Origin of the sequence: Paenibacillus bouchesdurhonensis (assembly GCF_900155685.1) — a bacterium.
Lineage (GTDB): Bacteria > Bacillota > Bacilli > Paenibacillales > Paenibacillaceae > Fontibacillus > Fontibacillus bouchesdurhonensis.
Map to the genome: position 1 here is coordinate 209707 of NZ_LT732548.1, position 230686 is coordinate 440392.

The 230686-nt window shown below is 48.6% G+C and carries 190 protein-coding genes, 4 pseudogenes and 1 riboswitch (2 of these 195 running past the window's edge); of the genes and pseudogenes, 131 read left to right on the plus strand and 63 right to left on the minus strand.

The window, feature by feature from the left end; genetic code table 11:
• The 4 genes from CZ379_RS05180 to CZ379_RS05195 form a co-directional block, all read left to right on the plus strand.
• Window positions 1-379: the final stretch of an AAA family ATPase gene (locus CZ379_RS05180; RefSeq protein ID WP_110930688.1), read on the plus strand. The gene continues 3320 nt to the left of window position 1, outside the view; the window shows 379 of its 3699 coding nt (coding positions 3321-3699); its start codon lies off the left edge, out of view; it ends in the stop codon at window positions 377-379.
• Window positions 379-834, plus strand: coding sequence for a hypothetical protein (locus tag CZ379_RS05185; protein ID WP_110930689.1), 456 nt, complete (start codon window positions 379-381; stop codon window positions 832-834). The genes CZ379_RS05180 and CZ379_RS05185 overlap by 1 nt, the downstream gene beginning before the upstream one ends.
• Before the next feature lie 14 nt (window positions 835-848).
• On the plus strand, window positions 849-1478 hold the full coding sequence (locus CZ379_RS05190) for a hypothetical protein (RefSeq protein WP_110930690.1): 630 nt from the start codon (window positions 849-851) through the stop codon (window positions 1476-1478).
• A gap of 137 nt (window positions 1479-1615) precedes the next feature.
• A complete protein-coding gene (locus CZ379_RS05195) occupies window positions 1616-2227 on the plus strand; it encodes a uracil-DNA glycosylase (protein ID WP_110930691.1) in 612 nt (203 codons plus the stop codon).
• Between the two features lie 282 nt (window positions 2228-2509).
• Here the strand turns inward: CZ379_RS05195 and CZ379_RS05200 are convergent, their stop codons facing one another.
• The gene (locus CZ379_RS05200) at window positions 2510-3295 is read right to left on the minus strand and encodes an SDR family NAD(P)-dependent oxidoreductase (protein ID WP_199925477.1); all 786 of its coding nucleotides are present in this window, start codon (window positions 3293-3295) and stop codon (window positions 2510-2512) included.
• 153 nt (window positions 3296-3448) lie between these two features.
• On the opposite strand from CZ379_RS05200, the gene CZ379_RS05205 reads away from it, so the two are divergent.
• From CZ379_RS05205 to CZ379_RS05270, 13 genes and pseudogenes are all read left to right on the plus strand, one after another.
• Window positions 3449-4255 carry a helix-turn-helix domain-containing protein gene (locus CZ379_RS05205; RefSeq protein ID WP_110930693.1) on the plus strand — a complete coding sequence of 269 codons (807 nt, stop codon included), beginning with the start codon at window positions 3449-3451 and terminating at the stop codon, window positions 4253-4255.
• A 41-nt stretch (window positions 4256-4296) separates the two neighbouring features.
• A pseudogene (locus tag CZ379_RS26585) lies at window positions 4297-4404 on the plus strand (ABC transporter ATP-binding protein); the annotation flags it as partial.
• Between the two features lie 288 nt (window positions 4405-4692).
• A complete protein-coding gene (locus CZ379_RS05215) occupies window positions 4693-6249 on the plus strand; it encodes a stalk domain-containing protein (RefSeq protein WP_110930694.1) in 1557 nt (518 codons plus the stop codon).
• Window positions 6250-6430: 181 nt separating this feature from the next.
• A pseudogene (locus CZ379_RS05220) lies at window positions 6431-6818 on the plus strand (helix-turn-helix transcriptional regulator); the annotation flags it as partial.
• A 187-nt stretch (window positions 6819-7005) separates the two neighbouring features.
• Entirely contained in the window at window positions 7006-8397 is a 1392-nt protein-coding gene (locus CZ379_RS05225; RefSeq protein ID WP_110930695.1) for an MATE family efflux transporter, read from the plus strand.
• 227 nt (window positions 8398-8624) lie between these two features.
• A complete protein-coding gene (locus CZ379_RS05230) occupies window positions 8625-9170 on the plus strand; it encodes a hypothetical protein (protein WP_110930696.1) in 546 nt (181 codons plus the stop codon).
• 708 nt (window positions 9171-9878) lie between these two features.
• Window positions 9879-10868: an ABC transporter ATP-binding protein gene (locus CZ379_RS05235; protein ID WP_110930697.1), complete on the plus strand. Its 990-nt coding sequence runs from the start codon at window positions 9879-9881 to the stop codon at window positions 10866-10868.
• On the plus strand, window positions 10840-11613 hold the full coding sequence (locus CZ379_RS05240; RefSeq protein ID WP_110930698.1) for an ABC transporter permease: 774 nt from the start codon (window positions 10840-10842) through the stop codon (window positions 11611-11613). The genes CZ379_RS05235 and CZ379_RS05240 overlap by 29 nt, the downstream gene beginning before the upstream one ends.
• A 442-nt stretch (window positions 11614-12055) precedes the next feature.
• Window positions 12056-12991, plus strand: coding sequence for a LytTR family transcriptional regulator DNA-binding domain-containing protein (locus tag CZ379_RS05250; protein ID WP_110930699.1), 936 nt, complete (start codon window positions 12056-12058; stop codon window positions 12989-12991).
• Window positions 12992-13203: 212 nt separating this feature from the next.
• A complete protein-coding gene (locus tag CZ379_RS05255) occupies window positions 13204-14049 on the plus strand; it encodes an ABC transporter ATP-binding protein (RefSeq protein ID WP_110930700.1) in 846 nt (281 codons plus the stop codon).
• On the plus strand, window positions 14046-14759 hold the full coding sequence (locus CZ379_RS05260) for an ABC transporter permease (RefSeq protein WP_110930701.1): 714 nt from the start codon (window positions 14046-14048) through the stop codon (window positions 14757-14759). The genes CZ379_RS05255 and CZ379_RS05260 overlap by 4 nt, the downstream gene beginning before the upstream one ends.
• A 20-nt stretch (window positions 14760-14779) precedes the next feature.
• The gene (locus CZ379_RS05265; RefSeq protein ID WP_110930702.1) at window positions 14780-17056 is read left to right on the plus strand and encodes a preprotein translocase subunit SecA; all 2277 of its coding nucleotides are present in this window, start codon (window positions 14780-14782) and stop codon (window positions 17054-17056) included.
• Between the two features lie 365 nt (window positions 17057-17421).
• Complete coding sequence (locus CZ379_RS05270; protein ID WP_110930703.1) at window positions 17422-18219, plus strand: SDR family oxidoreductase; 798 nt, start codon at window positions 17422-17424, stop codon at window positions 18217-18219.
• Window positions 18220-18352: 133 nt separating this feature from the next.
• Here the strand turns inward: CZ379_RS05270 and CZ379_RS05275 are convergent, their stop codons facing one another.
• Window positions 18353-19054 carry a Dph6-related ATP pyrophosphatase gene (locus CZ379_RS05275; RefSeq protein WP_110930704.1) on the minus strand — a complete coding sequence of 234 codons (702 nt, stop codon included), beginning with the start codon at window positions 19052-19054 and terminating at the stop codon, window positions 18353-18355.
• 192 nt (window positions 19055-19246) lie between these two features.
• Between CZ379_RS05275 and CZ379_RS05280 the strand changes: the two genes are divergently transcribed.
• The 11 genes from CZ379_RS05280 to CZ379_RS05330 all read left to right on the plus strand — a co-directional run bounded on the left by CZ379_RS05280 (window position 19247) and on the right by CZ379_RS05330 (window position 32590).
• Window positions 19247-22180, plus strand: coding sequence for a glycosyl hydrolase 115 family protein (locus CZ379_RS05280; RefSeq protein WP_110930705.1), 2934 nt, complete (start codon window positions 19247-19249; stop codon window positions 22178-22180).
• Window positions 22181-22463: 283 nt separating this feature from the next.
• The gene (locus CZ379_RS05285) at window positions 22464-23432 is read left to right on the plus strand and encodes an AAA family ATPase (protein WP_110930706.1); all 969 of its coding nucleotides are present in this window, start codon (window positions 22464-22466) and stop codon (window positions 23430-23432) included.
• A gap of 8 nt (window positions 23433-23440) precedes the next feature.
• The gene (locus CZ379_RS05290) at window positions 23441-24532 is read left to right on the plus strand and encodes a DUF58 domain-containing protein (protein WP_110930707.1); all 1092 of its coding nucleotides are present in this window, start codon (window positions 23441-23443) and stop codon (window positions 24530-24532) included.
• 81 nt (window positions 24533-24613) lie between these two features.
• The gene (locus CZ379_RS05295) at window positions 24614-25954 is read left to right on the plus strand and encodes a DUF4129 domain-containing protein (protein WP_110930708.1); all 1341 of its coding nucleotides are present in this window, start codon (window positions 24614-24616) and stop codon (window positions 25952-25954) included.
• 223 nt (window positions 25955-26177) lie between these two features.
• Complete coding sequence (locus CZ379_RS05300; RefSeq protein ID WP_110930709.1) at window positions 26178-26462, plus strand: alpha/beta-type small acid-soluble spore protein; 285 nt, start codon at window positions 26178-26180, stop codon at window positions 26460-26462.
• A 370-nt stretch (window positions 26463-26832) separates the two neighbouring features.
• Window positions 26833-27750: an HPr(Ser) kinase/phosphatase gene (gene hprK / locus CZ379_RS05305; protein ID WP_110930710.1), complete on the plus strand. Its 918-nt coding sequence runs from the start codon at window positions 26833-26835 to the stop codon at window positions 27748-27750.
• 144 nt (window positions 27751-27894) lie between these two features.
• Window positions 27895-28170 carry a DUF2564 family protein gene (locus tag CZ379_RS05310; RefSeq protein WP_199925795.1) on the plus strand — a complete coding sequence of 92 codons (276 nt, stop codon included), beginning with the start codon at window positions 27895-27897 and terminating at the stop codon, window positions 28168-28170.
• Between the two features lie 466 nt (window positions 28171-28636).
• Window positions 28637-29326: a DNA/RNA nuclease SfsA gene (gene sfsA, locus CZ379_RS05315; RefSeq protein WP_110930711.1), complete on the plus strand. Its 690-nt coding sequence runs from the start codon at window positions 28637-28639 to the stop codon at window positions 29324-29326.
• 71 nt (window positions 29327-29397) lie between these two features.
• Window positions 29398-29814 carry an Rrf2 family transcriptional regulator gene (locus CZ379_RS05320; RefSeq protein ID WP_110930712.1) on the plus strand — a complete coding sequence of 139 codons (417 nt, stop codon included), beginning with the start codon at window positions 29398-29400 and terminating at the stop codon, window positions 29812-29814.
• Window positions 29815-29920: 106 nt separating this feature from the next.
• Complete coding sequence (locus CZ379_RS05325) at window positions 29921-30781, plus strand: SDR family oxidoreductase (protein ID WP_110930713.1); 861 nt, start codon at window positions 29921-29923, stop codon at window positions 30779-30781.
• Window positions 30782-31084: 303 nt separating this feature from the next.
• Window positions 31085-32590 (plus strand): malate:quinone oxidoreductase, encoded by a 1506-nt coding sequence (locus CZ379_RS05330; RefSeq protein WP_110930714.1) that lies wholly within the window; start codon window positions 31085-31087, stop codon window positions 32588-32590.
• Between the two features lie 178 nt (window positions 32591-32768).
• Here CZ379_RS05330 and CZ379_RS05335 read toward each other — a convergent pair whose 3' ends face one another.
• Window positions 32769-33959 carry a coenzyme F420-0:L-glutamate ligase gene (locus CZ379_RS05335; protein ID WP_110930715.1) on the minus strand — a complete coding sequence of 397 codons (1191 nt, stop codon included), beginning with the start codon at window positions 33957-33959 and terminating at the stop codon, window positions 32769-32771.
• 124 nt (window positions 33960-34083) lie between these two features.
• On the opposite strand from CZ379_RS05335, the gene CZ379_RS05340 reads away from it, so the two are divergent.
• The gene (locus tag CZ379_RS05340) at window positions 34084-34974 is read left to right on the plus strand and encodes a LysR family transcriptional regulator (protein WP_110930716.1); all 891 of its coding nucleotides are present in this window, start codon (window positions 34084-34086) and stop codon (window positions 34972-34974) included.
• 209 nt (window positions 34975-35183) lie between these two features.
• Here the strand turns inward: CZ379_RS05340 and CZ379_RS05350 are convergent, their stop codons facing one another.
• Entirely contained in the window at window positions 35184-36065 is an 882-nt protein-coding gene (locus CZ379_RS05350; RefSeq protein WP_324616357.1) for a PhzF family phenazine biosynthesis protein, read from the minus strand.
• Window positions 36066-36096: 31 nt separating this feature from the next.
• The gene (locus CZ379_RS05355) at window positions 36097-37014 is read right to left on the minus strand and encodes a phosphatidate cytidylyltransferase (protein ID WP_110930718.1); all 918 of its coding nucleotides are present in this window, start codon (window positions 37012-37014) and stop codon (window positions 36097-36099) included.
• Window positions 37015-37114: 100 nt separating this feature from the next.
• On the opposite strand from CZ379_RS05355, the gene CZ379_RS05360 reads away from it, so the two are divergent.
• The 6 genes from CZ379_RS05360 (at window position 37115) to CZ379_RS05385 (ending at window position 43040) form a co-directional block, all read left to right on the plus strand.
• Window positions 37115-37660, plus strand: a complete 546-nt coding sequence (locus tag CZ379_RS05360) for a C40 family peptidase (RefSeq protein ID WP_110930719.1) — start codon at window positions 37115-37117, stop codon at window positions 37658-37660.
• 256 nt (window positions 37661-37916) lie between these two features.
• Window positions 37917-39284 carry an amino acid permease gene (locus CZ379_RS05365; RefSeq protein ID WP_110930720.1) on the plus strand — a complete coding sequence of 456 codons (1368 nt, stop codon included), beginning with the start codon at window positions 37917-37919 and terminating at the stop codon, window positions 39282-39284.
• Window positions 39285-39470: 186 nt separating this feature from the next.
• Window positions 39471-41093 carry a glycoside hydrolase family 9 protein gene (locus tag CZ379_RS05370; RefSeq protein ID WP_110930721.1) on the plus strand — a complete coding sequence of 541 codons (1623 nt, stop codon included), beginning with the start codon at window positions 39471-39473 and terminating at the stop codon, window positions 41091-41093.
• A 74-nt stretch (window positions 41094-41167) separates the two neighbouring features.
• The gene (locus CZ379_RS05375) at window positions 41168-41626 is read left to right on the plus strand and encodes a VOC family protein (RefSeq protein WP_110930722.1); all 459 of its coding nucleotides are present in this window, start codon (window positions 41168-41170) and stop codon (window positions 41624-41626) included.
• Window positions 41627-41658: 32 nt separating this feature from the next.
• Window positions 41659-42360: an SDR family NAD(P)-dependent oxidoreductase gene (locus CZ379_RS05380; protein ID WP_110930723.1), complete on the plus strand. Its 702-nt coding sequence runs from the start codon at window positions 41659-41661 to the stop codon at window positions 42358-42360.
• Window positions 42361-42383: 23 nt separating this feature from the next.
• Window positions 42384-43040: a ThuA domain-containing protein gene (locus CZ379_RS05385; RefSeq protein ID WP_110930724.1), complete on the plus strand. Its 657-nt coding sequence runs from the start codon at window positions 42384-42386 to the stop codon at window positions 43038-43040.
• A gap of 177 nt (window positions 43041-43217) precedes the next feature.
• Here the strand turns inward: CZ379_RS05385 and CZ379_RS05390 are convergent, their stop codons facing one another.
• Together CZ379_RS05390 and CZ379_RS05395 are read right to left on the minus strand one after the other, a co-directional pair.
• Window positions 43218-44558: a polysaccharide deacetylase family protein gene (locus CZ379_RS05390; protein WP_110930725.1), complete on the minus strand. Its 1341-nt coding sequence runs from the start codon at window positions 44556-44558 to the stop codon at window positions 43218-43220.
• A gap of 43 nt (window positions 44559-44601) precedes the next feature.
• The gene (locus CZ379_RS05395) at window positions 44602-45345 is read right to left on the minus strand and encodes a hypothetical protein (protein ID WP_110930726.1); all 744 of its coding nucleotides are present in this window, start codon (window positions 45343-45345) and stop codon (window positions 44602-44604) included.
• A 355-nt stretch (window positions 45346-45700) separates the two neighbouring features.
• On the opposite strand from CZ379_RS05395, the gene CZ379_RS05400 reads away from it, so the two are divergent.
• On the plus strand, window positions 45701-47611 hold the full coding sequence (locus CZ379_RS05400) for a beta-N-acetylhexosaminidase (RefSeq protein ID WP_110930727.1): 1911 nt from the start codon (window positions 45701-45703) through the stop codon (window positions 47609-47611).
• 150 nt (window positions 47612-47761) lie between these two features.
• On the opposite strand, the gene CZ379_RS05405 is transcribed toward CZ379_RS05400, so the two are convergent.
• Window positions 47762-51745 (minus strand): glycosyl hydrolase family 18 protein, encoded by a 3984-nt coding sequence (locus CZ379_RS05405; protein ID WP_234404827.1) that lies wholly within the window; start codon window positions 51743-51745, stop codon window positions 47762-47764.
• 548 nt (window positions 51746-52293) lie between these two features.
• On the opposite strand from CZ379_RS05405, the gene CZ379_RS05410 reads away from it, so the two are divergent.
• From CZ379_RS05410 to csaA, 5 genes are all read left to right on the plus strand, one after another.
• Window positions 52294-52629 carry a zinc ribbon domain-containing protein YjdM gene (locus CZ379_RS05410; RefSeq protein WP_407668603.1) on the plus strand — a complete coding sequence of 112 codons (336 nt, stop codon included), beginning with the start codon at window positions 52294-52296 and terminating at the stop codon, window positions 52627-52629.
• Window positions 52630-52806: 177 nt separating this feature from the next.
• On the plus strand, window positions 52807-53730 hold the full coding sequence (locus CZ379_RS05415) for a pentapeptide repeat-containing protein (RefSeq protein ID WP_110930730.1): 924 nt from the start codon (window positions 52807-52809) through the stop codon (window positions 53728-53730).
• Between the two features lie 181 nt (window positions 53731-53911).
• Window positions 53912-54973 carry an LLM class flavin-dependent oxidoreductase gene (locus CZ379_RS05420; protein ID WP_110930731.1) on the plus strand — a complete coding sequence of 354 codons (1062 nt, stop codon included), beginning with the start codon at window positions 53912-53914 and terminating at the stop codon, window positions 54971-54973.
• Between the two features lie 346 nt (window positions 54974-55319).
• Window positions 55320-56087: a TerC family protein gene (locus CZ379_RS05425; protein WP_110930732.1), complete on the plus strand. Its 768-nt coding sequence runs from the start codon at window positions 55320-55322 to the stop codon at window positions 56085-56087.
• Window positions 56088-56197: 110 nt separating this feature from the next.
• Window positions 56198-56527 (plus strand): chaperone CsaA, encoded by a 330-nt coding sequence (gene csaA, locus CZ379_RS05430; protein ID WP_110930733.1) that lies wholly within the window; start codon window positions 56198-56200, stop codon window positions 56525-56527.
• Between the two features lie 69 nt (window positions 56528-56596).
• Here csaA and CZ379_RS05435 read toward each other — a convergent pair whose 3' ends face one another.
• Window positions 56597-57025: a MarR family winged helix-turn-helix transcriptional regulator gene (locus CZ379_RS05435; RefSeq protein ID WP_110930734.1), complete on the minus strand. Its 429-nt coding sequence runs from the start codon at window positions 57023-57025 to the stop codon at window positions 56597-56599.
• A gap of 134 nt (window positions 57026-57159) precedes the next feature.
• On the opposite strand from CZ379_RS05435, the gene CZ379_RS05440 reads away from it, so the two are divergent.
• The 3 genes from CZ379_RS05440 to CZ379_RS05450 all read left to right on the plus strand — a co-directional run bounded on the left by CZ379_RS05440 (window position 57160) and on the right by CZ379_RS05450 (window position 59196).
• Entirely contained in the window at window positions 57160-57741 is a 582-nt protein-coding gene (locus tag CZ379_RS05440) for an NAD(P)H-dependent oxidoreductase (protein WP_110930735.1), read from the plus strand.
• A gap of 171 nt (window positions 57742-57912) precedes the next feature.
• Window positions 57913-58080 (plus strand): hypothetical protein, encoded by a 168-nt coding sequence (locus CZ379_RS25950; RefSeq protein ID WP_199925478.1) that lies wholly within the window; start codon window positions 57913-57915, stop codon window positions 58078-58080.
• Between the two features lie 264 nt (window positions 58081-58344).
• Window positions 58345-59196 (plus strand): polysaccharide deacetylase family protein, encoded by an 852-nt coding sequence (locus tag CZ379_RS05450; protein WP_110930736.1) that lies wholly within the window; start codon window positions 58345-58347, stop codon window positions 59194-59196.
• 670 nt (window positions 59197-59866) lie between these two features.
• Here the strand turns inward: CZ379_RS05450 and CZ379_RS05455 are convergent.
• From CZ379_RS05455 to CZ379_RS05510, 12 genes are all read right to left on the minus strand, one after another.
• Complete coding sequence (locus tag CZ379_RS05455; RefSeq protein ID WP_110930737.1) at window positions 59867-61810, minus strand: ABC transporter permease; 1944 nt, start codon at window positions 61808-61810, stop codon at window positions 59867-59869.
• A complete protein-coding gene (locus CZ379_RS05460) occupies window positions 61800-62561 on the minus strand; it encodes an ABC transporter ATP-binding protein (RefSeq protein WP_110930738.1) in 762 nt (253 codons plus the stop codon). Before CZ379_RS05460 ends, CZ379_RS05455 begins: the two co-directional genes overlap by 11 nt.
• A gap of 113 nt (window positions 62562-62674) precedes the next feature.
• Window positions 62675-63679 (minus strand): sensor histidine kinase, encoded by a 1005-nt coding sequence (locus tag CZ379_RS05465; RefSeq protein ID WP_110930739.1) that lies wholly within the window; start codon window positions 63677-63679, stop codon window positions 62675-62677.
• Window positions 63672-64406, minus strand: a complete 735-nt coding sequence (locus tag CZ379_RS05470; RefSeq protein ID WP_110930740.1) for a response regulator transcription factor — start codon at window positions 64404-64406, stop codon at window positions 63672-63674. Before CZ379_RS05470 ends, CZ379_RS05465 begins: the two co-directional genes overlap by 8 nt.
• Before the next feature lie 300 nt (window positions 64407-64706).
• Window positions 64707-65780, minus strand: coding sequence for a stalk domain-containing protein (locus CZ379_RS05475; RefSeq protein WP_110930741.1), 1074 nt, complete (start codon window positions 65778-65780; stop codon window positions 64707-64709).
• Window positions 65781-65927: 147 nt separating this feature from the next.
• On the minus strand, window positions 65928-66893 hold the full coding sequence (locus CZ379_RS05480; RefSeq protein ID WP_110934244.1) for a glycosyl hydrolase: 966 nt from the start codon (window positions 66891-66893) through the stop codon (window positions 65928-65930).
• A 134-nt stretch (window positions 66894-67027) separates the two neighbouring features.
• Entirely contained in the window at window positions 67028-68728 is a 1701-nt protein-coding gene (locus tag CZ379_RS05485) for an ABC transporter substrate-binding protein (protein ID WP_110930742.1), read from the minus strand.
• A 92-nt stretch (window positions 68729-68820) separates the two neighbouring features.
• Complete coding sequence (locus tag CZ379_RS05490) at window positions 68821-69756, minus strand: carbohydrate ABC transporter permease (protein WP_110930743.1); 936 nt, start codon at window positions 69754-69756, stop codon at window positions 68821-68823.
• Between the two features lie 36 nt (window positions 69757-69792).
• On the minus strand, window positions 69793-70752 hold the full coding sequence (locus tag CZ379_RS05495) for an ABC transporter permease (protein ID WP_110930744.1): 960 nt from the start codon (window positions 70750-70752) through the stop codon (window positions 69793-69795).
• 198 nt (window positions 70753-70950) lie between these two features.
• On the minus strand, window positions 70951-73275 hold the full coding sequence (locus tag CZ379_RS05500) for a glycosyl hydrolase (protein ID WP_110930745.1): 2325 nt from the start codon (window positions 73273-73275) through the stop codon (window positions 70951-70953).
• Window positions 73276-73419: 144 nt separating this feature from the next.
• Window positions 73420-74970: a response regulator transcription factor gene (locus CZ379_RS05505; RefSeq protein ID WP_110930746.1), complete on the minus strand. Its 1551-nt coding sequence runs from the start codon at window positions 74968-74970 to the stop codon at window positions 73420-73422.
• Entirely contained in the window at window positions 74958-76757 is a 1800-nt protein-coding gene (locus CZ379_RS05510; RefSeq protein WP_110930747.1) for a sensor histidine kinase, read from the minus strand. The genes CZ379_RS05505 and CZ379_RS05510 overlap by 13 nt, the downstream gene beginning before the upstream one ends.
• Before the next feature lie 304 nt (window positions 76758-77061).
• Here CZ379_RS05510 and CZ379_RS05515 point away from each other — a divergent pair, with 304 nt between their 5' ends.
• Window positions 77062-77886: a GNAT family N-acetyltransferase gene (locus CZ379_RS05515; protein WP_110934245.1), complete on the plus strand. Its 825-nt coding sequence runs from the start codon at window positions 77062-77064 to the stop codon at window positions 77884-77886.
• A 259-nt stretch (window positions 77887-78145) separates the two neighbouring features.
• Here CZ379_RS05515 and CZ379_RS05520 read toward each other — a convergent pair whose 3' ends face one another.
• On the minus strand, window positions 78146-78781 hold the full coding sequence (locus CZ379_RS05520) for a polymorphic toxin type 44 domain-containing protein (protein ID WP_110930748.1): 636 nt from the start codon (window positions 78779-78781) through the stop codon (window positions 78146-78148).
• A gap of 637 nt (window positions 78782-79418) precedes the next feature.
• On the opposite strand from CZ379_RS05520, the gene CZ379_RS05530 reads away from it, so the two are divergent.
• Together CZ379_RS05530 and CZ379_RS05535 are read left to right on the plus strand one after the other, a co-directional pair.
• Window positions 79419-84659 carry a bacterial Ig-like domain-containing protein gene (locus CZ379_RS05530; protein ID WP_199925480.1) on the plus strand — a complete coding sequence of 1747 codons (5241 nt, stop codon included), beginning with the start codon at window positions 79419-79421 and terminating at the stop codon, window positions 84657-84659.
• Between the two features lie 82 nt (window positions 84660-84741).
• Complete coding sequence (locus tag CZ379_RS05535) at window positions 84742-85212, plus strand: SRPBCC family protein (RefSeq protein WP_110930751.1); 471 nt, start codon at window positions 84742-84744, stop codon at window positions 85210-85212.
• A gap of 181 nt (window positions 85213-85393) precedes the next feature.
• Here CZ379_RS05535 and CZ379_RS05540 read toward each other — a convergent pair.
• Window positions 85394-86599: pseudogene (locus tag CZ379_RS05540) on the minus strand (IS4 family transposase); the annotation flags it as partial.
• A gap of 419 nt (window positions 86600-87018) precedes the next feature.
• Between CZ379_RS05540 and CZ379_RS05545 the strand changes: the two are divergent.
• From CZ379_RS05545 to CZ379_RS05555, 3 genes are all read left to right on the plus strand, one after another.
• Window positions 87019-87633, plus strand: a complete 615-nt coding sequence (locus CZ379_RS05545) for a class I SAM-dependent methyltransferase (RefSeq protein ID WP_110930752.1) — start codon at window positions 87019-87021, stop codon at window positions 87631-87633.
• A 190-nt stretch (window positions 87634-87823) separates the two neighbouring features.
• A complete protein-coding gene (locus CZ379_RS05550) occupies window positions 87824-88630 on the plus strand; it encodes a MerR family transcriptional regulator (RefSeq protein ID WP_110930753.1) in 807 nt (268 codons plus the stop codon).
• Window positions 88631-88823: 193 nt separating this feature from the next.
• Window positions 88824-90794 (plus strand): FAD-dependent oxidoreductase, encoded by a 1971-nt coding sequence (locus CZ379_RS05555; protein ID WP_110930754.1) that lies wholly within the window; start codon window positions 88824-88826, stop codon window positions 90792-90794.
• A gap of 49 nt (window positions 90795-90843) precedes the next feature.
• Here the strand turns inward: CZ379_RS05555 and CZ379_RS05560 are convergent, their stop codons facing one another.
• Complete coding sequence (locus tag CZ379_RS05560) at window positions 90844-91482, minus strand: polysaccharide deacetylase family protein (protein ID WP_110930755.1); 639 nt, start codon at window positions 91480-91482, stop codon at window positions 90844-90846.
• Window positions 91483-91654: 172 nt separating this feature from the next.
• On the opposite strand from CZ379_RS05560, the gene CZ379_RS05565 reads away from it, so the two are divergent.
• The 8 genes from CZ379_RS05565 to CZ379_RS05600 all read left to right on the plus strand — a co-directional run bounded on the left by CZ379_RS05565 (window position 91655) and on the right by CZ379_RS05600 (window position 102617).
• Entirely contained in the window at window positions 91655-93223 is a 1569-nt protein-coding gene (locus CZ379_RS05565) for a response regulator (RefSeq protein ID WP_110930756.1), read from the plus strand.
• Entirely contained in the window at window positions 93216-95012 is a 1797-nt protein-coding gene (locus CZ379_RS05570; protein WP_110930757.1) for a cache domain-containing sensor histidine kinase, read from the plus strand. Before CZ379_RS05565 ends, CZ379_RS05570 begins: the two co-directional genes overlap by 8 nt.
• Window positions 95013-95029: 17 nt before the next feature.
• The gene (locus CZ379_RS05575; RefSeq protein ID WP_234404828.1) at window positions 95030-96571 is read left to right on the plus strand and encodes a response regulator transcription factor; all 1542 of its coding nucleotides are present in this window, start codon (window positions 95030-95032) and stop codon (window positions 96569-96571) included.
• A gap of 133 nt (window positions 96572-96704) precedes the next feature.
• Window positions 96705-98396 carry an extracellular solute-binding protein gene (locus CZ379_RS05580; RefSeq protein ID WP_110930758.1) on the plus strand — a complete coding sequence of 564 codons (1692 nt, stop codon included), beginning with the start codon at window positions 96705-96707 and terminating at the stop codon, window positions 98394-98396.
• Between the two features lie 77 nt (window positions 98397-98473).
• The gene (locus CZ379_RS05585) at window positions 98474-99433 is read left to right on the plus strand and encodes an ABC transporter permease (RefSeq protein ID WP_110930759.1); all 960 of its coding nucleotides are present in this window, start codon (window positions 98474-98476) and stop codon (window positions 99431-99433) included.
• A 2-nt stretch (window positions 99434-99435) separates the two neighbouring features.
• Window positions 99436-100395: a carbohydrate ABC transporter permease gene (locus CZ379_RS05590; protein ID WP_407668698.1), complete on the plus strand. Its 960-nt coding sequence runs from the start codon at window positions 99436-99438 to the stop codon at window positions 100393-100395.
• Between the two features lie 84 nt (window positions 100396-100479).
• Window positions 100480-101478, plus strand: a complete 999-nt coding sequence (locus CZ379_RS05595) for an endo-1,4-beta-xylanase (RefSeq protein WP_110934248.1) — start codon at window positions 100480-100482, stop codon at window positions 101476-101478.
• A gap of 119 nt (window positions 101479-101597) precedes the next feature.
• Window positions 101598-102617, plus strand: coding sequence for an SDR family oxidoreductase (locus CZ379_RS05600; RefSeq protein ID WP_110930760.1), 1020 nt, complete (start codon window positions 101598-101600; stop codon window positions 102615-102617).
• Window positions 102618-102708: 91 nt separating this feature from the next.
• Here CZ379_RS05600 and CZ379_RS05605 read toward each other — a convergent pair.
• Window positions 102709-102978, minus strand: a pseudogene (locus tag CZ379_RS05605) (iron chelate uptake ABC transporter family permease subunit); the annotation flags it as partial.
• Window positions 102979-103155: 177 nt separating this feature from the next.
• On the opposite strand from CZ379_RS05605, the gene CZ379_RS05610 reads away from it, so the two are divergent.
• Complete coding sequence (locus CZ379_RS05610) at window positions 103156-104211, plus strand: NAD(P)/FAD-dependent oxidoreductase (RefSeq protein WP_110930761.1); 1056 nt, start codon at window positions 103156-103158, stop codon at window positions 104209-104211.
• 213 nt (window positions 104212-104424) lie between these two features.
• Window positions 104425-105630 carry a stalk domain-containing protein gene (locus tag CZ379_RS05615; protein ID WP_110930762.1) on the plus strand — a complete coding sequence of 402 codons (1206 nt, stop codon included), beginning with the start codon at window positions 104425-104427 and terminating at the stop codon, window positions 105628-105630.
• On the opposite strand, the gene CZ379_RS05620 is transcribed toward CZ379_RS05615, so the two are convergent.
• The 3 genes from CZ379_RS05620 to CZ379_RS05630 all read right to left on the minus strand — a co-directional run bounded on the left by CZ379_RS05620 (window position 105592) and on the right by CZ379_RS05630 (window position 108874).
• Window positions 105592-107049: a serine hydrolase domain-containing protein gene (locus tag CZ379_RS05620; protein WP_110930763.1), complete on the minus strand. Its 1458-nt coding sequence runs from the start codon at window positions 107047-107049 to the stop codon at window positions 105592-105594. The two genes, CZ379_RS05615 and CZ379_RS05620, sit on opposite strands and share 39 nt — an antisense overlap.
• 218 nt (window positions 107050-107267) lie before the next feature.
• Window positions 107268-107972: a purine-nucleoside phosphorylase gene (gene deoD / locus CZ379_RS05625; RefSeq protein WP_110930764.1), complete on the minus strand. Its 705-nt coding sequence runs from the start codon at window positions 107970-107972 to the stop codon at window positions 107268-107270.
• Window positions 107973-108157: 185 nt separating this feature from the next.
• Window positions 108158-108874: a Crp/Fnr family transcriptional regulator gene (locus tag CZ379_RS05630; RefSeq protein ID WP_110930765.1), complete on the minus strand. Its 717-nt coding sequence runs from the start codon at window positions 108872-108874 to the stop codon at window positions 108158-108160.
• A 140-nt stretch (window positions 108875-109014) separates the two neighbouring features.
• Between CZ379_RS05630 and CZ379_RS05635 the strand changes: the two genes are divergently transcribed.
• The 6 genes from CZ379_RS05635 to CZ379_RS05660 all read left to right on the plus strand — a co-directional run bounded on the left by CZ379_RS05635 (window position 109015) and on the right by CZ379_RS05660 (window position 116495).
• On the plus strand, window positions 109015-110226 hold the full coding sequence (locus CZ379_RS05635; RefSeq protein WP_110930766.1) for a phosphopentomutase: 1212 nt from the start codon (window positions 109015-109017) through the stop codon (window positions 110224-110226).
• 75 nt (window positions 110227-110301) lie between these two features.
• The gene (locus CZ379_RS05640; protein WP_110930767.1) at window positions 110302-111351 is read left to right on the plus strand and encodes a BMP family ABC transporter substrate-binding protein; all 1050 of its coding nucleotides are present in this window, start codon (window positions 110302-110304) and stop codon (window positions 111349-111351) included.
• A gap of 69 nt (window positions 111352-111420) precedes the next feature.
• Complete coding sequence (locus CZ379_RS05645) at window positions 111421-112956, plus strand: ABC transporter ATP-binding protein (protein ID WP_324616361.1); 1536 nt, start codon at window positions 111421-111423, stop codon at window positions 112954-112956.
• The gene (locus CZ379_RS05650) at window positions 112949-114019 is read left to right on the plus strand and encodes an ABC transporter permease (protein ID WP_110930769.1); all 1071 of its coding nucleotides are present in this window, start codon (window positions 112949-112951) and stop codon (window positions 114017-114019) included. Before CZ379_RS05645 ends, CZ379_RS05650 begins: the two co-directional genes overlap by 8 nt.
• Window positions 114020-114022: 3 nt before the next feature.
• Entirely contained in the window at window positions 114023-114976 is a 954-nt protein-coding gene (locus CZ379_RS05655) for an ABC transporter permease (RefSeq protein ID WP_110930770.1), read from the plus strand.
• A 232-nt stretch (window positions 114977-115208) separates the two neighbouring features.
• Complete coding sequence (locus CZ379_RS05660; RefSeq protein WP_110930771.1) at window positions 115209-116495, plus strand: NCS2 family permease; 1287 nt, start codon at window positions 115209-115211, stop codon at window positions 116493-116495.
• Window positions 116496-116628: 133 nt separating this feature from the next.
• On the opposite strand, the gene CZ379_RS05665 is transcribed toward CZ379_RS05660, so the two are convergent.
• The 3 genes from CZ379_RS05665 to CZ379_RS26925 all read right to left on the minus strand — a co-directional run bounded on the left by CZ379_RS05665 (window position 116629) and on the right by CZ379_RS26925 (window position 118764).
• Window positions 116629-117117 carry a MarR family winged helix-turn-helix transcriptional regulator gene (locus tag CZ379_RS05665; RefSeq protein WP_110930772.1) on the minus strand — a complete coding sequence of 163 codons (489 nt, stop codon included), beginning with the start codon at window positions 117115-117117 and terminating at the stop codon, window positions 116629-116631.
• 19 nt (window positions 117118-117136) lie between these two features.
• Window positions 117137-117943 (minus strand): N-acyl homoserine lactonase family protein, encoded by an 807-nt coding sequence (locus CZ379_RS05670; protein ID WP_234404829.1) that lies wholly within the window; start codon window positions 117941-117943, stop codon window positions 117137-117139.
• Window positions 117944-118068: 125 nt separating this feature from the next.
• Entirely contained in the window at window positions 118069-118764 is a 696-nt protein-coding gene (locus CZ379_RS26925; RefSeq protein WP_110930773.1) for a 4'-phosphopantetheinyl transferase family protein, read from the minus strand.
• Window positions 118765-119086: 322 nt separating this feature from the next.
• Here CZ379_RS26925 and CZ379_RS05680 point away from each other — a divergent pair, with 322 nt between their 5' ends.
• From CZ379_RS05680 to CZ379_RS05690, 3 genes are all read left to right on the plus strand, one after another.
• The gene (locus CZ379_RS05680; protein ID WP_199925483.1) at window positions 119087-121081 is read left to right on the plus strand and encodes a tetratricopeptide repeat protein; all 1995 of its coding nucleotides are present in this window, start codon (window positions 119087-119089) and stop codon (window positions 121079-121081) included.
• Between the two features lie 129 nt (window positions 121082-121210).
• Window positions 121211-121561 carry an ASCH domain-containing protein gene (locus CZ379_RS05685; protein ID WP_110930775.1) on the plus strand — a complete coding sequence of 117 codons (351 nt, stop codon included), beginning with the start codon at window positions 121211-121213 and terminating at the stop codon, window positions 121559-121561.
• 223 nt (window positions 121562-121784) lie between these two features.
• Complete coding sequence (locus tag CZ379_RS05690; RefSeq protein WP_110930776.1) at window positions 121785-122690, plus strand: alpha/beta fold hydrolase; 906 nt, start codon at window positions 121785-121787, stop codon at window positions 122688-122690.
• Window positions 122691-122736: 46 nt separating this feature from the next.
• Here the strand turns inward: CZ379_RS05690 and CZ379_RS05695 are convergent, their stop codons facing one another.
• Both CZ379_RS05695 and CZ379_RS05700 read right to left on the minus strand, forming a co-directional pair.
• Entirely contained in the window at window positions 122737-124593 is a 1857-nt protein-coding gene (locus CZ379_RS05695) for an S-layer homology domain-containing protein (protein ID WP_199925484.1), read from the minus strand.
• Between the two features lie 104 nt (window positions 124594-124697).
• Window positions 124698-125510 (minus strand): AAC(3) family N-acetyltransferase, encoded by an 813-nt coding sequence (locus CZ379_RS05700; RefSeq protein WP_110930778.1) that lies wholly within the window; start codon window positions 125508-125510, stop codon window positions 124698-124700.
• Between the two features lie 254 nt (window positions 125511-125764).
• Between CZ379_RS05700 and CZ379_RS05705 the strand changes: the two genes are divergently transcribed.
• Window positions 125765-126799, plus strand: a complete 1035-nt coding sequence (locus CZ379_RS05705; protein ID WP_110930779.1) for an alpha/beta hydrolase — start codon at window positions 125765-125767, stop codon at window positions 126797-126799.
• A 148-nt stretch (window positions 126800-126947) separates the two neighbouring features.
• On the plus strand, window positions 126948-127709 hold the full coding sequence (locus CZ379_RS05710; RefSeq protein ID WP_110930780.1) for an AAC(3) family N-acetyltransferase: 762 nt from the start codon (window positions 126948-126950) through the stop codon (window positions 127707-127709).
• Window positions 127710-127911: 202 nt separating this feature from the next.
• On the opposite strand, the gene CZ379_RS25960 is transcribed toward CZ379_RS05710, so the two are convergent.
• The gene (locus CZ379_RS25960; protein WP_199925485.1) at window positions 127912-128112 is read right to left on the minus strand and encodes a GyrI-like domain-containing protein; all 201 of its coding nucleotides are present in this window, start codon (window positions 128110-128112) and stop codon (window positions 127912-127914) included.
• 285 nt (window positions 128113-128397) lie between these two features.
• On the opposite strand from CZ379_RS25960, the gene CZ379_RS05720 reads away from it, so the two are divergent.
• The 4 genes from CZ379_RS05720 (at window position 128398) to CZ379_RS05735 (ending at window position 132196) form a co-directional block, all read left to right on the plus strand.
• Entirely contained in the window at window positions 128398-128898 is a 501-nt protein-coding gene (locus CZ379_RS05720) for a GyrI-like domain-containing protein (protein ID WP_110930781.1), read from the plus strand.
• Between the two features lie 561 nt (window positions 128899-129459).
• Entirely contained in the window at window positions 129460-130515 is a 1056-nt protein-coding gene (locus CZ379_RS05725) for an ABC transporter ATP-binding protein (protein ID WP_110930782.1), read from the plus strand.
• A gap of 79 nt (window positions 130516-130594) precedes the next feature.
• Window positions 130595-131389 (plus strand): ABC transporter permease, encoded by a 795-nt coding sequence (locus CZ379_RS05730; protein WP_110934250.1) that lies wholly within the window; start codon window positions 130595-130597, stop codon window positions 131387-131389.
• An 18-nt stretch (window positions 131390-131407) separates the two neighbouring features.
• On the plus strand, window positions 131408-132196 hold the full coding sequence (locus CZ379_RS05735) for an ABC transporter permease (RefSeq protein WP_199925796.1): 789 nt from the start codon (window positions 131408-131410) through the stop codon (window positions 132194-132196).
• Window positions 132197-132369: 173 nt separating this feature from the next.
• On the opposite strand, the gene CZ379_RS05740 is transcribed toward CZ379_RS05735, so the two are convergent.
• Complete coding sequence (locus CZ379_RS05740) at window positions 132370-133341, minus strand: glycerophosphodiester phosphodiesterase family protein (RefSeq protein ID WP_110930784.1); 972 nt, start codon at window positions 133339-133341, stop codon at window positions 132370-132372.
• 10 nt (window positions 133342-133351) lie between these two features.
• Entirely contained in the window at window positions 133352-134242 is an 891-nt protein-coding gene (locus tag CZ379_RS05745) for a TIGR01777 family oxidoreductase (protein WP_110930785.1), read from the minus strand.
• 267 nt (window positions 134243-134509) lie between these two features.
• On the opposite strand from CZ379_RS05745, the gene rlmN reads away from it, so the two are divergent.
• The 12 genes from rlmN to CZ379_RS05800 all read left to right on the plus strand — a co-directional run bounded on the left by rlmN (window position 134510) and on the right by CZ379_RS05800 (window position 150935).
• Window positions 134510-135580: a dual-specificity RNA methyltransferase RlmN gene (gene rlmN / locus CZ379_RS05750; RefSeq protein ID WP_110930786.1), complete on the plus strand. Its 1071-nt coding sequence runs from the start codon at window positions 134510-134512 to the stop codon at window positions 135578-135580.
• Window positions 135581-135681: 101 nt separating this feature from the next.
• On the plus strand, window positions 135682-135921 hold the full coding sequence (locus CZ379_RS05755) for an LSm family protein (RefSeq protein ID WP_110930787.1): 240 nt from the start codon (window positions 135682-135684) through the stop codon (window positions 135919-135921).
• A gap of 221 nt (window positions 135922-136142) precedes the next feature.
• The gene (locus tag CZ379_RS05760; protein ID WP_110930788.1) at window positions 136143-137246 is read left to right on the plus strand and encodes a glycosyl hydrolase family 8; all 1104 of its coding nucleotides are present in this window, start codon (window positions 136143-136145) and stop codon (window positions 137244-137246) included.
• A 211-nt stretch (window positions 137247-137457) separates the two neighbouring features.
• Window positions 137458-138333, plus strand: coding sequence for a diguanylate cyclase domain-containing protein (locus CZ379_RS05765; RefSeq protein ID WP_110930789.1), 876 nt, complete (start codon window positions 137458-137460; stop codon window positions 138331-138333).
• A gap of 37 nt (window positions 138334-138370) precedes the next feature.
• Window positions 138371-138523, plus strand: coding sequence for a hypothetical protein (locus CZ379_RS25965; protein ID WP_199925852.1), 153 nt, complete (start codon window positions 138371-138373; stop codon window positions 138521-138523).
• On the plus strand, window positions 138516-139811 hold the full coding sequence (locus tag CZ379_RS05770; protein WP_110930790.1) for a glycosyltransferase family 2 protein: 1296 nt from the start codon (window positions 138516-138518) through the stop codon (window positions 139809-139811). The genes CZ379_RS25965 and CZ379_RS05770 overlap by 8 nt, the downstream gene beginning before the upstream one ends.
• Window positions 139812-140639: 828 nt before the next feature.
• Window positions 140640-141746 (plus strand): acyltransferase family protein, encoded by a 1107-nt coding sequence (locus CZ379_RS05775; RefSeq protein WP_110930791.1) that lies wholly within the window; start codon window positions 140640-140642, stop codon window positions 141744-141746.
• A gap of 54 nt (window positions 141747-141800) precedes the next feature.
• A riboswitch (cobalamin riboswitch) is annotated at window positions 141801-141996 on the plus strand.
• 173 nt (window positions 141997-142169) lie between these two features.
• Entirely contained in the window at window positions 142170-146450 is a 4281-nt protein-coding gene (locus CZ379_RS05780) for an S-layer homology domain-containing protein (RefSeq protein ID WP_110930792.1), read from the plus strand.
• A gap of 73 nt (window positions 146451-146523) precedes the next feature.
• Window positions 146524-147534 carry a DUF4430 domain-containing protein gene (locus CZ379_RS05785; protein ID WP_110930793.1) on the plus strand — a complete coding sequence of 337 codons (1011 nt, stop codon included), beginning with the start codon at window positions 146524-146526 and terminating at the stop codon, window positions 147532-147534.
• 1 nt (window position 147535) lies between these two features.
• Complete coding sequence (locus tag CZ379_RS05790; RefSeq protein ID WP_199925486.1) at window positions 147536-148423, plus strand: energy-coupling factor transporter transmembrane component T; 888 nt, start codon at window positions 147536-147538, stop codon at window positions 148421-148423.
• Window positions 148396-150228, plus strand: coding sequence for an ABC transporter ATP-binding protein (locus tag CZ379_RS05795; protein WP_110930795.1), 1833 nt, complete (start codon window positions 148396-148398; stop codon window positions 150226-150228). Before CZ379_RS05790 ends, CZ379_RS05795 begins: the two co-directional genes overlap by 28 nt.
• On the plus strand, window positions 150216-150935 hold the full coding sequence (locus CZ379_RS05800; RefSeq protein WP_110930796.1) for an ECF transporter S component: 720 nt from the start codon (window positions 150216-150218) through the stop codon (window positions 150933-150935). The genes CZ379_RS05795 and CZ379_RS05800 overlap by 13 nt, the downstream gene beginning before the upstream one ends.
• Here the strand turns inward: CZ379_RS05800 and CZ379_RS05805 are convergent.
• On the minus strand, window positions 150913-151275 hold the full coding sequence (locus tag CZ379_RS05805) for a DUF423 domain-containing protein (RefSeq protein ID WP_110930797.1): 363 nt from the start codon (window positions 151273-151275) through the stop codon (window positions 150913-150915). The two genes, CZ379_RS05800 and CZ379_RS05805, sit on opposite strands and share 23 nt — an antisense overlap.
• Window positions 151276-151463: 188 nt before the next feature.
• Between CZ379_RS05805 and CZ379_RS05810 the strand changes: the two genes are divergently transcribed.
• The 5 genes from CZ379_RS05810 to CZ379_RS05830 all read left to right on the plus strand — a co-directional run bounded on the left by CZ379_RS05810 (window position 151464) and on the right by CZ379_RS05830 (window position 156754).
• Window positions 151464-151916: a carboxymuconolactone decarboxylase family protein gene (locus CZ379_RS05810; RefSeq protein ID WP_110930798.1), complete on the plus strand. Its 453-nt coding sequence runs from the start codon at window positions 151464-151466 to the stop codon at window positions 151914-151916.
• 83 nt (window positions 151917-151999) lie between these two features.
• Complete coding sequence (locus tag CZ379_RS05815) at window positions 152000-153061, plus strand: sigma-70 family RNA polymerase sigma factor (protein ID WP_324616367.1); 1062 nt, start codon at window positions 152000-152002, stop codon at window positions 153059-153061.
• Window positions 153062-153169: 108 nt separating this feature from the next.
• Window positions 153170-153508 (plus strand): PadR family transcriptional regulator, encoded by a 339-nt coding sequence (locus tag CZ379_RS05820; protein WP_110930799.1) that lies wholly within the window; start codon window positions 153170-153172, stop codon window positions 153506-153508.
• A 20-nt stretch (window positions 153509-153528) separates the two neighbouring features.
• Window positions 153529-154563 carry an HAAS signaling domain-containing protein gene (locus CZ379_RS05825; RefSeq protein ID WP_110930800.1) on the plus strand — a complete coding sequence of 345 codons (1035 nt, stop codon included), beginning with the start codon at window positions 153529-153531 and terminating at the stop codon, window positions 154561-154563.
• Window positions 154564-154714: 151 nt separating this feature from the next.
• Complete coding sequence (locus CZ379_RS05830; protein WP_110930801.1) at window positions 154715-156754, plus strand: catalase; 2040 nt, start codon at window positions 154715-154717, stop codon at window positions 156752-156754.
• Window positions 156755-156871: 117 nt separating this feature from the next.
• On the opposite strand, the gene CZ379_RS05835 is transcribed toward CZ379_RS05830, so the two are convergent.
• The 5 genes from CZ379_RS05835 to CZ379_RS05855 all read right to left on the minus strand — a co-directional run bounded on the left by CZ379_RS05835 (window position 156872) and on the right by CZ379_RS05855 (window position 161577).
• Window positions 156872-157966, minus strand: coding sequence for a copper amine oxidase N-terminal domain-containing protein (locus CZ379_RS05835; RefSeq protein ID WP_199925487.1), 1095 nt, complete (start codon window positions 157964-157966; stop codon window positions 156872-156874).
• An 85-nt stretch (window positions 157967-158051) separates the two neighbouring features.
• Window positions 158052-158846 carry a phosphonate ABC transporter, permease protein PhnE gene (phnE, locus tag CZ379_RS05840; protein WP_199925797.1) on the minus strand — a complete coding sequence of 265 codons (795 nt, stop codon included), beginning with the start codon at window positions 158844-158846 and terminating at the stop codon, window positions 158052-158054.
• 20 nt (window positions 158847-158866) lie between these two features.
• Entirely contained in the window at window positions 158867-159667 is an 801-nt protein-coding gene (gene phnE, locus CZ379_RS05845; protein WP_110930804.1) for a phosphonate ABC transporter, permease protein PhnE, read from the minus strand.
• Window positions 159664-160437 carry a phosphonate ABC transporter ATP-binding protein gene (gene phnC / locus CZ379_RS05850; RefSeq protein WP_110934252.1) on the minus strand — a complete coding sequence of 258 codons (774 nt, stop codon included), beginning with the start codon at window positions 160435-160437 and terminating at the stop codon, window positions 159664-159666. Before phnC ends, phnE (CZ379_RS05845) begins: the two co-directional genes overlap by 4 nt.
• Before the next feature lie 150 nt (window positions 160438-160587).
• A complete protein-coding gene (locus tag CZ379_RS05855; RefSeq protein WP_110930805.1) occupies window positions 160588-161577 on the minus strand; it encodes a phosphate/phosphite/phosphonate ABC transporter substrate-binding protein in 990 nt (329 codons plus the stop codon).
• 224 nt (window positions 161578-161801) lie between these two features.
• Between CZ379_RS05855 and CZ379_RS05860 the strand changes: the two genes are divergently transcribed.
• From CZ379_RS05860 to CZ379_RS05910, 11 genes are all read left to right on the plus strand, one after another.
• Window positions 161802-163412 carry a bifunctional metallophosphatase/5'-nucleotidase gene (locus tag CZ379_RS05860; RefSeq protein WP_110930806.1) on the plus strand — a complete coding sequence of 537 codons (1611 nt, stop codon included), beginning with the start codon at window positions 161802-161804 and terminating at the stop codon, window positions 163410-163412.
• Between the two features lie 145 nt (window positions 163413-163557).
• A complete protein-coding gene (locus CZ379_RS05865; protein WP_110930807.1) occupies window positions 163558-163836 on the plus strand; it encodes a hypothetical protein in 279 nt (92 codons plus the stop codon).
• A gap of 30 nt (window positions 163837-163866) precedes the next feature.
• Complete coding sequence (locus tag CZ379_RS05870; RefSeq protein ID WP_110930808.1) at window positions 163867-164121, plus strand: hypothetical protein; 255 nt, start codon at window positions 163867-163869, stop codon at window positions 164119-164121.
• Between the two features lie 36 nt (window positions 164122-164157).
• Window positions 164158-166032 (plus strand): SLC13 family permease, encoded by a 1875-nt coding sequence (locus tag CZ379_RS05875; RefSeq protein ID WP_110930809.1) that lies wholly within the window; start codon window positions 164158-164160, stop codon window positions 166030-166032.
• Between the two features lie 260 nt (window positions 166033-166292).
• Window positions 166293-166805 carry a DUF6773 family protein gene (locus tag CZ379_RS05880; protein ID WP_110930810.1) on the plus strand — a complete coding sequence of 171 codons (513 nt, stop codon included), beginning with the start codon at window positions 166293-166295 and terminating at the stop codon, window positions 166803-166805.
• The gene (locus tag CZ379_RS05885) at window positions 166802-166996 is read left to right on the plus strand and encodes a helix-turn-helix transcriptional regulator (protein WP_110930811.1); all 195 of its coding nucleotides are present in this window, start codon (window positions 166802-166804) and stop codon (window positions 166994-166996) included. The genes CZ379_RS05880 and CZ379_RS05885 overlap by 4 nt, the downstream gene beginning before the upstream one ends.
• A 128-nt stretch (window positions 166997-167124) precedes the next feature.
• On the plus strand, window positions 167125-168114 hold the full coding sequence (locus CZ379_RS05890; RefSeq protein ID WP_199925488.1) for a DUF3829 domain-containing protein: 990 nt from the start codon (window positions 167125-167127) through the stop codon (window positions 168112-168114).
• 152 nt (window positions 168115-168266) lie between these two features.
• A complete protein-coding gene (locus CZ379_RS05895) occupies window positions 168267-170573 on the plus strand; it encodes an ATP-dependent DNA helicase (protein WP_110930813.1) in 2307 nt (768 codons plus the stop codon).
• Window positions 170574-170835: 262 nt separating this feature from the next.
• On the plus strand, window positions 170836-171249 hold the full coding sequence (locus CZ379_RS05900; RefSeq protein ID WP_110930814.1) for a MarR family winged helix-turn-helix transcriptional regulator: 414 nt from the start codon (window positions 170836-170838) through the stop codon (window positions 171247-171249).
• Between the two features lie 24 nt (window positions 171250-171273).
• A complete protein-coding gene (locus CZ379_RS05905; RefSeq protein WP_110930815.1) occupies window positions 171274-172026 on the plus strand; it encodes an SDR family NAD(P)-dependent oxidoreductase in 753 nt (250 codons plus the stop codon).
• Between the two features lie 88 nt (window positions 172027-172114).
• Window positions 172115-172870: an SDR family NAD(P)-dependent oxidoreductase gene (locus CZ379_RS05910; protein WP_110930816.1), complete on the plus strand. Its 756-nt coding sequence runs from the start codon at window positions 172115-172117 to the stop codon at window positions 172868-172870.
• A gap of 193 nt (window positions 172871-173063) precedes the next feature.
• Here the strand turns inward: CZ379_RS05910 and CZ379_RS05915 are convergent, their stop codons facing one another.
• From CZ379_RS05915 to pepT, 4 genes are all read right to left on the minus strand, one after another.
• Window positions 173064-173735, minus strand: coding sequence for a GNAT family N-acetyltransferase (locus tag CZ379_RS05915; RefSeq protein WP_110930817.1), 672 nt, complete (start codon window positions 173733-173735; stop codon window positions 173064-173066).
• Between the two features lie 65 nt (window positions 173736-173800).
• Window positions 173801-174472, minus strand: a complete 672-nt coding sequence (locus tag CZ379_RS05920; protein WP_110930818.1) for a GNAT family N-acetyltransferase — start codon at window positions 174470-174472, stop codon at window positions 173801-173803.
• A 45-nt stretch (window positions 174473-174517) separates the two neighbouring features.
• The gene (locus tag CZ379_RS05925) at window positions 174518-175375 is read right to left on the minus strand and encodes a carbon-nitrogen hydrolase family protein (RefSeq protein ID WP_110930819.1); all 858 of its coding nucleotides are present in this window, start codon (window positions 175373-175375) and stop codon (window positions 174518-174520) included.
• 123 nt (window positions 175376-175498) lie between these two features.
• Window positions 175499-176737 (minus strand): peptidase T, encoded by a 1239-nt coding sequence (gene pepT, locus CZ379_RS05930; RefSeq protein ID WP_110930820.1) that lies wholly within the window; start codon window positions 176735-176737, stop codon window positions 175499-175501.
• 204 nt (window positions 176738-176941) lie between these two features.
• On the opposite strand from pepT, the gene CZ379_RS05935 reads away from it, so the two are divergent.
• Complete coding sequence (locus CZ379_RS05935) at window positions 176942-177322, plus strand: hypothetical protein (RefSeq protein ID WP_110930821.1); 381 nt, start codon at window positions 176942-176944, stop codon at window positions 177320-177322.
• A gap of 86 nt (window positions 177323-177408) precedes the next feature.
• Here CZ379_RS05935 and CZ379_RS05940 read toward each other — a convergent pair whose 3' ends face one another.
• Entirely contained in the window at window positions 177409-178239 is an 831-nt protein-coding gene (locus CZ379_RS05940) for a carbohydrate ABC transporter permease (protein WP_110930822.1), read from the minus strand.
• Window positions 178239-179126, minus strand: coding sequence for a carbohydrate ABC transporter permease (locus tag CZ379_RS05945; RefSeq protein WP_110930823.1), 888 nt, complete (start codon window positions 179124-179126; stop codon window positions 178239-178241). The genes CZ379_RS05940 and CZ379_RS05945 overlap by 1 nt, the downstream gene beginning before the upstream one ends.
• A gap of 171 nt (window positions 179127-179297) precedes the next feature.
• On the opposite strand from CZ379_RS05945, the gene CZ379_RS05950 reads away from it, so the two are divergent.
• From CZ379_RS05950 to CZ379_RS05975, 6 genes are all read left to right on the plus strand, one after another.
• Entirely contained in the window at window positions 179298-181121 is a 1824-nt protein-coding gene (locus tag CZ379_RS05950) for a sensor histidine kinase (protein ID WP_110930824.1), read from the plus strand.
• The gene (locus CZ379_RS05955) at window positions 181114-182760 is read left to right on the plus strand and encodes a response regulator transcription factor (RefSeq protein WP_110930825.1); all 1647 of its coding nucleotides are present in this window, start codon (window positions 181114-181116) and stop codon (window positions 182758-182760) included. Before CZ379_RS05950 ends, CZ379_RS05955 begins: the two co-directional genes overlap by 8 nt.
• A 122-nt stretch (window positions 182761-182882) precedes the next feature.
• On the plus strand, window positions 182883-184202 hold the full coding sequence (locus CZ379_RS05960; RefSeq protein ID WP_110930826.1) for an ABC transporter substrate-binding protein: 1320 nt from the start codon (window positions 182883-182885) through the stop codon (window positions 184200-184202).
• Window positions 184203-184332: 130 nt separating this feature from the next.
• Entirely contained in the window at window positions 184333-186435 is a 2103-nt protein-coding gene (locus tag CZ379_RS05965) for a glycoside hydrolase family 36 protein (protein ID WP_234405024.1), read from the plus strand.
• 227 nt (window positions 186436-186662) lie between these two features.
• The gene (locus CZ379_RS05970; protein WP_234404830.1) at window positions 186663-187037 is read left to right on the plus strand and encodes an SRPBCC family protein; all 375 of its coding nucleotides are present in this window, start codon (window positions 186663-186665) and stop codon (window positions 187035-187037) included.
• A 2-nt stretch (window positions 187038-187039) separates the two neighbouring features.
• Window positions 187040-187375, plus strand: coding sequence for an ArsR/SmtB family transcription factor (locus CZ379_RS05975; RefSeq protein ID WP_110930829.1), 336 nt, complete (start codon window positions 187040-187042; stop codon window positions 187373-187375).
• 184 nt (window positions 187376-187559) lie between these two features.
• On the opposite strand, the gene CZ379_RS05980 is transcribed toward CZ379_RS05975, so the two are convergent.
• Window positions 187560-188492, minus strand: coding sequence for a LysR family transcriptional regulator (locus CZ379_RS05980; RefSeq protein WP_110934253.1), 933 nt, complete (start codon window positions 188490-188492; stop codon window positions 187560-187562).
• Between the two features lie 222 nt (window positions 188493-188714).
• On the opposite strand from CZ379_RS05980, the gene CZ379_RS05985 reads away from it, so the two are divergent.
• Complete coding sequence (locus CZ379_RS05985) at window positions 188715-189785, plus strand: YeiH family protein (protein ID WP_110930830.1); 1071 nt, start codon at window positions 188715-188717, stop codon at window positions 189783-189785.
• A gap of 181 nt (window positions 189786-189966) precedes the next feature.
• Here the strand turns inward: CZ379_RS05985 and CZ379_RS05990 are convergent, their stop codons facing one another.
• Window positions 189967-190722: an SDR family NAD(P)-dependent oxidoreductase gene (locus CZ379_RS05990; protein WP_234404831.1), complete on the minus strand. Its 756-nt coding sequence runs from the start codon at window positions 190720-190722 to the stop codon at window positions 189967-189969.
• A gap of 219 nt (window positions 190723-190941) precedes the next feature.
• Here CZ379_RS05990 and CZ379_RS05995 point away from each other — a divergent pair, with 219 nt between their 5' ends.
• Both CZ379_RS05995 and CZ379_RS06000 read left to right on the plus strand, forming a co-directional pair.
• A complete protein-coding gene (locus CZ379_RS05995) occupies window positions 190942-192243 on the plus strand; it encodes an NCS2 family permease (RefSeq protein WP_110930831.1) in 1302 nt (433 codons plus the stop codon).
• Between the two features lie 200 nt (window positions 192244-192443).
• Window positions 192444-192968 carry a hypothetical protein gene (locus CZ379_RS06000; protein ID WP_110930832.1) on the plus strand — a complete coding sequence of 175 codons (525 nt, stop codon included), beginning with the start codon at window positions 192444-192446 and terminating at the stop codon, window positions 192966-192968.
• Window positions 192969-193108: 140 nt separating this feature from the next.
• Here the strand turns inward: CZ379_RS06000 and CZ379_RS06005 are convergent, their stop codons facing one another.
• Window positions 193109-193429, minus strand: coding sequence for an antibiotic biosynthesis monooxygenase (locus CZ379_RS06005; RefSeq protein ID WP_110930833.1), 321 nt, complete (start codon window positions 193427-193429; stop codon window positions 193109-193111).
• Window positions 193430-193610: 181 nt separating this feature from the next.
• On the opposite strand from CZ379_RS06005, the gene CZ379_RS06010 reads away from it, so the two are divergent.
• Window positions 193611-195011: a sensor domain-containing diguanylate cyclase gene (locus tag CZ379_RS06010; RefSeq protein ID WP_110930834.1), complete on the plus strand. Its 1401-nt coding sequence runs from the start codon at window positions 193611-193613 to the stop codon at window positions 195009-195011.
• A gap of 86 nt (window positions 195012-195097) precedes the next feature.
• On the opposite strand, the gene CZ379_RS06015 is transcribed toward CZ379_RS06010, so the two are convergent.
• The gene (locus CZ379_RS06015) at window positions 195098-197791 is read right to left on the minus strand and encodes a putative bifunctional diguanylate cyclase/phosphodiesterase (RefSeq protein WP_110930835.1); all 2694 of its coding nucleotides are present in this window, start codon (window positions 197789-197791) and stop codon (window positions 195098-195100) included.
• A gap of 240 nt (window positions 197792-198031) precedes the next feature.
• Between CZ379_RS06015 and menA the strand changes: the two genes are divergently transcribed.
• Window positions 198032-198976: a 1,4-dihydroxy-2-naphthoate polyprenyltransferase gene (menA, locus tag CZ379_RS06020; protein WP_110930836.1), complete on the plus strand. Its 945-nt coding sequence runs from the start codon at window positions 198032-198034 to the stop codon at window positions 198974-198976.
• A gap of 29 nt (window positions 198977-199005) precedes the next feature.
• On the opposite strand, the gene CZ379_RS06025 is transcribed toward menA, so the two are convergent.
• The 4 genes from CZ379_RS06025 to CZ379_RS06040 form a co-directional block, all read right to left on the minus strand.
• Window positions 199006-199779 carry an ABC transporter permease gene (locus CZ379_RS06025; RefSeq protein ID WP_110930837.1) on the minus strand — a complete coding sequence of 258 codons (774 nt, stop codon included), beginning with the start codon at window positions 199777-199779 and terminating at the stop codon, window positions 199006-199008.
• Window positions 199776-200531 (minus strand): ABC transporter ATP-binding protein, encoded by a 756-nt coding sequence (locus CZ379_RS06030; RefSeq protein ID WP_234404832.1) that lies wholly within the window; start codon window positions 200529-200531, stop codon window positions 199776-199778. The genes CZ379_RS06025 and CZ379_RS06030 overlap by 4 nt, the downstream gene beginning before the upstream one ends.
• Before the next feature lie 207 nt (window positions 200532-200738).
• Window positions 200739-201281 (minus strand): PadR family transcriptional regulator, encoded by a 543-nt coding sequence (locus CZ379_RS06035; protein ID WP_110930839.1) that lies wholly within the window; start codon window positions 201279-201281, stop codon window positions 200739-200741.
• A gap of 100 nt (window positions 201282-201381) precedes the next feature.
• Window positions 201382-201888, minus strand: coding sequence for a hypothetical protein (locus tag CZ379_RS06040; RefSeq protein WP_110930840.1), 507 nt, complete (start codon window positions 201886-201888; stop codon window positions 201382-201384).
• Window positions 201889-202106: 218 nt separating this feature from the next.
• Between CZ379_RS06040 and CZ379_RS06045 the strand changes: the two genes are divergently transcribed.
• From CZ379_RS06045 to CZ379_RS06055, 3 genes are all read left to right on the plus strand, one after another.
• Window positions 202107-203027 (plus strand): prenyltransferase, encoded by a 921-nt coding sequence (locus CZ379_RS06045; RefSeq protein ID WP_110930841.1) that lies wholly within the window; start codon window positions 202107-202109, stop codon window positions 203025-203027.
• 49 nt (window positions 203028-203076) lie between these two features.
• Window positions 203077-203805 carry a DUF6081 family protein gene (locus CZ379_RS06050; RefSeq protein ID WP_110930842.1) on the plus strand — a complete coding sequence of 243 codons (729 nt, stop codon included), beginning with the start codon at window positions 203077-203079 and terminating at the stop codon, window positions 203803-203805.
• A 180-nt stretch (window positions 203806-203985) separates the two neighbouring features.
• Window positions 203986-204174 carry a hypothetical protein gene (locus tag CZ379_RS06055; RefSeq protein ID WP_110930843.1) on the plus strand — a complete coding sequence of 63 codons (189 nt, stop codon included), beginning with the start codon at window positions 203986-203988 and terminating at the stop codon, window positions 204172-204174.
• A gap of 82 nt (window positions 204175-204256) precedes the next feature.
• On the opposite strand, the gene CZ379_RS06060 is transcribed toward CZ379_RS06055, so the two are convergent.
• Window positions 204257-204388: a DUF4023 domain-containing protein gene (locus CZ379_RS06060; protein WP_110930844.1), complete on the minus strand. Its 132-nt coding sequence runs from the start codon at window positions 204386-204388 to the stop codon at window positions 204257-204259.
• Between the two features lie 173 nt (window positions 204389-204561).
• Here CZ379_RS06060 and CZ379_RS06065 point away from each other — a divergent pair, with 173 nt between their 5' ends.
• Complete coding sequence (locus CZ379_RS06065; protein ID WP_110930845.1) at window positions 204562-205566, plus strand: Gfo/Idh/MocA family protein; 1005 nt, start codon at window positions 204562-204564, stop codon at window positions 205564-205566.
• Window positions 205567-206520: 954 nt separating this feature from the next.
• Here the strand turns inward: CZ379_RS06065 and CZ379_RS06070 are convergent.
• The gene (locus CZ379_RS06070; RefSeq protein WP_110930846.1) at window positions 206521-207807 is read right to left on the minus strand and encodes a Gfo/Idh/MocA family protein; all 1287 of its coding nucleotides are present in this window, start codon (window positions 207805-207807) and stop codon (window positions 206521-206523) included.
• A gap of 130 nt (window positions 207808-207937) precedes the next feature.
• Between CZ379_RS06070 and CZ379_RS06075 the strand changes: the two genes are divergently transcribed.
• Window positions 207938-208762, plus strand: a complete 825-nt coding sequence (locus CZ379_RS06075) for a helix-turn-helix domain-containing protein (RefSeq protein WP_110930847.1) — start codon at window positions 207938-207940, stop codon at window positions 208760-208762.
• A gap of 53 nt (window positions 208763-208815) precedes the next feature.
• Here the strand turns inward: CZ379_RS06075 and CZ379_RS06080 are convergent, their stop codons facing one another.
• Together CZ379_RS06080 and CZ379_RS06085 are read right to left on the minus strand one after the other, a co-directional pair.
• Window positions 208816-210576 (minus strand): cache domain-containing sensor histidine kinase, encoded by a 1761-nt coding sequence (locus tag CZ379_RS06080; protein ID WP_110930848.1) that lies wholly within the window; start codon window positions 210574-210576, stop codon window positions 208816-208818.
• Complete coding sequence (locus CZ379_RS06085) at window positions 210573-211325, minus strand: response regulator transcription factor (protein ID WP_110930849.1); 753 nt, start codon at window positions 211323-211325, stop codon at window positions 210573-210575. The genes CZ379_RS06080 and CZ379_RS06085 overlap by 4 nt, the downstream gene beginning before the upstream one ends.
• Before the next feature lie 260 nt (window positions 211326-211585).
• Here CZ379_RS06085 and CZ379_RS06090 point away from each other — a divergent pair, with 260 nt between their 5' ends.
• From CZ379_RS06090 to CZ379_RS06100, 3 genes are read left to right on the plus strand one after another with little or no spacing between them, the layout of a single operon-like run.
• Window positions 211586-212929 (plus strand): ABC transporter substrate-binding protein, encoded by a 1344-nt coding sequence (locus CZ379_RS06090; protein ID WP_110930850.1) that lies wholly within the window; start codon window positions 211586-211588, stop codon window positions 212927-212929.
• A gap of 39 nt (window positions 212930-212968) precedes the next feature.
• On the plus strand, window positions 212969-213910 hold the full coding sequence (locus tag CZ379_RS06095) for a carbohydrate ABC transporter permease (RefSeq protein ID WP_110930851.1): 942 nt from the start codon (window positions 212969-212971) through the stop codon (window positions 213908-213910).
• A 3-nt stretch (window positions 213911-213913) separates the two neighbouring features.
• Window positions 213914-214759 carry a carbohydrate ABC transporter permease gene (locus CZ379_RS06100; protein ID WP_110930852.1) on the plus strand — a complete coding sequence of 282 codons (846 nt, stop codon included), beginning with the start codon at window positions 213914-213916 and terminating at the stop codon, window positions 214757-214759.
• An 89-nt stretch (window positions 214760-214848) separates the two neighbouring features.
• On the opposite strand, the gene CZ379_RS06105 is transcribed toward CZ379_RS06100, so the two are convergent.
• Window positions 214849-215622: an alpha/beta fold hydrolase gene (locus CZ379_RS06105; protein WP_110930853.1), complete on the minus strand. Its 774-nt coding sequence runs from the start codon at window positions 215620-215622 to the stop codon at window positions 214849-214851.
• Between the two features lie 523 nt (window positions 215623-216145).
• On the opposite strand from CZ379_RS06105, the gene CZ379_RS06110 reads away from it, so the two are divergent.
• The 4 genes from CZ379_RS06110 (at window position 216146) to CZ379_RS06125 (ending at window position 220725) form a co-directional block, all read left to right on the plus strand.
• Complete coding sequence (locus tag CZ379_RS06110; RefSeq protein WP_110930854.1) at window positions 216146-217603, plus strand: catalase; 1458 nt, start codon at window positions 216146-216148, stop codon at window positions 217601-217603.
• A gap of 270 nt (window positions 217604-217873) precedes the next feature.
• Window positions 217874-218662, plus strand: coding sequence for an ABC transporter ATP-binding protein (locus CZ379_RS06115; protein WP_110930855.1), 789 nt, complete (start codon window positions 217874-217876; stop codon window positions 218660-218662).
• Between the two features lie 3 nt (window positions 218663-218665).
• On the plus strand, window positions 218666-220321 hold the full coding sequence (locus CZ379_RS06120) for a hypothetical protein (RefSeq protein ID WP_110930856.1): 1656 nt from the start codon (window positions 218666-218668) through the stop codon (window positions 220319-220321).
• Window positions 220322-220335: 14 nt separating this feature from the next.
• The gene (locus tag CZ379_RS06125; RefSeq protein WP_110930857.1) at window positions 220336-220725 is read left to right on the plus strand and encodes a nitrous oxide-stimulated promoter family protein; all 390 of its coding nucleotides are present in this window, start codon (window positions 220336-220338) and stop codon (window positions 220723-220725) included.
• An 86-nt stretch (window positions 220726-220811) separates the two neighbouring features.
• On the opposite strand, the gene CZ379_RS06130 is transcribed toward CZ379_RS06125, so the two are convergent.
• Window positions 220812-223043: a copper amine oxidase N-terminal domain-containing protein gene (locus CZ379_RS06130; RefSeq protein ID WP_110930858.1), complete on the minus strand. Its 2232-nt coding sequence runs from the start codon at window positions 223041-223043 to the stop codon at window positions 220812-220814.
• A 466-nt stretch (window positions 223044-223509) separates the two neighbouring features.
• On the opposite strand from CZ379_RS06130, the gene CZ379_RS06135 reads away from it, so the two are divergent.
• From CZ379_RS06135 to cydC, 4 genes are read left to right on the plus strand one after another with little or no spacing between them, the layout of a single operon-like run.
• Window positions 223510-224916, plus strand: a complete 1407-nt coding sequence (locus tag CZ379_RS06135; RefSeq protein WP_110930859.1) for a cytochrome ubiquinol oxidase subunit I — start codon at window positions 223510-223512, stop codon at window positions 224914-224916.
• Entirely contained in the window at window positions 224903-225919 is a 1017-nt protein-coding gene (cydB, locus tag CZ379_RS06140) for a cytochrome d ubiquinol oxidase subunit II (protein ID WP_110930860.1), read from the plus strand. Before CZ379_RS06135 ends, cydB begins: the two co-directional genes overlap by 14 nt.
• Window positions 225919-227655 (plus strand): thiol reductant ABC exporter subunit CydD, encoded by a 1737-nt coding sequence (gene cydD / locus CZ379_RS06145; RefSeq protein WP_110930861.1) that lies wholly within the window; start codon window positions 225919-225921, stop codon window positions 227653-227655. Before cydB ends, cydD begins: the two co-directional genes overlap by 1 nt.
• A 2-nt stretch (window positions 227656-227657) precedes the next feature.
• Window positions 227658-229541: a thiol reductant ABC exporter subunit CydC gene (cydC, locus tag CZ379_RS06150; protein ID WP_110930862.1), complete on the plus strand. Its 1884-nt coding sequence runs from the start codon at window positions 227658-227660 to the stop codon at window positions 229539-229541.
• Between the two features lie 113 nt (window positions 229542-229654).
• Here cydC and CZ379_RS06155 read toward each other — a convergent pair whose 3' ends face one another.
• Window positions 229655-230686, minus strand: partial view of a X2-like carbohydrate binding domain-containing protein gene (locus tag CZ379_RS06155; protein ID WP_110934255.1) — the final stretch only. The gene runs 2010 nt beyond the window's last position; the window shows 1032 of its 3042 coding nt (coding positions 2011-3042); its start codon lies beyond the right edge, outside the window — the gene reads right to left on this strand; it ends in the stop codon at window positions 229655-229657.

A 230686-nucleotide genomic window follows, 5' to 3' on the forward strand; every position in this document is an offset into this window, starting at 1 on the left:
AGACAGGCTCATCGTTATATTGGCCGGCTACGACGAAGATATGGAGCGCTTCTTGAACCGCAATGCGGGGCTCCGCTCGAGATTTCCCAATATCATTACATTCCCCGATTATACAGCCGAGGAAATGCTGCAAATCGCGCATTTGCAAGTGAAATCGCAAGGATATGTGATTGGCCGGGAGGCTGAAGGCACGCTGCTCTCCATTTTAGAGACCTATGAAGGAGATATGACCGCAGGTAATGGACGGCTCGTGCGAAATTTGGTCGAGAAAGCGATTCGAGCCCATGCCTTACGTATGAGCAAGGAAGCCAATGCTACAGCCGAGGAATTATCTACTTTGACACCTGGAGATTTCCAAGAACAGATGGGGGTGATGTGATGAAAGTCCTAAAGTCGTTGCTAAAATGGTTGCTCGCCATTATTTTATATCATCCATTAATGCTAGGGGTCATTATCACTATGCTTTTCATGCCTTACATACTATACATTGATATAAAGAGTATTTTGAATGACGAGATTCCGATTCAAAACGGTAGCATGATCTTAGTAAGCTTTTTCGGCTTTTTTATTTATTTGGCTACGAGGAGCCGATTTTTAGGTATACCCTATCGCAAAATAACGATATTGCTTCCTTTATTGCACATGCTCATCTATACCAGTTTCGCTCTATCGGTAGGAGTCACGATTCTAAACAAATGGGCTGACGAAGGACTTTATTCCAAAGGATGGGCCATTACGCTTCTGCTGCTTGCGATTGTAGCCATCCGATTGTGCATGTCGTTGCTGTACTGGAAGTACCCGATTGTTCAGCGGACAAATCGATATATGGAATAGTGGGGGGAAGGAACTTGGCAAATTATCGGAAAAACAAACAAAGGTCGAAATCACACGCTACAAACCAATATGAGTTTCGACAAACGGAAAACGATGATGTTCCATTGGAACATTTAGAGTCATCCTTCAACCGCAAGTCATCTTCTACCCAAAAAGTAAGGAATAAGCATCGATTTTGGATCGGGATTACGGTGCTGATCACGTTCGGGATGGGCATATATATTCAGGGTTCAACCAGCACTATAAGAGATGTTCAGTCGGATGGGATCGGTAAAGGGATGAAGGCTGGTATCCAGCTAGCTGCGGCAGATGATTCGGCGGGACTCGAAGCCAGGGACTTCGAGATTGAGATGAAGAAAAATACGACGACAAGCCGTATGCTGATCTGGGATTTCGCGGCGGAAGACGGCGATGTCGTTGCGGTGAAGGTGGATGGCAATATCCTTCAAGCGAACATATTTATTATGCATAACCCGGTGGCAGTTGATATTCCAATTCCAAGTGTAGTTGAAATTATAGGTGTCAAGGATGGCGGAGGCGGGATTACATATGGGGTTAAGTTCCCTGGGGCTGTTCATAACAGCGCTTATTTCAATGCGGCGCCGGTAGGCTCCTCTAACGTCTATACGATAACCGGACAGTAAGACGAACGATTTGATCGACAAGTAAACAGTTATGCCGGACTTCAACCATTGCTGACTTTCACGTCATCAATGGTTTTTTTGTGTGTGGGCATAATAGACCCAATATGTGTGGAAGAGAGGAGCTGTATGGCAAGGAGATGGATCATTCTTTTGTAGTCTTACCTGAAGAACAAGCACCCGAAGGTATAGAGCATTGTGAACTGTGCGAACTATCCAAGCAGCGGAATCGTGTCATCTGGGGTGAAGGAGATCTGAAAGCCTCGCTTATGATGATTCTGGATAATCCCGGAGCCCGGGAGGATCGGCAAGGAAATTCGTTTCTATGCGGCACTCGAGAAACGCTCCAATTCGGCATGAGGGAGGCGGGGATAGATGTAAATGAGGTTTATGTCACTTATTTGCTAAAACGCCGACCGATGCGTGCCTATAATAAGCCTGAGGCTAGAGCCGCATGTCTTCCTCATTTAGAGATGCAGATTTTTCAGAAGCAGCCGCTTGTACTATTTGGATTTGGGAATGTCGTGGCGGAAGCCTTATTCCCTGATAAGGAGAGTGTCAGTGTTAAGGAATTACGAGGCAGCTGGCATGAGTTCCAGGATACGCCTATCAGCTTTACCTATCACCCGCTGGCAGTAAGAAGACGACCCAATCTACTAAGGTTCTTCGTAGAGGATTTAAAGGCTTTGAAGGAGAAGTGGAAGGAGATTCAACACGTCAGAAAAATTAGTACATCAATTAAACTTGAGTGAAAGACCGTGGTTTCCATTTAACGTTTGATTATACACAAGTCGATGGAGACCCATTATGAAGCAAGTATTGAAAGAGATCACGCCATTTGCGAAAAAGAAAGGGTCAAAAATAAAATAAGAAACAGGCCTTAGGGTCTCCTTAGGTCTGCTTCTTCTTTAAGCATAATAAGTACATTCATGAATAGCTGCTATAGACAGCGCGGTGAGCCGTATCATAAGTAGGGCGAATTTTGTCTAATTAGATCCTCCGCTCCATCACAATCGGCAACGCGATATTTATACTTAGACAGTAGCGCCGCCGTCAACTGCAAATGTCTGCGCCGTGATATTGTTGGCTAGATCACTGCATAAGAACAAGGCCATGTTTGCAATATCTTCTGGCTCTTGTGGGCGCCTTAGTGGAATCGTATCGGTAAAAGCTGCAAAAGCTTTAGCTTTTTCCTCCTCATTTCCTTCACCCGCCATTTCGTTAAGCTGTTTCTCCCACATATCGGTTCTGATGATACCAGGACAAATTGCATTGATGTTAATATTTGCGCTCGCAGCTTCTCTAGCTAATGCGGCAGTAAAAGCTATTACACCAGCCTTTGCACCTGCATAAACACTCGAGTATGGGGATGCCATTTTTACCGCAATGGAAGAAAGATTTACAATTCGTCCGGAATTTCGAGGCATCATGTAAGCTAGAGCAGCCTTACAACCATGAATTGTGCCTTTTAGGTTAATGTCAATTAGACGGTCTATTTCATCGACAGAAAACTCATCGATCGGTTTCATCATACCAATACCTGCGTTGTTGATCATAAAATCAAGTCCGCCTAAATTTTCTGTTGCTGCTTCAATAAGTTTACTGAATGATTCTGCATCACGAGTGTCAATCTGGAATGTAATGGCATTACGGCCTAAGCTTTTAATCTCCTCAGCAGTTTCCAAAGCGCTGCTTATATTAATATCGGCGACAACCACGTCTGCTCCGGCTTGTGCAAATCTAAGAGCAATCGCTTTTCCAAGACCGCTTGCTGAACCTGTTACAATAGCTACTTTACCATTCATGTTTATGCTAATCATAGAGAAACGCCACCTTTCTTTTGTTGCCTCCATGATATAATAAGAAGTAAGACTAAACATCGGTAATATTACCGATATATCTGTATACGGAAATCAAATCGTTGATGGAAATTAACAGCCCCAGACTGACAGCGGAGGAGATGGCGATATACGATGAAACATCTTACAGTAGAGGACTATCAAATGATACTTGATTTGTGCTTAATGATAGATTGTTATAATCAGCCGTATCGTCAGAGAACACTGAATGTCCTGTCCGAAGGGCTAGGCCCGGGGTTTCATCACCTTACCTTTCTTACAATCGATAATTCAGATAAATTAGGAAACCCCGTTGGTATTAATAAAGTACAGCATACGTGTGACAGTTACATCAATATTTACCATCGCCATGACATGTTTAGCCATTTGTGTAATCCTAAGAAGCCAATTGTCGGGGTTATGTCGGTTGAGGATATTATGAGCTTTCGAGAATATGAGCGAACTTCTTATTACAATGATTTCCTCCGTAAAGAGAACCTTTATTACCAATTGGCCGTTCCACTTTACTTTAATAATAGGCTCATTGGCGGTCTTGGGTGCTTTAGAGAGAAACAAGAGGAAAACTTTACGCCCCGTGACAAGGAGGTCATGGATCTTCTTTCTCGCCATTTGGCACTCAGTTATCACAATTCAATAAAGACTCAAAGATTAATGTCTACTGAAAGGATTTTAGCCAAAGGAAATCACGAGAATGACATTATTTCACAGCTGACTTCGACCGAGAGAGAAATTGTCCGTCTGGTCGCAAAGGGGATGACTAACCGAGATATTGCTAAATACAAACATATCAGTTTTCATACCGTTAAATCTCATTTGGAGCATATTTATAACAAACTAGATGTGAGCAGCCGAACAGAAATGCTCCACCGAATTTACGGAAAGAGAGTAGGACTTAGAGACATTGCAGAGAATTTTGGATAGAGAGAAATTCCTCCGCTCGAAACCACGTAACTAAAGATGAGCTTGATCCGGGGGAGCGAATGCGATTTCGCAGTCTGCTAACGGACTTGTCTGGCGAATGGATTATCATTTTTTCAACACATATCATCTCGGATATTGAAGCGACCGCCCGATTATATCCAAAGGTCGCTTAAATTGTTGAGTTACTCGACGCATGTAGCGTCCGATGTGACGCCGCAATCGTTTGTCAATTTATAATACGCGGGGGGAATACAATTGTCATTGGAGGTGCAAACGCTTGAAGAAGCCATGTAGTTGGTGAAGGCACATCTTCCTGCGAAGGCTAGATGATAGACTTGCCGAAAGATAGCCTGTAGGGCTATCTTTTTTGCTATAAAAGGGAATGGTTTACAAATGTCGAATGTAGTCAATATGATAATTCGAGGAGTGAACCCATTTTGCGTAATCCGATCAAACTTCAACTAATCACTGTACTTGCTTTCTTGCTAAGCTTCGTTTCTATTCCATCCGCATTTGCAGAGACCTCACTTATCTCAGACAAAAATTTGGAACAAGCGATTCGAGTCGAGCTAAAGAAACCGACTGGCCCCATTACCAAAGAAAATCTACAGACCATAACGTCGCTCTATCCCAAAGATCCTGAGCAGAAAATTATCAGTTTAAGTGGACTTGAGCATGCTGTTAATTTAGAGAGCTTAATGCTCCCAAGGCTTGGAATTACCAATATTGAGCCACTTAAAAATCTACATAAAGTCACCTTCCTAGCTCTAAATGACAATCAAATCACGCAAATTGAGCCACTACAAGAGTTGTCCCAACTGAAGCAGCTTGTTATCGATTCGAACTACATCGAGAAGCTTGATGCACTAGCGGGATTAACCAATTTAACAGACTTGTTAATCGGCCATAATCAGATTAAGGATCTGTCGCCGATTCAATCCTTAGTCAAATTGAATTGGTTGATCATAAACGATAACCAAATCCAGTCTCTTGAACCGCTAAGAGATCACCCGGAACTAGAATATTTATACTTTGAGAATAATCAGATCCAAGATATTAGCGTCTTAACAACTCTTCCGAAGCTCAAGGAGGTTTCACTGAGCAATAACCCTCTGGATGCAAGTGCAGAGAAAATTCTGACCGAACTCGCTGCCAAAGGCGTCAAAGTGCTTGGAAAAGAACATGAACAACCGACACCACCTTCAGATCCTAACGAAATCATGGTGCTGTTGAATGGGGAGATCATTAAATTCCAAGTCCCACCCATCCAGCAAAATGGATCTGTACTTGTTCCGTTCCGCACTATTTTCGAAGCTATGGGACTGAAGGTTGACTGGGATGGAGATACGCAAACGATTACGGGAAGTAAACCAGGTACGCTTATCAAGCTTAAAGTGGGTTCAACTACTGCTGAGATCAATGGCAAGCAGAAAAAACTATCCGTAGCCCCTTCTATTAGCAAGGGCAGCACCTACGTTCCATTACGTTTTATCGGCGAAGCAGTGGATGGAAAGGTGAACTGGCTGGCTAAGATTCAAACAGTCACAATTTATACGAAGCAGCCATCTGCGACCAAAGACAAAAAGATCCAAGTCACAGCCTATGGCGACTGGAGTGACGTAACATCTTCTATTGAGAATGCAGGAGATCATCAGCTTATTTTAATCTCACCCGAGAAGAGCACGATAGTTATTCAGCATTATAGCAAGAGCGATTTGGATATGAACTTCGAACAATATGTTAGCTTCACCAAAAAAGATATAACGGACAGAAATGCGGTGGAAATTACTGAGGAGTCCGTGAAGGTGGGGAAAATCGATGCGAAGCAGCTGACATATAGCTTAGGCATCATTAATGAAATGCTAGAACTTCGAATGATTCTATGCGAGCAAAATAATGAAATCTATACCCTATTGCTAGCTTCTCCATCGCAGGTCAGCAAACAAGCCAACGCCGATTTCAACGAAATAATAAAAAGTATAAAATTAAACTAGCATATCCCCTGTGATCACGTCTCTGTTTGAATTGTACTTTTTTACGATATGCGAATGATAATGGGAAGTGTTTTGACAGTTTTTTCAGTTAGGTATCAAGCGAAGATCTGACTTTTTCGTGCAGGAAATGCACGGTACTCTATTTTTATCTGCGGTAGTATTTATCTCGAAGGGAGGGACGATGGATTGGTTGGAGAGGATGAATAGCGCTATGGATTATAACAGACAATATTTCATATGATGACATAGCGCAGATCGCCTATTGCTCTACATATCATTTTCAATGAATGTTTCCGTTCATTACCGGAATCTCGTTATCCGAGTACATCCGAAGTCGACGATTGACATTGGCGGCTTTTGAACTGCAGACAACCGATGTAAAGGTTATCGATGTAGCCATGAGATATGGATATCAATTACTGGAAGCATTCGCGCGGGCGTTCAAGAATCTCCATGGGATCATACCGATATCTGCGCGCGATAAAGGCATTTCCTTAAAAGCCTATCCTCGAATGTCCTTTCATATCTCAATAACAGGGGATGTCGAGATGAATTACCGGATTGAACAAAGCGAAAAAGTAAGGGCCATCCCAAAAGGATGGCCCTTAAACTATTTTGATTTTGCAACGAATAGTCTAATTCCACAATGGACTTAGCGGCTAGTCCAGAAGGATAATTTTATTATAGACTTGTTGGACTGTGGGTACTACACTAGGGAAGGCGACAAAGAATAGACCTAGTAGGAGTTTGTTAAACGTGACATTAACTGATCGTGTTCCATCCTGGAAGAAACTTAGTCTTTTTGCCGTGACTTGGCCCATTCTCATCGATTCCGTGCTGCGAATGATGCTGGGTACGGTGGACGTGTTTATGCTAAGCCGCATCTCCGATAAGGTGACTGGGGCAGTTGGCTTAGCCAACGAAATTATTTACTTCTGTATTCTAATGTTCGGCTTTGTCGGCATCGGCACCAGCGTTGCGGTTGCCCAGTATATCGGTGCCGGACGGGAGAAAGAGGCAGGCCGCATCTCGGCGAATGCCATTACGTTAAACCTGATTTTCGGGGTGCTCGTTAGTCTGGCCCTTTTTCTGTATGGGGAGCCCATTCTGCGGTTGATGAAGTTAAATCCCGAGCAAATCGAAATTGCAAGTCATTATTTAAAGATCATTGGCGGCTTCATCTGGATTGAGGCGCTCTCGTACGCGGTTTCTTCGGTCATCCGTTCGAGCGGACACACCAAAAGTGTGATGTATGTAACCCTAGGTGTCAATCTCGTTCACGTTACAGGAAATTATTTGCTTATTTTCGGGAACCTAGGCTTTCCGGAGTGGGGCGTGACGGGAGCGGCCATATCCACGGTCGTTAGCCGCTTTCTCGGCATCATTGTTCTTTTTATCATTCTGTACCGCCGGAGTCCTGCACCGATTCGCGCAAAAGATTACGTGGTCTGGAACGGCACTTACGTAAAACAGATTTTGCACGTCGGATTGCCCGCTGCAGGCGAGCATCTCGCTTGGCAGTCGCAGTACCTCATGATCATTAGTTTCGTCAATATGATCGGTGTTTCCGCATTAAACACGCATGTTTACGTCATGAATATCTCGAACTATTTTATGGCAATAGCCTTGGCGATTGGAGCTGGTACGGAAATCATTGTCGGGCAAATGGTCGGTGCGGGGGAAATGAAGGCAGCTTACAAAAGACTTATGAAAAGCGTGAGAATCAGCTTTGTGCTAACTTTAGCTATCGTGGGTGTGGCATCGATATTCCGGCATGAGCTTGTCGGCTTGTTCACGAAAGATCCCGGGATCATTGCCGCCGGGGCGGGGATTTTTCTGCTTTCCCTTATTCTCGAACCTGGCCGGACGTTCAATATGGTCATCATCAATTCGCTGCGGGCTGCCGGGGATGCGCGCTTTCCCGTATTGATGGGCGTGCTCTCGATGTGGGGTGTCTCTGTTCCGCTCGCTTATCTGCTTGGCGTTCATTTCGGGGTTGGGCTGCTTGGCGTATGGATCGCTTTCACGGTAGATGAATGGCTGCGCGGTATGATCATGCTGCTTCGCTGGAGAAGCCGGATCTGGGAGAAGAAGGCACTCGTCAAACCGGTTTCCGCCTCGGAAAATGGCATGGGGGTACAGGCTTAAACAGGTATATTTTATCAGAATATTTTCGCAAGAAGCTGCTTCTCAAGGGAAGTGGCTTCATTGTATTTCTACCTTGGTAATGCGGCAAGTCTCTGAAGAGAGGGCGACTCCGGGGAACTCATAGCATTAACGGCAAAGAGGGCTTGTACGCATCTTGCATTCGCACAAGCAGGCAGCCCGCCCCTGACGTACAATAAACCATAACCAGTGAGCGAGGTGAACTTTCCATGGAACAATCCAAAGAGGTGCTCGGACGGGTCAAACGGTTGCAGGGTCGGCCAGTATGCATCACCCTAAACAGCGGTAAGACCTACGTTGGCTACATTACCGACGTCAACAGCAGTGGCTTGACGCTGGCCAGCGCCGGAGCTCAGCCGCGCACCTCATCAGGGAAGCAAGGCTCCCGGCCTAAGCAGCGCAGAGCCGGCTCCCATGCCTCAGGCAGTCGTTCCGGCAGACGGCGAAGCGGCGCGCGCAAGCCATCCCTGCGTTACCGATCACGCAAGCCGGACGCGCAGGTATCGGCCTTTCTGCCGATGTTAGGCTCGCTGTTCGGGGGGATGATCGGCACCAGCGGACTTGGCGGCACTACTGCGGGAGCGCTAGGCGGTGCGTTGGGGAGCGGCATACGGCTGTTCAGCATGATCCAGCGATTTGTCCCAGTCGTGAGGTTGGGATACGGCATGATCAAGTCCATACGCCCGTTTCTCGGTGCCGTTCAGGGCTTGATGACGCCGTCCGAAGCTGCTGCGGCAGAAGGCAAATCACTGTAAACAAAAGAGGAACAGCCACTTGGACGACCCAAGGGGATCATTCTTGATACTCAAAAATAGTGGTTAAGTGAGAACTCCCGTTAGAAGTTTTGCTTGATTCGGACTTTGAGTTTATTCTACAATCCAAAATATGGGGACTAAGGAAAGGGGACTCGTTAGCCAATGTGGACCTTCCTTGTAATGGTTTGATTGAATCTGATCGCGTGATCCGGTAATGGAATGGTGTGCGTCAATCCCCCGGTACATCACACCGATCCTCAACCATTTCAAGGAATGCGGGCAGCCATTCGATATACCTGTTGCGCGGATACTTGATGTATCCGCATTTTTATTTAGCGGCAGGAACTAATCCATCTCCAAACAAAGGACGGGTCTCTCGCTTCCTGTTTACGGGGGATATGTATAAATTGATCGGGTTCAGATTCTATTTTATATTTTGCTGGATTTAAAATGTACTTTCACTGTTAATAGACAGCTAATTAGAGTTCGTCAACTTCTTCAGCCAGTCCATTCAGATCCTCCTTTCACGGTTGCTATTATATTAGCTTTATCAGCGGATTAGCGAGACTTTCCTTTATAGCCCAAATCTCCTTCCTTAGACGGAGGCCATTTCCATCTGGAGCCAGTTAAAAAAAACGATACACAAAAATAGAATGGAGGTATCAATGGAATCACCTTTTTATTTCGTTCGGGAGAGGATGTTATGAGGTGGAGAAGATTATAGAAGTACGGGGTATTAGCAAGGTGTATGGACGAAGAAAAACGAAAGAGAAGATCCATGCAGTTCGGGATGTTTCTTTCACTGTGAACCGTGGAGAGGTTGTTGGTTTATTAGGGCCCAATGGGGCCGGGAAGACATCAACGATAAAGATGCTCTGTGGTTTGTTGGAATCGGATGCGGGTTCCATCTCCATTCATGGTCTGGATATTAGCAAGAAGAGACTTAAAGCTCTAGAGCATATTAGTGCTGTATTGGAGGGGAACCGAAATTTATATTGGCGCCTTACCGTCCGGGAAAACCTGGAGTATTTTGCGGGCAACCGCGGTTACTCTCGGAAGCAGGTTGCTGATCAAGCCGACAAATTATTAGAGCAATTCAACCTGAAGGAAAAGGAGAATGAGCTGGTCAATGGATTATCTCGGGGGATGCAACAAAAGCTGGCCATCGCAGTAGCACTATTAGCTAATACGGATGTCATCTTGCTGGATGAGCCAACGCTTGGTCTGGATGTTGAGGTTAGTTATGAATTGCGTGAAATTTTAAAGACGATCGTGAAGGAAGAAAAACGTACAATTATTATTAGCTCACACGATATGCCCGTCGTTCAGGAGCTGTGTGATCGGGCCATTATCATTAATAAAGGTGAAGTTGTCATCGACGACAGGGTGGAGAATTTACTTAAGCTGTTTGAAACAAGGGCATATTCGGTGAAGTTGGGTGAGCAATTAAGCTTGGAGCAGGAGAATAAGCTGCGTGGCCGATTCCCTTTAAGTATATATAAAGCAAGCTCCCATGAGAGTATCGTGGAAGTTAATTTAGAGCATAGCCAGGACATCTACGAGTTGTTCGACCTTCTAAAAGAGGAAGGAACCATTGTGGAGAGTATTGATCGTATAAACATCGACTTTGAGCAAGTGTTTATTCAAATTGTTAAGGGAGGGAAGAAGCATGAAATGGCTACACTTATTGAGTGCTAACTTTCGTAAGGAATATATCGAACTGAAACGTTATCTGCCGAACACCATTGCGTTAGTATTCACTTTTTATATTATTTTCTTGGCTGCATTCTTCGGAATTATGTTCATTGGTGATCCAGCAAGCTTTGATATGAATGTCCAGTATTCGATTGTAAGTGTAGCCTTCTGGAGCTTAACGATGATGACGATGAATTTCATTGGTTATTCGGTAATCACAGAGGCAACGCGCGGAACGTTGGAACAAATATATATGTCTCCTATGGGGGTATGGAAAATCATGCTTACACGCATCATTGGGCAATTTGGCTTACAGTCGGTTGTTATGGTCATCTTGCTCTTGGCTGCGATGCTTACCTCGGGGCAGTGGTTGAACCTTAATCCTATAACGTCGATCCCGATCATAGTAATTACAATGATAAGTATGGTGGGTGTTAGCTTTATGATTGCTGGCCTAGCGATTATCGTGAAACAAATTCAAGCTTTTCTGCAGATTTTCCAATTTGTATTGATGGGACTTGTATTTGTTCCGTTAACGGTAGCTCCCTTTCTAGTATTTGCCCCATTCGTCAAAGGGGTGAATATGGTAAGAACGGTAATGATTGAGGATCTGACACTGACACAACTGCCTTTGGCAGACTATGCGGTCTTAACCTTAAACTCGCTGGTATATCTATTTGTAGGGCTCTTTGTATTTCATCTCTGCGAAAAAATAGCCATGAAGAAAGGTCTTCTAGGGCAATACTAATATTCGACTTAGTTTTCTCGCTGCTCAAAAGTAACTTGCCGTTACAGACAGCGCGAAGAACCACTTCACAAATACGTTAAGTAACTTTCCAATGTGCTGCCGGAAACGTATCGATCAAACAGAAACTAGAGAAAACAACTTCGGTCATTGCTGGAGGTGCAAGAGATGAGGATGGAGGCAGGCTAAAGCCAGCCTCTGTCCATAAAATCAAAACGGCCGTCAAAAGGATGTTTAAATCTTTGAATCTCCTTGCGATTTATAAAGGTTTTTATCATTTTATAGGCAAACCGGAATTGTTTAAGCTAAAAAAGCGAGGCTGTTGGAGTTTTCTGATGTTTTTCCACTTGTAACCGTTATATTTCTCAATAGAAACTGGCAAAAAAGTATCCTAACATTATAATTGGTATATATATCCTATAGTGGCGTTGATCAGGAGGATGGCATGCAATTTCAACCAATATATTATGATGGGAAACTAATTCTACCGAAGATCGAATTAAATATGACATCTGAACAATCGATTGGTATTATAACGGACTTAAAGCGTAAGCAGCTTTTAATGAATCAATTAGGGGACCATTCCCAGTACTTTTTATTTCGAGCTGGACAAAGCGAATATATGCGTTTAACAGTAGAAGAGCTGATCATTTTTCTAATCAAAGTAACAGAGAGGAGAGAGCGGGTCGCTCTTTTAATAGATTATTTTGCTCTAAAAGAAGAACGGAAGGTAAAAATCAAGGATCTAAGCCCATCGAAAAGGATGTATGTGACATTGCTGCGTGTCTTTTTCGCGCATCAGCCTACACTTGTGCTGGAGGAACCCTATTTTTACTTGGAAGAAGAAGATCGTCGGCATTTTAAACGGATTTTAGATGACCTTTCGAAAGAAAGGCAAGTTTTAATTTTAACTTCGAATTTAGAGGATGCCCTTATTTCCTGTGATGCCATTTATCGATTGAACGAGCTCGGATTATATCCATTGGATATTCGGGACTCGGAAGAGGAGAAGCAGGAAGTGCAGGAACAAGATCAGGCCAATATCACTTTGCAGAAGATTTCTACGAAAAGAAATGACAAAGTGATTTTAATTGATCCGCCTGAAGTTGATTACATAGAGAGCCTAGATGGTTCGATCCTTGTTCATGTGGGTGGAGAAAATTATGTCTGTGCTTTGACGCTAGCCGAGCTAGAGCAGAGATTGTCGAACTTCGGATTTTTTAGGTGTCATCGATCTTACATCGTTAACTTGCAAAAAATAAGAGAAATTATTACATGGACGAAGAATAGCTACAGCTTGCGATTAAATACTGGTAAAGATGCCGTGGTTCCATTATCTCGTTCAAAATTGCATGAATTAAAAGCACTTCTTAACATTTAAGATGTTTGCGAAGAACATAGCTTCGTAAGCATATGCCAGTCTGAGTAGCAAACATAACTTTGTGAGCATATGCCATTTCCGGGGTAATATCGAACCAATCAAGAATTCCATGGTACCATTCAGGCGTTAACAGCTACATTTCAGCGGTTTTTGATGGCTGGAAACAGGCAATCATTATATGCTTAAGGCATCAACTCCAGGGAAGTGGTGTCATGGATGTTATCCAAGTAGAACATATTCGAAAGAAATTTGGAAATAAGGATGCGCTATCAGATGTGTCCTTTTCCATTTCAAAAGGGGAGATTTTTGGTTTCCTAGGACCGAGTGGTTCGGGAAAAACGACATTAATAAAGATTTTAACGGCGCAATTAAATCCGACAAGCGGACAGGCAAGTGTATTTAACCAGCCAGCGGAAATGATGCATCAGTCTGCCCAGAAGATGCGCTTTGGCATTTTGACGGATAACAGCGGTCTATATGAGAGATTATCGATTGAGGAAAATCTGGAGCTGTATCGTAAGCTATATGATCTTCCTAAATCGTCGATTGATAAGGTGCTGCAGTTTGTTAACTTAAGCGAAGAGCGCAAACAGAAAGTCAATCGCTTATCGAAAGGAATGCGTCAGCGTGTCATTTTGGCATGTGCGATTATCCATGAGCCAGAATTATTATTTTTAGATGAACCTACCTCGGCTTTAGATCCCGTAAACTCAGCCCATATTTATAAAGGCTTACGCAACTTAAATGAGAGAGGGACAACGATTTTTTTAACTACGCATGATATGGCTGAGGCAGAATTGATATGTAACCGTATAGCGATTTTGTATCAAGGACAAATCCAAACCATCGGCTCACCCAAGGAACTAAAAAAACAGCATCGAGAAAACGTAGTTTGTGTGGACTTAATCAATGGGGAAGCCTACGAGCTCCCGATCGATGAGGAAACGGCTGATCAAATCGCCGATTGGATGAAACTAGGGTTAATTGATCGATTAGAGACAAAAGAGCCAAGTCTAGGTGAAATCTTTATTAAAATGACAGGAAGTGAGTTACTATGAGTATCTCATTAAAACGTGCCGGGGCGATATTTGTGAAGGATTACAAAGAGTTTTCACGCAATTATGCGGTCTCTATTATGCTGATTTTTCCAATACTCTTCGCACTTCTTTTTCGAGGTGCAGACCAGTTATTGCCTGGAGCTATCGGCTTGGTTTTTAATACTTCATTTGTGATGCTAACGTGTTTTGCACAAGCCTGCTTGATTGCGGAGGAAAAGGAGCGCAACACATTACGATCATTAATGATGACTCCGGCCACAACCATGGACGTTTTAATCGGTAAAAGTTCGTTAGTTTTTGTCATGTCTGCTGTTGTTCTGGCTATTTCTACATATATATTAGGCTATGAGCCAGCAAGTATAGGGGCGTTTGTGGCAGCAACCATTGTTTCGATTTTTTTATATACAGCAGTCGGGACGATATGTGGTTTATTTTCCAAGACCTTGCTTGACGCATCATTTTCTATCATTCCTGCTGCGGTCGTATTCATTGGGGCACCATATGGAGGAATGTTATTAGCGGATGATTTTCCGATTTTCAAAGTGCTGGGTTACACACCAAGCATTCAACTTGTGCATTTGCTAGGTGTAAGCAGTACAGGCTCTACGATGGGAGATTTATTAAAACCCCTCCTCATTATTTTAGCATGGACGAGTGTATTAACGTTTATATCTGTTGTTTTGTATCAACGACGGTTAAAGGATGAGTAGGAAGGAGGGATCCAATTCCGATGAATTTAGCTGTCAGGTTGATGCAAGAATTCAAAGACCGCGATAACCGACATAGGTTGAAAGGCTACCGGGACAAAGCGGAGCTCATCCGAAAACGGAATTTGGAAGCAGGGGATGAAAAGCAGCTGCAAGCGGAATCTCTCCGGCTGAAAAAGGAAGCAAAATCGGGTACGCCTTTGGACGAGCTGCTTGTCGATGCTTATGCGCTAGTTTGCGAGGCAGCGAAGAGGACGCTTGGATTACAGCCTTACGATGTACAGATCATGGCTGCCATTGCCCTGCACGAGGGGTTTTTGATCGAGCAGCATACCGGTGAAGGAAAGACGCTCTCTGCGGTTATGCCTGCTTATCTAAATGCGCTAACTGGCAAAGGCGTTCATGTGCTGACTTTTAACGATTACTTGGCAAATCGGGATGCGGAATGGATGAGCCCCATCTATCGTTTCCTCGGGTTAACGGTAAAATCGGTGCAAGCGGGCATGAGCTTGTCCGAGAAACGGGAAGCGTACGCGGCGGATATAACTTATGTTACGGCCAAAGAGGCGGGATTTGATTATTTGCGCGACACGATCGCGCTGAGCTTAGCCGATACCGTGCATCGTTCTTTCCACTATGTCATCGTCGACGAAGCGGACTCGCTGCTTCTTGATGAAGCGCGGGTGCCGCTAGTCATCGCTGGCGAGCCAGGATCTTCCGGTGACGACGGCATTCGTTTCGCAGAAGTGGCTCGGCAGCTCGAGCAAGATGAGCATTACGACTTGGACGAGTTCGAGCGGAACGTTTATTTAATTGAAGCAGGCGCTACGAAAGCGGAGGCGCTGCTGGGATGCGGCAATTTGTACGATAGCCATAATAGTCATTTGTTATCGTCATTAAATTGCGCGCTGCATGTAGAATCATTATTTAAAAAAGACGTCGATTACATCATCCGGGACGGTAAAATCGAGCTGATCGAAGAATATACCGGCCGCGTGGCGGAGAACAGGTATTTGCCGGACGGGCTGCAAGCCGCGCTTGCGGCCAAAGAAGGGCTGCAGTGGACAGCCGGCGGGAAAATTCTAGGGACGATTACTCTTCAGCATTTCATCAGCCTGTATCCGAGGATTTGCGGGATGACGGCTACCGCCAAGGCTTCTGCAATGGATTTCGAAGATATTTATCGGCTTCAGGTTGTGCCAATCCCGCCGAACCGGCCAAACATACGAATCGACTATCCGCACCGGATTTATACCCATAAAGAAGCCAAATTTAAGGCGCTTATCCAAGAAATTTTGTCCGTCCATAGGGGAGGACGTCCTATTCTGATTGGTACGTCAAGCGTGGAGGAGTCTGACAGGCTGGCGGAGGCGCTGGCAGCTGCTGGTGTACCTTGCCATGTTTTGAATGCGAAAAACGACGCAGAAGAAGCCGAAGTCGTGGCCAAAGCGGGAGAAATCGGCGCCGTGACGGTGTCTACGAATATGGCGGGACGCGGCGTCGACATTCGGCTCGGCGGCGGCAACCCCACGCAAGCAGCAGATGTCGCCAAGCTGGGCGGGTTGTACGTCATTGGTACCCATGTGAATGAAAGCGTGCGGATCGACGACCAACTGCGCGGGCGTTCGGGTCGCCAAGGCGACCCTGGAGCTTCCATATTCTTCGTAAGCCTGGAGGATGAGTTGCTGCTGCGGTTCGGTACTCATAAAACGGTTCGCGCTCCCAGGCAGGATGAGGCACTCGAAAAGCCGGGGCTCCGCAGCAAAATCACGAGTATTCAACATATTGTTATGGGCCAAAACTTCGATATCCACCAGGAGCTGAACTGTTATTCGGATATGGTAGAGGATCAGAGGCGTATCCTTTACAAGGAGCGGCTCGGAATTTTGAAAGGCGAGCAGCCGATGAGCCCTTCGGAGCAGCGGGTACGGCTTTTTTATATCGATAAGTTCTGGGCTGACCATCTGGCCTACGTTTCTTACCTTCGCGAAGGCATTCACTTGGAGAGCCTTGCCAGCCGTAATCCCATCGATGAATTTCATGTGCAAATTACTGAAGCATACGAGCAGTTAATGGACAACATAAATAGAGAATCCGCGGATATGCTGGCAAGGCTCAGGGGCTCAAATGATCCAGCGGAGTGGGAGAAGTTCGGGCTGAAGAGCCCTACTTCCACTCGGACTTATATCATCAACGATCAATACATCCAGAACAACCGTAGCTCATGGACCTGGGCGACCGTATTGGCTTATTACCTTCACAAGTCTTTGAGGCCGATGTTCGGGTGGTCTAAATTTTGATCGGGTCGAGGACGAGTTCTAAACTTCAATTGAATAGGCTGAACGGGCAGTGTTGTACATTAATCCTTGATGTGACTTTATGTTTATTCTATAATCCAAGATATGGAGATGGGGGAAAGGGGACTCGCAGGCTAATGTGGACATCCTTGTAATGGTTTGATTGAATCCGATCGCGTGAATCTGGTAATGGAAAGGATCATTACTCCGGTTCATCATGCCGATCTTCAACCATTTCAAGGAACGCGAGCAACCGTTCGAACTACCTGTTGCGCGGATACTTGAGGTATCCGCTTTTTTGTTTAGCGGCGGGATGAATCCATCTCCAAGGGCGCTCTCGTCTCCTCTTAACGGGAGGTATATCGAAAATGACCAAATTGCACAATAAAATTGCCATCGTCACGGGGGCGAGTCGTCCAGGCGGAATTGGGGCTGCGATTTGCCGGGCATTGGCTAACGATGGCGTGAGCCTGTTCTTTACACATTTGTATGATTACGAGAAGGAATTTTATCCGAAGGATGCCGATGAGAATTGGCCCGATTCATTCGTAGGTGAACTGCGACAATTGGGCGTTCAAGCTGCTCATATGAAATTGGATCTCGCCGTACCGGGTTCCGCGTCCTATTTGTTGGAGGAGGTTCGGAAAAGGGTAGGTCTTCCCACGATCCTCGTCAATAATGCGACGTATAGTGTTGATGCTGATTTTCGCCAATTAAGCGAGTCTATTATCGACGCTCACTGTGCTGTAAACATGAGGGGGACCTTCATGTTATCTGCCGAATTTGCACGCATGCTCGAGGCCGAGAACAACGCTCGTTCCTCTAGTTGTGTACTCGGAGGACGAATCATTAACCTCACTTCCGGCCAAGGGAAGGGCCCTATGCCTGGCAATCTTGCCTATGCAGCGACAAAAGGGGCCATCTCCGTGTTTACCGAATCCCTGGCCGCAGAGCTGGCACCGCTTCACATTACGGTCAACGCGGTCGATCCCGGTCCTACCGACACCGGCTGGATGTCCGATGAGGTGAAGAATGCAGTGCTGTCGCAATCTCCGATGAGCCGGATTGGTCTTCCGGAAGATGCGGCTCGACTTATCGCTTTTCTGGCAAGCGACGATTCCCAATGGATTACCGGCCAAATCATACATTCCAGAGGCGGCTTCTAAGGGAATGTTAACGGTTACCCATAGTTGAAGAAAGCGAACTACTGAAAGGGCCATCCACAAAGGATGGCCCTTAAACCGCCACGGATGGTTCTAAAACTTGGTTGCAATATCTGTTCATATTCGACCATGGGGTTTATCCCACCCCAAGTTCATGCAGCTCCAGCGGCAGGAAAGCATACTCTCCGTTACGAATGATCTCACCTTTGCTTATGGAGATTGGCTTGTGGAATAGGGGGCCATCGATGACGGCGGTATGGAACTCGCCCCCTTCTCCGCAGGGGTCGATCCTGCGAGCTTCGAGCTCCTTCACATAGTCCAGAGTCAACACGCGCCCTAGATCCTCTTCTTTCATGCCTAACGATACATTCACTGTAACGACAACTGTAACGAATCCAAGCTGAATGAATTCTTCAACAACGTCTCGATGATTCATTTCCCATAGAGGCATGCCAAGCTTTAATCCAGCATTCTTTGTCACCTTGTCGTGCCAGCACCCGTGTTCAGGCATATCCAGATCACCGGTTACTAACGCCTCTGCCCCTTGATTTTTAGCGTTTGTAAGCAAACGGATGAAATTCTCCTCGTAATCTGCCCAGCTTGAGGTTGCGGTATATAGGGGTAAACCTATGGACTCCGCTTGAGCCTGCAAGAGCGCTGGAGGCAAGCCATGGGATCGGGAGCGGTACCCGTCTTCTTCTAACATCACGATAAGTCCAATGGCCTCTCCAGCCTTCATCGCTTTGTACAAGGCTAGGGTGCTGTCCTTTCCTCCGCTAAAGGAAGCTATAAATTTATGTCCACAAGCGCCTGTTTTCCAATTTGATACTTCGGTCATTCCTAGTTCTCCTTTATGTAGGTATGAATTTATTCTTTCAGGTTTGATAGAGGAAAGCAAAACTTGTTTAATTTACAAGCCTTTTTCTTAAATTAGTATATACCTTTTAACAACTAATCTAATGTATACTTTGCTGTAATTAAATGCAGAGAGCTTAACTGGATAAAAAACAGCAGCAGAAAGGAAGTTACTATGGTATTCACGATTTCTCAAGAAATACTAAGAAATGCAACCGCTTCAAACGGCAGCACACCCATGTCAGAGGCATTGTTTTACCGGGAAGAGGAAGCTTTCAGCGGCGTGAATAAGATAGCCCAAAGGGTGATGGTTGATGTGGAGCTGGTGTTTGGTTATGCACCGCAAGCCGCCACAGACAGAAATCAGCTTGGGAAGAATGCTATTCTGTATGGAACCGTGGGCCACAGCCCCATGCTGCTCGATCTGGAAGAGAAACAACTGATTAATTTGTCAGAAATCCGGGGAAAGAGGGAAGTGTTTTTATTTCAGGTCATTGATCGTCCCTTTGAAGGCGTTGAAAAAGCCTTGGTCATTGCAGGCAGCGACAAACGCGGTACGATCTATGGTCTTTTTCATCTATCGGAGCGGCTTGGGGTTTCTCCGTTGGTGGACTGGGCAAATGTAAAGCCGCAGCGCAAAGCATCCTTTTCTTTACTTGAGGATTTAAAGTATATCTCTAAGGAACCCTCTGTTCGTTTTCGCGGCTTTTTTATCAATGATGAATGGCCGGCGTTTGGCAATTGGACGATGAAAAATTTCAGCGGGTTTAATGCAGAAATGTATGAGCATGTGTTTGAACTACTGCTGAGATTAAAAGGGAATTATCTCTGGCCGGCGATGTGGTCAGCCCGTTTCTATGATGATGGCCCTGGCCTGGCTAATGCGGAATTGGCGGATGAATACGGCGTTGTCATGGGAGCTTCTCATCATGAGCCTTGCTTGCGTTATGGAGAGGAGTATAAATATGTCCGCGGAAAGGATTCGATTTATGGAGACGCCTGGAATTTCATCACGAACCGTGAAGGGATTACGAAGTTCTGGGAAGACGGCCTGAAGCGGAGCGGCAAATATGAGAGCGTGATTACGGTCGGGATGCGGGGCGAAGCGGATACGGCCATCATGGGTAATGAAGCTACGCTGGCGGATAATATCCAGCTGCTGCGAGAGGTATTGCAGACCCAGAACCAGTTGATTCAGGAACAGGTTCATTCCAACCTATCCGAAGTACCAAGAATGCTGGCTTTATATAAAGAAGTTGAGCCGTTCTTTTACGGAGATGAAACAACTCCGGGATTGATCAACTCCGAGGAGCTTGCGGACGTCATTCTGATGCTCTGCGACGATAATCACGGCAATCTCCGAACCCTGCCAACGGAAGAAATGCGCAGCCATAAAGGCGGCTATGGGATGTATTATCATTTTGATTACCATGGCGGGCCGATTTCATATGAATGGATCAACAGCTCCTACCTCCCGAAAATCTGGGAACAGATGACAATGGCTTATGACTTCGGGGTTCGTGATCTTTGGATCGTCAATGTGGGGGATATCAGCACGCAAGAATTTCCGCTGTCGTATTTCCTGGACTTGGCCTATGACTTTGAGCAATGGGGAACGCAGGCCATCAACAAGACGGATCTATATACGAAGCAATGGATTCACAAGCAGTTTGCCGGCGTGTTCCATGAGGATGAGATGGAGAAGATCTTTGAGCTGATGACAGGTTATACCCGGATTGCCCATCAGCGCAGACCTGAACATATGAATTCAAATGTGTATCACCCGGTAAATTACAAGGAAACGGATGATATGCTGCATCGAATCGATCACCTGTTAGAGCTGGCGAATGAGCTGGTTGAGACGGTGGATGAAGCGAATTTGCCGGCTTATTTTGCGCTAGTCTACTATCCAGCAGTCGGGAACCTCAATTTGCAGAAAATGTGGCTGCTCACCGGTAAAAATCATTACAAAGCCAAGCTTGGGGAAATGGAAGCCAACAAGCTTGCGGAGCAGATTCGAGAGTGCATGAAGAAAGATAGAGAGCTTGTGGAGCAGTTCCATGCGATAGATCATGGCAGGTGGTACGGCATGGGGCTCTCTGAGCATATTGGCTTTACGCAATGGAATGAAGATGAAGCCCAGAATCCGATTCTCATGCATGTTTTGCCCGCGAATAAACCTAGATTATTGGTAAATGTAAATGGAACAACTCAGCGGAGTGAAGGAAGCGCTTGGCATATCAATAAATTAGTTATGAATGATTTTTTACAGCCGGATGTGGGGGAAGCTTCATTTACGATTTCCAGCATCAGCGATCAACCTGCGGAGTATAAGATTACATGTAATCATTCATGGTTGGCGTGTTCTAGCACAGGCGGGAGCCTGGACGGAAAAAAGAAAACCACGGAAGTCATTCAGGTAAAAATAAACCGCAGCGCAATGAATGGTGAGACCGAAGGCCATATTGTTATTGAAATGCCGGTAGGTACTTGTACAATAATGGTAAACGCGTCTAGCCCTGATTTTAATGAGCTGCCTAACATGACCTTTGTGGAAACGAACGGGTATATTTCCATAGAAGCCGAACATTATGCTCTAAACAAGGAAGCCGCCAAGGCGAATGGGAATGTTAGCAGGTTTGAGGTAATTCACGGATATGGCAAGACCTTATCCGCGGTGAAGGCTTTTCCAACAACAGAATATTTTGCGGCCGGTGAAGACGCTCCCTATCTGGAATATCATTTCTGGGTACAAGAAGGCGGAGAGTATGAAGTGGAGCTCTATATGCAGCCGTCTAATCCAGTGACAAATGAAGGGACGTTATTGTGCGCGATCCAGGTCAATGAGGAAGAGATCAGCGTAGTCAATACACTTCCTGAGGGGTATCGGGTAGATGACGGGAATTGGGCCAAGGGCGTACTTGATCACATTCGCAGGCACAGCACGGGAATCCATTGCCGGGAAGGGCGGAATACATTAAGGATTTTTGCTGTAAGTCCAGGGTTTGTATTGGAAAAGCTGGTCATTTATCCAGAAGGGAAGAAACCTGCAGACAGCTATCTGGGGCCTGCGGAAACCTATTATGTAGGTAAAAAAGGCAAGCCGTAGTTCATCCTGACTACCTATATTATTCCCCCTGCCAAAAAATAAAACAAAACTTAAAGGATTGTCTTCGGTGTATCACCGATTACAGTTCTTTATAGCAGCGTAATAAAAATTATTTAACACATCGAGGGCAGTAGACCATGATAGGTTTCTACAAGCCCTCATTTTTCTGTATATAAGCACACATGTTGGTACTTGGCATCATAAATAGAGGACATAGTGGGCTTTTTGTTATAATAATAGAAAGAAAAATATACATAACTCTAGTTATTAAGGCGGTGGAATGATGAACCTGCAGGAAGCAGTATCGATATCGAAGCAAATTCATGCCAATATCAGCCAAGTGATCGTAGGGAAGGAAGAAGTGATTGAACTGTTGCTGGCTTCCTTGTTCGGCAACGGACATGTGCTGCTGGAGGATGTGCCTGGGACGGGAAAGACGCTCATGGCCAAGGCTCTGGCTCGTTCACTGGACGGACAGTTTAAGAGAATCCAATTTACCCCCGATTTATTACCCTCTGATCTGAGCGGAATCAATTTCTATAACCAGAAGACGAGTGAGTTCGAGTTCAGACCAGGCCCAGTGTTCACTCAAGTATTGCTGGCCGATGAGATTAACCGGGCTACACCGCGAACCCAGTCCAGTCTATTGGAATGCATGGAGGAACGGCAGGTAACGATAGACGGCGTGACCCATGAACTGGCCAGACCGTTCTTCGTTATGGCTACTCAGAATCCGATCGATAACCAGGGAACGTTCCCGCTTCCCGAAGCTCAGCTTGACCGCTTCCTGATGCGTATTGAGGTCGGTTATCCTTCGTTTGAGGAGGGCGTAGACATCCTGCAGCGGTTCCAGGTGCAAAGTCCGTTGCAGGAGTTAGGCCCCGTAGCTGCTGGTGCGGAAGTTGCTGCTGCGCAGCGGTTTGTGGCCGGAATCAACGTGTCCAGGGATTTGCTGGGGTACATGGTTCGTCTTACCGAGGCGACTCGTAGACATCCTGATGTGAGGCTGGGCGCTAGCCCAAGGGCGAGCAATGCTTTGCTACGTGCCTCGCAGGGAATCGCTCTGCTTCAAGGCCGCGATTATGTCACGCCGGATGATATCAAGCGGGTTGCCGAGCCGGTGCTGGCCCATCGTTTGTTGGTGCGCCGCGGACTCCGCCTTGATGATCAGCAAGGAGATGCTGTAGTGCGTCAAGTGCTTAGTGAAGTGGAGGTTCCTGCGGAGGATATACTGACAGGAAGAGGGAAGTAGGTGGAGACATGCAATTAACCTGGTTGATTGTTAGCGCTTGCATTCTGATCGTAGTGCTGTCGCTCGTGTATCAGCGAGGGGCGTTGAGAGGGCTTACTTATACCCGTTACTTCACAAAGGATGCGGTATTCGAGGGGGATACGGTTGAAATGGTGGAGGTTATCTCCAATGCGAAATGGCTGCCGCTCCCCTGGCTGCGATTGGAGTCGAGCATCCAAACTGGGCTCCGGTTCGGTGACCAGGCTAACCTGGATATTTACTCCGGTGATATTTATCAGAACCATATTAGTCTGTTTTATCTCCGCCCTTACCGCCGGATCAAGAGACATCATCAGGTGATATGCGCGGGGCGCGGCCTCTTCCGCCTCGATTCGGCTACGCTGACGACAGGCGATCCGCTAGGGCTAAGCTCCAAGGCACAGAAATTTCCGCTTCATCTGGAGCTGCTGGTCTATCCACAAATCTTGGCTTTGCAGGAACTGCCCCTGCCGAATCATAGCTGGATTGGGGAACTGGCAGTGCAGCGCTGGATTGTGGAGGATCCGTTCTTGACCTCGGGGATCCGCGAATACCGTCCTGGAGATGCCATGGGATCGATCAACTGGAAGGCCACCGCTCGCACGGGAACATTGCAGGTTCATAAGCGGGACTATACGGCCGATCATCGGTTAATCATCTGTCTCAATCTAGAGGATAGCGATACAATGTGGCGCAATATTAATGATCCGGAGCGGATTGAGCTAGGGATCAGGTATGCGGCTACCGTGGCTGATCAGGCGCTGCGCAGCGGGATTGAGACGGGCTTCATCTGCAATGGTCATCTAATCGATGGACCAAGACAATCTGTCCGCATCGATCCCTCCGCTGCTGCGGGCCAGTTTGAGCTCTTGCTGACGACATTGGCCAGACTGGTTCTCGACCGAACGGTCTCCATGCCGACCTTGCTCGAAGAGGTGCTAAGTGAGGAGCCCGTAGATACGGATTATTTACTGATTACCTGCCATCAGGGCGAGAAGCTGAGCAAGGCAGCCGATCAGCTGTTGTGGCGGGGAAACGGAATGGAATGGATGATTATTCCCGAAATCGAACCTATGTTTTAATTAAGCTGCAATGCTTTTGTAGAGCACTCACTAAAAGCCATAGGAATATGGTGGAAATGACGGCGATGGAGGGCATTTCTAATGGAAAATGGGGGTAACACGTACATAATAAGAACATTGAAACTATGCTTGTCCTGCCTTGGCGAGATAGTGGTGCTGATGCCGCTCTATCTTGCTGCAGTTATCCTGCTGAGCCCGCGGTTTTTGCCCTTAGGCTGGATGGTGATCCTGCCGTTTATTTCTTCTCTCGGTGCAGCTATTTACAGTTATGTACCGGTTTTGTGGAAAAAGCTTGGGATCGCAGTCCTGATTGGTGCTGCGTGTGCCGCTATTTTTATAGGAACTGGAGCAGGGGGACTGTCCTCCATGATCGGCCTCGGCGCGGCGATGTTTGCGCTGCAAGGGATGACGGCTGCCTCACGGGTAGGGGAAGCCAGGCTGTACTGGTTTGGGACTGCGCTATATTTTGTCGCTGGAATCGCTTATTCAAGAATTGCTCTGCTGCGTGGAGAGCTTGGTCTGATTACTTGGCTGGGTGCGGCCTGCCTGGGGATTGCGCTGCTCGTGACAAATTTTAAATACTTGCGTTATACAACGTTGGCTAATGAATCAGCGTCTCCGCTGCCAAGGGGCTTGCGCCGGCATAATACCTTTTTTATCATCATCATTTTTGGACTCATTGTTCTGTTTGCAGCGGGGGCTGGGCGTTGGATCGGTCATATGCTGCTGGAAATCATCAGATATATCGTCGCCTGGATTACGCAATCATCCGGAGAACCGGAGGCGCCGCGGCCGGCAGAAGTCCAGGAGCCACCGATGATGTTTATTCCGGGGGAAGCGCAAAAGCCGGGTCTGTTATCGCAGATTCTGGATATTCTCTTCTATTTGATCGGCGGCGCAGTGGTTGCGGCCGTAGTCGTATTTGTACTTTATTGGTTGTATAAAAATACAGGGGGCGTCTGGAAACGGAGTATCGACCGCTTGCTGGCCCTGCTGCGCCGACAGGATCGGGCTGGCGAAAGCGCAGGCTATCGCGATGAGGAGAGCTCGATCTTCTCTTGGGAGGAAAAGCGGCAGAAATGGGGTCAATGGAGGGATGCGCTGGCCTGGTTCGGCAAGCGCCAGGAGCGATACGAGGATATGCACAGCAATCCAGAGAGAGTACGCTTTTTGTATCGGCATTTTCTCTTAGCCAGGCTCAATGAAGGCTATGAATGGAAGCCTGGGCTTACTCCGTTGGAAATGACTCGGGATATGCTGCTCCATGATGATAAGAAGAAGGATCAGAGAAGGAAGCCTGGGCAGGCCGGCCACAAGGCCGCTATAGCGCCGCTAATCAAGCTTTATTACCGGGTTAGATACGGTGGACAGGAGCCTGATGATGAAGAGGTAGCTAACATAAGACGGATGTTGAATTTATGATTGAATAACCGGTTACTTTTTGGAGTTGCGGGAAAGTCAGAAATAAAAGAGGTGTCTGCTGCACTGTACTATTTGTAAAAGCGAATAATCGAGGTGTGGAAATGGATGGCTCTATTTTTCACGAATTAACGATAAAGGTCAGTGTGCACAAAAGAAGTGGATCAGAATGATTGTTGCGGCTTCCGGGCATGTTAGGGAAAAAGCATAAGGGGTGTTCATCGAAATGGCAAGGAGAAGAAGGAGATATGTCGTGCCAGGAGCAGAAGAAGGCATGCAGGCTTTTAAAGCAGACGTGATGAGGCGCGAAGGATATACTGTGGATCCCAATCGGCCAGACGATGTCAAATATGAAGTAGCCGAGGAGCTAGGGGTTCCTTTACAGCCTGGGGGGAATGGCGATTTGAAGACGGAGTCGGTCGGTCAGGTAGGCGGTAAAATTGGCGGCTCCATGGTCAGGGAAATGGTTCGGCTTGCGGAGCAGCAGCTGGCGAAGAAGAATCTAAACTGAACTGTATCGCAAATCGTGGCAGTAAAAAGTTTAACCAACAAACTAATAAAAACTGACCGTTGCAAAACTTAAGTCTGCATGGTCAGTTTTTTTCGTTACAGCCTTTTTAAGAACTATATTCATGATTAACATGATATCGCCCTCTGCAATAAGCTTCCCTTTTGAAGTGCAAAAATATAGTCTACATAACGCGCGGACAAGTTGATATCATGCTCCGCCAACTACTTCTCCATTCGCCCGTTTGTTCCGCAAATCCCCTTCTAAAGACTATAACTTGCAGGAACAAGCCTACCGAGTGTTGAATATATCCCAGATCGCGTATTGAATATCAGGCGTATTCAGGGCGCCTTAGCCGCAGGAGGAGTACGACATGAAGACGATCACTGTTCAAAAATTGAAGGATACATTTCAATTGGAGGTTCTTGCGGGAGCGAGCCGCATGGATCGCGAAGTTACCCGTCCACGAACGCACAGGCCTGGGCTGGAGTTTGTAGGGTACTTTGATTTTTTTCCTATGAACCGAGTTCAGGTGCTCGGCCGCAAGGAAATTACCTATTTATTGACGCTTAGCGTAGAGGAGCGCAAGCTACATATCGGAAATATCGTTAAATATCATCCGCCATGCTTTATTGTGACGTCAGGGCAGCAGGAGATCCCCTATTTGATCCTATTCTGTGAGCAGGAGGGCATTCCGCTGCTGCGGACGGCGGAGACAACGACGGAATTTATCGCCAAGCTGGACAGCTATCTTATCAAGGCGCTTGCGCCGGAAATATCGATCCACGGAGTGTGTGTAAATGTATCAGGCATAGGTATCTTGCTCCGAGGCAAATCAGGGATTGGCAAAAGCGAAACAGCCCATACGCTCATCCGCAGAGGCCACCGATTCGTAGCCGACGACATTGTGGTGCTTAAGAAGCTTGGTCCAGCGACACTACTCGGGACACATAATGAGACCACGCGTGAGTTTCTCGCGCTGCGTAGTGTTGGCCTGATTAATGTTGTCCGCCAGTACGGACGCAGGGCTTTTCAGGACGAGACGCGAATTGTACTCGATATTGAATTAGCTCCATGGCAGGAGAATTCTTTGAATAATGAGCTGGAGGTGGAGTCCCAGTTCACGGAGTATCTAGGCGTTAAGATACCACATATCGAAGTCCAGCTTCAGCCGGGACGTGACGTCGCCGGTCTGATTGAGGCGGCGGCGAACAATTGGTACCTTAAGCAGCTCGGCTACAGTGCTGTTGATGAGTTCATGAAACGGATCGAGAACGAAATGCAGTCGTAGCATAGCATAGTGCGGTGTGAAATTTAGCGCTGGTGGATGAATCCTTCTCATCTGTGGTAGAGTGCTTGAATGCATATTTTTAGAACTACTTACAATACTATGCCAAGGATGACTAATCTTATTGGCAAAGGAATGATGTATAAATTGGCTAAGCACTCAGGCGAAAGTTGGAAAAAGGATCATCCAAGCACTCTGCTGGGCTATTCGGTTCAAAAGGCAGATCGTGCAGTAAAGCAAGCGATGTCGCATCCGGAGGATACTACAGTCGAGCATGCATCTAATTCAATTTCTCATGCAGAAAACGCACTCCTGAATGCAGAGCAACACAATGAGCATATGGATATCGTTGAGCAAAACAGGGAGCAGTTAGAGCAGGTGAAGGGGCAGTTGCAGGAAGTTCAAGAGAGTGTGGACGATTAGTTATATGAGCTGTGGCAACAGTTGAAGGGGCTGAAGCTTCGGCCCTTTTCTCTAGAAAAGGCTTGTATGTAGCTCATCTCACATAAGCTACGTGTACTACGCTGCTGCACATTAGATGGATTGCATGTATCTAATTAGGCTCGAAACGAATGTTTCAGAGAATAGATGGATTTGATGCGCCTAAAATCAAGAATCGTGCCATGATCAGCCATACCCCTTCTTTTAAAATCATGAAATCCATTTAAATCTACAATTCCTTCTATACCGTAAAGACTAACGACCACAAATCCATTTATAATAAGTGAATTATTGAAATGGGTGTGGGGCAGTCCAGGCGTGTATTTAAATTGGGTGAAGATGCCATAACTCCTCTACGAGGAGTTGTGGCTATTGGCATATCTGGTAGACTATAAATAAATCGCTCTGACGTGCGGAGATGATATGCTTAGAAGTAGAAGGTGAACCTATGAAATATGGCAAGGTTGTCCATGGCCGATTGGTCAGGCGTGTAAATCGATTCATTGCCGAGGTTATTATTGATGGGCTTAAGGAACAGGTACATATCAAAAATACCGGCCGCTTAAAGGAGCTGCTTCAACCGGAGGCGGAAGTCTTGCTGGAACGGAGTGATAATCCGAATCGCAGGACAAGGTATTCACTGATCGCCGCCGCTAAACATGGTGCTTGGGTTAATATTGATTCTCAAGCTCCGAATACAGTTGCCTTTGAGGCGTTTAAAGAGGGGAGGATCAAGGAATTTGGCGGATTGCCTTCGATAAGAAGGGAAGTTGCTTATAAGAATTCCCGATTTGATCTTTATGTTGAACAAGATGGTAGGAAGGGATTTGTAGAAGTTAAAGGCGTAACCCTTGAGAGCAATGGAATAGCGTTGTTTCCAGATGCGCCGACCTCCAGGGGAACGAAACATGTATTGGAATTGATCCAAGCTATACATGAAGGCTACTCTGGTACAATCCTGTTCGTTGTACAAATGAAAGGCTGCCACGCCTTTATGCCCAACCGTGAAATGGATCCTGCCTTTGCGAATGCTTTATTGGAGGCGTCGCGTCATGGGGTGCAGATTCTGGCCTATGACTCGATTGTTAAAGAAGATGAGCTGATCCTGGATCAGGTGCTTCCAGTTTATTTATATTAGAAGTTTGGAATATTAGCGAATTGACATTGTTTTTCGAAGTAACTATAATGGTTACAACGGTGGTGATACAAATGAAGCAAATTAGTACGCGCTTTTCAATTGCAGTGCATGCCCTGTCCTTAATTGCCATGAGCCCGAATGACTGTACTGGAGATTTCATTGCGGGGAGCGTTAATACGAATCCCGTGATTATCCGAAGAATTATTGGGATGTTAAAAAAGGAGGGGTTAGTAGACGTCCGCCCAGGGGTAGGCGGCGCTTCTTTGCTTAAAAGTCCCGACCAAATTACACTCCTTGATGTTTACCGTGCTGTGAACGCGACGGAGAAGGATCAATTGTTCCGCATTCATGATGAGCCCAATATCAAGTGCCCGGTTGGACGGAATATTGAACATGTCCTGCAGACGGAGCTGAGAGACGCCCAATCCGTCATGGAGCAAAGGCTGGCTCAGACTACTTTGGATGATCTAATTATTAAATTTCAATAGACCACAAATCATCTTTGAATAACGTCGATAGACGTTTTTCTTATACACCAGTTGTAACCACTATAGTTATAACTAGTCAAATTACAACTAAAACGGAGGAATCAAAATGAAAATTTTAGTGACAGGCGCAACAGGCAAACTGGGATCAAAAGTGGTAAATACACTCCTGCAAACCGTATCGGCAGATCAACTGGCGGTTAGTGTTCGCAATCCGGAGAAAGCAACAGAGTTAAAAAGACTCGGCATCGAAGTTCGACAGGGGGATTTTGATCATCCAGATACATTGGATGCTGCATTCTCCGGAATTGACCGCTTGTTGATCATTTCTGCAGACGGGGACAACGAAACAAGAATTCGTCAACACGGAAATGCGGTGGATGCCGCAAAGCGTGCCGGAGTAAAGTTCATTGCTTATACTAGCGTAGCAAACGCAAGGGAGAGCAAGAATTTCCTAGCTCCGACTCACAAAGCAACAGAAGAAATGATTTTGGCAACAGGCATTCCTTACTCCTTCTTGCGCAATAACTGGTATCTGGAAAATGAATTGTCGACCATCCAAGGCGTATTGGCAGGAGCACCATGGGTAATATCGGCAGGCTCCGGAAAAGTAGGCTGGGCAGTTCAGCAGGACTATGCGGACGCAGCAGCGGCAGTTCTTACAGGAAAAGGGCATGAGCATACGACCTATGAGTTGTCTGGTAAACTGCTTACGCAGGAGGAATTCGCATCCATGCTTGGAACCGTCCTCGGCAAGCAAGTTCCCGTGCAGCAGGTGGACGATACGGCTTACGGCAACATCATGAAGGAAGCGGGTGTGCCGGACTTCGTCATCCCGATGCTCGTTGAGATTCAAAAGGGCATTCGGGAAGGCACATTGGAGGTCGAAAGCAATGATTTTGAAAAGCTGCTCGGTCGTCCGCTTACTTCGATTCATGAAGCGCTGAATGAACTGGTTAAGGATAACTGATTATACATGATAAAATAAAGAATTTTAAAAGACGACCCTTCTGAGTCTGAAATAGAAAGGTCGTCTTTTAGTTGCAGCTGTCATATTTTGCGACAAGGCATCAATCTTTAATTCTAATTAGCTAAAATTTATCATATTATAGTAAATAAATATTTAAAACTATCAATAATATTGTTACACTAGGATCAGATAATAATCGATCCAGAAAAGGTGTGTGACTAGGTTCCGCCTGGCTTGCTGTGACGCCTATGCAGGAGCGCCTACATCCTTTCTGCAAATTTTAGCATATAAGGGACGGTAAGAATGAGTAACAGACAAAATACAAATGTTATCTTAATTGGTGCCGGAATTATGAGTGCAACTTTGGGAACGCTGCTGAAGGAATTAGTACCGGATTGGGAAATTACAGTGTTTGAGAAGCTTGCAAGTGCAGGAGAGGAAAGCTCTAACGAATGGAATAATGCAGGTACGGGGCATGCCGCGCTGTGCGAGCTTAACTACACCACCGAGAAATCGGACGGATCGGTAGATATTAGCAAAGCGATCAAAATTAATGAGCAATTTCAGGCTTCCATGCAGTTTTGGTCTTATTTAGTGAACAGCAGTCTGATTCGCAATCCGCGGGATTTTATCGCACCATTGCCTCATATGAGCTTTGTGCAGGGAGAGCAGAATGTAATGTTTTTGAAGAAGCGTTTTAAAGCGCTATCAAGAAACCCTCTGTTTCAGGAAATGGAGTTTTCGGAGAACCGGGAGAAGTTGATGGAATGGATTCCGCTGATGATGAAAAACCGCCTACCCAATGAGCCTATAGCGGCAACGAGAATGGAATGTGGAACGGATGTCAACTTTGGCGCTTTGACGCGATTATTGTTTGATCACTTAAAGAATAATGATGTCGATATAAAATATAAACATAGCGTAGAACAACTTAAACGCACCAGCGATGGCTTGTGGGAACTGAAAGTACGGAAGGTCGATAGCGGCACCGTCTTACGTCAAACTGCTAAATTCGTTTTTATCGGCGGCGGGGGAGGGAGTCTCCATTTACTGCAAAAATCCGGTATTCCGGAAGGAAAGCATATCGGAGGATTCCCGGTCAGCGGAATATTTATGGCGTGCAATAATCCAGACGTCGTTGCGCAGCATCATGCCAAAGTATACGGAAAGGCTAAGGTGGGTGCACCGCCGATGTCGGTTCCACATCTGGATACAAGATATATCGACAACAAAAAGTCGTTGTTGTTTGGGCCGTTTGCCGGCTTCTCGCCAAAGTTTCTGAAATCCGGTTCCATGTTCGATTTAATCACCTCCGTAAAACCGGATAATCTCGTTACGATGTTATCGGCTGGCGCGAAGAATGTTCCATTGACCAAATACTTGATCCAGCAAGTAATGTTATCGAAGGAAAAACGGATGGAAGAGCTGCGGGAATTTATCCCGAACGCCAACATCGAGGATTGGGATCTGGTAGTGGCCGGCCAACGTGTGCAGGTGATTAAAGACACGGATGCCGGCAAAGGCACGCTTCAATTCGGTACGGAAGTCATTTGTTCTGCCGACGGCTCGATCGCCGCATTGCTCGGCGCTTCTCCGGGGGCATCCACCGCAGTGTCTGTCATGCTTGAGGTCATTACCAAATGCTTCCCCCAGCATATCGAAGCATGGGAACCGAAAATCAAGGAAATGATACCCTCGTACGGCGTGTCCTTATTAGAACACCCAGCTCTTATCCGAGAGCTGCATGAATCAACATCGAGGGCGCTTGCTCTTGGTGGTGAAGGCCTTTCGGTTGAGCTGCATGCATAGCTCTATTCTAGGAAAAGGTAAGATCATTGATGCAGAGAAGGGCATCATAGAATATACGATTATGTGGTCAGCGTTATAATTATGATGCGGTGTAACTGAAAAGAGAGACGACCAGCGGTTTTCGCACGGTTGTCTCTCTGTTTGAGTTAGGGATTATTTCTTAGCCAATGCTAGCCCATTACTTTGTAAAGTTATCAAAATAGCCTTGGATATAGACGATCGGCGTACCTTTATCCCCGCTTCCCGAGGTCAGGTCGGAGAGGGAGCCGATGAGATCCGTAAGCTTTCTAGGCGTAGTGCCTTGGGCTTCCATCGAGCCGACAAGGTCATCATTTTTATTGCTAATGTATTCCGAGATGGCCTGCTTAAGCTCGTCGCCGCTTAAATCAGCAAAGTTGTTATCCGCGAGATATTTCAGCTTGATTTCATTTGGTGTTCCATCAAGCCCTGAAGTGTAAGCTGGAGATACAACTGGATCAGCCAGCTCCCATATTTTCCCCACAGGATCTTTGAAGGCACCATCACCATAAATCATGACTTCCACGTTTTTACCGGTCTTCTCTTTAAAAATCTGCTGGATCTTATCGACAGTCGGCTGGCAGTTGCGTGGAAAGAGCTTAATTTCATCCTCCGTAGACTTATTAGACCCCAACAGGCCGTACTCTTCATTAAATCCGCTGTTATCAATGGATTCTGCTAGAATATCGCCCAGACTATATATTTTCTCCCCGCCATTTGCTTTGAGAATTCTAGCTGTTCTTAAACGGGAATGGATGTCGCAAGTCAATACATTTTTGGTATGGTCTAGAATGGTCTTCGGGTTGTTGGAGAAAATAACCTCGCATTCCGCACCTTGTTCTTCCACTAATGATTTATAGTAATCAATATAGTCTATGCCTGTAAACGTATGCTTATTGTAGCCAAAGAGCTCGCGGAATTGCGCTTCTGTCAGAACATCGGTCCAGGGATTGACGCCTTTTTCGTCAAGCATGTCGAGATCGACTAAGTGATTTCCCACCTCATCGGATGGATAGCTCAGCATGAGCACGATCTTCTTAACCCCTTTGGCAATGCCACGGAGACAGACAGCAAAGCGATTTCGGCTTAAAATAGGAAAAATAACGCCGACCGTTTCGTCGCCGAATTTGGACTGAACATCTTTGGCAATATGGTCGATCGTCGCGTAATTGCCTTGTGCGCGGGCGACGATGGATTCTGTGATCGAAACAATATCTTTATCTTGGATTGGGAAGCCCTCAACTTGAGCGGCTTGCAGCACGCTATCTACAACGATATTCTCTATATTATCCCCTCGCTTGATGATTGGGCAACGGAGACCTCTAACTACTGTTCCAACTACTCTTTCCAAAACATTCAGCTCCTTAGGATGATAAAGTTTATCTACATTATCTAACCACCTACTTGTAATATACATCAGTGAAGTGGTATAAGTTAAATTAATATATCGAATATAGGGTATAAGGTGTGGTTATATGATAAGCAAATTAGACTTATACAAAGTTTTCAATAAGGTCGCGAAGAGCGCAAGCTTTTCCAAAGCAGCTAAAGAGCTGTATATGACCCAACCGGCGGTTAGTCAGGCAATCATGCAGCTAGAAAAGGATTTAAATACACGACTCTTTAATCGGACGCCTAAAGGGGCATCTTTGACTGATGAAGGGAGTCTGCTTTTTGAATACGTAAATTCAGCCATGAATCTGCTGCAGACGGGGGAGGAAAAGATACTAGAATTCCAAAACTTAACGGCCGGCGAATTGAAAATTGGTGTAGGGGATACGATTTCCAGGTATTTCCTGCTCCCTTATTTGGAGGCCTTCCATAATAAATACCCTAATATTAAATTTAATATTGTAAATGGGACGACTTTAGAACTTTGTTCGATTTTAAAATCAGGCGAGGTAGACATTTCTATATGCAACCTGCCCATTGACGATTCCTCATTGGAAGTGAGACCCTGCTTTGATATCCAGGATACGTTTGTTTATGGAGAGAGGTTTGCGGAAATCCTGTCTCAGCCGATCAGTCTTCAGGAATTAGTGAAGCTACCGCTGATATTTCTGGAAACGAAATCAAATTCCCGAATTTATGTCGAGGACTATATGATCTCGAAGGGGATCAAGATTGCGCCAGAGTTTGAATTGGGATCACATGACTTATTATTGCAGTTTGCCAAGATTAACTTAGGAGTCGCGTGTGTGACACGGGAGTTCTCCCAAGAATATCTATCGAAGGGGTTACTATATGAAGCTCAACTGTTAGAGGATATTCCCGGGAGGAGTATAGGCGTATGCAATATAAAAAGCGTGTCCCTATCGCCGGCGGCCACAAAATTCGTCGAGCTATTGGAAAATAAGCAAGCATAAATAGCTATCTATTCCATTGAGAATAGATAGCTTTAACTTCATTAAGGGGCTGGAGAGCTTCGTCTTCGCCATCTTCGCCATTATAGCGTGCCCTTTGGCGTGCGCTGCACGAACTTCTTGAAATTAGGAACGTCGGGGACTCGCTTGTGGTGAGTGAGAAGCTTTTTATCGCTGATGATCCACGTATGGCTGGATGAGTTTTTGCGGCACTACAGCCATTCGCCCTTGGCGACGAGGAATACCTGCCCACCCACGTTGATATCGTAAGCGCCGCCACGCATTGCTGCATCGATGTGCAGGAGGGAAGGGCGGCCAACAGCGTATCCTTGCTCCACGCGAAGCCGAATCTCGCTACTCCCCAGGAATTCGTGCTTTAACAGGTAGCCTGCCAGATTTCCGTTGGCGCTGCCGGTAGCGGGGTCTTCATAGTATCCCGTATCATTGACGAATACCCGTACATGCAAATCATTCTGCTCATAAAGTGTTTCAGCCGTAAACACAAGGAGATTCGCATTTGCCACATCATTCAGGAACGCCTTATATTTTCTAGGGTCAATGGCACAGGCTTGAGCAGCCTCCAGGCTTCTTAAAGGGACAATGACGGATGGTAGGCCTGTGGAGGAGACATGAATCGGGAACCGCGTATCAATCTCTTTAATATTAATTTGAAGCAAATCAGCAATTATCGCGGGTTCAAGCGCATCCCCAAAAGCAGGCTGCTTCTGCTTCATCCATAGCTCATGATCCGAATCTTCATCGATGGTTACATGAATCTGTCCCACTCCGAGATTCAGTTTAATATGTCTGCTTCGGTGTGGATCAAGCCGGTGATGAATGACAAATGCTGTTCCTAGGGAAGGATGCCCCGCAAAAGGAATTTCCATGTCCGGGGTAAAAATGCGAACAGGATAGCCGCTGTCTTCCTGTTTGTCCGACATAATAAAAGCCGTCTCGGAAAAGTTGATTTCCCTGGCAATCTGTTGCATCTCCGTCGTTGTCAGTTCCTGCCTCGGCAGAAGGACAGCAAGTTGATTGCCTTGATATTTTTGTTCCGCAAATACATCGACAATATAGAAATCCACAGTAAGCATCTCCTTGGATAAATGTGTTTGGGGTATATGACTACATGAAATCAAAGAAATAACGGATAACATGGAAAAATACCGGCGAGGTATAGGCAAGACTATCCACCCGGCTGAGATAGCTTATCTTGAGTTCATCCAACTTATTGTCATCGCCGATTAACAAATCCCGCTTCAGCACGGAAACTGTCAAGCTGCCGAAGAAGCCGCTCAAGCTGATCAGCATGCCCGAGAACACCCCGAACATAGAACCAAGCGGCGTCAGATAGGGGTGAATCAGAAACGCTGTCCCGGTCGTAACCAGAAATGCGAAGGCGAACCCCTCCCAGGTCAGATGGGGGTTGGCTGTAGGAACCACCTTGCGTTTGCCGAAATAGATCGACGCCAGATGGTGTGCCACATCATTCAGCTGTGTTAACACGACTAGAAACAATACCAATCCGGCGCCGTATTCCGGCGTGGCAAATTGGAAGTAAGCGAGGTGGCTCAGCCCGAACACCATTAGCATAAGCCCCCACTGAGTAGAGCTGACGCTGCGCAGGAAGCCGACCGTTCCTTTGTTGATTAATCGCGGCAGCGGCAGAAATAGGAATACATAGATCGGGATAAAGATAATGAACATTCCGTACCACTCGATGTAGATCCAGTAAAATTGCACCGGAATGGATAAATAAGCCCACAGATATAGCCTGCGGTCGGCTTTCCTGGAGCGGATCATGGAGAAGTACTCCTTCAAAGCGAAGAAGGTGAGCACCATGAGGGAGAGAAGCGACACGACCGGGTTGAACAGGGTAGCCAAACAGAAGATGACGAACATGCCCCACCAAGTTTTGATTTTGGTGCCAATGGCCGCGTAGTCTTTGTTTGGCTGTATTTTTCTTAACACATAGTAAATGACGTGAATGGCCGATAGCGCTATAAAAATAACAGTTAAAGTGATTAGCGAGCTGTAATTCATTGCCAATACCACCAACCTATCATGAGGTAGGATCTCCCACGGGGGCGATCATATGTTATTATGAAGGAACAATTCAATTTTGATAAGGGGAATATCGTAAATGGCAGCTGATCGATCGGTTTTTATTTTGCTTACGAATACCGGGACGCTTTTTACGAAGATCATAAAAGGTTATACGAGAGCGCCATACAATCACGCTTCGATATCCTTCAACCGGGAGCTGTCGGAGATGTACAGCTTCGGAAGGAAGAATCCCAACAACCCGCTGAACGGGGGGTTCGTGAAGGAGGATATTAAGACAGGGACTTTCAGCAAATACCCGAATACGACCTGTGTCATTTATGAGCTTAAGGTATCGGAACGCGAAGTGGAGAAGATGAAGCGGGTACTGCATATCTTTATTCGCAGCCGCAATAAATATCTATATAACATTCTGGGCGTAGTTGGTATCGCTCTGAAGGAACCTGTGGAATTTAGCAACTCCTACTTTTGTTCGCAATTCGTTGCGGAAATACTGGACAGGTCAGGCATCAAGCTGTGGAACAAGCTGCCGGCTCTCGTGACGCCGGATGATTTTCGGCAGAGCGACCGACTTCATTTAATCTATGAAGGAAAATTAAGCGAGTATGGGCCGGAGCGGTTGTAAATTGAACAGTGTGCCTTGCTCCAATTGCGGCAATAAGCATATTTAATGGGTGAAACCGTACTTGAACTGGGGTACGGTTTTTGGCTATTTCTAAAGCGAGGAAATTGGAATGGAGGAAATAAGTTTTCCTGGAAAGTGTGCTGTTTATGCGTGCAAGGTTTGTCGAATCAGGGTAAACTGTAAATCTAGATGTTAAATGAAGAAGAGTGAATTCGTAAAGAGATGAGTTAGATGGATCACTGGAAGGAGTCAGGAAATGTCTCAGGAGAGGACACAAGCAAACGAACACGGGCAAGGGACGCTTCAAAAAAAACTGCTGCCTCGTCATATTACATTTATGGCCATGGGCGGTGTTATTGGTACAGGAATATTTAAAGGAAGCTATGAAACGATCAGTATAGCCGGGCCGGGTATTGTTATTTCCTACATCTTGGCGGGCTTGCTGCTGTTAATTGTAATGGCGGCCCTTGCTGAGATGGCGATGGTGTATCCGAATCGCAATATGAAGGATTTTATTCGGGAGGCGTTCGGGGAACGTCTGTCTTTTATAATCGGTTGGCTATATTGTTTTATGTGGCTCACGGTGTGCGTGATTGAGGTGCTTGCCGCAGGAAGCTTCTTGCAATACTGGCTTCCAGATGCGCCGCTGTGGCTGTTGACCTTGGGGTGTGCGGTACTCGTGCTGGGGATAAACATGCTGAGTGTTAGCGGCTTTGGAGAAGCGGAGTTCTGGCTGGCGGGCATCAAGATCGCCATGATTATTGTTTTTATTGTACTGGGCTTCTTGATCCTGTCCGGCGTATGGTCTGTGGAAGGAACCGGCGGATTGCATAATTTGGTGGATTACGGCGGCTTCCTGCCGAACGGCTGGACGGCAATCATTGCCGCGTTGCTGGTGGTAATGTTTTCTTACGGCGGGTCGGAGCTGATCGGGCTTACCTTGACGGAGACGAAGGATGTGGACAAGGTATTGCCAAAGGTTGTGAAGAGCTTTATTTTGCGGGTCATTCTGTTCTATACGCTTCCGATCCTGATCATTTGCAGCTTGATTCCCTGGAATCAGTTGAACAGCGAGAGCAGTCCCTTTGTTCAGGTGCTTGCCAGCACGGGGATGCAGGGATCGGCACACGTGATGAACTTTATTCTCGTTACCGCAGTATTGTCTGCGGCGAACTCAGGGATTTATGGGGCAACGCGCATGCTGCATTCGATGGCCACCAGCGGTGAAGCACCGCCTTACCTGGCCCGTACGACGAAACGGGGAGTGCCGTTGAACAGCTTGAAGCTGTGTGCGGCTGTATTGATCGGGGGTGCAATACTAGCCTACCTCTTTCAAGATGGGTTATTCCGCTTTCTTATGGCGGTGCCGGGATTTGTTGTACTGCTAGTCTGGATTAGCATCTGTCTATCCCAGCTCAAGCTGCGCCGCAGCTACCCGGTACAACCTAGCTTCCGCGTGTGGGGGTTTCCTTATATCACCATTCTGGCGACGGTAAGCCTGTCGGTCATTGCCGTACTGTTCCTTTTTGATCGCCAAAATGTACTGAGCATCGGGGCTTGTCTAGCATTTCTGTTATTCCTGTATCTTTGGTCATTGGCCAAATTCAAGAAAAATCGGCGGTAGTTGCAGAAATATGATCCAATATTAGGCTCGATTGTTTCCGCGGGGAAGATATAGAAGGCAAATTGATGACCGTTCTTCGATAAACAGGAGAGCGGTCTTTCTTTTGCCGCAAAAAGCAATTGACCAAAATTTAAAAAGGAAATATCATGAGTGCTAAATCGGAAATAAGGAGGAGGACATTTACGCATGAACATGGAGAAGCAGGGCAGTATAGCCGTTAATCAGCTCGGTTACCGGAGTAAGGATGCGAAGATTGCGATGATCGCAGGGGAGGGAGGCCGCTTCCGGCTGGTGGATCATGTCAGCGGTGAAGAGGTTTGGCAGGGTCAGACGCTATCTGCGTCCGAAGATGCAGCTAGTGGTATTACGGTGAGCCGGGGCGATTTTTCCGTTTGGGAACAGCCGGGGACGTATCGGATTGAGGCCGAAGACGGGCAAAGCTCTTATCCGTTTGTAATTGCTAATGCAGTTTATGGGGAAGCACACCAGTCACTGTTGAAAGCGTTTTATTATTTTCGCTGCGGGATGGAGCTGGAGGAGAAATATGCCGGCCCATGGAAGCATGCGGCATGTCACCTCACGCCTGCCATTGTCCATGGCGAGGAGCCGCGGAGAATCGACGCTAAGGGAGGGTGGCATGATGCCGGGGATTACGGCAAATATGTAGTGCCTGGTGCCAAGGCGGTGGCAGACTTGCTGTTGGCCTATGAATGTTATCCGGAAGCCTTCGCCGAGTCCTTGCCATTGCCGGAAAGCGATGGGGTTATGCCGGATGTGCTTCATGAGTGTCGTTATGAGCTGGAATGGATGCTTCGCATGCAGGATGGCGAGACGGGAGGCGCATTCCACAAACTGACGACATTGCAATTCCCCGGCCCTGACGTGATGCCGGAGGAGGATACGGCAGAGCTGCACATCACGCCTATTTCAGCGGCCGCAACGGGATGCTTCTCTGGCGTTATGGCTATGGCGGCGCGAGTTTACGCTGTCTATGATGCATCCTTTGCCGAAGCATGTCTACAGGCAGCGGAGCGGGCTTGGGCATGGCTGGAGCTTCATCCTGATTACCCGGGATTTCGTAATCCGCCGGAAATCTCCACCGGGGAGTACGGTGATGAGCAGGATAGGGATGAGCGCTACTGGGCAGCCGCCGAATTGTACCGCACTACTGGCGCGACCCGCTATCACGAGGCGTTCCAGCAATTCGCAGGACAGGATAACTTTGATAAATATGAGCTGGGTTGGGCTGACATGGGCGGATATGGGACGATCTCTTACTTGATGTCCGAACAAGAGCAGGATTCTGAGCTGGCAGCACGGTTACAAGCCGGCCTGCAGCAGCGAGCGGCCGAGCTTACAGCGGTTAGCAGCCGAGACGGATTCGGCATATCGCTGAAGCCGGAGCAATATATTTGGGGCAGCAATATGCTGGTGATGAATCATGCGATGCTGCTGCTGATCGCTGGCCGATTGTCGGGCTCCGCAGCATATGAGCGCCATGCGCTTGAACACGTACATTATTTATTTGGGGCCAATGTGATGGGCATGAGCTATGTCACCGGTCTTGGCACCCGGCCGATTCTGCATCCGCATCATCGTCCATCAGAAGGGGACGGAGTTGAGGCACCTGTTCCAGGTCTAGTTTCAGGCGGCCCGAATTATGGCAAGCAGGATGAGTATGCGCGCGAGCATCTAGCGGGTAAAGCGCCTGCCGCTTCCTTTGCCGATGTCATGGAGAGTTACGCTACGAATGAAGTTACGATTTATTGGAACTCTCCTGCGGTGTTCGTGCTGTCTCATTTCGTATGATATTCTTTAAGTCCTGCCGTCCGTAAATGGGACGGTGTTACATACAAATAAATATGAGAAGGAGATTCGACCTTATGGAAAAAAGTTTATTAGGAACTAACGTCATTACGCAGATCGGAATCATTGTACGCGACATTGAGAAAGTATCCCAAAGCTATGCGGATTTCTTCGGGATCGAGAAGCCGCAATGGTTCTGGACGGATGGCGTTGAGGTCGCACAAACGGAGCTTCGGGGAGAGTCCTCAGCGGCACGCGCTAAGCTGGCTTTTTTCGATTGCGGATCGCTGCAGCTGGAGCTGATCGAGCCTGATGAGCATCCTTCAACCTGGAGGGAGTTTCTGGATGAGCATGGCGAAGGGGTGCATCATATCGCTTTTGTCATTAAGGGGATGAAAGAGAAAATTGCAGTGCTGGAGGCGAAGCAAATGCCTTTGATTCAGAAAGGCGAATATACGGGTGGCCGCTACGCCTACATGGACACATTTAAAGAATTGAAGGTTATGGTGGAGCTGCTGGAGAACGATCATGAATAGGATTAAATGCTGAAAAAGGTGGAGAATGAAACATGAATATTTTGATAACAGGCGCGGGCAAGGGGCTGGGCTTAGCTACGGTAAGCGAGGCGCTCAGGCACGGGCATCATGTCATCGCAGGCGTGCGCAGCCTGGAACAGGGGAACAAGCAGCTTCAGGAGATACAGCAAAAGTATCCTCAGCAGCTGGATATCGTTCATTTGGATATCAATGATGAAAGTGGCATTATCCGTGCAAAAAATGCAGTGGAGCAGCAGCTCGGAACCGTGGATGTCTTAATCAATAATGCGGGAATTCTGGTTGGTCGCGATTGGAAGCTGGAAGAGCTGGATATGGCTGAGGTAGAGCGCTCAATGATGACCAATTTATATGGGCCGATGAAAGTGGTCAAGCATTTCCTGCCGCTTCTGCGCAAGAGCGCAGCGCCTTGCATCATTAATATTAGCTCGGAGGCGGGGTGTTTTACAGGAGCTTACGGCGGAGATTACCCGTACGCGCTGTCCAAGAGTGCGCTGTCCTTCTTCTCGGCACAGCTGCGCAAGGAGCTTACGCCTCAGGGCTTCGTCGTTTACAATGTTCATCCAGGCTGGATAAGAACACCGATGGGGGGAGAACAGGCGCCGGGAGATCCTAAAGATACGGCACTTGGCTTAATTCACCTCGCCGAGCGTAAAGTCGTTCCTGAACAGGAAAGCTGGATGATTACTTATAAAGGCGAGCCTATGCCTTACTAGCAGCGAATGGGAGAGGATTAAGAATGAAGCGTATACTCGTAATTTTGGGCGATTATTATCATGATGCAGAACTCGCTAGGCAATCTTTTCAGGCAGTGGCGGAGCCTTATGTTAAGGCAGGAAAGCTCCAACTGACCTATGCTGGCGTGGAGCAGTGCGAACAGGAGCTTCTCAAAGCACCGGATTTAGTCGTCTTGTTTGCAGGCAACTACATTGATCCTCGGGCTGAGCAGGTTCGATACTGGATGACGGAACAAATCGCCGAACGGATCGAGAAGTATGTAGCCGATGGGGGGGCCTGGCTGGCCTGGCATTCGGGATTGGCCTCTTATCCGGAAGAGGGGGATTATATAAGGATGCTTCGGGGATGCTTTCTGATGCATCCGGATCCTAGCCAAGTAACTTATACGCCCCTTCCAGGCACGGATCTAGGAGCATTGGGTGAAGCCTTCAGCTTCATGGACGAGCATTACTTTGTTGCCTGTAAGGAGGATGAGACGAACGTGTTCTTGCGTTCCTCATCCGTGGATGGTGAAGCTGTGGCCGGATGGCATCATAGCTACGGGGCTGGTCGCGTTGGATGCATGACGCCGGCACATTCGTCCGAGGGACTGTTGAAGCCGCAGTTTATTGAAGTGATGAGAAGCTTGGTTGCCTGGTGTGCTAAGCTTGAATCATAAACCGCTCAAGAGCTCAGCCAGGAGGGCATTGTCATTAAATCAATAGGATATATTTAACTCGAGTCATTCCTATTAGCCATCCGAAGCTGGCTGATCTCCATCCGATCGAGGCCCTTCCTGCTGTGACTTAAGCGCTTGGAGCGGGAGGGCTACACGTTGGTAAGGGTTAGCGACCTCTTACTGTAGATTCACGATCTCCAGGTTCTGTTCCTTCAAAAACTGAATGATCTGCGGTAGGGCATCGATCGTCGCTTGTGACTCATGGAGCAGGATAATCGATCCGCTAACGCCTGCTTTGGCAACGGAATTATAGATTTTTTTGGCGTCCCGGCTTTCCCAATCCTTAGTATCTATATCCCAAAGCACCATTTTATGATGAAGTCCGCGGATTATATTCACCACGGAGTCATCCTTAGCGCCATAGGGAGGCCGGAAGAGAATTACTGGTTCCCTGATGAGCTCTTCAATGAGCTCGTTGGGCTGTGTGATCTCGTATTTCTGTTTGTCATCAGACAGCTTGGTAAGTTCAAGATGATTCATGCCATGACTGCCAATTGCGTACCCGTTGGACTTCACGTATTGAATGGACTCCGGGTACTTCTTCACATTTTTCCCCACAAAAAAGAATGTCCCCCCCACCTGATGCTCCTTCAAGATGTCGGCGATCTCCTTGGTGTATTTAGAGGGGCCATCGTCGAAGGTAAGAGCAGCCTTGCCTTTTGGGAGGCTATAGGTAATTAATTCATCTAGTTCGATCGACGGCAAATCTAGCTGATTAGGCTCACCAGGTTCACCAGGTTTAATGTTCTCCACATTTTCAGCATCCGTAGCATTCTTATTAAGTACGTTAGGCTTATATAAAGAGAGGCTTGGTTCATTGTTGGAGCCAGCATAAACATGTGAGCTGACGGCTACCGCCCTATGCCCGGTTACATATCCATCGATATTTCGGTTGATCTCGCTTTTGCTAATCCTCACGTCAGTATTATCGCCGCCAGCAGCCTTATAGATCAAAGCAGGTACGGAAGAGCCGAGAAGTATCGTGAAGATGAGGCTCAGCACACCGACTGCCGACCAAGTCCATTTACGATTGAGCTTACCGGCATGTGTTGTATGCTTTGCTGAGGGTATATGCGGCACCAAGGCTTTGGGCATGGGGGTGTGAGCTTGGATTTGGCTATTCGCCTCATTGTGCTTCAAGGAATTTAATCCGCTTACATACGCCTCCGAACAGGAGAAAGATAATCTCTCGCTTTGATCGCGATAAGTTCTTGTTAGGTAGCTTGCGTGTTGACTTTGTGCCGAGTTCCATGAGCTGTGGAAGGATAGCCTGTACTTATAAATTCCTTCGGGTTCAATGAGGGCCTGCAGGTTCGCTGCCGTCCCGTCATCAATACTCCATAGCAGCTCTGCTGCTCGCTCTGATGAGATCAGCCTGATTCGCAAATACGATTGGATTGAATCTCTATGCACGGAATGAAGCTCCAACAGCTTCATTTGATAGACTTGCACGGACATAGTTGTCTCCTTTCTCTAGTTGCGACTAGAGAGCAGGTAGTGATTATTCGGAAATAGTAGCTTTTGAGGAGAAGGAGGAAGACATCCGTTCGGTAAAGTCGTTGACCGTTTGCATCAATTCCGTTTTTTCTGTCAGAACTTTTGCGCATTGAGCCTCCAGCTTCTGATTCTCTGCTTCTAGTTCTCTAATTTTCTCTTCCAGTTCTCTAATGCTAAGCATATTTTGATATTGAATATCCGCTGACTCTTCTTTAAGCAGGTTATATTTGTTGATTTCCTTCTCCAACTGAGTGGAAACCTTTTCAAAATCTTGATTTGCTGTGCTCTGATATTCTTTATAGTCTTCAAGGAGCTGGTCATAGCCCATTTGCTTGTTGGTAAGACTAGTTTCCAGAGCGTGGATTTCTTTGTTTTTATCCTGAATGAGCTGATCCTTCTTCGCAAGGTCATACTTTAAGCGGCTGATCGTTTCATTGGCCGCCACTAGCTGTTGCTCGTAGTCTTCATTTTTGTAAAAAATCAATTGCCGTTCATTGAGCATATTCTCTAGAGAAACTACTAAATCCAGCGATACTTTATCGAGGTTCTCTTTAGATAGTATGTATTTCTTGCTGGAGCTTTCCGATGCGCAGGATGCTTCAACGGGTACTTCCTGGTTGCTAGCGGAACGATTAACTAGATCTAGTGGTTCTTCATCCCCTTCTTTCATAGTTGCAACTGGCTCATTCTGCTGAGATAGAACGCCTTTCAACCAACCACGTGACTTGTTCTTGGTATCCCTAGCCATAGTCTCGTCTCCTAATAATGATATAGTTTTGTATTCATACCGGAAAATGTGAAAAACATTACTAAAGTAACTATTATGTATTCATTAAGTTGTGTTTAAAACGAAGTTTATCTAATGACATTGTATAATTATGTAGAATATTGTCAATATAATACCAATGACCCACTACTAATTTCCTAGTTTATTTTAGTAGGTTATTCGTGGATTAATAGCGCTGGTAATATTGCTTTATCTAAGAGTGAAAATGATTAGAGAAATTTCCCCCTTTTGGCTATATTTTTTCTAGTATAGTAGGTAGTAAAGCGCTTTATATCCTGAATAGCGTGGAAAAAGCCTGTATATTAGGAGGGAAAAAATGAAGCTGCGTTTTGAAGGAGACCTAGCGTCTCTGCGGCCTGGAATTCAGGCATTGTCGAGAGAGATTGCCTTTACAGAAGAGGTGACGGGGCTTCCCGTTCAGGTGGAATCCTCTGCCGGAGATCTTGAAGTTGAATTGAATGAAGGCGGAGCGTTCATACGCTTCAGTAAGAAGCACCAATTCTTTCGAGGTTTAGGATTGCTTGTACAGCATGGCCGCAACGGCAGGCCATTTGCAATTCGAGAATCCCAGCAGTTCGACACGATTGGGCCCATGTTTGATTTGTCCCGCAATGGTGTTCTTACGGTGGACAGCTTCAAGTTTTTGCTGCGCAAAATGGCCCTGATGGGCTTAAACACCGTGATGCTGTATCTTGAGGATACATATGAAATCAGCGGCGAGCCCTATTTCGGGTATATGCGGGGACGTTATACGCAGGACGAACTCCGGGAAATTGATGATTACGCGGATCAATTCGGAATTGAGGCATTCCCTAGCATCCAGACTCTTGCGCATCTTGAGGAGTTTCTAAAGTGGGAGCCGGTCTCCTTTTATAAAGACACGAAGGGAGCGCTTCTTGTCGGAGATGAGAAGACCGAGGGGCTGGTCGATCGTATGATTGAAGCAGCCAGTGCTCCGTTCCGCAGCCGGAAGATCCATATTGGCATGGATGAAGCGGAAGAGCTTGGACGGGGCAAATATCTTGATCGAAACGGGTATGTGGAGCGGTTTGAGATTATGACAGGCCATCTGGAGAAGGTCCTTGAGATGGTACGCCGCCGGGGATTGAAGCCTATGATGTGGAGCGATATGTTCATGAAGTTCGCTTCGAAGGACGGAGCCGAGCATTATGACACTGAGACTCAGATCCCTGAAGAAATGGCTCGCAAAATTCCAAAAGATGTGGATATGGTGTATTGGGACTACGCGCATATCGACAAAGAAGATTATGTGAAGCTGATCGCGAAGCACCGGCCGCTTGGCTGCAATCTGGCATTTGCCGGGGGAGTTTGGGTATTCAATACCTTCGGCGTAAACTATGGGTTGTCCCTGAACGCTACGGATTCGGCGCTGCAGGTATGTAAGCAAGAGGGCATTCGCGAAGTCTATGCTACGATGTGGGGCGATGACGGAATGGAGGGGAATCCGTACGCAGCCCTGCTCGGTTTACAATTTTACGCAGAGCACGCTTACACGGAAGGAGAGCTGGCATGGAGCCAGGTGTCGGAACGCGTGAAGTTCTGTACGGGGATCGAGGCTGATGCGTTTCTAAAGTTCAAGGATCTGGATGAGACGCCTGGCTCTGAGCCCAATAATAGCAAACAAAGCAATCCGTCCAAATTCTTGCTCTACCAGGATGTACTGCTGGGTCTGTTTGATAAGCAGATCGAGGGGCTGCCTATGGCGGAGCATTATGCGCAGCTTGAGCAGGACATTCGCCGAGTTCGGGTGAAGGACGCGGAGCTGGACTACTTGTTTGATGTGCCTGAGAAGCTGTCTGCCGTGTTGAAGCAGAAGAGTGAGATTGGGATTGAACTGAAGCGGGCCTATGACTCCGATGATCGCGGCGAGCTTCGGCGGATTGCAGAGGCGGTGCTGCCGTCTATTGCGGAAGCAGTCAAGGAGCTGAGATCCGCACATCGCTCACAATGGCTGCGGATGTTCAAGCCTTTCGGCTGGGAAGTGATCGATATCCGTTATGGCGGAATCATGAACCGGCTGGATACAGCTGCCTTAAGGCTTCTCGATTACGTAGAAGGGCGAATCCCCGCAATTGAGGAGCTGGAACAGGAGCGGCTTGTGTACAGCTCCGTCAACCGTTTCAATCAGAAGGGAGCCGGCTGGTGCAGCTACTACTACCGCATGGCTTCGCCAAACGTCTTTTTCCATGTAATTAATCCATTTTAATTCCACCGGCCCACGGTCTGAATTTCTGAATGTTAAAAGAAGTATTTCATTTGTTTTGCCGTTAATAAGTAAAGCAGCAAGCCTCCCTCGTTGAGGGGACTTGCTGCTTTTTTTGTCCTATATGAAGATGATTTGTTACATCACTTCAATTTATTTCGATAGTTCCAATGCGCGCAGCATTCTCATTACGGTAGCAAGGTTTTGCTCGCGAGTCACATTCGCTTGAGGAGCCAGCTCGTCAGTCGACATTCCGTAAAGGACGTTTTGCTCCACCATAAATGCCATAGCGGCTAGGGCATAGGAGGAAATAGCCTGCTGATCCTTAAATCTGTCCAGAGAAGCTTCTGCTGCAGCATTTTCCTTGCCTGCATAACTCATCGCATTGGCAAGCATTACTGCCAGCTCCTGACGAGTAACCATACCGTTTGGATCGAATGTGCTGTTGGTTCTGCCTTTAATCAGCCCTACTGCATAAGCTGCGGCAATATCATTCGCATACTTCGACTGCGGGTCTACATCCGTAAACACCGATTCGTTTGTTTCAGGAATAATTCCAAGGCCTCTTACAATCATCGATATAATTTCGGCGCGAGTAGTTTCCTGCTTGCCTCCGAAATGATTAACATTCTCGCTTTCCGCGATCAATTTGGCTATAGCTTCAGCTACATCCTTTTTGGCCCATGGCGAGACATCGAGAAGGTCTGGAAGGCTGGATTGAACGAGTGCATACATGCCGGTTCCTGTTTTCTTGATTTCCACAGTGACAGTACCGTCAGAATTAACCTGAACTATAGTTGGCACAGAGCGGACTTCATTTGTTTCTGGAATATAGACGACTCCGACCAGCGCATTTACGTCGATGCCATCTGCATCCAGTGTAATAAATTCGCTTACCATGGATTTGCCGAAATGCTTAAGCTCTTTCGCTGTGTTATCCGCGTTCAGCTTTTCGATTCTAAGCACGGTAGGCTCTGCTAGTACTTTCTTGCCTTGCAGCAGCTCCAGCATGGCAGCCGTTTGGGCTTCAGTTGGAGCAATGATGGAAATGCTAGCGCTTCCATCTCCGGATATTAGAGCTGCAGGAATTCGATGCTCCCTTCCGTCCACAAGCACCGACAGGCTGCTCTGCGGGTCTTTTTTGGCTAATGCGGCAATCACTTCTTCTGGAATTTCGAGCTCTACTTGCTTAGCATTATCTCCAGCAGAGATTTGGAAGTTCGAGGAGCTTGAAGTGTTGATGGCTTCAACCGCTGTGCTGGCCGGCACGGTCACCACGGCTTTGTCTCCATCAAGAACTACTTTGACGTCGAGCTGCCCTTCAGGCTTAGGCTTTTGTGGGGCTGGTGCAGGTGATCCCGAACCGCTTCCACCAGAGCCGCTTGATCCTCCGGAACCTCCAGAGCCACCAGAGCCGCCGCCTGTTCCGGCACCGCTTGAAGTCTGCGCGCTCAGCACGTTAGAAGCTGCAGATACCTTTTCAATTTGATCATCTGACTTTACTATAGCCAGCAAATGAATTTTGTAAGTAGTATTTGAGGCAAGAGAACTGATCGTGTATTTGTCGGCTGTTGTTGTTCCCACCATCGCGTTATTCACATAAATCTCATACTCCGTCGCCCCGCTAACTGCTCCCCATTGAATTTGAATCGAATCGGTCGATGTGGAGGCCACTGACAGGTTACTTGGAGCCGCTAGAGCGGAAGTATTCACATTGCCGTCGATTGGCAGGTCGTGCACCAGTTGAGTAGTCAATGTCCGGTTGCGGTCGCCACTGACATCCCAGCTCATAACGCCTGCGATATCCAGAGATTTGACGATCGATGCCGTGTACATCATTGTTGTTTTGTCGTTATAGGTAATGAAGCCTTTAGTCTCCTCGCTGTACAGATAAGGGACTTTGGCTGCTTCGTTCCAATAACGGACATAGCCGTCTTTGTTCAGGAAGTTTTCCTCAATATCTGTAAAATCCAGTATGCCAGCTTCCCATGTTCCCGGCATAATGCTCTCGCAGGTCTGATATTGTCCGCTAGCCGGGCAATCTGCCCATGCTTTGCCGTAATAAGGTACACCCACCATCAATTTATGCTGCGGTACTCCGCCGTTTAAATGGCCTAGCAGACCGCCAAGCACATGATTTCTTGGGGCTGTGGTCGATGCTCTTGGATGCTCCCTGTCATAGAATAAAGGCGAATTATGATGAGCGAGCGTCTCCCAGCTTCCGCTAAAATCGTAAGTCATAATGTTAATGAAATCGAGATACTGTACGGAGTTGGCAAGATCGGCATTTCTAACGAAATTGTCGCCCTGCCCGGAGGCAATCGTCAGTAAGTAGTACTTGTTATCCTCGGAGCCGGCTGCATCCAGCGCTTCGCGAACGGTCTTCATCAGAAGCGTGAAGTTTATCGGATCCTCCGGGCTTCTGGAGTTGTCGTCTTCTCCGCCCTCCACAGGATACTCCCAGTCCACGTCTAATCCGTCCAGCTTGTACTCACGGAGGAAATTGACCGCAGATTCCGCGAAGGAGCGACGGGTTTCCTCTGTTCTTGCCATATTAGAGAAATGGTTGGACCAGGACCAGCCGCCGACGGAAATGATCAGCTTCAAGTGAGGGTTCTGATCTCTAATCTCCGCAAAGGATTCGAAATTCACGAAATCGAATTCTGGATCCCCTATGATCATTTCGCCATCATAGACGTAACGATCTTGAGCAGGAATAGTAGGGTCTTCGCAGGCCCTTACAGCGCTTCCAAACTTCTTCCAGCAAAGATCGGCGAAGGCGTAATTGATATGCGTGATTTGCGATACATCAATATCCTTCGGGTGGAAATTACGCTGAGTTGGACTAGCAGACCAAGAGGAGTAATAAGTAATATTATTATAATTGCTGCCTGGCACTACTGTGGCTTCCTCGCTTGCGGAAGAAGACCATAAGCTGTTTTTCGCAACAACCGTATAACGATATGCTTTACCTTCCTCTAGTCTCTTGGCTACATAACGGTTATCATTGCTGGAACCGATCTTAGTTCCATCTTGATAGATGTCATAGCCCGTGGCTCCAGGAACTGGAGCCCATCCTAGTGCTGCAGAGGATCTTGTCGCTGTTACGACTTGCAGCCCCTCCGGCCGAGTAAGCTCGCCCCATTTTATAGTGACAAAGTTGCTTTTCTCGGAAGTAGGCTCCTCATCGTTCATCGCACTCACAGCGAATGTATAGGTTTCGCCTGCTACAAGAGGGCCGAAGGACACTGTAGTTTCGTTATTGCCCTCGGTTACTTCTTCCAAGGTGTCGTTCACATAGAGATTGTATCCAGCCGCTCTTGGGCTGGAACCCCAATTTAAGGTTACCGCATCGGCGGAGACATCCGTGACCTTAAGATAGCTTGGAGGCGCTAAAGGTGCTTTCTCATACACGGTTGTGTCGGCAGTCGTTGTGAACTCAAGAATATTACTTTTGAGCTCTTTAGAAGGCCTATGATCGTACCAGGTAATGTAAATTCGATAGGTAGTTTCCGGCTCAAGCCCCGTAACTGCGTGCGTGGTCAGATTTCCCCAAGTAATATATCCGTTTGTATCGGCGTTCCAGATATCGATATCATTCGGATCATTCGGAAGATAATCCCACTCGAAGGTTGCTTGGTTATGGGTTACTTCCACCAGTCGAAGATTAGCTGGGCCGGAGGTTTTTTCGGGTTTTCCCGGGCCGTCGAGCGTCGTAAATTCTACAATATTACTTTTATGTTTTAACGCTTCTTCTGGGGACGATTCATCAAGCCAAGTTACATAAAGCTTGTAAGTTGTATTCGGTTTCAAGTTATCAATCGTTCGGCTGCCGCCGTGTCCCCAAGTAAAATAATCACCGGTAGCGTGCCATACATGGATATCAGCCTTATGATTCGGATCGTTGGGATCATAATCCCATTCTATCGTAGCTTCAGTAGAAGTAATTGAATCTTGAACAACTCGTAAATTTTGCGGTGCTAGCGGGTCTTGAGGTGCATAAGTAGAACTGGTCACTGTTGCAGGGGCATTTGTGGCTGCTGTAGATTGGGGGGAGGAATTGCCATCAGCAGCGTGGGTTGTCAATGAACTAAACAGCGGCGTAAGAGATATTGCAATAATCAGAAACCATATCATCCATTTTGAATGTTTCCTAGACACTATTGAGTTCACCATTTTCACCTCTACTATGTTAATCATTAAAAAAATTCATTCGTATCCATCTAAACATATAAGGATAATCATCAGATTCTTGAGTTATGAAATGATGTATGAGTTCGTGATGAAAGTATGAAGCAGTTATTAAATTCAAGAGACAGTCGCTTGTAAGCGTTTGCTTAATAAGGTATCAAATTTGCGCACCATCCTCCTTCGGGTTGGATTTTCACTGGTTCTCTTTTTAGTCTTCAGTTCCTTCCTTTCTACAAAGTTGAATGTTCATAAAATGTTAACAATCTAATCATGGAATCTACCTGATAAATTGGGAAGGGGGAAATATTTATAAAATAGGGATAAAATTTTATAATTTCATGCTTTTTCCCATAAATTTAGGGAATAAATGTTAAGTGCTCTGGGAGGTTTGCCAATATGGGCGGACTGTGACACTATATAAGGCATATGGAGTTTCTGTATGCTTATGCAGGGTCGCAAATTATACAATCCTATGAATGGAGGACATGGAAGTTATGTCATTACCTAATTGCCCGAAATGCAGTTCAGAATATACATATGAAGATAGAGACCTGCTGGTATGTCCGGAATGCGGCCATGAATGGTCTGCAAGCGGCGGTGCCGAGGACGAAGAGGGCAGAGTCGTGAAGGATGCCAATGGAAATATCCTGAAAGACGGCGACTCTATTACTGTCATCAAGGACTTAAAGGTGAAAGGAAGCTCATCGGTCATCAAAATTGGTACGAAGGTGAAGAACATCCGTCTTATTGACGGCGATCATGATATCGATTGCAAGATTGACGGTTTCGGAGCGATGAAGCTGAAGTCGGAGTTCGTGAAGAAAATATAGTTGTCAGAAGGCGGTTCCTGCACTCCATGTGATAGGAACTGTCTTTTTTTTCAGGAAATTAGATAAATAAAGCTATTTAAGGAGAATGTTATAGTAAAATAATAACGTTCATAGAAATGATTCTTACATTGAATATACGAATATTGGTGGCTTAGATCAGCGGAAGGGGAAGGAACCATGTCGAAGAGCGGTCATCGACAAAGGAATTTGACAGCTTATGGGCATAATGAGAATATAGCAGCTTCATTTCCCAGTGGATCTGGGCGAGATTCAGCTCTGCAGGCGGACTGCGAGAACTGCTTCGGGCTATGCTGCGTCGCACTTCCCTATGCGGCTTCGGTTGACTTTGCGATCGACAAAGATGCTGGACAGCCCTGCCCGAATCTTCAGCCTGATTTCCGCTGCGGCATTCACCGGAGTCTTAGACAGCAGGGCTTTCGGGGCTGCACAGTATATGACTGCTTTGGAGCGGGCCAACAGGTCTCGCAAGAGACCTTCGGAGGGCGTGACTGGCGGCAGTATCCGGATACCGCCCAGACGATGTTCGAGGTATTCCCGTTGATGTGGCAGCTCCATGAGCTTCTCTGGTATTTGGCCGAGGTGCTGACCATCCAGTCTACGCGTTCCCTTCATCAAGACATTCGAGCAGCGCTGGAAGAGACGGAACAACTGACATATCTTGATGCCGACACGCTCTTGAAACTGGACGTAGCTGCACACCGGGCTGAAGTGAATAAGCTGCTTCTTCGAGCTAGCGAGCTTGTAAGATCGGCAGTGTTGCAATCACTGAAGGGTTCGGCTGCTCGCCGAAGAACTTTTAACCGGGGCGCAGATCTGATCGGGGCTAAGCTTAAAGGCGCTGACCTTCGAGCTGCCAATTTAAGAGGAGCATACCTGATTGCCGCCGACCTGCAGCGTGCAGATTTGGGAGGGGCAGACCTCATCGGCGCGGATTTGCGGGATGCTGATCTTCGGGGGGCCGATCTTACGGAGAGTATTTTTCTCACTCAGGCTCAGATCAACTCTGCCAAGGGAGACGCCTATACCAAGCTGCCGCCGACTCTCGATCGGCCAATGCACTGGCTGTCGCCCCCCGAGTAAAGGATTTCTCATCTGAAATTCCATCTATCATTCGCTTTTGTCCAGGGATAGCTATGCGGCTAGAAATGGGATACAATGAGAGAAATAATAACTTACTGTTTGAATGGTTCTTACCTTTTGAAAGTTTAAGGGGTATACTTTAATAAAGTGAAATAGATGGATGAAGCAGGAGGGATCGATCATGGAAATAGGCATAAGTACTTTTGTAGAGACATCGCCGGACGTACATACCGGTGAGGTGATGAGCCATGCCCAGCGGCTGCGCGAGGTCGTTGAAGAAATCGTACTGGCTGATCAAGTCGGGCTGGACGTTTATGGAGTCGGCGAGCATCACAGGAAGGACTACGCGGCATCATCTCCCGCCGTTGTGCTGGCTGCAGCTGCGGCTCAGACAAAGCGGATTCGATTGACTAGCGCTGTAACGGTGCTATCCTCGGACGACCCGGTACGGGTGTTCCAGGACTTTGCCACGCTCGACGGGATTTCGAACGGGCGCGCGGAAATTATGGCGGGCCGTGGATCTTTTATCGAATCCTTCCCGCTGTTCGGTTATGATTTGCAGGATTATGACGAGTTGTTCGATGAGAAGCTGGATCTGCTGCTCAAAATATGCGAGTCTGAGAAAGTGACCTGGAGCGGCAAGCATCGTCCGGCGATTGATAACTTGGGCGTCTATCCCCGCCCGGTTCAGAATCCGCTGCCCGTATGGATCGGCAGCGGCGGAAACCGGGAATCGGTCATCCGCGCCGGGCTGCTTGGATTGCCGCTCGTGCTGGCGATTATCGGCGGACGCCCGATCCAGTTCGCCCCGCTCGTGCAGTTATATAAGCGGGCAGCGGCGCAGGCTGGACATGATGTATCCAAGCTGTCGATCGCCTCGCACTCCCATGGCTTCGTTGGGGAGGATACAGAGGCGGCTGCAGACAAGTTCTTCCCTTCCACGCAGGCGAGCATGAATGTGATCGGCCGCGAGCGTGGCTGGGGCCATTACGACCGTGCGAGCTTCGACGCTGCACGGAGTCCGGAGGGAGCACTGTACGTTGGCGACCCCGAGACGGTAGCCCAGAAGATTATCAACTTGCGCAAGCATGTAGGGATCACCCGTTTCTTCCTGCACGTCCCGCTTGGCACGATGCCGCATGAGGATGTCATGAGAGCCATTGAGCTGCTAGGCACTGAGGTCGCGCCGCGGGTTCGCGAGGAAGTCGCGCGCTGGGAAGCGGAGAACGAGGCGGACATTTAATAGGTTCGGTCTAAACATGTCCATTGACAAAACTCTAGTAAAGCAGTTATATTTGAAGAAACTTGATATCTTCCCAAAGGGGAGTAGCTGATACAACAAAGTCGTCAATTCGAAGATCAATGTCTTCCGGCTTTGTTGGCAACGAATTCGTTGTTAGCAAGACCTTTGCCTGTGTTTGAAATGGGTAAAGGTCTCTTTTAATTAACCTTTGCCTCTCGGCAAAGGTTAATTCTTTTTAGATGGGTTAAAGGGGGATTCGTGACTGATTAAAGGTTTTTTGGATGGTTTTTAAGGCAAAGGGCTAACAATAGAAAGACGAAGAACGATTCGGAAGAGGAGATGGAGAATGGATTTTTCAATTTTGCTGGAATATGGTTGGGTTTTGTTATTGCTAATTGCTCTGGAGGGTCTGCTGGCTGCGGACAATGCGCTTGTGCTGGCGATCATGGTTAAGCATCTGCCCGAAGCGGAGAGAAAAAAAGCTTTATTTTACGGGCTTGCCGGCGCTTTCGTGTTCCGACTGCTCTCGTTGTTCATCATTTCATTTCTAGTTGATGTATGGCAGATTCAAGCGATTGGCGCATTGTACTTATTGTTTATTGCAATCAACCACATCGTCAGAAAAATATTTATTAAGAATACAGAGACCAAAGTGGAGAAAGAAAAGAAGAAATCTGGCTTCTGGACAACGGTTCTCAAGGTCGAATTGGCGGATATTGCATTTGCCGTTGACTCGATTTTAGCAGCTGTCGCGATGGCCATGACGCTTCCGGACACACCGCTTCCGGCGATTGGCGGCATGGACGGCGGCAAATTTATCGTCATATTTGCAGGGGGATTCATCGGACTGATCATTATGCGGTTTGCGGCCAATTTGTTCGTGAATTTACTGAATTCCAGACCTGGCTTAGAAATCGCGGCCTTCGCTATCGTCGGCTGGGTCGGAGTCAAACTCGCCGTTTTAACGCTGGGACATGAAGACGTAGGCATCATTCCGCATGAGTTCGCACACTCAACGCTTTGGAAGGTTATTTTCTATTTTGTTCTTATTGCGATTGGCGCCTCGGGCTGGATTCTCTCTAAAGAGAAGAGGCCGTCCTTAGTTGAGCAATAATCCGTTGCTTAGAGGATCGACTAGCAAGGGTTCTGGGAGCGCAGTGTCGAAGTAGAAAACTACACAGAAATTTGTGATTCCCATCTTTAAAATTGGAGTGAGTATTCAACGTGGCAACCATAGAGGATTTTTTAAAGTTAGATATTCGGATTGGTACTGTGATCAAAGCGGAGGCTTTCCCGGAAGCACGCATACCTGCGATAAAATTGGAAATTGATTTTGGCGAGATTGGAATCAAGCGTTCTTCCGCCCAAATCACAAAACGCTATGAACCAGAACAACTCATAGGCCGGCAAGTGGCTGCCGTAGTCAATTTTCCAGTAAGGCGGATCGCAGGCTTTGAATCGGAAGTGCTAGTTATTGGTGGCGTACCCGAGGAGGGGGATGTTGTGCTATTACAACCAGATCAATCTGTTAAAAATGGCACACCCATTGCTTAACGATATTGGGTCATGGGCTGTGTAAATAGCAAGTCATAGTTTGGGGTGCTTCGGCACCCCTTTTTGTCCTCAATAAAAAATCTTGCGCTGCAGCAGATCAAGCGCTCTCTCGATCTCCTGCAATTCCTCCTCAGAGAAGTGAGCAACTCGCTCGGCAAAGCGAGACTCCACTTGCCCGAAAGCCTCGCTCATCATCTTCTCCCCTTGCTTGGACAACCGAATATATTGCTTGCGACGATCCTCTTCATCCGGCAACTTGTCGCATAATTGCTTCTCGCTGAGTTTCCGCAGCTCTCGGCTCGTATTCGGCATGGAGATATGCATGCAATTGCTGATTTCACTCAGTGTGACCGGTTGGTTAAAGGTAATGTACTCCAGCATTTTATACTGAAGGGGCGTAATGTCCTCGGATTTAACATCTCTGGTCATATGATCGGATATTTCATGAACGGCCGCAATAAAAACTACGAACTTCTGGAACAATGCATGCTTGTCCATAGGAATCACCTCTACAGACACGATAACAAAGTGATTATCATAAAACAATTATCAAGTAATAATTATCAATTGACAATTAAATGAATTATATGCTACCTTTTCATTATCAAATGATAAGTGAAGGGGATTTGGCGATGAAGTTATTAATCATATATACGCATCCGAATCATCAGAGCTTGAATTATACTTTTTTGCAGGAGGTCGTTCGGGGCAGCCAGGAGAATCAGGCCGTTGCGGAGGTTAAGGTGCTTGATTTATACGAAGAAGACTTCAATCCGGTCTTGGTGTTCAATGAGCAGAAGCGGAGGAGAGATATGCATGTTGACCCGGCGCTTGCTGTTTACAGGGAACAGCTTATGTGGGCGGACAAGATGGTGTTCATTTATCCGATCTGGTGGGGGCGGCCTCCAGCCATGCTGCTCGGATACATTGACCAGATGTTCGCTTCGGGGTTTGCATATCGAGATCAGGGTGGAATCTTTCCAGAGGGATTGCTGAAAGGGAAGTCCGTCGTGTGCATTTCGACGATGAAGGGCCCGATGAACTATCCGCTGTTCTGGCTCAACAACGCCCACAAAACGCTTATGCGCAAAGCGCTGTTTAACTATGTTGGCATTAAGAAGGTGAAATTCTTCGAGTTTGGCAGTATGGAGAGCCCGAAGGGGAAGCAGAAGGAGAAGCTGGAGAGGGTGTATCGGTATTTTAGGGGGGAATGATTGCGTAAAGTTAATGAAATGCCCGTCTAACCTCTTTGTTCACACGTCTCAATATATTAATTTGATCATCAGTTAAACCCTCAGTAATAGCCATAAATTCGTCTATGGCTTCCTGCTGCGATCGCAGCAGATCAACACACCCGTTTACTTTCCGAGCTGGCGGCCTACTACTTGTCTACGGAACGGATTGAGACTGGAATAGGATATATTATCGCCTGTCTGGAAGCTTGCGCTGCATTCTACAGTGAAGCCGTATTCCTCCGGTGCGTAGGGTTGTTTGAGAAGCACCGGGCATGGGCAACGCCGGAGAGGAAGAAGCAGTACACATCTAATAAGTGAGATGCAGAGGGGCTTTGCTGCTGATTATGTGTAGTTTTGTGTTGACCATTGCATTTCCCGTGGGGGCGATTAGTCAGGTAGATGTCATGTATCATGAACCTGGAATTAAACCGTTGATCCATGGCTTGGGCGGATGATTTTATCGTTCATCATTAAAGAGTAATCCCGTGGCAAATCGGCGACATAATTCTAATTACATAATTTCATCCCAAATAACGAAGCCTATGGCATAGCACAAATTTTGAAAGCAGGGGGAATTTTGCTATGAGGTTCCGTTGGATCGTGATTTGCCTTGTTGTCCTATCTTTATGTGCCGGCTGTGCACAGAATACCAAGCAGAAGGCGCAGCAGGTTAAGCCAAATGCGAAACCCGAACAAGCCAAAATATTACAGAACGAGTCTACTACCCCTAACTTGGCAGACGGGCCGGAAAAAGTAGTGCGAAAGCCGCACCCGTTATCCTTAGCGGACTTGCGAAAGAAATACCGCAGCACTTTCATATTGAACGGCCCTTCCTCTAAAAGGGAGGTGGCCCTGACCTTTGACGATGCACCGGATGATCAATTTACACCGTTGGTGCTGGATATTTTGAAAAGGGAGGGCGTGCAAGCTACATTTTTTGTGGTGGGGAATCGGATAGAAGCTCATCCGGAAATCGTAAAGCGCATAGTTCGGGAAGGACATCTCCTTGGTAATCATTCCTATAACCATGCCAATCTGCCTAAGCTTTCGGATGCAGATTTCCGCGAGCAAGTTATTAGGACGGATAGACTCATTAGCGAGTATACGGGCTATACCCCCAATATTATTCGACCGCCTTATGGGAACATCAGCGAAGGCCAGATCCAGTGGTTAGCAAGTCAAGGCAAGAAGATTATCAATTGGAACGTTGACTCCCTCGATTGGAAGGGCCTGACTCCGCAGGAGGTGGAGACGAATGTGCTTGCGCATGTGAAGCCTGGATCAATTATTCTACACCACTCCGGCGGCGGCAAAGGCGAGGATTTGTCCTGTACGGTCAATGCCCTGCCTAAGATCATCAAGCAGCTTAGGGACGATGGGGTTAAGCTGGTAAACGTTGCAGAGCTGCTGGATCTGAACATTCCGACTAAGTAAAGAAATATGTGAGGTATACTGAGGATAAATCAGTATACCTTTTGTTTTTGTGCGGATATTCTTCTAATGTGAAATCATACTAATCAATAACTTAATTTGGAGGAAACGGAGAAATGACAGTACGCACGGTTGCCGCCACTCCCAAGGAGGATTTGGAGGATTGTGTTAAGTAAGGAGGACGTTCCAGAGAGCAGCAGCAGCCCAGCTTCTGATAGCCAGAAGCATGGAGACGACGACGTTCGCTATAAACGGGGCGGAAGAACAATTGGTTTCTAGGAGTAAGAATTCTATGAGACGGGACAGATTCAGATCCAGCAGACGCAAAGTGTGAAGCCGGAATAGAAAAAGAACCGGGCAGCCATTTATGGCTGCTCCGTTCTTTAGGTTTTGCGTGTACAAACTTGATGGCCGGACTGTTGCTTCATCGCCGTCAATGCCATTTGAGGTGAATAAAGTGGAATTCATGATTCTATTTTAGCTCTATGGTGGAAGTTAGCCGAAATAGCTGGATATGGTGTATCTAATGCGTCGCTTTAGGCTTACTTTCCTCTTGAGCCCTGCGTTTTATAGCAGTTCCCATCACTATCAGCACCGTACAATCTCCATCTTCTGCGAGTGCATTCCTGCTTACAATTTTGAACCCTGCGCATCATCCCCATTGCATTGACCTCTACAAGGCCTCCCGAATTACACGCTTATAATACAGCACGGATAGAAACGCAAAGATCGAGTAGAGACCCGTATAGAGCAGCATAACCAGGATCATCGGCGTCCATAGCTCGGTACCGAACAGGAACCAGCCAGACTTCACGGCAAAGTAGCTGTGTGACAAACCCGCAATGAGCGGAATGCCGAAGTTGAACAGCTGCTTCGCTTGAATTCCCCTTAACAAGTCTCCTTGGGTAAAGCCGAGCTTGCGCAGTATCGTATAGTTTGGCTTCTCTTCCTCGCTTTCATCCATCTGCTTGAAGTACAGAATACAGCCGGAGGTCATCAGGAAGGTGAGTCCGAGGAAGCCGACCACGAACATGATTAGTCCCATCGTTTGCTGATGGCTGTGTATGGTCGCCAGCTGTGAGTCATTGGTGCGACTGTTGCCTAAACCGAGTTCGTCAAAAACAGTGTTAGCCTCTTTGAGTTTATCTGCATCGGTAATATCGATCCCGATATATGTGGGGAAGTTCCCTTGAATTTCCGGGTCGATATCCTGTCTCAAACGTTCGAACACCGCCTGGTCTACAATAGCAATTGGAAGGCCGCGGGTGAAATAACTTGATACAAGAAACTCATCCCCCAAACCCTGAATTTGCTGTGGAATGCTCTCATGTTGACCAACCAGTTGGATCTCTCCGCTATCTTGAATCGTGAAAAAGTTACGCATCAGATCGTTATACCCCGTCAGGCGAGTCTCCTCCTCCGATAAATCAAGCTGATTGACCGCTGTTTCGCTAATGACATTCAGAATAATGGTATTGGCTCCGGAGTCGTTATTGCTAAGGTGAATATCCATCACCTGGGCGAAATCCCCTTTAACACGAAGTACGTCAATGGATGTCTCTTGAAACGGAATACCATCAGAGGTCAAAGCCTCTTTGAACTTATCGGCATCAGCTTGAACGATAAATGCGAAGTCATTAGGCACATTGTCCTTCCCCGACTGCTCGGCAGAATAATAGGAAATATAGCTGAGCGACAACAGGCCAATGGCCAATGCCGATACCGTCGTAATGATAGTCAGCATCAGAGCGTTGGACTTCATGCGGAACATGATGGAGGAGAGGGACAGAACCTCATTAATGTTCAAATAGCCTCCTTTTTGCCGGCGAACCAGATAGAAGATGAACCGCACCGACCCCTTGTAGAACAGATACGTTCCCACGATCACCGAGCCCAGTATGGCGACCATTGCCAGGAATAAATGGCCCATTTCAATGAAATCCCCGCTGAACAGCTTCGTGGAAATGTAATAGCCGAGTGCGATCAAGGCCAATCCGAAGATGCCAAGAATCATTTCCCATGGCGACACCTTCTTTACCTTCTCTTCCGTGGACGACCGTACTCTGAAGAGAGAGAGGATGCTCTGCCGCTTCATGAAGGTATAATTCATCAGCATTATCAGCAGATAAATGGCCAGAAATACGATGACTGTCTGAATAACGGCTTGAACAGAGAATCTTAGTGCTGCCCCAGACTCCACCGCAGTAAATTTAAATAGAATCATAATAATCAGCTTGGAAAAAGAGAACCCGACGAACATCCCGATCAACAGCGAGCCGAAATAGAGGATAAAGTTCTCCGCCGTCAGAATACGGAATATCCGATTCTTGGTCAGCCCGATCAGTTGGAACAGCCCGATCTCTTTGCTGCGCCGTTTGATGAATAAATTGTTGGCATACAACAGGAAGATAGACACAATGGCAATCAACAGAATCGATCCGGCGCCGATCGCCGCTCCGCCCTTGATGCTCCCTTTGATCTCATCCATAGCGGGATCATACTGCAGCGTGACGAACGCGAAATAGAGCGCAACGCTGAAAATGAGGGCGAAGACGTACAGGTAGTAATTTTTAGCGTTCTTCTTGAGGTTGCGGAGAATGATGTAATTAATGCTCAACCTGCACCCCTCCTAGTACTCCTTGCGTTTTCATAATGTCCTTGAAGAAAGTCTGCCGCGTCTCTTCTCCTTTATTGAGCTGCGTGTAAACCTGCCCATCCTTGATAAATATAACCCGGCTGCAATAGCTCGCAGCGACCGGATCATGCGTCACCATCACGATCGTGGCTTGCCGCTTCTTGTTCATTTCGCTTAGCTTGTTGAGCAGATCCGAGGCCGATTTGGAATCCAGCGCCCCCGTAGGCTCATCCGCAAAAATAATGCTTGGCTCGTGGATAAACGCCCGAGCGGCCGAGGTGCGCTGCTTCTGCCCTCCGGAAATTTCATTCGGATACTTATCCTTGATCTCATGAATTCCCAGCTCGGTCGCGACCGCTTGAAACCTTTGGTTAGCCTCTTTCTTGGACACATTGGAAACCGACAGCGGAAGCAGGATGTTCTCCTTCACTGTGAGCGTGTCGAGCAAATTATACTCCTGAAAAATAAACCCCAAATGCCGCTTGCGGAACTCTGCCAGCTCCCTCTCTTTCATACCCGTCATTTCATGGCCTTCGATCAGCACGATGCCGTCACTGGCCTGATCGATGGAAGAGAGGACATTCAACAAGGTCGTCTTTCCGGAACCTGAGGCTCCCATGATTCCGATGAACTCCCCTTGGTCGATGCTTAGATCGATCCCTTTTAACACTTCTTGTTTATTGAATCTATTGCCGTAGCTTTTATGAATTTTAGTGGCTTCCAGAATCGCCATTTCTCCACACTCCTTTATTCAGTAGCTCCAGTATAAAAGGGATCGCCGTTCTCGTTCCTTCGTTTCGCCGAACAATTGAACAAGGCATGTGACAATGTTGTCACATGCCTGCGCTATTCGCCTTGAACCCGGACGAATGCATTCCGCTGCGGGAAGATGAGGCTTGCCGTCGTGCCGGCTCCCGCTACGGAGGTGATATTTATGCGGATATGAAGCGGCTGGGCGGCTTTGTGGGCTAAGTACAGGCCCATGCCGGTTGCTTTTTCTTCATGATGCTTGGTCGTCGAGGTGAAGCCTTTATCGAAAATGCGGGGAAGATCCCGTGAATCGATCCCCCGGCCTTGATCCTGTATGTCCAGAACGATGTGGCCTCCGTGGGTATAGCTCTTCACGCTAATGTCTCCCGCCTCGCTGTATTTCACGGCATTGGTCAGCAGCTGACGGACAATGAAGGCAAGCCACTTGCCATCGCTCAGCACCTCGGTCGCCTGTAAATCCACCTCAAAGCCAAGTCCTTTCTGCATGCACCATGACCGCAGAGTACGTATTTCTGCGAAGAGTATAGCCTTCACGTCAAGCCATTCGACATACAAATCATTTTCCATGGAGGGGATTCGCTTCTGGTGCAGCTGTTGATCAAGCAGGAGGTGGATGCGCAGCCATTCGTAGGTCAACTGCGTCTTCAGGGTCTCGTCCTCCAGACGTTCCAGCATGAGATGCATCGCGGTAAGCGGCGTCTTCACTTCATGGATCCAGGACAGGAGATAATCTTTCTCCTCCTCCAGAGTGGCGCGGTTATACACGGCTTCTTCCTTGAGCCGTTTCGTCTGTTCAAGGAGAAGGGTTCGGGTCATTCTCTCGAAGGGTCGGTGCCCTTCCACTAAGTCCGTTACGTCAAGATCCGGTTCCCAATCCTCCAGATTTTTATAGAACCGGGTCTCCTGCTGGTAGCGGACGAGGAGAAAGATGATGAAGATCATCGCGGATAGAAACACGATGTAGAGCAGGGAGCGGAGTGGAATCTCCGGGTCGAGATAGGCGATGGACAAGGTGAGCAGCTGCAGGGTAATGACGAGCAGAATCCAGCTGCGGCGCTCGATCAGGTATTTTCTAATCATGGGCTTCACCTTCCTGGGTGGCCATGTAGTCTTGCCCGCCCTTGGTCTCTTCCTGGATAGCGATGTAGCCTTGCCCAACCTTCGTCTCAATCATGCGGCCCAAGCCAAGCTCGTCCAGCTTCTTGCGCAGCCGATTTACGTTGACCGTCAACGTATTGTCGCTAATGAAACGCTCGTCATCCCAGAGGCTCTTAATCAGCTCTTCCCGGGCAACGATTTTGTTCTTCTGCTCAATGAGCAGCTTTAGTATGTAAATTTCATTCTTGGTGAGCTCGATCATGCCTTCCGTGTTCCTAACCGTATTCTTCTCATAATCGATCGTGGCCCCGCACCAGGTGCGGAGCGAGACCGCTTCCGTATTATAATCATAGACACGTCGCAGGGTGGCCTGAATCTTCGCCACAAGCACATCGAAATGGAAGGGCTTCTGAATGAAATCGTCGGCTCCCAGCTGCATGGACATAACCATATCCGTAGGATGGTCGCGCGACGACAGGAAAATAATCGGCACGTGGGAATGGGCGCGAATCATCCGGCACCAATGAAATCCGTCGAACTTCGGCAGCTGGATATCAACAACGACGAGATCCGGCTTCACCGCTGCGAACTCCTGCATGACGCTGCTGAAATCCTCAATGCCATATACTTCATAGCTCCATTGCTGCAGCCGTTCCCGAATTTCGCTAAATAGGCTGGCGTCATCTTCGATCAGCATAATTTTGAACATGGCGTCACCACCATAAATAGTTTATAAACCATCTTTACATTATACACACTATAATATCAAACATTTAATCCATGGATAGGGGCTTATAAATTCCTCAGATCTGTCAGCAAATCAATAATAAAGGAGCAGTTCACATTGAACGGCTCCTTTATCCTATGCAATAGTCTATTCATATCCCTAGGGGCATCCGCAAAGGTAGATTAAATAACCTTTATGCCTTCCGCAGTTTCCCGTAACTTCTCGCACTCTTTTGTTGCAATTATCCGTAACTGCAGCTGTACATAATTTCCATACATCTGCTCAAAAGACCCTGCGGGCCGTTACAAACCTTTCCTTCCAATAGCCGTCAAATTCCCCGATGTGAACGCCCAGCTTCTTCGAGTAGGTGTGCAGAATTTGATTGTTACCCGCATAAATCCCGACATGGCCAATATCCAAGCCTCGTGCGCCGAAGAAGAGCAGATCCCCGGTGCGCAGTTCATCTATAACGACCTCTTGGCCTTCTTTGGCTTGATTGTAGGAGACTCGTGGGAGCTCAATGCCCAGCGTTTCCTGGAAGATACGCTTCACAAAGGAAGAGCAGTCGAACGTATTCGTCTGGTCGGGCGAAGCCCCGAACTCATACGGCGTGCCTAAGTATTGCTGTCCATATGTAATTAACGCCTGTCTTTGTCGTTCAATGAGGGCAGGACTCGTATAATCGGTAAATTTCGGCTTGGCTGAGATATATCCACGCTTATGATCCCGGGTACGTACCTCCAGCCAAAAGGCATCGACTTCACGAATGACATGAACTTTCTCTCCTGCAGGGATCAGCTCACCCGTAGCTGAACCTTCCTCGGTATCCGGCTGGCTGCGAAGATTAACGCCCCAAAGGATGCTAGTCTCATAGTTTATCGGAGACGAGATATGAACCGTTCGCGTGTCAGCCGACCATTTGACGGTGCTGCCCAAGGTTTCGCTGACGAACCGCAGCGGCACCAAGGTGTACCCGTTCTCAATTCGGCCGGGAACGGTCAGGCTAACCGACTGGCCGTTGAGATCAGCGGCGGCATCACCTATGCGATAAGTAAGCTTCAGGTCGTCTTTGGTTGCGGTAAGTGTCTTGGTCGTGCCGTCCCAAACCAGCTCGGCGCCTTGTTCCTCGAACAGTCCCCGGATCGGGACGAGTACCGTGCCGTTCACGATCAGCGGTTCCGTCTCGGCTTCTAGCTGCCGGTCGTCCAGGTAAATGGCAATGGGCTTGGAATGCGACTGAATTAAAGATTGCGAATGAGCATCTGCGCTGCCCGTTTCTGTCTGCCCATGGACAGGAGCGGCATACAGCAGTGATGCTGCGAGAACAAACAGCAGTAAGCTTTGGTTACTTTTCATATGTCATCACCCTGTTGATTGGTATGTTCATATAGTTGGACGAGGGCAAGCTGGATTAGTTGTGATCCAAATATTTCCTGACACTGATTATTGAAAGAATAAAACCAGCCCCGGATGAATGGTTTGGGCTGGTTTTTAGTTTATAAATTAATATAGTTTCGGCAGCCTATCCAAGGTGATGGCATAGTCGCTGTGGTAGGCGCTGCGCAGTATCTCTTTCCTGGTAAATTTGTCGGTTTTGCCAAAATCGTTGGACCAAATCATAAACCAGAGCCACGGAATTCGTGATTCGGAAATACTCTGGACGCACGGTAGAGGGCCGATCTCCCCAAGAGCGGCAAGCTTCGGGGTAGGAGTGATGCGAATCAGCTCCTCATATTCCTGCCGCAAATCCGTATGCTGGTGGGCTGGCGGATATAAATCTCTTGAAATGATGTCAACAACATCATCTCCGACATAGCCTTCGACCAGTGGGGAGTTCCATACCCAAATTAAGTTCGTCAAATCGTGATGCTTGGTATATCTATCGTACATGATTCGGTATAATTGCTTCGCAACTTCAGGCCCCTTGCTGCCCCACCAGAACCAGGCTCCTTCCGCTTCATGAAAAGGGCGCCATAATATCGGGATCCGCTTGTCGCGGAATTCCCGCAAAATTTCCGCCATATCATCCATATCGGACAGCAAGGCCTTGTGTTCTGCGGTACCTTCCACAGTCGCTTTCGCTGCGTCAAAATCGGTATGCTCGGTATAAAAGCTCTTATCTCGACCGCCGAGCGGAGAGAACCAGTGCCATGTAAAGGTGATCAAGCCGTTCTCTTTCTCCGCCCATTCCCAAGCCTTTTGCAGCGTATCTTTGTTTTCTTCGACTTCCTGCAAGCATTCCTCGCCGCTGTCATTATAATTAATGTTCGGGGAATAGGCGAGCAGTTCAAAACCGCAGAGCGCAGGCCGTTTACCTGTTACCTCATGAATGTAATGCAGCTCATCCTGCGCGATCGTCTGCGTGTGCTGTCCCGTAATAATGCCTTTTCCTCTAATTTCGCTGAGATAGTTTAGAACCGACCTTACTTCATCGGAAGCTCTGGGGTTGCATGGTGTTATATTCATCATTGTATCCTTACCTTTCCACTCCGCGGTCATTCAGCGGCTATCATTATCTATTTCGGTTGCGAAGTTAGTCAAGCGTATACAAAATTAGCCGGAAATATTCCAGCTAATTCTGTAATAAATCGCTGCTTTGGTTACTACTCACCGCTCCAAAGCTTAACGCGATCCTTGACGAATTGGCCGTAAGCCTCTTCCATCTCTTTCACGCCTGCTTTTTCCAAATCCGCCATATAATCATCCCAGATTTTATCGAATTGATCCGGATTGGCCATAATCGCCTCTGGAACCCGTTTCCAAGTAATATCTTTCATTTTTTGCATAAGGATTGTAGCTTTGCTGTCGCTAGGCAGAACGATATTGTAAGCTGCGCCAGCTTTTCTTTCAGGGAATTCCTCTTCTTTCGGGAACAGATCCCTCCAGGTTTCAACGTTATAAGCTTCCAAAACCTCTTTCTCAGGCTGACTGAAGGTAGCTATCAGCATTTCCCGGTTGTTCTTGGTGAAGTAGTTTCCAGTTGAATCCTGGATTCCATCCCCGTAATGAACCGTAAGGTTCCAGTACAATCCAAGCCCCGACTCCTTCAGATAGGCATTTCCTTCTTTGTCCATTTTGTCTTGAGTTTCTTTTGGCACAATTCTCTTGCCATCCTGAACAATGTAGTCTATACCTTCAACGCCCCAGTTGATCAAGATCTGACCTTCTTCTGAAGCCAAATAGTCTAGGAACTTAATAGCGGCTACCGGGTCTTTGCAGTCTTCCGAGATGGCTATGCCATAGCCTCCATCAAAGCCCGCCGGCCAGAAGCTGGTATCCTTGTACTCCTTGGACATTGTAACCGGGTAATGACCGTAGGTCTGATCGAATTTGCCCTCCGCTTTTAGAGCGTTTTGCGCCTCCCCATAGTCCCAAGCAGGGTCGATCAGGCCGAGTACCCGCCCGGATGCAACCTTGGCTTTGAATTGATCTGTTTTCTGTACAAAGCTTTCCTTGTCCAGCAGCCCGATAGAGTTCATATGGTTCAGCCAGCGGAAATACTCTCGTTCCTCGGGACGACGGAAATGATATGTTACATCAAATGTTTCTTGGTCGACATAATACTCGCCGTCATCTGGCGCGCCTGTCGTAAAGAAGCCCATATTCGTTACCTGATACATATGCCAGTCGTCAGCATTGAGCGTAAGTCCGATGTTCGGATTGCCGTTCTCATCCGTAGGGTGTTTGTCCAGGTATTCCTTGATAACCTTCTCAAAATCCTTAACGGTGCGGATCTCAGGATATCCGGCTTCTTTTACAACACGGTGCTGCAGTTGGAAGCCATAATCGGGTTTGAGCTTGCGCTCGTCAATGGCAGACCAAGTTGGGATCGTATAGATCGCTTGATCTTCCAGACTGTATTTGGCGCGTACAATTTGATCACCCAGCATTTTCTTAATGTTCGGAGCATGCTCCTCAATCAAGTCTGTCAGGTCGAGAATCGCACCCACATCAACCAGCTTGCCGATGTCCGCTTTGGCCGCGATCAGATCAGGAACTTCACCCGTTGCTGCCATAATCGCTACCTTCTGTGTAGGATCGCCTACCGCAAACTCGGCATCCAATACGACGCCTGTTTTTTCAGTAATGATCTTGCCTATTCGATCCTGCATGTTATTCCAATTGGCGCTAGGATCTTGTGTGAAATAGGTTAATGTAATAGGAGATGCGCTGTTGTCGGCTGCATTTGAGCCATTAGATGAATTCTTTCCGTCCGTAGAGCTGCCGCTACAGCCGATAAGCTGGCTTAACAGAAGAACTGACGCTATGACCGAAATCGTAGTTTTCTTGAATTTCGTCTTCATAATATGAAACACCCCTTTATTTGATGAAAAGTACGGATTTATCAATCTGATGCATGAGAGAATGGCGCGCTTTGCCGATTCCCGTTTGCGTATCAGCTTTTTACAGCACCAAGCGTCATCCCTTTGACAAAGTATTTCTGCAGGAAGGGGTAGACGACCAGAATCGGAACTGTAGCAACGATGGTAATCGCCATTTTGACGGAATCCGGCGACACTTGCGCCATCAGCTCTGTCATATTGCCTCCACGCATGTTATTGGCATTGGTCGTTGTGCTTTGCAGCACTTTCATTAACTCATACTGGAGTGTCGTCAAAGCGTCATTGGAACCGTTAAAAAGATAGGTATCAAACCACGAATTCCATTGTCCAACGGCCAGGAACAGCGCAACTGTAGCAAGCGCAGGCTTGCATAGCGGTAGAATGATGCGCCAGTAAATTGTAAAGTCGTTTGCCCCGTCAATCTTGGCTGATTCTTGAAGGGCGAAAGGGAGGCCATCGATAAAAGAACGAATGACGAAGATGTTAAAGGCACTCACAAGTCCGGGTAAAATATAGACCGCAAAAGTGTTAATCAATTCCAGGTTCTTGATGAGGATAAATCCAGGAATCAAGCCGCCGGATACATACATGGTGATAGCCAGGAACGTCGAGACGAATTTTCTTCCCTGAAAATCTGTCCGAGCCAATGTGTAAGCGACCATAGAGCCACTGACAAGACCCGCCACTGTACCTGCGAGTGTACGGTACACCGAAATTTTGAAGCCAGTGAGCAAGCTACTGTAGCTGAAGATTTGCTTATAATTCTCCAAAGTGAATTTTCTTGGGTAGATCGTCACGCCGCCTCGAACCGTATCGACAGAATCATTGAAAGAAATGGCTAGTACGTTTAGGAATGGATATAGCGTAATAATAGTAATGATTCCAATGAGCAGATATACGACTATATCAAAAATCCAGTCCTGGGCAGATCGGGAGGCTGCTCTCGACCGTTTTGTCCTAAGGGTGGATACCGAATCGGCTGTGCTCATGTCTGAAGCCCCTCCTTTACTAGGATGCTTTTAAGTTTACATGATACTTTCATTAGCAAATTTCTTGAACATTCCGTTCGCCACAAACAGTAGGATCAAACTGATCAATGAATTGAAAATATTAATTGCCGTACCGAAGGAATATCTGCCCATAGATAAGCCGTAATTCAATGCATACAGATCCAACACCTCGGAGTAGTCCTTGACCATATGGTTGCCGAGCAGGAACTGTTTCTCAAATCCGATTCCAACGAGATGGCCGATCGACATAATCAACAGCACGATAATCGTCGAGCGAATGCCCGGGAGTGTGATATGCCATATTTGTTTCAAACGGCTGGCACCGTCAACCCTTGCAGCTTCATAAAGCTCAGGCCCGATCCCTGAAATGGCTGCCAGATAAATAATGGCGTTCCAACCTGTCTCCTTCCAGACATCCGCTGCTGTCACAATCCCCCAGAACAGGCGCCCCTGGGACATAAACTGAATCGGTTCATCAATGAGGTTCAGACTCATTAGCACAGCGTTTACAGCTCCGCCATCTGTTGACAGCATCTTGGTGACAATCCCTGCTGCAACTACCCAAGATACAAAGTGCGGCAGATAGGACACCGTCTGTACGAAGCGCTTCATGGCTTGAACCCGCACCTCGTTCAGCAATAGTGCAAACAGTACCGGAAATACAAAGCCTGCTACAAGACCCATAATACTCATAGCCATGGTATTTCTAAGCACCAAATAGAATTGATCATCACGGAACAGCATTTGGAAATGCTCTAGTCCAACCCATTTCTGTTCAAAAAAGCCCTTGCCTGGCTTGTAGTTTTGAAAAGCCATCGTCCAGCCCCACAGCGGCAAATACTGGAACACGAAAACCCAGATCACAAAAGGAATGGACATTAGGTAAAGATACTTCTGATTTTTAAACACCTTCCACTTTTGCGGCTTATTATTCAGCCCGCTGCTCGTTTGCTTCTCAAGTGTTATCGCTTTCATCTCTCTGTCTCCCCCCTCTCTTTCCTTAAGCATAAAGCATAGGGAAGTTAGGAGACATATCGCAGATTTCGTATAATTTCATTCTATAATCTACAATAATTTCAGAAACAATCATTTGTTTTCAGGATGTGTGATTAAAATCTGCTGACAGCCGATCCGAATCTGAGCTCTGATTATATACTCTGGTCTTTAGGTGAATCAGAAATTCGCAAGGTTTAAATAAACCAGCAGACGCTTGATCATAACGACAGCCTGCGCACGATCCACGTTCTCCTCCGGTGCAAACAATTCTGTCGATACTCCTTGTATAAGCCCTAAGGCTAATACTTCATTTACACTGGCTGCTGCCCATGCACTGACAGATGAAAGATCGGTGAATCCTGCCAGCGAATTGCCTGTCAAAGCTGGGTTCTGACCTGTAAAGGCCATCGTACGAGCGATCAACACCGCCATCTGCTCGCGTGTAACCTGAGCATTCGGCTGGAAAGTACCATCAGCAAAGCCGACCATGATCTTCGCCTCGCTTATAGCTTCAATAGCACCTGCGTACCAGCTCGTCCTCTCTACATCTGAGAACTTGCCTGTTGCTGGTTGTAAATCAAGTCCAATCGCTCTGGCTATAAGCACAGAAATTTCGGCCCGGGTAATGGGACGGTTTGGCGCAAATTGTCCGTAACCAATCCCGAAAACCACCTTTTGGTTCAACATCAGTTCAATATCGTTCTTAGCCCAATGGCTCTCGATATCAGTGAAGCTATTCTTTGGCTCCATGCCGGTAACATCATCGTTCTCCAAATGGCTTTTCTGCTCATCAGCTTCGGCCATCCCTGTCGATTCGCCATTCTCCGCCACAAACTTAAGATTGGAATACAAATCTGCCGGAAGCTCATCGAGCGTGATAACATATTCGTGATGATATACCTTATTCAAATGCTCCATCGTATTTGTTTTGCCATCTCTGATATAATGGCCGGTCCAGGTGCTGAAGAAGCTCCAGTCCGCACCGTATGCCTGAAGAATATCCGGATCAGGAATAGGGCCATTCTCCGCTAGCGCAGCCATTTTCTTATCGTTCACCAAGGATACAAGCGTCTCATATTTTGCGATGCTCGGATTGTAGTCGCCCTCAGGGTTGTAGATATCCACGCTTACTATGTCCACGATATCATCACCCGGATACCAGTCCTTCTTCTCGGAGTTCCATACCCAAATCAGATTGTTCAGCTTGTGATAATGGGTTAACCGATCATACAGCAGTCTATATAGCTGCTTCGTCGGCTCAGCCCCCTTTGCTCCCCACCAAAACCAAGTGCCCTCTGCCTCATGCAGCGGCCTCCATAATACAGGTACGTTCGCATCCTGCAGGCGCTTCAACTGAACAGCGATAGCATCAATATCCCGGAGCAGAAGCTGATAGTCCTCAGAATCCGGATGATTAAGAGCATATTCGACATCAAAGGTTGTAAATTCGGTGTAGAAGCCTCGCCACCACTCGTTACCAGGCTCATTTCCGCCGATTCCCTTCGGGGCATTCCAGTGCCAGCATAAAGATACAATACCGCCGCGTTTGTACCATTCGATCATCTTCTCGATCTCAGTTGAGGAGGCTCCATGATCGACGCGGGACGGAGAGTAATCCATCAAGTCTGTAGAAAAGATCGCTGGATATTTACCCGTCTGCTGCTTGATCCACTCCACATCTTCAAGCGTCTGCTGTCCAGAGATAATTTTCTGTCCATACTGACTAAGCAAGTAGCTCATCAGCGCTCTGGCTTCAGGTGTCGCTTCGGGATTGTTCAATGTGCCTGCCTTGTGCCCTTCGACAGGGTATTCTCGCCCGGAGTTCCCTATTGAGACGTCGCCTGACATGATGCCATCCTCTGCTTCACGCTTGTTACCGGATGCAGCTGCGTTAGCTGGTTCAAGCTTGATATGCTCTATGCCGTAGTAGCCCCAGCCACGCACAATTTTGATTGTATTGCTACCAGCATTCAGCAGCACTTTACTGACCATTTTTTCAGCCCGGACAGTCCCTGTTGCTGGCGCATCTAGTGCCAATTCCCCAGTGCCTGCACCATTGATCTCGATACTGGTTACTTTGTCCCCATAGCCTTCAGGAATGTAGTAGCCCAGACTGAGCTTAAACAATCCTGCTTCTGCAACGTCTACTGTAAATGTTGCGCTGCCGATGGGTTCTGTGGCGTTTGCAACTTCATCAAAAAAGTAAGAAATATAGCCTTCACCGTCATACAAAGTATCATCGTCTTCATTTACAGAGCCGCGCTTCTCAACTCCATAACCTTCTAACATAGCATCCGTATAAGTAACCGTTATGTTGTTAGTTGGATCGACAAACGGCCCATCCCCAATATGCATGCCAGCATCTAGTACGGCTGAAGAAGCCTCAGCCATTGAAGCTGTTGAACCAAGCATTCCCATCAAAATAACAATGCATAGCACAAACACAGAAAATTTCCTCTTCGCCTGTGCAGCCCTTGCCATAGAAATTGACATCGCTTTCATTTTTTTCTGCGTTCCCCCTCTCGTGCTACCACTATAAAGCATGTGGAGGGCATGGAGACATATCACTAATTTCGTATAATTTCATGCGATAATCCGCAGAGATTTCAGAAACAATCATAGATTTTCATTATGAATATTTATCTTTCAACTTTTTTTCTGATACGAGGAAGGCGACTGCCCCTCTAATTTCTTAAATTTATTGTGAAAGTAATTTACGTTCGAGTAGCCTACTTTTTCAGCCACCTCATACACCTTCAATCCCTGTGTTAGCAATTCCTTCGCTTTATCAATTCGGACTCTGTCGAGATAGGCGTTGAAATATTCCCCCGTGTGGCTTTTGAAAAGCTGACCGAGATAGGAGCTGCTGTAATTGAACAACCCAGCCAGCATTTCCAATCGCAGATTCTCATAGTAATGCCGTTCTATGAAGTCCAGCAAGCGCCTCATTTCGTTGTCCCGGCTAGTATAATCTGCGCAGCGGGCCAGCCTTTCCATAACAGCGGTTACATAGCCGACAAGATCCCGGATAAAGCGCTGACTGTAAATACCCGCTAGGAATTGGGCTGGTTCCCCCGGATAGATAGATTCCGACCAGAGGCGAGGGGAGACTTTTCGCAGCGTTTCATTCGCGAGGTAGAAGAATCGTTCACGAATCTCCGTTTCTCCTTTTCCTATAATCGCCATTTGCGCAGCAACTTCGTCCAAAAGGGAATGGATGCCTTCCGCATGTCCGACATCAACCAAATAATAGAGTCGAAAGGAGACCTCCTCCCCGTCCAGCAAGGAAGTATCCTTAGAACTGGAGGGCGCTTGGCGATAGCTTTCTGGAGTCTCCAATGTTAGCACCCTGCCTTTGTCATAGAAAAAGCTGCGTTCGAGCAGCGAACGGGCAGTACGGAAGGAATTTGTGATCTGATCCAGCGCCAGAACTGTTTCACCCGCTGCCACATCCATGTGGGTGCGAATCTCTCCGGATAGCATCTGTAGTTCTCTGTATAAATCGGCCCTGCCAAAATCGCCGACCAGTGTATTAGCGAGAAGCAGAACCGTATAAGGAGCAAAGTAGAGAACAAGGCTTTGGCCATCCGCTGCATACGCTGTAACTAAGCGCTCCCGGAAGCTGCGGATGCGCTCGTCCTCCTCCGGATGCAGACCCGGAAAAGAGATTAGCACAATCTGATATTTTGGCCAATCCATCCCTAATGATTTAGCCAGATTGTCTATGGAAACGTTTGCTAAATCGTGTGAACCGGACAACAGAGAATACACCGCCCATTCCGGCGATTTTGCATCCTGATGAACCTGCTTCTCCAGCCGATCCGCGGAAATCTGCTGGTGAAGCTTCTGAAGCAGGGCGGACAGCTCTTCTTTGTTGACAGGCTTAAGCAGATAACCTTCAACACCATATTGAAGCGCTTGGCGGGCGTACTCGAAATCAGCGTATCCGCTCAGCACGATCGCATGTGTGTCCCAGCCACGACGGCGGATTTCCTGAAGAAGCTGCAGCCCATCCATACCAGGCATACGGATATCGACCAGTATCACATCGGGAATCTGCTCTTCATCCACACGAAGTGCCTCATTTCCATTGGCCGCCGTTCCCATGATCTCGTACCCTAGTTCCTGCCAGGGTATCAAGGTTTGCAGTCCAAGACGCAGCTTTGGCTCATCATCAACAATCATCACTGTATACATTCGATCTCGTTCCCCCTCGGTATGCAAAATGTAATTTTTGTTCCTTCGCCCTCTTTGCTTTCAATCGAAAGCCCCGAGTTATTCCCAAAGGTAAGCAGCAGGCGATCATGCACGTTGCGGAGCCCAATCCGCCCCCCGGCTTCCTCCTCTTCCTTCAACTGTCTTTGCAATTCCTCCATCTTCGATGTAGAGATTCCTGCCCCATTGTCCTGAATTTCCACGTATACCTCTCCTTCCTCACCGAGTTCTGTTCGAATAGTAATCTGTGTTGATCCTTCCTCCTTGTGATCCAGCCCGTGAATAATCGAGTTCTCTACCAACGGCTGGATAATCAGTGGCGGAAGTTCAATATCTTCAGTGCCTTGCGCGACCTCCAATTTATACATAAGCCTGTCCTCATAGCGAAACTTTTGCAGCTCCAAATAGCAGCGTACCATATTCAATTCCTCGGAAAGTCGAATTTTGCCGTTGCCAACCTCAAGGCTGCTGCGGATCAAGCTGCTAAGCTGCCAGACAGCCTCCGCCAAATCCTCTTCTCCCCGGAGATGCGCCTCCATGCGAATTGACTCCAGCGTATTGAATAAGAAATGGGGGTTGATCTGACTCGCTAGCATTTTAAATTTGATCTCATTTTGCTTTTGCTCCAGCAGCCGTTTTTGCTGATTGCTTTCTTCGACTTCCAGCATCAGCTGACTAATCCGTTGAACCAGAGCGTTAAATTGTCTAGAGAGCTGTCCGATTTCATCCTTGCCGTCCAGATCCAGATAAGTATCCCAATGGCCGGAGCCGGTGCCTACTCTGGACATATGCTTGCTTAACCGCAGCAGCCTGCTAGTGATGAGAGATGCAGAGGACTGGACAAGCAGCACGGCGATGATCAGACAGCATATAATGACTAGCGCAGCCAGCCGGATAACCCCGTTTGCGTCCCGGACGATGTCCGACACTGTAAACACGGAAATGACGCGCAGCCCATTCCAGCTAGTCTCCGGAATTAGTGTAGAGATAACGACTTTGGATCGTTCTCCGTCCATATCGGCATCGAAGCTGCCATTACTTTGCGTCAAGATGTTCTCCCCGGTATGCACCTCTGCAAGGTTTTTTCCATATAAATCCGGACGGTTGGCTGCCACAATGTTGTTACGATCATCCACGATCATGGTAGAGAACGATTCTTGCTGAAGAATGGAATTGAGCAAGGCTGTATTGACGTTGATGACAAGTACACTATCCTGACCAGGCTCGTCCAAGTTGATTTTTCGCACCAAGCTTAGGTATTTCGTCTGATCTCGCTCATCCTTGATATATCCCCAGCCGGCAAGACCTTTTTTGCTCAGGGCTGTCTTATACCACTCAGCCTGCTCGGTCTGATCGTCGGGCTGCATGAATTCCCAGTTATTGAGCATGGTCGGGTTGGGCGTATAAAGCCGGATGCCCTTAACCTCTTTATATAACCGAATGTAATCCCGAATATCGGAATATTGCCGGTAGGTTTGGATGACCTCGAAATAGCTGTCATAGTTGCGGCTGGCTACGGATTTCATCCGGCTATCGTTGGACAACTGATAGGAAATGTCCAGCGGCACCTTGATGACTTCCTCAGTCCGCTTCCGGACTCGCTCTACATTATCCGTAGCCTGTTTAAAGGCATCCGCAATCATAATTTCCCGGAGCTTACCAGTCAGAAATATCCCGCTGATTAGGAGTGGGACAACGGCCACGGTGATAAAGGTCAAAGACAGCTTTCTCCTAAGCTTTATGTCATTTAGAAATCTGGTAAAATTCATATATTCAGCCCCCCTCTGGTTTTCAGAAGCCCCATAAAAACGACCCCTTTAATGAAAAGGGGCACGGAACGGCTATTAAATAATATTGAGTTTGTTATATTTTTATATAACATGTTATGAACTTTGTTATATTAATACAAAAAATGATATCCTGCTAGAATTTATTCGTCAATGCAATAACATAATTCTATAATTTTCAGTCTCAAAGTAACATGATTAAATGTGGTATCTTTGTTATATATATTTTAGTAATATATTAAATTTATTCATTGCATTGATGAGTGGTAAACTGCTCAAAAGCGGGATGTTTGAGACAGTTGGCGCAGGGGATCGCGTTCTACATGGCAAGCTGTTTATGGCGGAGGAGGTTCCGAATAATTTACTGCATTTAATTTGTGAATCAAACGATGCATTACGCCTAAAATCAGTAGATGACACGATGATCTTTGCCCAGACGAAGGGGTTTAACGCTTGGTTGTGGCTGGCGAAGGAAGTGACCAAGTCGCGAAGAGAAGTTCTATTTAGGCAACTTATAGACGATCATCCGGCGCTTGATTTACCTGGCGTAACAGGAGAGCCGTGGACGGCGGAGTATTTCGCCCAAATGTATTCGGAGGCCAGACGTATTCACTACGAGTCCTATATGGTGATGGAGTCGTATTATTGCCCTGAGGTTAAGAAGCCGATAGGTGTAATCGGCGAAATGCGCCGGGCTTGGCAGCAGGACGTGGATGTTGTGGCGGATTTTCTGGTCGGATTCTCTCAGTGGGCCTTTGAGGTAGAGGTGACTAAAGAGAGTCAAATTCCGGCAGCGGAGCGCATGATCGGAACAGGAAATTTGTATCTGTGGTGTGTAGATGACCATACAGTTTCTATGGCCAATATTGCCCATCGCTCCCCTAGACATGCTCGAATTAATTCCGTATACACCCCCGTAGCGCATCGTAAGAAGGGTTATGCCAGCGCCGTTGTTGCTGAGGTATGCTCCCTTCTTCGCTCGGAGAATCTGGTGCCGATGTTATATGCGGATTTAAAGAACCCGGATTCGAATAAGGTGTATCGAAGCGTGGGGTTCATTGAGGGCGGGAAAATTGCTGATTTTAAATTTAAGGATACATGGATCAACTGATCTACTTGTCTTGTTTTGAGACAATGGTGTTTCAACGCAGGTTAACCCGCAACTGCAATCTTAGTTGACCACTGCTGAATAAGCTGAAGTTGCCGAACAACAGGTTGCCGAAGGTTAGTTTTAATGGAGCATGACAGGTTAGGGCTAGTGCGGATAAAATGTTAAAGGATGTAAGGAAGGGTGAGAAAATTGTATCGCAAGAAAGTACTCCCTATGAGAACACTCAAGGGAGTACTTAACTATTTCTGTATGTGAAATATTATCTAATCGGGGATAGTTCCTCATTATTTTTAATTTTTTCAGAGACTGCTTGCACTCTTTTTCTGATTTCCTGTTTTTCTTGGTCAGTAAGTGTATCAATAAGTGCTTTTGTTTCGTCCGTAAGTCTAAAAGTATAGGGATTCGGTAAATTTTTATTAGTCCAGTAATTAAAACCTCTTTGTATAGCTGCCTGATCAGTTGGGTCATCAAAAAAAGTAGCGTACCACTTTAGTTGTGATGTTCCCGCATAAATTTGTACTGCACCAGCTGCGCTTTTTAATAATAACTCAGAAAACCCTGCAGCCCTGCCGACATATGCATAATGAATATTGCCGAAGTCTTCACCTGTTGTAACTAAACCATTAAATTTGTATTTTGCAGAATAACCATAAGTAGTTTTATAATCCCAATCACCGCCTGGCTTTACATGTTCAGCAAACTCAAAGCCCGTACCAAATGGATATGTGCCAAAGTCCCTTTGTTCTGTATACGCAAAGTAGGCTATATATGCGGCGTTATCTCTCATATGTTTGGAAAAGTCATATGTCATATCATCAATTGGTTCTGCAAGTGGACGAATCTCAGCAAATACTTGCGATGAAATACTAAATACTAATAGTAAAGATAATAACATAAATATTCCCTTTCTTTTTAAAATTTAAAAAACCCCCCTAATTTTGGTAATACATAAACATTACCATATTGATGGAATAAATACTATAATATACTATTAATATTCATTAATTGTTTGTCTATTTCATAGAGGGAGGGGTAAATTATTAAAAAAATTGGTCTGATCCTACTGCTGCTATCTCTATTGAATTGGCTTGTATTTTTAATATCCTTTTCTAATAGAGGCGCCTTTATGCGGCTCGAAGATATTTTTGGAAGTGATATATTTTCGATACTGCTTATCTTTTCAACAATCATTTTTATTTTATGTATTTTTGACTTTTATAGGTTTAATAAAGGGAGACACCTTGTTAGGGCGATTACCACAGTTATATTAAATGTATTGTTAATCATTTGGCTGCTATTTATCACTTTCATTGGTCATTTATCGGTATAGGTATTGCTGAAGGCCGCACTCGCCTCCTCGGAGGGGGTGTGGTTTTTTTCTGCCGGGATATCCCAATTTTAGGGCGACAAATCGATGGAATTAGTATAGAATCATAAATTAGGTAGGAGAGATAAATTTACTAAATAAGTTTAGTCACGGGAGAGCAGACCGCAGCATGACCCAAATTTTGAACAAAGGAGAGTATGACGATTTGAGAAAACTACAACGGTATTTGGCTGTAATCGTATCATGTTTGCTTGTTTTTTCTTCTTTTCCTTTGGCGGTTGATGCAGAAGAGGGGGGCGCTCCATCTCCTAGTATAATCGGCATTGCAAGTGATTGGCAGGGCAGCGTCTTCGGCGATGTGGGCGGAGACGACAAAATTACGCCTGCAAACTTTGAAATTACAGAGAACCCGGGGGGCGAGGTAACGCTAAGGAGTTCGAATGACAGGGGCAAAATTTCGAGCAGCACTGAAGGGATTGCTTACTACTTCAAGGAAGTGGCGCCCGATGCCGACTTTGAGCTGACGGCTACGGCGCAGGTAGATGCCTGGACGGCTAATAATCAGGTGTCATTCGGTCTGATGCTTCGCGGCAATGTACTGGATAACGAGAGTGCAAGTACATTTACCGGGAATTACGTTGCCGCGGGTGCTTTGGATCAAAAAATGAAAGCGCTTCATAAATCGCAAGGGGGTAGTCTGCAGAAGACGGAGGGCTTTGCCTCAGCCAGTTCTCCCGCCCCGGGCGAGGAATACCGGCTTAGCATTAAGAAATCAGGCAGCCTTTACGTCGTAAAGGTCGGCGACGAATCGGAAGCCATCTCGGATTTTACGGGGGATATTCGCTATGCCGGGTTGTATACAGCCCGGAATACGACCGTGACCTTTAAAGACATAAAGCTAAGCGTCGAGGGTACGGTGGAGCTCGGGGATTGGCAGTTCAGCGCCTTCGGCGGCAATACGAGCGATACCAAGAATCCGCCGCCCCTGGAACAAAGCGAAACTTCAGCAACGCTGGCAACGTACGGCGGTAAAATAGCCAGCGGCGATGAGGGCATGTCCTTTTACTTCAAAGAGCTGCCGGCTGAGGCGAACTTCGAGTTGAGGGCAAAGGCCAGGGTGATCTCGTTCAATAGCGACAGCAGCATTAGCACGCCGAACCAGAAGTCGTTCGGACTAATGCTTAGAGATGGCGTGGGGGCCCATGGCGATGCCGGGACGGCGACTTCGAACTATGTGGCCATCGGCCCATTGGATACGGTAATGAAAGGCTTCTTCAAGAGAGAGGGCGTTCAAACGAAACTGAATCAGCTGTCTGACATTCATGCGCCTGCTGCAGGTGAAATATATGATTTGCGCATTAAGAAATCGGGAGCGACCTACTTGCTAAGCGTCAATCAAGAGAGCGAGACATTGATGCTGGAGAATATGTTTACGGATACGCTCTTCGCGGGAGTATATGCCGCCAGGGATGCGGCGGTTGCCTTCAGTGACATCCAATTTCGTGTAGAGAACAGAACGGTGAGCGCCCTATCCGCCGATTCCAGCGCTATGGCGAAGACATCTTATTTAGTTGGAGAAAGTCTAGATTTAACGGGGCTTATGGTCAGGGCACAATACTCCGACGGCAGTGAAGAGGAGCTGCTGCCGAGTGAGTATATTGTTACGGGTTTTGATAGCAGCAAGGTAGGGCCAATCGAGATTACGATCCATTACAGCGGTGCAACAGCTAGGGTTCCGTTGCAAATTGCTCCGCTAACGGTGACTTCGTTAGCGGTCAAATACTACCCGGCTAAAACGGTTTACTATTTGGAGGACATTTTTGATCCGGAAGGCCTTGTCGTCCGGGCAGAATACAATAACGGCTTCAAGACGGCGGAGCTAACGAGTGATCAGTACTCGTTATCTATTGAAGGGCAGCAGGTTACGGAGCAGTCGCCGTATACGTTTAGACAGCCGGGAAGCGTGGAGGTGGCAATCATGTCCGAGGAAACACCGGGACTGATGGCGACTTTTGATGTGACGGTGAAGGCGGCAATTCTTACAGAGCTGGAGGTCAGGCAGCAACCGGAGCAAACGGTTTATTTTATCGGCGATGCATTGGATCTGGACGGGCTATTGCTGTACGCCAAGTATAGCGACGGCTCGGAAGTGCGGCTGATGAGGGGCGAATATTCGGCATCCTTCCTAGATACCGCCACTCCCGGGGAGAAGCAGGTTACTCTGCAGCACAAAGGGTTGACGGCTTCTTTTTCGGTGACGGTGAAAGTCAAAGAGCTGGTAGGGATCGAAGTGACGAATTACCCGAAGACGACATTTGATCGCGGTGATGCCTTTGAACATGCTGGATTAAAGGTTTCGAAGGTGTTCGACAACGGTGATCGGGAGGAACTGACGGACTTTACGCTCGATACCTCTCGGTTCGACGGACAGACGGCGGGAGCCTATGAAATTGATGTGATTCCAGCGGATACGTCGATCAGTCCGATTACGTATAAGGTGACAGTACGGGAGGAGTTGGCGCCGGAGTGGAAGTTCACAAATTTTGGTCAATCCACTTCGGCTAAGAACAATTATGCCACGATCCATGCAGACGGTTCGATCGAGCTAGTGGCTGCGGACGGCGGGAAAGTTACCGGAGATCACGATGGTATTACGTACTACTACACCGAACTGGATGCGGCCAAGGACAACTTCGTGTTGTCGGCGGACATTCAGGTCGTATCCTATGCAAAAAATCCGCATGATGGCCAAGAGTCGTTCGGTCTGATGGCGCGGGACGCCATCGGGGTGCAGGGCAACACCAGCGTGTTTGCCTCCAACATTGCGGCCGTTGGCGGATATAGCGGCGGGACGAGGGATGATAACGGCACGCAATTGTTCGTGCATACAGGCGTTGAGACGTCAGATGGTGCAGGCAGCCAGGGAATTCAAAAGATCATGCTGAAAAACGAGCGCCCAGCGGTGGGCAATACCCATCCGGCAGCGCCGTACCGCCTAACGCTTGCAAAGACGAACAGCGGCTTTACGGGCAAGCTGAACGACGGCCAAGAGGAGATTATTTTTACGCCGGATATTTTAAATGTGCAGGATTCCAAAATGTATGTCGGCTTCTATACGGCACGGGTCGCGACCATTGTCGTCAGCAACGTGGATCTGACTGTGACTGCTGCCGATACGGATGCGCCGAGAGTACTGCCGCCAGCCGAGCCGGTGGAGCCGCGTCTCGACGTCCTTTCCTTGGAGAAGACGCCGGAAACCGAATATGAGCTGGTGCTGCGATCAAATGTGGATGGCACGGTTATGGTGAAGCAAGGTCATGCGGTGATCCTGCAGGATGCCGCTGCAATCGCCGGACAGCGTCTTACGATCCCGGCTGTGCTGTCAGCTCAGGGTGACACGAATTTCAGTATTGTTCTTGTGCCGGATGATACGCAGAAATTAACCTCTTATGACAAAATTGTCCGGAATTTCAGCGTGACGAAGAAGGAATATGCAGCCGGAGAAGATATCATCGTGTCGCCGAACGGAACGAGCGGCGGCGACGGAACGGCTGAGCGTCCGCTCGATATCGATACGGCGATCAATTACGTGAAAGCGGGTCAGCGCATTGTGCTGCAGGACGGCCGTTATGTGCGCAGCTCCAAAATCGAAATCAAGAAGTATAATGACGGCAAGCCCGACGCGATGAAATATTTGGCAGCAGCGGATGGAGCAAGGCCGGTGATCGATTTTGATAAGAAATCGGAGGGCGTTGTGCTGAGCGGGAACTACTGGCATGTTCTGGGGCTGGACTTCACCCGTTCTGCAGGCAATACCAAAGGCTTCACCGTAGGGGGGAGCCACAACATCGTGGAGAACAGCAGGTTCTATGCGAACGGAGATACGGGGCTCCAAATCAGCCGCACGGATACGAGCGCCCAGGAGTTAGCGGAATGGCCGTCGTACAACCTGATTCTCAACAGTACGGCGTTTGATAATCGAGATCCGTCCGACAACAATGCCGACGGCTTCGCCGCGAAGCTGACATCAGGCGTCGGAAATGTGTTCCGGGGCTGCTTGTCCCATAACAATATTGACGATGGCTGGGATTTGTACGCGAAGGCGGGAACTGGCGCGATCGGCGCAGTGTTGATTGAGAACAGCGCTGCGTTCAATAATGGGTTTTTGACCGATGGCACGGTCGGCGCGGGAGATAAGAACGGCTTCAAGCTGGGCGGGGAGGGCATTCACGTTCTGCATGAAATCCGCGATTCCATCGCCTTCGGCAACGGAGCTTACGGCTTTACCAGCAACAGCAATCCTGGTGTCATTGCTATTAACAACATCGGCTTCAACAATGACGGAGGGAATTTGAGCTTTACGACATATTCGCACATTACGCCGGACTTTACGATCGACGGATTCCTGTCCTATCGGACGGCCGATATAGCCAAGGACAACTATCCGGCAGCGCTGGCCGCAGACAATAATTTTATGTTTGACGGCAAAGTCTCTAAGAACAAATCAGGCAAGACGTTGACAGACGCCCAATTTGCAAGCCTTGCTCCGGTCGTTAGTTATGAACGGGATATCGAAGGCAATGTGATCTGGGGCGACTTCTTGAAATTCATCGGCTTCCAGGAGCCGGGCAATCCCGGGGGAGGCGGCCCAGGTGGAGGAGATTCCGGGGGCGGCGGCTCTGACGGAGGCAACTCCGGTGGTGGCAATCCAAGCAGCGGCAACCCTAGCGGCGGCAGCTCCAGCGGGGGGGCGAGCAGTGCAGGGAATGGGAGTACAGGAGCAGGAAGCACGGGAGACGTTGGAGGCATGAAGCCAGAGGATCATTCGGGCAAACCTTCGCCAGGGCAAGACATCGGTCATGGAGATAGCGGCAGCGACCCATCCATTCCGGCAAGGCCCGCCATTACGCTCATTGATACGGCGGGACATTGGGCGGAAGGCAGTATTCGGGAAGCCGTGGCCAGAGGATTCGTGAACGGTTACCCCGATGGATCATTCAAGCCGAACGGAGCAGTTACCCGCGCTGAATTCGCCGTCATGCTGGCGAAGGCGCTTCAACTGAGCGAAGATGCCGAAGCGGCTTTGGAGCTTAGCTTCACCGACCGCGAGAGCATCCGGCCGTGGGCGCAAAACGCTATAGTCCAAGCTCTGCAGGCGGGCATTATCCGCGGGTACGAGGACGGCAGCTTCCGTCCGGGCAAGGAGGTCACTCGCGCCGAGATGATGTCGATGCTCGCTAGAGCAGCGGGTATGAAGATGGACACGGGGAATGTAACCAGCTTCGCTGACGATGAGCAGATTCCGGCGTGGGCGAAAGGAGCGGTAGCCGCGATGCAAGAGCAGGGGCTTATAGCCGGTCGCGATGACAACCGCTTTGCGCCGCAAGAGACGGCGACTCGTGCTGAAGCGATAACGATTATTCTACGGTTGCTGGAGCGTCAATGAACCGAGCATAACAAGCGCACTGCGTTGTATAATATGGTTATTCCATGGCGGTAAGCAGCGCCGTTTGTGAGGAGGAATTTCATTGATAGCAGACATCCGGCAAGCCGATGAGGTCTATATTGCACGTTTTGAGCGGCGGCTTAAGCATCCCATCCAAGAAGTGTGGTCTTGGTTGACCGAGAACGACAAGCTGGCCGAATGGTTCCCGGAGCTTCGGATCGACGATCTCCGCGAAGGAGGGGCCGTTATATTTGATATGCAGGACGGAACATTCGAGGAACTCCGGATTATCGAGCTCCAACCAGGCTCTGTACTGGAATATGTCTGGGGCGAGGATCTTGTGCGTTTCGAGCTGTACCCTGAGTCTGAGGGATGCCATCTCGTTTTTATCGAGAAGCTGCATCAAATTACGGATCATACCCCCAAGGATCTTGCAGGCTGGCATGTATGTCTGGATGTTATCCAGAAATTAATGGACGGGCAGACGGTAGAAGCGCGCCATGAAGAGTGGAAGATATGGTACGAGAAATATACGCAGATGCTATTGAAATAGGAGGGGCTTACCCCCAATGTCATTAAGATAAGATCAAAGACAAGACCGGGAGTAAAACTGGAATGCAAAACGGCATGGGAAAAAGCCCTGTGCCGTTTGTTTTTTGGTTCAAGCAAGAAAAAAGCGTACAGCAAACAAAGCGGATAGACTATCCGCTTAAAAATTGTTCATGTGAACCGAATTATGCTACTCTGTAGACGAAGCTAACAACTGATTTATAGCGAATTTTACGCGTATTCTTCTGCCCTGGGCGAAGGGGTCGAATCGGTAAAATGTTTTTGCGAATCAGTGCTTCAACATCGGGCGGGGGTTCATCATCCCTTGAGCGCAGGAAATATCTACAAACGTGAACGGCGACTGTGAAGTTGACTTGGTAGGAGTGCCGTTTATCCATTTGCGAAATGACGACGTGCGAGGTCATCATTTCAGCGAAATTGTACATGATCATTCTTGCAAAAATCTCTTGGATGATGAACGCTTGCTTCTTTGCGTGAAAATGGGTCAGGCCAACGGTATATTTTAAGGCCCGGAAAGAGGTTTCAATGCCCCATCGTAAGTGATAAATAGACTTGAGTTCATCGGGTGGGAAATCAGCGGCAGATAGATTCGTTATGACGGTTTCATATGCACCATTGAATAGGACAAAACGAACAACCCGAAAGGAGATTGGGTAATACAAGTTCTCCTGTCGATCCAAAAAATCAAAGGTAGAAGCAGAAGGGACGAACTTGTAAATCTCAGGATGAGCTTTGACCTCTTTGGTTTGTTTTTTGGTGAGTGTCAGATGAATGTCGCGATCAAACTCTCCGCCAGAAGGCAAACGCAAGCCCGAAAGAATGCCATTGGAATCCAAATCCTTTACCCTTATGACATAATTCCACCCTTTGCGTTCCAAATGCGCGAAATTGTTGTAACTTTCATAACCCCGATCGGCAATCACAATGGTTTTGCCTTTGATGGGGGAACGGTCAACCATAGTCGCCAGCGCTCTTCCCTCGTTGCACAACCTTCGTGGCTGAACAAGAGCATCCACGTAAAGTCGGTTACACAGGTCATAGGCTGCATTCAAATGCAGCAGGTTATAGCCTTTCGTGTTTGGTTGGCTTTGAAAATAGGTTTCCCTGTCCGTAGGATCCGTTGTGATATGCAAATCCGAACCGTCAACAGCAAGTAATCGATACCCTCGGTAATCCTTGATATCCGTATACGATTGCGTAAATTCGTGGAACAAGAATTCCACAGCAGACGGCAGGATTTTATTCCTCTGCTGAACAAAAGCAGAAGTAGTTGCAGTGTTTACGTCATAGCCCTGCGATTCCAAGAGTTCCTTATATATACTGTTGCCGCCCATGGAGATCAGGAGTTGCATCACGGTATCAAAGGGTGACTTTTTCCTTCGAGTGAAGTCCTATTCCGGGTTTTTGACATAGGGTGCTGGCGCGGCTGACATTTCTCGGATGAGGGATGTCAGCGTTTCTTTTAGCGAATTCGCATACTCATTCATTGGCGAAACCTCCTCGTTTTTTCAAGGGGCTTCGCCACGCACTTCCATCCACTTGTCAAGTCCTTTTTTCTTTTGCATGCAAAAAAAGAGCGGGCCATCTTTTCGATAACCTGCTCTTTTCACGATATTTGGATCTGCGCCCTAACTTAATGACATTGGGCTTGCCCTTCCTTCTTTTTTGCGTATTTAACAACTTTTCGAAAGTTAGTGAGGAATCGTTGTAAGTCCAGAGCAGGTTGAGTATGATAGGGGATCACAGGACTATAACAATTATAACAATTTATCAAATGAGGAATTTATCTATGGCTGAAAGAAAATACGATCAATCGCTGCGGATTAGAACGGTTGGCATGAGGGAATGGCGGAATGGAACGGTGCGTTACCACCGGTACGAAGCAACGCCCTACAAGGCACTAGATAGGTTGTTTCAAGTGTATAAACTGAACGAGTCGGACAAAGTTGTAGATTTTGGGTGCGGGCGGGGCCGGGTGTCCTTTTATATTCATCATCGATTTCAAATTCCCGTAACGGGCATCGAGGTTCATGAGAAGACGTATGAGGAGGCTCTTCATAATAAGGGGAGCTACAGGCAGCAGACAGGGCATATCCACGCCCCGATCCGCCTAAAGTATGGGCTCGCGGAGCAGTATGAAATCAAAGAGACGGATAATACCTTTTATTTCTTCAACCCTTTTTCTATTGAGATCTTCAGGGAGGTCGTCGAGAATATTCTTCAATCCGTCCAGGAGAAGCCGCGCACGGTCGATATCATCCTTTACTATCCTGTTGCGGAGTATAAACAGTTCCTTCAGATGCATACCCCATTTAAACTAATCAATAAAGTAACCGTTCCTGGTGCGACGCAGAAGAAAGAGAAGTTTCTGATCTATCGCCTAAAAGACAATCAGACGGGCTAAGCTTTACTGGGGCCCATAAGAAAGATGGCATATGACCCGTTAAGGGTCATTTCTGTTTTGCCAAGAGCGAGCTGATCATTAACAGGTGATTATATTCACAATCTTTTTCGCCGAAACATTCTATCATGAACGTAAGCTGTGGCTGTGTTTCACCGGGAGTACGGGCTGGCTGCAGAGAGGAGGACTGCGTATGAAATATTCTATCGGTGAGTTTGCTTCGATGGTAGGCGTGACAACAGATACATTGAGGCTGTATGAGCGGCATGATATTATACGTCCATTGAAGAATAACCAGAACAATTACCGATTCTTTAATGATTTGGATGCTAGGGACTTGCTAATGAGCAGATGGTACCGCAGTATGCAAATTCCGCTGCATGAGGTTGCTTCCCTTATGAAAGAAGCTTCCTCCAACGAGATTATCGATAAGGTGGCCGAAGCGCGGGATCAACTGGAGATGGAGATAAAGAGGAGTACAATGCTCTTGAATAAAATGAATGAGATTCAAGCAGAGCTGGGGCAGATCAGAGAATCTATGTATCAATGTCAAATTAGGAAGCTGCCTGGGAGGTTTCGGATCAGGCAGACGTACAAGAATGATCTGTTGAAGAAGGAAGAATTAAAGTGCGTGGTGCAGGATTGGATGGAGAAGCTGCCCTACACTTATTATTCCTTCAAGATGGAAAATAAGGATCAAGCGATTGGATATGACGTTACAGATTATAGCTGGGGGCTTACATTGCTTGAAGAGGACAGTGTGCGGCTTAATGTGGTCATGAATGACAGCGTTGAGTACTTACCCCCGGCAACCTGCATATGTGCAGTCATTGTCAGATCTCAGGAAGAATTTATAAGCAGCGACTCTTTTCAGTTTATGCTGGATTACGTGGAGGAGCATGGATACTCGTTAGCTGGAGATATTACGGGCAAAATTTTGCTCAATGAGAAGCTGTCTGATCACAGCCGAACATATTTGGAGATATATATTCCGATTTAGCGATTGCTGGAGCGGACATAGTTCATATCTCGTGGATAAATCCCTGAGTTCATCGACTTTGATGGACTTTGGGATTTTTTTCACATATCCTCCATTGACCTTGGAGCAGCACCAATGTTTACAGTGGTATCGTATCTTTATCCCCGAAGACGGGACATTGAACAGGATTGAACAGAATAGGGGGAGAACACCAATGCGTCAAAAGACAGTCCACAAATTAACCATCATTGCGCTATGTTTCGTACTGATGCTGACGATTTTGAGCGGGTGCAGCGGTGATAATGCTGCCAAGCCTGCGGGATCGGAATCGTTGAATCAGGAGCAGGAGTCCAGTGCAACGGCAAGCTCTTTCAAACCGGGTACGTATACGGCGGAAGCGGAGGGGAAGGACGGGAAAATCCAGGTTGAAGTTACCTTTGATGAGTCAGAGGAAATTACAGAAATTCGCATCGTAAGCCAGACGGAAACGGCTGGAATCGGCGATACCGCCATTGAGAGAGTCAAGGAACAAATCATAGCTGGGCAAACCCTGGCGGTGGATGCCGTCAGTGGAGCGACAGAAACGAGCAGTGCCCTGCTCAGTGCGGTAGAAAATGCCGTTAAGCAGGCGGGTGCGGATGTGGAAGCCTTTAAGGGAAGAGCGGTTCAAAAAGCCGGAGCTGGGAAGGTTGAGCAGTTAACGGCGGATGTGGCCGTAGTGGGTGCAGGGGCTTCCGGGGTATCGGCTGCCGTATCGGCCGCAGATCAAGGTGCGAAGGTCATCATTATCGAAAAGACCGCCACGATCGGCGGGGCGAGCAATTTATCCTGGGCCGGGAAGTTCTATAATTCCTCAGCTGCTGTGGAGAGTGGGCTGAAGGTGAATGTGGAACAGGAAATCGCCGACTGGATTGTGAACAATCATTGGCGGGTCGATGCGGCTGCAATTCGGCAGTATGTGACGAAGTCAGGCGACACGTATGATTGGTTGGCGGAAAAAGGATATAAGACGACCTTCCTGAATTTCGCCGGGGAGCAGCTTCATGTTCTGCCAGCCTATGAGACACGGCAGGAGACACTGAGGGCAATGCTGTCCGCCTCCGTTGAGAAGCAAGGCGGACAGGTGATCACGGAGACGACCGCCAAGCAGCTCATGACCGATGATAGCGGCCAGGTTGTAGGCGTGATCGCTGAGAAGGCTGACGGAACTACGCTGGAAATTAGCGCGAAGAGTGTCATTATGGCGACGGGTGGTTATGCGGCGAATAAGGAGATGGTGAAGGAGAGCTTCGGCTTTGAAGGCGTGAACGGCGGCCTTGGCCAGAACATCGGGGAAGGCTTGAAGATGGCATGGGAAGCAGGCGCGAAGGTACCGGATAACTTCGGTGGACAAATGCTGCACCAGACTCTGGCGCGGGCAACGGATACGTTGAAAACGCAATTTACGCCTTATGAAGCCAGTTATCCGCTAATGCTCACTTATTTGCCTAACTTTATGAATGTAGGCCCTTCGGGGGCTAGATTTAGAGATGAAGCAGCAACGCTTACTGCGGTAGCTGCTGCGAATACGAGCGCGTTTAATGGAGCTTATCATCTTGTGATCGTCTCGAAATCGCAGCTGGACGCACTTATGGACAAAGGGATGAACGGCGTTAACGCACCGAAGTTGCCGGGCATGCCGCCCGAGTTCTACGCTGCCTTCCAGGATCAGTTCACTTTGGACAATCCTTGGAGTAATGCTGATCAGGTTTTCGAAGCGATGGTGGAGAACGGGGATGGCTATAAAGGCAATACGATTGAGGAACTGGCTCAAAACGCTGGAATGGACAGGGATGTCCTGCTGGATGCATTCCATAAATATGAGGAAGCAGCGAAGAGCGGCGTGGATACCGAGTTCGGTAAAGCCAAAGAGTATTTGCTGCCGATGGGAGAACAAGGGCCATACTATGCGATTATCGCAGAAATCAATAATCTGGGCTCTGTTGGTGGACTATTGGTCAATACGAATTTCCAGGTTCTGAATGACAAGCGCGTGCCAGTCAAAGGCTTGTATGCGGTAGGTTTGGAATCGGAAGGTGTGCTGTTTAACGACACCTATGTCGGTAACGGTGTTGGAATCGGCTATTCGTTCACCTCGGGACGGCTTGGCGGGGAAAGCGCGGCAAAGAGTGCGCTAGCCCAATAGACTATAGCGAAAAGGGAGCTGCAAATGAATGCAGCTCCCTTTGGCTTCGCTAAACCTCTTTCCCGGATGATAATTTGATCAGATCGCTAACAGTAACCAATCTGTATCCCTCGGCAATCAGCTCTCCGACTAGAATCCGCACCGCTTCCACCGTTTGCGAGCGGTCGCCGAAGCCGTCGTGAAAGAGCAGCACGCTGCCGGGGGACAGGCTCTCCTTCGTCTTCTCGACAATATGGCGCACACCTGGCTGCTCCCAATCCATTGCCGCCCCGTTCACAGCTCCAATCAACGTATATCCCCGACTGGCAATAAACTCTTCCGCCTGCGCATTCGAGTCAAAATACGGCGGACGAAAGGTTAGCGGTTTGCTGCCAATCGTCTCCTGGATCAGGTTCTCCGTCCGGATGACCTCATCGGCGCATTCCTGCTCGCCGAGCTTCGATATGAAAGGATGTGTATAGGTATGGTTGCCGATTTCATGCCCTTCGCTATATACGGTTTTTGCAAGCTCGGGATACTGCTCGATCTGGTTTCCGATCATGAAGAAGGTCGCTTTCGCTGAGGTGCCGGATTGCCGAAATACATCCAGAATTTGTGGGGTATATATAGGGTTTGGGCCGTCATCAAAGGTGAATGCCACCACCTTCTCATCGGTTATGAACTTATGAATTACTGCTGAATTCGACATGCTACAAGCCTCCTTGTTCTTTGTGCGAACGAATCACATTTATTAATTCTGGATGTTTCTTTTTTAATCCTCCTTTGATAGAATCAGCTTACTTAAGTATCCTTCACCGCAGCCAAGATATTACAATTGATGAATGCGCTTTCATGATCATTGAACTGGGAGGCAGGTCAGTATGCTGAATGTATTGCTGGTAGATGATGAGCCCTGGGTTCTCGAAGGGCTGAAGACGATGATAGCTTGGGAAAAATACGGGTTTCATGTTTGCGGCGAAGCTTTGAGCGGGAGCGAGGCACTCCTGATGATACAGACTCAACGTCCTGAGCTGGTGATTACGGACATCAATATGCCCAACCTGAGCGGCCTTGAGCTGATCGAGCAGTGTAATCGATTGCTGCCGAAGCCGCCTAAATTCGTTGTGCTCAGCGGTTACGATGATTTTGCTTACGCTCGTTCAGCGATGCGACAGAAGGTTGCCGAATACTTGCTGAAGCCTATTGATGATGACGATATTAATACCTTGCTGATCAGGCTGAATGCAAGCATACAGGAGGATAGAGCCTCGGAGCAAAGACAGACGGAGCAGCAGCTGTTTGTCGTGAACAATTTTATCAACCGCTTGATCCAAGGCGAGTCCAGTGAGCGGCTGCGACAGCAGGCGGCGAGGATGATGGAAATGCAGGAGCAATCCGAATTGCAGTGCATTCTGCTGGATGCCATGCCAGCTCCTATGGACTTGAGCGCATGGGCCGCGGCGTATTTCCCTTTGGATAACGTTCACTCCTTCCAGGATCCCTCCGGCAGAACAGGCTTATTCGTTCAATCGAATTCCTGCTTGGACGGCAGGGTAGGAGAGGCCGCTTTGGAGCTGCATAGGCAGCTATCGGCACATTCTGGGCAGCCCGTCACAGTGGCCGTTAGCGGTAAAAGCAGCGGGATCGATAAGATTAGAGAGCTGTATAGGCAAGCAGACGAAGTGCTCAGAGCGAAGCGTGGTCAGGGAAGAAATGGACTATTCTACTTTTGCGGCGATCACCAGGGGCATACGAGGCATGAGGCGCACAAGGAGAAATTCGACCAACTGTTCGATGCGATCACTGGGGGAGAGTTGGAATCTATTGAGGCGTGCGTAAAGGAATTCATCGCTTCCTTTGCTTGCCGCCTATCTGAGATCGAGACGGCAAAGTCATATGTGGTGAATTTAGAGTGGATGCTTTGCGAGCGGGTTGCCGAACTCGGCGGAGATCCAGATATGCTGATGGCAGAGTTGCAGACGGAGCATGGGGCGCTGGGCGAGCTGGCAGATTATTTTCTCATGGAGCAATACGTGCGGCAGTTGTGCGTACGAGGAGTCTCCAAGTTAAGCAAATTAGAACGGGAGAACGAGTGTAATACGATATTCCATGTCATCCAGTACGTGGATCGGGAGTTTCGCAGCAAGCTCCAGCTTCAGGAACTGGCCCGGCAGTTTCACATGAATGCAACCTATTTGGGGCAAGTATTCAAGAAGAATACGGGGCAACCATTTAACGCCTACTTGAACGACAAGCGGATTGAAGAAGCCAAAAGATTACTGAAGCGAACCCAGATGAAAATCTCCGAGGTTGCCGTGCAGGTCGGTTACCCCAATACGGACTATTTTATAAATAAATTTAAGCTGAGTACAGGAATACTGCCCTCGGTATATAGGCAGGAAGATGGAATAAAGGCAGCTACCGAATCAGGAGGATTTACCGATGCCTGAAAGAAAGTTCAAGCTTCGAAAAATAGTAAATGATATTCCGCTGAATTATAAGTTTTTTCTCGTTTTTTTCATCGGTGTGCTTCTTCCCATCATACTCATGAATCTATTATTTATGGATCGCATGTCTCATTTGATCATGTCCAGAGAGGAACAGAACCTGGAGATTTCGCTAGAGCGTGCCAGGAAGGATATTCACGACTATCTTGATGGGGGCGTGGCGGTCAGCCATGCCTTAAGTCGGGATCGGACGCTGTATGAGATGCTGGATCAGGTGTATGAGGATCAGCTGGACTTCTACGTAGCCTTCGATGAGCAGCTTCGCCACCGGGTGACCAGCTACATGCCGGTGAACAACCAAATTCAGCGCATCACTATTTTTACGGATAATCAGTCCATCGTAAGCGGAGGAAACTATCAGGCTATTAACGAGGAAGTCATGAACAGTGACTGGTATAAGCTGTGGAAGAAATCGAATGAGCGCGTCATGGTGGCGGCGTACCAGGCGACGAATAGCAGCGACAAGGCTTATACATCTCCCTATTTGAGCGTTATCGAGAAGATGGATTACATAGATCATTTCGATACCTACGAGAAGCTGCTTAGAATCGATATTGATTTAAGCAAAATTTACGATGTGATCGTGCGGGAAAGGGATTATTTGAATCTTTACCTGGTTAATGAGCATAACCAGATTATTATGTCGTCAGAGAGCGGTTACCAGAGAGGCAGACTGGATCCGTATCCTATATTTCAATTGCCGAAGCAGTATAGCGAGGAAGATGTACATATGGTTTCGATTGGAACGGCCAAATATGTGAAGGGTTGGCGGTTGATCGGGCTCGCTGAGGGTACGCGAATTACAAAGGCAATGCTGGATATGCGATTATTCATCGGGGCAATGGCTGCTGCCGTGACTTTAACGGCTGCGCTGTTTATTTATGTCATGCTGAGATCCTACAATTACAGGGTTAAACGGCTATCCCGGCACATGCAGAAGGTGTCCAACGAGAAATTTGATTTGATTCAAATCGATGAGGGGCGCGACGAAATCGGCGGCTTAATCCGTAATTTCAATAGGATGACCACGAAGATCAATTCCCTGATTAATAACGTCTACAAGCTGGAGATCCAGAAGAAAAGCTTGGATATGGAGCGCGTCCGTGCGGAGCTGAATTTTATGCAAAGCCAAATGAATCCCCATTTCCTGTTCAACACGCTGAACGCGATTCTGGTCGTATGCACTAAGAATAACTATTCGGACGTGACTGACATTATCAAAAGCTTGTCCAAGCTGCTGCGCAGGCTGCTCAGCTGGAAGGAAGACGTTGTAACACTTGAGGAAGAGCTCATGTTCATTGAAATGTATTTGAAAATCGAGAAATTCCGGTTCCGGGAAAAGTTCGATTATCAATTCGAAATTGAAGAGGAGACGCTCTCGTATAAAATTCCAAAGATGAGCATTCAACCGCTTGTCGAGAACGCCTGCAAGCATGGCATTCAGATGATCGACGGACTGGGCATAGTGCGGATTAGCACCGCAATAAGAGATGGGCGTCTTCGCATTGTTATTGCGGATAACGGAAAGGGGATGGAGGCCGCCAAGTTGCGGGAGGTCATTCTCGCCGTGCGAAATGAGAACTCCTCGGGAACGAGCATCGGCATTCGCAATGTGTATCGGCGGCTAGAGCTGTATTACGATGACCAGGTTCGCTTTGATATCGCTAGCCAGCCTGGGCTGGGGACAGAGATAAGCTATGAAATCCCGCTTAGACTTCTTGATCACACATAGCCAAGGGGGCAGAGGCAATGATGACTTTTAAAGTGCTCTTGATCGACGATGAGCCCGGCGCGCTGGAAGGAATGCAGCTGTGGATCGATTGGGAGAGGATCGGGTTTACAGTTTGCGGAACCGGGAGCAACGGAGTAGAGGGGTTGCGGATGATCGAGGAGCTTCAGCCCGATTTAGTCGTTACCGATGTCAATATGCCGCTCATGGACGGGCTTGAAATGATAGCCGTCTGGCAGGAGGAGCATGGTCATCGCGTGCGGTTTGTTATTCTTAGTGGGTATAGCGAGTTTGAATATGCCCAGAGAGCGCTGCGTTATGGCGTAAATAATTATTTGCTGAAGCCGATCATTTCCGAAGAGGCCGAGGAGGAATTGGCTGAGATCTATGAGGAGCTGGTGCAGGAGACAGAGAAGCGGAGCTTCACTCAAATCGCCTCTTATGAGGAGATTGCCTCGCGGATCAAGGATATCCTGCATGAACTTCCTCTGGATCAGGCGGCAGCTAAGGTTCTAAATCGGGTATCGGAGCTCCGGGAGGCTTGGAATTTCTGCCTCGTACAGACGGAGCCGGCCTCTTTCGCCGAGCTGCGTGGGAAGGCCGCTGCCCTGCTGTATCAAGAAGAGGCGATGTATTTGATAGATTTAGACATGAACCGCTTCGGTATTGTGTACGGCTATGCTCCAGGCCAAGGTGTAGAGCATCCATTCTGCCGGATATTCCAAGAGCTGATGCGGCAATATTCCGGAACACGCGTATTTATGGCTGTCGGAGCCAATGCGAACACGCTGCTCCAAATCGGAGACAGCTACCAAACGGCTAGGGAAGCGATGGTTTATAAATTTTATGACTCAGGGTATGACCGTATTTTTCAATATGAACAGATTTCAAAGCGGCTCCTGAATTATCACTATGATCAGCTGCAGCTGGTGGAGGGAATTCTTGGGACGATTACGCTTCTGGATCAAGCTGCTTTCCAGGAGGCGATAGATTCGGCAGCCCGCAACTTTCGGGAGATGCTCGTTGCACCGGAAATCGTCAAGAAAGTCGTCATTCATATCATGTGCAAAATTATGGAATATTTGAAGGAGACGAGCGAGACGAAGGCCGAGCAGCTGCTTGAGAGATACGAGCTTCCCGGGCTATCGGATTCGGTATTTATTATGGACGATCTGATGGACCTGCTTCGATCATGCGGTATGGACGGGATCGAGCTGCTGATGATGGAGCAGTCCAGGCAGTCGCAGGGGATCGTGCAGGAAATTAATGAATATATTCGCGAGCATTATCGCGAGCGTATTACTCTAAAGAAGCTGGGCGAGATTTTCTATATGCATCCGGCTTATTTGGGGCAGCTGCTTCTGAAGAAGAATGGAATCAGCTTTAATGAGCTTGTACATAATTTGCGGATTGATGAAGCGGTGCGCTTGCTTAGCCAAAGCCAATTGAAGAACAGCGAAGTAGCGGAGCGTGTCGGTTACAGTCACTATGGCCAATTCTTCAAACAATTTGAAATCCGGATGAAGATGTCGCCTAATGAGTATAAAAACACCATGTTCTAATATTTTTAGGGTTAATGCTTTAATTGTGTTATAGTTCGGCGTTAACAGCGCTTCTAAAATAAAGATAAGTTACATGAAAGGGCTTACAAGTCTGCTTGTGTAGCTAAAAATTTTTGCGGAGGTGCTTTTTACAATGGGGGGTACATCTAAATCATTGTTTCGGTTAGGCACGATCCTACTGCTGTCGCTCAGCATTATTCTTGCGGGCTGCGGCGGCGGAGATGCCAAGTCGAATGGAAACAAAAATAATAATCCGGAACAGACAGCGACCGGGAATAATGACGGCAAGGTAGAGCCATTCGAAATCAGTATCTTTATCGGGGAAGCTGGCCAACAGCCGACGCCAGACAATAAGGTGTACAAGAAAATTAAAGATGAGCTGGGTGCCACGCTGAATTTCGAGTTCCTGGCAGGGGATATTGACCAGAAGCTCGGCGTAATGATTGCTGGATCAGACTATCCAGATATGATGACTGGAAATACGAAGCTGACGGCAGCCGGCGCTTACATACCGCTGGAGGATTTGATCGAGGAGCATGCTCCGAATCTGAAGAAGCACTATGCGGACTATTGGAACATGATGAAGGATCCAAATGACGGACATATCTATATCTTGCCTAACTATGGCGTGTTTAATGGTAAATTGGGCAGCAGTTGGTACGCCGGCCCGGCCTTCTGGATTCAAAAGGCGGTGCTTGAGGAATTTGGCTATCCGCAAGTGAAAACGCTGGACGAATATTTCGATTTGATCGCGAAGTATAAGGAGAAATATCCGACGATCGATGGAAGTCCGACGATCGGGTTCGAAATATTGAACTATGACTGGAGAAACTGGGGATTATTCAACGCACCGCAGCATTTGATCGGCCACCCGAACGATGGCGGGGTAGTCGTGAAGGACGGGGTAGCAGAAATTTTCGCGGATAAGGACTACGCGAAGCAGTATTACCAGAAGCTGAACGAAATAAACAGCCTAGGGTTGCTTGATAAAGAGGCCTTTGTGCAGAACTATGATCAGTATATGGCGAAGTTGTCCAATGGCACGGTACTAGGGATGTTCGACCAGCACTGGAACTTCCAGAGTGCAGAAGATTCTCTGACTACGCAAGGAAAGCTGGAAAGAACCTATGTCGGGCTGCCTCTAGTATATGATCAGAACACAAGGGATCATTACCGCGACCGCGCGCCGCTGAACCTGAATAACGGTTTTGGAATCAGCGTCAATGCCAAAGATCCAGTGAAAATCCTTAAACTCCTCGATACACTCATTACGGAAGATTGGCAGAAGATTCTGTCCTGGGGCTTTGAGGGAGAAGATTACATCGTCAATGAAGAAGGCCGTTTTATGAAAACCCAAGAGCAGCGGGATAATTTTACGGACGGAACCTGGAAGCTGGCCAACAAGGCCGATACATTCTTTAAATTTGCTCCGAAGATTGAGGGCAGCTTCAGCGATGGGAACGCTACGGATGCAGCTGCTCAGCCTGAAGAGTATAAGGCAGGTTTTAAAGAATACGACCGGAAGTTCCTGGAGGCTTATGGCTACGATTCATATGTCGACTTCTTCAGTGAGCCGCCTGAGAATGCTGTATCCTACCCAGCTTGGACGATCGATCTCGTCGAGGGCTCCGAAGCTAAAGTCGTGAACACGAAGCTGAATGATTTGTCGACGAAATACCTGCCGCGGGCGATTCTGGCCAAGCCAGGCGAATTTGAGGCGGTATGGAACGAATATACGTCAGAGGTCGGCAAGGTTAACGTGAAAGCTTACGAAGACCGCATCAATGAGCAAATCAAGTGGAGAATCGATAACTGGAGCAAGTAAGGGTTTGAGTTGACATCAGAAGTGGGGGGCGGCTTGCCTTCCACTTTCTGAAATAGCTTGTGGGGAGAGCAGCTAGCATGGATGAGACCTTACCGAAAAAGAGAGCCGTCCGAAATCAGAAAAAGAAAACGCCGATTACCTGGTCGCTGATCAAGAGTCAGCAGCAGTTAATATGGATGTCCGTTCCGTTAATGCTTTACATTATTCTGTTCGCTTATGTCCCGGTCTGGGGCTGGACGATGGCATTTCAAGACTATAAGCCAGCTCGCAGCTTTAGCGATCAGACCTGGGTAGGATTTAAGCATTTTAAGTTTCTATTTACGGATGACAGCTTTCTGAGAGTACTGCGAAATACACTTGGAATGAGTATTATCAATCTCATATTGGGCTTTACGACCGCTATTATTCTGGCATTGCTGCTGAATGAAATCAAGAAGGTGTTATGGAAAAGAACCGTGCAGACGATTTCGTACCTGCCGCACTTCTTGTCCTGGATCATCGTAACGGGAATTGTCGCAACTTCCCTGGCTTCTGACGGTATCGTGAACGATATATTAATGCGGCTACATATTATTGACGAACCAATTTTGTGGCTCAGTGAAGGGAAGTACTTCTGGGGCGTCGTTGGCGCTTCGCATGTGTGGAAGGAAGTCGGATGGAATACGATTATATATTTGGCCGCGATGGCGTCGATTGACCCTGCACTGTATGAAGCATCGGAAATTGACGGTGCAAACCGGTATAAAAAGATGCGTCATATCACGATTCCAGGTATTAAAGCAACGATCGTCATCTTGCTAATCATGAGCATCGGGCATATTTTGGAGGCCGGATTTGAAGTGCAATATTTACTTGGGAATGGGCTTGTCGTCGATTGGTCGGAGACTATTGATATATTTGTATTGAAATACGGTTTAGCTCAAGGCAACTATTCCTTAGCTACCGCCGGGGGAATCTTTAAGACAGTCGTCAGTGTAACCATGCTGTTCATAGCGAATTGGACTGCCAAGCGACTAGGGGAAGAGAGGCTGATATGAGTATGGGGAATCAACAGATCAGCCCGCAGCGCATGACAGGTGTTCCTAAAAAGAAAGGCTTGGGATTGGGACGAATTGAGCCGATTCTATTTAATACATTCAACACAATTTTTATGATTTGTCTCGTGATTGTGACCTTATATCCCTTCCTGAATACGATCGTGGTTTCGCTTAATGCGGGAAATGATACGATTCGAGGCGGAATCTATTTGTGGCCTAGGGAATGGACTTTGCAGAACTACAAGGCGGTCTTTGCCTCGGGAACGATTTACAATGCATTTTGGGTATCGGTAGCTAGAACTGTTCTATCCACGCTGCTCAATATATTTTTGACAACGATGCTGTCTTATACGCTGAGCCGCCGGGAATATGTTTTCCGCAAGCCGATTACGCTGGTATTTATTCTTACGATGTATTTTAGCGCGGGACTCATTCCTGGGTACTTCCTAATCAAGGAACTGCATTTGCTGAACAGCTTCTGGGTATACGTTCTTCCATCGATGATCAGTGCATTCAACATGATTGTGATCCGAACCTACATCGGGACGATTCCGGAGAGCTTGGTTGAATCGGCAAGGATTGACGGAGCCGGCGATTTCAAAATTTTTATTCGAATTATTTTTCCGCTATGTAAGCCGGTGCTGGCGACGATCGCCCTCTTTGTAGCGGTAGGAGCTTGGAACTCTTGGTTTGACGCATTTATTTATACCTCTTCCAAGCAAGAGCTGAGTACGCTGCAATACGAGCTGATGAAGCTGCTGTCCTCCAGTATGAATTCCAATAACAACCCTAACGTGGCAGCAGGGGCGGGAATGACGCAGGACACCGCTAAATCCTTGGTGACTCCGTTGTCGATTCGGGCTGCGGTGACTGTCGTGGCATCCGTGCCTATTCTTGTGGTGTATCCGTTTATGCAGAAGTACTTTGTCGTCGGGCTGAACGTAGGGAGTGTAAAGGAATAAACGGAATGACAGGGTAACGGAATAACGGGGTATGATGACCTGGATCGGATCAGTCAGGAGGAATTTAAATTGGGTAAGAGAAGTATGCGCACGGAAGCAGCGCTGAAGGATATTTTTGCAGATGATTTTCGGATCGGAGCTGCTGTGAATCCGCTGACCATACGGACACAGGAGGAACTGCTTGCTTATCATTTCAACAGCATTACAGCTGAGAATGAAATGAAGTTTGCCAGCCTGCAGCCGGAAGAGGAAGCATATTCGTTCGATGCAGCGGATCAATTAGTGGCATTCGCCCGGCGACACGGGATGGCGATGCGGGGGCATACCTTAGTGTGGCACAATCAGTCCACAGGCTGGCTATTTGAAGACAGACACGGCAATCCAGTGGATAAAGCAACTCTGCTTGGAAGGATTAGGTCGCATATCCAGACGGTAGTAGGCCGGTATAAGGATGATATTTATGCTTGGGATGTCGTAAACGAGGTTATTGCGGATGAGGGGGATCGGATGCTGCGGTCTTCGAAATGGCTGGATATTGCCGGCCCGGACTTTATTGCCCGGACATTTGAATATGCGCATGAGGCTGATCCGAATGCCCTGCTCTTCTATAATGATTACAACGAATCAAATCCAGGCAAACGCGATAAAATCTACACCTTGGTAAAGTCGCTGCTGGAGCAGGGTGTGCCCCTTCATGGCATTGGTCTTCAAGCACATTGGAATCTGTTCGATCCATCTCTAGACGACATTCGCACAGCGATAGAGAAGTATGCTTCCCTTGGCTTGCAGCTGCAGCTTACGGAGTTGGATATGTCGATGTTCCGTTTTGAGGACAAGCGTACGGATTTGGCAGAGCCTACGGAAGAGATGCTTGAGCTGCAGGCAGAACGCTATGAGGCCGTTTTCAAATTGCTGAGGGAATATCGTGAATCGATCAGTTCGGTCACCTTTTGGGGAGCGGCGGATGATTATACTTGGCTGGATGACTTTCCGGTACGTGGACGAAAAAACTGGCCATTCCTGTTTGATGGGCAGCATCATCCCAAACCAGCCTTTGATCGGATTGTAAAGGCGATAAAATAAGGAAAGGGGCTCGCTCTGAGCCCCTTTTCTTATTGCTCGTTAGCTTCAGAATGACTCATTGTCTTGGCGGCCAGCCCATGCTATCGTAAAGTAGGATGAACATTTTGCGGAGGTGGCATATGAAAGTACTATTTATCGGTGGAACGGGAACCATCAGCTCGGCAATTACGAAGCAATTGGCGGAAGTAGGTTGCGAGCTTTATTTGTTGAATCGGGGTACAAGAAATAGCGGCTTGCCGGCTAAAGTCAACGTCCTGCAGGCAGATATCAATGATGAAGATAAAGTGTCCAAGCTTATTGAGGATATGACCTTTGACGTCGTTGCCGATTTTATCGCCTTCCACCCGGAGCAGTTGGAGAGGGACTATCGGCTGTTCAATGGGAAAACAAAGCAGTTTATGTTTATTAGCTCGGCATCTGCTTACCAGACGCCTTTATCCGATTATAGGGTTACCGAGGGCACACCTCTTTCCAACCCTTATTGGGAATATTCCAGAAACAAAATCGCTTGTGAGGAATATTTGATGAAGCAGTACCGGGAGCACGGGTTCCCGATTACGATTGTAAGGCCAAGTCATACGTACTCCGAGCGCTCTATACCTCTGGGCGTACATGGGAGCAAGGGAAGCTGGCAGGTTGCTAAGCGGATGCTGGAGAACAAGCCTGTCATCATTCATGGCGACGGCACCTCCCTGTGGACAATGACGCATAATAGCGATTTTGCCAAGGGCTTCATAGGCTTGATGGGCAACATCCATGCGATCGGCGAGTCTGTTCATATCACGTCCGATGAGACGGTGACCTGGAATCAAATCTATGAGATGATCGCGGATGCTTTGGGCGTGAAGCTGAATGCGGTGCATGTGTCCTCCGAATTTTTGGCGGCTTGCGGTTCTGATGATCTGCGGGGCGGCCTACTGGGGGACAAAGCGAACTCGGTCGTGTTCGATAACTCCAAGCTGAAGCGGCTTGTTCCGGAGTTTGTAGCTACGACTCGGCTCGATCAAGGAATGAAGCAAACCGTTAAGCACATACTCGCTCATCCTGAGCTCCAGGTTGAGGATCCGGAATTTGATGCGTGGTGCGATAAGGTGATCGGTGCGCTGGAAAATGCGGCGAGGGCAGTGGCGGAGCAATAGAGCAATAGATCAATAGAGAAAAGGCTGCAGCAAATAAGCCCCCCCAAGCAGAAGGACGAGTCTTCTACCTGGGGGGGCTTCTACATTTGGGTTAGTTTTTTAACAGCAAATATACAAAGTAGGGAGCGCCGATCAAGGCGCACATGATGCCTGCCGGAATGCCGTCCGGCTGAACGATGTTGCGGCCGATGGTATCCGCCACGAGCAGCAGCCACCCGCCAATGAGAGTGGCGATCGGGATAAACAGCTGGTTCCGCGGCCCGATGAGGGCTTTGGCGATATGCGGAGCCATTAGGCCGATAAACGCAATCCCGCCCGCGACGGAGCCGGCGGATGCCGCCAGAGCTACGGCTGTTAATAGAGTCTGCAGGCTGGCTTCCACAAGCACTAACTACGAGTACAAACAACAACATGATAGGAATCCATAGCTTTTTCACTTCAATAACCCCTATTCCCCCTCTTGATAATGATTCTCAATTTCAATATAATTACTATAAATGGCCTGTTAACCTTGTGAATAGCTGAGGAGTGAGTGAATGTGGAGGAACAAAGGCATGAAGTATTTGATGTGACGATAATTGGCGGTGGCCCTGCAGGGCTTTACTCCGCTTTTTATAGCGGGCTTCGGGAGATGAAAACCAAGCTTATAGAATACCAGCCACGCTTGGGTGGGAAGATACATGTCTACCCTGAGAAGATGATTTGGGATGTCGGAGGCCTAATGCCGGTTCCAGGGGAGAAGTTAATTGAGCAGCTTGTAGAGCAGGGGTTAACCTTTAGCCCAGAGGTTGTGTTGAATGAGAAGGTGGAGTCGATCTCCCGCGATGAGGAAGGAATTTTTGTATTGCAGGCTGCTTCAGGGCAGAAGCACTATTCCAGAACGGTAATTGTTGCTGTAGGCGGGGGTATCTTGAATCCACAGAAGCTGGAGATTGAAGGAGCAGAGCGATTTGAGGTCTCTAACCTCAATTATACGGTAAAATCGCTCCAGCGCTTTAAGGGCAAGACTGTGATTATTTCCGGCGGCGGCAACTCGGCGATTGATTGGGCTAATGAATTGGAGCCGATTGCAGAGCAGGTTTATTTGACTTACCGAAAAGAGGCGTTGTCCGGACATGAAGCGCAGGCGACCCAACTTATGAACAGTTCGGCCATATGCTATTTCAATACGTCGATTACAAAGCTGATTGCTGGAGAGAATCACGAGACGATTGAACGCGTTGAGCTGACGAATCATGAGACCGGAGAGATTACTTGCTTGGTTATTGATGAAGTGATTATCAACCACGGCTATGAGCGCGATACAGCCTTGCTAGAGAACAGTGCATTAAAAATAGACATTGCGGATAATTATTACATTGCCGGCAGCGCTGGCAGCGAGTCTTCCATAGAGGGGCTGTATGCTGCAGGGGATATATTGAAGCATGACGGGAAGTTGCATCTTATTGCAGGTGCTTTCCAGGATGCAGCCAATGCGGTCAACCGGGCGAAGCAATATATTCAGCCGGACGCTCATAAGAGCGGGATGGTATCCTCCCATAACGAAGTATTTAAGGAGCGCAATCGAGAGCTGATTAAGCAAATGATCCAGTAACTGATCAAGTAATTAGAGTGAATTGAGCTTCATACTAATATTAAAAGGACTTTGCCGCTTAAGAAATCAATGGTATGAGACTCTTCATACTGTTGATTTTTTTTCCAAAATGCCGTATGCCATGAGTCATTGGGCAAGAAATGGCGGATCGTGCAACCTTCGGAAGGGGTATGTAGTTTATATATATAGCAATAGAAGGAGGCTAAGATCATTATGAGAAGAATGGCAAGAATCCTGCTGTCCATAACGGCAGTACTAACTTTAAGCATAAGTACATTAGTCGGGTCTGCAATGCCCGTAGTGGCGGCAAACGCAAGCGGTGATCCTGAAGGCGATATTGCCAAAATGTATCGCGTCAAGCATGAATTGAAGTTTGATATGAAGGGCACCTCTGCGACGTTGGACGGGAAGGCCGTTCACGCGGATAAGCCGATCTTGAAGGATGGCCGTGTATTTGTGCCGTTGCGTACTTTACAAGAGAGCGGGGCGGCCGCCTCGATAAGCTGGGATGCCAAGAAACGGGAGGCGCAAATCGTGATGAAGCCGCAGATTGCCCCGAACTGGCAGAAGCTGTCGTTCAGGATCGGCTCTGATCAAATTTACCTTCCTGACGGAGAGACGATAGCAGGCGAGAAGATTCCGAAGCCATTCTTGGCAAACGGACGCACGTATATTCCCGTCAAGCCTTTGTCCTGGCTCGGTGTCGCCGCATCGCTGAACGAGGGGACTGTCACCTGGAATTGGAGCGAGAAAATCATTGAAGTGATGACCCCGAACTGGGAGACAGGTGGGGAGACGGCTGCATTTTCGATGCTGTATCAGGAAGACATGTATGCGCCCCAGTTTTTATACCCTTTTGGCAGCGGGGGATGGGGAGGCGGTACGGGGATTGTCACGGCAAAGGGAATAGAACTGGATGGCCGCAAGTACAACCGCATGGAATTTACAACTGATCTGCGTCCAGGCATTAACCCGATGCAGCTTTATGCGATTTCTGCAGGCACCGCTGATTTCACTGTTCTTCGAAAGATTAGTGATCCTGGTGTGGTACCCGTAAGGTTGACGGAAGAAGGACAGCAATATATCACCCTGGACAGACCGATGTCCGGCTACCTTGAAGCGAGGAGTAAAGCCGAAATCTCTATTGAGGGAACGATTGTAAAGCCATATGAACACTTTGATCAAGTCACTGTAATGGCGCAGAAGTATGCTCCTAAATCAGGAGGACTGGGCCATGAAGTGTATACGACGGTAAGCACAAACAAGCTCCCGATCAAAGACAATAAATTCTCGGGCACTATTCAAGTAGAAGATCCTGGTTACTATTTAATCATGGTCATCAGCCCTGGATACCTTGCGGCCCCGGAACGTGATCCGATGTCAACCGTCTGGGCCGAGTTTATTGTCAAGGTGGAATGATGGCCTGGACTGTCTTGACTTGTCGTATGCCTTTACGCGCAGGATAGATTTGCATGCAATAGATATGCTTAAGCCGAGCCAGACGATAGAGAGCAGGGTTAGTCCTTGAACGGTGTCAGGTGCCGTCGTGAGTTGATGCAGCGAAGATGCGCCGCTCAAATAAGGAATATGGACGTAAATATAATAGAAGACACTGACTAGTAGTAAACCATTTAATACGAAGCAGAATAGTATCACTGCAATAGTTGGCCTTATCAAGGAGCAGCTTGTTCTCTTTCTGATCCATCCTATCGATGCGGGAAGCCATATCAGCACAATAATAAGGATCAACGAAGCGCTAATCGCTAGAAGACTTCTATTTATGGAAGATACGGCAGGAAAATCGCCCTTGGCCAAATGCCGGGGAGGCTCCCCTTTCAAGATCCGGTAAATATTAAAATTCGTTTCGTCGGTGATGTTTTGCTTGGAGTTGGCGAGCAGGGCGAAGCCGTATGATTTGTCGGGCACCACGATCAAATTGGCTGAAAACCCGGGGAGTCCTCCTTTTTTCTCGATGGTATGTGCTGTGATCTCCCAACCGTACCCGTACCCGATCGAAGAATCAAAAATAGAAGGAGTATGCATCCTGCGCAAACTACTTGCTTGAATGATAGGGTCGCCTGAACCGCCTGCGGAAGCTCCGCTAAGTAGAAATGAAATGTAAGTCCCCAAATCCTCGGCGCTGGTTGATACACCGGCAGAGCCTAAGGTAGCATAAGCTAGCTTCTCATGAAAAGGGCGGACATGCCCCCAGATGTATCGGTGTCCAGTGGCTGAATTTTGATCAAGCCCGGCCGTATCTTGGGTGAAGAACGTTTGATGCATGCCTAGGGGCTGAAAGATACGATGATGCATATAGTCGGGATAATTTAACCCGCTGACCTCTTCGATAATGAGCTGCAGCAAGTCATAGTTCATATTGGTATATTCATAGGCTGTGCCCGGGTCGGCAACAAGCTGTACATTCTGAAGCTTATGCTTGATTTGTGCTGCAATTCTCTCAGAGCTCGTGCTTTTTATAACGTGGGTATTGAGTCGCCCCGGGAGTCCGCTCGTATGGTTCAATAGATCGTGAACGGTGATGCGGTCAGAGAGGGTGGAATCCTTCGTTGCGAACCAAGGCAAGTATGTAGTAACAGGAGCGTCAAGTCGGATCAGTCCTTGATCTTGCAGCTGCATCATAGCTAGTGAGGTAAACACCTTCGAGATAGAACCGATTTGAAAACGGGTTGTGGAGTCAACCTCCCCAAGGCTGCCCCATTCCAGCACTCCGTATCCTTTGGTATAAATGGCGCCGCCTTCATCCGCAAGTACAAAGGCCATGCCCGGGATGTCGAAGCGCTGCATGTTCTGGATGATCTCTTGATCTATGAGGCGCATTGTTTCCTTCTCAATCGTAATTTCTTCAGCGACTGATGCCTTAATCGGAAGCAAATAGAGGCAGCAGAACGCTGTAATAGTGAGCAGAATAGATAAGCGGTGAATAACAATACCCCCAAATATAGAAGGACTACCCGATAGCGTAACGCACTGCTGTCAGGTAGTCCTCTTCGTTGTTTGTGATGGATCTGTTCAATTAAAGGCCCATGGCCTGGGCTTTATTTCGAGACGGTTTCCAGAGCAACTTCGATCATGTCGTTGAACGTCGTCTGTCTCTCTTGAGCCGTCGTTTGCTCTCCGGTCAGGATATGGTCACTTACCGTGAGAAGACTTAAGCCTTTGACACCGAATTTGTTCGTAAGGAAATATAGCGCTGCTGTTTCCATTTCTACAGCCAATACGCCGTGCTTGCCAAGCTTGCTGAATTCATCGCTGTTGTCCGTGTAGAACAGGTCGGAAGAGAGTACGTTGCCGACGCGCAGATTCAGTCCTTTGTTGGCACCGATTTCATAAGCAGTCTTAATGGAGTCGAAGTTCCCGATTTGCGGGAAATCGTATCCAGGGAACTGGTTGCGAATGATCGCGGAATTGGTTGCCGCCGCTTGAGCGATAATGACATCACGTATCTTGACGTCGTGCTGAATAGCACCGCATGTACCAATCCGAACGAGATGTTTGGCACCGTAATCGTTAATCAATTCATGGATATAGATGGATGCGGAAGGCATCCCCATGCCAGTGCCTTGAATCGAGACGCGTTTGCCTTTATAGGTTCCCGTAAATCCGAGCATGCCGCGAACCTGATTATAACAGACGGCATCCTCCAGAAATGTCTCGGCAATGTATTTCGCGCGCAGCGGATCGCCGGGCAGTAAGACGGATTCTGCAACTTCGCCAACCTTAGCTTCGATGTGAAAGCTCATGTAAAATCCCTCCAGCTTAGTTATATTGTGCCTGTGGCAACATTACACGAAAAGCATAGCACAATGCAAGTCGGCGATCTGTTAGGGGGTTAACCCCAGATTTGTGAATTGGTTAACAGAATAATCGTTACGCTGTTAACGGAAGTAAAGCGCTATCATTGTTATATTGAGAGCAATAGGCACGCCTAATTGTTATACCACTTGCGAAGCGTAGGGAACTCTTCCGTTTCATGACAAATGGATTCTAACAGTTTCATATCAAGGAGGTATAGATACTTATCACGAATATCGATGAGTCCTTCGGCTTGAAATTCACCTAACGTTTTGGAAATCGATTCTCTGGTGATACCGATCATATTGGCGAGCAGGGATTGGTTAATTTTCAGGTTTATCTTGTAAACGCTCTCTTCTACCGTTCCAAAATTATAATAAAGATCCATGATGATGTTAGCGACTTTGCCGCGAACGTCATAGAAGGTTAAGTAGCGGATCATACGATTGAGCATCCGGGTGCGTTCTACAAGAATTTTGTAAGCGTTTCTAAGAACAATAGGGTATTTATCGACAATGTGCAGGAAGTCCTGACCCGACAGTTGCCAGACGGAGACATTCTCCAGCGCTTCAATCGAGGAAATTCGATGATAGCTGTTCGATAGCGATTCAACTTCGCCGATAATGTCACCAGGCGTCGTAATGCTAAGGACCACTTCTTTACCTTCGTACATGCGGTAAATTTTAACCATGCCTGAGCGTAGAAGGTAGATTTCATCACTCTCGTCATTCTCAAACATAAGAATATGGTTCTTCTTGAATTGCCTTTCCTTGAGAAACGGAACGATATATTGCAAATCTTCCTCAGGAAGGCCAGAAAAAATATGAATGTCTGAGATGTTATCAATCATGAATTCTACGTCCTTTCGGTTTCGTTATGTGAACAGTTTGGTTATGAGATTGTAAAGCAGCCCTACTGTTTATTGTAGCATGATTTAACGAAAACATTGCATAGCAGCACTTTTGTTATATACAGAATCGAGGTAATGGTATGAAATATGAACGAATATGCGTCATTGTCATGGATAGCGTAGGGATTGGCGCTTTGCCGGACGCCCCGGCCTTCGGGGATGAAGGCAGCCATACGCTTGGCCACATTTGCGAGCAGGTTCCTACGATCAGTTTGCCAAATCTCACGGCCCTTGGTCTAGGCAATATTGCTTCGCTGTCTGCTGTTCCTGAGGTCGGGAAACCATTGGCCAGCTATGGAAAAATGGCAGAGGTGTCCGTGGGCAAAGATACGATGACCGGTCATTGGGAGCTGATGGGGCTCAAGGTAGAGGTGCCGTTTCAAGTGTATCCGAATGGATTCCCTCCTGAGCTGATCGGGAAGTTCGAAGAAATGACCGGACGTAAGGTCATTGGCAATAAGCCGTCCTCGGGAACGGAAATTCTCGATGAATACGGTGAGGAGCAGATGAGGACGGGCTCCTGGATCGTGTACACCTCGGCGGATAGCGTATTTCAAATCGCTGCTCACGAGGAAGTTATTCCTTTGGAGGAGCTGTACCGTGCTTGCGAAATTGCTCGGGAATTAACGCTTCACGATCCGTATGTAGTAGGACGTGTAATTGCAAGGCCATATGTAGGGCAGCCCGGCGGTTTCGTCCGAACGCCGAATCGCCACGATTATGCGCTATCTCCATTCGGAAGCACGGTTTTGGACTACTTGCATGCTGCTGAATATGATGTTATCTCTGTTGGTAAAATTTATGATATATTTACAGGACAAGGAATAAAGGAGTCCTTTCCAACAAAGAATAATTTAGACGGTATTGAAACAACGATCCGGTTGTTGCAGCGTTCGTTTAAAGGCTTACTCTTTACAAATTTAGTGGACTTCGATTCCTTATACGGTCACCGACGCGATCCCGAGGGCTATGCAGCTTGCTTGGAGGAGTTCGACCGGTATATTCCAAAGCTGATGCAGCAGACAGGAGAACGCGATTTGCTCATCATTACGGCGGATCATGGAAACGACCCTACGAGCCCAGGCACTGATCATACCCGGGAATATGTTCCGATTCTGATCTACAATCCTGCGCTTGCGGATCAAGCCATTTCGATTGGAACGAGAAGCACGTTCGCAGATCTGGCGGCCACGATTGCCGAGAACTTTGGGGTAGACAAGCCGAGGTTGGGAGAAAGCTTCCTGGGGGAGTTAAGTGGCAGTGGTAACGGAGCTAAGCAAAGCAGCTTCTAGTTAGCTTCTGAATGGCTGTAAGCAATCATTAAAGTAAGATCCAAAGACAAATGAACATTAGGGAGGAACATCAAAATGAAAAAGACAATGAAAACCGTATTGCCTCTGCTGTTGGTATTTATGCTGGTGCTCACGGCATGCGGACAGAAGGGTACAAATCAGAATGCGGGGAATGCGAATACGCCTGCTGGCAACGGCAATCAGCAAGAGATCAAGAAGCTTAAAGTAGGTATGGTTACTGACCTTGGAAGCGTCAATGATAAATCTTTTAACCAAAGCGCATGGGAAGCACTTCAACAGTTGAAGAAGGACTATGGCTTCGAAGTAAAATACTTGGAGCCAAAAACCGACGCGGATGTTGTTCCGAACCTGAATCAATTCGTCAAAGCGAACTACGACCTGACGTGGGCTACCGCATTTACACTGGCGGATGCTGTGACTCAGTTGGCTAACGAGAACCCGAATTCGATGTTCGGGATCGTGGACTCCGACCTGACCTTGCCTAACGTTGCGTCGGTATCCTTTAAGGAGCAAGAAGGATCTTTCTTGGTAGGGGTTATCGCAGGTCTTACCACCAAGACGAACAAAATTGGATTTGTAGGCGGTATGGAGATTCCGGTTATCAAACGTTTTGAAGTTGGTTTCCGCGAAGGGATTAAAGCGGTTAATCCGGATGCCAAGTTGATTGTCAACTACACAGGCTTGTTCAACCGGGTAGATATGGGCAAATCAGCAGCCTCCACAATTTATAACGATGGTGCCGATATTATTTTCCACGCCGCGGGCTTGACGGGTAACGGCGTATTTAACGAAGCGAAGGAGCGCAACAGCAAGGGCGGCAAAGTGTGGGTAATCGGAGTCGATAAAGACCAATCCTTGATCTTCGGCGATGATGTAACACTGACTTCCATGGTGAAAAAAGTAGATGAAGCTGTTTACCAAATTTCCAAGAGTTTAGCGGAGGGCAATTTCCCGGCAGGTCAAGTCACGCTGATGGGTCTGAAGGAGAACGGTGTTGATATTGCTCCGACCTCCGATAAGAATGTAGCCCCTGACGTGCTGGCTAAGGTTGAAGAGTATCGTCAAAAGATTGTTAACGGCGAAATTGTTGTACCTGTAGAATAATAAAATTCGTCCCCTGTCACCCAGGACCTGGTGTGATAGGGGACGGAAACTTTGATGGAGGGGTCTACTTTGACTAAGGCGGATATTGCATTAGAGCTGAAAGGAATCACGAAGAGATTCCCCGGAGTAGTGGCCAACGATTCGATCAGTTTTCAATTGAAACGCGGTGAAATCCATGCTTTGCTCGGAGAGAATGGCGCCGGAAAATCGACCTTGATGAGCATTGTTTTTGGACTATATCAGCCGGATGAAGGCGAAATTTACGTCAACGGGCAAAAGGAAGTGATCGACAGCCCGACTAAGGCGATCGATCTCGGCATTGGGATGGTGCACCAGCATTTTAAATTGGTCGAGCCCTTTACGGTAACAGAGAATATCATTCTTGGCATGGAGCCGAAGAAGGGGATGAAGATCGATATTAGGGGGGCCAGCGCGCAGGTCAAAAAACTGTCCGAGCAATATAGGCTGGATGTTGATCCCATGGCTACGATCGGGTCGATCAGTGTCGGCATGCAGCAGCGCGTAGAAATTATCAAGACACTCTATCGGGGCGCGGACATTCTTATTTTTGATGAGCCGACCGCGGTGCTTACGCCTCAAGAGATCAGCGAACTGCTTGAGATCATGAGACGTCTCGTTGCCGAAGGCAAATCGATCGTACTCATTACGCACAAGCTTAAAGAAATTATGGAAATTGCAGATACTTGCACGATTATTCGTCGAGGAAAAGTCATTGAGAGCGTTGAAGTCGCTAAGACCAACCCGCAGGAACTGGCGGAGAAAATGGTAGGGAAAGCCGTTAACTTCAAGACGGAGAAGAAAGCTGCCCAACCTGGGGATAAATTACTTGAGGTAAAGGATTTGGTCGTTGAGAGCGGAAAGGGAAAAAATGCAGTAGATGGACTGTCCTTCTCCGTTCGTGCAGGTGAAATCGTCGGGATTGCCGGAGTGGATGGCAACGGCCAGACGGAATTGATCGAAGCGATTACAGGAATGCGCAGCATTAAATCAGGGGATGTTCTGCTGCAAGGCAAGAGCGTCACTCATCAATCTCCGCGCGTCATCTCGGAAAGCGGATTGTCGCATATTCCGCAGGATCGGCATAAACATGGACTCGTTCTAGACTTTACAGTCAGTGAAAATATAATTTTGCAAACCTATGATCATCCTGAGCTTAATCAACGCGGCTTCATTAATGAGAAGTCAAGGGATACCATGGCTGAGCGTCTTGTCAAGGAATTTGATATACGGACGCCAAGTATTGATACAATGGTTCGTTCTATGTCTGGAGGAAACCAGCAGAAAGTGATTATCGCCCGCGAAATTGACAAGAAGCCTCAGGTTCTTATCGCTGCTCAGCCAACGCGGGGCTTGGACGTCGGGGCAATCGAATTTGTGCATCAGCAGCTCATTGCTCAGCGAGATCAGGGGAAGGCTGTTCTCCTCATCTCCTTTGAGCTGGAGGAAATATTGAATGTAGCTGATCGTATTCTCGTCCTGTTCGGAGGACAGATCGTCGGCGAGACAACGCCGGAATCGACAAATGATCAACAGCTTGGGTTAATGATGGCAGGTAAGCATGAAGGAGATGGCGCACATGAATAAAATAATGAGTATTTTCAGGCGTGAGTCTGCTGTTATTCCTGTTGTCTCTATTATCATTGGTCTATTATTGGGTGCGCTGATTATGCTGATCGGCGGGTATGATCCGCTGCTCGCTTATGAATCTCTTGTGACAAAAATTTTCGGAAGCAGTTATGACTTAGGGGAAGCGCTCCGCACGATCGTTCCTCTCGTCATGTGCGGTCTGGCAGTAGGTATTGCCTTCCGTGCTGGATTGTTCAATATCGGGGTCGATGGCCAGATCATCATGGGCTCGCTCGGTGCGCTGATTGTGGGAACGAAGCTAAGCTTGCCTCCGCTGCTGCATGCGGTAGTCGCTGTCGTATTCGGAGCGATACTCGGAGGATTGTGGGGTGCGCTCGTGGGGTATATTAAGGCGAAGCGGGGCATCAACGAGGTTATCACGAGTATCATGTTTAACTTTATTGCCCTCTATTTTAGCCATTACATGATTCGTACGTTTATGCCGCAAGCAGGCACACAGCGTTCAGCGATGATTCAAGAATCGGCAAGCATTCAGATAGGCTGGCTCTCTCAGCTGATGGGCGGTGCGCGTATTCACTGGGGATTTCTGATCACCATCCTGGCCGTCATTTTCTATCACATTTATTTGAATAGAACCAAATGGGGCTATGAGCTGCGGGCTGTCGGACTTAATCCAGATGCGGCCGAGTATGCGGGGATGAAGGTATCGAATGTTATGGTGCGTACGATGTTTATTTCCGGCGTATTTGGCGGCTTGGTCGGTACATTTGAGGTGCTCGGCGTATTTAAATACATCGCCATTAACTCGGTAACCTCCGGCCTCGGTTTTGATGGAATCGCGGTAGCGCTGCTTGGCGGAAATACAGCTCTCGGTGTGCTTCTTTCCGGGATGCTGATTGGAGCCCTTACCTATGGATCGCAAGGAATGAGCTTTGGCGCGGAAGTGCCAGGCGAGATCATTCGAATGGTGATTGGCTTCATTATCTTTTTCGTTGCCGCACCGGGCATTGTGAAGCTCTTCTTCCGCCCGCTCACTAATAAAATGAAGAAGAAGGTGTAAGTGATGGACATTATCAGCAATCTCATTAATGGGACGCTCGTATTTTCCACGGCCTTTATCTTTGCGGCTCTTGGCGGTCTTATATCCGAACGTTCGGGCGTCATCAATATTGGACTGGAAGGCTTCATGGTGTCCGGAGCTTTCTTCTCCGCGATTATTGCTTACTATGCTGAGTCGGCAGGTCTCGGCGGGCTGTCGCCTTGGCTTGGGGTGATTGGAGCCTTCGTATTCACGGCGCTATTCTCCAGTATTCATGCGATAGCTACGATCAGGTTCAAGGCCAACCAGGTTGTCAGCGGGGTAGTTATTAATATCCTCGCGGCGAGCTCGACCTTTTTCCTAGTGAAACTAATCTTTCAAGGCTCGGCGGAAAGCCCGCTGCTGACCACGGTATTCCATAAATTCAGAATTCCGTTCTTAAGCGATATTCCGTTCATCGGCAATGCGTTCTTCAACAACTATCCGACGACATATATCGCGATTGCCTTCGTGATTGTCATCTACTTCATTCTTTATAGAACGGCTGTCGGGCTCAGACTTCGCGCGGTCGGCGAGCATCCGGGCGCCGCAGATACGGTAGGGGTCAAGGTCAACCGGATGCGTTACATGGCCGTCATTCTCAGCGGCTCGATTGCAGCGCTGGGCGGAGCAACGATCGTACTGACCTCCAACGGCAACTTCGCATTCAACACGATTTCCGGGCAAGGTTACATCGCGCTGGCCGCGGTCATTTTCGGCAAGTGGAACCCGGTTGGCGCCATGCTGGCCTCCTTATTCTTTGGCTTGGCACAAGCCGTCAAAGATCAGCTGCAAATTTTCGAGTTTGCCGCTCGTATTCCAAATGAATTTTTCTACATGCTGCCGTATGTCCTGACCATGCTCGTCTTAATTGGCGCAGTAGGTAAAGCCCGCGCCCCGAAGGCGTTAGGAGAGCCTTACGAGGTAGGGAAACGTTAGGCATTCAGCTTTAGAGCATTATAGCAGGGACGAGGGGGCTGGAGTCGTTAAAGACCTTCAGCTCCCTTTTTAGAATCATTTGATGATGAGGCATGTGTGTGGGATGGGCGACGATTTGCCGGGGATTTCCTGCAATAATACATCCATTGGACGATTAGAGGGCGAGAAGCGGAGAAATTGGCGCAACAGTGCAGCGGGTGGGTTGTAGTGCTAAATAAAGAGGTGTTCAGACTTGGATAGCAGATTGGAAAGATGGTTTCATCTTCAAGAGGAGAAAACAACGATACGCACAGAAATGGTCGCTGGATTAACTACGTTTATGACAGTGGCTTACATCATAGCGGTGAATGGCGCCATTCTGAGTATGGTAGGGATGCCGTATGAAGCTGCCACGATTGTGACAGTCATTTGCTCCTTCATCGGCTGTATGCTGATGGCGCTGTGGGCAAACTCGCCCCTGATTCTTGTCCCGGGGATGGGAGATAATGCATTTTTTGTATTTACGCTCGTATTTTCGTTAGGGTTAACTTGGCAGCAGGCCCTTGCTGCAGTCTTCGTCGCGGGGCTTGTATTCATGGTTACTTCGGTGACGAAGTGGGCCGATTATTTATCCCGCTCGATTCCCAAGTCGATGATTCATGCGATGACGGCAGGAATCGGTTTTTTTATTGCCTTTTTAGGCCTGAAAAACGGCGGGTTGATCGTAGCGAACGAAAGCACCTTTGTGAGCTTGGCTAATCTTAGTGACCCTCACGCACTTACAACGATCCTGGCCTTGGTCATCGCACTTCCGTTATTTTTGCGCAATGTGAAGGGGAATTTCTTGATTGCGATTATTGCCGGAACGGGAATCGGCGCGGTGCTAGGCATTGTTGATTTCTCGGTGCTGCGTGATTTCAGCATTTCTTTTGGCGGGTACAGTGAGCTTTTCCTAGCATTGGATTTCAGCGGGATCGGCACCTTCCAATTTTGGACGGCGGTGTTCTCGCTATCGATGGTCATCATTTTTCAAAATATGGGGGCCCAGCTGGGCATGCTTCCGAATAAGTCGAAGTTCCGAAGATCGTTCCAGGCGAACTCCCTATCGGTGATCTGCGCTGGTCTGCTCGGATGCAGTCCGATGACGACGGCAGCGGAAGGAGCGACCGGCGTTGCATCCGGCGGCAGAACAGGGCTTACCTCCCTTACCGCAGGATTGCTGTTTATCCCGGCCCTGTTCCTCATACCCTTATTCAAGGTCATCCCGAACAGCGCTATTGCGCCAGTGTTGATCATTGTGGGGTGCCTAATGATTATGTCGATTAAGGAAGTGCCTTTCGACGACTTTACCGAAGCGTTTCCGGCTTACATGATGCTGGCGATCATGCCCTTATCCTTTAGCATCGCTAACGGTATTGCGTTCGGCTTCATCGCTTATCCGATTGTGAAGTGGGTGACGGGGCGCCGGGCAGAGGTGTCGATGACGATGTATATGATTGCGTTTTTCTTCCTACTGTATTTCATCTTGGGCTCGATTTAGAAACGGAATGGGAATGGTTGATGAACGTGTTCGTGCATCTAGTGTGCTTCTGATGATGAAAGGCAGCTTTTATAAATCCTAACTTCTAGGGAGTATTCTCGTGTTATAGGGGGATACTCCCTAGAAGTTAACTTTAGTTATTCTCTTCAGACGATTTCATGAGCTTGCGATTTCGCAGAGTTGTAGCGATGGGGTAATAGGACAACAATTTCTCTAGCGTGACGCTTACGGCAGATAACTCTTCATCAGAGAACAATGTTCCTAGATCCTCATGCAGTGTGTTTTCAAAATGTACAATTTCCTCGTGCTTTTCCCTGCCAAGGTCAGTTAGTTGTAATAACACGTATCTGGCGTCTGTCGGATCGGTGATTTTATCTACTAGTCCATCTTGCACCATTCTATCAATTAACCTGGACGGACTCCCCGTTTCACATACAAGCAATGAGCCGAGATCTTTCAGATTTACAGGCTCCCACTGCTTCAATACTTGGATAACCTCGGATTGAGAAGCGGTTAAATTGATTTTTTTCATATATTCATTGAGCTGTCGGCTTCCTAATCTCTGGGCAGCCAAAATATAATAGCGGAACCGCTGGGCCTCGAAGCGAGATAGTGGTGGCATAGAAAAACCCTCCAAATAATTACGTAATCATTTGCGGCGCAACCTCAGGATCATGATTAGCGATAATCCGTCTGCAATCGTCTCTTAACGAGAACTCTTGTACCCAACGAAGGGATTGGATTGCCTCTTCCTTATTTGTTATAGCGCCCGGTAATACCAATTGCGTCCAGGAACGTCTCGAATAACCCACATCGCTAATCAGTAACACCCATCCTTTACTCGTCTGTACCATGACTGTAAATTGGCCTTTGCTGTGGCCGGGAGTGTGCACTAAATAGAGTGAGCCGTCTTGAAACAAATCGACACCTTTATTATAAGGGCCGAAGGGAATCGCTTCTAGTTCAAATGTTTGAACGGGCACTCCTCGCCACATCGAACGAATATAACCGAGGTCTTTATTGGCCGCGTCCCACTCCGGCTTGCTCGTTAATATCGTCTTGGCATGACGAACATGTTCAACTCCACTGACATGATCTAAATGAAGATGGCTTAAGAGCACGAAGTCGAGATCGGTATCCTTTAGCCCTATTGTCTCCAAATGCTCCCGTACAGATTGCCCAGGCGGCAGTTTCCCTTTGAATAGAGCGCTGGCGACTAGACCCAAGTGTCCCCGGGGATTGTTGCGAATCGTTTCGCTCCATCCTGTATCTACAAGGATGTTTCCTTTAGGATGATTTATAAAATAAGCGGACACGGGAAGCCAACTCTTCTTCGAGCTTGGTCGGAAAATTCCAGTGTGCGGAGCGGGGTGTATGGTCTTCTCTTGATAGGCAAGTGCCCGATCAATGTATACTTCGCCCGTATGCCAAATGTGAATCGTTGTCACATGTATCTCCTCCTAATAGATGATGTGTCATTTATAGAATTCATTTTATATTAAGTGATGTGTCATCTATTTGCAAGAGAGAATTTATGAGTTATATCAAGCACTAAAATTCGTCTATATCATTCTCATACATAAGCCATAAATCGTTCGTACAGCTCTTCTATGTTGAGTATGCGGATATGATCAGGAAACCGATCATGCATTGCACAAACGGACAGCTTGTATGCGGGATCGATATCATATTGCTTGAATGAGCAGCGGTTGAGTTCGTTGCGGGTATCCAGCTCGATCCGCTCGCGGCCGACGCGAATGGAGAAGGAGTCGAGCGGCAGGGAAAGCCCCATGCCCGCTGCTTTAATGTAGCTTTCTTTTAACGTCCACAAATCAAAAAAGTAATTTAATTTTGCCTCATCCTGCCGCCTATGAAGATCAAAGCACTCCTGCTTGGAGAAAAATCGCTCGGCGATGCCGAAATCCATCTCCTTTACCTCTTCCACATCAATGCCGACAGGAGATTCGTCTACGGCGCAAACTACCCATTTGCCCGAATGGGAGTTGTTAAAATGCAGCCCGCAGTCTTCCCTCAACGACGGCTTGCCGTAAGCATTTTGAATCAGCTGTATATCCCTGTTCTTGATATCCAGCCTGCTGCAGATGAGCAGTCTAGAGAGAATGTCGCCCGTTAATGTTCTTAGCGCGTCTTCCTTACGCATAAATCTATGAATTCGCCCCTGTCTCTCCGCGGGAAGCTCTTTGATAAGGCTCCAAATGGAGAGCGAGGTAATATTCGGCTCTAGCTGAACACCGTAAATCTCCGTCATGTTTGCTCCCACCTCATCTATTTCATCGATAAATCACATCAACTTCCATTATAAGGTCATTGGCACATAGATCAATTGCAAAATGCCTGCTATCAGAAAATTCCATTATCTTACTTGAAAGTCATTCCTCCCCTGACAGCTCCATGATAAGATATAGAGGATCAAATTAAAGAGACTAAATTGCTGCGAAGAGTGGGGGAAAAGCTTGAAGAAGAAAAGCATCATCTGGATTTGTAGCTTTATGATTAGCATTTGCATGCTGGGAATGCTGAGTGCTTGTACTCAGTGGTCTGCTTACATAGGTTCTAAGGATTGGGGGGAAATGATAAAAAATAATGCGACAGGGCATCGCTTAGTAGAGAAGGGCAAATATGAAGAGGCGATCGGGTATTTGGAGAAGGCGATTGATTATGCTTATAAAATGGAGCCGGCCCTCATCGATTTGAATCATGAAATCAAGCTGGACGATCATATGGGGGCCCCGTTTAACAATCTTGGCTGGGCCTATAACGAATTGGAGGATTATGAACAAGGCCTGGAGTACATGGAGAAGTCACTCCTCATTTTGCCGAATCAGGATTGGGAGTATGTGAATAAAGGAAATGCCTTGTACGGTTTAAACGAATATGAAGCAGCATTGGAGAGCTTTGATCAGGCTCTGTCGATGGGAAATGAGAAGTATGCTTATTATGGCAAGGGCAGATCGTTTTACGATTTGGGGCGGTATGAGGAAGCACTGGAGCAATTCGATATTTATTTGAGTATGGATGAGACCGACTTGGATGGGTTTGAAGGAAAAGTATATACCCTGCTCCAGCTGAACCAGCATGAGGAAGCTAGCCGTCTGGCGAATGATATTATTCGGCAGGAACCGGATAATTATGAGGCATATCGCATAAAGGCTGGTGTACTTGAATATACGGAAGATATAAATCTTCTAAAAGAGCACTATAGGAGCATGACCGAGAGGTTCCCCGGCCATACGGAAGTTTATGCGCAAATGATAGCGTCTTATAGTATGTTGGGAGACTTTGAACAGGCGGAGAGCAGCTATGATGCAGCCGTTCAGAAGGATCATTCTAATGCAGATATACATATAGCCATGGGAGACGCTCATATGGGCCGCTCCATGTACGTCCAAGCGGCAAAGTACTACGACCAGGCCGTTCAGCTCCAGCCTCAGCATGAAGAGAGCAGCATCAACAAGCTGAGGGCGCTGTACAATGCCCGCAGAAATTATCAGTGCATCGCCTTTGGCGAGGAAGCCGGGAAGCAAGAGTTCTCCTCTTCCCTTATTCCATGGTTTACGGGGCAATGCCACTTTGATTTAGAGCATTACGCCGAGGCCATTCAGGCTATGGAGCGGGTGGTTGAGCTGGACCCGAATGACGACGATGCGTACGCCACGCTGTCGTATTCCTACTATATGTTAGAGGAATACGACAGGGCGGAGGAGTATTGGGAGAAGAGTCTGGAGTTATACTCCGGCAATTCTATGGCTTTATATATTGAGGATTTGTTGCAAGATAGCAGGAGACCACTTGGCGAGCGGATCAAGCATTTTTTCCAAGATAATTATCTGTACATAGCCAGTAGTCCTGATGTGGATACAATTTTGTCCGAACTGGATAAGCAGGATATGACAACAGCGGAAATAGCAGCGGTTATCGAGCGTGCGAAGCATCCGCAGGATATGTTCACTTCCGTGATTTATGGGGATGAATACGACAGGTTAACCGGGAGCATCGAACAAGATGTAATTTATGAAGACCAAGGGACTATCGCTTATTTTCGCATTTACGAATTCAATTTCAATACGGACGACAGGTTCATTGAATATCTCGACCAAATCCCAAATCCCGAAGCTAAGAAACTAGTCATTGACCTGCGGGGGAATACGGGGGGGAATATGGATAGCGCGAATAACATTTTGGATGCACTGCTGCCGGAATGTGTGACCAGCATGCTGATCGAGCGGGACGGCTATGCGGACAGCTATTACTCGGACGCGGATTATGTGGCCTTCAAAAAGATATATGTTCTAGTGGATGGAGATACGGCGAGCGCCTCCGAATTATTGACGATGGGCTTAAGCACTTATTTGCCTGTTGTGACGATTATAGGCCAAGACACTTACGGCAAAGGAGTCGGACAACGCGTGTTTGAGGATAAGGCGAACAGGATCATGGTTATCGCGGTCAATCATTATTGGAACGTAAGACAGAACAATATTATGTACTCTCATATCAGCCCTGATATTTACGTCAAGAGCTCCAAGCTGGAGGATTACATGAAATTAGTCAAGGCGGGGCGTTAAAAAGGCCAAGACTTATTCGCCGTTAACAGTGCGCGGTGATGCACTGGTGGAAAGATAGAGTGCTTGCTGTACGACAAATTCACAATTGTGATAAAGTTAAATGGAAAAATTGACGAGGAGGACAACGATATGCAAAATCATGCAGAACACGATGCATTGCCACCCAAGACATGTTCTATCGAACGTTTAGTCACTTTGCCGGCGGATGTGGAGAAGGTATTGGCAGGACAGAAAACAGCAACTCGCCGCAACGGTCGATACGCCGATGTTGGAGAAGTCATGACGCTGGGGGGCCAAGATTTTGTAATCGAACAGGTCTATTCCCAGGCTCTCGGCGATTTGACGGAAGAGCAAGCCATGCAGGAAGGTTACGTCAGCCTGGAAGAATATAAGCAGTCGATCCTATCCATTCATCCCGGCATGCGTTGGGTACCGACGATGCGAGTTTGGGTTCACGAGTTCAACCCTAAGCAGGAATAGGCGGATACTAAAAAACTGCGCAAATCGTGATGCTATGGCTCATGGTTGCAAAGCCGCAGTTAGGGCAGCGCTGTTGCAATTTACAACGCAGCGACGCCACAGAACAAGAATAAACTTCACTGAATCGCCCTTCATCAATATGAATAGCAGATGGGAGGGCGATTTCTTATTCTAGGCGGATGCTTTTTTAAAAGGGAAATCATAAAGCAGGAGGATTGGCAGGATGGTCAAAGTGTATAAAAATAAACGCGTCGAGCAGCAGGTGCTTCAATCCTATCAAGGCATATTAGATATGTGGCCTGTCGATTTTCAGGAATATCATATCCCTACCCAATATGGGCTGACCCATTGTATTACTTCGGGCAGTCCAGACCTCCCCCCTTTATTGCTGTTCCATGGGGTGGGGGATAACTCGGCGGTGATGTGGGTTCTGAACATTGAAGAGTTGTCCCGACATTTTTATTGCATCGCCGTAGACACGCTCGGCGGTCCGGGCAGAAGCATTCCAAACGAGCGTTTTGCCAGAGGCAGCTTTGATCAGGCGGGCTGGATAAACCAAATCATCAATCATTTTCAATATGAGCGCGTCTATTTGGCAGGGGTTTCTAACGGGGCATACATGGCGTACAATTACACGGCATCCCACAGCCATAAAGTGCACAAAGCTGTTTGTATGGAGGGCGGGATGGTGACGAAGCCGTTTAAGACGATGGTGCAGACGCTGCTAATGATGTTCCCGGAAATATGTATTCCCACCCATCAAAATTTACTTCGTATATTAAAAAAGCTTAGCTCGCCCCACTCCGAGGTTTTTGTGCAATACCCTTGGCTGACGGATCATTTGGCGCTGCTGATGAGGAGTCATAACCAGCAGGCGATGTTTGTTCACAAGATAGATAAATACAATCGGGAGGAGGGGAGCGCTGCGGGGAGTCAGCTATTTTTCCTCGTAGGGGATTACCGGATTGAGCTGCAGCGGGACTTTCTGAGGCTACTGGAGGAAGGGAAATTTCAGTACAAGATCATTCCGGATGCAGGCCATGGCATTAATCATGAACAGCCTAAGCGGGTAAATGCAGAAATCGTGGGCTTCTTGTTAGGGGAGAGCAAGCCATTGGAAAGAGGCTGATCCCCCGGCCATATAGCCGGGAAGTCAGCCTTTGTAAGCTCCGTTGTTAATTTTCCGTAATGACTACAAGAATCCATTCATCACGGATCATATTCTTAGCGTAATCTCCGATCCCATTCAAGGCAATCTCCAACTGATCGCCAGACTGCAACGGATGAGAACTAAAAACCTCTTCATTTAAAGTAATGACGATAGTTCCATTTTCGACACCTACAGTGAAATGCTCCCGAGGCAGAAGTTCATAGCTGTCGCTGTCATTAACTGGCGCATGCGAGATGCTTATTTCGAAGTCGCCATACCGAGCCAGCGGTTCGTTTGCGGTTATTGTAATTGCTCCATTGCTGTAGACGCTGCTCGTGACCGTCGGCGGCGCGGCATCCAAAATGACAGGCAGGGTAGTCGCGCTGCTGACTTCCGCGTCAATTTCAAAGAGAGTAAGCTTTAAGGAAGCGATCGTGTCCTCATTCGCGCCCTCCTTAAGGAGAATTTGCACTCCGCCGTTAGCTTTTTTAGCTTCAATGTGTTCAGACTCTGACGTCACTTGAATATAGCCGACGGTAGTACCCTTTTCCTGTATTAGAAAATGACCCTTGTCAGGGCCGTATTGCAGTATAAGCGATTCATCCCCTCGTTGAACATGGATCAAGCTGCTGATATCGCGATATTTGTAGGGGTCATATCCTTCCCGTACAGGATCATCCCCAATGGTCACAATGTCCTCATCGGTAACAAGGGTGTGGTTAAGTACAAAGCTGGCTTCCGGTGCTACCAGAGTCAAGGATATTGGCAGCCTTAGCTCTATGTCCGAGCTGCGTCTGGACAGATTTCCGGCCTGATCTGCGGCAAACACATTATAGATTCCAGCCTCTAATTGGGCTGTATCGATCGACGTTGGGGTGTTGGCGGTTGTAATTCGTACCTTCTTCGCAATACCTTCAGCTACGAGGACTTCCAGGTCTGCTAGAGTTGCCGATTGATATTCTCTCGGAGCGAGGTACAAGAAGCCGGTCTCGTTGCTGGATGCGATTAGGCTGCTGCCTATAAACACAGGAGTACTCGAAAGGATGCTTACGACAGGCGCGGTCGTATCTCTTTCACTTCCGCTGCCGCCACCGCTTCCAGAACCTGTTCCGCCCCCGCTCCCGCTGCTGCCGGAGTTGCTGATATTGCTATTGTCTGCTGGTGTGTTGGTCTCAGGTGCTGTAGGTACTGAAGTTTCGATTGGTGAAGGAGGCGTATTCCCATCTGAGGGGGTGGTAGGAGTCTGTCGGGAATTGCGTTGTTCTTCGATATTCTGCAGGAACTTGCTAGCTACGAGAGCTGCCGATTGGCGATCCGCACTTTGAAGCGGGTTAAAGCTGCCATCCGTGTTGCCTTTGATGAGACCCAGTTCGAGCGCTGCGGCTACCGCATCCCTGGCATAGTCTGAAATATCGTCTTTATCGGTAAAGGTCAACTGATCCCCCTTCCCGCTGGCATCTACGCCAAGGGCTCGGCAGAAGATGACGGCCATGTCCTGCCGCGATAAACTATTGCCATTGCCGAACTGATGATTGCCGTATCCGTGAATAAGCCCGGCTTGCACTGCGGCCTCGACGGCGGCATAAGAGTAATGAGCTGCAGGAACATCACTGAATGTAGCAGTTGCTGGCGCGCTGGCCATATCCAGATTTAGAGCTTTGGCGAGAATGATCGCAAAATCCTGTCTTTCGATGTGTCCAGTCGGGTCGAATTTTCCGTCCCCGCGGCCACTAACAATTCCTTGCTCAACCAGCCTTTGAATGGAATCCTTCGCATAGGAACCATCGACATCGACAAAGAACGTCGTTGCAGATGCCGGTGCAGCTAATGTGCTGAGCAAGGCTGCTGTAGTAATGATTTTGGCATAAAGCTTCTTGTTCAAAAACACGCCTCCTTAGAGTGAAATTTATGTATATTTTGTGTCTATATCAAACATCTTAGATTAATGATCTATATCCAGCAATCCATTTATGAAAAATTTGAAGATTATTTCTCCTTCCGATGCAGCTCAATCCATTGAACTGCCCAGTCTACGAGCTGTCTTTGCCTCAGAAAGCGCACCTCTGCCTCACCGACCTTGTAAATCGCCACGTTGTGAGCCCGATCATAATGCTGGCCCAATTCGATGAAATCCCCGTCATCCACAGCTTGAGTGCGATAGGTCACCCATGTTCTCTTTCCGTCGATCATGACCGCGCTGCTTTCCTCCGTAAACCGCTTTGCAGGAAAGTCTGCTCTGGTCTCCGCTAAGTGCAGCGAGGTGTTCTTGTCGTATCCGACTCCAATAAGCAGGATGTGGCCGTCAAGCTCATATAACTTATCCACCGGCGATCCTTTGCCAAAAATCTGGCTTAAATCATGCCCCTTCGTAAGGTATTCCGCATGCCTGCCTACGGCAGCCACGGATCTCGCCGGATGATTGGATCTGGCAGCTCCGGGCCATTTCCGGAACATCTCCGCAACAACGCCCATCCCGATGGCTGGCGTAATTTCTTTATCGTAGGCAGGCCAGTGCTCTCGAATGATGGGCCAATGTTCGGGAGACACCTCCCAATGGACACCTGTTGCAGGGTCAAGATTCTTCCAGGTTTGGGAGGGCATCATCAAAGTCCCCTCCTCGCCGACAATTTCAAGCAAAGCACGAATTAAGGTCTCGGCTCCGCCAACCACGAACCCGATCTTGCTTAACGAGGTATGCACGAATATCGTCTGTCCCTTCGATATGCCGCAATGACGGAATTGCTCTTTCAGCGTCTGTTTGGTCAAGATCGGCTTTTGTACATCACATGGGCCTGTCACTGTAACTCCTCCTTACTTTTCCTCCAGATTTCAAACAAAAAAAGAGACAACCCCTCATTAGCCGAGGGGTTGTCTCCAGTGTTGCCAGAAAGCATTGCCCTTAAATTGGACGATATCTTACATTATATTGAAAAAGATCGGCGGCATCAATCCTATGATGGAGTGGACTGTATCCCTAAACATGAATGCCTGCGTTCTCTTATGCCCTGAAAATAAGAGTGTCAAACGTATAAATAAAATAAGGGGGCGTTCGCATGGACTTTACCGACCGTATAATAGAAAAAACGATAATGAGCAGCTTCTTGTATGAGCCATTCTGGGATCGGTGGGTTGGAAGCGGGATATCAAAAGCGACGGTGTATGAGCTGCGTCAGCAGGCTAATAGTATTGAGGATTGGATCGAGATTCTGCAGTGTCATGTGGAAGTGTATGAACAGCTGGCCCTAAAAATGCTGAAGCAGCATTTAGACGGTGAAGCAGAATATTTCTATAGGATCGCAGCGATGAACTATTCCTTGATTCAGTGGATGTTCCCTCATGCCGGGCCAGAGAAGCAGGCATGGTATGAGCGTTGCCAAGACATGCACAGGCAAGCCGACAGGTTGGCGGCAGAGACTGTAAGGGCTGTAATTCTTGTGGAAGGTAACGAATGCTATGGAAGGATACGTATTCCTCGTCACCCCCGCGGCTGCATAATTATGGTTAACCCCATTGATTCATCGAAAGAGGAATCCATTAAATACGAAGCAGGCTTCGCCAGACTAGGCTTTGTTACGGTCAGCTTCGACGGCCCGGGGCAGGGAGAGACGTATGTATTAAATCGGTATAAAGCTACCTGGCGCAACTGGGAGCTATTTGTTCACGAGATAACCGAGTATGCAGTATTACAATTTCCAGAGCTTCCGCTTTACTTATTTGGTACAAGCTTTGGCGCAACTTGGGCGATTAAAGGCGGCAGCCACCCTGGAATCCGCAAGGTTGTGGCGGTTAGTCCTCTGATAGAGGATCAAACAAGGTGGCCTGAATATTTCCAAGAACGTTTGTCTTACGTCATCGAGGGTGAAGAGAACCCTTTGGCGTTCAGGGAGGAGAAGATGGGACGGCTAAGCGCCCTTCTTCTTATTCATGGCAAACAAGACGATTGGGTCAAGGATGCAGCGATCGAGTCGTTCTATCAGGCAGTACCTGCGGAGAAGCGGTTAATAGAGTACATAGATGAACGCCATGGCTGTAATTTTAAAATGGACGATATCATTGCCTCGGCTGCCGACTGGTACATGGCTAGGTAGCCGGTGTTCCCACCGTGTGATATCCTGTAGTGGTTCTAAATATTGTGCTACTTTTCTTCGTTGAATTGACCAAACAAGGCTTGTTGTTATAGACAGGACAGGTATAATGATGATGGATCATTCAATTACCAACAGGTGGAGGTTTATCATGCATACAAAGAAAAGTTTGATGGATCAGCTTGAAAGCGCTGGCATTGACCAGCATGGAACCGTGCTGATGCATTCATCCATGAAAAGTATCGGCGAAGTAGAGGGAGGAGCGGACACAGTTCTGGATGCCCTTTCGGAATATATGAAAGATGGGCTGCTGGTTTTGCCTACGCATACTTGGTCTTATATCAATGCGGACAATCCGAAGTTTTATGTCGAGACATCCGAGGTATGCGTCGGTATTCTGCCGGAGTTGTTCCGTAAACGTCCAGGCGTTATCCGTTCCTTGCACCCGACGCACTCCGTGGCAGCCCGCGGGAAGGATGCGGCTGAGTTCACTGCCGGCGACGAGAGATGGGATACGCCGTGCCATCGGGAATCGGCTTGGGGCCGCCTGCTGGATCGAAAGGCGACGATTCTGCTCGTAGGCGTTGACCTGCGCAGAAATACGTTCATTCACGGGATCGAGGAATGGGTTGATATTCCGGGAAGAATGACGGACGGGCATGAGCAATTGTACACGGTGCTCCCCGACGGAAGAGAGGTATTGGTTCCATCCCGTCGTCACTGCGGCCTGCCTTGGTCGGAGCACTTCTGGAAGGTTGAGCATGTACTTGAAGAGCAGGGAGCGCTGTATCGCGCACGTCTAGGCGATGCTGAGGTGTTGGTTTGCGATACGGTGAAGACGACGGAAATTCTTACCGACATGCTGCTGAAGAATCCGGATTTGTTCTCGGATAACGAGCCTTTGGCTGAGTAAGGCAAGGGACTTCAAGGCGTCTCAAACATGAATAAGCCGACTGCGTTAGGCAGTCGGCTTTGTGCTGTTATTTTTTGATAATAGGAATCCAGATTTCGCACAGATAGTCTTCGGCTGAGATGTCTCCCGATGAGTAGACCTCCAATTCAGGCGCGTTCTCGGTGATCTCATAGCCGGTTGCTGGGAACCATTCCTGGAATATTCAATCAAACACTTTTTGAATGGCATCCGGAACGGGGCCGACTGCGTTGAAGATCGCCCATGTGGAGCGAGGAATGGGGGTCAGAGTAAATCCTTCGGCAGAAGCATTCAGATCGGTAGGGGCAGCAATCATATAGGTAAAATCCCCGCTTTCCAGCTGCATGTTCATGCACGCTCCGATATAATTACCGCCGTTACTCAAGGATTGAAGCCTCTTTGCATGACCTCCTTGTGCGTATCATCGTACCATTCTGTCGGATCGGATCTCCTGTCTTTTTGTGCTATTTGCGAACAGGTTCTTATAGCTAGGGTACCCTAAATGAATGAGCCTGAGAATCATGCAAGACAAATTGCAAGTTTGATTCTAGAACGTCTTTAGGGGAACGATCAGAATCAGAAATAAATACAGATATTGTAAAGGCGATGTAGTAAAATAATAACCGAGTACCAACGATAACGATAATTTCGGTGATAGGGAGTGGTGGCAATGGAGCAGGCGAATGAGGCAGCGGTCGTTACAAAACAGGCCTTCTACGCGATTGGATTGCGTTGGGAGGGTACGTTTGCCGAAGCAGGTGAGGGCGGTATACGGGAAATTCATCAGGAACTGCAGCGAAGACAGGAGGAAATTCCCGGCATTGCAGATTCTAGCAGCTTCTACGGCTTATCCTATCATGCTTATCCTGGGGGAACCGGATTTGTGCATTATGCGGTGTTTGAAGTGTCCGATTCAGGTAGGGATGAAGTCCCGAACGGCATGGTCATGGTAGAGGTGCCGACGATGAAATACGCGAAATGCGAACACCGTGCAGAGCAAGACGTCGGCCAATCCTACAACAATATTTATGCTTGGATAGAGCAGCAAGGACATATGATGCTCCCGCAGGAAGGCAAGGGGCTCACTCATTTTGAAATATATCCGAGTCGCCAGGATCCTTATAGCACGCACCCTGAATTTACGATAATGATTCCTATTTTGGACAAATAGACTGTGCGTGTACTCAGTTGTTGTACACTAAGCTATGTACAACAAGTGGCTGTATACTAAAAGCGGCTGTACACTAAATGGAATTCATGTATCTAATTATGCTCTAAACGAAAGTTTCGGGGGAGTAGATGGATTTCACGTACTTATAATTGGGGTTTATACCCAAAGTTGGGATTTTAATTATTATAACGACATGAAATCCATCTAAATCTTCTTTCCATTCTATGTCGCAGAAACTAACTGCTATAAGTCCATTTATAAAAGATGAGCATTAATATTTCAAGTTGAACTAACTACTAAAACGGATGTGGGGAAGTACTTAAAATGTACCCATATTCCTAGGAGTACTTTTTTACTTTTGAATGATACAGGTTCATAGGAGGCAAAAATTCGCTCGCGAAGGCAACCTTAAGGCACAGTCATTTTACTCCCTTGCCTACATTCCATTCTTTAGTGCATCTTTAGATGGTTAATCTTTTAATGTAGAGGTTTTGAAGGTTGTAATTTATAATAGGAGCTTGAGATAGGACATCAAGATAGCCTGAGTGAGGTAGGTGCAAAATGAACGCAATTGAAGTGCAGGATTTGCGCAAAGCTTTCAAGATACAAAAAAACCGCGAAGGTCTCAAGGGGGCCTTCGCTGATTTATTCAAACGGCAGTATCAGGAAGTCATTGCTGTTAAAGATATTACGTTTACCATTCCGCAAGGCGAAATTTGCGGATACATCGGAGAGAACGGCGCAGGTAAATCAACGACGATTAAAATGCTGACCGGCATATTGGTGCCCACCTCCGGCAATCTCAAGGTCGGGGGTTACGTTCCTTATGAGGAGCGGGAGCGCTTCGTGCAAAATATCGGCGTTGTGTTTGGACAGCGCAGTCAGCTATGGTGGGACATCGGTGTTATCGAATCGTTCCAGCTGCTGCGGAAGGTGTATCGTGTATCGGAGCAGGACTTTAAGAAGCGGCTGGACGAGCTGGTCGAGCGCCTGAAGCTCCAAGAGCTGCTGAACCGCCCGGTACGCAAGCTCAGTCTGGGACAGCGCATGCGCTGCGAGCTGGTGGCTGCGCTGCTGCACAATCCGTCGATCCTGTTTCTCGATGAGCCAACGATCGGGCTCGACATCGTCGTGAAATCGGAAATACGCGATTTCCTCAAAGACATGAATCGCGATCATGGGACGACGATTCTGTTGACTACGCATGACCTGCAGGATATCGAGGCCCTCTGCTCCCGCGTCATCATGCTGGATGATGGCCAAATTATTTACGACGGCGGGTTGGAGGAGCTTAAGCAGCGCTGGGGAACAGGACGCGAGGTGCTGTTCCAATTTGGAAGAGCGACCAAGCTGGACACGTTAAGACAGTGGACTACGGGGCTGCCCGTGGAATGGTCGGCGGAGAACGACCTGAATGCCAAGGCCTGGATTCCGCTAGAGCTTAACGTATCCGATGTGCTAGGACGTGTTGTAGGACAAGCCGATATTACAGATATCAAAATCATCGAGACGAACACCGACGATATTGTACGCAGCATATATCAGTCCGGGTCAGCGGAGAAGGCGGAAGATGCTGCGGGCTCGATGCCGGCCGATAAAGAGGTCAGTCATGTCTAAGCGTCTCTCCACGGAATTCACACCCTCCAGATCAGCCTACCCGGGGGGGCAGAAGCCGCGAGTTAGCGGAAGACGCCTGCTGCTGGGCGCTTATTTGGATTTTATCCGTATCCGGTTCTTGACTATGCTTGCATATCGAATTAACTATTACACTGGCATTCTGATTTACACCCTTAACATTGGGGTCAACTATTTCACCTGGAAGGCCATTTACGGCGAAGGCGACTCCCTGGGCGGCTTTACCGCCATACAAATGACGACTTATGTCGCAGTATCTTGGATGGCAAGGGCGTTTTACTTCAACAATTTGGATCGGGAAATATCGGCCGATATTCGGGACGGCAGCATTGCTATTCAATTTATACGTCCTTATAATTATGTATTCGTCAAAATGATGCAGGGGCTCGGGGAGGGCATGTTCCGCTTCCTGCTGTTCATGATCCCTGGCATGGCGATTGCCATGCTGCTGTTTCCGGTACAGCTGCCAACCGCTCCGTCGGCATGGGCTGGCTTTCTTGTCATGCTGCTGTTCAGCTTCCTGATCAATTCGCAGATTAATGTCATTACGGGCCTGTCGGCTTTCTTCATTGAGAATAACGAGGGCGTCATGCGGATGAAGCGTGTCCTGGTCGATCTCTTCTCAGGACTAATTGTGCCGATCAGTCTGTTTCCGGGCTGGTTGTCGAAGGTGCTTGAGGTGCTGCCGTTCCAGGCGATCACTTACTTGCCGGGCTCCGTCTTTACGGGAAGGGTACAGGGCGTAGGCATTTGGTACGTGTTAGGCATCCAAGTATTTTGGTTCGTGGCCTTGATCATCCCGATGATCCTGTTATACCGGGCGGCGCGTCAGCGTCTGTTCGTGCAAGGAGGTTAAACAAGAGGAATGACGAGGATATTTTATTACTTGGGGTTAATTGTGGAATATTTCAAAAATTACATGAAAACCCGGCTGACCTATCGTGCCGACTTCTGGGTTGAGGTCATATCAGATTTGCTGTTCCAGGCGACAAACTTTATTTTTATATTAGTCGTGTTCATGCATACTGACAGTCTAGGGGGCTGGAGCCAGAGCGAGGTTATTTTCGTCTACGGCTTCTTCATGGTACCTTATGCCGTCTTCAGCTGCTTCGTCAACATGTGGAATTTCAGCGAGCGCTACATCGTGAAGGGTGAAATGGATCGCGTGTTAACCCGCCCAGCGCATCATTTATTTCAGATTTTCTTGGAAAATATCGATCCGCCCGCGCTGATCGGCGCTGTTGTAGGCATGATCATCATGGGAATCAGCGGCGGGCAGCTTGGTCTGCCATTCGAATGGTGGACGATCCCCGCGCTTATTATTCTTACCCTTAGCGCGGTAGCAATTTATACAGGCATCTATACCGCGCTTACGTCGTTGTCCTTCTATTCGGATGCACCGACCGGAATTCTTCCGCTCATGTTCAACATTCAGAATTATGGGCGCTATCCGGTGACGATTTATAACCGAACTATTCAAGTGTTGCTTACTTGGGTCATCCCGTTCGCCTTCGTCGGCATTTATCCGGCTGCGCTGTTTCTGCAGCGCGAAGAGATGACGAGCATGGCCCTGCTTACTCCGGTGATGGGGGGGATCTTCCTTGCAATCGGCCTGCTTGCTTGGAACATGGGGGTTAAACGCTATAAAGGGGCAGGCTCCTAGAGGAGGGGCCGTTTTTACAACATATAGTATACGATTAGGGGCTGTCTAATAAGTCCCTAATCATGAAATCGGCGGAAGAGCGGTGGAGGCTATGGAGAGGAGCAGACTTGCGGAACTGAGCGACGTTATTCAGCGAAACATGGCCTGCAACCCAGCATGCGGTCGCCCCTATCTTATTTCAAGACTGGAGCGATTCGGTCGATTCTATTCGTCCATATTCCACCGGTATAGCCTTTGGGAAGTCTTGTTAAATCCTCTATGGTATCAAAACCTTCCGACCACTCTCCGCTGCCTGCGACTATAATGACCCGAGTATTGACGCTATCCATGCGATTCAGGAATTTATTCGGCCATCCCCACAGCCACGGGGCGAACCTCTCGGGGATATGCAGCTGCGTATTCTTGCAGGCAGACGGTATATAGCCGCTCCAGCCGCTCCCTTCATATGACAGGAGGCAGCCCTTGAGCGTAGCTTTTGACATCACTCTCAGTCCAGGGAGCTCTTCCTGCAATGCAGCTATAGGGGCGTCCCCTCCATAAACAGTCATCTGCTCCAATCGCGCTTCCGGCAAATCTGCAAGATATTGCGCAAGCTGGCGGCCTTCGGCAGCATCATTGCTTTTTATATGAATTAGGAAGGTGCCGCTCGGAAAGTAGGCCAACACCTCATCCAACGAAGGCATTAGGCCGACCCCTTTGCCGCGGAACGGATACGTTTCGCCTTGATCTGCGGTGTAGCCGTAACCGATATCGATTTCCTTTAGTTCAGCCATTGTGTAGTCGCTGACCATGCCTTGCACATTCGTTCGGCATTCCAGCGTCCAATCATGAAAAACTGCGAATTGCCCGTCCTTCGTGGGCTTGATATCCAGTTCTACTAGATCTGCCCCGGCATCAAATGCGGCCTCCATCGAGGGAATCGTATTCTCCAGATAAGGATGCTCCGGCTTGAAAATCCGGGTAGCCGTACAAGTATCTCCTTCGATTCCTTCCATGCTGAACGTCTGACCCAGACCGCGATGCGCCAGCAGAAATGGGGCCCCACTACGATCCTTCGTAAAAAGGGAGGAATTATTTAAATAAATAAACGCCGACAAAATGAGAAGAAATATAAATATGCGTTTCAATCCTTTTTTAAATTTCATCTTCACTTTCCTATCTATGCAAAATATGACGAAGCGCCTGGCCCAGCTCTGGAAACTTAAACTCGTAGCCTTCCTGTTCCAAACGCTTTGGAATCACCCAGCGGCTCTTTAGGATCAGCTCCGTTTCCGTCTGGATCATCACGGCGCCAAGCTCCAGCAGCCACTTTGGAGAAGGCAGGCCGAGCTTGCGATTCATTATTTGTCTAAGCTGATCCATCAGTTCGCGATTTGTGACAGGGTTTGGGGAAGCGCAATTGAACACCCCGCTCAGATCCTTCCTAGTCTGCAGGAACGTAATGATTCCGAAAATGTCCTCCATATGAATCCAGCTGAAGCGCTGGGTTCCTGGGCCTTGGACGCCGCCAAGTCCAAAGCGAACGAGGTTTTTGTACGGAGTCATCACGCCCCCCTGTTCTCCAAGAACAATAGAGATGCGCAGCGCTGCTTGTCTTGTTGCAGGTAATTTAAAAGAAAAAAAGGCCTGCTCCCATGCCTTGGCCACCTCGACGGAGAAGCCTGCTCCAATCTCGCCGTCGGCTTCAGTCATAGGGCGATCCTCGGCGTGCCTATAAATTGTGGCTGTACTGGAGTTGATCCAAAGCGGAGGAGGCTGCTTGCAAGCAAGCAACGCAGCGCCCAATAACTGGGTCGTCTCCGTACGCGAATCCATGATGGCTTTCCTGTTTTTCTCGGTATAGCGGCAATCAACGGACTTCCCCGCCAAATTAATCAGCATGTCCGCTTGTTCTAATGCCTGAACGATTCTCTTGTGATCCTGCCACGAGATATGTCCAGGCTGCCTTGAGATATGTATAATTCCATAGCCTTGCTGCTGAAATTTATCACTTAGATAGGTTCCGATGAACCCGGTTCCTCCAGCCAAGACGATTTTTCCGATCATAAGCGCAACAACTCCATTCTGCGACATTATCACTATTTGCTTAGCAAGGTACGAGAGCAGACTCCCTTCTTCGTTTACCCCCTGGGGACAATTTTACTGCAAACTTTGCAAACCGACTATTTCACCATCCACTCAATGTTTTAGACGTAGACAGGAGCACAAAGTTACACTTTCGGAACTATTTCTCAATAATAGAGCCTTGTTTTAATAAAAAAGATTTGGGACAATAATAAACAGAATTTTAAGTTCTGAAAAGAGGAAAAACATATGAACACATTATCCATTTATGGATTTACGCTAGATCAGCTCATCGCATGGCTGGAGGAGCGGGGACACAAGAAGTCGCGCGCACTTCAGGTGTGGGATTGGCTTTACCGCAAGCGGGTACACAGCTTTGCGGATATGAATGACGTCAAGCCGGAGGTTCTTGCTCTGCTGGAGGAGCACTTCGTACTGGAGACGCTGACGGAGCAGGTGAAACAGCAGTCGGCGGACGGAACGATCAAGTTCCTGTTTAAGCTGGCGGATGGCAACCTGATCGAGACTGTGCTGATGAGACATAAGTTCGGTCTGTCTGTTTGCGTCACTACCCAGGTAGGCTGCAATATCGGCTGCAGCTTCTGTGCAAGCGGATTGCTTAAGAAGAGTCGTGACTTAACAAGCGCTGAAATCGTCGAGCAGATCATGAAGGTGCAGTTCCATTTGGATGAAGTCGGTCTGGAGGAGCGGGTCAGCCATATTGTAGTCATGGGCATCGGCGAGCCATTCGACAACTTTACGAATGTATCCAATTTCATACGGACGGTGAAGGATCATAAAGGTCTGGCTATCGGCCCAAGACGCATTACCGTTTCGACAAGCGGCTTGGCGGATAAAATCATCGAATTTGCCGACTCCGATCTCAAGGTGAACCTGGCGATTTCTTTGCATGCGCCCAATAATGAGCTTCGTACGCGCATTATGAAGATCAACCGGGCGATCCCGATCGAGCAACTGATGGAAGCGATAGATTACTACCTGGCCAAATCGAATCGCAAGGTTACTTTGGAATACATTTTGCTAAGAGACGTCAATGATGGGGCGGAGCAAGCGCTGGAGCTTGCAGAACTAATCGGCAAGCGGCGGAATGGCGTTACGGTCAACCTCATTCCATATAACCCGGTTGATGAGCACGGGCAGTATCAAAGAAGCCGCAAAGAGTCGATTCTGGGCTTCTATGATATGCTGAAGAAGCAGCAAATTAACTGCAGCGTTCGCCTGGAGCACGGCACCGATATCGATGCGGCCTGCGGACAACTGCGGAGCAAACAGTTGAAGAACGACAAGAGAATATCTTAAAATAAAACGCGGTGAAAAAATGGCCTTGTCATCCATAGACCTATGCCGTTACCGTCCCTCATCCCTTTCATAGACTAATATGTAATATTATAAAAAGGAGGATGAGGATATTGGTTGAAGCCTATTATAATTGCCTGTACTGCAAAAATAAAAGGGTTCGCATTCTCACCAGAGACGGTCGGCAATATACGGGAACGGTTATGGACGTGGACTATAACAATGTTTATTTGCGTCCCGATTCCAGAGGTGTCGTCAAAACCTCGGCATTCTATCCAGGGTTTTATGGGAACGAGATATTGACGTTAAGCCTATTTACGCTGTTGGCGATCGCTTTAATCTAAAATATATACTACGACAAGGCTCTCCTTCGAGGAGAGTCTTTCTTGTTTTGTATCATTGCAAAACGAACAGCCGGTAGCAGTTCCAGCCCTCGTTAGAAATACTTACAGCATGTTTAGTGTTTATAGGATAGAATGATTACAGAAAGCCCAGAATTTGGGTCGTTTGTTGCTAACAAGATGAGTAAAAGGATTTAATACCCAATAAGGAAAAGGTGAGAAGGATGCCCGTACGGCACTATAGCTGCAAAAACCTGCTGATCATTTTGACGATCGTCCTATTAGGACTTTCCATTGCCATAGGCGCATATTCCAAGGAGGCTGCCGTGAAGAGCACTGTCCCATATACAGAGAAATTTATAAAGAAGCATATGACAAACGTGAATGGTACTTTAGCTACGTATTTAAAGCCGGGCACCTCGGCCGACCCGGATATTGTTGCAGGACGCGAGGCGCTTTCCGAGTCGCTGGGATTCTGGATGCAGTATGCCGTAATGAGACAGGATCAGGTATTGTTTGACCGCAGCTATCAAGTACTGAAAGACAAATTTATAACCCCAGAGAAATATATCGTTTGGAAGCTTGAGCCGGATGGTCAAGTCAAGGTAAACACGAACGCGCTCGGTGACGATTTCCGCATCATCAGCAGCCTTCTGGAAGCGTCAGAGCTTTGGAAGAAGGACGAATATCTAATCACGGCAAGAGAAATATCGGATACTTTGCAGACACATGTACAGAACGCAGGCTATTTCGTAGATTTCCACGACTTTTCCAGGCATGAATCTCCATCAACGCTTAGCTTGGTTTATGTAGATATCGGAGCGCTTAGGTTAATGAAAGACAGCGAGCTCATCGATTCGAGTACTTACGAGCAATATGAGCGGGTGCTCTCCGACATGCCGGATGACGGCGTATTTTTCCCAAAAACCTTTGATGTTCAACAGCTTCGGTACTCCTTTGACGACCACGTGAATCTTATCGATCAATTGATTGTGGGCATTCACCGGGCGGAGATAGGCCAAAAACCAACGGCCTTGATTTCTTTTCTAAAAAAGGAGTTCCGTGAGCACAAAACGATCAAGGGACGCTACAATCGGGCAACTCGGGCAGCAGAGGTCTCGTATGAATCTCCTTCCGTCTATGGGCTGGCCATACTGCTTGCCTTGGAATCCGGGGACAAAGAGTGGGCAAAACAGCTGCATAAACATATGATATCTCTAAAAAATAGGGACGTTTCCTATTCGGGTGGGTATGTATTCAATAAGAATACTCATTTCTTCGACAATGTTCTCCCATTACTTGCTGAAACTGCTTTGCAAAATCCTTAATTTAGGTTAATTGTTCAGAAAGTGTATAGATTTCGGCTGTAGAATATAGTTTTAAAAGCCCGGAATCTCCGTTTATTCCACATTTTATGATGCTGTACCACGCGGCATTTCTCGTATGGGCTTTGATATGGGAGTGCCTATTTTTTTTACATCCATGGCCTGTCTGCCAGATCCCCCATGGGCCGATGATCACAGAGAAGGAAGGTTGATTATGAGGGGCAAAATACCGACACATCGTATTGCATGGGGCTATATGATTCTCATTTTTATAGCAATGCTAGAGCAGTTATTCGTCTTTCTTAATGTTTATCTTGACCAAAGCTACACCGGGACGGAATTTGCTTTCAGCATCGCGGCTTTGGCGGCGCTTCTAATCGGGCTGTTGCTTCCAGTGGGGCTGTCCGTAGTTGGGGTGTTCATTTTTTTGGTCAGCTATTTTGTTTGGCTGGCGACCTATGCAAAACTGGATATCCTGGCATTCTCCTGGATTTTGCTTATACCCGCTAATCTCAGCATCGCGGCTTTGATCAAGACGACGCTGATTCGCAGCAAAATTATCATTGAGCGCATGGAAGAATTACAGTATCGGGCTCCCCAGATCGACCTCGACACGACGCTCGGCAACAAAGAGGCTTTGGCTGAAATCGTAGTCAAGCAGTCCAATTTGGCTAAAAGATACGCTGAGCAGTACAGCTTTTGCATGGCGATGTTCAAAATTGATTTTCTTCCTCTAGTGCAGGAATCCCTTGGCTCGCAGCGCTATGCCCAGCTTCTGCTGGAATTATCGAGCATCATTCAGCAGCAGATCCGGTATGAGGACTATAAATTCTCCCTAGACCGAGGGCGGTTCATTATTCTCTGCCCGATGACCAACCATGATTTTTTGCAAACCCTGACGGATCGTATTAAACAAGCCCTGATGGATATTGACTTCCTAGATAAAAAGGGGCAGCCCCTTAAGCTCGTCATTCGTGCGGGTGCTGTCGTGTTCCATAAGGAGCAATTCAGCAAATATAAGGATATCGATGCGGTCATTGCGGCACTGGAAAGACATACGGAGACAGATCTCATCGGAGAATATATTTGATATTTGATCGGTTATGCCGGAGGGAGGTGGCTGGATCTTGCTATTGATGGCATATACCAATTGGTTCATTCCACTGTGTATTGGAGTCAGCTTCATATTTGCGGTAACCGTTGTTGTTCTGACGATTGCCACCCTAGTCTTTCGAGCCAGAGTAAACAAAAAGTATGATCGGGGGAAATTTAGTGGCTGATTTCTTGTTGATTTTTTGTATGGTTAGCATTTGGATCGCTGTATTTCAATCGATCGTTGTTATGATCGGGGCTATCCGCTTCGTTTGGCGGCAAAGCCGAACGCCGCTCGTGCTGCCTACGAATATGGAGGACTTTCCCACGGTGACGGTGATCGTTCCGGCCCATAATGAAGAGATCGTCATTACAGCTACGGCAAGACATGTCCTGCATTTGAATTATCCTGAACATAAAATACAGTTTATCGTTGTGGCGGATAACTGTACGGATGATACGGCAGGGCGCCTAAAGGCGCTCAAGGCGCAGCCTCAGTATCAGCAGCGGGATTTCTTCATTATGGAGCGCAAAGGAACCGGCGGAAAGTCGGGAGCGCTGAACGATGCGCTGGAGCATGCTACTGGGGAATGGATTTGTATCTTTGATGCGGATGCTGCGCCGGAGAAAAACTCGCTATTATTCCTCGTACAGAAGGCGATGGAGGAACCGGAATTGTATGGTGCGGTGTTCGGCCGCAATAAAGCGCGCAACCGTGGGCAGAACTTCCTCTCCCGGTGCATTAACCTGGAATTGGTGACCATGCAGCGAGTGCTCCATACCGGGATGTGGGAGCTGTTCAAGCTGGGGACGATCCCGGGGACAAACTTTATAATTAAAACGTCGCTGATCCAAGAGATCGGCGGCTGGGACGAGCAGGCGCTGACGGAGGATACGGCGATTTCGTTTGAAATTCTCTCCAGAGGCCAGCTCATTGCGCTGGCTTCGCAAGCCGAGGCTTACCAACAGGAGCCGGAGCAGCTATCTGTATATATGAAGCAGCGCGAACGCTGGGCCAAAGGGAATTACCAAGTCGTACTGGATAACTTCCATCATTTGTTCAGACCCTCTAGCTGGCGGATTAAGCTGCATTTAATTTATTTTGTGGCTAGTTACTTCTGGTTTCTTGTCACGATTGTGATTTCCGACCTGATCATTATCGTAAATATCGTATACTGGGTTCTCGCGTTATTTAAGCCAGAGCTGGTGTCCCCCTTCCAGTTTGAAGGGGATGTGTATATTTATCTCATCATAGCTTGGGCGCTGATGTATTACTTGTATGTGCTGCAGATCAATCTGGCGCTCGCTTCAGATATCGGGCAGAGCAACATCCGTAATTTTATTTTGTCCTGTATCACGTACTTTACCTATGCACAGTTATTCCTCGTTATTTCAGTCCGCGCGTCTTACAACATGATCGTGGACAAGATTACGCATCGGGAGAGCAAGTGGTATAAGACGCAGCGATTTGATTAGTTTAGAATGAACGGTTTTGTCTAAGCGGGCGATTGAGGCTGCTCCTATGCATTGAATTGCGTAGGAGGGCCTTTTTTTAGATTCTAGAGTTTTAAGTTTTCACCAGAGCTGAACAATTGTATAATTGCAAGGAAAATGAATGCTAAATAAGATGAACTAGAGAATGGGATCCTGGCAAGGGAGAATAGGCTTGTGGTTGCCCTGGTCGCCTTGCTGTCTTACTCGCCATAGGGTCGACTTGTCATCGCTTTGGCTGTCTCGTGTCGCCCCCGTGAACGAATTTCAGCCTTTTATGAACCTATATTATCCAAAGAATGGGGAGCAACAGTGATCGGGGGCACATTTTACGAAATTACCCATATTCATTTCAATAGTACAACTTATTATAAATGGATTTATAGTAGTTAGTTGCTGCGGCAAGGAAGGGAAGTAGATTTAAATGGATTTCATGTCGTTAGAAGGGGGGAATTGCTATCATGGCCTGGATTCTTGACTTTAGTTGCATAAAATCCATCTAATCCTCTGAAACATTCGTTTCGGGCATAATTGATATAGGAATTCCAGTTAATGTACGGTATCTCAGTGTACGACAGCTCAATGTTCGGCATCTTAATATGCAGCAACTCAGTGTACAACTGCTCAATATACGGTATCTTTGTATGCAACAGCTTAGTGTACAACAGCTTGGTTTACGCATCTTAGTGTATAGATGCAGTCCGGCTCCTCAGAAAGTCCGCCGATCGACGTTTTCTTATGGTAATCTACTAGTAGAAGTTAGTTATGAAATAAAGTGAATCGCATCGGGCGAACTGGGAGAATACGCAGCTAATGAAGAAGATGAATGATACGTTGACAGGGCTCAGAGGATGGCTGGCGATTTCGGTCGTTATTTTTCATATTTACGGCTCTTCGATTCTTGAGGGCTACTTAAAGGAATATCCCCGTGATCACTGGAGTTACCTGATAAATTACGCCGGGCCGATCTCCGTGAACCTTTTCTTTATTATTAGCGGTTATCTTATCACGCGGACGCTGCTTCAGCACGGAACAGTGGGGAGATTTGCTTTAAATCGCATCCTTCGTATTTACCCAGTGTTTTTGTTGATTCATCTGATTGTTTTTGCGGCAGGGCCATGGATCGGCTATAAGTGGATGGAGGATATCAGCGTCCTAAACTATATAACGCATTTCTTATCCAATCTGCTGTTGCTTCCGGGAGTATTCCCTTTGCCTATCGCCCAAATCGTAGCCTGGTCATTAAGCTATGAAATGGCTTTCTATCTCTTAGCAGGCCTCGTGTTCGTTATTTATCGGAGGGTCTCCATGCCCGTCCTAGTTAAAGCGATTCTACTAGGCGCTCTGCTGCTAGTTAGTGGAGTGCTCATTTACTATCACCCGAACATGCTGTTCTTTATCGTCGGGATCGCATCCTATTTCACGGAATCCTTCCTGCGCAGGGCATACCCTTACAGGAGAGCGTTCTGCCTGAACGGGATTATATGGTTTGGACTCTTGTATATATCCTATAGTTATAACGTACAGCGTGCGTATATATTGATCCCGCTGCTGATCAGCTACTTGTTCTTCCAATCCATTCTTCTGCAGCGGGGGTTCATGTCGCGGCTTCTCCAGCTGCGTCCAATGCAATATTTAGGGAAAATTAGCTACAGCCTGTATATGTGGCATACGATGGTGATGTTTCCGTTGAAAAAAATCATGCCCAAGCTGGGAGCGGTGTTGCCTTATCCTGGGCTCGTATTTATCGTATATGCTCTGTTATCGTTAGTCCTTTCCATCGCTGTCTCACATATTTCCTATCATATTATCGAGTTGAGACTGACGAATTACTTGAAGCGGCGGTTTACAAAAAGCAGTCTGGACAGTCCCGCGACTCGCTCTACCTCTCTCATCAGCATTAGACATGGGGATACATAAAAATCCTTTGTCTAAAATGGGGAAGTCTGCTACAATAACCCCGAATCATTCAATTTCATATTCTACTTATACGGTGCTGCTAGTAATCTATTGAAGCAGCTTAATAGGGAAGTTCGATGTAAATTCGACGCGGTCCCGCCACTGTAACGCGGAGCTGACTATCGTAAATCCACTGTTGATCTGTCAACGGGAAGGAGATAGTTGAGCGATGAAGCGAAGCCAGGAGACCTGCCGTGTAAGGGCTCTTTAATTTTCTCACGAGGATGGGATGGAGATGTTTATTCGCGCTGCTGTCGAAATGCGCCAGAGGAGCAGCCGAGTGTGTATAGCGTTACACGGACAAATCTTCGAGAACATCTTTCTTTTGGGAAAGATGTTTTTTTGTTGTCCACAAAAAAAAAGGATGGTAAAGGAGAGCGGACATTGAACAGTTGGAAGAAATGGATGAAGAGAAGCTTGCCTGTGTTGATGAGCTTCGTATTGCTGTTGTCGCTAGTTAATCCTCAGCTCGCCAAGGCGGCAGGGGGAGCAGGCGATGTGCGGCTGCAAGGGATGATTAAGGGCACCCTTGATTATTATGCCAAGAAGTATCGCGACGCAGGCACGACGAACAAGATCGAGTCCTGGTGGGAACTCGTGGCATTGTGGGGAGCAGGGGTAGATTTGCAGGATGGGCATTGGAGACTGCCATCCTGGGAGAAAACAGCGCCTAATTTGGCGCCGACGAATTATGGCACGGATCATATCAGATACATATTCGGGCTGCTGGCTATGGGACAAGACCCAGCTCATGCCTGGGAGACGGATCGGAACCTATGGGCTGAGCTGGCTGCCCAGCAGGATCCTGTTACCGGGGCCATCGGCGGTGTCAATAAGCATATGTGGGCGATGCTTGCTCTCGACGCAGGGGTTAAGCTCGGTGCAGATGTAGGCCAATGGGATGAAGACGCAGAGCAGAAGGCTTTAGAGTATTTATTTGAGTGCCAGTACCCGGATGGCGGCTTTGGCTTGAGCCCGACTGGCACCTTTGGGGACACCGACATAACAGGCATGGCGCTGCTGGCTCTAGGAAAGTACCAGGGGCAAAGTGCGGTAGACAGTGCTATTCAGCGCGCAAAGGAGCTATTGAAGCAAAGGCAGCTTGACAATGGCGGGTTTGATTCACCTGGCAACTGGGGATCGGGTGACAATTCGAACAGCCTATCCACTACGGTGTCCGGCCTTGTAGCCGCAGGCGATGATGCTCTATCCTCCGATTGGATGAAGAACGGCTATTCCGTACTGGATGCATATGAGTCATTCCAGTTGGCTGACGGCTCCTTCAAATGGAAAGCCGCCGATACGAGAACGAACGGCATGTCTACGGAGCAGGCGCTGATTGCGCTGCTGGACATCCAGCATGGCCAATCGACTTGGTATCGCATTGCGAACATACAGGTGACTCAGCCAGGCGTTGCCGCACAGCTACAAGTAACGGGAATGGACGGTGAGATTTATACGCCTCAGACCGTAACGGTAGCGACAAACGGCGAGGAAGTAACGGCGCTTGACGTCATGAAGCAGGGACTGGATACGGCTGTGCCGTCCATTGATTACACCATTACAGGCAGCGGAAGCTTTGCCTACGTCACATCGATAGCCGGTCAAGCCGCCGGAACCTTCGGAGGCTGGGATGGCTGGATGTACACCGTTAATGGAACTATGCCTGATGTCGGGGCGGGCGATTATGTCATTCGATCCGGCGACCAAGTGCATTTTTATTACAGCCGCTGGGCCAGCATATCGGCGGCCGCGTCTGAAATCAGTTATGGTGCCGCAAACCCGGCAATTGTAGTAAAGCTGGTAGGGGATGTGTTTACGCCGGCTGCGGAGCAGGCGAGCCATTGGCTGATCGACCCTGGTACGACTGGACTACAGGTTGCTGGCTTATCCTTGTTCAACAACCAGCAAGTTAGCATTGCATTTACGGGCCAAGCTGCCGAAGGTGCGATTTCCGTGCAGGCTTTGGCAGGGGCTTTGGCTGGACAAAGCAGCAGCGAGGCTATAACTGTTAATGTGCCCGCCTATGCTGGGCCGGTTAAGGAAGAGATTATTTCTATCCCGGACAGTGAGACTTACTATGAGAAAGGATCATATGGAGACTCGCTGACTGAAGATAAAATCATTCTGGAATTCACTAAGCCGGAATTGCCACAGGTAATTTCCGTTACAGACAGTACTTATTTTGAAATTGAACCGAATACGGATGTTATTTCTTCCGGATGGAATAACCGCATTCAATTGCCTAGCAAGCTGAGTTCTACGGACACTGCGTTAATCGATGAAGTGAACGCGGTTTTGGCTTCAGCGAATGAGGAGCTTACCCAGATCGCGATTCGCGTGAAGGTAGGCGGGGATGAGCGGATCGAATTCAACCGTCATGTCACGTTGAAGCTGAATGGTCAAGGCAGCAAACATGCCGGTTGGATCGGCAGCGATGGCAGCTTTAATCGGATACCGAAATACAGCGATTCATCGGCAAAATTGGATGCTGTGTATGCCTACGCGGACAATCACGGGGATTTGGTCATTAGAACGACGCATTTTACCGAGTTTATCGCCTATGATTTAAAAACTAAAGATACCCCTGGACAAGGTGGAAATCCAGGGAACGGCGGAACCAGCCCAGGAGATGGCAGCGGCAATCCAGGCAACGGAGGCGGAACCCCTGGCGGAGGCGGCGCGCCTGGCGATGGCGGCAATACGGACGGTGGCAATATAACAAATCCACCGGTTACCCGCACGGTTACTCTGTCTGTGGAGAAGAGTACGATTGGTGAGGATGATATCCTCTCACCTGTGACGGTAACGCTGCAGGATAGAGATACTGCATTTACAGCTCTCAGCAGAGCAGCAGGAGCTCGGAACATATCCATTGACTACATCGGTTCGGGCGCAACTCTCTATGTACAGGCAATCGACGGATTAGGGGAGTTTGACAAAGGGCCGGAGAGCGGCTGGATGTACTCGGTGAACGGAGTATTTCCGAACTACAGTGCGGGACTCTATACGCTGCAGAATGGTGATGTTCTTCGCTGGCGGTACACGACTAATTTGGGAAGAGATCTAAAGGATGAGGACGCTGGAGGCGGGGCTCCGTTACCGGGAGCACCAGGAGCGCCGGGAGCTGGCGGCGCTGCAGGAGGCGAAGCGGGAGGAGCGTTAGGACAGGCTGCGGCGGCAACGACAGAGCAGCAAGCGGCTTCGTTGGCACGCATTAAGGAGGCTATCGCTCGTTCATCGGCCTGGATCTTGAGCAATCGCAGCTTTTCCAAGCATGACAATTTCAATGATTGGGATGCCATCGCACTGGCTCGCTCCGGCAAGTCAGTCCCTGCAGAGTATTATTCCGTGCTTGAGAGCTATGTCCGAGAGAAGAATGGCGAATTCCGGTTAGTAACGGATTATGAGCGCATGGCGCTAGCCGTCGTTTCGATCGGTAAAGATTCGCGCAATGTGGCCGGGTTCGATTTCTTGGAGAAAATCTACAACAGTACGCGTATGACCAATCAGGGAACGAATGGACTCGTGTTCGCTCTGCTGGCTCTTGATGCAGCGAACGCCGATATTCCAAGCGGTGCCCTGTGGACGCGGGATAAATTGGTGGCCGCCGTATTGCAGCAGCAGAACTCCGATGGCGGCTTCCCAATCAGCAAAGAATCCAATGGTCAAAGCGATATTGATATGACGGCAATGGCACTGCAAGCGTTGGCGAAATACCAAGATCGCAAAGAGGTCAAGGCAGCAACGGAAAACGCGCTGGCCTGGTTGTCGCAGCAGCAGCTGGCGAGCGGCGGCTTTAAAGCTTGGGGCGTCGAGACGAGCGAAAGTATTTCGCAAGTGATCATCGCGCTTTCCAGCCTTAACATTCCGCTGGATGATAAGCGGTTTGTTAAGAGCAGCGGCGATCTGCTTACGGCGCTGCAAGCTTATATGAACAAGGATGGCGGCTTCGCCCATACGGCGGGAGGAGCCAGCGATTATATGGCGACTCACCAGGGCTTGATGGCACTTGGGGCGTATGAGCGCATGCTGCTCAAGCAGAGCGCGCTGTTCGATATGTCCGATAATCAAGCTGCTGCTTCCAAACCGTCTCCGGTCGTTTACGGGGATGAAGCCTCGATATCTGCATGGGCTAAGGAAGCGGTTGGCAAAGCAACGGAGCTTGGCCTGATGACAGGAACAGGCGCAGCTACACCACAGTTTGAGCCGAAGCGCGGCCTAACGCGTGGGGAATTTGCGGTGTTAGTGGTCAAGCTTGCGGGCGAGCAGCCATCCGGCAAGGATAGCGGATTTAAGGATGTCAGCCAAGGCTCATGGTATGCCGGTTATGTAGCCGCAGCTAAAGAGAAAGGCTTGATTTCAGGTCTGAGCGAGAGCTCCTTTGGGCCGAATCAACCAATTACAAGACAAGAACTGGCTACGATTCTTGTGCGCATGCAAGAGCAAACGCTGGCGAATGCCGAGGATGGCGCAGCTTCAACTTCAAATCGCGTTCTCAAAGATCGTGAACAAGTATCCGATTGGGCTGCCGACTATGTGGAAGCGGCTATCCAATCCGGACTGATGTCGGGGGACGGCGACTACTTCCATCCCCAACAGCAGGTGACTCGAGAAATGGCTGCTGTTGTGATCGTGAAAATGCATGAAATGATCAATCCATAAATCAACCGGGAGAAGGAGCCTTAAGCCTCCTTCTTTCCCTATTTATACGATTATCGTAGCTTGAGGTGGATATATGCTGAATTGGTGCAGAACATTATGGCACAACAGAAATAAAATTTTTGGACTGCTTGCTGTTATTGCTATTGTGCTAGCCGCGGTATGGTTTTACGGGGGAGAGCGTCCAGCACCAGAGCCAAAGCCTAAGCTCGAGGCGGTGCAGCAGGCGAATTCCGCGGCAGAGCCAAGCCCAGGGCAGCTGGAGTCATCCGATGATGCAGGCGGAGACGCCTCCGCTGATTCAGCGGGGTCGACTGAAGCAGGCGCGAAGGATTCGGGAACAGCAGCGAGCGGGGATGGCGGGTCGTGGCATTCGGCGGTGTCGGGGCAGGAGGAGCCATCCTCTTCATTACCGGCCGGGAATACTGAAGAGAAGCCGTTCTCTGGAAATGGCGACAGCGGTGCTTCCGGGAGTGCAGCAACTCCTGAAGCGGGAGCGAAGGATAGAGAGTCCTCCATAACTGTTCCTCAGACTGCGCCTTTGCCTAAAGAAGGCAAGCAGACAGGGGATGACGATAAGAAGACCGATACTGCTGCAGAAGCTCAGCCGCCTAGCGGAAGGGGCTCAGAAGCAGCGACCTCTTCCCCTCTGCCGGATGCTGCTACGAAGCCGGGTAAGGATAAGGAGAGCGCCAAGCAGGCGAAAGCAGGCTCCGGGGATGCTGTTACATTGACTATCGTGGGGTCGCCGGATATCGGGACGATTATGGGGACGATCGAGGTGGACATCGGCGATTCGAAGACCGTGCTGGATGTATTAAAGAAGGCTACACGGAGCCAAAAGATGCAAATGGAGTATACCGGAAGCGGGGCAACCGCTTATGTGCAGGGCATCGATAATTTATATGAATTCGATAAGGGCTCGGGCAGCGGCTGGATGTATAGCGTGAATGGCAAATTTCCTAACCGGAGTGCGGGAGTATGGCCGCTGAGCTCGGGGGATGACATTCGGTGGCTGTATACGGAGGATCTGGGCAAGGATTTGGGCGCAGGTACGGATGACGGATTATGGGATGGGAAGAGCTGATATGGTCTACGGGTTTTCAGGATTGCATCCACGATTAAGCTTGCTGTATTTCATCGTATTGCTGGGAGCATGCATGATGTTTCAGCATCCGGTTTATTTGCTGGCGTCCTTTCTATGCGTTATAGCTCTCCTCTTTTCTCTCGACGGGGGGCGGGCTTTGAAAAAAGTGATTAAAGGCTATCTGTTGATCGCCTTCATCATATTGATATCGAACCCGTTATTTTCCAGCCGGGGTGCTACGATCCTGTTCTACGTTTGGGATCGCCCCGTCACGCTGGAAGCCATTGTATATGGCGCGATTTTTGCCTTATCGCTGCTGAATATCCTGCTCGCCTTCGTCGCCTTTAATTTGGTGGTAACGCCGGACAAGCTGCTGTATTTGCTGACGCCGTATGCGCCGCGAACTGCTTTTGTGATTACTGTAACCCTGCGCTTCGTACCTCTCCTAACCCGCAGATTGCAGCAAATTATGACGATTCAGAAGGTGATGGGTTACTTGCAATCCGGGGGAAATAAAAAGCTCCTGATGCGAGAGGGGATGGAGACGCTGCATACTCTCGTCGGCTGGTCTTTGGAGGAAGCGCTGCAGACGGCCAGCTCCATGAGGGCCAGGGGCTACGGGATCGGGCGAAGAAGCAGCGGCACGGCTTACCGGATGGATCGCCGGGACAGCATCGTGCTGTGGATCATGATCATCACAGGACTAAACGTAGCGATTGGGGCGTTCTTCGGCGTGAATCAATATGAGGTGTACCCTCGGCTGCAGGCGCCGCATTGGTCTTTTCAGCTTGGGATTCATTTATTTAGTTATGGAATATTCATAGCAATTCCCCTTGTGATGAATGGGAAGGAGTGGCTGTATTGGCGCATTATCAGATCGAGCATGTAAGCTTCAAGTACCCGGAAGCGATGGATGCGATGCTCGAAGACATAAATCTTACTGTTGAAGAGGGAGACTTTGTGTTATTGTGCGGGCCGTCCGGTTCGGGCAAGACGACACTGCTTCGCCAGTTGAAGCGGGAGGTTAGGCCAGTGGGACAGCGAGGGGGAGAAGTTCGGTATCGCGGGTGCCTGCTGGAAGACCTGGAAGAGCGGCATTCTATCGAAGATATCGGAATGGTTTTTCAGGATCCGGACAACCAAATCGTCATGAATACGGTGTGGCAGGAGCTCACTTTCGCGATGGAAAATCTGGGTTACCCCATGGAACAGATTCAGCGTAGAATCGGCGAGCTCGTTCAGTTCTTTGGCATGGAAGGGTGGCTGCAGCTGGGAGTACATGAGCTGTCCGGCGGTCAGAAGCAGCTTTTGAACCTGGCCTCCGTCATGTCCTTACGGCCGAAAGTACTGCTGCTGGACGAGCCGACGGCTCAGCTTGACCCGATAGCCGCCAAGGAATTTATTCAACTGCTGGCGCGGATTAATGAGGAGCTGTCTATCACGGTTATTATTAGCGAGCATCGGATAGAGGAGCTGTTCCCACTAGCTTCACAGATCGTCATGCTTAAGGCCGGGCAAGTGGCCTACGCCGGAGCGCCGCAAGAAATCATACGTAAAATCTGGAACGGCCGGGATGAATTCTTTATTCCCTACCTGCCTGCTGTAAGCCGATTATACTTGGGAGCTATTGCTGACGCTCCGCAGGAAGAGCGAGAACAGCCTGTTCCTTTGACCGTAAAGGCGGGCCGCCACTGGATCAGCCAGCATCGTGAGAAGCTGCTATCCTTGGATAAAGCTGCTGCATCAACAGAAACGGCGGTAGAGACGCTTGCTATGTCATTAGCCTCCGAGCCGACGGCGGAGAAGCAAGCAGTGGGACTGGCAGGAGGACAAGGGGGACGACAGGAGCAAGCGGGACAGCAAGCAGCACGGCCAGTAACGACGCCGCTGCTGGAATGCAGAGAACTGTTCTTTACCTACGAGAAAAACGGGCCCCTTGTGTTGAAGGGCTGTTCACTGCGTATTCAGCAGGGGGATTTCTTCACCCTATTCGGTGGGAATGGCTCGGGCAAGTCCACGCTCCTGTATCAAATCGCAGGTGCCAGGAAGCCGCAGCGCGGGAACATTTTCTTGGATGGAAAATCTTTATTGCGAAGCAGTACCGCCGAGAGGAGCCGGTTCATCGGATACGTTGCCCAGAATCCGCTGCTCTACTTCACGCGGGATACCGTAAGGGCGCAGCTCAAGGATCGAATAGAACGACTGGAGGCAGGTTCAGGAACAGGGAGCGGGCAGGGCCATTCGCTTGCCGTCGGCAGGCAGGAGCGGTTGGCCGAACTGGTAGAGCTGTTTGAGCTGGAGGGGGCGCTGGACATGCACCCGCTTGACTTAAGCGGAGGACAGCAGCAGAAGGTAGCGCTTATTCTCGTCCTGCTCGCAGAGCCGCGATTGCTGCTGCTCGACGAGCCTACGAAGGGACTTGATCCCACCTCCAAAATGAAGCTGGCCGCACAGCTCGAAGCCATCCGCAAGAAGGGCACGACCATTCTGATGGTTAGCCATGACATCGAGTTTGCGGCAAGCTATGCGACCCGATGCGGCTTGCTGTTTGATGGCAAGCTGGCTGCGATTGAGGAGACGAGGGAGTTTCTGCGGAACAACTACTTTTACACGACGATTATTCATCGCACAGCGGGCGACTTATTTCCGGGGGCCATTACGATGAAGGATGTAGGACGGCCATGGGAAAAATAAAGCGCATTTTCTATGTCAGCAGTATGATCGCAGTCATCGTACTGCTAGCCGCAGTGTTATGGTTTGAGGATTATTATATGCCACTGAGCTTCCTGCTGATTGGTTTAGCTATGATCCCGTTCTTTATCCGATTCGAGAGAAAGAAGCTGCGGGCAGAGGAGATTTTGCTTGTAGCCATGCTGGGAGCCATCGCAGCGGTGAGCCGAGTGCCGTTTGCGCCGCTCCCCAGCGTGCAGCCGACGTCCTTCGTCATTATTATGGCAGCGCTTGTCTTTGGGGCTGAGACGGGGTTTCTCGTAGGCAGCATCGCGGCCGTCGCCTCGAATATTTTCCTGGGACAAGGGCCATGGACACCATGGCAAATGTTCTGCTGGGGAATGATCGGATTCACGGCAGGGCTGCTTAAGGATACTTTTTGGATGAAACGGACGTGGGCCAGAAATCTCTTTGGCTTTCTATGGGGATTTCTGTTTGGCTGGATTATGAATTTATGGTTCCTAATCGACCTCTATGATCAATTATCCTGGCCGGTTTTCGCGTCGGCCTATGCGGCCAGCTTCTATTTCGACTTGGCTCATGCCCTTTCGAATGTTTTCTTTATCACGTTATTCTCCGGGATATGGATACGAATCCTAACCCGGGTAAAGTCGAAGTACGGCTTGTTAAACCCGGAGGACTCGCTGCTTAAATCACCGCGATCGCCATAAGAACCCAGCCGATCAGGAAGGCCACGCCGCCCAGCGGTGTAATTGCACCGAGCCTGCGGATGCCTGATAAGCTTAGCGCGTACAAGCTGCCTGAGAAAAGGATGATTCCCACGAACAGGAGCCAGCCTGCAAGCATAATAAGGGACGTTGATTCGATTTGCGCAGAGATCAAGCCTAACAGCAGCAAGCCTAGCGCGTGTGCGATATGGTACTGGATTCCGGTCTGATAAATTTTCATCATTTCCTCGGAGAGCTTCTTCTTCAAGGCATGGGCTCCGAACGCCCCTAGGGCTACAGCAAGAAACATCATGCCCGCTCCGAGCAGCAACAATGTTGTCATAGATACAACACCTCCCATTCCAAATAGTAGCGATTACAGGTGAAGCCGTCAATTCATGGAAAGGAAGTGTCGATGGATCGCTGTCTTACAGCGCAGTGCCGAACGCTGAGATTTGCGCCTGTGAGTGTCACAAAATCGGAGGTTCATTTGTCTACCCTGTATCACATTTATGAGGGAGAGATGAACCAATGAGTCTGCGATTAAATTTTCGAACGGCCAACCCTGCAGCGTATCAAGCGATGTCTGGATTGGAGAAGTATACTAAGGATAGCAGCGTGGATCCTGTTGCGAATGAGTTGATTAAGCTTCGCGCGTCGCAAATCAATGGATGTGCCTACTGCCTGGATATGCACGCTAAAGATCTGATGGCGATGGGCGACCATGCCGACCGGATTTTGCTGCTCAGCGTATGGCGGGAAGTCCCGCACTTGTTCACGGATAAGGAACGGGCTGTTCTGGAGCTTACGGAATGTGTTACGAACATTTCGCGGGAAGGAGTGCCTCAGGCGATCTATGAGAAGGTGCGGGAGTACGCAACCGAGAGCGAATACGTGGATTTGCTTATCGCTATAAATACGATTAACAGCTGGAATCGCCTGGCCATTTCATCGGGACTTTTTCCCGGCTGCTTTAAATCATAAAATGGTAATATAAGAAAAGAAAGAGGATACACCAATAGGAAGCCGTTTCGGCTTCTTTTTGGCATTTGGAGGAGGTGAACGCCTTGTCGACGCCATCGCGGGATGAGGAGATTCGGACTCAGCAGGTTAGGCAGTCTCAGCAGGTCGTGCAACCCCAGCAGATCGTGCAATCTCGGCAGAGCAGACAAGCCTGGCAATCCGAGCAAACCGGGAAAATCCAAGGAAATGGAGCTGCCGAGCAGACGGGGATGGACATCGATGCTTTGTATCGGAATTACCGAACGTATGCTTTTTCCATCGCTTATCGGATGCTGGGCGTCGTATCCGACGCTGAGGATGTGGTTCAGGACTGGTTTACAGAGATACAAGCCAAGGATATGATGGAAATCCGGGATGTAAAAGCCTATTTGGCAAAAGGAATTACCAATCGCAGTCTGAACGTGTTGAGATCAGCACGCAAACAGAGAGAGGTGTATGTCGGCGAATGGCTTCCAGAGCCTCTTGTCGCGGATTATGATTCTCCAGAGCGGATTTTAGAACGCCAGGATGCGATATCGTATGCCTATCTGGTCATGCTTGAGCGCCTTACTCCGATGGAGCGAGCGGTCTATCTTCTCCGGGAAGTATTCCAGTACGACTATTATGCGATTTCGGAGATGCTGGGCAAGTCGGAGAGCAATTGTCGCAAAATATGCAGTCGGGCCAGGCAGAGCCTCAAAGCCGAGGCTGTGAGAATGGACGATCATGCAGCTTCCAATAATGAGGCCGCTCAAAGAGCGCTGATCGAGCGATTTATTGCCGCGTTCGAGCGATACCAGGTAGAGGAGATGCTCGAGCTGCTGGCGGAGGATGCGGTGATGATTACCGATGGAGGCGGCTATACCCGTTCCGCTATTTTCCCGATTATAAGCCGGAAACGCGTGTTGGCATTGTTGACTTCTCCCAAAGCGTTTAAGGAATTGCGTGGGTGGAAAGCCGTGGTAACCGAGGTAAACGGAGAATTGAACCTCATATTCAAGAAAGAGGGCCAATTGAAAGGGATGCTATGCTTCCAATGGACGAGCGAAGCGAACGGTATTCAAAATCTATATTTGCTGCTCAATCCCCAAAAGCTAAGCCATCTACAAACCGACTGGCATGAGTGAGATTATAAATCTTGCTCATGCTATTTTTATGTAGTTAAAAATAATTAATAATATGCACTTTACAATAGTGTGCGCCATACAGTATATTGAAAGCAGGAGTTGATCAGGATGACTGATATTCAAGAGGTCGTGAATGGATTACTGCAAGAATTAAGGCGAGGAACGATCATCATTGGCGTGCTGAGCCAATTGTCAGAGCCCCAATATGGTTATTCGCTTGTGATGGTTTTGGAAGAGAAGGGCATGGCGATCGATCCCGGCACGCTGTATCCCTTGCTCAGAAGATTGGAGAAGCAGGGGCTGCTGGAGAGCGAGTGGGACACGTCGGAAAGCCGCCCGCGGAAATATTATCGGCGCAGTCATTTTGGAACAAAGGTATATCGGCAGTTATGCGCGGATTGGCGGGAAATGAACCAAAGCGTAGAAGGCCTGCTTGATTTGAATTGAATATTTAGGAGGAGTGACTCGTGGATTATGTTCAGAGGTATATTTATGCTGTAACGCAGAAGCTGCCCGAAGGGCAGAGAGAGGACATTAAGCTGGAGCTGCAAGGCTTGATTGAAGACATGCTGGAGGAACGGACGCAGGGAAAGCCGGTGACGGATGGCGATATCGAAGCGGTACTCCGCGAGCTGGGAAGTCCGCAGGAGCTTGCGGTCAAATATCAAGCGCGGCCAAGATACTTGATTGGCCCCGCATTTTTCGATGCATATATCTCTATACTGCGTATTGTCATGATTTCCATTGGCATTGGACTTACAGTCAGCTTTGCCGTTCAAGCTCTCATTACGCCAGCGGAGACGCTACAGCATTTTATTTCCTATATCGTATCGATCATAACGGTCGGCGTGCAGGGCTTTGCCTGGGTGACCTTGTCCTTTGCCATTATTGAATACGCTGGCGTGAAGCCAAGGGATTGGGGCAGCAGGCGAGAATGGTCTCTTGCCGATCTGCCCGAGATTCCTGACCGCAGGCTGCTCATCAAGCGGAGCGAGCCTATTGCGGGGATTATTTTTTCCGTGCTCTTTGCCGTGTTGTTTACGTTTTCGGTGGAGCTGATCGGGGCGATTGTTTTTAAGGAGGGCCAGTTCATAGGAACCGCCTCCATATTCCATGTCGAGAATTTCGCCCGGTACTTGCCGCTCATTTGGGGGCTGACGGCGCTCAGCATCATGAAGGAATCGGTCAAGATGATCTTCGGCAAATGGACGCGCGGCGTTATGCTGTCTCATATGGCATTTAATGCAGCCTTGTTCATACTGATGGTCATTATGTTCAAAGACCCGGCCATTTGGAATCCGCATTTTATGGAGCAGCTGGTGCAGTTAGATGTCATGACGCCGGGCAGTGAGGCGTTCGAATGGGTCGAATCGATTTGGAACGAGGGTCGAAAATGGTTTGTTTATATCGTAGCACTCGTGACATTTATTGATATGGTGGCCGTTTTTCTAAAGGTGTATCCGATCCATAGAGGCCCGATTAAGAATATCGAAAATCTCTAATTATACGAACCTTATCCTTCGGCGTTGTTTCTGAAATTAGATGGCCTGAGGGTGCTCTTGACTTGTTTGCTGGAACTCTCGTTGGGGTAAAGGTTAGCGACGTACTCTGTACTTTGACTAAAACGATCTCGACCAGGGAGGAATCAGTCTAATGGATGAACAACGCAAGCCAAACAGTAACCGCAAGCAGGAGCAGCTGGAGCAATTTCGCGTGAAGGACGAGGGTCAGAAAATGACCACGAATCAGGGACTGCGTGTCTCAGAGGATGAATTCTCTCTCAAAGCAGGGGAGAGGGGCCCGACGTTAATGGAGGACTTCCACTTCAGAGAGAAAATGACGCATTTTGACCATGAACGCATTCCGGAACGCATCGTACATGCTCGCGGCTTCGCGGCTCATGGAGAGTTTGAACTTTACACATCGATGACACCTTACACCAAGGCAAAATTTCTGCAGGTTCCGGGTACGAAGACGCCCGTGTTCGTTAGATTCTCAACGGTGGCAGGCTCGCGCGGCTCAGCAGAGACCGTGCGCGATGCGCGGGGCTTTGCTACGAAATTTTATACCGAAGAAGGCAACTATGATCTGGTCGGCAACAACATTCCCGTATTCTTCATCCAGGATGCGGTTAAATTCCCGGATTTGATTCATGCGCTGAAGCCGGAGCCGCATAATGAGATGCCGCAGGCCGCTACAGCCCATGATACGTTTTGGGACTTCGTGGCGAACAACCAGGAGTCTGCGCATATGATCATGTGGGCGATGTCGGATCGCGCTATTCCGCGCAGCTTCCGTATGATGGAAGGCTTCGGGGTGCATACCTTCCGGCTCGTCAACGAGCAGGGGAAGGCCCATTTTGTGAAGTTTCACTGGAAGCCCGTGCTTGGCACGCATTCTCTGGTATGGGATGAAGCGCAGAAAATCTCCGGTAAAGATCCCGATTTCCATCGCCGTGATTTATGGGAAGCGATTGAGCAGGGCAATAACCCTGAATATGAGCTTGGCGTTCAGCTTTTGCCGGAAGAGGACGAGTTCAAATTCGACTTCGATATTCTAGATCCGACGAAGCTGTGGCCGGAGGAGGAGGTTCCCGTGCAGCGGATTGGAAAAATGACACTGAACCGCAATGTGGACAATGTATTCGCCGAGACAGAGCAGGTGGCCTTCCATCCAGGGCATGTCGTGCCAGGGATCGACTTCACCAATGACCCGCTGCTGCAAGGCCGGCTGTTCTCCTATACCGATACGCAGCTCATCCGCCTTGGCGGGCCGAACTTCCACGAGCTGCCGATCAACCGGCCAGTCTGCCCTTTCCACAACAACCAGCGGGACGGATATGGCCGCCAGACGATCAATGTGGGGCAGGTCAGCTATCATAACAACTCACTGGCCGGCAATACACCGGAGCCTGCTTCCGGAGCAGAAGGCGGCTATGTCCACTATCAGGAGAAGGTGGAGGGCCGCAAGGTTCGCGCCCGCAGCGACAGCTTCCAGGATCATTTCTCGCAGGCGACGCTCTTCTGGAACAGCATGAGTCTGGCGGAGAAGCAGCATATTATCGATGCCTTTTCGTTTGAGCTGGGCAAGGTCAGGAGCAAATCGGTACGGCAGCAGGTGGTCGATATGTTCGGCAACGTCAGCCTTAAACTGGCCGTGCCAGTCGCCGAGGCTATAGGGGCGAATCCTCCGCAAGGCTCGGGCTCGCAGTCGATCAAATCCTCCCCAGCCCTTAGCCAAGAGAATACCGTCAAGACGCCAAAGACCCGCAAAGTGGGTGTTATCGTAGGCAGTAACTTTGACGGTGCAGAGGCCATGTCCGTTCTCCATGCGCTAATTGCCGAAGGGTTGCTGGTCGAATTCATTAGCGAGAAGCTCGGCGTGCTTCATGGCTCGGCTGATACGGAATGCGAAATTACGCATACCTTTCTAACGGCGGACTCTGTATTGTTCGATGCGATCTACGCACTGGGCGGAGAACTCCTTGCCGATGCTTCGAATATAAAGGCTGCCTACTTCATTCAAGAGGCGCACTCCCATTACAAGCCGATTGGCGCTTCCGTTGACGGTGCAAAATGGCTTGAGCCGCAGATGGAGAGCAGCCCAGGCGTCATTACAGGCTTGCTTGGCAGCGAATTCGCAGCCAGCTTCATTGAAGCGATTGCGGCTCACCGCCATTGGGATCGCATCTGAGTCATTATTACCATTCGTTGTTTATAGTGCTCTATAAGTAAGAGGAAAAGTATAGTCAGATGCATGGCAAAGAGCCCTGCAGCGGAATACTCCGACTGCAGGGCTAAGAAGTGACGATTATTGTTGTGATGGAGAATCTGCTTGCACCACGATTTTGACAGCTTTACTGATCGCAGGCAGGCTTCTTGTCATGACGGGCTCATAGAAGCCGATGACCTTCGTACCTTGCGTAAGGGAGCTTTTCTCTACTGGATTGCCCTCCTTGTCCACGATAGCCGTGTCAGCGCTCAACCGGAGAACAATTTGATCCTGGGACAGGTCGGTTAGTCCTTGTCCTTTGACGAGGTAGCCGACGATATTATCCTGTTCATCCATACGGATTTCCTCGATCGTTCCCGCAGTTCCCAGCAGTTCTCCAGACATTTCGGCGTCCAGTATAGTAATCGTGTTGGTTGCGGTTTGTGGTGGCAAGCTGAGGGTCATGGCCAGGGAATGGTCGGCTTGTACGGTCATGCCGATCTGAAGATCAGACCACTCCAGCTTCTCTCCATCCGGGGTTTGATATTTCGTATCCTCGCTAACGTTCAGCACGAGTCCGTCGGGCCCGATTCCTTGAATGTGGACGGAGGCATACTTATCATTCTGATGGATCGCTGTGACAACGCCGGTGCTTTGGGCGGTTTGCTGCTGTTCCGGCTGCTGCACTTGCGTCGTAATCGAGATTGAATCCGCCTGGATCGATACGGAGGCTTGCAGAGCTTTCTCGACAAAGGAAGCCGGTACATGCAATTGGCCATTTATCAGTTCAGGAGCAACGTCTAAAGATTCGCTTACTCCGTTCACGGAATATTGCTTTTCTCCGGTCGTAACGTCTGCTGCCTTGTCGTCCGTGCTGATCCTCGCTGAACGATCCGCCTGGTTCCACTTCACCTTATATCCCAGCTGTTCCGCAACGGAACGAATTGGCAGCATAGCTGCTTCATTAGCTTGTCCTTTATAGGCTGTCACGGGCATAAGCGTTCCATTGACTTCAATCGCCATGGCTTGCGTCTGTGGCGAGGAATGGATTGGTGCCGCCTCTGCTGATGCAGCAGGCAGGTTGAGTGCTGACCCGGCAGGAAGGCCGATTGCAGACTCTGCTGCTCCCGCAGTGGAGGCAATTACCGTGGACAAAGCCAGTATGGCTAGGGATGTTCTTAATGTTGTATTCATGATGATCAATCCTCTCGACATGTATTTTAGGTCGTTCTACAAGTCAAGACGACACGAATCTATGAATTGTTGCAACATCGGATGATTATACTAGCTTCTTGCGGATTGAGCCGGAAATCATGTCGATGATCGTAATCATGACGACGATGCCAAGCAGAATAATGCCGACCCGTTCCCAATTGCGGGAGCTTAAAGCAAAAATGAGCGGGGTTCCAATCCCGCCCGCTCCGATGATGCCAAGAATCGTCGCGGAGCGAACATTAATCTCGAATCGGTATAAGGTGTAGGATAGGAAGCCCGGAAGTACCTGAGGAATGACGGCAAACCACATGATTTGCAGGCGGCTTGCCCCGGTAGCAATTAGCGCCTCAATCGGGCCTTTGTCCAAATTCTCCACTTCATCGGCGAACAGCTTCCCCAGCATGCCTACGGAATGCAGTCCAAGCGCTAGTACGCCGGCGAAGGAGCCCGGGCCGACCGCCTTGATGAACAGAATGGCCATAATGATTTCCGGGAAGGTACGAATGAAGCTCAGAATCATTTTTCCCGAACCGGATACCCATCTGGAGGAGCTCATATTGGTGGCCGCCCAGAAAGCGAAGGGAATGCAGATTACGGTTGAAATAAAGGTGCCGAGCATGGAAATGGCCAGCGTATCCAGCAGCCCACGAAGCAAATCCTCGCCGTCCGGCAAATAGACGTAATCCCAGTCCGGCGAGAAGATTCCGGCTAGAATTGCCTTGGAAATTTGCCCTGCCGTTTCTTTGATCCCCGTATAAGGTATGCCGGCGAAGGCCCAAATATAGACAACGGCAAGCGCCGCATAAATGAGCCAGCGGTAGGCGCGTCTCTTCGGCTTATGGATGCGTGTCTTGTGCATCATTTCGTGTTCCGATTTTGTCATAGCAGTTTCTCCCGCAGCTTCATACTTAAATAATCGATGATCAACACGATAGCTAGTGTGAAAATAATGATCACGCTGGTTTTGTCGTACTCCAGAAATCCTAGAGTCACTTCGTAATAATGGCCGATGCCTCCTGCGCCAACCAGGCCGAGAATAGCCGCCGCACGTACGTTGATTTCGAAGGTATAGAGCACATAGGAGGCGAAATGTGCTTGAATCTGCGGAATGACGCCGTATGCGATGCGCTGCAATGTATTTGCGCCGACCGAGGTCATCGCTTCCAGCGGCCCGTGGTCGATCGTCTCCAACGCCTCATAGGTCAGCTTGGCGATCAGGCCCATCGAGAAGACCGCCAAAGCGAATATGCCGGGCAGCGGCCCGAGTCCAAAAATGGCGACAAACAGGGCAGCCAGCAGCAAATCCGGAATTGTGCGCACCAGATTGAGCAGGACACGAACTGGATAGTAGATCCAGCCGGATCTTGTCAGATTGCTGGCGCACAGCAGGGCGACGGGAATGGCAGCGAGTGCCCCAAGCGTCGTCCCTACAAGAGCCATGCGAATCGTCTCCAGCATGGCGTCAGTAATGTTGTTGAAGTAGCTCCATTTCGGTGGAAACATCTCTCGCAACAGATCGAGCATATTTGGGATGCCGGCTGCAAGTTCGCCGATCGTCGACTCCGTCTGCGCCGCGCTGCCCCAGAGCAGAAGCAGGATAATAACGGCGGTCAGCGCATGCTTCAATCGGCTAGGAGCTTTTGGGCGTGCTTGAATAGGGATGCTTGGCTTGGCGTTCATACAACCCGCTCCTCCAGGAGCTCATCCTGCGCAATTGGACGTCCGTAGATGGAAGAAAACACCTCATCGGTCGCTTCCGACACCGGGCCGTCAAAGACCACCTCGCCTGCTCTAAGGCCGATAATCCGGGTGGCGTAAGCTCTTGCCAGATCGATGAAGTGCAGGTTGACGATCGTTGTAATGCCAAGCTCCCGATTGATTCTCTGCAAATCATCCATGACCTGCTTCGTCGTCAGGGGATCGAGAGAGGCCACCGGCTCATCCGCGAGAATGATTTTGGCTTCCTGTGCGAGTACGCGCGCAATCGCTACCCGCTGCTGCTGTCCGCCGGACAGCTGGTCTGCCCGGACATAGGCCTTCTCGGCAATATTAACGCGGCTTAACGCTTCAAAGGCGATGTCGATGTCTTCCTTGGGAAATAGCCCAAGCACCGTGCGCAGCGTGGAGTGATAGCCGACTCTTCCGGCCATGACATTGCGCAGCACAGTAGAGCGCTTGACCAGATTGAAGCTTTGAAAAATCATCCCGATATCGCGGCGGATACTGCGAAGCTGCTGCCCCGAAGCCTTCGTAATTGATTTGCCGCCAATGCGGATATCCCCTTCGGTAATGTCGTGCAGGCGGTTCATCGAACGCAATAGCGTCGACTTTCCCGCCCCCGATAATCCGACGATGACGACGAACTCGCCTTGGGAAATCGATAGATTAATATGGTTCAGCCCTTTGGTTCCATTGGGATAGGTCTTGGATACATTCGTCAGTTCTATCACGTATATGATCATTCCTTATAAGAGTTTTATCGCGCCATCCTGTTTAACATCTCTAATAACAAGCACAGCCAGTCATAGTGCGGCAGCACTCCAACTGGCTTGCTCATTTCGCGTACGGTGTCTCCGAGGTTCCAATTCCAAATGGTCAGCTTACTCTGTTTTCACTTTCTCCCCGTATTCACGCACGATATCGAAGGTGCTGTCTTGCGATTTCACGTAGCCTTCGTGCGAGTAAATTTCCTGAATGATCGCACGCCCGGCTTCGTCCTTGCCGATATCGATGAAGGCACCTGCGATTTTATCGCTCCATTCCGCGTTCATGTCGGTGCGCACGCTGACTGTATCGTTCGGGATCGGCTCGGTGAAGGTCAGAACTTTCGTATCTTCAAATACCGTCGGATAATCGCCTTTCACGACATTTCTAGCATCCTGGAAAATTGCCGCGGCATCCACATCACCGTTCAATACGGCGAGCACGCCTTGGTCATGTCCCTTGACCGTAATGGCTTGAACGTCCTTGAGCGGATCGAGCCTAGCTTCCATCAGCTTGCCGGCAGGCCATACGAATCCTGCAGAGGATGTCACGTTCTGATAGGCGATGCGCTTGCCCTTTAGATCGCTGACGGACTGAATGGCGGAATCCTTCTTGACAATGATCATCGCTTTGTAGAAATCGACGAGTTCCTCAGTAGGTGCGCCCGTGTCATCCTGCACCCCGTAACGTTGCGCTTGCAGAATGACCTCGGCCGCGCCCTTCTCTTTAGCCAAGACATAAGCGGTTGGCGGCAGGAAGCCGACATCTACCTTTTTGGAAGCCATCGCTTCAATAATCGTGTTGTAGTCGGTGGATACGCTGACTTTGACCGGAATGCCAAGACGGTCGGTCAACAGCTTCTCCAGAGGCTTGGCTTTCGCTTCGAGAGTGTCCGCATTTTGAGATGGAACGAATTGAACGGTTAATGTTTCCGGCACATATCCAACAGCTTCCGGTGTATTCGCAGGCTGGTTCTCCTGTTGATTAGCAGGCTGGCTTGCCGCCGCATCCTTGCCGGTATTGCTTACCGCGGCATTGGTACCGCAGCCGCTAAGGAAGGCGATGGATAAGAACAAAGGCAGAATGAATCGGGTTATTTTTCTCAAACGATATGACCTCCACAAATCTATTTTGGATTGCTCATTTAACTATAAGAGAGGTTTATTAACGGCTTATTAGCATAAATCTATCTTTATGTAAAAAAATGCAATTTTTATCCTGGCCCATTTAATATAAAACATGATTTCACTTGATAGACTAAGTGGAGATGCGGCGGAACTAGGATGACGATGCAATTTTGATGCATCAGGCGTTAGGAGAGATGATGGCAATGAACAAAACAGCTATATGTGAAATACTCATCACGAGTGACATTCATGGGCATATTTATCCGACCGATTACAGAATGGCAGAGGATAGAAATCTAGGCCTGGCCAAAATAGCTACGATTATCGAACGGGAACGGCAGCATGCACCCGATTTGCTCCTGCTGGACAACGGCGATTTGATTCAGGGCTCTCCGCTGGCCTCGTATTATATCAAGCAGCAACAGCAAAGTGATGCGCCTCATCCCATGGTTGCTGTCCTGAACAAGCTGGGCTATGATGCCGCTGTGCCGGGGAATCACGAATTTAACTATGGTCGGGACGTGCTGCGCAGGGTCATGGCAGAATCAGCCTTCCCATGGTTGTCAGCGGGAATTATAAATCTGAACACGGGGAGTCCGGCATTTGGCACACCTTATATTGTCAAGAAAATAGGCCCATCCGCCGACCCCATCAAGGTAGCGATTCTTGGAGTAACGACGCACTATATCCCCAACTGGGAAAACCCACAGCACTTGAAGGGGCTGGGGTTTCAGGACGCATTGAAGACGACGAGGGAATGGGTAGCCCGGATTCGAGAGCGAGAGCATCCAGATCTGCTTATCGTTTCCTATCATGGCGGGTTCGAACGCGATCCCGTTAGCGGCGAGGCAACGGAGAAGCTGACTGGGGAGAACCAGGGGTATGCGATCTGCCGGGAAGTGGCAGGGATTGACGTGCTAATTACCGGGCACCAGCACCGCTTTCTAGCAACGCAATTGGGAGAGGTAACCGTCATCCAGCCTGGCTGTTATGGACAAGCCTTGGGCAAAATTGTGGTGGAATGGGAGAAGCAGGGGGATAGGTGGCGAATCAGCCGTCAATCTGCTGAACTTTTGATGGTGGATGAATCGGTGAATGCGGACAGAACGATTCTGGCCATGTTCTCCGGCCTGGAGGCTAAGACGCAAGGCTGGCTGGATCAGCCCATTGGACAGGTGGAGGGGGATATGCGCATCCATAGCCCGTTCATCTGCCGGACGGCGGATCATGCGTTTATGGAATTTGTGAATAAGGTACAGATGGAGGCCGCCGGGGCTCCGGTATCCTGCGCCGCCTTGCTGAGCGATGAATCTCAGGGCTTCGGGCCAACGATCACCATGCGGGATGTGCTGGGCAATTTCATGTATCCCAACACCTTGACCGTGCTTCGCCTCCGGGGGAGGGATATCCGAGCCGCGCTGGAACAGACCGCCGCATATTTCGTTGTCGGCCCTGACGGAAGGCTTGCGGTCAATCCGGCTTACGTCAGGCCCAAAGCCCAGCATTACAATTACGATATGTGGGAGGGCATTCGTTATGAGCTAGATATTGCTAGATCGTTTGGGGAGCGGGTGGTCAAGCTGACCGATCCTGACGGCATGAACATAGAGGACGAGATGGAATTCGAAGTCGTCATGAACAGCTACCGGGCCGGCGGCGGGGGAGATTATGAGATGTTCAAGGGGAAGCCGGTTGTGCGGGAAATCGGGGCCGATATGGCTGAGCTGATCTCGGATTATATTCAGCGATACCGGACGATTAGAGCAAGCTGCGACCATAATTGGAGGGTTACTGTAGACGGAACGGAAGCATGAGGATAACCGCTCTAAGAAAGGCGCTGTTTATCGTGTATTATCCTATGGTACAATGACAAGCATTAGGGCAAGCTAGAAGCTGGACTAGACTTTCTGGTAGAGCCCATAACCGTATAACCAACCGTCAAAGAGGAGCTGACTATTCATGAGTGAACAAATCAACGAGCAAGAGCTGGTTCAATACATAGCCGAGCGATCCAAGGCCAACCCGGAAGCAATTCGGCTCGTGCTGAAGCATGAGAATGCGTTTATAAATGATGCCCATAAGGGGGCTAAAGGGGACGTCGATATCGACGGCGATGAGTTGGTTGACTATGTGCTGAGCCGTCCAGACGTGAAGCTGGACGAGCTGACGGTTGAGACGATCCTGGAGCTGGAGATGGACTATTTGATGGATAAGGGCCTAGCCGGTTACGTAGATTAAGGGCTAGGAGCGAGAAAACAAAGGCGTGATATGCTGGAAGCTGCCCTTCCCCTTCTGCTGTATGCACAGCGGAAGGGGATTTTCGCGCTGTACCCAGCGAAGCGGGTCAATTCAAGCGGAACCCGCTGGCAGCTGCCGGTACGCAGTGTAGCGCAGCATGACGGCGATCTGCCGACCGGAGCCATTTGTCGGATATGTCTATTCCATGTCGAATTAGTCTGTTCCGAAGCTTCGCGCAATGTTATGATATGGCTAATATTGCGGGGTTCTTACATACGCTATTAAACTAAGAACACTAAGAACTACATAGGAGGAACAACAGTGAATGGCCCTATGATTATCACCCTTATTGTTCTGATTGCGGCATCAGTATTATTTGTTTCGGGGAAAATTCGCTCCGATCTTGTGGCAATCGGTTCGTTAATTATCTTGATGCTGTTGAATATACTGACCCCGGCTGAGGCCTTGTCCGGCTTCTCCAACTCCGTCGTCATCATGATGATCGGATTGTTCGTTGTAGGCGGCGGCATATTCCAGACTGGACTGGCCAAGATGGCGAGCCGAATCCTGCTTCGCTTAGCCGGCACGAGCGAGACACGGCTGCTTATTATGGTCATGCTGGTTACTTCGGTGATCGGGGCTTTTGTCAGCAATACAGGAACTGTGGCCGTCATGATGCCAGTTGTCGTGAGCTTGGCGATGAGCGCGGGAACCCACCCAGGGAAGCTGCTTATGCCGCTTGCTTTTGCAAGTAGTTTAGGCGGCATGCTTACGCTCATCGGTACGCCGCCCAACTTGGTTATTCAGGAGACGCTTCTTCAAGCCGGGTACAAGGGACTGTCCTTCTTTTCCTTTACGCCAGTCGGTATCGTCTGTTTGCTTACAGGCATCATCGGCCTGATCTTTCTGCGCCGCTTCCTGCCGGATCATCAGAAGGAGGGGGGCAAGGGCAAGAAGAAGGGCCGTTCACTGAAGGAACTCGCCAAGCAGTACCAATTAACGCAAAATTTATTTCGCGTTCAGGTGGGGAAGGATTCGCCGATCCAATCCAAAACGCTGCTGGAACTAGATATATCCGCTAAATTCGAGGTTAATGTCATTGAAATTCGCCGTAAAATTTCAGCGAAGAATCAATTTTTTAAGACGATTAACCAGGAAATCGCCGGCCCGGGCACTGTTATACATGAGGATGACATCCTGTATGTTAACGGTACATTTGAGCGGGCGGAGCAATTTGCTCAGCATTACGGACTCATCTTGCTTGATCATCATGTTCCGGAAAGAAGCGGGGCGCAGCTAGAGCAGTCCGAACAGTATGCGACCAGCGAGGTAGGGATTGCTGAAGTGATGCTAACGCCAAATTCCAGCTTGATCGGTAGATTGGTCAAGGATTCGAGGTTCCGCGAGAAGTATCGGGTGAACATTCTGGGGATTCAGCGGAAGGAGCAGTACCTGCTTCATAACTTGAAAGAAGATCGTATGAAATTCGGAGATGCCTTGCTCGTCCAGGGAACATGGAAGGATATCGCGCTGCTGGCGGCAGATCAGGCGAATGTCGTCGTTGTGGGACAGCCGATTGAAGAGTCACGCAAGGTGACGATGGACATTAAAGCGCCGATCGCTGCCGGCATTATGCTGCTCATGGTTGTCCTGCTCATTACGGAACTAGTGCCTGCGGTAGTGGCCGTAATGATTGCCGCAGTGCTGATGGTCGTCTTTGGCTGCGTCCGCAATATGGAGGAAGCGTACAAAAGCATTAACTGGGAAAGTATCGTGCTGATCGGCGGCATGATCCCAATGTCAACCGCCATTGAGAAGACCGGAGCAGCCGCGTTGTTATCCGAAGGACTGGTCAGCACGCTTGGCGGTTATGGCCCGATTGCGCTGCTGGCTGGGGTATATTTTACAACGTCTTTACTTACGATGTTCATTAGCAATACGGCCTGTGCGGTACTGTTTGCGCCGATTGCCCTCACTGCGGCGATTCAGCTTGGCGTAAGCCCTTATCCTTATCTGTTCGCGGTGTCGATCGGGGCAAGCATGTGCTTTGCCTCCCCGTTCTCCACGCCGCCAAATGCTCTTGTCATGTCGGCAGGACGCTATAAGTTCAGCCATTACATCAAAGTCGGCCTCCCGCTGCAGGTACTGATTGGCGTGGTGATGGTGGCGGTGCTGCCATTGTTTTTTCCGTTCTGATAGTACGATTGATCAGACTACTACTGAGGTACTTAGTTAAGGGAAATCAAAAAAGCATTGAAAGCATTTGCTGAAGGAATATATTAAGGGAACGTCCTCTTTCGCAGCTTAGGCGCGAGGGAGGGCGTTTTTTGATTTTGAAAATTTATATCATTGACATCTATATCGACTATAATGAAATATATATTTGACATAAAGACGTGTTTATTGTAAATTTAGAGCAAGGATAATTATCACATACGTAGAGAGGGTGTCTGGAAATGAGATGGCTTTCGTGGGTTTCAAGCCAGAGTAAGCAAGTCGATGAGAGAATCGTTAATACACAGAACAAAATCTATAAGGAAATATATATGCTGATTATGTTGATCTGTTTGGGATCAGTCATCGTTAAGTATGCTGTGTTGGACATGGATAGGTTGCTAATTACGGAGATTGTCATTATGCTGGCCTCTAGTTTGTATTATTTGATTCGATCTGTTTCCCTTGGAGTGTATTCGGATGCGGTTGAGGTTCATGATCGCAGCAGCAAATTTAAAATGAGTACCAAGAACATTGTTGCAGGCAGCATATTTGGTTTAGGGCTGGCATTGTTTTTCGGCTTCCGCAGCGCAACTTTATATGCCGATGGGGCGATGCAATCCCTCTGGTACTTCATTCTTGTATTTGCAGTCTCCTTGATGATCTATGTCCCGGTATTTCTGTTGTTGACCTTCGGCCTTCATATGGCGGCTAATAAAGCCAGTACAAATGTGACCAAGGATGAGCTCGAATGAAGAATATTAGAATGAAGCTGGCCAGAGTTGAAAAGGATTTGTCTCAAGAGCAGCTCGCTCAGCTAGTCGGCGTATCTAGGCAGACGATCGGATTAATCGAGCTGGGGAAATATAATCCTAGTTTGAGCTTGTGCGTAGCGATCTGCAGGACCTTGTCCAAGACGTTGAATGATCTTTTTTGGGAGGAATAGAGGCTTGTTGTTTCAATTTATATAATATGAGTCCATCCTGTGCAAGAATGGATATGCTAGTAAAAAATCCCCAAAGTTTAGCCGATAAATATAGCAGATGGGTAAATAGAATGGGGGCCTATAAAATAATGGGGAGACGGGTACGACTCATATTATGCAGTATACTATTTTGCTTCCTGCTAACCTCTTGCAGTCTGATCGACGAGTTCAAGGGTGGTTCAAGCGTAAACGGGGCAAGCATAGAGGAGGAGCATGCAGCCGCCAAATACAGCGCCTACATTAATTTGAACAATGTGATGACGGGCGGAATGTTCGATAGAGCTATTGAGAGCTATACCGATGAATTTGGCATGGGTGAAGAAATTTTTATCAGTGAAGACTTCGATAGCTTTACTTCGGTTCCGGGGCTGGATGGACTTGTAAAGACGGTAAATACGGCAGTGGATCGCGCTGCTGGCGAGCCGTCATATGGTGCTGCAGATGAAGCGCTCATTCAATTAGGACCCGCCATGCTTGATCTATTGGATACGATGGGGGAAATCTCCGATTACTATAGTGCAGGAACCTTCATGAATGATCAATTTCATAGAGGCAAGGAACTGCACAGCCAATTTATTGCTCAATATAATACATACGAGCCCTTGGCCGATCAATTTTATAATGATTTTGACGAGATCGCATCTCAGCAAAAGCTGAAGGATTTGGAGACGCTGAAGGAGCAGGATTTTTTAATCCGTTATTATGCGCTAAGTGTTGTTATGCGTGCTCAAGATATTGAGAGAGCTTTTTTTGAAGCGGAAATTTATGACGAGAATATTTTGGACTATAACGTAGAGGAATATCGGGTATTATTCGACAGGCTGGTCGATGACGCGAAGCAATTCATGGAATATGCGGAAGATGCCAAACGGAGAAAGCAAGAGTCTTGGACAACGCTTCCAGAGCTGGACGCAGCCCTGCAAGAGGTGATCGGGGCATCGACGGATATCCTAGCGATTCTGGAGACCGGGGATACGAGCATCAATATTGATAATAACATGATGAGCAGCTATTTCTCCCAAGTGTCTCGCCTGATCGATGCTTATAACTATAATATCCGTGTTGATAGAGTTAAATAATGCTGCACTAATAGATTCGGTCGATAACAGATTCGAGCTAACAGACAGGTATCCCCTGTCTTTTTTTTATAGGAAGGCTGGACGACTAACTCCTACTGAACATGGTATACTATAGAGAACAAATGTTCCTCAAATGATCGGTAGGTGAGCTCGTGAGTCATCGGGTAGAAGTAGCTGTTCGCCATCTTGTAGAGTATGTCTTCCGGGGCGGTAGTTTGGAAGGGGGCTTCCGCAGCGTCTCTACGTTGGCGGAAGGCACGAAAGCGCATCAGAAGATACAGAAGCAATACGGTGAGCAGGATCAGAAGGAAGTCTATCTGTCGATGGAAGTGCCTCATGGTGAGTTCATATTCGTTATAGATGGACGCTGTGACGGTCTGTTAGTCGACGAGAACGGGGCTATTACAATCGATGAGATCAAGTCCACGGCGATGGAGCTGGAGGGGATTGCGCCGGATACATTCCCGGTTCACTGGGCCCAGGCGAAATGCTACGCGTACATGTATGCCAAGACCTATGACATACCCGAACTGAGCATCCAACTAACCTATGTTCAGGTGGATACGGAGGAGCAGAAAAAGTTCGTACAGACAATGACATGCGAGCAATTGGAGGCATTCATTGACGATGTTCTTCAGAACTACACCCCATATGTGGAAATGAAGCGAATTCACCGAAGCAAGCGGGATGCGAGCATCGAGAGCTTGGCGTTTCCTTTTCCCGTTTATCGGCAAGGACAGCGAAGGCTGGCAGGCTCGGTGTATACCAGTATTGCTGAAGGAGTTAAGCTGTTTGCCCAGGCGCCGACGGGAATTGGAAAGACGATGTCCACGATTTATCCGACTGTCAAAGCTATAGGAACGGGGCTGCTTCAGCGCTTCTTCTATCTCACGGCTAAGACGATTACACGTACTGCTGCAGAGGAGGCCTTTATCCGGCTGCAAAATGGGGGATTGCATCTTCACACGGTGACCATTACGGCTAAGGAGAAGATCTGTTTCCAGGAGCAGGTCAACTGCCGGAAAGAGGAATGTATTTATGCTGACGGCTACTATAATCGGGTAAATGGAGCCATACTGGACATGCTCGGTCATGAGACGCTTATTCATCGGGGAGTTGTGGAGGCATATGCACGCAAGCATCGTGTCTGTCCGTTTGAATTTTCATTGGATGCGGCTTACGCGGCCGATGCGGTGATTTGCGATTACAATTATATTTTTGATCCTCGGGTCTCGTTGAAGCGGCAGTTTGCCGAGCAGAAGCGCCAGACTGCACTGCTTATAGATGAAGCGCATAATTTAGTAGATCGTTCCCGCGAGATGTTCTCCAGCCTGCTTTGCAAGTCGGTGTTTCTCGCTTTGCAGCGGGAGTATAAGGCTGTGAATAAGGGCCTGTCCGAAGCAGCCAAGGCGGTGAACGCTTATTTCATTCGGCGGCGCAAGCAGGCGGAGGAGAAGTGTGTCATTGAGCGCGAGGCTCCAGAGGAGCTGCTGCAGTTGATCGAGATATTTACCCAGCAAGCTGAGCGAGAGTTGGCAGCGGGGGCGAGCCGCCCAGCCCCGGTAACGGGATCGCTGCTGCTAGATACGTATTTCGAAGCGGTTAATTTCGCAAAAATCGGGAAGCTGTATGATGAACGATATATGACGTACGTGGATATTTCCAACCAGGAGGTGCGTATCAGGCTATTTTGCCTAGACCCCTCTCATTTGCTGCGTGAAATGGGCAAGGGATATCGATCGCATATTTATTTTTCGGCCACGCTGTCTCCGATCGGTTTCTACAGAGATATGCTGGGAGCAGACAGTGATGATTATACAGCGTCTATTCCGTCCCCCTTCTCCAGAGAGCAATTGGAGGTTGTTCTGCTGCCCCTTTCGACGCGCTATCGTGATCGCGAACTGACGTCGGAATCGCTGGTAAAATATTTACTGCAATTAACGGAGGGGCGATCCGGGAATTATTTATTCTTTTTTCCCTCGTATGCCTATATGAATATGGTCTATGAACGCTTTATCGCCGGAATTCCTCAGGTAGAATCGATTTTGCAGCATGGCGATATGACGGAGGAGGAACGAGAAAATTTTTTAGCAGCTTTTGAGGAAGGTGAATCTGGTGGAACGTTGGTGGGGTTCGCTGTTATGGGCGGGATATTCTCGGAAGGCATCGACTTGGTTGGCAGTCGTTTAACAGGAGTAGTCATTGTGGGCGTAGGTCTGCCGCAAATCGGCCTCGAACGGAATATCATCCGGGATTATTTTGACCAGACGGGGAGAAACGGCTTTGACTATGCCTATGTATTCCCGGGGATGAACAAGGTATTGCAGGCGGGAGGACGACTTATTCGTTCTGAGCAGGACACCGGATTGCTTGTTCTGGTAGATGACCGCTACCTGCAGCCGCATTATGCCAGGTTGTTGCCAGCAGAATGGGGCGATCATGCGGTAATTACACTATAATTTATTGTACATGCTGTATCATAGGAGCCTCCTTGGGACATAGTCTCTAGGGAGGCTTTTTTTGCGGTTGGTAAACGGTGGAATAGATGACGCAAAATACATAAGGGAATTTATAGGTGGTCAGGTTGACTCTTTATTGACTAAGATTTAAGATAAAAATGTGATAGTTAAATGCATTAAAGTATTATTATCTTCTAATTAAATTTATGATAAATACAAATAGAGGTGATGGACGCTGAATAAGCAGGAACGCTTGTCGGCTATGATTTCCGGGTATATGAGCCGCTTTGTTGTCGGATATGCCAAGATGCTCGAGGATGATTTGACGGCGCCCCAGTATTTGATTATTCAGATTTTGGCCGAGAATGAGCTGAAAAGCTGTTCGGAGCTGGCGGATGAGTTGGACGTTACGCTGCCGGCGATCACGAATCTAAGCAAGAAACTAGTTAACAAAGGATATATTGAACGGATTACGCCGGATACGGATCGGCGAAGTGTGTATCTGCGGCTGACAGAGCAAGGGCGCGAGGTCATGGCTAGAATGCTCGGAAGGTATCGGGAGTTGACCAAGCCGATATGGGACAGCTTAACGGAGCAAGAGCTCGATACATTGTTAAGTGCTCATGAGAAAATAACGAATTTGCTGCCGATCGGCAAGATCGGCAAGAAATTATGAGATGAATAACAGGAGGATGAGACTATGGGCAGATTAGAGAATAAAGTAGCAATCATTACAGGTGCGGCTGGAGGAATGGGAAAGGCTGATGCGCTACTTTTTGCCAAGGAAGGGGCTAAGGTGGCCATTTCGGACATTCAGGAGGATAAAATTCAGGAGGTTGTCCGGGAAATTGAACAGAACGGCGGAGAGGCGATCGGCTTTGCTCATAACGTAGCCTCCGAAGAAGATTGGACTCGCGTGGTGGAAGGCACGATAGCGAAATTCGGCAAGGTCGATATTCTTGTCAACAATGCGGGGGTTTCCAACGCAACGCCATTTCTGGAGCTGACGGTCGAGCAGTGGGAGAAGACGATGTCCATTAACGTAACCGGTGTATTTCTCGGGCAAAAGCATGTTATTCCGCACATGATCAACAACGGCGGAGGCTCGATCATTAATATTTCCTCCATTGCGGGGCTGACGGGCGGAAGCGGATCTGGGCCCTATACGGCAAGTAAAGGAGCGGTTCGCATGCTCACTAAGGCCACTGCCGTTGACTTTGCGAAGCATAATATTCGTGCCAACTCCGTGCACCCAGGCTTTATTGAAACGCCAATGACCGTCGAAATGATGGCTGATGAAAAAATGCGGAACTGGTTCCTGTCGATGACGCCGCTACCACGCTTGGGAAAGGCCGAGGATATTGCGGCTGGTGTATTGTTCCTAGCCTCGGATGAATCTTCCTATATCACTGGCATCGAGCTGCCGATTGATGGTGGATACGTAGCCAAGTAAAATCAAGACTTATTTCTTTGTAGGATATGAAGAGTACAAGACAAGCTCATACTAACTAAGAATATCTTCCTGAAGGAGAGTGTCATTCATGTCAAAATTAGAACAGGTAGCTGTCATTACAGGCGCAGGAAGCGGAATTGGCCGCGTCAGCAGCCTTAAGTTGGCAGAGAACTACAAGGTTGTTCTCGTTGATTTCAATGCAGAGACAGGGGAAGAGACGCTGCAGCTCGTGAAAGCGCAGGGCGGGGAAGGGATTTTTGTCCAAGCCAATGTAACGAACAGCGAAGACGTGCAGAACTATGTCAATCAAGCGGTGGAGGCATATGGACGTATCGATTTCTTCTACAACAACGCCGGGGTCGTCCAAAAATTTGCGAAAACAGCAGATGTTGAGGAGGCCGAGTTCGATCGTCTTGTCGCGGTGAACATGAAGGGCGTCTTCCTTGGCATGAAATATGTGCTGAAAGTGATGGAGAAGCAGGGCAGCGGTCATATCCTGAATACGGCATCAACGGCTGGAATTCGCAGCGAGCATAGCGCCAGCATATATTCGGCGACGAAGCATGCGGTTGTCGGGCTGACCAAATCGGCTGCCATGGAATATGTGAAGCAGGGCATCCGCATCAACGCAATTTGTCCGGGAGGCGTGAGAACCCCGCTAACCGAAAACGTAGCGAAATCATTTCAAGAGGGCGGTTATGTGCCGGAGGAGATATCGAATATGCGTATGGGCCGTCCGGCAGAACCCGAGGAAATTGCCGGAGTGGTTGCATTCATGGCATCGCCCGCATCCAGCTACATGACGGGATCACTAATTACTGTAGATGGGGGATTAACGCTGTAGTCCTTACACTGGGATACCTTGGTAGAGGGCTTGGTGGAATTCGATAGAATGCATCTAAAAAAAGACCCGTTCCTTGCGTATCTGACGATACGATGGAACGGGTCTTGCGTATGTCTGACCATATACCGATAGATTATCGATATACTGACAGGCTTAGCGCCCGAACGATGCGAGGCTGTTAGTAGGCCCGCGGTTACAAAGGGAGCAAGGCTACGTCCGTTTGGTCTTCCAAACGCTTCACCATGTCGTACCAGGACTGCGGCCGGTTAGGCAGCACCGCATAATAACGCTTCAAGAAGCTTACGATCAGCTCGGCTGACAGCCGCTCTAGCTTATCATCGGTTGGCAGGAAGCACAGATCCAGACCCGTAACGGCTTCTCCATCATTGTTCCAGGAAGGATGCACGTATTCAAAGTCGAGATGCTTATATCCGAGATGCGATAGTACCTCCCGGCGCACGAACGGATCCATTGGCTTCACTCCGCCGAACTCATGCTCTTCTACGCGGTAGGGATCATAAATTTCTGCGAACATGCCATGCAGCTTCACACCATTTGCTACAGCCAGCGCCTCTAAATCTCTGCTCCGATTCTTGGCGAGAAAGCGGCCGATGCCAAGTCCGGAATGGCCGATAATTGTAAAATCCGTCATGGCGACGTTAAAATCATCGTAATATCGGTATTCCGTAGCGCCGACCACTTTGCCTTCATGCACCGCAACAAAGACACGAATGCCCGGATCCTCCAGCGGCTCTTTCCAGAGGTCGAATTCCAATACTTCCTCCGGCGGGAAGACTTCCTGCATCAGTTCATGCATGCTTCGGAAGAGGGAATCTTCAATATTCGTAATGCGATGATATTCCATTCATTTAACCTCCTGATCGGCTTCTATATTATCAAATTTTCAAGATTAGCTTATACGTAAAAATTCTATCTTATAAAAGGATTCCGCCACTCCATCAACGCCCCGTAATGGCAGGACTCTTCGTCTTCTAAATAATTTGCGGCTACGCCGATCGGCGTACGTCCGCAGCGAAGCATGAATGTGATGATCGGATCCCTCAACTTGCCGCTGACAACGGCATCAAGGTATTCCTCAGCCGTCATGTGCTCTTCATGCAAATGATACCCGGGCATTCGCCCTCCCCCAAGCAGCCGGCGCAGCCCGAGCTGAACGACGATGTCATACATGGAGAGCATCAGCCACTTGCCTAGCCCCAGCTTCCGGTAAGAGGGTTGCACACTGATGTCAGCAACATACAACGTACTGCCATCAGGGTCATGGGTGCGGATATATCCGCTGTCTGTCACCTCTGCCCAGGTATGGGCATGACCCGGGCGAACGCTATCTTCGCTTACGAGCAGGCTGGTCATCGAGCCAGCGATCTGCCCATTGACCTCGATGCACAGCGCCCCTTCCGGGAAAAGTCTGACGTGATTGCCGAGCTGCTCCGTATTCCACCAAAGCTCTGGGGGGAAGGGAGGAGGAAAGCTCTCCTGCTGAATGGCAATCAGTCCAGGGAAGTCGGGCTGCTCATAATTGCGAATGACTGCTCGTACAGGGTGACTTCCGTCAAATACATATAGCTCTTTATGATACATCATCAAGCCTCCTCCACGGCAAATATCCAGCTGCAGCTATTTGGGCTACTTCCAATCCGTATACAAATCGGTGCGGCGATCTCGCCAGGTCGTTACCGAGCCGCTGTCTCTCACTTGATAGAGGAGCTCCAGATCAAGGTCAGCCGTAACGATCATGTCATGGTTGATTTCGCCCTCGGCCAACAGCCCGCGCGGAGGAAATGGAATATCATTTGGTGAAATAATGGCTGCTTGTCCAAAGTTGGCGCGCATGAAGTCTACCGTCGGCAGCGAGCCAACCGTTCCGGTCAGGACGACATAGATTTGATTCTCGATCGTCCGAGCATGGCTCGTATAGCGGACGCGGTGGAATCCGTGGCGGTCGTCGGTGCAGGAAGGGCAAAAAATTACATCTGCGCCCTTGGCTTTGGCCATCCGCACGATTTCTGGGAACTCAATATCATAGCAAGTCAGCATGGCAATCATTCCCTTGTCCGTTTCAAAAACTTGAAGCCCTTCGCCCGCACTCATATTCCATTCCTTCACTTCCGTTGGTGTGATATGCAGCTTGGGCTGTTCTCCGATTCTGCCGTCCGGATAGAAGAGATGCGCCGAGTTGTACAGCTTCCCGGCTTTCCGCACGACATGAGTCCCCCCGATGATATGGGTGCGGCTCTCTCTAGCCAGCGCTGTGAACAGCTCCAAGTACTGCTCCGTAAAGTCGGGAAGCTCGTTAATGCTCAGCGCCTGTCCCCGTTCGTTTCCGATCGACATTAATTGCGTGGTGAAAAATTCGGGAAACAGAATGAATTCAGCGTCGTATTCCGCTGCCGTTCTTACATAATGCCGGCATTGGTCGGCGAATTCCTCGAACGAGCGAATTGTATGAAGATGATATTGTACTGCGGATACCCTGATTTTCATGGAGTACCTCCCGTTATAGTCTCGGCTCATATTTCGGTTGAACATTCAGAATATCTCTTTTTGCATAAAAATTAAAGTGCTTTGCAGGAATAAAGTTTCCCTGCACGCAAAAGCGCAGCCTGCTTACGACTGCGCTTGCTCCTCAAATTGTCGGACAATGCCGATAATGACCTCGGTTGCCTTAATCATATTGTCTACTGAGATGTACTCGAATCTGCCGTGGTAGTTCTCGCCGCCAGTAAATAGATTAGGCGTCGGCAGTCCCATATAGGACAGCTGTGATCCATCGGTACCGCCTCGGATCGGAGTCATGATCGGCTCAATCCCCAGGCCCTTCATAACCTTGGCGGCCACGTGCACGATATCCATGGAAGGTTCGATCTTCTCACGCATATTGTAATACTCGTCCCGAATATCGAGGACAAGCTTATCTTGACCGTACTTTGCCTTTAAGTCATGGACAATGCTCTCTATCTTTGCCTTGCGGGCTTCAAAATGCTGGCGGTCAAAATCGCGAATGAGATACTGCAGCCGGGTTTGCTCCACATCTCCCTTAATCGAGGAGAGGTGGTAGAAACCTTCGTAGCCCTCGGTATGCTCAGGCGCTTCTCCCGCCGGAAGCTGGGCATGAAATTCCATGGCGATTTTAGCCGAATTGATCATTTTGCCCTTGGCAGTTCCCGGGTGTACATTAACCCCTTTGCACGTTATTTTGGCAGTAGCGGCATTGAAGCTTTCATATTCCAGTTCGCCCAACGGGCCGCCGTCCACCGTATAGGCAAATTCGGCACCGAAGGCAGTTACATCGAAGCGCTCGGGGCCTCTTCCGATCTCCTCATCCGGTGTAAAGGCTACTCGGATTGTACCGTGCTTAATTTCAGGGTGATTAATCAAATAAGCCATGGCAGTCATAATTTCGGCAATTCCCGCCTTGTCGTCGGCGCCGAGCAGGGTGGTGCCATCGGTCGTAATCAGCGTATGGCCTTTGTATTTATGTAGCTCAGGAAACTCTCTTGGGGATAACACGATATTTCCGGCTTCATTCAGTAGAATGTCACCGCCGTCGTAGCTCTCTACAATTTGCGGCTTGACATCAGCGCCCGAGAACTCGGTAGCCGTATCCAGATGAGCGAGAAAGCCGATGACTGGCACGTCCTTTATCGTGTTGCCGGGAAGGGTGGCCATAACATAACCATTGTCGTCCATGCTGGCATCCTCCATGCCGATCTCTTGCAGCTCTTGAACCAGCTGCCTGGCCAAAGTGAGTTGACCGGGAGTAGACGGGCAAATCTCGTTGTCTTCATTGGACTGCGTATCGATGCGGACATAGGAGGTAAATCTGTTGATGATTTCGTCTCTCACAGGAATCAGCCTCTTTTCGTCATTTTCATTACTCATTGAATTGTATCAAACCGGATGCCTGCATGAAAGCGGTGTGGCAGGATGCCAAGAAGAGTAGAACTAGGAACTTCACCAGTTATTATGCTAAAAAATCTCAAAATCCTACCGATATACAGGTTAGGAGCGTTTTGGTGATATTTTAAAAAAAAGAGGTGAGGTTAAATTATGCATATTTCTTGCGGGCCCAGTATAGGACACAATTATAACGCTGTTTCTCCAAAGGCGCAGAATAGGAGCCAAGCCCTCTTAGAATATAAATTTGCCTTAGAGGAATCGAAGGCAGATGAAGAGCAGAAGAAGGATGATCATTCCGGAAAGCTAGTAACCAGCCGGGAGGGCGGCTATATTAGGCAATATTTAGTGAAAGCGGACGGTACGCGAATATTAATTAGCGAGCTTCAGGAGGATGCTGAATCGACCCCTTTAACTAACCATACGAGTCGTCTGGAAAATCATATGCACAGTGATGGCATTCATCAGAATACAGAGGAAATGATCAGCCTTCTCAACTTCCAGGCGGGGATCATTAATAATAAGAAGAGATAGCTGGAAGCAGCAAGAGAAAAGCGCCGGGTAGCGGAGTTAAACCGCAGAACCCGGCGTTCTTTATATGCCTTGCACAGATTGATTGTTTAGCCTTTTACCGCCCCAGCCACAACGCCTTTAACAATGTGCTTCTGCAGGAACATGAACACGATGATGGATGGCAGCACGGCCATAACCATGGCTGTCATGGCATATTGCCAGTCTGAGGTGTACTGTCCTACGAAAGTATAGGCGGCCAGCGTCAATGTTTTCGTGCTCGGTGAGCCGTTAACCATCAGAAGTGGAAGCAGGAAGTCGTTCCAGATCCACATGACGTCGATAATAACGATCGTAGTCGTTACCGATTTCAGCAGTGGGAAGATGACCCGGAAGAACAGGCGGAAACCGGAAGCGCCGTCAATCGTTGCGCTCTCGTCGATCTCATTGGGAATCCCCTTGACGAACCCGTGGTAAATGAACATGGCCAGCGGTGCGCCAAAGCCCCAATACAGGATGCCAAGCCCCCAGGTGCTGTCTGAAAGATGGAAGCCCTTCGCCATTTGCAGCACGGACAGCATGATCGATTGGAACGGGATCAGCATCGGCATGATACAAATGAAATAAATCAGATTGCTCGTCTTAGACTTCGTTCTGGCCAGCTTGTATGCCGCGATGGAGGAGATCAGGATGATCCCGGCCAGACCAAGCACGGTAATTACGGTATTGTTCAGGAACAATCTCGGATAGTTAATGTATTTCCACACGTAGCTGTAGTTCTCGAATGCCAAACTTTTTGGAAGAGCGATCACGTCTGTCATGACTTCGGAGAAGCTCTTCAAAGAGTTAATGATGGTCAAGAACAACGGATACAAGAACAGCAGCGAGAGGATGACCATGAATACTTCAAAGACGATGCGTCCTGCCTTTCTGCTCTTCATTATGCCTCAACCTCCCTGCGTTTGAAGATCGTCAATTGAATCACGGTAATGATCAGCACGGCAACGAACAGAATGAGCGCCTTGGCTGTACCATATCCGTATAGGTTGTTCTGGAACGTATCCCGATAAATATCGTATGCGACGCTGTAGGTTGTACCGCCAGGGCCGCCGCCCGTGAGGGACAGGATGACATCGAATACTTTGATCGAGTTCGTCAGCGCCATAAACACGGAAATTGTGATGGAAGGGGCCAGCAAAGGGAGCGTGATGCTGAAGAACCGGCGTACAGGGCCAGCCCCGTCTACCGTAGCTGCTTCCTTCATGTCGTCCGGCACCGATTGCAGGCCGGCGATGTAAATGACGAGATAGAAACCGACCGACTGCCAAATCGAAACGAGCAGAACGGATATGAAGGCCAGGTTTGGCTCCCCGAGCCAGCTCAGCTGGAATATGCCCCAGCCCGTGCTCGCTCCGAGCGATTCGAAGCCTTGCATAAAGATAAATTTCCAAATGAAACCAACGATGACTAAGCTAAGAATGTACGGAATGAAGAAAGCGGCTCTTAGCCAGGTCGTGGATTTCATCTTCATGTCGAGGACAAGCGCCAGCAGAATCGCCAGGACGTTCACGAGTACGATGTACAATATCGCGTACTTAATCGTGAACCAGCTTGCGTTCATAAAATTGGCATCCCCGCTAAAAATTTGTTTAAAGTTGTCCAGACCTACGAATTTCGGATTTTTGGATATCCCATTCCACTTCGTTAAGGAATAGCGAATCGTCATCATAAACGGATAATAGAATACGGCTATTACGCTGATTAGAACAGGTAGCGTGAAAACGCCGAATTCTAATCTTTCAGCCCATTTTCTCCCCAGTTTGAACATATCGCACCTCTTTTTCGTATCGTATTTTCTACAGACAAGAGAGCAGCCATTTCTATACACTCTGTCGTTTTCGGCTATAATAATTATAATTCAGGGACGGACGCGTCTAAATGGATATAAGAAAACAGTTAAGGGTAAAAAGGTAAACTGTAGCACTGTAGGGGGACAGCGATGAACAAAAGGTTAACAGCTGCTATGAAGTCGATGATTGATCGGGTGTCTCGCAGACTGGTCAATAAGCTTAATTTGCTTTTTACATCAATTATTATTCTTATCGTGGGGTCGCTTACGGTAATTTCCTACCAAATGCTCCAGAAGGAATCGATCAGCAACAGCATCGCCAGCACGACGAATAACCTGATGCTTGTAAATCAGAAGCTGGAGGACTATCTGGACGGGATCGAGCAATTCTCGCTGCCGCACAACAAATATGACGAGATTATCCGGGCGGTCATGCAGGAGGGGAACGATTACGCCGCCAGAATGTATCTTGAAGATTATTTGAGGGACATGTTCTACAGTCGCAAGGATCTGGAGAGCATTTATTTGTATTTGATCGATCAGCAAAAATATTATTCGATAACCCGAGAGGCCTACAATATAACGATCAGGGTCGGTTATCAGGGCGGCATCGATGAGCAGCCATGGTATCAGGAGGCGATGAACAGTCCGCAGAACCGTTCATTCCAATCCTTCGTTCTGCCGGATGCGGTAAGCGGCTATCCGATGACTTCCGAGCCGGAATTCATGGGCTATCACCGCGTCCTGCGTTCGATTGCTTCGCGGGAGCCGAGGGCTGTGCTATCTTTTTATTTGAAGCCGACGGTGAAGGACAGCATTATGAGCGACATCCCGTTCGAAGAGGGAGAGCATCTGATGTTCCTCGATCCGAATAATGTGCCTTTTCACACGGATGATTTGGGGGTCTATGAGGCGAGCAGGTCGGCTCCCTGGTTCCAGAACCTCGGCGATGATTCGGGAAGCCCTGTTACTTGGCCGAATGAGGACAAGCGTTACCTCGTCGTTTACGATGTGGGGCAGCAGGATGGATGGAAGCTGATTAAGCCGATTCCTTACAGCAGTATCTATGAGGCGGCAACGAAAGCGCGGAATTTGAGTTATTTGATCGGTCTTATTTTTCTGGTTATATCGGTTGTTCTCGTTACTTTAACCTCCAATGCGATCACGAAGCCGCTCAACCGCCTGTCGCGCCATATGCGGCGATTCAGCGAAGGGACGTTCGATGCGGAAGCCCCGGTGCAGGGCAAGGATGAAATTGCCTTTTTGACACTGCATTTTAACCAGATGGTGCGGCGCACGAATGATTTGATCAATGAACGCTACCGCATGAAGCTGGTGGAGAAGAATGCGATTCTGAAGGCGCTGGAGGCAGAGATAAATCCTCACTTTCTGTACAACGCGCTGCAGGCGATATCCACGAAAGCGCTCAAGAGTGGAAACGACGATGTGGCCGATATGGTGGATGCCCTGGCACTTACGCTACGGTACTGCATAAGCGGCAAAGATATCGTGTACGCTAGGGAAGAACTTAAGCATATCGAACGATATTTGGCGCTGCAAACCGCAAGGTTCGGCAGTCGGCTTCAGGTGGATATCGAATGGGACGAGGCGTTGATGGAGCTGCAAATTCCCAAGTTGTCCATTCAGTCCCTGGTGGAGAATTCGATCAAGCATGCGGTGGAGAAGGTATCGACCCCGGTGACGATCGTCGTTCGGGCTACGGTAAGCGAGAGCCATGCCATCATTTCGGTTTATGATAACGGGCCGGGAATTTCCCCGGATCGGCTGGAGCAAATTTTACAGACGTTTGAAGTGGATTGGGAAGAGCAAGAAGGGGAGAATATCGGTCTGAAGAACTTGAATACCCGCCTGAAGCTGCTATATGGCGATCAATCGGGACTTGCGATCCATAGCGATGGATCGGGAACGGAAATGACGATGAGGATACCGCGGGGAGGCGTAGAACATGTATAAAGTACTCATCATAGACGACGAAGAGCCGCTGCGCGAGGCCATTAAAATATTGGGCGATTGGGAAGGCCTGCAGGTCGGGGAAGTTTTAGAGGCTACTAACGGTGTGACGGGATTGGAAATGCTTAAGAAGCAGCGGCCGGATCTTGTTATGGTAGACATGAAAATGCCGGAAATGAACGGGGTAGAGTTTTTGCGTGTTGTCGAGAATGATTACCCAGAACTGCTCACCATCGTGATCAGCGGCTATAACGATTTCGAATTTACGAGGCAGGCTATTCATTCCAAGGTCGTTGATTATTTACTCAAGCCGATCAACCGGCATGATCTCAATGAGGCGCTGCGCAAGGCAATCGATATACTAGATGCGAAGCGGCAGACACACAGCGAATTGATTACTAAGAATATTGCGTTCAACATGTCTTTGCCCAAGCTGAAGGAGAAAATTTACTTGTCCATCATAGGACGCGGCTTCAAAAAGCAAAGTAATCAGGCATTTCTCCCGCTGATCGGCGCAGACAAAGAAGATAATCGATTTGGTGCGCTCGTATTAAAGATATTGAACATGCAGCAAGTCCGGGACAATCGTTTTAATCGGGATACGGAGCTGCTTTATTTCGCCGTAGCGAATGTGATTAACGAAGTAGCGCTGGATGACATCATTTGTTTTAGCTTTCCTAATCCGAAGCAGGACGGGGAGATTATAGCTATCTTCACAATGCAGGGCGGCTATCCGGAGGATCATGCATTCCGGGCGGATTATTTAATAAAGAAGGTCGGGCATACGCTGAGTGATCTATTCGGCATCGTATCGGCAGCAGGGGTCGGGCAAGTGTATGATGAGGTCTCGCGATTGGCCGATTCCTATGAGGAAGCAAGGTCGTCGATTCTTGCCATCGATTTGCTCAAGATGAGGGGAGTAACTGTGTTTGGGGCTAAAGGAAACAGCAAGTCGCCTGAGGTTCTTTCCTTTACGAGCCGAATGCCGATTCTGCGAAGCGCTCTGGAATCTGGAAATACGAATCATGCTAGAGTCGTCTTTGCGGAGTTTACGAAGAAAATAAAAGAGGCGGACAGCTTCACAATTGGAGAAGCGGAGCGGATGCTCCGCGATATTATCGTCTTGTTCAACGATATGGCCCTTGACTTAGGCGTGCCCTCGGACAAGCTGCCTGTATCGGGCTCTCATAGCTCGCTCCAGGCGGCTGGGTTATCTGGAGATTTCAGCACAACGGATGAATACGAGCAGCTGCTTTATCGCATCCTAGAATATTATAGTGAACAAATTCGCCAATCCATGGCCGTGAACCGCCCATTTAACATTCAGGATATCAAGGATTATATCGACCAGCATTATTTTGAGGATATTAAAATTTCCATGTTCACCGAAAAGTATTTCCTGAGCCGGGAATACTTAATGAAGCTGTTTAAACAGCAATTCGGATACGGAATTCATGAGTATATGCAGAAGGTAAGGATGGATAAGGCGTGCGTGCTGCTGGACGACCCCACCTTGAAAATCCAGGACATCTCGGAGATGCTGGGCTATAAGGACAAGAACTATTTCAGCAAGGCGTACCGCAACTACTATGGTGAATCGCCTTCGGAATATCGAGCCAAGCGGGAAGCGGATAAAAAGTGAACAAGTGGAGGTTTACACTTTTTTACCCTCAACTTGTCACTTATCTACATTTTTATCAATAGTCCATTTCTTTAGAATAGCCTTATAGACATACTAACCAAAGAAAGTGGGGGCAAAAACTTATGAAGAAGAAATTTCTGGCCATGTCATTCAGTCTGGTTCTATTAATGGGACTTTTGTCAGCTTGCGGCGGCGGCAATAATGCAGCCAACAATGGGACAAACGGTGCGGCAGGCGAGGGCGGCAACGCAGATTCCTCCAAGCCAGTGACGATTAACATGTTCACCGCTTCTCCAGAATACACAGATGCGTTTAATGCTTATATCGAAGAGTATAAAAAAGTTAAGCCTAACGTTACGATCAACCTGGAAATTATGCAGGCTGACTACAACACAGTACTGAAATCGAGAATTGCTGCAGGCAGCACACCGGACGTATTCCAAACAACAGCCGGTGGAGATATCGACACCTTTGCGGAATACAGCGCTGATCTGACGGGTGAGCCGCTAGCTGCTGCAATGACGGATGCTGTTCGTTCGAACATGTCTTCCTCCGAAGGCAAAGTGCTGGGCCTTCCGATCAAGGGCAATCTGTTCACGTTGATTTACAACAAAGATTTACTTGAGCAAGCCGGCATTACGCAAGTACCTGCAACGACGGCTGAACTGGAAGACGCTGTTGCCAAGCTCGAAGCGCAGGGCATTACTCCATTTGCGAATGCTTATAAAGAGTGGTGGGTATGGAAGCACGTATTCCAACACTTCGTGGATGCGGCAGCTAAAGATGCAAGTATGAGCGCGAAGGATTTGGTTGACGGGTTCATCGCTGGAAGCACGACGTTTGCTGAGCATCCGGTTTTGGCTAACAACTTCTTTGAGTTCATCGATCTGACGGTCAAACACGGAACAGACAAGCCGCTGGAGCGCGACAGCAACGCGCAAGTCAGTGACTTTGCTTCCGGCAAAGCAGCCTTCATGACAGGTAAAGGCGCATGGGACGAGGAAGCGATCAAGAAAATCAACCCAGATATCAATATTGGAATCGCAGGTTATCCTGTAAGTGATAAAGCGGAGCAGGCTTTGATTATTACCGGTGCTGACCAGGCTCTGCGCATTAACAAAGATTCTAAAGTAGTTAACGAAACGATTGAATTCTTCAACTGGCTCTACACTTCCGATTACGGTAAAAACTGGTTCTCTGGCGTAGCTAAGGTTATTCCTCCAATCAAGGATGCTCCGCTTCCAGATTTGGATATGCCGAAACAAATGGAAGAGATTCTGCAAGTACAACCATCCGGAGATCTGGCTGTCAACTATTCGCTGGATACATTCCACCAGAAATTCGGTGAGTTGATGCAAGCCTACATTGGCGGAAGTCAATCGAAAGAGCAAACTATAACTGAGATTCAAAAAGCGTGGATTCAACTCGGATCTGCGGAATAACTTTACGAACCCTAATATTTCCTTTCTTAACTCAGCACTCCCCGGTGCTGAGTTAAGTTGTATTTAGGTGCTTATCGCTTATTGTTATAACGTTCAAAAAATGAAAGGAAGTGCTGCAACGGTGAGTCAGATGATTGTAATTGAAGAGAACGGGTTGAACTTGGCGCTGGAAGTAACAGACGAACGAGATATTTTATTGCTGCATTTTGGCCAGGCATCTTGGAAGGATGTAAAGAGCAGTGTGGGCGGATTAACAGATGCGTATAAAAAAGGCTTCCGTCTGCTTGAGCTTCAGCTTACAGGAGAGGATCGGGAGGAATATCACGGAAGAACGCACCGGGCTTCTTATCCGGGCTTGCGCCTCCAATACGAGAGGCATCAGGATACGCGCAACATTCACGGGCGCAAGCTGGAGATTGTACTGAACGATCCTGTCACCTCGCTGCAGGCTGTTCAGCATTTCCAGTTCTACGACGGCATAGCCGTTGTCCGCTGCTGGGTAGAACTAACCAATCATGGCCCGAAGTCGGTAGGGATAGAGTATGTCTCCAGCTTCGCGCTGACTGGATTCGACAAGGAAGGGGCGGAAAATCGGGACAGTAAGATGAAACTGTCGATTCCCCACCATGGCTGGCAAAGTGAATTACAATGGCGGACGTACAGCTTGCCAGAGCTTGGTATGTCGCATTTGATCGACAGGGGCTCCAAGCGGGTGTCCTGCAGCAATACCGGCTCCTGGTCTGCGGCAGAGCATGTTCCTATGGCGATAATGGAAAACCAAGAGGCAGGCACAAGCCTCTTCTGGCAAATTGAGCATAACGGCTCGTGGCACTGGGAAATCATCGAACAGTCCGATTTCCTGACCCTGCTCATCAGTGGGCCGACCGAGCATGACAACCATTGGTGGCTCTCGCTTAAACCAGGAGAGACGTTTGCCACGGTTCCTGTGGCGGTAGGAGCCGTTCAAGGCTCCATCGATGAGGCGGCTGGACAATTGACGCGTTACCGCCGGATGATTCGACGGCCGAATGAAGACAACCGCAAGCTGCAAATCATATTTAACGACTACATGAATTGTCTGTGGGGCGACCCGACGACAGAGAAGCTGCTTCCGCTGATCGATGCGGCAGCCGATGTAGGTTGTGAATATTTCTGTATTGATGCCGGCTGGTATGCATCGGGTGAATGGTGGGATGGCGTTGGCGAATGGCTGCCGTCACAGGAGCGATTCCCTGAAGGGATCAAATACGTGCTTGACTACATTCGCAGCAAAGGCATGGTTCCCGGCTTATGGCTGGAGTTAGAAGTTATGGGCATAAACAGTCCCAAGCTGAAGGACGCGGATGACAGCTGGTTTTTCCAGCGCCATGGGCAAAAGGTGAAGGATCGGAGCCGTTATCAGCTCGACTACCGGAATCCGCATGTGATTGCCCATGCTGACGAGGTGATCCGACGGCTTGTAGAAGATTACGGCGTAGGATATATCAAGATGGATTACAACATCAATGCAGGGATCGGCACGGAGAAGGACGCCGATAGTGTAGGAGATGGTTTGCTCCAGCATAATCGCGCTTACTTAAGCTGGCTGGATCGTATTTTTGCGCGGTATCCTGATCTGGTCATCGAGAATTGCTCCAGCGGCGGGATGCGGATGGATTATGCCATGCTTAGCCGCCATAGCATACAATCGACGAGTGATCAGGAGAATTACGTAAAATACGCGACGATCGCGGCCGCTTCGCCTTCCGCGCTTACGCCGGAGCAATCAGCGATCTGGTCTTACCCGCTGCGGGAAGGCGACGATGAAGAGGTCGTATTCAACATGGTAAACGCTTTGCTGCTGCGCGTGCATCAGAGCGGCCATCTGGCTGAACTGAACCCGCGTCGCCGCGAGCTGGTCAAAGAGGCGCTCGATTACTATAAATCGATTCGCCACCATATCCCGCAGGCACTGCCCTTCTGGCCGCTCGGCTTGCCGACACAGCAAGACGACTGGATTTGCTTAGGGCTGCGCCACGAAGACAGCGTCTTCCTCGCGGTCTGGCGCATTCGCGGAGAATCGGCTGAAGCCCTGTTGCCGCTCTCGCAGCTAAAAGGCAAGCAGCTAGATATTCGCTGCGCTTATCCGCAAGGATTCGACTGCAGCTGGCACTGGAATGAGGCAGAGGGCAGCCTGAAGGTGGCATTGCCGGAGACAGAAACCGCAAGGCTCCTGGAGATTAAAGTAATGTAATTGCGTCGTATTGAGCAGAACCCGGTTCGAAGGCTTGTTTTGGCAATTCGTTTAAGAGCAAAAGTGCAGGAATTTCTTGGTTTAAGGCTGATTATGCAAGCCGCCGAGAGAGCCCTGCACTTTTATATGATTACGTGACTGCCGGCCTGGGTGAGTTTTCGGCAAATAGGGCATGCTAAGATGCAAAATCTGGCGACTCGCTTCCTGATATTAGACGTACCCTTTTATTGAATGCACCAATAGGAAAGGTTTGGGAGGCGGTAGCTACTTCCGAAGGAATCGCCGCTTGGTTTATGCCGAACAATTTTGAGCCGAAGGAAGGGTTTGAGTTTGTTATCCATGCGGGGCCATTCGGGGATTCGCCCTGTAAGGTGACGGAAATTAATCCACCGTATCAGCTCTCTTTTAAATGGGGCAAGGATTGGACAATGTCCTTTGAGCTTGTAGAGGCAGGTGATCAGACGGAGTTCACCTTAATCCATGGCGGATGGAGCGCTGATCAGGTGACTGAGTTTGGAGAGGCTCATTCGATAGTACGTCCTCAGATGGATCAGGGATGGAGCGGACTGGTTCAAAAGTTGGCTTCTTATGTGGAAGGTTAAAGATGTCTGCGGTCCCAAAGTATGATGTATTCCAGGCTATTGTCGACCCAACTCGCCGCCGACTACTGGATTTGCTTAGCAGGCAGGAAATGCCCGTGAAGGAGATAAGCGGGTATTTCCCGATGAGCCGTACCGCTGTGTCCAAGCACCTGCATGTCTTATCCTCTGCCGGGCTTGTCCGGGAGCGGAAGGTAGGCCGGGAGACAAGATATCGTCTTGTCCCGGAGCCGCTGCAGGAGCTGCAGCATTGGCTGAATTACTTTGAGCAGTTTTGGGACAACAAGTTATCCATGCTTAAGCATTATGTGGAGAATGAGGAGAGCGGGGCAACTGACTAAAACATCCCAGGCGCAAGGCTGCCAAAGGACTCACATGGCTCTTATAGCTTATATAGCTCACATGGCCCGCATGGGAACCAGTGCTCGCTCCAGTGAATGCTTTTACTGCGCGCTCTTACGTGGTGGTTCACTGCGCTGTGCCCAGCGGCTAATTTAGCTCTAATTGTAACGGCAAGCGTGTCGCTTATGCCTGATCGTGAAGGGTAAACATGTCGGAGGGCAGCTCTGCTGCTTGCTGCTGCTCTTGTACCTTCTGTTGGAACATTTCCACCGCCAAAGTGAGGGAGCTGTGTTTGTTGCGAATAAAGGACAATTCCCGCTTCATGGCCGGCCCGCTTACCGCAAGTTCCGTGAGCTCTCCGTTTTGAAGCTCTCTACGAACTGTTAGGCGGGAGAGCACGGCAATCCCAAGGCCTGCGGCCACCGCTTCTTTGACGCCTTGGCTGCTATTGAATACATATGAGCGCTTAACACTTAATTCATTTGCTTTCAGAAAGTGATCGCTGAATGCACGTGTCCCTGAGCCGGTTTCCCGGATGATCCAGTTCTGATCCGTTAAATCCGCAGAATCTATTGTTGCCAAGGAAGCTAGCGGATGGCTCGAGGCTGCTACAACAATCATTTCATCCTGCATGTAAGGAGTGATGATCAAATCCGGGTGTTCGTCTACACTGCCCTCCACAAGCGCTAAATCAAGCTCATTAGTGCGAATTCCAGCTACAATCTCTTCCGTATTGCCAATGGTCAATTGCAAATCAACCTCCGGATATTGGGTGGCAAATTTGGCTAGCAGCCGCGGCAATATATATTCTCCAATCGTAAAGCTTGCGCCAACCTGGATCGAGCCGGTTACCACTTCATGAAGCAGATGAATCTGCTGTTTGGCTTCCTCGTACAGACTCAGAATTTGCTTGGCCTTACGGTATAGTATAGTTCCTTCTTCCGTCAATTTTACTTGCTTAGGCGAACGCAGCATTAATTTCGTGCCAAGCTCGTTCTCCATATTTCGGATATGCTGGCTTACGCCAGGTTGAGACATATTTAGAAGTTCTGCGGCCTTTGAGAAATGACGTTGTTCTGCAACCGTAACAAAGACACGCAGAGTGTCGACGATCATATTCACTTCCCCTTTCAATAACTCCATTGTAGCCTTCTTCGAGATGACTCTCAATCTGTCCAAGTCAGGTCGGTTTACTCAATTGATATATCATACCACTTTAATCATCAGTTTTGCTTATGATGGAGATAGCAGATCCGTATTTCACTTCTAGCGCCATGGGATTTATAGTAAAACATGAACAACGCTGAATTTGACCAATACGATCTTGGAGTGAAAATCATGGCACAAATAGTACAGTCACAGATAAAAACTGCACCGTTCAAACGGAGACAGCGCTTCGGATTTGTGCAAGGACTCGGGTTAACGGTGGTGCTTGCGATCGCGGCGAAATATTTGTCATCTTTGCCGCTACTAAGCGTAATGGGACATCTCGTGATCGCCATTATGCTTGGGTTAATCTGGAGAGCCGTTATCGGTGTACCTGAGTACGCCACCGCCGGCATTTCCTTCTCCAGTAAGAAACTGCTTCGTCTCGGGATTATTATGCTCGGTATGAGGCTAAATTTACAAAGCATTTTCCAGGCAGGCCCTAAGGTGCTGGCAATGGCAATAATTCATATTACATTTACGATTGCGGTCGTCTTTGGCTTAGCAAAATGGTTCAAGATCTCGGGCCAGCTCGGTATTTTAACGGCTTGCGGAACGGCCATTTGTGGAGCTGCGGCAGTTGTCGCTATTGCACCGCAAGTGAAAGCCCAAGATGAGGAGACCGCCATTGGGGCTGCGGTTGTTGCTATCCTAGGCACATTATTCACTTTGATTTATAGCCTGATGTATCCGGTAATGGGTTTATCCGCTCATGGTTATGGAGTCTTCTCAGGGGCTACCCTGCACGAGATTGCTCACGTTATCGCAGCCGCGGCACCTGCGGGAAGCGAGGCTGAAGACATCGCGGTCGTCGTCAAGCTGACCCGGGTAGCCATGCTCGTGCCTGTATCCCTTCTGCTGGGCATGTGGATGAATCGGAAGGAGCGGAGGGAGAGTGCAGCGACTGGAAAGACGGTGGTCGAAGTATCCCGCCTGCGTTCCGTTCAGATCCCTTGGTTTATCCTCGGCTTTCTTTTAATGAGCGGAGTGAATACGCTGGGAATTGTTCCGGAACGTGCGTCGGGCTTAATTGTGGCAGCTGCCTATTTGCTGATTGCCATAGCTATGGCTGGGCTCGGCCTTGGAGTAGATCTCGCGGTGTTTCGCCGATTGGGGATTAAGCCTTTCTGGGCAGGCCTGATCGGGTCTATAGCATTATCGGTACTCGGCTACGGAACATTGTATCTGTTTAATTTGAATTGAGGGCTGTTCTCCGCCGAAATGTCCTCTCAGATAATACAATCTTGGATCATGTCTTCCTCTCTTCCTCTTTTTGCGCTGAAATGAATAGCTTTCCTAAATAAGAAATCGGGCAACATCTTTCAAGATGCACCCGATTTCTTATTATTTATGATTTTATGATCAGGAAATTTCAATGCTGCCATTAGCCGTTCATCACGCTGCCGCCATTGGCTCCTAGCACTTGGCCTGTGAAAATATTAGCATCGTCCGAAGCGAGGAACATCACTGATCTGGCGATTTCCTGAGGGAACGCCAGCCTGCCCAGCAAATTCCGCGAATCGTTCTTGTGCTCGCCTTCTTCCAGCGATGAACGGACATCGGAGAAAGTTCCGCCAGGAGCGACCGCATTCACGAGTACATACGGAGCAAGCTCTCTTGCTAGCGATTTGGTCAAGGAGGTAACACCGCCCTTTGCCGCGGAATAATGAGCGAGCTCGGCTCCGCCCTGACCGGCTAAATCGGATGTGACGTTAATGATTTTTCCTGCCTTTTGCGCCAGCATTCGGGTCGCGGCCTCGCGGGATGTATAGAATGCGCCGTAAAGGTGGATTTTAAGCATGCGGTCCCAATGTTCGTCAGTCATCTCGGTAATTTTCACCGCTTGGGCAATGCCTGCATTGTTCACTAGAATGTCCAATCTACCGAATTGTTCGTCAATTGCCGCGAACATATCCTTAACCTGTGCCGAATCACTGACATCGGCATGGAACACCTCTGCCCGCACGCCATAGGATTCCGCCTGTCGCTTCACGTCGGCAGCTTCCTTATCATCGCCGTAGTAATTAATCATGATATGGATACCGGATTTAGCGAATTCTAGTGCGATCGCTTTACCGATCCCCCGGCTTCCGCCTGTAATAAGGGCAATTTTTTGCTGCTTACCGTTGCTTGTCATCATAGTTTTGCTCCTTTTGTTCAACTTCTCATCTAGATCTAAAGGCCTAGCCAATGAGATTTAAGACATTATACTATATTATTTGTGAATTTGAGAACATTTTGGAGAAGAGTGATCCAATAACTTGACTAGGATCAAGGTTCGCAGGAAAATAAGGGATGTTTAATGAGGTAAATACGATATAATGAAGCGTTTTATAACGAAGGGAGAATTATTATTTTCATGAACAAGGCATTGAATAAATATTTCAAGCTGGATCAGCACGGTACGAATGTAAAGACCGAGGTGCTGGCTGGTATTACGACCTTTCTCGCTATGGCCTATATCTTGGTTGTCAATCCGGCAATCCTTTCCGCAGCGGGTATTCCGTTCAATCAAGTCTTCATGGCCACCGTTATTTCTGCGGTTATCGGTACTCTCTTTATGGCTCTGTTCGCCAAGCATCCGATAGCCATCGCGCCGGGTATGGGGCTTAACGCGTACTTTACTAGCGTAGTTGCTTCAACAGGCTTAACTTATCAGACCGTACTCGGTACGGTTTTTATTGCAGGACTCCTGTTCCTTCTACTGAGCCTGACGCCGCTGCGGGAAGCGCTGATTCGAGCCATTCCCGATTCGCTTAAGTTTGGGATTACGGCGGGGATTGGCCTATTTATTGCTTTTCTCGGGCTGCGGATGTCGGGCATCGTGGTCGCGAATCCGGATAACCTGGTGACCTTCGGAGATTTACACCGTTCGGTTACGCTGCTGACAATCTTCGGCTTGTTCGTGACCTTGATCTTATTGGCGCGGCGGGTTACTGGAGCATTATTTATCGGCATGGCGCTCACTGCGCTGGTTGGCTATTTTACAGGGCAGCTATCATTCGACGGCTTTATGTCGGCACCGCCCACTCCGGTGTTTTTCGATATGGATGTGCCTGGCGTGTTCAGCCAAGGGCTGTATGCAACGGTGTTTGCTTTCCTGCTCGTTACCCTCTTTGATACAACCGGTACTTTGATTGGAGTAGCCGAGCAGACGGGGGCGATGAAGAACGGAGAATTCCCGCGAGCAAAGTCGGCCTTGCTGGCCGATGCGACTGCAACGACCGTTGGTTCTTTGTTTGGGACGAGCCCGACGACGGCCTACATCGAATCCACGACGGGCGTAGCGGCAGGAGGGCGCACCGGACTAACCTCGTTGGTCGTAGCTGTGCTGCTTATGCTGTCCATGTTTATTTCTCCGCTGGTCGGAGCTATATCCTCCCTTCCGGCGATCACGGCTCCGGCATTGATTATCGTTGGGTGCTTCATGATGGAAGGGCTGGCGAGAATTGAGTGGAAAAAATTCGATGAGGCGTTCCCGGCTTTCGCTATTCTACTGATGATGCCGCTCACCGCGAGCATTGCCACAGGCATTGCCGTCGGTTTCATTACTTATCCCGTTCTAAAGCTTGTCAGCGGGAAGGGCAGGGAGGTTCACCCGCTGCTATATATTTTCGGACTGGTGTTTATCGTTCAATTGACGTTTTTCCCAGCCCATTAAGCTTTAACTAAAAAATTGTCATCCCTTTTAACATTATTGAGACCCTTTTGCTGCCGCCAAAACATATAATTAAGATGAAATCATTTAATTTAAGTTTGAAAGACCTAAGAATGGTTATTAAAAGGTATAGACCTTTAAGTCTTTATACTTAGTAATTGGATGAAAATTCATCTCGAAGACCGGAAAGGCGGGAGCACACAATGATGAGAAGATGGTTGGCCGTATTGATCCCTATAGTCCTTATAGTCGTTATGTCTTCGTTAGGAACGTCCAACTCGGGTGCTGCGGAGCAGGGGTATGCACCGGTTGAGCAGACGCCTGATACCAAGGTTGTGTATATCGAGCAATTGAATTCTCTGGCGGATGGCAATGAGCTGACCGTGGATGAAATCGAATGGTATGAAGGAGAGGCAGCAGAGCAGGCCTTCCTTAAGCATGAGCCGGACGCAGGGATAGACGAGCCGCCGGACGGTTATTACATCGTCAATGAGGATACCAAGCTGACGAATTACAAGATCGCAAAGGATGTTAGAATCTTCATGCAGATTTATGACCGTACGGGAGATATAGAGGATATGGATATTCAGTGGAATGAGCTGGTTACTTTGGAGCAATTCAAGAGCATTCTCCAGCATACCGAATGGATCGACGTTCGGGAGTTCCCTTACCATATTACTGTAAAGGACGGTACCATCGTGCAAATGGTGCAGCAGTACATTCCGTAATAATATCATTGCGTAGGATAAAATAAAGATAATGCCCCATCCGCTTCGACGGATGGGGCGTTACTATATATGACCGCTGTTTCGCTGTCATGCTGTGTGAAGAATATGCTCGCGATGGTTATGCTGTTCCAAAGATGATGCTATTGAGCAGGGCCTTTGACGGCTTTGACTTCGTAAGCGGCATGAGCTGAGCCGAGCACGTATTCTGGCCGGCCTTGCTGTCTTTGACGACGGTGACCTTCAATATGTACATCGCTCTTTTCCCAAGCCTTCCAGTGAGCCTCCGACTCCCAACGAATGAGAACCTGAATTTGCTGTTCTCCTTTTCTTGGCTTTTGGACGAGCACGCTTAGATCTATAAATCCTGGGAATTTCTCAATGGCACCTTCTCCGCCGAACCTTTGCACGACTTGATCCTCGAAGCCTTCCTTGATGGTGATTGTCTTCGATTCTACCCACATAGCTCTGCCACCTCCTATTAATAATGGACGATAATCTCTTATCCCACATTCTATTGATAATAATTATCATTGTCAACGTTGTCCATTTATTAAAGAATCGTCTAGCAAAAAAATGCTGATCAGGTATACTATAATTTAATACGTAGTTCATTATGCCTATTCCAAGGAAAGAGTGAAGTGAATGCATAAAGAAGTTGAACTAATTCATCAAAAAAATATGTTGATGCTGAAAATATTATGGGGATTTTTTACGATTGCTAATATCATTAATTTGCTTGTGGAAGGGGGACTCGCACCAGTATATCCTCTGGTCGGACTGATTCTGTTAACGCTGCTGACCATCGTGGTCATGCAAAAGCGCTGGCCCTCTTTTACGATGATGCTGACGGTGTGCTTCCTCTTTATATTTTTCTACTTTTTGATAACTGGAGATCCCTATTTGCCAAATTTTATATTTTTGGCCCTTGCCCCTCTTCTTAGCTTGTTCTATCATGACTTCCGGGCAGTACTCCTATCAGGGATTTTGTTCATCATTTCTTCGGTCTACTTTTTCTTTGCTTATCAAGACTTGCTTTTTCCAGGTTTCCAAGGGAGGGAAGTATCCTACTTAATTTCCTTCGGTGCCTTTATTACAGCATTTTCGATCATTCATACGAGGCTGACGCAGAGCTTATGGCGCCGGGCAGGACAAAGTGAAGAACGGTTGAGGACGATTTTGGACAGCGTTTCGATTGGAATATGGACGTTTGATTTAAGCACGATGCAAACCGAAGTTTCGGATGGATTCGAACAATTGACGGGATTCTCGCCGAAGATGTTTCAGGCAAATTCGAATCACATTAATGACATGATCTATCCTGAAGATAGAGGGAAATTTAAAAAGTTTCAGGAGGAGATGATTCTAGGCCGGAGCAGCGCAGTGAGCGAATATCGCATCGTCTGCCGCAATGGAACGGTAAAGTGGGTGCAGAACCGCGGTACGCCGTATTTTAATCAATTGAATCATATGGTACGTTTGGAAGGCGTTATGATCGATATCACCGATCGCAAGCAGATGGAAGAGACAATTGAGCATCTTGCTTATCATGATGAACTAACAGGGCTGCCGAATCGTACGCTATTCAGCAAGAGGTTTGAGGAATATGCGGATCAGGGAAAGTTTTCACTTGCGATTCTCTTCATTGACTTGAACGATTTCAAGGAAGTGAACGACACCTTTGGCCATGATGCTGGAGATTTGCTGCTGAAGGACATTGCCGGAAGGCTTACCAGCATTGTACGCGAACAGGATATGGTATGCCGCCTTGGCGGAGACGAGTTCCTGGTGCTGCTCGTAGATATTGATGAGAGCCGCGTTGTTAAAGTGGCCGACCGAATTAAAGCGAGTCTATCCGAAGGATATTTGTATCAAGGCTACCACCTTACCGCTGGGGCGAGTATTGGCTTCTGTGTGGCACCAAGCGGCACAGGGGATTTGGAGGACATGATCCGGCAGGCGGATGAGGCGATGTACGGCGCGAAGAAAAGCAGGGTGCGCCAGTATATGTCTCAGCAGGAGAAGGTGGCTTCTCAAGAAGTATAGGGCCGAGGCTACTATAAAGAATGACTCCCGTAGTAATACGAGGAGTCATTTTTTATATCCGTCATGAACGCCGTTTAGCATTTCCGCTAATTCTTATGGTTCAGCCGGCTTCCGTCCCAATGCTTTACGAATATAGTGAACTCCTTTTCCCGCAGCGGCTTGCTGAATAGATAGCCTTGGAATTGATCGCACTTCAGGCTTCGCAGGTAGTGGAGCTCTTCCTCCGATTCGATCCCCTCGGCAACGATACTAAGCTCCATGTGATGGGCGAGCTCAATGACGGCACGAACGATGGCTGATTTCTTCGTATCATGGGCAAGCCCCTGAATGAACGAGCGATCCAGCTTAATCTCATGGATCGGTAAGCGCTGGAGCTGGCTGAGAGAGGAATAGCCAGTGCCGAAATCATCCATTGAAATGGTGATGCCCATTGCACGCAAATCGGACATCACTTTAATGACATATTCCGCACTCTTGATTAGCGAGCCTTCCGTGATTTCAAGGATGAGATCATGGGGATCTAGCCTAGTCTTCTTGAGCACGCGGGAAATCATGCCAATCAGATTGCCCTGATAGAAGTGCCGTGCCGATAGATTGACCGCGATCGGGAAACGCGGCAGCCCTTGCTCCTGCCAAGTTTTATTCTGGCGGCATGCCTCTGTCACTACCCATTCATCGATGTCCATGATGATTCCTGATGTCTCCGCGAGTTGGATGAACTTGTCGGGAGGCACGAAGCCGTACTCTGGATGAAGCCAACGAATTAATGCTTCTGCTCCGCTGATGCGGCCCGTTTTGGCATCGATTTTAGGCTGATAATGTAATGAAAATTGACCGGTTAAAAGGGCGCTCCGCAAGCCGTTCTCCAGCTTCATATTTTCAGATAGCTGATTCTCAATCATTCGGTCATAAAAATGATAGATGCTGTCTCCCTGCTCTTTAGCTACGTACATGGCAATGTCGGCATTGCGCATGATCAAGTCCAGATTGTCTCCATCGTAAGGATATATGCTAATTCCGATGCTTACCGAGATATACAGGACGACATCGCCTATGATGATGGGCTCATTAAGCGCGTCGCAGATCGCTTGAGCCGCCTGTTGAACGGAGGGCGTATCGTTGTAATGATAGACAAAGACGAATTCGTCTCCGCTGAGCCTGAATACCCGAAGCTGATCGGAGATCAGCGGGGTGAAACGGGCGGCTACCTTTTGCAATAGAATGTCGCCTGTCTCATGGCCGAGAGTATCATTGACCTGCTTAAAGCGGTTCAGATCGGCAAACATGACGGCAAAGGAATGATCCGGGCCATAGTGCATCCCCAGGGAGCCGATGTACTCTGTGAAGTGCAGTCGATTCGGCAGACCTGTCAGGCCGTCGTAATATGCAAGCTCTTGCAGTTTTTTCTCGGATTGCTGCAGCTGGAAGGTTTGCTCCTGAAGCAGCTGGTTGCTCATGAGCGATTCTTGGAACATGCTTAGCAATTTATTCGTCATTTGCCGGAAGTTCACGGTAAGCGAACGGATTTCATATATACGGCTCTCCGGCCATTCCAGGTTATGCAGATGGAAGACTTTGCCCGGCAGACCGGTCGTCACGTCGGCCAGCTCGGACAGCCCGCGAATGATACGGCGAGTGATCCACCGGCTAGCGATGGCGGCCGCGACCATAAACAGCAGCAAATAAATGAACTGCCTTAAATATTGACCGTAGATTTGCTCCTGGTACGGCTGCAAGGGTACCATGACGTATACAATGAAGGGGACTTGCTTCAGCGTCGTCCCGTAAATATAACTGGCTTCCTGCCATTCCTGATTGGGCAGCAATTGCAGGCGCTTCCCGGGCAAATGCAGATAGAAATCACCTTGTATGATTGAATTGGTCGGCATGGACAGAAATTTACTTCGGGAATGCTGCTCTAAATCGTACTCGCTATCAGCAACGATCTGCTCATGCTGCGGATCAAACACAACAACATGATAACCCCGGTCTGCCGCAAAGAAGTCAATGACGTGCTGCAGCTCCTCGAACTGGCCTTTTCCGGGATGCTCCAAACGTTTCGAAATCTCCAGCCTACGAAGATCCTCCGGGCTCCAGCGATCGAGCTCATTGGAAATGCTGTTGGATGTATGGAGAGCGACTTGTAATGAATTGTAGCGAACAGAATCATATGTATTCCTGCTGTTAATGAGAAGATAGAACACGAACGGCAGGGCAATAGCCAAAAATATGATGTGGTAGAGCAGCTTATTTAGATAAATCGGTTGCTCCCGGGAAGCTCTATGTATGTGAGAATATTTACTCGGAAGATACGCCCAAACCGCGTCTGCCAGCAGTACATTGAACAATCCGTTCGATATGTAAATTGCTGCCATTAGCCACATCTCGAGTGAAATGGCGCGGTAAGATAAATAGTATAGGAGGAAGAAGATCGGGAGCCCGACGGATATCCAAAATATGAAGTCTGCTTCGCTCGTTGTCCTGAAGCGCTTCCTCAAATGCCATGAAAGGCATAGAAAGACGATCTCTAACCAAAGAACCCCTTGAAAAAGCGGATTGCCCCAAACAAAGATAGACATGGCATATACGAGTGTAGCCGCACATAGCCCCCAGCCCATGCCGTATATACGGGTAAGCAGGAGCAGCACGAAATTCGTGAACACGAGCGAGATGCCAAAGATTAAGTGGAGGGGATGATATTCACTGACGAGTGCCAGACTGAGCCCCGCTAGAAAGATGATACCTGTTGTGTAAGAGAAATATCTTCTTTTGGTTATCATGTCGATCCTCCCCCGGAGGAATTATAATCCGTAATACCTATATTTCGCCACAGTTCGAGAAAAACCCTCTTTTTAGAGGAAATACAGCGGCAAAATCACTAGGGATATTAGGACTATAGAATGAAAGGTGTGCGTGTCAATGACTTATAGAACAGAAAATATTTAAAAAGTGAGATATCATCTTTTTAACGACTGAAAAGTAATAAACTCATACTATAGATAGTCTAAAGGGTGGTACCTATGGCGATTAAAAAATTCCTAAAGCTGGTGGAAATTCAGACGAAGGCTGCAAGCATGATTCCTTTTATTTTCGGCACGGTTTATGCCTTATTCCGCTTCCAACAATTCAATGCCTATCACTTCGCATTGATGCTGATTTCTCTGCTCAGCTTCGATATGGCAACTACAGCAATCAATAACTATTACGACTATCGGAAGGCAGTCAAGAAGCATGGTTATGGCTATGAAATTCATAATGCAATTGTGCAGTACAACATTAGACCGTCTGTCGTGGTTGCGATTATTGTGATCCTGTTGACTTTGGCTATTGGCGCTGGCATCGCTCTATTTTTAAAAGTCGGTTTACTGCTGCTGCTGTTAGGCGGCTTGTCGTTTGCCGTAGGAATCTTGTATTCTTTCGGTCCCATTCCGATCTCGCGGATGCCTTTGGGAGAAATATTCTCGGGGCTGTTCATGGGTTTTGTCATTATCTTTATTTCGGCTTACATTCATGTGGGGGATCGCTTTGCTTCCTTGACGCTTGCAGGAGGGGTTGTTACGCTGCAGGTACAACTCGTTGAGGTGATTCTGGTCTTCCTTATTTCCATTCCGGCAATTCTTGGCATTGCCAACATTATGCTGGCGAACAATATTTGCGATATGGAGGACGATGTCGAGAACAAGAGGTATACGCTCCCCGTCTATATCGGCCGGTCGAATGCCATTATCCTGTTCAAAATATTATACTATGCGGCTTACCTGGATCTCATCGTGCTGTGCGTACTCCGCGTCCATCCGGTTATTGTTGTGCTGGTTCTCTTGACGCTTCTGCCTGTGCGGAAAAATATCCAACGATTCTCGGATCAGCCGACAAAGCAGTTTACCTTCGGATTGGCGGTGCAAAACTTCATGCTGACCAATGCCGCCCGCATTATCGCTCTTGGCGTTGCAGCGCTTATGCTGTAGTCGAGCGGCATCTTTCAACAATATGGAGGCTAGGGGAGACTGTCGCTTGTAGTACGCGTCATCGTACTTCTCCGTGAAGGAGCTTCGCTGTCCCAGCGGAAGGTCAGCACGGCAGCTCCCAGGCAGATGACCGTAAAGCCTGCCAGGGTCAATAGGGAGAATCCAAAGTCAGCTAATGAGCCTGCTTGAGCCAAGGCGAGGTTCATGGCCTTCACGAGATAGTGAAAGGGCTGAAGAGATCCGAAGATTTTGACCCATTCTGGAGCCTGCTGCAGGCTGTAGAAGGCTTCGCTTGTGAAGAGAAGCGGGAAGCCGATCAGATTAGAGATCATATTGACGTTGCTCTCGTCCTTGGACAGGTTGGCCGCAACGAACCCGAGAGCCGTGAAGCACACCGTTCCGACTAGGAGTACGATCAGCATGAGCACTAGGTTCAGGGGACGGAGACTAATGCCGAGCATCAGCTTGCCCGTAGCGATGATAGCGGCGCTAACGATAAGGGATAGGGCGGTTCTGGCGCCAGTCATGGCGGCAACGAAGGCTGAGATCCTGAAGGGAGTAGCCCGTAGCAGCTTATATACGCCACGGTTGCGATGCGACATCACGTTGAAGGCGGTAACCATCGTAGAACCGAATAACACGTTCATCGTCAGTACGCCGCTAAGCAATTTTTCCGGATAAGCCGGCTGCTGGAGATAGAGACCCAGGCCGATCAACAGTACGATCGGAAAGGCGATTGTCCAGAACAAAGTGTGCATATCACGCATCATTCCCCGCAGCATTGTTGTAAAAACAGTTATCATATTAAATCCTCCTTTATACAGGCTTCAGCTGCTGATTCCGGCAGCTGATCCACTGCGGGCTCCGTTAAGAGAACATACAGCTCCTCTAAACTAGACACTCCATAATCGCTTAATAAATCCTCGGGGCGGCCGTCTGCCTTTAATACCCCCTTATCAATCATGACAATGCGTGTAGCCAGCTTGAACACTTCCTCCATATCATGCGATGTAAAAACTACGGAAGTACCACCCTGCGCGAGTGAAACAATAAGCTCCCGTATTTCGCGGCGAGCCCGAGGATCAAGCGCCGCCGTCGGCTCATCAAGAAAGACGAGGCTGGGGTCATGGACGAGGGTCATGGCAATGGCCAGCCTCTTCTGTTGCCCGCCGGAGAGGCGGGCTGCATCGGTCTTGGCGGCGTCCCTTAGACCGCATCGGTCGAGAATGCCCAGTATGGCGGCATGCTGCAGTCGTACGCCGTAGAAGGCGGCGAACAGGCGCATATTTTCCATGGCGTTATGACCAGGAAAGAACGGGGTCGTCTGCAGCTGCACACCGATATGGCGATATGGCTCATGACACCAGTAGGCTACGCTGCCATTGTCCGGACGGCGGAGTCCCAGCAGCATGTCGAGCGTTGTCGACTTGCCTGCACCGTTCGGGCCGATGATTCCCACGACTTCGCCGGAGTTGATCGTTAGGCTGATGTCGTGAACAACACTTCGTTTTCGATAAATTTTGGTCAGCCCCTGCGCTTGAATTAAAAAGCTCAATGAAATTCACTCCCTTATTCAATGTTTGATATCCAACGTTGGGTAATAAGTAGAAAAAATGGCCTGCTCTACCCTGTGTGATGAACAGGAAAAGTAGGCGAGAGCGGAAAAGAGCCGCGAAGAGCAGGCAAGAGCTCCAAATCAGGCAAAAGCCCAGAGGACTCGGAGCAGGCAAGAGCACAAGAGCAGGCATCTTGCCAATGTCGGTTAGGAATCGTGCTCTTGTCTCTGCTCCACTAGCTGAATAATGCGGTTCACATATTGAATATCTAACTCCAGTAAGGCCATGGCGTTGTCGAAGGAGGCCTCTGCAAAAGGGGAAAGACCGTATTGCCCCTTGATTTCTCTGCCGACATGCCACAGCTCTAACGTCTCTTCCAGCTGCTGTAGGTTCTGCTTCAGCAGGCTAATGGCTTCTCCCTCCGGGATCTGCTCGATCCACATGAGCCCGAGGGAGAAGTCCGATTTGACAGAGTGGGGCGATAAGGTCAGCGATTGTCTCAGCATGTGCTGGAACATTTCCTCGCCAGCCTCGGTGATCGCATATATTTTTCGCAGGCGTGCGCCGGTCCGCTCCTCCGCCTCCGTTCGCAGGAGACCGTCCTGCTCCATTTTATTGAGCGCGTAGTAAATCGAGCCCGACAATAAATTCGTCCAGGTGTCCATGCGGTTGTTCTGGATGAGCTGTTGGAGCTCATAACCATGCATCGGGCGTTCGCGCAGCAGGGCCAGCAAGATCAGGTTAGTCACCTTACCATCATCCTTTGCGATCTGAGATGAATTTGAATATCCAACGTTGGATAACCTTGAGCTGATTATATAAGGGGGATGAACCTGTTGTCAAACTGTTCTAGAATCTTTTTTTCTTCGGGGCAAACATGATTCCTGCACCGATCGCGATTAAGGCAATCGCGAGCACAGGCTGTCCGAATACAACGCGATTATAAAGCGCACCGAAGGAAATCACCGCAAAGAATAGCAGAGACAGGGCACCGAGAATGTTGATTGGCACCAGCAGCCATTTGTTCCGGTTCCCGAACCAGTAGAACTCAAACAATCCGACCGCCGGAGCGAGAATGAATCCGGGCCACAGGTATCCCCAGCTATCGAATAAAGTGGAGAGCTGGCAGACGATGCCGACCGTGAACAGAATGCCCCCGGGAATGAGCAGACCGATGCCGCGGCGCTCGGTAAGAGAAAAGTACATCCAATGAAAGAAAAGCCCGAGCGGAATAATGAACAGTGTCGGCCAAAAATTGCTGAACAAGCTGCCCATGGAGACCGCCTCTCTACGGAAGAAAAACAAGTAAACGCCTGCTAAAATCAGTAACGGTCCAAGCCAAGTCATACGACGCATATCGGATCTCCTTTACATATGTATTGAATTTAGGTTTAGCATACTATATTTATTTGCCGTCATCTTCAGTCTCTGGGGAAGAAAAAAACTGGACTTTAGTCTAGCAAATTGGGATGGAGCCCAAAATTTTACCGCAAGCAGTATAGGAACACATCATGTATAATCGATATTGGAAGGATTTGATTTATTATTTTATACGAAGGAGCGTGTGATGGCGGGTGAATAAATGGACTTTGTTCAGAAAGGCATCCCGGTTTCAGGTGATTCCCGTCATGCTTATTCCTGTTTTTCTTGGAGCGCTGGGCGCTTTTGTCTGGAAAGGGGAATTTCATCCGGTACTCTTCATCATAACATTGATCGGCGCGGGAGCGGCCCATCTGTTCTCGAACATGATCAATGATTTGTGGGATTATCGAAACGGGACGGATACGGCGGCGAAAAATACACCTGAGGTAATCTCCACCAATTCCGGATTTCTCGCCGGAGGAATCATGAAGGAACAGAGCTTTGCACGCTTGACCTGGTCCCTGCTAGGTTTGGGCGTGCTTTGCGGTGTCGTTCTCAGCTTGTACAGCGGTTGGCCGGTACTTATATTCGGGGGTCTGGGCGGACTGATAGCTTACTTCTATGTGGCGCCTCCGATTCAATTCGGGTACCGCGGCAAAGGCTTTAGCGAGCTGGCGATTCTCCTGTCATTCGGGGTACTGCCGATCATGGGTTCCTATTATGTGCAGACAGGTGACTTGAGCTGGCGTTCGGTGCTGTTGTCGCTCCCCATCGGATTGCTGACAACGCTGGTCTTGTTCAACCATCATTTTCTTCACTGGCAGGCGGACAAGGAGGCAGGCAAAAATACGCTGGTCGTCGTGTGGGGCGAAAGACGGGCACTGCGTTTTTCCAAAACGCTGCTGATAATGGCCTATGCCTTTTTATTGCTATGCGTGGTAATGGGTATACTTCCGGTATATGCATTAGTCGCGCTGCTGACGGTGATTCCGCTTTATCAGGTCTATGGCCGGTTGCAGGATCATAACGCTCCAGCGGCTTACTTGCCGCTAATGGGCGCTTCGTTAAAGGCCTCTATACGCTGTGGCATCGTAATGATGGCGGCTCTTTTGATTCAGGGGATTTTGCAATGATAGAATACTGTATACAACAGAACAACATCGGGAAAGCGAGACGATAAAAATGGACAAGCAACGTGTAATTGGCGACTTTCATACGATATTAAACGAAGGACAGGTGTGGAAAATCGGTGGGTTCCCGCTGCCGGACGGCACGTTCTGGGAATATCGCGAGCCGGATGCGGTCGTCATCGTGCGCAACGGCATCTTGTATGTGCGCGCACCGCTCAGCCGGCGGCATGACCATGTGCAAATTTTGGATAATGCTAAGCATATGTACTACTCCGTGGAGGAATTTGAAGTACCGGAGAATGGCGAAATCAGCTTCGAGCTGGACATCCGGGCGCGTACGCAAAATACCGTGCCGGGCGATCTGTACGACGGTTATGTGTCCCTGAACCTTCTGGACTTCACGACAGGAGCTGCGCTCGACTTCTTTGCTGGAAACGATAAATATGCGAGCGTATATGCGGTACTGCCGTTCCCGGGCGTCGAGGTGCCTCCGAGCGATAAGACGCGCTTCTTCTGCGTGTTCAAAGAGGATACCGATTTTAAGGCGCGGGAGTTCAACAACTACAAAATTACGTATAACCGCGGCGAGGACGAGGTCATCTTCTATTTGAACGGCAATGAGGTACGCCGGGAAAAGGGGGTTCCGGTCAAGTTCAACAAATTCACGATCGCCCTCGGCATTATGACGGAAAAGGATCTGACGCCGGAAGGCAGTGTATCCGTGCACGGACAGACGGTAATCGCAGAGTACTCTCCGGTCAAGGTGACGGTCAAGGAATAACGAGCTTCATTGACAAGGATGACAAGGATGACAAGGACAGCCACATCGTAACGAAAATATGTCGGGAGCTCAGGCCGCATAAAACAACCTCCGATGTCGAATTCTAACTGAAGACAGCCGAGCATTTCGCTCCTCACTTCTTCAGGGCTTTAGGACAACTTATTTAGGAGGCGCTTAATCATGACGGATCACAAGGAACGCGATAGAGAGCTTCACGAACCTGCAGGGAATGGCAGCAGTAATGGACAGAACCAAACCATGGGAAACGGCGGGGAGGGCGGTAATGGTCGCTTGAGTCAGTTCAAGAACCATAGCACGCACGGCGACGACGTTCCAAATGAGTATATCGCTAGCGAGAAGCGGAAGTAGCTCCCTTGCTAACAGCATCTGCAAAAGAACAACCCAAGGGCCATTCATCAGACAATTCTGAGAATGGCCCTTTGCATGGCGATTATTTTTGCGTACCGTGCTGCTTGGTGGAAAGTTGGCCAGCGGGGTTGCCTTTGCCGTGCCGCTCTTTGTTGCGGCGATCCTTTTCCTGCTTGTCATGTGTCTTTTCTACGAAATCATGCGTACTGTCCATCCTGGCTTCAGCCTCCTTTGCTGCAAGGTCATGCTGCTTCTAATACTATGTCCAAATAAGGGAATTCCCATGATGGCTCTACTGTATTTTTGCATGGTTGCTCGTTGTGCTTGGATATAGTCCGGTTGTACAATGGATAGAGTACAAGGCGCTTGTAGAAAGGGGAATGGAGCATGGATAAGAAACTTCGATTTGGAATACTTGGTTGTGCAGGAATTGCCATTAAAGATGTTATGCCCGCGATTCAAAAGTCAGAATACGGTGTACTTGCCGCGGTCGCGAGTCGAAACTTGGAAAAGAGCAAGTCGGTGGCCGAGCAATTCGGCATAGCGACAGCTTATGGCAGCTATGAGGAGTTAATTGAGGATACGACTATTGAGGCCATATACATTCCGCTACCGAATCATTTACATAAGGAGTGGGCGATTCGCGCCATGGAGGCGGGCAAGCATGTGCTTTGCGAGAAGCCGATAGCGCTTGACAGCGAGGAGGCTGCAGAAATGGCGGCCGTCGCCAAGCGAAAGGGTGTCGTTCTTGCTGAGGCCTTTATGTACAGGCATCATCCACGCTGGCGTAGAATCCGGGAAATTATAGAGAGTGGGGAACTGGGCGAGCTGCGTTTGATTCGTGGTGCGTTCACCTACAACAACGCTAAAGATCTGGACAACATCCGGCTTCAACCGGAATGGGGCGGAGGCTCGCTCTACGACGTGGGCTGCTACCCGATCAGCGCGGCGCGCTTCATTCTCGGGCAGGAACCCGAGGCGATTACCGTGCATGCGCAGTTCTCCGACAAGCATTTTGGGGTGGATATGATGGCTGCGGGCATCGTGGAATTCCCCGGCGGCCTGGCGCTGACCTTCGATTGCGGCATGTGGACGGAGCATCGCCAGCTGCTGGAAATCGTGGGCAGCGAGGGACGCATCGACATCCCGCATGCTTTCACCGTAGGGGATGACCAGGATGCCTCATATACGGTCACGATCCGTGGTGAGAGCCGAGTAGAGGGCCGTGACGACAAGGCGGATCCTTATGCCATGGAGGTAGATGATCTAGCCAAGGCGGTGTTCGGGATACAGCCGCCGCGCTTCTCTCCCGATGATGCCCTCCAAGGCATGCGCGTTCTGGAAGCGGGGCTGGCCTCAGCCCGGGAACGTCGTCGGATTAGCTTGAAATAGTTAGTGTTTGAATGAAGAATATGGGCACCCATAGTCCGGGCATTTTGAGAAAAAATGTTCAGATTGCGGGTGCCCTTTCGATTCCATTAGAAGAAGGTTGCACTCTATGATACTGACCTTATCCCTCAGCAAAGGCTTGCTCCCCCAATTGAGAATAGACCAAGAATACGAAGCGTGATTATGCACCTTTTTGAGAAGAAAGCATCCTAATCCAGCCGTTGTAGAAAGGCTCTCCGTGCTTTGCAAAACCTTAAATCCCGCTGCAGCACTTGTATTTTCTGAAGTTTCAGAATTAAAATAGCTGACATTGCTAGAAGGATTTTTGCTTTTTGCCGAGCCAAGTTGTCGAGGTTAGTTGCCGGGCCTAGTTGCCGAGGCTAGTTATGTTTCCTGGGTTGGGGCGATTTTGGACTCCGCTAGACTCCGCTGGACTTTGCTGAACTTTGCTGGATTCTGCCGGACTTTGCTGATTTAAAAGCGGGATGTATTTCATACAACTAGTTAAAGCTCTTTTATAAAAAATACATGCGCTGATTGCAAAACATACAGTTAGTTTGCCTGAATGGAGCTAATTTGCCGAAATAGCTTAGAACTAATTGTAGGTTTGGCAGTTAGTTCCCTCTAACACGGTCAAAACCGATGAACTAACTGCATGAAATACATGAAATACAACTAGTTGCCTTATCGTCACCAATCTAGTCACCAATCAGTAGCACATTTGCAGGGATCAATACCGAATCGCCACCCCGCCACCCGAATCGGCGAATCGCCACCTTGCTAGGAGTGATTTTCGGCAAGCGCTAGGATGCGGGGAATATCGCATACAATCGTGATCTTGCCTAATAATACAAAAAGCCCTCGCCGCAGTGGTCTGCAGCGAAGGCTCATCATCAAGGCTCAAGGCTCATCGGCCAGAATTCTTCTGACAAGTTCTTCAGCCAAGGCTTTCAGCTTCTATACCTGGAACAAATCATCGATCTTCACCGGCTGCCCGGTGCGGATCGAGCGGTTGGCGGCAATGCCTGTCATGATGGACAGGGCGCCGTCAATATGGGAGGCGGCACGATTGAAGCGATCCTCTTGCTTCTTGTCGAAGATGTCGCGCAGCATGACCGGATCACCGCCGCCATGACCGCCGGCAGCATGCTCAACCTCAATTTTGTAAGGCTCCGCAAAGTGAGGATAGATCGTGATTTCCATGCCCTCCAGCGCGCCTTCGTTTTCTTTCTTGCCGCCGGAATTGACGTAGGATTGCTCGGTAACCCGCACCTCCATGCGTCCTTTCGTGCCGTTGAATACGATGATAAAGCCTTCCCATGGCAAGTAAGCGTTCAGCGAATAGTTCATGACGGTCTTATTCTTGTATTTCACCATGACGCTCATCGTATCTTCAATGCTGATATTGTCCCCGAACACGCTTTGATCGCGCTGATACCCGTCCTCATGCTCGGCATCCAGATACATGCTCTTCAAATGCTCATTCTGGTCGAGGTGCAGAGCGAAAGGATCGTTCTGGGCGGCTTTGCTGCCATAGGCACGCTGATAGAATTCAGTAACTCCGCGCTTCTCGGCATTCTCTTTGCCGTAGAAACGCAGGTCTCCCATCGCGAATACGGTATCCGGCTTGGAATCGAGCCAGAAATTCATCAGGTCAAAGTGGTGCGTAGATTTATGCACAAGCAGTCCGCCGCTGTTCCGTTTGTCGCGATGCCATCTGCGGAAATAGTCGGCTCCGTGCTGGGTGTTCAGCAGCCATTCGAAATTGACGGACAGAATTTCGCCCAGCGTTCCGTCCATAATGATTTCCCGAATTTTCGTATTGTGGGGAGCATAGCGATAGTTGAACGTTACGCGCAAGTCACGGCCTGTTCGCTCGATAGCATCGTATATTTCCTGGCATTTCTCCTCGTCCACGGTCATCGGCTTCTCGGAAATGACATCACAGCCGAGCTCCATCGCGCGAACGATATATTTATGGTGCGTGCGGTCGATCGTGCATACCAGCACGTAGTCCGGCTTTGATTCCTCGATCATTCGGTCAAAATCTTCCGCTTTGTACGTCGGTACCTCATGGTAGTTATATTTGTCCTTCAACAGCTTGTTGGTGTAATTCATTCTCGTCTGGTTGACGTCGCAAATGGCCACCAGCTCTGAGGTTTCTTTATACGTCGTAATCAACTCACTATAGAAAAATTCAGCCCGGCCTCCGACACCTACGATGACATATTTCTTCTTGGACAAGGTGATCACTCCATTTACATTGATTTGAATCTATCTTATAGTATATGAAATGTAAAAATCTAAGCGTTTCTTAGTCATTTCGTTATAAACTATGCATATATTATCCTATTTTTCGGTGAGGGATGTTTTAATGGATATCGTACCGTTTTTTGATGTCGAGCAGATCAAGAGAACCGGGACATTCAATATGGACTCTGACCATTTTCATGAGAGTTACGAAGTTTACTATTTGCTGTCCGGGGAACGCTACTATTATGTTAACGACCGGATTTACGCCCTTCAGGTCGGCGACCTGTTGTTCATTAACAAGAATGAGCTGCACCGAACGACGAGCAAGGGCCGCTCCACGCATGAACGGATATTGATCAATTTCGACGATCTATTTATAGAGCCGCTGCGGAAGCTGGGTGTTGGCGATCTGCCGCTGTTTCAGGGAGAGAGCTTCTTGCTGCGGCCGGATGTGCATGAACAAGGGCGGATTGTAGATATTCTCCATGCTATGCTGCACGAGCAAAAGGAGGCTGCCCTAGGCTATACGCCTTACCTGCAGACGCTGCTCCTGCAGTTGCTCATTCTTATCGGCCGCATTCGGGAGGCGGCTCCGGAGCCTGTTCTTCCCGAATCCAGCGAGAAGCAGCAAAGAGTCTACCGCATTCTCGAATATTTGAATGCCCATTACGCAGAGCGGTTGACTCTGCAAAGCATTGCGGAGCACTTCTACATCAGCGAGACGTATTTATGCCGTATTTTTAAGCAGACAACAGGCTTTACGGTGATCGAGTATCTGAACTATGTACGAATTCGGGAGTCTCAGACCCTTTTGAAGGAGACGGAGCTCAAAATTACGGCGATCGCTGAGGAGACGGGGTTTGACAGCATCGCTCATTTCGGCAGAGTTTTCAAACAGATTGCGAAGCGTTCACCGCTGCAGTACCGCAAACAGAACAAAATGTAAGGCAGAGCACTAGTTAGTGGTTAAGTCCAATTACAAGCCAAAGAGCGGCATGATTATTCATGCCGCTCTTCCTGTACGGGGAGAACCATCTCAACCATGGTGCCAAAGCCAGGCTTGCTGCGAATGCGGAAGCTGTACATGTGGTTGTGCATCAGCTTCAGTCTTTTGTTCGTATTGAACATGCCGACATGCTTTGTTCGCTCTTCGTCCGAATCCAGCCGGTGCCGGATTTCCGCCAGCGCTTCGGGCGCAATGCCGATGCCGTTATCGATGACGGCGACGCGCAGCTGCTCATCCCTGCGGATCAGCTTTACCTTGATCATTCCAGGCCCTTCTTTTTCTTTTATGCCGTGGTAGATGCTATTCTCCAGCAGCGGTTGAAGGAGCAGCTTCATCGTGTACAGCTTCGTAACTTCTTCATTATATTCGAAAATTACATCGAACTTATCCTTATATCGCTTCTTCTGAATATTGACATAGCTGATTGAATTAGCGATTTCCTCGCCCCAGGTGACTGACTTCGTCGGATTGCTGAAGGAGTAGGATAGAATGTCGGCTAAGTCCTCGATCATTTCGCTTGCTTTATTGGGCCGCCCTGTTAAAGCCACCGATTCCCAATAGACGGAATGCAGGGTGTTATAGAGGAAATGCGGGTTGATTTGCGATTGCAGCGCCAGCAGTTCCATGACCTGCAGCCGGTATTTCTTCTCCAGCAGCTGGGTGCGGATATACCGATGCTCAATAAAGTGCGTAATCATATTGTGCAGAATATAAGAATATTCGTCCCTGACTTTGCCCGGCGGCTTCAAAGGCACATTGCGATCCTCGGCTGATTTAATCAGCATCCGGATCATTCTCAGCTGCTTATAGTTCCGGCTTACCAAATAGTAGGTCAGGAGAAAACCGCATACGACAGATATCCCTACAAACACTAAGGTGTACTTCAGAATCCGCGTCGGTGTCTTGTACAGCTCGGAATGAGGAATAGCCGATATATATTTCCATTTGTAGCGCTCCGATTCGACTTTGGTGATATTGACCAATCCATGCGAAGTCTCCATATCGAAGAATGCCGAGGGTTGGCCCGCGATCCAATCGATGTCCTTCTCTTGAAAAAAATCCCCTTGTTGGTTGGAGAAGATCACGTTGTTCTCCTCGTCCAACACGAATAGCTGCTGCCCCTCGTAGGTCGTAATGTCGTCCAGAATATTCTCGATATATTTCGGCCGGATATTCAGGATAATCCCGATCTTCTGCGGCACTAGCACATTGTAAAAGGTCACGATCGCCGTAGGGTTCGTCTCGAAGTCATAGAAGCGGATATCCCTTCGCGATGTCCACTTGTTGGGTGGGCCCGAATAGGCCATGAACTGCTCGTACCATGCGGTATCGTAGTAATGATCCAGCGTCACCAGTCCATCGACGGAGGAGAGGAAGCGCTGGTGCGGATTATCGACATAAAGATAGAACGATTGGATATAAGGCTTGGAGCTGGTAAAGGCGTTCAAGAAGCTGGAAATGATCCGGTTGGAGGTCGAGCTCTCATAGGTATAGTAAGGGTTCACTAACACGGCAGACAATTCATTAAAAATTTCTTTATTGTCGTAGAGAGCCAGATACAACGTATCCAGTTCATTCAGAATCATTTCCAGCTGGGTTTGCGACTGCTGCAGCAAAAAGCTGCTGTTCTGATTAATATCGGCTTTGATATCATGCTGCGACGTCACCGTCGATAGGGAGCCGAGAATAATAATGGGAACAAGCAGCGGGATGAGAAAGGTAGCCAGCTGTTTAATGAAGTATTTCTCCTTCATGGCGCGACGGGGCCGTTTCTATATTCGCTAGGCGTTTTGCCGTAATAGCTTTTGAAGGTGCGCGTGAAATTTTTGGCATTGCTATAGCCGACCATTTCGCTGACTTCATACGTTTTGTAGCTGACGTTCTGCAGCAGGTGAACCGCAACCTCCATTTTCGTCTGGATCAAATAATCAGAGAAATTTTGCCCCGTCTTTTGTTTGAAAAAAAAGCTGAGATAGTTGGCGTTCATATGCACCAGCCTAGCGACTTCTTCCAGTGAAGCGTCCTTATAATTTTCCTTTACATAGGACTTGATTTTATGAATGATCAGGCTTTCGTCGTTTCTGGGATAATCGGCTTCCGGCTTAGGCTCCGGCAATGTCCTTTCGTCCTCCAGCTCCTCTTTAATCTTTAGGAAGACTTCCGTAAGCACATGGTATTTGGCGGGCTTGAGCACATAATTTTTGACGCGGTAGTGCAGCGCCTTCTGGGCATACTCGAAATCCCGATAGCCGCTGATGAACACGATTTTAATATGGCGGCGGTTGTTGTACAGCTTCTCCGCCAGTTCGACGCCGGACATGATCGGCATTTTAATATCGGTAAGGACGACATCGACGCGCTCTTCTCCCGCGATGAACGCCAACGCTTCTTGTCCATTGTTTACTTGGCCGACGACTTCGAACCCTACCTCACCCCAAGGAAAATAACTTGATAAGGCTTCACGCGTCTCGGCCTCATCGTCAACAATCAACAGATTATACATGATTCCACCTCCCGCACGCAGGTTGTGTTGTTATCGCTTACAGTTGAATTATAGCAGATTGGGCGATTTTCGATGTAAGCGATTTAACAGACGGGCTTCAACTTCTGTAAAAATGATTCATTTCACAACAACAGGATACCATTCCGGGGAAAGAGCGCTTTAAATGATACCTTTTTCTAAGATTAGCTACCTTAAAAATGCCGGAAATGAGGTCTATAATTAAAAGCGCTTACACCAAATGCTTAAAAGGAGAATGCATGATGAAGAGAAATAAAGTAGGGGCGTTATTCATTGCTGTTGCACTTATTCTATCCATTCTTAGCGGCTGCTCCTCGGGGAACGGCAATACTGCCAATCAAGGCAATGCTTCCGGGGGAGAATCATCCGCCGGCGAGAAAGTCACCTTGCGCTTTAGCTGGTGGGGCGGAGAGGATCGCCATGCGGCTACCTTGGCAGCGATTGAGGCATATAAGCAGATTGCGCCAAACGTGACGATCGAAGCCGAATATCAGGGCTTTGACGGCTATGAGCAGAAGATCAAGACTCAATTGTCGGGCGGAACTTCCGCTGATATTATCCAGCTTGACCTGCCGTGGCTGCAAGAGCTGACGAGCAAAGGCGACTTCTTCGTTGATTTGAAAGGCCATGCGGATTTTGATGCAGCCGGATTTGACCAAAATTTTCTGAGCAACTTCGGCGTATATAATGACAAGCTTGTTGCAGTTCCGACCGGAGTCAATGCTTATTGCATGATCATTAATAAGACACTGGCAGACAAGCTGGGGCTTTCGATCGACGAACAGTGGGACTGGGATTCCATTTATGAAGCAGGGAAGAAGCTGCATGCGGAGGATAGTTCTAAATATCTGCTGCTCGCCGATCATGCGGCATTGCGTCAGGATATCGTTACCATGCTGAAGCAGCGTACGGGCAACCAATGGGTTAATGAGGATTATACGGTCGGTTTCGCCAAAGAAGATGCGGTAGCCAGCTTGGAATGGCTCCAGAAGGCGATGGAAGCCGGCGTTTACCAGCCGATCGGGGAAAGCGACCTTTTCTTTGGCAAGATCGATCAAAACCCGAAGTGGATCAATCAGGAAATCCCGATGGCTCCATCGATGAGCAGCACGCTGCTGTCGCTGAAGACGGTGCTGCCTGAAGATGTCGAGATCGTGACGGGGCTTCCGGTCATCGCTAAAGATGCCAAGGATACAGGCGTGTTGGTAAGACCATCGCAGCTGTTTGCGATCAGCAACAAGAGTAAGAATCAGGATGAGGCGGTCAAGTTCTTGAACTGGTTCATGAATGATCCGGAGGCTGCGGCGATTCTAGGCGACGTGCGCTCTGTTCCACCGGTGAAGTCGGCCCAAGAGGCGGCTGTTGCGGCAGGCAAGATCGATGCGGCCATTACAAATGCGGTAGAGCTTGGTCTGAGCCATGCAGGCATTGTCGATAACAGCATTGCGAACAATTCCGAGGTGCAAAAGGTGCTGGAGGACGTTATTCAAAAGGTTAGCTATGGCAAAGCGACGCCGGAGCAAGCTGCGGATGAGCTTATCGCCAGCTTGACCTCCAAGCTGGACGAAATTAAAGCCAGACAATAAATAAAGAGCTTCAGAGGATAGGAAGGGAGAGAGTCCGCTATGTCTGTATCTCAATCTGTATTGGCCAAGGCTCAGAATAAAACGGGACAAAAGGTAAAAGCCAAGAAAAACTATCAGTACATCGGACTGTTATATATTGCACCATGGATTATAGGCTTGCTGGTTTTTCAGTTCTATCCGTTTCTATCATCCTTGTATTATTCGTTTACGGATTATAACATGGTCAGCACACCTAAATTTATCGGCCTGGAAAACTATAAAAAGATCTTTACGGCCGACCCCGACTTTTACCAGTCGTTGAAGGTCACGGGGATTTACGTTTTGCTGGCAGTGCCGGTGAAACTGGCTTTCGCGCTCTTTATTGCGATGCTGCTCAGCGCTAAGCTGAAAGGAATCAACTTCTTCAGAACCGTCTATTATTTGCCATCCATTCTGGGCGGGAGTGTAGCGATTTCCGTACTGTGGCGCTTCCTCTTTATGAAGGAAGGAGTCATCAACAATATGCTGGGCTATCTCCATATCGGCCCGGTCGATTGGCTCGGCAGTCCAGATGTGGCTCTCTATACGTTGGGGCTGCTGACGGTTTGGCAATTCGGGTCGTCAATGGTTCTGTTCCTGGCAGGGATTCAGCAAATTCCTAACGATTTGTACGAAGCTGGAGCAATTGACGGGGCATCGAAGCCGCGTATGTTCTTCAAAATTACGGTACCACTGCTTACGCCGATCGTATTGTTCAACTTAGTCATGCAGATGGTCAATGCTTTTCAGGAATTTACCGGGGCCTTCGTCATTACGAATGGAGGGCCGATGAAATCGACCTTCCTGTATGCTTTGAAGCTCTATGAAGAAGCCTTTAGCTTCTTTAAAATGGGCTACGCCTCGGCCTTATCCTGGATATTGTTCGTCATCATTATGGTCGTGACCGCGGCTATCTTCAAAACATCCAATAGCTGGGTATATTACGAGGACGGGAGAGGATAAATCATGAGAGAAACCAGCAGCAAGACAAACACCATGCTTAATTATAGTTTTCTGATTGTTCTCGGCTTCATTATGGTATACCCGCTGATTTGGCTGTTTGCCTCTTCATTCAAGACAAATGCCGATATCTTCGGCTCCAGCAAGCTGCTGCCCACGACTTATGTGTGGGATTCCTACGCTTTGGGTTGGCAGGGCACGGGGCAGTATGGCTTTCAGGAGTTTTTCATTAACACCTTGATCCTGGTCATACCGACGGTGTTGTTCACGATTATTTCGAGCGTTATTGTTGCGTACGGGTTTGCAAGATTCGAGTTTCCGCTGAAAACGATGCTGTTCTCGATCATGATCGCGACTTTAATGCTGCCGAACGCCTCAATTATGATTCCAAGGTATATTCTGTTTAACAAAATGAACTGGCTCGATACGTATTTGCCGTTCATAATTCCAGCGGCTTTCGCCACAGGTGCTTTCTTCGTCTACATGATGATCCAGTTTCTGCGCGGGCTGCCCCGGGATCTGGACGAAGCGGCGACCATCGATGGCTGCAACTCGTTTACGGTGCTGACGCGGGTTCTGCTGCCGCTGTGCAAACCGGCCATTTTCTCGGTGGGCATATTCCAGTTCATGTGGACGTGGAACGACTTCTTCAACTCGATCATCTACATCAGCAGCGTGAAGAAGTTTACGGTGTCGCTTGGACTGCGCTTGTCGCTGGATGCTTCGTCCGCCGTATCCTGGAATCAGGTGCTGGCGATGTCGGTCGTGAGTATCGTGCCTTGTATCCTTCTGTTCTTCTTTGCGCAGAAGTACTTTGTTGAGGGTATTTCGACTACAGGCTTGAAGGGCTAACGCCCACAAACGGATTCCAAGAACCCCAATCTTAAAGAATCCAGCTTAACAAACCTCGCCTTCTGGCGAGGTTTTTGTGTTTGCATCTCTTAGCCGCAGCGGCCGAGGAACTGCCGGATAAGTCTGTTTAATGTTCTCGCTGCTTTCGTAGGGATTTGATGGCGCATTTTTTGAATAAAGACGAGCTCATTGTTGGGCAATTGCTGGTGGAGCAGCTGAGCGTACCTGTAGAATTGCTTGTCCTTCTCTCCGTAAACCAGCAAGACGGGGTGGCGGATTTGTCTCAATTGGGCCGTACAATTATAACTTAGGCTATATTGATAATACTGCTTGGCATTTCTAGAATTGCCCTTTTTGGCATCGTTATATAATTGCCGCATCAGGGGCAGCTTTGTTCTCGCTTGCCTCCACGAAATAGTCAAGGCGAGTGCACCTACTGCACCGACACGGGAGATGAGGGAAGCGAGAAATATTCTGTTCCTTAGCTTCCTGTCGCTTACCTCTGACATACCCCCGATAATAACGCCGCCTAATGCGCGCTCAGGATAGGTTAACATGAATTCGAGCACGATGGAGCCGCCTGTCGAATAACCGCATAAACAAGCCTTTTCAATTTTTAACTCGTCCATTAGCTTCTTAATGTCCTCAACGATTAATGGATAAGTGACTCCATCCTCGGAAGGCTGGCTACGGCCATGGCCCCTGATATCGAAGGCGATAGTGCGAAAATAAGTCGATAACTGCTGAATTTGATATTTAAAATTTTTGCTTGTCAGCACCGGTGGATGAATGAACACGATGGCTGTTCCTTTTCCGCGATCAATGTAATGCATTTTGTATCCGTTTATAACGGACTCAGGCATAGGGACTCACCTTTTCTTGAAGGCGGGCATAAATCGAAGTCACCGCCGTTTTATATTAGTTCGAAGTTAATGTTTCTCTACCTAATGTTAGTTATTCATGGAATAAAGTCGGAGCCATATGAATCAAGCACTCCAACCGTATGAATTTAGAACTCCTGTCCGCGTCAGTCGGTTTTTTGGATATTATAATTTCAATATTTAATGAATACAGCTAGGGTGCGATCCATACATACAATAGCTGTATTTGTTGATTTAAATTAAGCTGTTTACGGCGATATGTACAATTAACTGGATTCTCTGTAGGTAAGTGAAGGGAATTAAGGGAGTTATATTCAGGAATGATTGTCGAAAGGGACTTATATAATGCAAGGGAGGGAACATGAATATTTTTGTTCATTTTCCCATTTTTTCTTCATAAACCCCTCATTTAAACTTCATGCAATCAGGGACGGGAACATGATAATATCTATTACAGAACTTAGATTAAGTCTAAATACAATAGTAAACTGAAAGGATGATATAGATGACGAATAGGATGACAACGAACCAGGGCGCCCCGGTAGGAGACAACCAAAATTCAAGGACGGCCGGACAGAACGGGCCTGCCTTGCTGGAGGATTATCATTTACTGGAGAAGCTGGCTCATTTCGACCGCGAGCGTATTCCTGAACGGGTCGTTCATGCTCGAGGTGCTGGAGCGCATGGCGTGTTCGTGACGGAGAGCAGTATGGCTCCGTATACGCGTGCTCATTTTCTGCAGGAGGCTGGCAAAGAAACGCCGGTATTCGTTCGCTTCTCAACGGTCATTCATGGGACGGGATCGCCGGAGACGGCACGTGACCCAAGGGGCTTTGCGGTGAAGTTCTATACCGAGGAAGGGAATTATGACCTTGTAGGCAACCACCTGCCTGTATTTTTCATTCGCGATGCGATCAAATTCCCGGACATGGTTCACTCCTTGAAGCCATCGCCAGCTACAAACGTCCAAGAGCCTGCCCGGTACTGGGATTTCATGACGTTATCTACAGAATCCACGCATATGATGACCTGGCTGTTCTCAGATAATGGGACACCAGCAAATTACCGTCAAATGGATGGGTTCGGCGTACACGCCTTCAAATGGGTGAATGCTGCAGGCAAAGTGACTTATGTAAAATATACTTGGAAGTCGAAGCAGGGTGTCGTTACTCTCACGGCTGAGGAGTCAAGCGAGGTGCAGGGCCGAGATTTTAACCATGCGACGCGTGATCTTTACGAGCATATCCAGCAGGGCAATTTCCCGGAGTGGGAGCTGCATGTGCAGCTGATGCCTGTAGAGGACTTGGATCGCTGGGGGTTTGATCCGCTTGATCCAACCAAAGTATGGCCAGAAGAGAGCTATCCGCTGGTGAAGGTTGGCACGATGAAACTGAATCGGAATCCAGATAACTTCTTTGCCGAAGTCGAGCAGTCGGCATTCTCGCCGAGCGTGCTGGTTCCCGGCATTGAGCCTTCTGAAGATAAGCTTCTGCAGGGCAGACTGTTCTCCTATCCCGATACCCAGCGCTACCGATTGGGGGCAAACTATTTGCAAATCCCGGTCAATTGCCCGTATGCGCCGGTGCGCAACCATCAAAGAGACGGCCTCATGAACATGAAGCAAGACACTTCACCGATCAATTATGAGCCGAACAGCTTTGATGACAGCCCGAAGGAGGCCCCTGCCTATCGCGACAGCGTGATGCCGTTATCGGGGCAGGCAGGCCGAGAGCGTATCGCTAAGACGGATGATTTCACGCAGGCTGGGGAATTGTACCGCAGCTTTACAGCCGAAGAGAAGAACAACCTGATCCACAACCTGGTGAATGATTTGGGGCAGACACCGGAACAAACCCAGCTTCGCGCTGTATGCAACTTCTTCCGCGCAGACGCGGAATACGGCATGCGTGTAGCTCAGGGACTTGGTGTAGATATTAGCGGCTTCATGCCGAAGGATTCGTAATTTACAATCAAGAGATTGATTCCGGGCTAGGAATAGCCAGGGGTCAGTCTCTTTTTTCATGAAGCATGGTATGCTGGTCGGATATGAACATTATGCTAAAGATGAGAAGTAATATTGAGAAAACGATACATATACTGGATAATGTTTATAAAGGTGAAGTGTGGATGGTACGGAAACACGGAATGGCACGGCATAGGCATGAATCGGCAGTTCGGCTGGAGGCTAGCGCGGCTAACCGTATATTAGTTTAGAGGAGAAGAGGCGAAGAGCATGAACGAACGAAGGGAACCTTTGATTTCGATCCGGGATTTGCGGATGAAATTTGAGGATAAGTATGTCCTGAACGGAATTGATCTGGAGGTTTATCCAGGACAAATTATTGGATATATAGGACCGAACGGAGCAGGCAAGAGTACAACGGTGAAAATCATGCTCGGTTTGGTGGATGGATATGATGGAGAGGTTAGCGTGCTTGGACAGAGTCCGAAGGACGGTGATGTGGAATATAAACGTAGAATCGGTTATGTTCCCGAAGTCGCTGAAATGTACGATACGCTGACGGCAAGGGAATATCTGACGTTTATCGGGGAGCTGTACGGGATGACTGCCCAGGATGCAGAGAGCAAAGCCTTAAGGTTGCTGGAACAATTTGGCCTTGGCCATGCGGTGGATACGCGGATTGCCACCTATTCCAAAGGCATGAAGCAGAAGGTGTTAATCACCTCCAGCCTGCTGCATAATCCGGATATTTTATTCCTGGACGAGCCTCTTAGCGGCTTGGACGCGAACAGCGTAATGGTTGTCAAAGAACTGCTGTCGATCCTAGCGGCTAACGGTAAAACGATCTTCTATTCCTCCCATATTATGGAGGTGGTCGAGAAGATCAGCAGCCGGATTATTCTGCTCGATGGCGGACGGATCGTAGCCGATGGCACCTTCGAGGAACTGAAGGATCGCAGCCAGGAGGGCTCGCTGGAGCAAATTTTCAACCAGCTTACGGGCTTTAATGAGCATAGAGCGATCGCCGAGCAGTTTGTAAGTATTGTCCAAGAGGTGTAACAGATGAAAAATTACAAATCATTGCTCGTATTGGATCGTTTTCGAGGCCTGTTTGAAAAAGCCGGCGTAGATTATGCCGTCATGCGGCATATTTTACAGGTCAAGCTGATGATGGACGCGCGGAGAGTCCCTACTTTTATGAATAAAAATAAGGGAAAGAAATCTGCCGATCGGCAGGAGGCGAAGGAAAGCAACAACTTTCTCGGCTCCTTGTGGATTTATGGCCTATTCGGCGCATTCAGTACACCGTTCATTCTGCTGGGCGACAATTATATTTTTCAGATGAGCTTGCTCTTTGGCATCTTTATGTTTATGACGCTTACCGCGCTTATTTCTGACTTCTCCTCCGTGCTGCTCGATATCCGGGATCGGAACATTCTGGGGACGAAGCCGATTAACCGGAAAACCGTTTCGATGGCGAAGACAGTTCATGTCTTCATTTACATGGTGTTTCTAACGGGAGCCATCGGAATCATTCCGTTAGTCGTGGGTTTGATAAAGCACGGCGTGATATTTTCTTTGGTATTTTTACTCATGTTGATTTTAATGGATTTACTGGTCGTTGTCCTTACGGCGATGTTGTACTTGGCAGTACTGCGCTTCTTTGACGGCGAAAAGCTGAAGGATATGATCAACTATGTGCAGATCGGCTTTACAATTGCGATTACGATCGGTTATCAGCTGCTGATCCGACTGTTTGACATTGTTCATTTTGATGTGGTGTTCCAGCCAAAATGGTGGCAAGTTTTCATTGCACCGGTTTGGTTCGGCGCTCCGTTTGAGGTGCTGCTGAAAGGAAGTCGCGACCCGTTATTTATTGGCTTTACGCTGCTTGCCCTGCTAGTTCCTATTCTCGCGATATTAATTTATATCAAGCTGATGCCATCGCTGGAGAGAAATCTACAGAAGCTGGCCGACCCAGGGGAGCGCAGCGACAAGAAGGGCGGCGGCTGGAAGCGAGTCGTTTCTGGGCTGCTCCCTGTTGGCCCGCAGGAGAAGGCCTTCTTCGGCTTCGCTTGGACGATGATCGGCAATGAGCGTGAGTTTAAGTTGAAGGTATATCCTTCTCTTGGTTTCTCGCTGATATTCCCGTTTATATTTATTTTTACGCAATTGAAAGAGGTTGGAATTAAAGGCCTGCCTGGGACGAAGCTGTATCTGTTTATTTATTTCTGCGCCCTGCTCGTGCCTACGATTACTATGATGCTGCGCTATTCGGGGAAGCATAAGGCGGCATGGATTTATCATACTGCTCCGATTGCCGAACGGTCGGCCATTCATCGAGGAACGATTGTGGCTGCGCTGATACGACTCGTGCTTCCGCTTTATGTGCTGGAGAGCATCATTTTTACGCTATTATTTGGCGTGAGTATTATTCCGGATCTGATCGTGTTCGGCTTCGCTATTATGCTTTATGCGGTCATTTCGTTTGCCTATCTGACCAAGGCGTTGCCCTTCTCACAGCCCTTCGAGGCGGCCCAGCAAAGCGAGGGGATGCGCATGATCCCGCTGCTGCTGCTGCTAGCTGTGTTTAGCGGAGTCCATTTTGCGGCTACCTTCGTTCATTATGGTGTTTACATTTATTTGGTTGTTTTGCTCATTAGTAATGGAATCACTTGGAGACATGTCTTCTCTTCATCCGCAGCTAAATCTAAATAGGAGGCTTACACGCAATGACATCTAAAGCTAGAGCAGCAAGGCGGGAGGGGCCGAGAATCCGCCGGGAGAAAGTGACCGTGGCCCATATGATTTTGGTGTACTGCCGGGGAATGCATCAGGAAGCAGAGAAGCGCAACTCCATAGGCGGCGAAATCCAAAGCTCGCGCCCTCTCTTATGCGACGAGTGCTATGCTTTGTATGAGTACAGTCAAAAGCGATTGACCTATTGCCGCTTTGGCGAGGAAAAAACGACCTGCGCGAACTGTCCGGTTCATTGTTATGCCCCGCAGGAACGCGAGGAAATCAAGCAGGTGATGCGCTATGCCGGGGCGCGAATGCTATTCAAACATCCCTGGCTCGCTTTTCGCCATCTGCTTGACGGCAGACATCGCAACAGCAGCTAGCGGTCTCTTATCCATCAATGAAACAGCCACCCCATCGTGCAGCAATGCTGCTTGGGGTGGCTGTTGGTTTACAGGCTATCGTTTCATTAATGCTTAATCGCAGGAAGAGGCATGAATAAAATGGAAAATGGCAAGTTGCTTCCTGCAGATGGTGTTGTCCAAATTTCTACGATTTCTTCTGAATCGCCTGTACGATGCAGCACGCTGGTCTGTCCAGAAATATTGTCTTTGCCCGTATGGGAGAAGCTCACGAGATTTCCATTGACCAAGGCGGCTCCCATATAAAGACCTCCGCGAGGGTTGAACGTAATGAGCGTACGCGGTGCTACACGCAGCTTGATTTTGTAAATCACACCATAGTTCCCGGCGTTGACACTGGATATTCCAAGCGGCGTATCCATTCCGATTTGGAACGGATCTGCGGCGTTGTCCGTCAGGGACATGCGGTAATTTTTACCGCCACCGATCGTATCGTAATGCTCGAAAATCCGCGTGGAGTCGGTGAATGTTCCGCGCATGACCGATTGAATCGGATCGAGGATCGGAAGAGTGTCGACGACCTCGAGCGGATCCTGCCCGTCCTCCACGAAGACGCTTGTGTACTCGATCGGTGAATCGCTATACAGGTCACCCAGGAAGGAGATTGTCTCCTCCGGCTTCAAAGCGATCTTGTTCATATCCTCAAAGATGATTTGGCTCTCGCCGGGAGCCAGGCTGATCGTTTTCTTCTTGCTGTCGTTCTGGTAATTCTCGAAGTAGCGTGCCACGGACTTTGTGCCGGTAATTTCAGCATAGATGTCCGGGCCGGCCATGCCTGAGGTGATGATTTCCAGATTGGCCGGAACTTCGTTGATATTTTTAGCAATAATATAGATTTTGCCTTTTCCCTCGGTCTTGTTGACGTGGTGAGTCATAAAGCGGGTAAGGCCGGTAATCGTGTCTCTGTACAGCACGCCTTCGGAGGATACAGGCTCAGGGCCATTATCCTTGAACAGCGTATAAGGCTCTGTCGAATAAGTGTAGGATAGCATTTCGTATCCCAAGGCTTCTCCGCCGTTAATCATAAAGTTGCTGCCGACCGGAGTAAAGAGCTTAGAGAATTCATCCTGCGTGTACAGCGTCTCTGTCGTGATGTTGATCGTGTGCTCCACCATTGCGGAAGCTCCATCCTGGTCTGTGACGATCAATTGGATTGTAATCGGGCCCGGCGTGAAAAAGGCCGGATAGTTGTTCATCCATTGACGATCAACGATCTCGCCGTCCTCGTCATAGCTTAGATCGGTAATCGTGATCGGCTCGCCCATCTTGTATTCTGCCTTATCCGTCTTGAACTCGGCTACAGGAGGAATATTCGGATTGACAACGACGATCGTCCGTATATACGGATCGCTCCATTCTCCATTGGCATCCTGGACGGAATAGGAGACGGTATAAGTTCCTGCTGCTTCAAAGATGTCCTGACGGCCTTCCCATTTCTCATCGACGATTTGCACGCCTTTCGGAGAAGAGGACTTCGTTTGATAGAGCACCGTTGTCTCGCCAGCGATGATCTTGTCGTTCAGTACGGTAAAGGAAGCGACCGGCTTGGTTGACAGCTGCATAATAACTTTCTTGCCTTCTACTTTATACGAAATGTTGAGAGCTTGCGTGATGGAAGTGAGCGGCACCATGAAGACGTTTTTATCCTGGTAGCTAGCGCCTTTCATCGTCATTGTCTTGCCATTGACTTTATAAGTCTTGCTATCTGTCTTAAAGCGCAGCTCATCTTCGCCGTATTTGATAATCGTTTCCTTTGTACCGGAGTCATAGGCTATTTTATAGCCGACTCGGTCTACCAAGGAGCGAATGCTGACATAGGATACGCCGTCCTTTACGGTCATAGGTTGGGAGGAGGTATATACCTGGCCGTCATGCTCCATAAGTGTGCTGTTCATATGAAGAATAAGCTGGCCTCCTCCGCTTGAAGGAGCAGCCGCATTATCGGCATCGGTGCCGGACGGATCAGTTGTATCGGTTGTGTCAGTGTTTTCCGCAGGTTCCTCTGGCGTCAGAGGAGCGTTTGGAGCTTGTGAATCAGTTGCCGTCGTGTCTGTCTCACCGGGTACTGTCGTAGTTGCCGGGCTTTCGACCGTGGTTTCGTTCGTGTCCACAGATCCAGCGGCTACTGGTTTCGCTGAGGTATGTACCTGATGATCTTGCAGGCTCTCCTCATGGACGACTGAACCGGAAACAGGCGATTGCGCCAGGGCGGCAGGTACAGCCAGTATGGTCTGCGAAACGAGGAGCGCGGTAGCTAGGGAGATACTTTTCAATTTCATCTTGATAAAATGACTCCTTCTATAAAATATTTAAGCTATGAGTACGTAGCGGTTTCCAGCTTCCTGTACCTCATGTTTAGACGCTTCATAGGGATGAAAAGTTACGGTCGATAGGTAAAAGATGCTAGACACAGCCCTTCTATTAGATGCTCGACAGAAGCATAACGGAGGATTGAAAGAGGGTTATCAGAGGCTGAAAGAGGTTGAAAAGAGATTCAAAAGAATTTCAAAAAAGATTTAAAAAGAGACTCGAAAAATGTTCGGAAATGACTCATTCACAATATCTCCACAAATGCAAATATAGTGAAAAATCATTGATGGGATGCGGGTTTTTGGCGTTGTTAGCATATTGGACACAGGATTATGTGATTCTTGTCACAAAACGATTACTTTTTACACGTTTGTTTTCAGAAATCCGTGATAGAATTCACAATAGTTAAACCAAAGATGAAAGAAGGGTGTATTTATGGATCCGGTAATGCTTGCACGTATCCAATTTGCGGCAACAACAATATTTCACTTCTTCTTTGTGCCGCTCTCCATAGGTCTGGTGTTACTCATCGCGATCATGGAAACGATGTATGTAAGGAAAGGAAAAGAAATTTACAAGCGCATGGCCAAGTTTTGGGGTAAATTATTCCTCATTAACTTTGCTGTAGGGGTCGTAACCGGGATTCTGCAGGAATTCCAATTCGGCATGAACTGGTCGGACTACTCGCGCTTCGTGGGTGACGTCTTCGGTGCGCCGCTTGCGGTTGAAGCGTTATTCGCCTTTTTCATGGAATCGACGTTTATTGGGTTATGGATTTTCGGATGGGATCGGTTATCCAAAAGAGTGCATTTACTTAGCATTTGGCTCGTGTCCATCGGTACGATTGCTTCAGCCTTCTGGATTTTGGCGGCAAACTCGTTTATGCAGCGCCCTGTCGGCTTCGAGATCAATAACGGCCGGGCGGAAATGAATGACTTCTTCGCGCTGATCAGCAATGGCCAGCTGTGGGTGGAATTCCCGCATACGGTGCTCGGCGCATTTGCCACGGGGGCCTTCGTGATTACAGGCATTAGTGCTTACAAGCTGATGAAGCGCCAGGATGTGGAATTCTTTAAAAAGTCGTTTACGATCGCTGTCGTGATCGGCTTGATCGCCTCGTTCGGTACAGCGCTTTACGGCCACCAGCAGGCGCAATATTTGGTAAAGACCCAGCCGATGAAGATGGCTGCTGCTGAAGGCCTATGGGGCAAGAGCGGCGACCCAGCACCTTGGACGGTGTATGCCCACATTGATCCGAAGACCGGAGAGAACTCGTTTGAGATTAAAATTCCTTATATGCTCAGCTTCTTGTCCTATAGTCAGTTCTCCGGTGAAGTGAAAGGGATGAACGAACTGCAGGCTGAATATGAGCAGACCTACGGATCTGGAGATTATGTTCCCCCGGTAAGAACAACCTTCTGGAGCTTCCGGATCATGGTTGCTGCCGGTTCTCTGATGATTGTATTAGGAATGTACGGTGCGTATCTGGCTTGGCGCAAAAAGCTGGAACGTCCGAATAAGTGGTATTATCGCATGATGCTATGGGCGATTTCGCTGCCGTTCATTGCGAATACGGCGGGCTGGATTATGACGGAAATCGGTCGACAGCCTTGGACTGTATTCGGCTACATGCGGACAGAGGACAGTATATCGCCTAGCGTGACTTCTGGACAGATTCTATTCTCGCTTATTGCGTTCACGGCGATTTATGCAGTATTAGCCGCAGTGATGGTGTATCTATTCGTCAAAGTGATTAAGAAAGGCCCTTATGCCGACAATGTGAATGATGATGAGCAATCGGTAGATCCATATGGTAAGGAGGGATACCATGCTATCTCTTAATGAGCTTTGGTTTATCCTCGTTGCAGTTTTATTTATCGGCTTCTTCTTCCTTGAAGGCTTTGACTTCGGGGTAGGAATGAGCACTCGCTTTCTAGCTAAAAATGATATGGAGAGAAGGGTGTTGATCAATTCGATCGGCCCCTTCTGGGATGCTAACGAAGTATGGCTTCTGACGGCGGGCGGCGCGATGTTCGCAGCTTTTCCAAACTGGTATGCGACGTTGTTTAGCGGTTATTATACACCGTTTGTCATATTGCTGCTGGCTCTGATCGGCCGGGGAGTGGCGTTCGAATTCCGGGGCAAAGTGGAAAATGCACGCTGGAAAAACACTTGGGATCTTGCCATTTTTCTAGGTAGTTTGTTGCCTCCGTTTCTGTTCGGCGTCGTTTTCTCCGGGATGCTCAAAGGTCTGCCGATTGACGGCGACATGGAAATGAAGGCCGGACTGTTTGATATGGTCAATCTGTACACGCTTGTTGGCGGGATTACCGTCGTCGTACTTTGTCTCGTTCACGGCCTGCTGTTTACGTCCTTGCGGACGACGGGCAGCCTGCGCGATCGGGCTCGGAAGCTGGCGCATAAGCTGTTGATCCCGTTAGCGGTACTGTTTGTTGTATTCGGAGCGATGACGTTCTTCCAGACGGATGTGTTTGAGGTTCGTGCCTTGCCGCTGACGCTGATCGCGGTTGTTGGCCTGGGAGCGTTCCTGCTCGCCGGATGGTTCATCATGAAGAAAAAAGACGGCTGGGCATTTGGAATGACGGGAACCCTAATTGCGCTCTCGATCGCTTCCGTATTTATCGGATTGTTCCCGCGTGTCATGGTCAGCTCGATCAGTGAAGCGTACTCGCTTACGATTCATAACGCAGCGTCTGGTCCATATTCATTAAAGATCATGACGATTGTTGCTTTGACTCTGCTGCCATTTGTACTTGGCTACCAAATTTGGAGTTACTTTGTCTTCCATAAACGCATTAACGAGAAGGAGCATTTAGAGTACTAATGGGACGCGATTTAATGAAGTTTAAGGGAATAAAGCCGGTTCTTGCCGGGATCGGCGTCTTGACCCTCATTCAGAGCATCGCTATCATATTGCAGGCCAAATGGCTGGCGGAGGTCATCTCCGCCCTGTTTGCCGGCGCTAAGCTGCAGGAGCAATTCGGCGGGGCCGTTTTGTTCCTGCTTGCTTTTATCGTGAGGCAAATATCTGCGCTGTTGCAGCAGAGAATCGCCTATCGATTCGCTGAGCAGACAGGCAAGGAGCTGCGCAAGCAGGTGATGGAAAAACTGTTCGAGCTCGGCCCCCGCTTTGCCAAAAGAGAGGGTACCGGCAACTTGGTTACGCTCGTTCTGGATGGGGTGACGAAGTTCCGCAACTATTTGGAGCTGTTCTTGCCCCGAATGCTGGCGACTGGATTAACGCCGGCGCTCATTCTTTTGTACGTATTTACGCTGGATATGACGGCAGCCGTCATTTTAATTCTCACGCTGCCGATTTTGATCATCTTTTTGATTCTGGTCGGTCTTGCCGCACGCAAGCAAATGGATCGCCAATGGAAGTCTTATCGCACGTTGTCGAATCATTTTGTAGATTCGCTGCGTGGATTGGAGACATTGAAGTTTCTCGGGCACAGCAAGAGACATAGCGAATCCATTGAAAAAGTGAGCGATTCCTACCGCTCCGCGACGATGCGAACGCTTCGCGTGGCGTTTTTGTCCTCATTCGCCCTTGATTTCTTTACGATGCTGTCAGTCGCTTCGGTAGCGGTCAGCCTTGGCTTGCGTTTGATTGATGGGAATATGACTCTTCTAACGGGTCTGACGATTCTCATATTGGCCCCGGAGTATTTCCTGCCTGTGCGAATGGTAGGGGCCGATTACCATGCGACTCTGGATGGCAAGGAGGCCGGCGAAGCGATGAACGCGATCATCGCTGAAGCAGAGGCCGAGCAGGCTGCTCTGGCTAAACTGCCAGAAGGGGCTTCGCTGGAATGGGGGGCAGACAGCGTGATGAAGCTGTCATCGCTGTCCGTGCGGCATGAGGAAGAAGGCCAGCCTTCGCTAGATCAGGCATCGCTTGAGCTAAGCGGATTTGGCAAAATCGGTATCATTGGAGAAAGTGGTGCGGGCAAATCCACGCTGATCGATGTGCTGGGAGGCTTCTTGCGTCCGACGGAAGGCGAGATTGAGCTAGGCGGCTTGAAGCTCGGGGATCTTGCCAGCCTTGAATGGCGGAAGCAGATCACGTATATTCCGCAAAATCCGTATCTATTTAGCGGTTCACTGGCGGATAACATTGCGTTCTACTCGCCAGGGGCCTCTCGTAAGGCGATCGAGCAGGCCGCAGCTGCTGCGGGCCTTAGCGCTTTGGCGGCTTCGCTGCCAGCCGGGTATGATGAGCCTATCGGCGGGGGCGGGCGGGCATTGAGCGGCGGGCAGGAGCAGCGGGTGGCGCTGGCCCGTGCTTTGCTCAGCGAGCGTCCGGTTTTGCTGCTGGATGAGCCGACTGCTCATTTGGACATTGAGACGGAGTATGAATTGAAGGCAACGATGCTGCCATTATTCGAGGGTAAGCTCGTGCTGCTCGCTACCCATCGTCTGCACTGGATGAGGGAAATGGATCGCATTATCGTCATGGATCAGGGACGGATCGTGGAGACGGGCAGCCATGACGAACTGGTCGCGAGAAAAGGAGCCTATTATCAGTTAATGACATCTCAGCGGGAGGGGATATTGTGAGTATGAAAGAGGACACTGTGAGATGGGATCGCGAGGAGGAAGCAGTCCTGCAAGAGCAGTGGATTACTCCGTATTTCCGTGCCTATAGTGGACGCTTTGCCTTGTATTTAATTCTGGGCACGCTGACGATATTAGCGGCAAGCATGCTCATGTTCACTTCAGGCTTTCTCATTTCCAAGTCATCTCTGCAGCCGTACAACATTTTACTCGTATATGTGCCTATTGTTGGCATCCGCGCATTCGGGATTGGCCGGGCGGTCATCCATTATATAGAACGGCTGGTTGGACATGACGCGGTACTGCGAATTCTGTCCAGAATGCGAGTGCGTTTATATAAAATACTGGAGCCCCAGGCTCTGTTTATCCGTTCGCGTTACCGGGCAGGCGATATACTCGGCGTTTTGGCAGACGATATAGAGCAACTGCAGAACGTATACATCCGCACTGTTTTTCCGAGTCTTGTCGCTCTGATCGTCTATGGAATCGTCATCGTTGCCCTGGGCCAGTTTGATTGGCTGTTTGCTTTGCTAGTGGCGGGGTATATCTTTATCCTTGTTGCTGTACTGCCGTATATTTCGTTGATGCTCACCAAACGCACGAACGAGGAGGTAAAGCGGGAACGCAACGGATTGTATCAGAAGCTCACGGATGCCGTAATGGGCATCGGCGATTGGGTGATCAGCGGAAGGCCTGCAGAGTTTCTAGAGTCGTATGAGCATGATGAAGACGTTGTGGCTCGGAAGGAGCGTAAACTTCGCACCTGGGCAAGATGGAGAAGTTTGATCGGCCAGCTCGTGGTAGGCATCGTTGTTGTATCTATGATCTATTGGTCGGGCAGCCAAGCGGCGGCCGGGCATATTGAACCAGTGTTAATCGCAGCCTTCGTGCTCATTGTTTTCCCGCTGGCGGATGCGTTTCTGCCCCTGTCCGAGGCGATCGAGCGTACACCGCAGTATCAGGAATCCCTTCGCCGACTGAACCGAATTACGGAGCCTGTATTGAAGCAGGAGCCGGTGCAAACCTTGGAGTTTGCAAGGCAGGAACAGCGTGTAGCGGCTGTGCTTGCAAACTCCCGTGCACGTGAAATTCACCTTGAACTGCGTGGCGTTTTTTTTGCGTATGATGCTGAGCCCGATGAGGAAGGTATGCGAAGCATGCAAGCTATGCAGGGGGCACTAGGTAAAAAAGCTCATGGCACGTATTCCGTTTGCGATGTGTCGCTTGATATACCTCAAGGCAAGCGAGTCATGGTGATTGGCCGGAGCGGTGCGGGCAAATCCACGCTGCTGAAGCTTATTCAGGGGGCGATATCGCCCACAGAAGGCAGCGTGCTTATTAATGGCGTTCCGGCAGCGCATTTCGGGGATGACATGTCTAAAGTCATCTCGGTATTGAACCAAAGCCCGCATTTGTTCGATACGACCGTAGCGAACAATATCCGGCTTGGGCGTCAAAGCGCTTCGAAGGAGGAGCTGCATCTGGCGGTACAGCAAGCGCAGCTTGACGCGCTGATCGCCACGCTGCCGGCTGGCCTGGACACGCCGATGCGCGAGACCGGGCAGCGCTTCTCTGGCGGAGAGCGGCAGCGCGTGGCTCTGGCGCGCATCCTGCTTCAGGATGCGCCGGTGCTCGTCCTTGACGAGCCGACCGTGGGGCTTGACCCTCGCACCGAGCGCGAGCTGCTGTCGACGATCTTTAGGACGACAGCGGGCAAGACGCTCGTGTGGGTCACGCATCATTTGGTCGGCGCTGAGCAGATGGACGAGATCATCTTCGTGGAGCACGGAGCCATCCTGATGCGTGGCACGCATCAGGAGCTGCTGGATCGTGAACCAAGGTACCGCAGCCTCTATGCGTTAGATCGCCCGGATGATATAGCTTATTGATGGATCTCACATAGAAAGAACCTCGCAGGAAGATGCGACCCCAATGGTTGGGCCTAAGCCTATCCACTGGAAGTCGCATTATAGGGCGAGGTTCTTTTTAATGAAGCGGCAGCTTAAGGCTCAATCCCCCATTGCAGGGTACCAGCGACGTAGCCGGTTACCTGCGGGGCATCTTGATAAGCTGTGGAAGCGGAATCGAAGGAGTAGTCATCGCTTTGCGAATAATTGCTCCAGTCGGATTTGGAAATGCGAATTTGCAGGTCAATGCTTTGTCCGGCTGCTAGGCTGCCAGCTCCGCTCGTGAAGCCGATTTCCGCATAATAGTCTGCACCGCTTACCGCTGTAGCCATCCTGACAAAAGTGCCTGTAACGTTAGAACTCCCCACCTGAGACCAGTCGCAAAACAGATTTTGCGCTTGCTCTCCATCGATGGTGTAGTAGTAACGCAGCTTGACATCGGAGAGATGGAGGGCCTGGCTGCCGGTATTCGTCAGCTTAATCTGGGGGTTAAGCGTGTTCGTCACATTGTTCACCGATCCATTATACATCTGAATTTTAATGTCTCCGGCAGGTGCTGTTACGGTCGAGTCCTTAATGCTGATGTTCAACACCGAGGCATCCCCGGCGCTGAACTGGAACGTCAGGCTCACTGAACCAAGCGGCTGGGCTGCCAAGTAACTGCTGAGGATTGTGACGTTGGAGCCGGAAACTGTATAATCGCTGCCTTCCGTCAATGCCGCAGCCCCGTTGCGAATGGCGGTTAATGTATTCCCATTCAGTGTCATTGCAACCGTTACATCGGCCTGATTGCTCGCGTTCTTGTCAAAGTCGGCAGCCGTGGGTGAAATCGTAGAGCCAGGGCCAGGCTCCTCCGGCCCCGGTTCTTCCGGTTCCGGCGGATTCGTAAGCGCATCCCCGTATACGATGCCAAGCCCATTTGTTCCTATATATACACGACCGTAAATTCTTGGGTCACCAGTAATGGCCGAGTTGGTCGAGGCATATTGATGCTGGTCGTCATTAATTCTGATCCAGGTAGCTCCCGCATCATTAGAGCGGAAAATGCCGCGTACGCCATCGATCTTGGCACTGGTGTAAAGCGCCATGTAGCTCTGTCCGGGCGCAGCCTTGCCGAATCCGATCAC

What these genes read in the sequence shown, in the direction of transcription:
- CZ379_RS05195 (WP_110930691.1), top strand. Translation starts at nt 1,616, where the DNA reads ATGGATCATTCTTTTGTAGTCTTACCTGAAGAACAAGCACCCGAAGGT.
- CZ379_RS05380 (WP_110930723.1), top strand. Translation starts at nt 41,659, where the DNA reads ATGAATATTTTGATAACAGGCGCGGGCAAGGGGCTGGGCTTAGCTACG.
- CZ379_RS06040 (WP_110930840.1), bottom strand. Translation starts at nt 201,888, where the DNA reads ATGCGTCGTATGACTTGGCTTGGACCGTTACTGATTTTAGCAGGCGTT.
- CZ379_RS05965 (WP_234405024.1), top strand. Translation starts at nt 184,333, where the DNA reads ATGATTGTAATTGAAGAGAACGGGTTGAACTTGGCGCTGGAAGTAACA.
- CZ379_RS05585 (WP_110930759.1), top strand. Translation starts at nt 98,474, where the DNA reads ATGGATGAGACCTTACCGAAAAAGAGAGCCGTCCGAAATCAGAAAAAG.
- CZ379_RS05505 (WP_110930746.1), bottom strand. Translation starts at nt 74,970, where the DNA reads ATGTATACAGTGATGATTGTTGATGATGAGCCAAAGCTGCGTCTTGGA.
- CZ379_RS05555 (WP_110930754.1), top strand. Translation starts at nt 88,824, where the DNA reads ATGCGTCAAAAGACAGTCCACAAATTAACCATCATTGCGCTATGTTTC.
- CZ379_RS05600 (WP_110930760.1), top strand. Translation starts at nt 101,598, where the DNA reads ATGAAAGTACTATTTATCGGTGGAACGGGAACCATCAGCTCGGCAATT.
- CZ379_RS06100 (WP_110930852.1), top strand. Translation starts at nt 213,914, where the DNA reads ATGAGAGAAACCAGCAGCAAGACAAACACCATGCTTAATTATAGTTTT.
- CZ379_RS05955 (WP_110930825.1), top strand. Translation starts at nt 181,114, where the DNA reads ATGTATAAAGTACTCATCATAGACGACGAAGAGCCGCTGCGCGAGGCC.
- CZ379_RS05250 (WP_110930699.1), top strand. Translation starts at nt 12,056, where the DNA reads ATGCAATTTCAACCAATATATTATGATGGGAAACTAATTCTACCGAAG.
- CZ379_RS06050 (WP_110930842.1), top strand. Translation starts at nt 203,077, where the DNA reads ATGGACAAGCAACGTGTAATTGGCGACTTTCATACGATATTAAACGAA.
- CZ379_RS05590 (WP_407668698.1), top strand. Translation starts at nt 99,436, where the DNA reads ATGGGGAATCAACAGATCAGCCCGCAGCGCATGACAGGTGTTCCTAAA.
- sfsA (WP_110930711.1), top strand. Translation starts at nt 28,637, where the DNA reads ATGAAATATGGCAAGGTTGTCCATGGCCGATTGGTCAGGCGTGTAAAT.
- CZ379_RS05515 (WP_110934245.1), top strand. Translation starts at nt 77,062, where the DNA reads ATGTTTGAGACAGTTGGCGCAGGGGATCGCGTTCTACATGGCAAGCTG.
- CZ379_RS06075 (WP_110930847.1), top strand. Translation starts at nt 207,938, where the DNA reads ATGGATATCGTACCGTTTTTTGATGTCGAGCAGATCAAGAGAACCGGG.
- CZ379_RS05375 (WP_110930722.1), top strand. Translation starts at nt 41,168, where the DNA reads ATGGAAAAAAGTTTATTAGGAACTAACGTCATTACGCAGATCGGAATC.
- rlmN (WP_110930786.1), top strand. Translation starts at nt 134,510, where the DNA reads ATGAACACATTATCCATTTATGGATTTACGCTAGATCAGCTCATCGCA.
- CZ379_RS05865 (WP_110930807.1), top strand. Translation starts at nt 163,558, where the DNA reads ATGAGTGAACAAATCAACGAGCAAGAGCTGGTTCAATACATAGCCGAG.
- CZ379_RS05635 (WP_110930766.1), top strand. Translation starts at nt 109,015, where the DNA reads ATGAAATATGAACGAATATGCGTCATTGTCATGGATAGCGTAGGGATT.
- CZ379_RS05905 (WP_110930815.1), top strand. Translation starts at nt 171,274, where the DNA reads ATGGGCAGATTAGAGAATAAAGTAGCAATCATTACAGGTGCGGCTGGA.
- CZ379_RS05630 (WP_110930765.1), bottom strand. Translation starts at nt 108,874, where the DNA reads ATGATTGATAACATCTCAGACATTCATATTTTTTCTGGCCTTCCTGAG.
- CZ379_RS05665 (WP_110930772.1), bottom strand. Translation starts at nt 117,117, where the DNA reads ATGCCACCACTATCTCGCTTCGAGGCCCAGCGGTTCCGCTATTATATT.
- CZ379_RS05860 (WP_110930806.1), top strand. Translation starts at nt 161,802, where the DNA reads ATGAACAAAACAGCTATATGTGAAATACTCATCACGAGTGACATTCAT.
- CZ379_RS05485 (WP_110930742.1), bottom strand. Translation starts at nt 68,728, where the DNA reads ATGAAGACGAAATTCAAGAAAACTACGATTTCGGTCATAGCGTCAGTT.
- CZ379_RS06090 (WP_110930850.1), top strand. Translation starts at nt 211,586, where the DNA reads ATGAAGAGAAATAAAGTAGGGGCGTTATTCATTGCTGTTGCACTTATT.
- CZ379_RS06065 (WP_110930845.1), top strand. Translation starts at nt 204,562, where the DNA reads ATGGATAAGAAACTTCGATTTGGAATACTTGGTTGTGCAGGAATTGCC.
- CZ379_RS05580 (WP_110930758.1), top strand. Translation starts at nt 96,705, where the DNA reads ATGGGGGGTACATCTAAATCATTGTTTCGGTTAGGCACGATCCTACTG.
- CZ379_RS05570 (WP_110930757.1), top strand. Translation starts at nt 93,216, where the DNA reads ATGCCTGAAAGAAAGTTCAAGCTTCGAAAAATAGTAAATGATATTCCG.
- CZ379_RS05520 (WP_110930748.1), bottom strand. Translation starts at nt 78,781, where the DNA reads ATGTTATTATCTTTACTATTAGTATTTAGTATTTCATCGCAAGTATTT.
- CZ379_RS05805 (WP_110930797.1), bottom strand. Translation starts at nt 151,275, where the DNA reads ATGACAACATTGTTGCTGCTCGGAGCGGGCATGATGTTTCTTGCTGTA.
- CZ379_RS05300 (WP_110930709.1), top strand. Translation starts at nt 26,178, where the DNA reads ATGGCAAGGAGAAGAAGGAGATATGTCGTGCCAGGAGCAGAAGAAGGC.
- CZ379_RS05510 (WP_110930747.1), bottom strand. Translation starts at nt 76,757, where the DNA reads ATGAATTTTACCAGATTTCTAAATGACATAAAGCTTAGGAGAAAGCTG.
- phnE (WP_110930804.1), bottom strand. Translation starts at nt 159,667, where the DNA reads ATGAACGCCAAGCCAAGCATCCCTATTCAAGCACGCCCAAAAGCTCCT.
- CZ379_RS05405 (WP_234404827.1), bottom strand. Translation starts at nt 51,745, where the DNA reads ATGATATGGTTTCTGATTATTGCAATATCTCTTACGCCGCTGTTTAGT.
- CZ379_RS05230 (WP_110930696.1), top strand. Translation starts at nt 8,625, where the DNA reads ATGGAACAATCCAAAGAGGTGCTCGGACGGGTCAAACGGTTGCAGGGT.
- CZ379_RS05950 (WP_110930824.1), top strand. Translation starts at nt 179,298, where the DNA reads ATGAACAAAAGGTTAACAGCTGCTATGAAGTCGATGATTGATCGGGTG.
- CZ379_RS05755 (WP_110930787.1), top strand. Translation starts at nt 135,682, where the DNA reads ATGAGGATATTGGTTGAAGCCTATTATAATTGCCTGTACTGCAAAAAT.
- CZ379_RS05765 (WP_110930789.1), top strand. Translation starts at nt 137,458, where the DNA reads ATGAGGGGCAAAATACCGACACATCGTATTGCATGGGGCTATATGATT.
- CZ379_RS05425 (WP_110930732.1), top strand. Translation starts at nt 55,320, where the DNA reads ATGGATTTTTCAATTTTGCTGGAATATGGTTGGGTTTTGTTATTGCTA.
- CZ379_RS26925 (WP_110930773.1), bottom strand. Translation starts at nt 118,764, where the DNA reads ATGACGGAGATTTACGGTGTTCAGCTAGAGCCGAATATTACCTCGCTC.
- CZ379_RS05270 (WP_110930703.1), top strand. Translation starts at nt 17,422, where the DNA reads ATGACCAAATTGCACAATAAAATTGCCATCGTCACGGGGGCGAGTCGT.
- CZ379_RS05650 (WP_110930769.1), top strand. Translation starts at nt 112,949, where the DNA reads ATGAATAAAATAATGAGTATTTTCAGGCGTGAGTCTGCTGTTATTCCT.
- CZ379_RS06025 (WP_110930837.1), bottom strand. Translation starts at nt 199,779, where the DNA reads ATGATAACTGTTTTTACAACAATGCTGCGGGGAATGATGCGTGATATG.
- CZ379_RS05995 (WP_110930831.1), top strand. Translation starts at nt 190,942, where the DNA reads ATGAACAAGGCATTGAATAAATATTTCAAGCTGGATCAGCACGGTACG.
- CZ379_RS05910 (WP_110930816.1), top strand. Translation starts at nt 172,115, where the DNA reads ATGTCAAAATTAGAACAGGTAGCTGTCATTACAGGCGCAGGAAGCGGA.
- CZ379_RS05355 (WP_110930718.1), bottom strand. Translation starts at nt 37,014, where the DNA reads ATGAATTACAGCTCGCTAATCACTTTAACTGTTATTTTTATAGCGCTA.
- CZ379_RS05460 (WP_110930738.1), bottom strand. Translation starts at nt 62,561, where the DNA reads ATGGCGATTCTGGAAGCCACTAAAATTCATAAAAGCTACGGCAATAGA.
- menA (WP_110930836.1), top strand. Translation starts at nt 198,032, where the DNA reads ATGGCGATTAAAAAATTCCTAAAGCTGGTGGAAATTCAGACGAAGGCT.
- CZ379_RS05200 (WP_199925477.1), bottom strand. Translation starts at nt 3,295, where the DNA reads ATGATTAGCATAAACATGAATGGTAAAGTAGCTATTGTAACAGGTTCA.
- CZ379_RS05255 (WP_110930700.1), top strand. Translation starts at nt 13,204, where the DNA reads ATGGATGTTATCCAAGTAGAACATATTCGAAAGAAATTTGGAAATAAG.
- CZ379_RS05500 (WP_110930745.1), bottom strand. Translation starts at nt 73,275, where the DNA reads ATGAAAGCGATGTCAATTTCTATGGCAAGGGCTGCACAGGCGAAGAGG.
- CZ379_RS06130 (WP_110930858.1), bottom strand. Translation starts at nt 223,043, where the DNA reads ATGAAATTGAAAAGTATCTCCCTAGCTACCGCGCTCCTCGTTTCGCAG.
- CZ379_RS06010 (WP_110930834.1), top strand. Translation starts at nt 193,611, where the DNA reads ATGCATAAAGAAGTTGAACTAATTCATCAAAAAAATATGTTGATGCTG.
- CZ379_RS05440 (WP_110930735.1), top strand. Translation starts at nt 57,160, where the DNA reads ATGAAGTTATTAATCATATATACGCATCCGAATCATCAGAGCTTGAAT.
- CZ379_RS05975 (WP_110930829.1), top strand. Translation starts at nt 187,040, where the DNA reads ATGTCTGCGGTCCCAAAGTATGATGTATTCCAGGCTATTGTCGACCCA.
- cydB (WP_110930860.1), top strand. Translation starts at nt 224,903, where the DNA reads ATGCTATCTCTTAATGAGCTTTGGTTTATCCTCGTTGCAGTTTTATTT.
- cydC (WP_110930862.1), top strand. Translation starts at nt 227,658, where the DNA reads ATGAAAGAGGACACTGTGAGATGGGATCGCGAGGAGGAAGCAGTCCTG.
- CZ379_RS06105 (WP_110930853.1), bottom strand. Translation starts at nt 215,622, where the DNA reads ATGCCTGAGTCCGTTATAAACGGATACAAAATGCATTACATTGATCGC.
- CZ379_RS06135 (WP_110930859.1), top strand. Translation starts at nt 223,510, where the DNA reads ATGGATCCGGTAATGCTTGCACGTATCCAATTTGCGGCAACAACAATA.
- CZ379_RS05890 (WP_199925488.1), top strand. Translation starts at nt 167,125, where the DNA reads ATGGGGAGACGGGTACGACTCATATTATGCAGTATACTATTTTGCTTC.
- CZ379_RS06005 (WP_110930833.1), bottom strand. Translation starts at nt 193,429, where the DNA reads ATGTGGGTAGAATCGAAGACAATCACCATCAAGGAAGGCTTCGAGGAT.
- CZ379_RS05560 (WP_110930755.1), bottom strand. Translation starts at nt 91,482, where the DNA reads ATGTCGAATTCAGCAGTAATTCATAAGTTCATAACCGATGAGAAGGTG.
- CZ379_RS05470 (WP_110930740.1), bottom strand. Translation starts at nt 64,406, where the DNA reads ATGTTCAAAATTATGCTGATCGAAGATGACGCCAGCCTATTTAGCGAA.
- CZ379_RS06110 (WP_110930854.1), top strand. Translation starts at nt 216,146, where the DNA reads ATGACGAATAGGATGACAACGAACCAGGGCGCCCCGGTAGGAGACAAC.
- CZ379_RS05390 (WP_110930725.1), bottom strand. Translation starts at nt 44,558, where the DNA reads ATGTCCGTGCAAGTCTATCAAATGAAGCTGTTGGAGCTTCATTCCGTG.
- CZ379_RS05595 (WP_110934248.1), top strand. Translation starts at nt 100,480, where the DNA reads ATGCGCACGGAAGCAGCGCTGAAGGATATTTTTGCAGATGATTTTCGG.
- CZ379_RS05725 (WP_110930782.1), top strand. Translation starts at nt 129,460, where the DNA reads ATGAACGCAATTGAAGTGCAGGATTTGCGCAAAGCTTTCAAGATACAA.
- CZ379_RS05490 (WP_110930743.1), bottom strand. Translation starts at nt 69,756, where the DNA reads ATGAGCACAGCCGATTCGGTATCCACCCTTAGGACAAAACGGTCGAGA.
- CZ379_RS05705 (WP_110930779.1), top strand. Translation starts at nt 125,765, where the DNA reads ATGGACTTTACCGACCGTATAATAGAAAAAACGATAATGAGCAGCTTC.
- CZ379_RS05935 (WP_110930821.1), top strand. Translation starts at nt 176,942, where the DNA reads ATGCATATTTCTTGCGGGCCCAGTATAGGACACAATTATAACGCTGTT.
- CZ379_RS05385 (WP_110930724.1), top strand. Translation starts at nt 42,384, where the DNA reads ATGAAGCGTATACTCGTAATTTTGGGCGATTATTATCATGATGCAGAA.
- CZ379_RS06125 (WP_110930857.1), top strand. Translation starts at nt 220,336, where the DNA reads ATGACATCTAAAGCTAGAGCAGCAAGGCGGGAGGGGCCGAGAATCCGC.
- CZ379_RS05480 (WP_110934244.1), bottom strand. Translation starts at nt 66,893, where the DNA reads ATGATGAATATAACACCATGCAACCCCAGAGCTTCCGATGAAGTAAGG.
- CZ379_RS06080 (WP_110930848.1), bottom strand. Translation starts at nt 210,576, where the DNA reads ATGAAGGAGAAATACTTCATTAAACAGCTGGCTACCTTTCTCATCCCG.
- CZ379_RS05565 (WP_110930756.1), top strand. Translation starts at nt 91,655, where the DNA reads ATGCTGAATGTATTGCTGGTAGATGATGAGCCCTGGGTTCTCGAAGGG.
- CZ379_RS05720 (WP_110930781.1), top strand. Translation starts at nt 128,398, where the DNA reads ATGGAGCAGGCGAATGAGGCAGCGGTCGTTACAAAACAGGCCTTCTAC.
- CZ379_RS05575 (WP_234404828.1), top strand. Translation starts at nt 95,030, where the DNA reads ATGATGACTTTTAAAGTGCTCTTGATCGACGATGAGCCCGGCGCGCTG.
- CZ379_RS05690 (WP_110930776.1), top strand. Translation starts at nt 121,785, where the DNA reads ATGGTCAAAGTGTATAAAAATAAACGCGTCGAGCAGCAGGTGCTTCAA.
- CZ379_RS05360 (WP_110930719.1), top strand. Translation starts at nt 37,115, where the DNA reads ATGGCAGCTGATCGATCGGTTTTTATTTTGCTTACGAATACCGGGACG.
- CZ379_RS05925 (WP_110930819.1), bottom strand. Translation starts at nt 175,375, where the DNA reads ATGAAAATCAGGGTATCCGCAGTACAATATCATCTTCATACAATTCGC.
- CZ379_RS05740 (WP_110930784.1), bottom strand. Translation starts at nt 133,341, where the DNA reads ATGAAATTTAAAAAAGGATTGAAACGCATATTTATATTTCTTCTCATT.
- CZ379_RS05240 (WP_110930698.1), top strand. Translation starts at nt 10,840, where the DNA reads ATGAAATGGCTACACTTATTGAGTGCTAACTTTCGTAAGGAATATATC.
- CZ379_RS05290 (WP_110930707.1), top strand. Translation starts at nt 23,441, where the DNA reads ATGCAATTAACCTGGTTGATTGTTAGCGCTTGCATTCTGATCGTAGTG.
- CZ379_RS05415 (WP_110930730.1), top strand. Translation starts at nt 52,807, where the DNA reads ATGTCGAAGAGCGGTCATCGACAAAGGAATTTGACAGCTTATGGGCAT.
- CZ379_RS05285 (WP_110930706.1), top strand. Translation starts at nt 22,464, where the DNA reads ATGAACCTGCAGGAAGCAGTATCGATATCGAAGCAAATTCATGCCAAT.
- CZ379_RS05945 (WP_110930823.1), bottom strand. Translation starts at nt 179,126, where the DNA reads ATGTTCAAACTGGGGAGAAAATGGGCTGAAAGATTAGAATTCGGCGTT.
- CZ379_RS05830 (WP_110930801.1), top strand. Translation starts at nt 154,715, where the DNA reads ATGGATGAACAACGCAAGCCAAACAGTAACCGCAAGCAGGAGCAGCTG.
- CZ379_RS05400 (WP_110930727.1), top strand. Translation starts at nt 45,701, where the DNA reads ATGAAGCTGCGTTTTGAAGGAGACCTAGCGTCTCTGCGGCCTGGAATT.
- deoD (WP_110930764.1), bottom strand. Translation starts at nt 107,972, where the DNA reads ATGAGCTTTCACATCGAAGCTAAGGTTGGCGAAGTTGCAGAATCCGTC.
- CZ379_RS05760 (WP_110930788.1), top strand. Translation starts at nt 136,143, where the DNA reads ATGCCCGTACGGCACTATAGCTGCAAAAACCTGCTGATCATTTTGACG.
- CZ379_RS05960 (WP_110930826.1), top strand. Translation starts at nt 182,883, where the DNA reads ATGAAGAAGAAATTTCTGGCCATGTCATTCAGTCTGGTTCTATTAATG.
- CZ379_RS05365 (WP_110930720.1), top strand. Translation starts at nt 37,917, where the DNA reads ATGTCTCAGGAGAGGACACAAGCAAACGAACACGGGCAAGGGACGCTT.
- CZ379_RS05205 (WP_110930693.1), top strand. Translation starts at nt 3,449, where the DNA reads ATGAAACATCTTACAGTAGAGGACTATCAAATGATACTTGATTTGTGC.
- CZ379_RS05350 (WP_324616357.1), bottom strand. Translation starts at nt 36,065, where the DNA reads ATGCTTACTGTGGATTTCTATATTGTCGATGTATTTGCGGAACAAAAA.
- CZ379_RS05920 (WP_110930818.1), bottom strand. Translation starts at nt 174,472, where the DNA reads ATGTATCATAAAGAGCTATATGTATTTGACGGAAGTCACCCTGTACGA.
- CZ379_RS05885 (WP_110930811.1), top strand. Translation starts at nt 166,802, where the DNA reads ATGAAGAATATTAGAATGAAGCTGGCCAGAGTTGAAAAGGATTTGTCT.
- CZ379_RS06000 (WP_110930832.1), top strand. Translation starts at nt 192,444, where the DNA reads ATGATGAGAAGATGGTTGGCCGTATTGATCCCTATAGTCCTTATAGTC.
- CZ379_RS05710 (WP_110930780.1), top strand. Translation starts at nt 126,948, where the DNA reads ATGCATACAAAGAAAAGTTTGATGGATCAGCTTGAAAGCGCTGGCATT.
- CZ379_RS05465 (WP_110930739.1), bottom strand. Translation starts at nt 63,679, where the DNA reads ATGATTAGAAAATACCTGATCGAGCGCCGCAGCTGGATTCTGCTCGTC.
- CZ379_RS05330 (WP_110930714.1), top strand. Translation starts at nt 31,085, where the DNA reads ATGAGTAACAGACAAAATACAAATGTTATCTTAATTGGTGCCGGAATT.
- CZ379_RS05985 (WP_110930830.1), top strand. Translation starts at nt 188,715, where the DNA reads ATGGCACAAATAGTACAGTCACAGATAAAAACTGCACCGTTCAAACGG.
- CZ379_RS05940 (WP_110930822.1), bottom strand. Translation starts at nt 178,239, where the DNA reads ATGAAGAGCAGAAAGGCAGGACGCATCGTCTTTGAAGTATTCATGGTC.
- CZ379_RS06060 (WP_110930844.1), bottom strand. Translation starts at nt 204,388, where the DNA reads ATGGACAGTACGCATGATTTCGTAGAAAAGACACATGACAAGCAGGAA.
- CZ379_RS05420 (WP_110930731.1), top strand. Translation starts at nt 53,912, where the DNA reads ATGGAAATAGGCATAAGTACTTTTGTAGAGACATCGCCGGACGTACAT.
- CZ379_RS05615 (WP_110930762.1), top strand. Translation starts at nt 104,425, where the DNA reads ATGAGAAGAATGGCAAGAATCCTGCTGTCCATAACGGCAGTACTAACT.
- CZ379_RS05680 (WP_199925483.1), top strand. Translation starts at nt 119,087, where the DNA reads ATGATAAAAAATAATGCGACAGGGCATCGCTTAGTAGAGAAGGGCAAA.
- CZ379_RS05900 (WP_110930814.1), top strand. Translation starts at nt 170,836, where the DNA reads ATGATTTCCGGGTATATGAGCCGCTTTGTTGTCGGATATGCCAAGATG.
- CZ379_RS05790 (WP_199925486.1), top strand. Translation starts at nt 147,536, where the DNA reads ATGGTCTACGGGTTTTCAGGATTGCATCCACGATTAAGCTTGCTGTAT.
- phnE (WP_199925797.1), bottom strand. Translation starts at nt 158,846, where the DNA reads ATGCACAAGACACGCATCCATAAGCCGAAGAGACGCGCCTACCGCTGG.
- hprK (WP_110930710.1), top strand. Translation starts at nt 26,833, where the DNA reads ATGAAGACGATCACTGTTCAAAAATTGAAGGATACATTTCAATTGGAG.
- CZ379_RS05295 (WP_110930708.1), top strand. Translation starts at nt 24,614, where the DNA reads ATGGAAAATGGGGGTAACACGTACATAATAAGAACATTGAAACTATGC.
- CZ379_RS05745 (WP_110930785.1), bottom strand. Translation starts at nt 134,242, where the DNA reads ATGATCGGAAAAATCGTCTTGGCTGGAGGAACCGGGTTCATCGGAACC.
- CZ379_RS06055 (WP_110930843.1), top strand. Translation starts at nt 203,986, where the DNA reads ATGACGGATCACAAGGAACGCGATAGAGAGCTTCACGAACCTGCAGGG.
- CZ379_RS05450 (WP_110930736.1), top strand. Translation starts at nt 58,345, where the DNA reads ATGAGGTTCCGTTGGATCGTGATTTGCCTTGTTGTCCTATCTTTATGT.
- CZ379_RS06015 (WP_110930835.1), bottom strand. Translation starts at nt 197,791, where the DNA reads ATGATAACCAAAAGAAGATATTTCTCTTACACAACAGGTATCATCTTT.
- CZ379_RS05785 (WP_110930793.1), top strand. Translation starts at nt 146,524, where the DNA reads ATGCTGAATTGGTGCAGAACATTATGGCACAACAGAAATAAAATTTTT.
- CZ379_RS05265 (WP_110930702.1), top strand. Translation starts at nt 14,780, where the DNA reads ATGAATTTAGCTGTCAGGTTGATGCAAGAATTCAAAGACCGCGATAAC.
- CZ379_RS05545 (WP_110930752.1), top strand. Translation starts at nt 87,019, where the DNA reads ATGGCTGAAAGAAAATACGATCAATCGCTGCGGATTAGAACGGTTGGC.
- CZ379_RS05325 (WP_110930713.1), top strand. Translation starts at nt 29,921, where the DNA reads ATGAAAATTTTAGTGACAGGCGCAACAGGCAAACTGGGATCAAAAGTG.
- CZ379_RS05655 (WP_110930770.1), top strand. Translation starts at nt 114,023, where the DNA reads ATGGACATTATCAGCAATCTCATTAATGGGACGCTCGTATTTTCCACG.
- CZ379_RS05880 (WP_110930810.1), top strand. Translation starts at nt 166,293, where the DNA reads ATGAGATGGCTTTCGTGGGTTTCAAGCCAGAGTAAGCAAGTCGATGAG.
- CZ379_RS05340 (WP_110930716.1), top strand. Translation starts at nt 34,084, where the DNA reads ATGATAAGCAAATTAGACTTATACAAAGTTTTCAATAAGGTCGCGAAG.
- CZ379_RS05835 (WP_199925487.1), bottom strand. Translation starts at nt 157,966, where the DNA reads ATGAATACAACATTAAGAACATCCCTAGCCATACTGGCTTTGTCCACG.
- CZ379_RS05685 (WP_110930775.1), top strand. Translation starts at nt 121,211, where the DNA reads ATGCAAAATCATGCAGAACACGATGCATTGCCACCCAAGACATGTTCT.
- CZ379_RS05275 (WP_110930704.1), bottom strand. Translation starts at nt 19,054, where the DNA reads ATGACCGAAGTATCAAATTGGAAAACAGGCGCTTGTGGACATAAATTT.
- CZ379_RS05550 (WP_110930753.1), top strand. Translation starts at nt 87,824, where the DNA reads ATGAAATATTCTATCGGTGAGTTTGCTTCGATGGTAGGCGTGACAACA.
- CZ379_RS05870 (WP_110930808.1), top strand. Translation starts at nt 163,867, where the DNA reads ATGCTGGAAGCTGCCCTTCCCCTTCTGCTGTATGCACAGCGGAAGGGG.
- CZ379_RS05495 (WP_110930744.1), bottom strand. Translation starts at nt 70,752, where the DNA reads ATGAAAGCGATAACACTTGAGAAGCAAACGAGCAGCGGGCTGAATAAT.
- CZ379_RS05800 (WP_110930796.1), top strand. Translation starts at nt 150,216, where the DNA reads ATGGGAAAAATAAAGCGCATTTTCTATGTCAGCAGTATGATCGCAGTC.
- CZ379_RS05370 (WP_110930721.1), top strand. Translation starts at nt 39,471, where the DNA reads ATGAACATGGAGAAGCAGGGCAGTATAGCCGTTAATCAGCTCGGTTAC.
- CZ379_RS05475 (WP_110930741.1), bottom strand. Translation starts at nt 65,780, where the DNA reads ATGAAAAGTAACCAAAGCTTACTGCTGTTTGTTCTCGCAGCATCACTG.
- CZ379_RS05810 (WP_110930798.1), top strand. Translation starts at nt 151,464, where the DNA reads ATGAGTCTGCGATTAAATTTTCGAACGGCCAACCCTGCAGCGTATCAA.
- CZ379_RS05820 (WP_110930799.1), top strand. Translation starts at nt 153,170, where the DNA reads ATGACTGATATTCAAGAGGTCGTGAATGGATTACTGCAAGAATTAAGG.
- CZ379_RS05320 (WP_110930712.1), top strand. Translation starts at nt 29,398, where the DNA reads ATGAAGCAAATTAGTACGCGCTTTTCAATTGCAGTGCATGCCCTGTCC.
- CZ379_RS05280 (WP_110930705.1), top strand. Translation starts at nt 19,247, where the DNA reads ATGGTATTCACGATTTCTCAAGAAATACTAAGAAATGCAACCGCTTCA.
- CZ379_RS05395 (WP_110930726.1), bottom strand. Translation starts at nt 45,345, where the DNA reads ATGGCTAGGGATACCAAGAACAAGTCACGTGGTTGGTTGAAAGGCGTT.
- CZ379_RS05435 (WP_110930734.1), bottom strand. Translation starts at nt 57,025, where the DNA reads ATGGACAAGCATGCATTGTTCCAGAAGTTCGTAGTTTTTATTGCGGCC.
- CZ379_RS05620 (WP_110930763.1), bottom strand. Translation starts at nt 107,049, where the DNA reads ATGCGCCTCATAGATCAAGAGATCATCCAGAACATGCAGCGCTTCGAC.
- CZ379_RS05185 (WP_110930689.1), top strand. Translation starts at nt 379, where the DNA reads ATGAAAGTCCTAAAGTCGTTGCTAAAATGGTTGCTCGCCATTATTTTA.
- CZ379_RS05990 (WP_234404831.1), bottom strand. Translation starts at nt 190,722, where the DNA reads ATGATGACAAGCAACGGTAAGCAGCAAAAAATTGCCCTTATTACAGGC.
- CZ379_RS05775 (WP_110930791.1), top strand. Translation starts at nt 140,640, where the DNA reads ATGAAGAAGATGAATGATACGTTGACAGGGCTCAGAGGATGGCTGGCG.
- CZ379_RS05915 (WP_110930817.1), bottom strand. Translation starts at nt 173,735, where the DNA reads ATGGAATATCATCGCATTACGAATATTGAAGATTCCCTCTTCCGAAGC.
- CZ379_RS06095 (WP_110930851.1), top strand. Translation starts at nt 212,969, where the DNA reads ATGTCTGTATCTCAATCTGTATTGGCCAAGGCTCAGAATAAAACGGGA.
- CZ379_RS06115 (WP_110930855.1), top strand. Translation starts at nt 217,874, where the DNA reads ATGAACGAACGAAGGGAACCTTTGATTTCGATCCGGGATTTGCGGATG.
- CZ379_RS06085 (WP_110930849.1), bottom strand. Translation starts at nt 211,325, where the DNA reads ATGTATAATCTGTTGATTGTTGACGATGAGGCCGAGACGCGTGAAGCC.
- CZ379_RS05260 (WP_110930701.1), top strand. Translation starts at nt 14,046, where the DNA reads ATGAGTATCTCATTAAAACGTGCCGGGGCGATATTTGTGAAGGATTAC.
- CZ379_RS05410 (WP_407668603.1), top strand. Translation starts at nt 52,294, where the DNA reads ATGTCATTACCTAATTGCCCGAAATGCAGTTCAGAATATACATATGAA.
- CZ379_RS05640 (WP_110930767.1), top strand. Translation starts at nt 110,302, where the DNA reads ATGAAAAAGACAATGAAAACCGTATTGCCTCTGCTGTTGGTATTTATG.
- CZ379_RS06120 (WP_110930856.1), top strand. Translation starts at nt 218,666, where the DNA reads ATGAAAAATTACAAATCATTGCTCGTATTGGATCGTTTTCGAGGCCTG.
- cydD (WP_110930861.1), top strand. Translation starts at nt 225,919, where the DNA reads ATGGGACGCGATTTAATGAAGTTTAAGGGAATAAAGCCGGTTCTTGCC.
- CZ379_RS05980 (WP_110934253.1), bottom strand. Translation starts at nt 188,492, where the DNA reads ATGATCGTCGACACTCTGCGTGTCTTTGTTACGGTTGCAGAACAACGT.